This window comes from Citrobacter gillenii, from assembly GCF_013337685.1.
GTDB classification, from domain to species: Bacteria; Pseudomonadota; Gammaproteobacteria; order Enterobacterales; family Enterobacteriaceae; genus Citrobacter; species Citrobacter gillenii.
Map to the genome: position 1 here is coordinate 230,082 of NZ_SUQN01000001.1, position 230,686 is coordinate 460,767.

Consider the following 230,686-nt stretch of genomic DNA (forward strand, 5'->3'; position numbering starts at 1 on the left):
GCGCCTTCACCCGAATATGCCCGGCCAAGGCCAGAGGAAGAAAATTCGTTTAACTGAAAGCCTGCAGACCAGGCCTGTGTGGAAATAATTGCCACTGCGACTGCGAGAGCAGACTTTGTAAACAGGGTTTTCTGGCTCATGACCATAACCTCATCGATTTATTTTTATACAAACAATGTTACATGCCGTAACAGGAGCGCGAAGTGTAGGGTCTGAGGTACCACATAGAAATCAGACCAGTGGCGAGAGTATAGGTCCGACCAGATGGAATGTTGCAAGTATGTTTATAAGTTTTTTCAAATATGATCTTAAAAACGCGATCCAGCTGGCAAAATTGCGGGGATGCGCACTCACCTGTTCGGGCGATTTTTGTTTTGGATCATTTTTAAGTGTGATTTCGGTCGCTTATCGCATTTCGCACAATTAACGACTGGAGAGGAGGATAATGGGAGCGTAAAATATCCCCAACGTTTATCTGGCACCCTTGGTGCGAATACAGAGGAAATCTACAATGAGTAAATGCAGTGCTGATGAAACCCCGGTTTGCTGCTGTATGGATGTTGGTACCATCATGGACAACACCGATTGCACCGCGTCATACAGCCGTGTGTTCGCGACTCGCGCACAGGCAGAAGAAACGCTGGCTGCTCTCACCGAGAAGGCGCGTGGCGTAGAATCTGAGCCTTGCCAAATCACCCCAACCTTTACTGAAGAAGCTGAGGGTGTTCGTCTGGATATCGATTTTGTTTTCGCCTGTGAAGCCGAAACCCTGATCTTCCAGCTGGGTCTGCGTTAATCCCTTCTTTCAGTGCCCTTGCCACCTTCTGACAAGGGCATTTTCGTAACAAGCAGTGATTATTCACTGTGCCATAGCTCCCACTTTCATTTCTCTCCACTTGGCTAAATGTAAAAAATTGGTTAAGACTGTGATCAGGTCAGACCACTTATTTTATTTTTTAACAGGGGAGTGTTATGAGTCAGGCTTTACCGCTGGTTACCCGTCAGGGCGATCGCATCGCCATTGTGAGCGGATTGCGTACGCCTTTTGCCCGTCAGGCAACCGCGTTTCATGGCATTCCCGCCGTTGATTTGGGAAAAATGGTCGTCGGTGAGTTGCTGGCGCGCAGTGAAATTCCTGCCGATGCCATTGAGCAACTGGTTTTTGGCCAGGTTGTGCAAATGCCGGAAGCGCCCAATATCGCCCGTGAAATTGTGCTGGGCACCGGGATGAACGTACATACCGATGCCTACAGCGTGAGCAGAGCCTGCGCCACCAGTTTTCAGGCGGTGGCGAATGTCGCGGAAAGCCTGATGGCAGGAACCATCCGTGCGGGTATTGCTGGCGGGGCCGACTCCTCTTCCGTGCTGCCAATTGGCGTCAGCAAAAAGTTGGCGCGGGTGTTGGTGGACGTCAATAAAGCCCGCACCACCGGTCAGCGGCTGAAGCTTTTTTCCCGACTGCGTTTGCGCGACCTGATGCCGGTTCCACCTGCAGTTGCTGAGTATTCCACCGGCTTACGTATGGGGGATACGGCAGAGCAAATGGCGAAAACCTACGGCATCACGCGTGAGCAGCAGGATGCTCTGGCGTACCGTTCGCATCAGCGAGCCGCTCAGGCCTGGGCCGAAGGCAAACTGGCAGACGAGGTGATGACCACCTATGCTCCGCCGTTTAAAGATCCCTTCTCAGAAGATAACAATATTCGCGGAAACTCTACGCTGGCGGATTACGCCAAACTGCGCCCGGCGTTTGACCGTAAACATGGCACCGTCACGGCGGCAAACAGTACACCGTTGACCGACGGCGCTGCTGCGGTGATTTTGATGACGGAGTCCCGGGCGAAAGAGCTGGGACTGGTGCCGCTGGGCTATCTACGCAGTTTTGCGTTTACTGCCATCGACGTCTGGCAGGATATGCTGCTGGGCCCGGCGTGGTCGACGCCGCTGGCTCTGGAGCGCGCGGGCCTGACTCTGGCCGATCTCACGCTGATTGATATGCATGAAGCCTTTGCCGCGCAGACGCTGGCGAATATTCAACTGCTTGGCAGCGAACGTTTTGCTCGTGACGTTCTGGGTAGGGCACATGCCACTGGCGAAGTGGATGACAGCAAATTTAACGTGCTGGGCGGTTCGATTGCCTACGGACACCCTTTCGCCGCGACCGGCGCGCGCATGATCACCCAAACGCTGCATGAATTACGGCGTCGTGGTGGTGGGTTTGGTTTGGTCACCGCGTGTGCGGCGGGTGGTCTGGGTGCGGCAATGGTTCTGGAGGCGGAATAATGGAAATGGCATCGGCTTTTACGCTACACGTGCGTCTGGATAACGTGGCGGTGGTCTCCATTGATGTGCCCGGAGAGAAAATGAATACCCTGAAAGCAGAGTTTGCTTCTCAGGTGCGGGCTATTTTGAAACAAATTCGCGATAACAAAGATCTGCGTGGCGTGGTGTTTATTTCGGCGAAGCCGGATAATTTCATCGCCGGGGCGGATATCAATATGATCGGCAACTGCCGCAGTGCGCAGGAAGCCGAAACCCTGGCTCGTCAGGGGCAACAGATGATGGCGGAAATTAATGCGTTGCCGATCCCGGTTATCGCTGCCATTCACGGTGCCTGTCTGGGCGGCGGTCTGGAGATGGCGCTGGCGTGTCATAGCCGCATTTGTACTGATGACGTTAAAACCGTGCTGGGCCTGCCGGAAGTACAGCTTGGTCTGTTACCCGGCTCTGGCGGCACGCAGCGGTTGCCCCGTCTGATTGGCGTTAGCACTGCGCTGGACATGATCCTGACCGGCAAACAATTACGCGCTAAACAGGCGCTGAAAGTGGGGTTGGTGGACGAGGTTGTGCCGCAGACCATTTTGCTGGAAGCAGCGGTGGAACTGGCTAAAAAGGAGAGTTCGGTACACCATAGCCTGCCGGTACGGGAACGCATTCTGGCCGGACCGCTGGGGCGGGCGCTGCTGTTCCGTATGGTCGGTAAAAAGACCGCACAGAAAACGCAGGGAAATTACCCTGCAACCCATCGTATTCTTGAGGTGATCGAGACTGGTCTGGCGCAGGGCAGCAGCAGCGGCTATGACGCCGAAGCCCGCGCGTTTGGTGAGCTGGCGATGACGCCGCAGTCTCAGGCTCTGCGTAACGTCTTTTTTGCAAACACCGACGTGAAAAAAGATCCCGGTAGCGAGGTACAACCCGGTCCGCTAAACAGCGTCGGGGTTCTGGGCGGGGGTCTGATGGGCGGGGGAATTGCCTACGTGACGGCCTGCAAAGGCGGCTTGCCGGTGCGTATCAAAGATATCAATGCTAAGGGAATCAACCACGCGCTGAAATACAGTTGGGATCAGCTTGAAACAAAAGTTCGCCGCCGCCATCTCAAAGCCGGCGAGCGTGACAAACAGCTGGCGCTGATTTCAGGCACCACCGATTTTCGCGGTTTTGCGCATCGAGATCTGGTAATTGAGGCAGTGTTTGAAGATCTGGCGTTGAAACAACAGATGGTGGCAGATGTTGAGCACAATTGTGCGCCTCATACCATTTTTGCCTCCAACACCTCATCTCTACCCATTGGCGACATTGCGGCCAATGCGGCGCGACCTGAGCAGGTCATTGGTTTGCACTTCTTTAGTCCGGTAGAAAAAATGCCGCTAGTGGAAGTTATTCCTCATACAACTACGTCCGAACGCACTATTGCCACCACGGTTAAACTGGCGAAAAAACAGGGGAAAACGCCGATTGTGGTGCAGGATAAGGCCGGGTTCTATGTAAATCGCATTCTTGCTCCGTACATCAACGAAGCTATCCGCTTATTGACCGAGGGCGAGCGCGTTGAGCAGATTGATGCTGCGCTGGTAAAGTTTGGTTTTCCGGTAGGGCCAATCCAACTTTTGGATGAGGTCGGAATTGATACAGGCACTAAAATTATACCTGTACTGGAAGCCGCTTACGGTGAACGTTTTAGCGCACCTGCAAATATTGTTGCTTCAATTTTGAATGATGATCGCAAAGGTAGAAAAAATGGTCGGGGTTTCTATCTTTATGGTGCGAAAGGGCGTAAAAGCAAAAAACAGGTCGACCCTGCAATTTATACGCTTATTGGCGTTCAGGGACAGAGCAGACTCAGTGGCCCGCAGATTGCAGAGCGGTGTGTCATGTTAATGCTCAACGAAGCGGCACGCTGTTTCGATGAGAAGATTATCCGCAGCGCACGCGATGGTGACATCGGCGCTGTGTTTGGTATTGGTTTTCCGCCATTCCTCGGCGGCCCGTTCCGGTATATGGACTCCCTCGGGGCGGGTGAAGTGGTTGCGGTTCTGCAACGACTGACCACACAGTATGGTTCCCGGTTTACGCCGTGTGAACCGTTACTGCAGATGGCGGAACGCGGAGAGAGTTTCTGGAAACACGGGGAAACTGACCTGAATTCATGAGGTCAAAGGTAAGATGAATCCGCACCGAATGTACGAGTCAAGCTCAAAATGTAAACAGAGATTGACTATACTTACGCCATTAAGGTAAAAAACAGCGTTTCATTCGGTGAATGGATAAGGCACAATGCCGGCCACCACACATTTACCCTCGCCAATAGGGGCGTTGGCTAAAGGTGTTGGTGTTTCTGGTTAACAAAAGCGGTGCAATATGCAAGTTTTTATCATGCGTCACGGCGACGCGGCCCTCGATGCCGCCAGTGATTCGGTTCGTCCCTTAACCTCCTGCGGTTGTGACGAATCTCGCCTGATGGCGAACTGGCTGAAAGGTCAAAAAGTGGATATCGAACGTGTTCTGGTGAGCCCGTTCCTGCGAGCCGAACAAACGCTGGATGTGGTCGGGGAATGTATGAACCTGCCAACCGGTGTGGATGTTTTGCCGGAGCTGACTCCCTGCGGCGATGTCGGTCTGGTCAGCGCCTATTTACAGGCACTGACCAATGAAGGTGTCGCTACGGCGCTGGTCATTTCTCACCTGCCTTTGGTGGGATATCTGGTGTCCGAGCTGTGTCCGGGTGAAACGCCGCCGATGTTTACCACATCTGCGATTGCCAGCGTCACGCTTGATGAGAGCGGAAAGGGCGTTTTCAACTGGCAGATGAGCCCGTGTAATCTGAAGATGGCGAAAGCGATATAGTCGTTTCGTTGGCCGGATCAAGCGCGAGCGCAGCCATCCGGTAAAACGTCTTTGACATGAGCCTGCAATAAAAAGAGCCGCAACTGCGGCTCTTTTTGTTTTCCGTTCTCAGGGAAGTTCGGGCGGTAACCACTCTTCCACTTCAATCAGTACCAGCAGCGCGGCGTCGCCGCCGTACTCTTTAGGCGCCTGATGAAAAGCCATCACGTGCGGATGTTGCGCCAGCCAAAGCGGCGTTTGCTGTTTCAGAACGTGCTTTCCGTGGCCGTGCATGACGCAGGCGCAGAAGACGTGTTCACGACGACAGGCGGCAATCAGCGCCCCGAGTTCCTGTTTAGCCTGCTGTTGCGTCAGCCCGTGTAAATCAAGAAACAGTTCCGGGGAGTAGTCACCACGGCGCATTTTCTTCAGTTCAAAGTGGCTGACGTCGGCCCGCAGATATCTGACCGGACCCTCTGTATTCAACAGCGGCTGAAACTCATCAGAGAAATAGTGGCTGGCATCAGCCTGTTCCTGCAACAGCCTTTTAACCGGCACCTCGGTGATTTTTTTACGCGGCGGTCGATGGACAATCGTGTCCTGCTTAATTTGACGAGTGCCGGTCATCAACTGGCGAAACAGCGTCTGATCCTCCTCGCTGAGCGATGTTTTCTTTTTCATTTGAGCGTCTCATCTTTTATTTTCCGTTAGTTTAACCCGACTCGATGGGCATCCGATCGCTTAAAACGCAATTTTCGCGCTCAGGCTCGGCGTGAATGCTGATTTATCGCCGTCTTCGTGGCAAACTAGCCGCCGAATTTAATACGAGCATGCCCTGGAGGAATACGTGGATAAAATTTTCGTTGATGAAGCAGTGAGTGAACTGCATACCATTCAGGACATGTTGCGTTGGGCGGTCAGCCGTTTTAGCGCGGCGAATATCTGGTATGGTCACGGGACGGATAACCCATGGGATGAGGCGGTACAACTGGTGCTGCCGTCACTCTACCTGCCGCTGGATATTCCTGAAGATATGCGCACTGCGCGCCTGACCTCCAGCGAACGCCACCGTATTGTTGAGCGCGTAATTCGCCGCGTTAACGAGCGTATCCCGGTTGCCTACCTGACCAACAAAGCCTGGTTCTGCGGTCACGAATTCTATGTTGATGAACGCGTGCTGGTGCCGCGCTCACCGATTGCCGAGCTGATCAATAATCGCTTTGCCGGTATTATCAGCGAGCAGCCGCAGCACATTCTCGATATGTGTACCGGCAGCGGCTGTATTGCTATTGCCTGCGCGTATGCCTTCCCGGAAGCCGAAGTGGACGCGGTGGATATTTCCACTGACGCCCTGGCGGTGACCGAGCACAATATTGAAGAGCATGGTCTGATCAATCACGTGACGCCGATCCGCTCCGATCTGTTCCGTGACCTGCTGAAAGTACAGTATGACCTGATTGTGACCAACCCGCCGTATGTGGATGCGGAAGATATGTCCGATCTGCCGAATGAGTATCGCCACGAACCTGAGCTGGGCCTGGCGTCCGGAAGTGATGGGCTGAAGCTGACCCGTCGCATTCTTGGCAATGCGCCGGACTACCTGTCAGACAACGGTATTCTGATTTGTGAAGTCGGTAACAGCATGGTACATCTGATGGAACAATATCCGGACGTGCCGTTTACGTGGCTGGAATTCGACAACGGCGGTGATGGCGTATTCATGCTGACCAAAGCGCAGCTGATTGCCGCTCGCGAACATTTCAGCATCTATAAAGATTAACGACACGCGCACACACAACAACGATAACGGAGCGGTGATGGCAGGAAACACAATTGGACAACTCTTTCGCGTAACGACCTTCGGTGAATCACACGGGCTGGCGCTCGGCTGTATCGTTGATGGTGTTCCGCCGGGTATTCCGCTGACAGAAGCTGATCTGCAGCACGATCTCGACAGACGTCGTCCGGGAACCTCGCGTTACACCACGCAGCGTCGCGAGCCGGATCAGGTGAAAATCCTTTCCGGCGTGTTTGACGGCGTCACCACCGGCACCAGTATTGGCCTGTTGATTGAAAATACCGATCAGCGTTCGCAGGATTACGGCGCCATTAAGGATGTTTTTCGTCCAGGCCATGCCGACTACACCTACGAGCAGAAATACGGCGTGCGTGACTACCGTGGCGGCGGGCGTTCGTCCGCGCGCGAAACGGCAATGCGCGTGGCGGCCGGGGCGATTGCCAAAAAATACCTGGCGGAAAAATTCGGCGTCGAAATCCGCGGATGCCTGACCCAAATGGGCAATATTCCGCTGGAAATTAAAGACTGGTCTCAGGTCGAACAAAACCCGTTCTTTTGCCCGGATCCGGACAAAATCACCGCGCTGGATGAACTGATGCGCGCACTCAAGAAAGAGGGTGACTCCATCGGTGCAAAAGTGACCGTGGTTGCAAGCGGTGTACCGGCCGGTCTCGGCGAACCTGTTTTTGACCGTCTGGATGCTGACATCGCCCATGCGTTGATGAGCATTAATGCGGTGAAAGGCGTGGAGATTGGCGACGGCTTCGACGTTGTTGCGTTGCGCGGTAGTCAGAACCGTGATGAAATCACCAAAGAGGGTTTCCAGAGTAACCATGCTGGCGGCATTCTGGGGGGCATCAGCAGCGGGCAACAAATTGTTGCACATATGGCGCTGAAACCGACTTCCAGTATTACCGTTCCCGGGCGCACTATTAACCGCTTTGGCGAAGAAGTCGAGATGATAACCAAAGGACGTCACGATCCGTGCGTTGGGATCCGTGCGGTGCCGATCGCAGAAGCCATGCTGGCGATTGTGCTGATGGATCACCTGCTGCGTCAGCGGGCGCAGAATGCGGATGTAAAGACTGACATTCCACGCTGGTAAGAAATGAAAAAAACGGCACTTGCGGCGCTGGCACTGTTTGCCAGTTCGGCCTGCCTGGCGGCGACGCCCTGGCAGAAAATTACCCACCCGGTGGCAGGTAGCGCGCAGTCTATCGGCGCGTTTTCCAATGGCTGCATTGTGGGGGCAGAGACGCTGCCCGTACAGTCCGAACACTATCAGGTGATGCGCACCGATCAACGTCGCTATTTTGGTCATCCTGACCTGGTGACGTTCATCCAGCGTCTGAGTACCCAGGCCAATAATCTGGGACTGGGGACGGTGTTAATCGGCGATATGGGTATGCCGGCCGGTGGACGTTTCAACGGCGGACACGCCAGCCACCAGACGGGGCTGGATGTCGATATTTTCCTGCAACTGCCAAAGACGCGCTGGACGCAGTCGCAACTGCTGCGACCACAGGCGCTGGATCTGGTCGCTCAGGATGGCAAACGTGTCGTACCGTCACTGTGGAAGCCGGAGATTTTCAGTCTGATCAGGCTGGCGGCAAAAGATAATGATGTAACGCGTATTTTCGTGAATCCGGCAATTAAACAGCAACTTTGTCTGGATGCAGGGAGCGACAGGGACTGGTTACGTAAAGTGCGGCCATGGTTCCAACACCGTGCACATATGCATGTCCGGTTACGTTGTCCTGCCGACAGTCTTGAGTGCGAAGATCAACCGTTACCTCCACCGGGTGATGGCTGTGGCGCGGAGCTGCAAAGCTGGTTCGAACCTCCTAAACCGGGAACCACTAAGCCTGAGAAGAAGACACCGCCTCCGTTGCCGCCTTCCTGCCAGGCGCTACTGGATGAGCATGTACTTTAATGGATAATTTTGCCGATCTGTTTATGGTGTCTCCGCTGCTGTTGGGCGTTCTTTTTTTTGTGGCCATTCTGGCGGGATTTATTGATTCCCTGGCGGGTGGCGGCGGTTTACTCACCATTCCTGCGCTGATGGCCGCAGGCATGCCGCCAGCTCAGGCGCTGGCAACGAATAAACTGCAAGCCTGCGGAGGGTCCATCTCCGCTTCGCTCTATTTTATCCGCCGTGGCGTGGTGAACCTGGCTGACCAGAAGCTTAATATCGCCATGACCTTCATCGGCTCAATGAGCGGCGCGCTGCTGGTCCAGCATGTGCAGTCGGACATTTTGCGCCAGATCCTGCCGATTCTGGTTATCTGTATCGGTCTCTACTTTCTGTTAATGCCTAAGCTGGGTGAAGAAGACCGACAGCGTCGGCTGTACGGCCTGCCTTTTGCGCTGGTCGCCGGGGGCTGCGTCGGTTTTTACGATGGCTTTTTTGGCCCGGCAGCCGGATCGTTTTACGCGCTGGCCTTTGTCATGCTGTGCGGTTACAACCTGGCGAAATCCACGGCGCACGCCAAAGTCTTGAATGCCACCTCGAATATCGGCGGGCTGCTGCTGTTCGCGCTGGGTGGCAAAGTGATTTGGGCCACCGGTTTTGTGATGCTCATCGGTCAATTTATTGGCGCACGAATGGGGTCGCGACTGGTCCTCAGCAAAGGACAAAAACTGATTCGGCCAATGATCGTCATTGTCTCCGCAGTGATGAGCGCCAAGCTACTTTATGATAATCATGGACAGGAGATTCTCCACTGGCTGGGGATGAACTAATGAATACGACCCATCACTATGAACAGTTAATTGATATTTTTAACGGCTGCTTTGCCGATGAATTTAATACCCGTCTGATTAAAGGCGATGACGAACCGATCTACCTTCCTGCAGATACAGAATTGCCGTATCACCGGATCGTTTTTGCCCATGGCTACTACGCCAGTGCACTACATGAAATTTCACACTGGTGCATTGCCGGTAAAGCGCGCCGTGAACTGGTCGACTTTGGTTACTGGTACTGCCCGGACGGGCGTGACGCTAAAACACAATGTCAGTTTGAAGACGTGGAAGTGAAACCCCAGGCATTTGACTGGCTGTTCTGCATGGCGGCGGGCTATCCGTTTAACGTTAGCTGCGACAACCTGGAAGGGGACTTTGAACCGGATCGCGTGGTGTTCCAGCGGCGTGTTCATGCTCAGGTGATGGCGTATCTGGAAAACGGCATTCCTGAACGTCCGGCGTGTTTTATTCGTGCGTTACAGAATTATTATCACACGCCTGAACTTAAGGCGGAACAATTCCCGTGGCCCGAAGCGCTCAACTGAAGCGGCTGCCACGTTTACAATGAGGAAATAAGATGATCGCGGAGTTTGAATCACGCATTCTGGTACTAATCGACGATATGGTAGAACACGCCAGCGATGATGAGCTGTTTGCCAGTGGGTACTTGCGTGGACACTTGACGCTGGCTGTGGCAGAACTGGACGGCGGCGACGACCATTCCGCTGAGGCACTGTACGCCAATGTTACCAGCAGCCTGGAAAAAGCCATCAGCGCAGGCGAACTTTCGCCGCGTGACCAGGCGTTAGTAAAAGAGATGTGGGACACGTTGTTCCAGAAGGCGACACAACAATAATTGCCTTGCGGGCCGGATGCCGTTAACGACTCATGCGGCCCGCAATGATGACCTCAGGATTTTACCGCTTTTCCCTTCACTAATTTTCTCACCCATAAACGGTTCGGATTTAACGCGGCAAGGGTTTCTGCATCCATTGGGATGGGTTCATTACTCATTTGCGCGGCCAGGATCTCTGCACACAGCGGGGCGGAACACAGTCCGCGCGAGCCCAGCGCGCCCAGCATAAAGACGTCACGGTAAACCGGTGCGCGCGGGGCGGTCTCTTTGTGTTCTGACAGATTGGCGTACTGACTGAGCGTTGCCTCATAGTCCGGCACATTGCCGACCATCGGTAAGTGATCGCGGGTGGCGCAGCGAACGCCACAGCGTGCCGATTGCCCACTGACATCCACCTCTTTTACCCATGCGGTATGCGGGAAGCAGTCGAGTAAACGCTGGCGGTTTTGCTGCTGATCCTCCTCGCGATACGTTGTTTCTTCCTCACCACGACGATAGCTCGCACCGATGCAATGATGCTGATTGGCCGGATTTTGCGGCGTGAGGTAGCCGTCGTAACACAACACCTGACGTAGGACCGACAGTGCAGGCGTGGTGGGGATATGGCTCACCTGACCGCCGACAGAATAAACCGGTAACGGTTGGGTCTGATCAAAGCGATTTATGCGATGACCATTCGCCAGCACCACTACCTCGTGTTCGACGGTTTCGCCAGTGGCAAACTGAAGCTGCCAGCTGTTTTCCTGCTGTACAAGTGATGCCAGTGTATGTTGGTAATGGGTGCGTAATCCCAGCGTCGTGGCGTAATCCAGTACGGCGGCGGTGAGCTGCGCCGGACACAGCCATCCTCCGCCAGGATACTGAATCCCGCCGCAGTTGGTTGCGACGCCGGTTGTTTGCAGAACCTGCTCAGCATCAACGGCCAGCGCGAGGTCGTCGGGTAAGGCAAGCGACAGCATCTGGGTGATTTTCTGTTGGCTTTTTTCATCCCAACCAAGTTGCGTTACGCCGCACCAGTCGTGGGCAAAATCCACCGGCAGGGCGTCATACAGACGTCGGGCAAAGGTAAATGCGGTGGGGAAAAAGAGATTAATTGCGGCGTCATGTTTACTGAGTAAAGGGTAAAGTGCGCCCTGACGATTACCGGATGCGCCCTGCGCAGGCTTATCGTCAGCGCAATACAGCGTTACCTGCCAGCCTCGACGTAAGAGAGCCAGCGACAGCAGTGCGCTGGCAATACCGCCCCCGATAATAGCCGCTTCCCGTTTTTCCGTGCTGGCGCGTGAGAACCACGGTGCGGGTGACGGGAACGTGAGGTGTTGTTCCATCACGCCGCACAGCATTTCACGCTTGCGCCCAAAGCCTTTGCATTTCTGCATTGTAAAACCGGCGTCCTGCAAGCCCCGCCGGACAAAACCTGCGGAGGTGAAGGTTGCCAGCGTGCCGCCCGGACGGGCCAGCCGGGCCATGGCGTTAAACAGCGTTGGCGTCCACATATCGGGATTTTTTGCCGGCGCGAAACCGTCAAGGAACCAGGCGTCGACCTGCTGGTTCAGGGATTCATCCAACTTACTGGTGAGGTCGTTAATATCGCCGAACCACAAATCCAGCGTAACCCGACCTTCATCCAACAGCAGTCGATGACAACCTGCTAACGGTAGCGGCCACTGAGCCTGTAATGGCTCAGCCCACGGAGCCAGTTCCGGCCAATGCTGATGGGCCAACTTCAGGTCATCACGCGTCAGCGGAAATTTTTCAAAACTGATGAAATGTAATCTTTTCAGGGTAGCGTCAGGGTGCGCAGTGCGAAAAGTCGTAAATGCCTGCCAGAGGGTGAGGAAGTTTAGCCCAGTGCCAAAACCACTTTCCGCCACTATGAATAACTGGCGTGAATGGGTGGGAAATCGGTCCGCGAGATGATTGCCGCCGAGAAAGACATAACGCGTCTCTTCCAGCCCGTTATCGTTAGAAAAATAGACATCGTCAAAATCTCGGGAAACAGGTGTACCCTCAGCGTTGAATTCGAGGTTGGCAGGTTGTATCGCGTATTGTTTCACGTAAGTTACTCGTCTGGCTTGCTGTGTCTCGATCTTAACGATGAGTGCCTGAGTGCGCAAATTTCCACATAAAATGGCTGATCGGACTTGTTCGGCGTACAAGTGTACGCTATTGTGCCACTCGAAACTTTAAAATAGTGCGACTTACAGAGGTATTGAATGAAACGTGCAGTGATTACTGGCTTGGGCATCGTTTCCAGCATCGGTAATAACCAGCAGGAAGTCCTGGCATCTCTGCGTGAAGGACGTTCAGGGATCACTTTCTCTCAGGAGCTGAAGGACTCCGGCATGCGTAGCCACGTTTGGGGCAACGTAAAACTGGATACCACTGGACTCATTGACCGTAAAGTTGTGCGCTTTATGAGCGACGCATCCATCTATGCATTCCTTTCTATGGAGCAGGCAGTGGCTGACGCCGGCCTCTCTGCAGAAGTTTACCAGAATAACCCGCGCGTTGGCCTGATTGCAGGTTCCGGCGGCGGCTCCCCACGTTTTCAGGTGTTCGGCGCTGACGCAATGCGTAGCCCGCGTGGCCTGAAAGCGGTTGGCCCGTATGTGGTCACAAAAGCGATGGGCTCAGGTGTGTCTGCCTGCCTCGCAACCCCGTTTAAAATCCACGGTGTGAACTACTCCATCAGCTCCGCCTGTGCGACATCTTCGCACTGTATCGGTAATGCGGTTGAGCAGATTCAGTTGGGCAAACAGGATATCGTTTTTGCTGGCGGCGGCGAAGAGCTGTGCTGGGAAATGGCCTGTGAGTTCGACGCCATGGGCGCACTGTCTACCAAATATAACGACTGCCCGGAAAAAGCATCCCGTACTTATGATGCGAACCGTGACGGTTTCGTTATCGCAGGCGGCGGCGGTATGGTTGTGGTTGAAGAGCTGGAACACGCTCTGGCACGTGGCGCGCATATCTATGCTGAAATCGTTGGCTACGGCGCAACGTCCGATGGCGCAGACATGGTGGCTCCATCAGGTGAAGGCGCAGTGCGTTGCATGCAGATGGCGATGAACGGTGTAGATACGCCAATCGACTACCTGAACTCCCACGGTACCTCTACTCCGGTAGGCGACGTGAAAGAATTGGGCGCTATCCGTGAAGTCTTCGGCGACAACAGCCCGGCGATCTCCGCAACCAAAGCGATGACTGGTCACTCTCTGGGCGCGGCTGGCGTGCAGGAAGCTATCTACTCCCTGCTGATGCTGGAACACGGCTTTATCGCACCAAGCATCAACATCGAAGAGATGGACGAGCAGGCGGCGGGTCTGAACATCGTGACCGAACCGACTGAAAAAGCGCTGACGACCGTCATGTCCAACAGCTTCGGCTTTGGCGGCACGAATGCCACGCTGGTTATGCGTAAGCTGAAAGCGTAAGAGATCAGAACAGGCCGGATTTGTTATCCGGTCCATGCTATACAGTAAGGGGAGCCGCCTGGCTCCCCTTTTTTATATCGTTGACAATTAATCTGGTTTACAGGCAGACTCCAGGTTCAACATTATCCTCATGATAATGCGTAAGCGTTTAACGTTATCCAACGCACCTTAATCCTGATCGTCAGGTAGAGGGGGGCGTGGGCATTCCTCGCCTTACTCTGCATTCTGGAGTAACGCATGACAGCAGTAACCCAACAAAAAAAACACCGTCGGCGAATGTGTCGCTGTTTCGTATCGCTTTTGCCGTTTTCCTGACCTATATGACGGTCGGGCTACCTTTACCCGTCATCCCACTGTTTGTGCACCAGGAGCTAGGCTATGGCAACACCATGGTCGGCATTGCCGTGGGCATCCAGTTTCTGGCAACGGTCTTAACACGTGGCTACGCCGGGCGCTTAGCCGATCAATACGGTGCCAAACGTTCGGCGCTGCAGGGGATGTTGGCCTGTGCACTGGCGGGAGTCGCGTGGCTATTAGCGGCACTTTTACCCGTTTCCGTTCCAGTAAAGTTTGCGTTGTTGATTGTCGGACGTCTGATCCTCGGCTTTGGCGAAAGTCAGTTGTTGACCGGCACCCTGACCTGGGGATTGGGGCTGGTTGGGCCAACGCGTTCCGGCAAGGTGATGTCGTGGAATGGGATGGCGATTTACGGCGCCCTGGCGGCCGGTGCGCCGTTGGGTCTGCTGATCCACAGCCATTTTGGCTTTGCAGCGCTGGCGGCGACCACCATGGCATTGCCGCTGCTGGCATGGGCATTCAACGGCACCGTGCGTAAAGTGCCTGCCCATGCGGGGGAACGTCCTTCGCTATGGAGCGTGGTTGGGCTTATCTGGAAACCGGGGCTGGGGTTAGCGCTGCAGGGCGTGGGGTTTGCGGTGATCGGCACGTTTATTTCGCTCTATTTTGTCAGCAACGGCTGGACGATGGCAGGTTTTACCCTGACCGCGTTCGGCGGTGCGTTTGTGCTCATGCGCATTCTATTTGGCTGGATGCCGGATCGGTTTGGCGGCGTGAAGGTGGCGGTGGTTTCTTTGTTGGTTGAAACCGTGGGGCTGCTGCTGCTCTGGCAGGCGCCAACGGCCTGGATTGCGCTGCTGGGTGCAGCATTAACCGGGGCCGGATGCTCGCTGATCTTCCCGGCGCTGGGCGTGGAGGTGGTGAAGCGCGTTCCTGCACAGGTACGCGGTACTGCACTCGGTGGTTACGCCGCATTTCAGGATATCTCCTACGGCGTAAGCGGTCCTGTCGCGGGTGTTCTGGCCACCGCGTACGGCTATTCCTCGGTATTCCTTGCCGGGGCGATTTCCGCGGTGGTGGGGATTGTTGTGACGCTGCTGACGTTGCGCAAAAGCTAAACGACGAGCCAGAATATAGCTAACACAACCAGTAGCGCCGCAAATAGCAGTCCCGGTCGCGCCGACAGTGATTTAACGGTTTCAATCACTGGCGTGAACGGGCTGTAAATCGGCTGGAGGTGGCGCGGATCGCTTAATTCCTGCTCCCGGTCACGCTCAACGCGGCGCAGGAAGATTTGATTGAGCAAATCCTGTATCTGCACGGTGGTAAGAATCGTTTGCGGTTGGATCTGATACGTTTGCTGCGCGTAGTCCTTGATGGCCACAAGTTCATTTGGCTCTAACGGCTGCTTGAGCGCCGCCTGCAACGTTTGCAACGTCGGGGCATTTTGCAGGCTCAGCGTCTGGCGCGCCTGTAGCCAGGTAACCAGGTGCGTAAACTGTTTTGCCGGGATCAGCTCACCGCTTTTTACCCCAGACAGTTCCAGCATCGACTGCCAGATCAGCTTGCCGGATTCTCCTGTAGCGGCCGCTACTTTTGTAACCAGTTGATTCAGCGTGTTGTGCTCGGCGGGTAGCAGAGGGCGAGCGGTTGCCGGGCGTTGCTGCGGCTGCGGAATAGAAAGCTGCCCCTGCTGCAATAGCGTCAGCACATTTTTCAACTGATCGGGCGTGAGTTGACTGAGGGCCGTTTGTCCGTACTGTTGACGGATAAAATCGCTTACTGCCTGACGATTATTCCCCTGACTCAGCAGTTCCGTAAGCTGCGCCAGCACCTGACGATTGACATGCTTTTGTTGAGCAACCCCAAGTCGTTGGGTCAGGTTTTGTTCTGCAGCAGGAAAGTGACGTGACTGTAACGGCGTATCACTTTTGACGCCCAGATCGTGCTTCATTCCGGCCCACACCTCAGCGCTCTGCTGTTGGGTAAGTGAAATCAGACGGGTAATCAGTCGTTCCAGCACGGTACGTTGTTGCGTGGATAACGGTTGTTCGCCCGTAACGGAAGGGGCGTTTTGGCCTTCACCGGGAGGGCGCGCGGGCGTACCTGAAATGGGCTGCATCATCTCTGTTCCTTAAAACTGTGCTAGCCAGGTCTCGCAGTATGCCTGGCGGCGAGATTATGGCACACTTGCCCGGTTAACTCTCGTTCTCAAACAGGTGCGAAAGACGTGAAAATCCTCGTTGATGAAAATATGCCCTATGCCCGCGAACTGTTCAGTCGTTTGGGGGAGGTAAAAGCGGTTCCCGGTCGTCCGATTCCCGTCGCAGAACTGGATGATGCGGACGCCTTAATGGTGCGCTCGGTGACGAAGGTCAATGAAGCACTGCTTGGCGGAAAACCGGTTAAGTTTGTCGGGACGGCAACTGCGGGCACTGACCACGTGGATGAAGCCTGGCTTGCACAGTCTGAGATTGGCTTCTCCGCCGCGCCCGGTTGCAATGCGATTGCGGTTGTCGAGTATGTCTTTTCAGCACTGCTGATGCTGGCGGAGCGCGATGGTTTTGCGTTAGCCGATCGCACCGTGGGTATTGTTGGTGTCGGCAATGTGGGTGCGCGTTTGCAGGCGCGACTGGAAGCATTAGGGATTCGCACGTTACTTTGCGATCCGCCGCGTGCTGACCGGGGAGACGAGGGCGATTTCCGATCGCTGAACGAACTGGTTGAGCACGCCGATGTACTGACTTTCCATACGCCGTTGTTTAAAGACGGTCCGTACAAGACTCTGCATTTGGCTGATGAAGCACTAATTGGCCGACTGAAGCCGGGCACCATCCTGATTAACGCCTGCCGTGGGCCGGTCATCGACAATACCGCGTTGCTGTCCCGCCTTAATGCCGGGCAACATCTGAGCGTGGTGTTGGATGTCTGGGAGGGCGAGCCGGACCTGAATGTCGCGTTGCTCGAGAAAGCGGATATCGGTACGGCGCATATTGCAGGATACACCCTTGAAGGGAAGGCTCGGGGAACCACGCAGGTCTTTGAGGCCTATAGCAAGTTTATTGGCCGCGAACAGCACGTTGCACTGAGCACCCTGTTACCTGCCCCGGAATTTGGACGCATCACGCTGCATGGCCCGTTGGATCAGCCAACGCTGAAAAGGCTGGTACATTTAGTGTATGATGTGCGCCGCGACGATGCGCCGCTGCGTAAAGTCGCTGGAATTCCGGGTGAGTTTGATAAACTGCGTAAAAATTACCTTGAGCGCCGTGAATGGTCGTCTTTGTACGTCATGTGTGACGACGCCGCTGCCGCTACCTTGTTGTGTAAGCTGGGGTTTAACGCCGTTCATCACCCGGCACATTAATGTCTTCTTAATGCTCCCTGTCGAATAATACGACAGGGACGCTTACGTATTTCTGGAGTAAATCACCATGTCTGAAGGCTGGAATATTGCCATTCTGGGCGCAACGGGCGCCGTAGGCGAAGCCCTGCTCGACACGCTGGCGGAACGCCAGTTCCCGGTCGGAGAGATCTATGCGCTGGCTCGTAATGAAAGCGCGGGTGAGCACCTGCGTTTTAACGGTAAATCAATCATTGTCCAGGACGTTGCTGACTTTGACTGGACTCAAGCGCAACTGGCCTTTTTTGTTGCGGGCGTGGAAGCCACCGCAGCATGGGTAGAAGAAGCCACCAATGCGGGTTGCCTGGTGATTGACAGCAGCGGTTTGTTTGCGCTTGAGCCGGACGTCCCGCTGGTGGTACCGGACGTGAACCCGTTCGTACTGGCAGATTACCGCAACCGCAACGTGATTGCGGTCCCTGGCAGCCTGACCAGCCAACTGTTGTCTGCATTGAAACCGTTGATTGACGACGGTGGCCTTTCGCGTATTACGGTGACCAATATTATCTCAGCTTCCGCTCATGGCAAAAAAGCGGTAGATGCGCTGGCCGGGCAAAGTGCGAAACTGCTCAACGGTATTCCGATTGATGACGACGATTTCTTTGGCCGTCAACTGGCGTTCAACATGCTGCCGTTGCTGCCAGACCGCGAAGGCAGTGTGCGTGAAGAGCGTCGTATCGTTGATGAAGTGCGTAAAATCATGCAGGACGAGGGGCTGATGATCTCCGCCAGCATCGTACAGTCGCCGGTGTTCTACGGTCATGCGCAAATGGTGAGCTTTGAAGCATTACGTCCGCTGGCAGCAGAAGAAGCGCGCGATGCGTTTGAGCGCGGTGAGGACATTGTGCTGTCGGAAGCGACCGATTTCCCAACCCAGGTCAGCGATGCGTCGGGTAGCCCACATCTTTCGGTAGGCTGCGTGCACAATGATTACGGTATGCCAGAACAGGTACAGTTTTGGTCTGTAGCAGACAACGTACGCTTTGGCGGCGCGTTGATGGCGGTGAAAATCGCTGAAAAACTGGTGCAGGAGTATATGTACTAATGTCTGACCTGCAACAGCTGCCCGTCCATAAAATTGCGCTGGGTATTGAGTATGATGGCAGCAAATATTATGGCTGGCAGCGCCAGAACGAAGTTCGCAGCGTTCAGGAAAAGCTGGAAAAAGCACTTTCGCAGGTCGCCAATGAACGCATCACGGTATTTTGTGCCGGGCGTACCGATGCTGGCGTTCATGGTACGGGCCAGGTGGTGCACTTTGAGACCACCGCGCAACGTAAAGATGCGGCATGGACGCTGGGGGTAAATGCGAATTTACCTGGTGACATTGCCGTGCGTTGGGTGAAAGCTGTACCGGATGATTTTCATGCGCGGTTTAGCGCCACGGCGCGCCGCTACCGTTATATCATCTACAATCATCGGTTGCGCCCAGCAGTTCTGGGTAAAGGCGTGACGCATTACTATGAGCCGTTGGATGCTGAACGTATGCATCGCGCGGCCCAATGCCTGATTGGGGAGAATGATTTCACCTCGTTTCGGGCAGTGCAGTGCCAGTCGCGCACACCGTGGCGTAACGTGATGCACATTAACGTGACGCGTCATGGTCCTTATGTGGTGGTAGATATTAAAGCGAATGCCTTTGTACATCATATGGTCAGGAATATTGTTGGCAGCCTGATGGAAGTAGGTGCCCACAACCAGCCGGAGAGCTGGATAGCAGAACTGTTAGCGGCGAAGGACAGAACGCTGGCAGCGGCAACGGCGAAAGCGGAAGGTTTGTATCTGGTGGCGGTAGATTACCCCGACCGGTTTGACCTGCCAAAACCGCCGATGGGCCCGCTATTTCTGGCGGACTAATTTGAGTCGTATAAAGGCATACTATGGAACTGATTTACTTTCTTATTGATTTTATCCTGCACATTGATGTGCACCTGGCGGAGTTGGTCGCGGAATACGGTGTCTGGGTATATGCCATTCTGTTTCTGATCCTGTTCTGTGAAACCGGACTGGTGGTTACGCCGTTCCTGCCGGGAGATTCGCTGCTGTTTGTCGCAGGCGCGCTTTCTGCATTGCCCACTAATGATTTAAATGTCCATCTGATGGTGGCGTTAATGATCGTGGCGGCAATCGTGGGCGATGCGGTGAACTACACTATCGGTCGGGTGTTCGGCGAAAGGCTGTTCAGCAATCCGAACTCGAAAATTTTCCGTCGCAGCTATCTGGATAAAACCCACGCGTTCTATGAGCGTCATGGCGGTAAAACCATTATTCTGGCGCGTTTTGTCCCTATCGTACGCACATTTGCACCGTTTGTTGCCGGTATGGGACACATGTCCTACCGTCATTTTGCACTGTTTAACGTAGCGGGCGCGCTGCTGTGGGTATTACTGTTCACCTACGCAGGCTATCTGTTTGGCGATCTGCCGGTGGTGCAGGAAAACCTGAAATTATTGATTGTGGCGATTATCGTCCTCTCCGTATTGCCTGGTGTTATCGAAGTGATTCGTCACAAACGCGCAGCATCAAGGGCGCAAAAATAGAAAGTAACTCAGCGGTTCGACCACTTTTTTGTCCAAAGTTTCGGGCTGTTATGTTTTAATGTGCAACATTCATGGTCTGTTGGGGGCAAAAATGGCATTATGCGCCCCTTATAACAAAGCTGACTAAGGTTCAGGCAGAAAGGTCACCAATGAGCTGGATTGAACGAATTAAAAGCAATATTACTCCCACCCGCAAGGCAAGCATTCCTGAAGGGGTGTGGACCAAGTGTGATAGCTGCGGTCAGGTATTATACCGTGCTGAGCTGGAACGTAATCTTGAGGTCTGTCCGAAGTGTGACCATCATATGCGCATGTCGGCGCGCAATCGCCTGCATAGCCTGTTAGATGAAGGTTCTCTTGTGGAGTTGGGTAGCGAGCTTGAGCCGAAAGACCTGCTGAAGTTTCGTGACTCCAAGAAGTATAAAGACAGACTGGCTTCTGCGCAGAAAGAAACCGGTGAAAAAGATGCGCTGGTAGTAATGAAAGGCACGCTTCACGGTATGCCGGTCGTTGCAGCCGCATTCGAGTTCGCGTTTATGGGCGGCTCCATGGGTTCTGTGGTTGGCGCACGTTTTGTTCGTGCCGTTGAGCAGGCGCTGGAAGACAATTGTCCGCTGATCTGCTTCTCCGCTTCCGGCGGGGCGCGCATGCAGGAAGCGCTGATGTCGCTGATGCAGATGGCTAAAACCTCTGCGGCGCTGGCAAAAATGCAGGAACGCGGTTTACCGTATATCTCTGTACTGACTGACCCAACCATGGGCGGTGTTTCCGCAAGTTTCGCGATGCTGGGCGACCTCAACATTGCTGAACCGAAAGCACTGATTGGCTTTGCCGGTCCACGTGTTATCGAGCAAACCGTACGTGAAAAACTGCCGCCGGGATTCCAGCGCAGTGAATTCCTGATTGAAAAAGGCGCTATCGATATGATCGTCCGCCGTCCGGAAATGCGCCTGAAACTGGCGAGCGTTCTGGCGAAGCTGATGAATCTTCCGGCGCCGAATCCGGATGAGCCGACTGAAGGCGTAGTGGTACCTCCGGTACCCGATCAGGAATCAGAGGCCTGATAACGGACTCTATGGATTTCGCGTCGCAGGAAGACGGTGAGTGATTCCCGATGAGCTTACACCGCTAAGTGATTCGGGGGAGCGAGCACAGCCAACGCGCCTGCAACGTGAAAGACGACGAGTAGAAAAGGGCAGGCCGGTTGGCGCTGCCCTTTTGCTTTTATTAACGTGACGAATTGACAGGCATCATGGACAATAAACGTATTCCCCAAGCCGCGTCGCCCCTGGCGTCGTGGCTTTCTTATCTGGAAAACCTGCACAGTAAAACCATCGATCTCGGCCTCGAGCGCGTCAGCCAGGTTGCACGAAATCTGGGTGTGCTGAAACCCGCGCCGTTTGTTTTCACGGTGGCAGGCACCAACGGTAAGGGTACAACCTGCCGTACGCTGGAATCCGTACTGACCGCGGCGGGATATAAAGTCGGGGTATACAGTTCTCCTCATCTGGTGCGCTACACGGAACGTGTTCGCGTGCAGGGGCGTGAACTCGCGGAATCTGCCCATACTGCCTCGTTTGCCGAGATTGAAGCCGCACGCGGTGATATTTCGCTGAGCTATTTTGAATACGGTACGCTGTCGGCGCTGTGGTTATTTAAGCAGGCTAAGCTTGATGTGGTGATTCTGGAAGTCGGCCTGGGCGGGCGCCTTGATGCTACCAATATCGTTGATGCTGATGTCGCCGTAGTCACCAGTATTGCGCTTGACCATACTGACTGGCTGGGGCCGGATCGCGAAAGCATTGGTCGTGAGAAGGCCGGGATCTTCCGCGCTGAAAAACCGGCCATTGTCGGTGAACCGGAAATGCCTTACACCATTGCCGATGTGGCACAAGAGACCGGGGCTATTTTGCAGCGCTGTGGCGTCGACTGGCGCTATACGGTGACGGAAAGCGACTGGTCCTTTACCGACAGTCACGGTACGCTGATGCATCTTCCGTTACCTCAGGTGCCGCAACCGAATGCCGCCACGGCGTTGGCTGCGCTACGGGCAAGCGGACTTGATGTTAGCGAGCAAGCGATTCGTGAGGGGATTGAGCAGGCCATTTTACCGGGGCGTTTCCAGATTGTGAGCGAATCGCCGCGCGTTATTTTTGATGTCGCACATAACCCTCATGCAGCAGAATATCTGACCGGGCGTCTGAAAAAGTTAGTGAAAAACGGGCGCGTGCTTGCGGTTATCGGTATGCTACATGATAAAGACATTGCCGGTACGCTGGCCTGGCTGAAAAGTGTGGTAAACGCGTGGTATTGTGCGCCCCTGGAAGGGCCGCGAGGCGCGACGGCAGAACAACTGCTGGAACATCTGGGAACAGGTGAAGCCTATGATAGCGTGGCGCAGGCATGGCGTGCGGCGTTGGCAGATGCAAAACCAGAAGATACCGTGTTGGTGTGTGGATCGTTTCACACTGTCGCACATGTCATGGAAGTGATAGACGTGGGGAGAAGCGGTGGCGAGTAAGTTTCAGAATCGATTAGTCGGCACAATTGTGCTGGTTGCGCTCGGGGTGATTGTGCTTCCTGGGCTGCTTGACGGGCAGAAAAAACATTATCAGGATGAGTTCGCGGCCATTCCGTTGGTGCCAAAACCTGGTGACCGCGATGAGCCGGATATGATGCCTGCTGCCACGCAGGCGCTGCCGACGCAGCCGCCGGAAGGTGCAGCAGAAGAGGTGCGTGCGGGCGATGCTGCCGCGCCGTCGTTGGATCCGTCGCGCCTGCCGGTGGCTAACGGCGCGGAGCTTGATCCTATTCCTGCGCCGGTCGAGCAACCTAAACCTAAACCGAAGCCACAACCTGTTGTTGCGACGCCAGTGCCAACACCGGCCGCCCCTGCACCTGCACCGAAACCGGTTGTCGCAGAAGCGCCGGCACCGACCGGCAAAGCGTATGTTGTGCAACTGGGTGCGCTGAAAAATGCGGACAAGGTCAATGAGATCGTGGGTAAACTTCGCGGTGCGGGTTTCCGGGTATTTACTTCCCCGTCCACGCCGGTACAGGGTAAAATAACCCGTATTCTCGTTGGGCCTGACGCCTCCAGAGATAAGCTGAAAAATTCGCTTGGCGAACTGCAGAAGATCTCCGGCTTGAGTGGGGTCGTGATGGGGTATACCCCTAATTAAGGGGACGTTGCCTGATGGCGCTGCGCTCTACGGCGCTACGCTTAGGTAGGCCGGATAAGGTGTTTACACCGCCATCCGGCAGTGCCCAAAGAGGCAAAAAGTTAGATGGCGTTGAAGATTTTTTCAGCGCCATTTTTATTTACGCGTGGAAAGGAAATCCCTACGCAAACGTTTTCTTTTTCTGTTAGAATGCGCCCCGAACAGGACGACAGGGCGTAAAATCGTGGGACATATATGGTCTGGATTGATTACGCCATTATCGCGGTGATTGGTTTTTCCTGTCTGGTTAGCCTGATCCGTGGCTTTGTTCGTGAAGCATTATCGTTGGTGACTTGGGGTTGTGCTTTCTTTGTCGCCAGCCATTACTACACTTACCTGTCTGTCTGGTTTACGGGCTTTGAAGACGAACTGGTTCGAAATGGGATTGCTATCGCGATACTGTTTATCGCGACACTTATCGTCGGCGCTATCGTTAACTTTGTGATAGGCCAACTGGTGGAGAAAACAGGTCTGTCGGGTACCGACAGGGTGTTGGGGATCTGCTTCGGTGCTTTGCGCGGAGCGTTGATCGTCGCCGCCATACTGTTCTTTCTCGATACGTTTACCGGTGTGTCGAAAAGTGAAGACTGGAGTAAGTCGCAGCTGATCCCGCAGTTCAGTTTCATCATCAGATGGTTCTTTGACTATCTGCAAAGCTCGTCAAGTTTCTTGCCCAAAGTATAAATTTTGGGTCGTTGCTGAACGAGGAAAAGACGTATGTGCGGTATTGTCGGTATCGCCGGTGTTATGCCGGTAAACCAGTCGATTTATGACGCGTTAACGGTGCTCCAGCATCGTGGCCAGGATGCCGCTGGCATCATCACCATTGATGCCAACAACTGCTTCCGCTTGCGAAAAGCGAACGGCATGGTGAGCGACATTTTTGAAGCTCGCCATATGCAGCGTTTGCAGGGCAATATGGGCATCGGTCATGTGCGTTATCCAACTGCTGGCAGCTCCAGCGCCTCCGAAGCTCAACCTTTTTATGTCAACTCACCGTACGGGATCACGCTTGCCCACAACGGCAACCTGACCAACGCCCATGAGCTGCGTAAAAAGCTGTTTGAAGAAAAGCGCCGCCACATCAACACCACTTCCGATTCAGAAATCCTGCTGAATATTTTCGCCAGTGAGCTGGATAACTTCCGCCACTATCCGCTGGAAGCGGACAATATTTTTGCCGCGATCGCCGCGACGAACCGCCAGATCCGTGGTGCCTATGCCTGTGTAGCGATGATTATCGGCCACGGTATGGTTGCCTTCCGCGACCCTAACGGTATCCGTCCGTTGGTGCTGGGTAAACGCGATATTGGTGATGGCCGCACCGAGTATATGGTGGCTTCTGAAAGCGTGGCGCTGGATACCCTTGGCTTTGAATTTCTGCGCGACGTTGCGCCGGGTGAAGCGGTCTATATCACTGAAAAAGGCAACTTGTTTACCCGTCAGTGTGCGGATAATCCGGTCAGCAACCCGTGCCTGTTTGAGTACGTTTACTTTGCGCGTCCTGATTCGTTCATCGACAAGATTTCCGTCTACAGCGCCCGCGTGAATATGGGCACCAAGCTTGGCGAAAAAATTGCTCGTGAGTGGGAAGATCTGGACATCGATGTGGTGATCCCTATTCCGGAAACCTCGTGCGATATCGCGCTGGAAATTGCCCGGATTCTCGGTAAACCGTACCGTCAGGGCTTTGTGAAAAACCGATACGTCGGCCGTACCTTTATCATGCCGGGTCAGCAACTGCGTCGTAAATCTGTGCGTCGTAAGCTGAATGCCAACCGTGCTGAATTCCGCGATAAGAACGTGCTGTTGGTAGACGATTCCATCGTGCGCGGGACCACCTCTGAACAAATTATTGAGATGGCGCGTGAAGCCGGGGCGAAGAAAGTGTACCTGGCCTCTGCGGCACCGGAAATACGCTTCCCGAACGTCTATGGTATTGATATGCCGACGGCGACGGAGCTGATCGCTCATGGCCGCGAAGTTGACGAGATCCGCCAAATCATCGGCGCTGACGGTCTTATCTTCCAGGATCTGAACGATCTGATCGAAGCCGTCCGCGCAGAGAATCCGGATATTCAGCAGTTTGAATGTTCCGTGTTCAACGGCGTGTACGTCACCAAAGACGTTGACCAACAGTACCTCGATTTCCTCGATTCCCTGCGCAATGATGACGCTAAAGCGGTATTGCGTCAGAATGAAGCGGAAAACCTCGAGATGCACAACGAAGGGTAAGTCAGGGCATGCCGGATGGCGACGCTTTGCGTCTTATCCGGCCTATAGTCCACCATCGTTGTAGGCCGGATAAGGCGTAGCCGCCATCCGGCATTTTTATGTTACGCCTCGTCGACCCAAATCCGCATTTCACCTTCGCCACGATTGGCCCAGCTAAACCACGGAATAAACGTTAAGGTCTGCTTTTCGACCGTTGTCTGACGGGTATCAAAGCTGTACAGCGGCTTGTCACTCTCAGCGGTCAACACGCGCAGCCCTTCAGCTTGCAGCAACACTTTGCCCTTCAGCACTCCGACGCCCTGAATTTCACGCAGCTCGCTTGCTTTTGGCAGCGACAGGTTATGCAACTCAGCGCCGTTATCCGCCTGTTCCAGACAGTACACCAGCGGCCCGCGCTGAATAGCGACCTTGCCCGCAGCGTGGCGCACCAGTGGGTTGGCGTAAACGCGACGGACCGTCATCGGCAGGTTCAGGGTAATGATGTCACCTTGCTGCCACTGACGGCGCAGATGCAGATAGCCCTTAATCACTCTGCCTTGTGCCGTTTCTCCGTTGACCTGCACGTGCGGTGTTTCGCACCACGCCGGTAGACGTAGCGCGACGGTATGTTCAACGGTCTTTGGCTGGCTAAAGTGAATAGTGACCCGCTCATCCCATGGATAGTTACCGCTAATGTTCAGCGCCAGGGTCTGGTCTTTTACGCTGAACTGCGCTTCGCTCCCGGCGTAGAAGTTGATAAACAGCGCGTCCGGTCGCGGGGTGAAAATATAGTGACCAATGGCGACCAGCGTGCGGGCGATATTCGGTGGGCAGCAGGCGCAGCCGAACCAGCGCTGGCGCACCGGCTTAATGTGATCGTAAATATGGTTATGTGGAATACTTTTCGGGTACGTCTCCAGCGGATTGACGTAGAAGAAGTGCTTCCCGTCCAGCGCCATTCCACCCAACACCGTATTGTAAAATGCACGCTCCATGACGTCAGCGTAGTGCGCATCACCTTCCATTTCCAGCATGCGGCGGGCGAACATCATCAGGCCGATGGAGGCGCAGCTTTCGCCGTAAGCGGTGTCGTTCGGTAAATCGTAGTCGCTGGTAAAGGCCTCGCCGATGCCCTGCGAGCCGATACCGCCGGTGATGTACATCCGCCGCTGCACCATATTGTTCCAGATGCGCAGGCAGGTTTGGCGCTTCTCTTCATCCTGGGTGATACGGGCAATGTGCGCCAGTCCGGTCATCAGATACACCGACCGCACTGCATGACCGACCGCTTCATGCTGTTCAGCGAGCGGTTTGTGCGCATGGGTGTATGTTTTGTCTTTGATCATTCCCGGCCAGGCGTCGCCCCAACCAACCCAGTGTCGGGTACCGCCGCGTTTTTCGAACTCAATATCGTAATAGTAGGGTTGTTTGCCACGTTCCTCGACGAAATAGCAGGCCAGCGCCTGGTAGCGTGGTTCCTGAGTGGCTTCATACAGACGCATCAACGCCAGCTCGATTTCCGGGTGCCCAGGATAGCCGCGCAGTTGGCCTTCTTTGGGACCAAAAACCGTGTCGATGTGATCGGCAAAGCGACAAGCGATGTTCAGCAGTCGACGTTTTCCGGTGGCGTTGAAGAAGGCGACTGCCGCTTCAAACAGGTGTCCGGCGCAGTAGAGCTCGTGGCATTCGGCGACGTTGGTCCAGCGCAGCCCTGGCTCCTTTACGGTATACCAGGTGTTGAGATAGCCGTCGTCACACTGCGCCTGAGCCAGCAGCTCAATCACCTCGTCGGCGGTTTTTTCAAGCATTGCATCTGGCTTCTGGCACAGCGACCAGGCTACGGCTTCCAGCCATTTGGTGACATCGCTGTCCTGGAAGACCATGCCGTAAAACTCGCCGTGTTCCAGACCGGCGGCGATGCGGTAGTTAGCCAGCGCGTGGCTGGGTTCTGCCTCGGGAATTGTGTCGTTCAGTGCTTCCCATTGGTACGGGATCACTACGTCGCGAATCAAGCGTTGGTATTCACCCAGAAATGGATCGGTGATGGTGATTCGGTTGAGATCGGCTTCAATCACAGCAGACTGCATCATGTATACCTCAGGAAATGTGTGAATGTCGTTGGTGAAGATCGGTTGAAATACGCTGCATCATCGGGCCATTGAGGCGGCATTTGAGCAGGCACAGCGCCAGTGCGAGGTGGAAAATGGCCGGCACAATGCTTTGCAATAGGGTGATGCCCTGAAGAGAAGCTGCGGTCTGATTTTCAAGACCTGGCTGGTAGGCCACCATGATCAGCAGAATACTGATAATGCCGCCGGAAGATGCCCACGAGAGCTTGATGAAAAACAGATTAAAAGCGAAGTTCATCCCGGATGAGCGCACGCCGTTTTTCCATTCGCCGTAGTCGTCGGCGAAGGCCATGATTGAGAAGTGCAGGGGGAGGGTGAAGCCGAGGATCACGCCGTTTAGTGCAATGCAGCCCAGCCACAGCATGCGGTAATCAGCTCCGGTTGGCAGGAACCACATCGCAATGCCAAATACCACCAGAATCAGGTTGGTGCAGATATACAAGCGCACCATATCGAAACGCCGCGAGAGGGGATTAACGATGATCGCGCCTAAAATGCCCGCCACTGTCAGTACACCGAAAAACAGCGACATAAACCCGGCGCTGCCCTGCAGAACATACGAGATAAAGTACATGTAGCCGCCGCCGCGAATACACAGGATATTCACCAGCAGGAAGGACATCACCAGCATCATCAGTAACTGATCGTTTTTACGCAGCCCGGCCAGATGCTCACGCAGGGTAAATTTGCCGACCAGCGACAGCGGTACGCGTTCTTTCACCCACAAGAAGCACAGTAAAAACATCACCATGCCCACGCAGCACAGTACGGTGACGCCATATTGATAACCTTTGGCCAGATTGCCCTGACCAAAGAATTCCACCATCCACGGCAGACCGACCGCAACCAGAAAGCCGGCAATACCGCTTAATACAAAACGCCAGGACTGACACGACATCACCTGATCGTGGCGGTTCGTGACGGCGTTTATCAGCGCACAGTAGGGCACATTGTTGGCGGTATAGCCCAGGGAAAGCAGGAAGTAGGTACCGAATGCCCAGGCGATTTTCATGTTGGGGCTGATATCCGGGACGGTAAAGGTCAGGATACCGATAATGCCCAAGGGAACGGCTGTCCATAATTGCCACGGACGAAAGCGCCCCCAGCGACTGCGGGTTCGGTCGGCAACCACGCCCATCACAGGGTCAGAGACGGCGTCGAATATGCGTAGAACAAAAAACATTGCCCCGACGATGGCCGGGCTAAGCCCGAACACGTCGGTGTAGAAAAAAAGTAAAAAGCCGCTTATTAAATCTGAGATGCAGTGTCCACCAGCATCGCCTAATCCATAGCCTATCTTTTCGCGGGTTGAGAGCGTTTCTCCCGCATCAACGGTTTGTGCGTCAGTTTCCAGGTTATCAGCAATTGTCATAACCAATCCTCGAACAAGGGGGATGATTTAAAAAGTCATTACGGCTTATCTCTGACAGTTTTTACTAAAGATGTAACGGTTCTGAGCATAGGGCTGTACGGGTATTTCGGTATATGACGGTTTTCTTTCTCTGTGAAAATGATCCTGGTTTTTACTAGAAATAATTATTTTATAGTGATCGGCGTCACGATAGTGGCGTTGGGAGGCGCCATTAGTGGTTCTGTTAGTTATTCTGTAGGGAAATGAGGGAGAGTTAATCATTGGCGCGTTAGTGGTATTCTTAGCGCTTAAGGAACCCGACATCGACTTAACCACGCGTGACAGGTAAAAACGAACGGAATGGCAAACAAGACCCGAATCAAAGATATTGCAATGGCGTGCGGTGTGTCGATTGCCGCCGTGTCCCGGGCCCTGAAAGGGCAGCCAGGACTGAGCGAAGAGACCCGACAGCGGATACTGGCGATTGCCGAGTCTGAAGGTTACGATTTCGGTCGTTTGCGCAGTGGCCGCATTAAGCGGCTGCTATTTCTGCTGCACCGCGAGCACAATATAGCCAGTGCATTGCCGTTCTATTCCAGCGTGATGCTTGGGGTGGCTGACGCCTGCCGGGAAAACGATATTGCGATGAGTTTCTTGCCGATTGGCCCGGAAGATTCGCTGGCTGAACTCATTAATTTGCATCAGCCTGACGCGCTGATTGCCGCAGGGTATCTGGAAACGGAAACTCTGGTCGAGCTGCGTAAACTGGCACTGCCGGTCACGCTGGTGGATCTGTGGGCAGCGGATTTTCCCTGCGTCAATCCGGATAACTTTCATGGGGGCTTCATTGCGACACGGCATCTGCTTGAACAAGGGCGCAAACGCATTGCGTTTCTCGGCCATTCGCAACGCCATTACAGTATCCGCCAGCGCGTAGAAGGATATCAGCAGGCGTTATTTGACGCCGGGCTGTCTTTACCCGCGGAATATCGTGTTGAAGCACCGCCGGTCAAAGATATTGAACAGGCGCTGGTCGAGGGCATGGACAAACTGTTAGCTCTGCCGCAGCCGCCGGATGCTATCTTTGCCTATAACGATATTGCCGCGCTGGTGGCGATGCGCGTCTGCGCGCGTAAGGGGATCAACGTGCCGCAAGATATCGCGATTGTTGGCTTTGATGACATCGATGCCGCTGCCTGGGCGCATCCGGCGTTAACCACCGTGGCGGTAGATAAGCGCGAGCTTGGGCGAGATGCGTTTCGTTTACTGCTCAGCGAGCAACATGAGCGAAATTTACTGCTGCCGGTGCGGCTTGTGATCCGCGAAAGCTCGCTGAGTGCGACCGCACATTCACAGTTGCACCCTACGCGGTAATCCGGCACAGTCACGCCATGAAGAACAAAGGGCTCTCACAGTGAAACGACTCATCATTGGTATTTCTGGCGCCAGCGGTGCAATTTATGGCGTGCGGCTGTTACAGGTTTTGCGTGACGTTGCTGATGTGGAAACCCATCTGGTAATGAGTGCGGCGGCACGTCAGACCCTGGCGCTGGAAACAGACCTGTCCGTACGTGAGGTGCAGGCATTAGCCAATGTGAATCACGACGCGCGTGATATCGCCGCCAGTATTTCATCTGGCTCATTCCAGACGGCGGGGATGGTCATTCTGCCTTGTTCCATTAAAACGCTCTCCGGTATCGTCCACAGTTATACCGATGGGCTGCTGACCCGTGCCGCTGACGTGGTGCTGAAAGAGCGTCGTCCGCTGGTGCTATGCGTACGTGAGACACCGCTACATCTGGGGCATCTGCGATTGATGACCCAGGCGGCGGAAATAGGCGCGGTAATTATGCCGCCGGTTCCGGCGTTTTATCATCGTCCCCAGACGCTTGATGATGTGATTAATCAAACGGTTAACCGTGTACTTGACCAGTTCAATATTGCTCTCCCGCACGATCTGTTTACCCGCTGGCAGGGGGCATAAGCCGCTCAGCCAGCGTGCATATCTGCATTCCTTGCCCTGTTTCAGGGCAATTTTGTAACCGCGATCATATCCTCAACATTTAATTCGTTAAAACGTAACGAAACGCTGCGGTTCAACCGTCATACCTGCTATCTTCAAAATCAGGACAATATTGCAACGTTTTATTAACATATTTAACGTCGAATATCCTCATCGACGCGAAAATGGCATAAGACCTGCATGAAAAAGTCTGCAAACACACAACACAACGTAAAACATAATAAAATTTCGCCACTTGAGGGTTATGTATGAAGAAGACGGTACTTGCTTTGTCATTGCTGGTAGGACTTTCCGCCACCGCGGCCAGCTACGCAGCGCTTCCGCAGACAGTTCGTATTGGTACAGATACCACCTACGCCCCTTTTTCCTCTAAAGATGCCAAAGGGGATTTTGTCGGGTTTGATATCGATCTCGGCAATGAGATGTGTAAGCGTATGCAGATCAAATGTACCTGGGTTGCCAGTGACTTTGATGCGCTGATCCCCTCTCTGAAAGCGAAGAAAATCGATGCCATTATCTCCTCGCTGTCTATTACCGAAAAGCGCCAGCAAGAAATCGCGTTCTCAGACAAACTTTACGCCGCAGACTCACGTCTGATTGCTGCGAAGGGTTCCCCGATCCAACCGACCCTTGATTCGCTGAAGGGAAAACATGTTGGCGTACTGCAAGGCTCAACCCAGGAAGCCTATGCTAACGATACCTGGCGCAGCAAAGGCGTGGATGTGGTGGCCTATGCGAACCAGGATCTTATCTATTCTGACCTGACGGCAGGACGTCTGGATGCCGCGTTGCAGGATGAAGTTGCGGCTAGCGAAGGATTCCTGAAACAGCCTGCGGGCAAGGACTACGATTTTGCGGGTCCTTCGGTAAAAGACAAAAAGTACTTTGGTGATGGAACCGGGATTGGCTTACGCAAAGATGACGCAGAGCTGAAAGCGGCCTTTAATAAAGCGCTCGGCGAACTGCGTCAGGATGGGACTTACGACAAAATGGCGAAAAAGTACTTTGCCTTTAATGTCTACGGCGACTAATACGCCAATACGGGAAGCGATTGCACCGTAACGGGGAACGATTACGGTGCATGATAGTTACAGTGCACTATTTTGGTGCTTTTATCGCTGACATAATGAGCATGAATGCATACTTAAGCGCTTTTCATGCAAAAAAATACCGCCAACAGGGCAGAATGCTTTGCCATGTTGGCCTGATTAATGGCACGATAACTGCACCTGGTCCTGTAAAGATCCCCTATAAAAGACAGTCTGTTGAGGATAGTTATGAAAAAACTGGTGTTGTCTCTTTCTCTGGTTCTGGCGTTCTCCAGTGCTACCGCAGCATTTGCCGCTATTCCGCAAAAAGTGCGGATCGGTACCGACCCCACTTATGCCCCGTTTGAATCGAAAAATTCGCAGGGTGAATTAGTCGGTTTTGACATCGATCTGGCAAAAGAACTGTGCAAGCGTATTAATACACAATGTACCTTCGTTGAAAACCCGCTGGATGCGCTGATCCCTTCGTTAAAAGCGAAGAAAATTGATGCCATCATGTCGTCACTTTCGATCACTGAAAAACGTCAGCAGGAAATCGCCTTTACCGACAAGCTTTATGCAGCAGACTCTCGTCTGGTGGTTGCGAAAGATTCGGCTATCCAGCCGACCATTGAATCGCTGAAAGGCAAGCGTGTCGGTGTACTGCAGGGCACGACTCAGGAAACGTTTGGCAATGAACACTGGGCGCCGAAAGGTATTGAAATTGTCTCCTATCAGGGGCAGGACAATATCTACTCTGACCTGACGGCCGGGCGTATTGACGCCGCGTTCCAGGATGAAGTTGCGGCCAGCGAAGGTTTCCTGAAGCAGCCGGTAGGCAAAGATTACAAATTCGGCGGCCCGTCTGTGAAAGACGAGAAATTGTTCGGAGTGGGTACCGGTATGGGGCTGCGCAAAGAGGATAACGAACTGCGCGAAGCACTGAATAAAGCGTTTGCAGAAATGCGCGCTGACGGAACTTACGAGAAGCTGGCGAAAAAGTACTTTGATTTTGATGTTTATGGCGGTTAATCACCGCTGGTGCTGATAAAGCCCGTAGATTTTTGACGTGTTGAATTTATGCCTGATGGCGCTGCGCTTATCAGGCCTACAGCGATTTTGTAGGCCGGATAAGGCAATGCCGCCATCCGGCATTTAACAGTTTGTCTGAAATCAAAAGAGGCTTCTTACTTCACCACACACGACAGGACAGGCAGCATGTTGTATGGCTTTTCAGGTGTTATTTTACAGGGCGCAATCGTGACGCTTGAGCTTGCTCTTAGCTCGGTGGTACTGGCGGTTCTGATAGGCCTTGTCGGCGCGGGCGCAAAGCTGTCGCAAAACCGGGCAATGGCGCTGATTTTCGAAGGGTACACGACGTTGATCCGTGGGGTACCCGATCTCGTCTTGATGTTGCTCATTTTCTACGGATTACAAATCGCACTGAACACGGTCACTGACGCGGTTGGTATCAGCCAGATTGATATTGATCCGATGGTGGCGGGGATTATTACGCTCGGTTTTATCTACGGTGCCTATTTTACTGAAACGTTCCGTGGCGCGTTTATGGCGGTTCCAAGAGGCCATATTGAAGCGGCGACGGCGTTTGGGTTTACCTCTTCGCAGATTTTTCGCCGGATTATGTTCCCGGCGATGATGCGCTACGCGCTGCCGGGGATTGGCAATAACTGGCAGGTCATTTTGAAGGCGACGGCGCTGGTTTCGCTGCTCGGACTGGAAGACGTGGTGAAAGCGACGCAGCTTGCCGGGAAGAGCACCTGGGAGCCATTCTATTTTGCCGTCGTGTGCGGGCTTATCTATCTGGTGTTTACCACCGTGTCTAATGGTGTGCTGCTGTACCTTGAGCGCCGCTACTCTGTGGGTGTGAAGAGGGCTGACCTGTGATTGAGATTATTCAGGAGTACTGGAAATCCCTGCTGTGGACCGACGGCTATCGCTTTACCGGCGTAGCGATCACCCTGTGGTTGCTGATTTCATCCGTAGTGATGGGCGGCATTCTGGCGCTGTTTTTGGCGATTGGTCGCGTATCCAGCAATAAGTTTATCCAGTTCCCCATTTGGCTATTTACCTATATTTTCCGTGGCACGCCGCTTTACGTTCAGCTACTGGTGTTTTATTCCGGGATGTACACGCTGGAAATTGTCAAAGGGACGGACCTTCTCAACGCGTTTTTCCGCAGCGGGCTGAATTGCACCGTGCTGGCATTAACGCTGAATACCTGCGCCTATACCACCGAGATCTTTGCCGGGGCGATTCGTTCGGTGCCTCATGGTGAGATTGAAGCCGCACGCGCTTACGGTTTTTCTTCATTCAAGATGTATCGCTGCATTATTTTGCCCTCCGCATTGCGTATTGCGCTGCCTGCGTACAGCAATGAGGTTATTTTAATGCTGCACTCAACGGCGCTGGCCTTTACGGCCACGGTACCGGATTTGTTGAAAATTGCCCGCGATATCAACTCGGCGACCTACCAGCCGTTTACCGCCTTCGGTATTGCCGCCGTGCTGTATTTGATGATTTCGTATGTCCTGATCAGTCTGTTCCGTAAAGCGGAAAAACGCTGGTTGCAGCATGTAAAACCTTCGACGCACTGAGAACATGATGTCTGAGAATAAATTAAACGTTATCGATTTACACAAACACTACGGCGAACATGAAGTGCTGAAAGGGGTATCGCTGCAGGCCAATGCGGGTGATGTGATCAGTATTATCGGCTCGTCAGGCTCTGGCAAAAGTACGTTCCTGCGCTGTATTAACTTTCTTGAAAAACCGAGCGCCGGGTCGATTGTGGTCAGCGGTCAGAACATTGGCCTGGTCCGTGACAAAGACGGTCAGCTTAAGGTGGCGGATAAAAATCAGCTGCGCCTGCTGCGTACGCGCCTGACCATGGTCTTTCAACACTTTAACCTGTGGAGCCACATGACGGTGCTGGAAAACGTCATGGAAGCGCCGATTCAGGTATTAGGGCTGAACAAGCAGGAAGCCCGCGAGCGTGCGGTGAAATATCTGGCTAAAGTGGGTATTGATGAACGCGCTCAGGGTAAGTATCCGGTGCACCTGTCCGGTGGTCAGCAGCAGCGTGTCTCCATTGCGCGCGCGCTGGCTATGGAGCCGGAGGTTCTGCTGTTTGATGAACCGACGTCAGCGCTTGACCCAGAGCTGGTGGGGGAAGTATTGCGTATCATGCAACAGCTGGCCGAAGAGGGGAAAACCATGGTGGTCGTCACCCACGAAATGGGGTTTGCCCGTCATGTCTCCACGCACGTGATTTTCCTGCATCAGGGGAAAATTGAAGAAGAAGGCGATCCGGAGCAGGTCTTCGGTAATCCGCAAAGTCCACGTTTACAGCAGTTCCTTAAAGGATCGCTGAAATAAGCGCTCGATTGCCCGGTGGCGTTTTTGTTGCTTACCGGGCCTTCGGCTTCCCGCACTCCAGACGATAACCCCAGTCGTCATAATGCACACCATTCACTTCATAGGCTTGCTCGAGTACCTGTGTGCGCACAAAACCGGTCTTTTCCAGTATGCGTACCGAGCCTTTGTTGTCCGCCAGCACCCACGCGTTTATTGCCATTACGCCAGCGTGTTCAAAGGCATAGTCGCACACCGCGCGTACCGCTTCACTGGCAATCCCTTTTCCCTGAGCGCGTGAAATAATGCAATAGCCAATATCAGCCTCTTGCGGAAAGTGATGACTAATCTGCAAGCCAATATCACCGAGCGGAGTCGCGTCATGATGTTGGCGGATGACAAACGTATGGGGTGCATTAAGACGCCGGGCGAACAGCAGGCGTGTTTCTTTTACCGGGGAGATAGTGCCCATAAAGCGCATGATGTCCGGGTTTTCGCGTAGTCGCAGGAAAAACGGCCAGTCAGTCGGTTGAAACGGGGAGAGGATAAGTCGCGGGGTGGTAATTATCGCCATAAATTCGCCATTACAGAAGTCAGGCTTATAACCTTACCACCGTAATGGCGACAGTGAACAGTCTTCGCGCTTATCGAATGACGTCGGCCAGTGCTTCCTCTAAATCATACCAGCGAAATGCAAAACCAGACGCTTCCAGCCGCTTAGGTAATGCGCGCTGACCGCCGAGAACCAGCACCGAGGATTCCCCCATCAGCAAGCGCATTGCGGTTGCGGGAACGCGTAAGACAGCAGGGCGATTCAGCGCATGGCCCAACGCATGGGCAAATTGCTCATTACGCACCGGGTACGGCGAGACCATATTGAACGGACCACGCAAATCGTTATCCAGCAGCCAGATGATCGCATTGACCATATCATCAATATGGATCCAGGCCAGATACTGACGTCCGTTACCGATGGGGCCGCCCAGACCAAGGCGAAACGGCGGAACCATTTTTCCGAGGATACCGCCCGCAGGTGCCAGTACGACACCGGTACGCAGCAGGCATACGCGCGTGTTATCGCTTTGCGCGCCGCAGGCAATTTGCTCCCACCGGGCGCAGAGCTTATGGGTAAATTCATTGTGTGGCGGTTCTTCTTCCGTGACGACGACTTCACCTAAGTCACCGTAGTATCCGGCAGCCGAACCTGAGATCAACGCTGTCGGTGGCGTATCGCTGGCGTTGATTAAATCGACCAGTTTCTGGGTGATACCCCAGCGACTTTGGCACAAACGCTCCTTTTGCTCAGCCGTCCAGCGCTTATCGGCGATGGGCTCTCCGGCAAGGTTAACAATCGCGTCGATGCCATTGAGGTTGGGCCTGTCCTCCAGCCCTTTCCACAGCGTAACCCGGGAGTCCAGAATCTGACGGGCCTTATCAGGGGTACGTGTTACAACGCTTATCTGATGCCCCAATTCCAGCAAACGGGGGATCAGATGGCGTCCAATCAGGCCAGTACCACCGGTAATCAGAATCTGCATATTGCCTCCCGGATAACGATTAGCGCTGCCAGCTCAGCGTCATGGACACGGAGTCGGCGTAACGCAATGCGTGAAGTTTATCGATCTCTACTTCAGCATAAGTGACCCAGTGATGTTCGCGTGCGATATCGAGCACATCTTGGGTTAATTTTTCTAACAATGAGAAGCGGTTACTCTCTACGTGCGAAATAATGCTCTTGGTAATGGTGCGATAATTCAACGCATCGTTGATATCTTCGCTGGCGCGGGCTTTGTCTGCCGGGTAGTGGATGGCGATGTTAATGACGATATCCTGACGGTTCAGGATCTCCTCTTCTTTGATGCCAATAAACGTGCGCAGACGAAGGTTTTTTATACGAATAATTGCGTCAGGTTGTGACATTGCAGGTTTCCTCCATGTATGAACCTCTTAATGATACACGAGAATCGAATCGCGTTACCGGTTCTCACTCGGCGCGTGCTGCAGCGCACGTTCCGTGGCGGGACGGGTACGAATGCGTTCGTACCAGTTATTAACCGCCGGATAGGTATCGAGGTCGATACGCTGACGCTGACGAGCATGAATCCACGGCCAGCAAGCAATATCCGCAATGCTGTAGTGATCGCCACCTAACCAGGGGGACATTTCCAGACGTTTGTTCATCACGTTGTACAGACGCTGAGTTTCAACCTGATAGCGCTCAATGGCGTAAGGGATGGTTTGGGGGGCAAAATGATTAAAATGATGATTCTGGCCCAACATGGGACCCAGACCGCTCACCTGCCAGAACAGCCACTGCAACGTGGTGTGGCGTTCGCGTAATTCACCGCTGAGTAGCTTGCCGCTCTTCTCCGCCAGATACAGCAAAATTTCACCCGATTCAAACAGGCTGAGCGGCTTACCGCCGTCCTCCGGGGCGTTATCGATAATGGCCGGGATTTTATTGTTCGGCGAGATCTGCAGAAAATCCGGATGAAATTGATTCCCTTTGCTGATATCGACAGGAATCAGACGGTATTTCAACTGCGCCTCTTCGAGAAACAGCGTGATTTTGTGACCGTTGGGCGTTGGTGTGTAGTAGAGGTCGATCATTTTCAGCGTCCGTTGAGTGATGAACCGGGTCATGACAAGTATAGAGCCTGTTGGCGTGCGTGAGTTTTCATCAAGTGACAGGGTGAGAAAGACTCTATATTTTGAAAGCTAGCCAATCCAATCCCGAGGTCATTATGAGCAAACCTGCAATTACGCTGTGGTCAGATGCCAACTTTTTCTCCCCCTATGTGTTGTCCGTTTACGTTGCGCTACAGGAGAAAGGGCTGCCTTTTACGCTGAAAACCGTTGATCTCAGTGCGGGCGAGCATTTACAACCCACCTGGCAAGGATATGCGCTGACGCGTCGCGTCCCGGTTCTTGAGATTGACGGTTTTGAATTGAGCGAATCATCGGCGATTGCCGAGTTCCTGGAAGAGACCTTCTCGCCGCCGCAGTGGGAACGCATCTATCCGCATGATGTGCAAAAACGCGCGCGAGCCCGCCAGGTTCAGGCGTGGATCCGCAGCGACCTGATGCCTATTCGTGAAGAACGTTCCACGGACGTTGTGTTTGCCGGGGTGAAGAAAGCGCCGTTGAGTGAAGCGGGTAAAGCCAGCGCAGAAAAATTGTTCGCCACGGCGGGAAGTTTGCTTGCTCATGGGAAACAAAATTTATTTGGCGAATGGTGTATCGCAGATTGTGATTTAGCGCTAATGCTTAATCGTCTGGTGCTAAACGGAGATGACGTTCCACAGGCGTTAGCAGACTACGCCACCTTCCAGTGGCAGCGGGCTTCGGTACAACGTTTTATCGCGCTTTCAGCGAAGCGTTCCTGCTGATAATCGAGCGATAATCCAGTATCATTAAACGGTATTATACGACGAGGAGTGAGTGATGAAGCTGATGTTCGCATCGGACATTCATGGGTCGTTGCCAGCCACGGAGCGCGTACTTGAACTGTTTGCCCAAAGCGGGGCGCGATGGCTGGTGATATTGGGTGATATTTTAAACCACGGACCGCGTAATGCGCTGCCACAAGGTTATGCACCTGCGCAGGTTGCTGACCGCTTGAACGCGCTGGCGTCACGTATTATTGCGGTACGCGGTAATTGCGATAGCGAAGTGGATCAGATGCTCCTGCATTTTCCAATAACTGCGCCATGGCAGCAGGTTCTGATGGATAATCAGCGGCTCTTTTTGACGCATGGGCATCTTTATGGCCCGGAAAACCTCCCGGCGCTGAATGCGGGTGATGTGCTGGTTTATGGGCATACGCATCTGCCGGTTGCCGAGAAGCGTGGTGATATTTACCACTTTAACCCCGGCTCGGTCAGTATTCCGAAAGGGGGTTTTACGGCAAGTTACGGGATTCTGGATGATAATGTTCTCAGCGTAATGGCACTCAATGATCAAAGTATCATTGCGCAGATCGAGATTAATCCGTAAGTTACCCCACAAACGTAAACGCGCCGTAAGAGCGCTAGAAAAAAGAAGGTTTCCTGATGGTGGAACAGCATCGTTTGGCAAGTACGGAATGGGTGGATATTGTGAATGAAGACAATGAAGTCATCGCACAGTCCAGCCGTGAACAAATGCGGGCGCAGCGCTTACGTCATCGCGCAACGTATATCGTCGTGCATGATGGTATGGGCAAAATTCTGGTTCAGCGTCGTACCGAGACAAAAGATTTTTTGCCCGGCATGCTGGATGCTACCGCGGGTGGTGTTGTTCAGGCTGATGAGCAAATGCTTGAATCTGCCCGCCGTGAAGCGGAAGAAGAGTTGGGCATTGCAGGCGTACCGTTTGCTGAACACGGTCAGTTTTATTTTGAGGACCAACACTGTCGCGTATGGGGAGGGCTGTTTAGCTGCGTATCCCACGGGCCGTTCGCGCTGCAGGAAGAAGAAATTAGCGAAGTCTGCTGGCTAACGCCGGAAGAAATTACCGCGCGCTGTGATGAGTTCACACCGGACTCGCTGAAAGCGCTGGCGCTGTGGATGACCCGCAACGCCAAGAATGAAGGGGCGAAAGCCGAAAAACAGGAAGAGGCGGAGTAAACACCGCTTATCCAGCCTACCCAGTAATGCAATCGGGTAGGCCGGGTGACACGCTTTGACATCGCCACCCGGCGTTGTGAATTAGTGATACCCCATTATCTGCGCACCAATCACCACCACGCTGGACATAATAAACAGCAGGCCCAGCAGTGTGGCACCTACCTTCAGCCAGTTACGGAAGTCCACCCGGCAAACGCCTAACGTCGCCATCAATGATGCTGATGTTGGATAGATAATGTGGCTGAATCCGTCACCAAACTGGAAGGCCAGCACGGTCACCTGACGGTTTACGCCGACCAGATCGCCCAGAGGCGCTAATAGTGGCATAGTGAGCGCTGCCTGACCCGAACCGGAAGTGACGAAGAAATTAAATACCGCCTGGAACAGCAGCATAAACCACGCCGCAATGGCATTGTCCAGGCCGCTAATGCCGTTGGCAATGCTGTGCAGCAGGGTATTCAGCACACTCGCATCGCCTGCCTCACCATTACCAACCAGCAGTAATATCCCCTTGGCAAAACCGACCAGCAGGGCCGGGGCAATCATCATGCGTGCCCCCTCAGTGAATGAGGAAGCCATGATGTTAACCGTCATTCCGTTGAGCCGGAAGACAACGCCGATAATGCCAATCACCAGACCCATAGTGAAAAACTGGCTGGCGATTTCAGGAATGAACCATGCGTTGACGATAACGCCCCAGACAACCCAGATCATTACCGCAGTGAGGACGATCAGTACCAGCCAGTCACCCAGCGTGAAGCGTCGCTCTACCACCTCGTCCTGCTGTTCGCGGAAAAAACGGTCTGATTCATGAACGCGGGATAGCAGGGGGTTTTTCTTGATGCGTGTTGCGTAGGCCAGCGTAAAAGTCAGGCCAATCATTGTGGCAACGACCCACACCACGATACGCAAACCAGAGCCGGAGAGTACCGGGACGCCTGCAATGCCCTGTGCGACAACCACACAGAACGGGTTCATCCATGAACTGGCAAAGCCGATTTGGGTGGCAATGTAGGTCACCAGCACGGTGGTAATACTGTCATAACCTAAGCGCACCATGAGTGGGGCGATGATAATGGCAAAGGCGACCGCCTCTTCTCCCATACCAAAGACCGCGCCACCCAATGAGAAGAGGATAAACAGCACCGGGATGAACAAGACCTCGTTACCCCGGGTATGGCGGATGAGCGCCAGGATGCCGTTATCAATGGTTCCGGTGCGCATAACAATGCCAAACGCGCCGCCGATCACCAGCATAAACATAATGATGCCAACGGCAGTACCGAATTTAGAGCCGGAGGTTAACCCTTCGAACGGAAAATTCATCAGCCCGGGACTTTCATCGCCGGTGGTGAAAAATTTCACCCGGTGATACTGCTCTTCGCCGGCATCGTTGGTCAGAATGCGAAAAGAGTGGGGATCGACCACTTTACGGGTTTTGGTTTGCCCATCAACCTGGTACTGCACTTCTTGACTGTCGAACATGCCGACGGGAACAACCCAGGTGGCCAGGCTGGTTAAAATAGCGACGAAAAAAATAATCACCAGCGTATCGGGCATAGCCCATTTTTTCGCGGATTGTGATTCTGTAACTGCAGACATGACAGACTATCCCTGTTGCAAAGCAAAGAGACTAAGTATGAGAAGAGAAGAATAGTTATTCATTGATGCAGCGCAGCTAAGCAAAATTTTCAGAATTTGCGACTGCAATTGCGGAGATAAAAAAGCCGGAAATATCAGCTATTTCCGGCTTTCATGAGCATGATGTGTAGGCCGGATAAGGCGCTTGGCGCCACTATCCGACACACGCAGCAAATTACTGCTGTTGCTGGGAAGACTGGATCGCGGTCAGTGCGATGGTGTAGACGATATCGTCTACCAGCGCGCCACGAGACAGATCGTTCACCGGCTTGCGCATACCCTGCAGCATCGGCCCGATGGAGATCAGGTCGGCAGAACGCTGTACCGCTTTGTAGGTGGTGTTACCGGTGTTCAGATCCGGGAAGATGAACACGGTAGCGCGACCTGCAACCGGAGAGTTCGGCGCTTTAGATTTCGCAACGTCAGCCATAACAGCGGCGTCGTACTGCAGCGGACCGTCGATCATCAGGTCTGGACGTTTTTCCTGAGCCAGACGTGTTGCTTCGCGGACTTTTTCAACGTCGCTACCTGCACCAGAGGTGCCGGTAGAGTAGGAGAGCATCGCTACGCGAGGTTCAATACCGAAGGCCGTTGCGGAGTCTGCGGACTGGATGGCGATTTCTGCCAGCTGTTCTGCAGTCGGATCCGGGTTGATCGCGCAGTCGCCGTAAACGTAAACCTGATCCGGCAGCAGCATGAAGAACACAGAAGACACCAGAGAGCTGCCCGGTGCAGTTTTGATCAGCTGCAGCGGTGGGCGAATGGTGTTTGCGGTGGTGTGAACAGCACCGGAAACCAGGCCGTCAACGTCGTCCTGCTCCAGCATCAGGGTACCGAGAACCACGTTGTCTTCCAGCTGTTCGCGGGCAACGGTTTCAGTCATACCTTTGTTTTTACGCAGTTCGACCAGGCGGGCCACGTAGCTCTCGCGAACCACATCCGGGTCAACGATTTCTACGCCTGCGCCCAGTTCAACACCCTGAGACGCTGCAACACGGGTGATTTCATCCGGGTTACCCAGCAGTACGCAGGTCGCGATACCACGTTCAGCACAGATAGCTGCCGCTTTAACAGTACGCGGTTCGTCGCCTTCTGGCAGAACTACGCGTTTGCCTGCTTTACGCGCCAGCTCGGTCAGCTGGTAGCGGAACGCTGGCGGAGACAGACGACGGCTGCGCTCAGAGGTCGCAGTCAGGGATTCAACCCAGTCAGCGTTGATGTAGTTAGCAACGTATTCCTGAACTTTCTCGATGCGCTCGTGATCGTCAACCGGGACTTCCAGGTTGAAGCTCTGCAGGCTCAGGGAGGTCTGCCAGGTGTTGGTGTTTACCATGAATACCGGCAGACCGGTTTCGAATGCACGTTCGCACAGTTTTGTAATGCGCGCGTCCATTTCGTAACCGCCAGTCAGCAGCAGAGCACCGATTTCTACGCCGTTCATTGCCGCCAGGCATGCTGCAACCAGCACGTCAGGACGATCGGCAGAGGTCACCAGCAGAGAACCGGCACGGAAATGCTCGAGCATGTGCGGAATGCTGCGTGCGCAGAAAGTCACAGACTTCACGCGACGGGTATTGATATCGCCTTCGTTAACGATGGTGGCGTTCAGGTGACGCGCCATATCGATTGCACGAGTGGCGATCAGATCAAAGCTCCACGGCACCGCGCCCAGAACCGGCAGCGGGCTGGATTCTTGCAGTTTAGCCGGGTCAACTTTAACCACTTTCGCTTTGGAGGAGTCGTCAAAAATTTCGGACAGATCCGGGCGAGTACGGCCCTGCTCATCAACCGGTGCGTTCAGTTTGTTAACGATAACGCCGGTGATGTTGGTATTTTTAGCGCCGCCGAAGCTGCTGCGAGTCAGTTCAATACGCTCGTTCAGCTGTTCCGGGGTGTCAGTGCCCTGAGACATTACGAAGACGATTTCCGCATTCAGCGTTTTCGCAATTTCGTAGTTCAGAGACTGAGCGAACTGGTGCTTACGGGTTGGGACCAGGCCTTCAACCAGCACCACTTCAGCATTTTTGGTGTTCGCGTGATAGTTTGCGATGATCTCTTCCATCAGCACATCTTTCTGATTGCTGGAGAGCAGAGACTCAACGTGGCTCATCTTCAGCGGCTCAGCGGCTGGCAGAGACGAGTTCGCACGGACAATCGCAGTAGTCTGGTCTGGCGCATCGCCACCGGCACGCGGTTGAGCGATCGGCTTAAAGACGCTCAGACTTACGCCTTTACGTTCCATTGCACGGATCACGCCAAGGCTGACGCTGGTCAGACCGACGCTGGTTCCGGTAGGGATCAGCATAATAATACGGGACACGGTTTATCCTCTTTCGTTACCGTCGATTTCGACGGGTTACAAAACAGCACCGCCAGCTAGGCTGGCGGTGTGAAATCAGGCAGTCAGACGGCTCGCGTCTTGCGCGATAACCAGTTCTTCGTTGGTTGGGATAACCACCGCAGGACGGGTACCTTCTTTGTTGATGAAACCAGATTTGCCGAAACGTGCGGCCAGGTTACGTTCGTGGTCAACGTCAAAGCCCAGAACGCCCAGTTTGCCCAGGGACAGTTCACGAACCATCGCGGCGTTTTCACCGATACCACCGGTGAAGACGACGGCGTCCAGACGACCGTCCATCAGTGCAGTGTAAGAACCGATGTATTTCGCCAGACGGTGACAGTAAACGTCCATTGCACGTTTAGCGTCTTCTTTGGTCTCGTAGTTGTCTTCAACATAGCGGCAGTCGCTGGTGACTTCGGTCAGGCCCAGCAGGCCAGACTCTTTGGTCAGCATTTTGTTGATTTGGTCAACGCTCATGCCCAGGGTGTCGTGCAGGTGGAAGATAATCGCCGGGTCGATGTCACCGGAACGCGTACCCATCACCAGACCTTCCAGCGGGGTCAGACCCATGGAGGTATCAACACATTTACCGTTACGGATAGCAGACACAGAACCACCGTTGCCCAGGTGGCAAGTGATGATGTTCAGTTCATCAACCGGTTTGTTCAGCATTTTTGCCGCTTCTTGAGTGACGAAGAAGTGGCTGGTGCCGTGTGCGCCATAGCGACGAACACCGTGCTCTCTGTACAGGCTGTACGGCAGAGCGTAGAGGTAAGATTCTTCCGGCATAGTCTGATGGAACGCGGTGTCAAACACGGCCACGTTTTTGTCTTTCAGATTAGGGAAAGATTTCAGTGCTTCTGCAATACCGATCAGGTGAGCCGGGTTGTGCAGCGGTGCGAAAGAGGCAGAATCTTTGATGCCCTGAATAACGGAGTCATCGATAACCACGGAGCTGGTATACTTCTCGCCGCCGTGTACGATACGGTGACCAATCGCAGTCAATTGCGCGGACAATTCCGGTTTTTGTGCCAGAATAGTGTTAACGATGAAGTTCAGCGCTTCACTGTGAGCGGCGCCTGCACCTAAAGCCGCTTCTTGTTTACCGCCGTCCATTTTCCACTTGATACGTGCTTCTGGAAGATGGAAACATTCGGCTAAACCAGAAAGGTATTCTTCACCGTTTACTGCATCGATGATGGCAAATTTCAGTGAGGAGCTACCGCAGTTCAGAACCAGTACTAACTTACTCGACATGGAAGTACCTATTTATGGATACGTGGCTAAAAAAACGTCATGGAGTCAAAGAGCGTAGCGCATGATGACACCGACGTTTATGATTAACATCATGCGCCGTTGTCTTTTTGGGCATGATGGAATAAATACCTTTGAGTCTATGTCATTTTGCGTATTTTTCAGCCAATGGCATACTGTATGCCAATTTGACGACTCAATGATTTTGGACTAAAGGCCTTACAGGCCGACACAGGATACCTGATTGTGGGTATCGAAGACAAAATGTTTTGAACGATGTCCCTTGCAGTTGTTGTTTTGCACAAATTTTTTAAATTTTATATGTGAAGTTGAGGTAACCGCCATGTCGACACCGGATAATCGCTCCGTAAATTTTTTCAGTTTGTTTCGCCGGGGGCAGCACTACGCTAAGACGTGGCCGATGGAAAAGCGCCTGGCGCCCGTATTTGTTGAGAATCGCGTAATCCGCATGACGCGTTACGCGACCCGTTTTATGCCGCCGATTGCCGTCTTTACCCTGTGCTGGCAAATCGCGCTGGGTGGGCAACTGGGACCGGCCGTAGCGACCGCGCTGTTTGCGCTCAGCCTGCCAATGCAGGGCATGTGGTGGTTAGGTAAACGTTCCGTTACGCCGTTGCCGCCCTCGATTCTCAACTGGTTCTATGAAGTCCGGGGTAAATTACAAGAGGCCGGCCAGGCACTAGCTCCGGTGGAAGGGAAGCCTGATTATCAAGCGCTAGCTGACACGCTTAAGCGCGCCTTCAAACAACTGGATAAAACTTTTCTCGATGATTTGTAATTGACCCCTGATTACGCATATAAAAGAAGGCATAAGATGCCTTCTTTTTTTTCATCGCAGCAGTAGTGATACAGGAGTCCCAAATGGAAATGACCAACGCTCAACGTCTCATTTTATCTAACCAGTACAAAATGATGACTATGCTCGATCCAACCAACGCCGAGCGTTATCGTCGTTTACAGACGATTATTGAACGCGGTTATGGCTTGCAGATGCGCGAGCTCGATCGTGAGTTTGGTGAGCTGACAGAAGAAACCTGCCGCACCATTATCGATATCATGGAGATGTATCACGCATTACATGTTTCATGGACTAACCTTAAAGACGCCCAGTCCATTGATGAGCGCCGCGTCACATTTTTGGGCTTTGATGCCGCAACGGAAGCGCGCTTCCTCGGATACGTGCGTTTTATGGTCAATGTGGAAGGGCGTTATACCCACTTTGATGCCGGGACGCATGGTTTTAACGCCCAGACGCCGATGTGGGAAAAATATCAGCGTATGTTGAGTGTCTGGCATTCTTGCCCGCGTCAGTACCACCTGAGCGCGAATGAAATTAACCAAATCATTAATGCCTGAGGGGGCGAGCGTGCAGTGCAAAGGCTTTCTGTTTGATCTGGATGGTACGCTGGTCGATTCCTTACCTGCGGTAGAACGTGCATGGTGCAACTGGGCCGATCGTTTTGGGCTTGACCACGATGAGGTGCTGGGCTTTATTCACGGTAAGCAGGCGATTACCTCCTTGCGACACTTTATGGTGGGTAAGTCAGAGGCAGATATTGCCGCAGAATTTACGCGCCTGGAGCAAATAGAGGCAACGGAGACCGCAGGCATCACCGCACTGCCAGGAGCGGTGGATTTACTCAATCACCTCAATAAAGCCGGTATCCCCTGGGCGATCGTCACGTCGGGATCCATGCCGGTGGCGCGGGCGCGCCATCGTGTTGCGGGTCTGCCTGCTCCGGAAGTGTTTGTCACTGCCGAGCGGGTAAAAAGAGGTAAGCCAGAGCCTGACGCCTATCTGTTAGGCGCGCAACTGCTGGGTCTTGCGCCGCGTGAATGTGCCGTTGTTGAGGATGCGCCAGCCGGGGTGCTCTCTGGTCTGGCGGCAGGGTGTCATGTCATCGCTGTGAACGCGCCGGCGGATACGCCGCGTCTGGATGAGGTCGATTTTGCGCTGACCAGTCTGGAGCATATTTCCGTGACTAAACAACCCAACGGAAATGTGGTCGTTGTAAGAAATACCTGAACATGATTTAGCCCCAGATTGTTGGGGCTTTTTTATGGCAGAATCGGTCCATCCCTCTCATTTAACAAGGATATGTTGTGAACGGTGAATTGATCTGGGTTCTCTCATTGCTGGCAGTTGCCGTGGTATTGTTTGCGACGGGCAGAGTGCGTATGGATGCGGTCGCTTTGCTGGTCATTATTGCTTTTGTTTTGAGTGGAACGCTGAGCATTTCTGAGGCCTTCTCCGGTTTCAGCGATCCTAACGTTATTTTGATAGCCGCTCTGTTTATTATTGGCGACGGCCTGGTGCGCACCGGGGTGGCAACCGTGATGGGGGCCTGGCTGGTGAAGGTCGCTGGCAGTAGCGAGGTTAAAATGCTGGTGCTGCTGATGATAACCGTCGCCGGACTCGGCGCGTTCATGAGTTCTACCGGCGTTGTCGCTATCTTTATCCCGGTTGTCTTAAGCGTCTCCATGCGCATGCAAACCTCACCTTCACGCTTGATGATGCCGCTCAGCTTTGCCGGATTGATCAGCGGCATGATGACGCTGGTGGCAACGCCGCCTAACCTGGTCGTCAACAGTGAACTCCTGCGCGAAGGGCTTAACGGTTTCAGCTTCTTTAGCGTGACGCCGCTGGGTCTGGTGGTGCTGGTGCTCGGCATTATTTATATGCTGCTGATGCGCTTTATGCTGAAGGGCGATGATGCCGGTCAGCAGGGCGATGTCTGGAAGCGCCGGACTTTTCGCGATTTGATCAAAGAATATCGCCTTACGGGACGCGCGCGCCGACTGGCTATTCGCCCCGGCTCACCGATGATTGGTCAACGTCTGGATGATTTAAAACTGCGTGAACGCTACGGGGCGAACGTCATTGGCGTTGAGCGCTGGCGTCGTTTTCGCCGCGTCATTGTTGACGTGAACGGTGTTTCTGAGTTTCGTGCCCGTGATGTTTTGTTGATCGATATGTCTTCAGCCGATGTCGACCTGCGCGAATTTTGTAGCGAGCAGTTGTTGGAGCCGATGGTACTGCGCGGCGAATATTTCTCCGAGCAGGCGTTGGATGTGGGTATGGCGGAAATTTCGCTGATCCCGGAATCGGAATTGATCGGTAAAACGGTGCGGGAGATTGGATTTCGTACCCGCTATGGACTTAACGTTGTCGGATTAAAGCGTGATGGCGCGGCGCTAGCCGGGGCGGTCGTCAATGAGCCGCTGCTGATGGGCGATATTATTCTGGTCGTGGGTAACTGGAAACTGATCACCGCGTTGGGGAAAAAGGGACGCGATTTTGTGGTGTTGAATATGCCCGTTGAGGTCAGTGAAGCGTCTCCGGCGCACAGCCAGGCACCGCATGCGATTTTCTGCCTGGTCCTGATGGTTGCCCTGATGCTGACCGATGAAATCCCCAATACGGTTGCTGCGATTATCGCCTGCCTGCTGATGGGGAAATTCCGCTGTATTGACGCAGAAAGTGCGTATAAAGCCATTCACTGGCCGAGCATTATTTTAATTGTCGGAATGATGCCTTTTGCGCTGGCCCTGCAAAAAACCGGTGGCGTCGATCTGGTAGTGAAAGGCCTGATGGACGTGGGTGGGGGATACGGGCCGTACATGATGCTGGGCTGTCTGTTCGTACTGTGCGCCACCATCGGGTTATTTATTTCGAATACCGCGACGGCGGTGTTGATGGCGCCGATTGCACTGGCGGCAGCGAAGTCGATGGGCGTTTCACCGTATCCTTTTGCGATGGTCATTGCGATGGCGGCATCTGCAGCCTTTATGACGCCGGTATCGTCACCGGTTAACACGCTGGTACTGGGACCGGGTAACTACAGCTTCAGCGACTTCGTGAAGATTGGCGTGCCGTTTACACTGATTGTCATGGTGGTCTGTATTGTGATGATCCCGATGCTGTTTCCGTTCTAATGCTTCCCAGGTGTCGTTTCGTGGGTCTTGTAGGCGGATGGCGACGTAAACCTCTTATCCGGCCTACAAAGGCAACGTCGCCGCAAATTTACAATGGTGAGTCCTGGCTAATTTCATCCAGCGAGAGATGGAAACTCGGTACAAATACGTCTAAGAAATAGTCCATCTCTTCACTGCGACGCGATTCCAGCGTTTTTTCCAGCCGCGTTTTCGCAAGCAGAAACTCATTATTTCCGGCTGAAAGTTCCTCAAGGCACTTCAGATAGGCGCAAAGCGCATCGGCCTGTTTAACAATCGCGCGCTCTTCTTCGCTGCTGGCGTGTTCATCAATTAACGGCGCAAAAATATCGCGCAGTTCATCGGGTACCATGTCGACCAGTTTCTGCTGGGCAATTTTCTCAATGGCTTTATATTCCTGGGCGATTTGCGAGTTAAAGTATTTCACCGGGGTCGGGAGGTCACCGGTCAGCACTTCGGAGGCATCGTGGTACATCGCCAGCAGGGCAATGCGTTCCGCGTTAACCTGACCGCCGAACTTGCGGTTCTTGATTGCCGCCAGCGCATGCGCAACCATCGCGACTTGCAGACTGTGTTCAGATACGTTTTCGGTGCGCACGTTGCGCATCAGCGGCCAGCGGTTAATGAGTTTCAGACGGGAGAGGTGGGCAAAAAAATGGCTCTGCTTCATAACGACCCTTATATGATGGCAACCTAAGAGTCATTTTGCGCAGAGAAGGCTGTCAGATGCAAATACTCGTCATAATTCAAGTTGCATGCGCGTTGGCTTTCCTCATTCACCCCAGTCACTTACTTTTGTAAGCTTCTGGGGATTCATTGCGTCGCCGCCTTCCTGCAACTCGAATTATTTAGAGTATTATGGTTGCTGATTTTCGACTTACAGCTGGTGATAGCCAGACAGGAAGCGCTCAAATTTGCTTAGCGACATTTCGATATCGTCAATACGCGGCAGCGTCACGATACGGAAGTGATCCGGCCACGGCCAGTTGAAGGCTGTGCCCTGCACCAGCAGCACTTTTTCCTGTAACAGGAAGTCGAGCACCATTTTCTGGTCGTCATGAATATTGAAGCGTTTGGCGTCAATTTTCGGGAACATGTACAGTGCGCCGCGCGGCTTCACGCAAGAAACGCCGGGAATGTCGTTGAGTAATTCCCAGGCACGGTTGCGCTGTTCATACAGACGTCCGCCGGGCATGATGAATTCGCTAATGCTTTGGTATCCGCCCAGTGCGGTTTGAATAGCATGCTGTGCTGGAACGTTGGCGCATAAACGCATAGACGCTAGCATTTCCAGACCTTCAATATACCCTTTCGCGTGTTTCTTCGGTCCGTTCAGTACCATCCAGCCCTGACGGAAACCCGCAACACGGTACGTTTTTGACAGGCCGTTGAAGGTGATAGTCAGCAGGTCCGGTGCCAGCGGGGCAATAGAATGGTGCTCTGCGTCATCATAAAGAATTTTGTCGTAAATCTCGTCAGCAAAGATAATGAGATTATGCTGACGTGCAATTTCAACAATCTCCAGCAGAAGCTCTTTAGAATAGACTGCGCCGGTAGGGTTGTTGGGGTTGATAATAACAATCCCACGCGTGCGAGGGGTAATTTTGGCGCGAATATCGTCGAGGTCCGGGAACCAGTCAGAGGATTCATCACACAGGTAGTGCACAGCCTTACCGCTGGAAAGCGATACCGCCGCCGTCCACAGCGGATAGTCAGGCGCAGGTACCAGCATTTCGTCCCCGCTGTTCAGCAATGCCTGCATCGCCTGCACGATCAATTCGGAAACACCGTTGCCGATATAAATGTCTTCCACGGTAACATCGCGCATCCCACGTGCCTGATAATGCTGCATGATGGCTTTGCGGGCGGAATAAAGGCCTTTTGAGTCACAATACCCTTGCGCGGTAGGCAAATTACGGATCACATCAACCAGAATTTCATCCGGTGCTTCAAACCCGAATGGCGCTGGGTTGCCGATGTTTAGTTTCAGAACCTTATTGCCTTCTTCTTCCAGACGCTTTGCTTCTTTCAGAACCGGGCCACGAATGTCATAACAGACATTTTCTAATTTGCTGGATTTTTCAATAGGGGACATGAATCTTGACCTTTTAGCTGTGAATGCCACTCCCTGCCGTGGAAGTCAGCACAGAACAATGTACTCTTCCAACGGTGCATTTTGAAGGGTCTTTAGCAGAAGATTTTGATGAACTATGCAGTTATAATCAACCGTTAATGGCTGTTAAATCATTATAATTTAGAGTTTTATTCTTATTAATATATATTTCGTAGTTATATGTTTTGATGTGATGCCGGTGTTGTGGTCGTTTATCTGGTAAGAAATAGTTATGTATCGGGCACGAAAGCAATCGTTCTCTGGGGTGAAAAGAAGAATTCGGAAATACGGAACACTTATCTCCACTGCCTGTTATCGGCATGATCGGTCAGCGCTACAGTGTGAATCTATTGTTAAGCATAATTAATGAATGGTGGAAATTTTAATTAATTATTATTTAATATTTAAACAGCGCTCATTGAATGCGTTAATAATACGAAAACGGCTAGCCTGACATAACACCTTTGCGCATCAGATTATTCACGATAACACTTATAAATATAGTGGTTTTGGGTTAAGATAAGTCCCATGAAATGGTGTGTTGCGTATGTTCTTTGATAATTCTAATGCTGACACGTTGACCATAACATACTGAAAAATTAGATTTTAATGTGTAAATTGACGTCCATAAACTATTTTTTCATATTTACAAAATTTACATGTTTTCCATTAGTAAGAATCTGCCTGTAGCTAAAAAATGGCGCTTTCTCTTTGCTATATTCTGATGAGCCATGCGGCGCATTATATAGCGAAGTAAGAGGGTTGTTTCAGTTGTTACATCTAATACATCCTTATTTTCACTTAGTTACACTAAGTGAAACTACGAGGCAGGCACATTACAAATGGAATTTTTGTTTCTGAATGCACAGCATTAACCCGGAATGACCCGCGAGTAAGTGAAAATTTATGATAAATGCAAATCGTCCGATAATTAACCTCGATCTCGATCTGCTGAGAACGTTTGTTGCTGTTGCCGATCTGAATACTTTCGCGGCTGCGGCTGCTGCGGTATGTCGCACTCAGTCTGCGGTGAGCCAGCAAATGCAACGCCTCGAGCAACTTGTCGGGAAAGAGTTGTTCGCGCGCCATGGACGTAACAAACTGCTGACGGAACACGGTATCCAGCTGTTGGGTTACGCCAGAAAAATTCTGCGCTTCAATGATGAGGCTTGCTCATCATTAATGTTCAATAATCTTCAGGGCGTGTTAACTATTGGCGCCTCTGATGAATCCGCCGATACGATACTGCCGTTTTTGCTCAACCGCATCAGTTCGGTTTATCCGAAGCTTGCGCTGGATGTGAGGGTCAAGCGTAACGCCTTTATGGTGGATATGCTGAAGTCACAGGAAGTGGATTTGGTGGTGACCACCAACCGCCCTGGGGATTTCGAGTGCCTGAATCTGCGTACCTCTCCGACACACTGGTATTGTGCGGCTGAATACATCCTGCAAAAAGGGGAACCGGTGCCGCTGGTCCTGCTGGACGATCCCAGCCCGTTTCGCGATATCGTGCTGTCTACGCTAAATGCTGCGCAGATCCCGTGGCGTTTGGCCTATGTGGCGTCAACATTGCCTGCGGTTCGCGCTGCAGTAAAAGCAGGATTGGGCGTCACTGCCCGTCCGGTAGAAATGATGAGTCCGGACTTGCGCGTGTTAGGTGCGGTGGATGGTTTGCCACCGTTGCCAGAAACCGAATACCTGCTGTGCTGCGATACCAGCACGCAAAACGAGTTAGCTCAGGTTATCTTTAAGTCGATGCAAACGTACCAAAACCCATGGCAATACAATCAGTTTACCCCTGAAGGGGGAGATGATTCGCTGATCGTTGAAGGTGACTTTGAGTAATGCGTCACAAATAATCGTTATAAAATGTAAGTGCAAAAAAGAGCCACTAAAGATGAAATAACTTCCAGTGGCTCTTTTTTTATACAAAACAGGCAGTCTATAGCCTGTTTGTAAATGAAAAGTGAATAAAATCAGTAGGTAAAAGATTTTCGATTAAATTGAGCAAAAAACAAACAAAAGAAGGGCCTATTATTTTCATGTTAAAAAACTAGAGAAATTGTTGCTGTTTTTTATGATGGATTAACAAAAGCGTGTCACAGATCAAGAAAATACTCACATTTAGGGGGAGGCATCTGCACGAATTCCTGTCAAAATAGAGGTGTATTATCTTTTTTACTTCACTACGGACACGATTCAACAACATTAAAATTGGCTAATGACAGGACTGAAATGAGTCTAAATAGCACTTTATGTTAATGATACTGAATTGGTGTAAAATAATGTGAGGAAACTTTTGTTAAAGTTGACAAAAGGTTATAGAAAGGAGTAAAAAACCCCATCAATTGGCTGTATAAATGGTTTTCTACAGTGATTGTAAGGTTTTTTTTATTCCTCCCCATGAATCGATGTGGCGTTCATCTGCCGTAAAGAGCAGAGAATTTGGCGCTACTTTTGATGAGTAAGCAATGAGTATGTCAACATCCACTGAAATCATCGCTCATCACTGGGCATTCGCTATCTTTCTTATTGTTGCCATTGGCCTGTGCTGCCTGATGCTCGTCGGCGGCTGGTTTTTAGGGGGTCGCGCGCGCGCGAGATCTAAAAACGTGCCGTTTGAATCAGGTATCGACTCGGTCGGCACCGCCCGCTTGCGCCTGTCTGCCAAGTTTTACCTGGTAGCCATGTTCTTCGTTATCTTCGACGTTGAAGCGCTGTATCTTTTTGCATGGTCAACATCTATCCGTGAAAGCGGCTGGATTGGCTTTGTGGAAGCTGCAATTTTTATTTTTGTGTTACTGGCAGGTCTGGTTTATCTGGTGCGTATTGGCGCGCTGGACTGGACGCCCGCGCGTTCACGCCGCGAGCGTATGAACCCGGAAACGAACAGTATCGCTAATCGTCAACGCTAACCGCGAGGCATTAAGATGGATTATACGCTCACCCGCATAGATCCTAACGGTGAGAACGACCGTTACCCCCTGCAAAAACAGGAGATCGTAACCGACCCCCTGGAACAAGAAGTTAACAAAAACGTGTTCATGGGCAAACTGCATGACATGGTTAACTGGGGCCGTAAAAACTCAATTTGGCCATACAACTTTGGCCTTTCCTGCTGCTACGTTGAGATGGTGACCTCGTTCACCGCCGTGCATGACGTGGCCCGTTTTGGCGCAGAAGTTCTGCGTGCCTCTCCGCGTCAGGCCGACCTGATGGTCGTGGCCGGCACCTGCTTTACCAAAATGGCCCCGGTTATTCAGCGCCTCTACGATCAGATGCTGGAACCAAAATGGGTTATTTCCATGGGCGCATGTGCCAACTCCGGCGGTATGTACGATATTTACTCCGTTGTGCAGGGCGTTGATAAGTTTATTCCGGTTGATGTGTACATCCCGGGATGCCCGCCGCGTCCGGAAGCCTACATGCAGGCACTGATGCTGCTGCAAGACTCCATTGGCAAAGAACGTCGTCCGCTCTCATGGGTGGTTGGCGATCAGGGCGTTTATCGCGCCAATATGCAGTCAGAGCGCGAGCGTAAGCGCGGCGAACGTATTGCTGTAACGAATCTTCGCACACCGGACGAGATTTAATTTGCGCCTGTCGGCCTGGGGATTACCTTCGCATATCACTATTCAAATAGCGCGAAGCCAGGCTTAACAGTCACCACGAACCATTTGCAATGGTGAACAATATGACCGACTTAACCGCGCAAGACGCTGCCTGGCAAACACGGGATCATCTCGATGACCCGGTCATTGGCGAACTGCGCAACCGTTTTGGGCCGGATGCCTTTACCGTTCAGGCGACTCGCACCGGGGTACCCGTTGTTTGGGTCAAGCGTGAACAACTCCTGGAAGTGGGTGATTTCTTAAAGAGATTGCCGAAACCTTACGTCATGCTGTTTGACTTACACGGTATGGACGAACGTCTGCGTACGCACCGCGAAGGGTTACCTGCCGCGGATTTTTCCGTTTTCTATCACCTGATCTCCATTGAACGCAATCGCGATATCATGCTCAAGGTGGCATTGTCTGAAAACGATCTGCGCGTGCCGACGTTCACCAAACTGTTCCCGAACGCCAACTGGTATGAGCGTGAAACCTGGGAAATGTTTGGTATTGATATCGAAGGCCACCCGCACCTGACGCGTCTTCTGATGCCGCATACCTGGGAAGGCCATCCGCTGCGTAAAGATTACCCGGCGCGTGCGACCGAATTCGATCCGTTTGAGCTGACCAAAGCCAAGCAGGATCTGGAAATGGAGTCACTGACCTTCAAACCCGAAGACTGGGGCATGCAGCGTGGTACCGAAAACGAGGACTTTATGTTCCTCAACCTCGGTCCGAACCACCCGTCTTCTCACGGTGCATTCCGTATTGTTCTTCAGCTTGACGGCGAAGAGATCGTCGACTGCGTGCCTGACATCGGCTACCACCATCGTGGCGCCGAAAAGATGGGTGAACGTCAGTCCTGGCACAGCTACATTCCGTACACCGACCGTATCGAATATCTCGGTGGCTGCGTGAACGAAATGCCGTACGTGCTGGCGGTAGAAAAGCTGGCGGGCATTACCGTACCGGATCGCGTCAACGTGATCCGCGTTATGCTTTCTGAACTTTTCCGTATCAACAGCCACCTGCTGTATATCTCCACGTTCATTCAGGACGTCGGCGCGATGACCCCCGTGTTCTTCGCCTTTACCGACCGTCAGAAAATCTATGACGTGGTAGAAGCGATCACCGGTTTCCGTATGCACCCGGCCTGGTTCCGTATCGGTGGTGTTGCACACGACCTGCCGCGCGGTTGGGACAAGCTGCTGCGTGATTTCCTCGACTGGATGCCGAAGCGTCTGGATTCCTACGAGAAAGCTGCGCTGCGCAACACCATCCTGAAAGGCCGTTCGCAGGGTGTTGCCGCTTACGGTAAGAAAGAAGCGCTGGACTGGGGTTGTACCGGTGCTGCGCTGCGTGCAACCGGTATTGATTTCGACGTGCGTAAGTCACGTCCGTACTCTGGCTATGAAAACTTCGACTTCGAAATCCCGGTGGGCGGTGGTGTTTCCGACTGCTACACCCGCGTGATGCTGAAAGTTGAAGAGCTGCGCCAGAGCCTGCGCATCCTTGAGCAGTGCCTCAACAACATGCCGGAAGGCCCGTTCAAAGCGGATCACCCGCTGACCACGCCGCCGCCGAAAGAGCGCACGCTACAGCATATCGAAACCCTGATCACCCACTTCCTGCAAGTGTCGTGGGGCCCGGTTATGCCGGCGCAGGAATCCTTCCAGATGGTGGAAGCGACCAAGGGTATCAACAGTTACTACCTGACCAGCGATGGCAGCACCATGAGTTACCGTACTCGTATCCGTACACCGAGCTATGCGCATTTGCAGCAGATCCCGGTAGCGGTACGTGGCAGCCTGGTGTCCGACCTTATCGTCCATCTGGGTAGTATCGATTTTGTTATGTCAGATGTGGACCGCTAATTATGCACGAGAATCAACAACCACAAACCGAGGCTTTTGAGCTGAGTGCGGCTGAGCGTGAAGCGATTGAGCACGAGAAGCACCACTACGAAGACCCGCGTGCGGCGTCCATTGAAGCGCTGAAAATCGTTCAGAAACAGCGTGGCTGGGTGCCGGATGGGGCGATCTATGCGATCGCTGATGTGCTGGGTATCCCGGCAAGCGACGTTGAAGGTGTTGCCACGTTTTACAGCCAGATCTTCCGCCAGCCGGTCGGTCGCCACGTGATCCGCTACTGCGACAGCGTGGTGTGCCATATCAACGGCTATCAAGGGATCCAGGCGGCACTTGAGAAAAAACTCAACATCAAGCCGGGGCAGACGACCTTTGACGGTCGCTTTACGTTGCTGCCGACCTGTTGCCTGGGGAACTGCGACAAGGGGCCGAACATGATGATCGATGAAGATACGCATGCTCACCTGACCCCGGAAGGCATTCCCGAACTGCTGGAGCGGTATAAATGAAAGACATTATCCGTACTCCCGAAACGCATCCGCTGACCTGGCGTCTGCGCGATGACAACCAGCCAATATGGCTGGATGAATACCGTAGCAAAAACGGTTACGAAGGTGCGCGTAAGGCCCTGACCGGGTTGTCACCGGACGAAATCGTTAATCAGGTGAAAGACGCTGGCCTGAAAGGGCGCGGCGGCGCAGGCTTTTCCACGGGTCTGAAGTGGAGCCTGATGCCGAAAGACGAATCCATGAACATCCGTTACCTGCTGTGTAACGCCGATGAAATGGAGCCGGGCACCTATAAAGACCGTCTGTTGATGGAACAGCTGCCGCACCTGCTGGTGGAAGGCATGCTGATCTCCGCGTTTGCGCTGAAAGCGTACCGCGGTTACATCTTCCTGCGCGGCGAATACATTGAAGCGGCGGTGAATCTGCGTCGCGCCATTGCTGAAGCGACCGAAGCGGGTCTGCTTGGCAAAAATATCATGGGCACCGGTTTCGACTTCGAACTGTTTGTGCACACCGGGGCAGGGCGCTACATCTGCGGTGAAGAAACCGCACTGATCAACTCCCTCGAAGGTCGTCGTGCTAACCCGCGATCCAAGCCGCCGTTCCCGGCAAGCTCTGGCGCATGGGGTAAGCCGACCTGCGTGAACAACGTCGAAACTCTGTGTAACGTACCGGCTATCCTCGCCAACGGCGTGGAGTGGTACCAGAATATTTCGAAGAGCAAAGACGCAGGCACCAAGCTGATGGGCTTCTCCGGTCGTGTGAAGAATCCGGGACTGTGGGAACTGCCGTTTGGGACCACCGCGCGTGAAATCCTCGAAGATTACGCGGGTGGCATGCGTGATGGCCTGAAGTTCAAAGCCTGGCAGCCGGGCGGTGCGGGGACAGACTTCCTGACCGAAGCGCACCTTGACCTGCCGATGGAGTTCGAAAGCATCGGTAAAGCGGGTAGCCGTCTGGGTACGGCGCTGGCGATGGCGGTCGATCACGAGATTGGCATGGTGCCGCTGGTGCGTAACCTCGAAGAGTTCTTTGCCCGCGAGTCCTGCGGCTGGTGTACGCCGTGCCGTGATGGTTTGCCGTGGAGCGTAAAAATTCTGCGTGCGCTGGAGCGTGGCGAAGGCCAGCCTGGGGATATCGAGACACTTGAGCAACTGTGTCGTTTCCTCGGTCCGGGTAAAACCTTCTGTGCACACGCACCGGGTGCGGTCGAACCGCTGCAGAGCGCCATTAAATATTTCCGCGAAGAATTCGAAGCTGGCATCAAGCAGACCTTCAGCAATACCCATGCGATTGGTGGTATTCAGCCGAACCTGTTGAAAGAGCGCTGGTAAACGTTTTACGCGAAAGCATTCAAGATGCGTCAAGGCGGCAACCGAGAGAATCCCTGAGCTTACTAAAGTAAGTGACTGGGGTGAACGAGAGAAGCCAACGCCGAGGCAGCTTGAAGGATAAAGCGGAAAAGAAATTCGATTAACGCTTGGTCACTGACTGAGCCAACTGGAAGCATGCTGACTATGGCTACGATTCATGTAGACGGCAAAGAATATGAGGTCAACGGCGCGGACAACCTGCTAGAAGCTTGTCTGTCCCTCGGCCTTGATATTCCGTACTTTTGCTGGCACCCGGCGCTGGGAAGCGTCGGTGCTTGCCGCCAGTGTGCGGTGAAGCAATATCAAAACGCGGAAGATACGCGTGGTCGCCTGGTGATGTCTTGTATGACACCGGCCACCGAAGGCACCTTTATTTCTATCGATGACGAAGAAGCGAAACAGTTCCGTGAAAGCGTGGTGGAATGGTTGATGACTAACCACCCACACGACTGTCCGGTCTGCGAAGAGGGCGGTAACTGTCACCTTCAGGATATGACCGTGATGACGGGTCATAGCTTCCGTCGCTACCGCTTTACCAAGCGCACCCACCGCAACCAGGACCTGGGGCCGTTCATCTCTCATGAAATGAACCGCTGCATCGCCTGCTATCGCTGCGTTCGCTACTACAAAGATTACGCTGACGGCGCGGATCTGGGCGTCTATGGCGCACATGACAACGTCTACTTCGGTCGCCCGGAAGACGGCGTGCTGGAGAGCGAATTCTCCGGTAACCTGGTAGAAATCTGCCCGACCGGCGTGTTCACCGATAAAACGCACTCCGAGCGTTATAACCGTAAATGGGACATGCAGTTTGCGCCAAGCATCTGCCAGCAGTGTTCCATTGGCTGTAACACCAGCCCGGGTGAGCGTTACGGTGAACTGCGTCGTATCGAAAACCGTTATAACGGTACCGTTAACCACTACTTCCTCTGCGACCGTGGTCGTTTTGGCTATGGTTACGTGAACCTGAAAGACCGTCCGCGTCAGCCGGTTCAGCGTCGTGGCGACGATCTGATCACCCTCAACGCCGAGCAGGCGATGCAGGGCGCGGCTGACATTCTGCGTCAGTCGAAGAAAGTGATCGGCATCGGCTCCCCGCGCGCCAGCGTTGAAAGCAACTTTGCGTTGCGTGAACTGGTGGGTGCGGAAAACTTCTATACCGGTATCGCTCAAGGCGAACTGGAACGTCTGCAACTGGCGCTGAGCGTGCTGCGTGACGGCGGTATTCATACCCCGGCACTGCGCGAGATTGAATCTTACGATGCGGTCCTGGTGCTGGGCGAAGATGTTACCCAGACCGGCGCACGCGTTGCGCTAGCTGTACGTCAGGCGGTGAAAGGTAAAGCACGCGAAATGGCAGCAGCGCAGAAAGTGGCTGACTGGCAGATTGCCGCGATCCTTAACATCGGCCAACGTGCCAAGCATCCGCTTTTCGTGACCAACGTGGATAACACCCGTCTGGATGATATCGCAGCATGGACCTACCGTGCGCCGGTTGAAGATCAGGCGCGTTTAGGTTTCGCCATTGCCCACGCGCTGGACAACACCGCTCCGGCCGTTGACGGTATTGACCGTGACCTGCAGAACAAAATCGACGTCATCGTTCAGGCCCTGGCTGGCGCGAAGAAACCGCTGATTATCTCCGGTACCAACGCCGGTAGCGCTGAAGTGATTCAGGCCGCTGCCAACGTGGCGAAGGCGCTGAAAGGTCGTGGCGCAGACGTTGGCATCACCATGATTGCCCGCTCTGTTAACAGCATGGGCCTCGGCATGATTGGCGGCGGTTCACTTGATGATGCGCTGACCGAACTGGAAACAGGTCGTGCTGACGCCGTGGTGGTACTGGAAAATGACCTGCATCGCCATGCTTCTGCCGCTCGCGTTAACGCTGCGCTGGCGAAAGCACCGCTGGTACTGGTCGTTGACCATCAGCGTACCGCGATTATGGACAATGCCCATCTGGTCCTTTCTGCAGCAAGTTTTGCCGAAAGCGACGGTACGGTTATCAATAACGAAGGCCGCGCACAGCGTTTCTTCCAGGTATATGACCCAAGCTACTACGACAGCAACATTGTGATGCTGGAAAGCTGGCGCTGGCTGCACTCGCTGCACAGCACCGTGCAGAGCCGTGAAGTGGACTGGACGCAGCTCGATCACGTCATCGACGCCGCCGTAGCCGCGTTGCCGCAGTTGGCTGGCATTAAAGATGCCGCGCCGGACGCGAGCTTCCGTATTCGTGGGCAGAAACTGGCACGTGAGCCGCATCGTTACAGTGGTCGTACCGCCATGCGTGCCAACATTAGCGTGCATGAACCGCGTCAACCGCAGGACAAAGACACTATGTTTGCCTTCTCTATGGAAGGGAACAACCAGCCGTCTGCGCCGCGTTCACAAATTCCGTTTGCCTGGGCACCAGGCTGGAACTCACCACAAGCGTGGAACAAGTTCCAGGATGAAGTGGGCGGCAAACTGCGCCATGGCGATCCGGGCGTGCGTCTGATTGAAGCCTCCGAAGGCGGTCTGGACTACTTCACTACCGTTCCGGCGAGCTTCCAGGCGCAGGATGGTCAATGGCGTATCGCGCCGTACTATCATCTGTTTGGTAGCGACGAAATGTCCCAGCGCGCGCCGGTTATCCAGACCCGCATGCCGCAGCCGTACATTAAACTCAACCCGGCTGATGCCGAGAAGTTGGGCGTCAATGCGGGTACGCGCGTTTCCTTTAGCTACGATGGCAACACGGTCACATTACCGGTTGAAATCGCAGAAGGGTTGACGGCGGGGCAGGTTGGTTTGCCGATGGGTATGCCGGGTATCGCGCCGGTTCTGGCAGGTGCGCGTCTTGAGGATCTGCAGGAGGCACAACAATGAGTTGGATTACACCCGATCTGATTGAGATCCTGCTGAGCATTCTCAAAGCGGTGGTGATCCTGCTGGTGGTGGTCACCTGCGGGGCATTCATGAGCTTTGGCGAACGTCGTCTGCTGGGTCTGTTCCAGAACCGTTATGGACCGAACCGTGTAGGCTGGGGCGGTTCGCTCCAGCTGGTCGCGGACATGATCAAGATGTTCTTTAAAGAAGACTGGATCCCGAAATTCTCGGATCGCGTCATCTTTACGCTGGCACCGATGATCGCTTTCACTTCGCTGCTGCTGGCCTTCGCCATTGTGCCGGTCAGCCCGAACTGGGTGGTCGCTGACCTTAACATCGGGATCTTGTTCTTCCTGATGATGGCCGGTCTGGCGGTGTACGCGGTGCTGTTTGCCGGTTGGTCGAGCAACAACAAATACTCGCTGCTCGGCGCAATGCGTGCGTCTGCGCAGACCCTGAGCTATGAAGTGTTCCTCGGACTTTCCCTGATGGGCGTGGTGGCGCAGGCCGGTTCATTTAACATGACCGACATCGTCAATAACCAGGCTGATATCTGGAACGTTATTCCGCAATTCTTTGGTTTTGTCACCTTTGCTATCGCGGGCGTCGCGGTCTGTCACCGTCACCCGTTTGACCAGCCGGAAGCCGAGCAGGAACTGGCCGATGGTTACCACATTGAATATTCCGGGATGAAATTCGGCCTGTTCTTCGTGGGGGAGTACATCGGTATCGTCACCATTTCTGCGCTGATGGTTACCCTGTTCTTCGGTGGCTGGCATGGCCCGTTCTTACCGCCATTCGTCTGGTTCGCGCTGAAAACCGCGTTCTTTATGATGATGTTCATTTTGATTCGTGCGTCGTTACCGCGTCCTCGTTATGACCAGGTAATGTCCTTCGGCTGGAAAGTTTGTCTGCCGCTGACGCTCGTCAATTTGCTGGTAACGGCGGCTGTCATTCTGTGGCAGGCGCAATAAGGGACACAAAGACCATGACCTTAAAAGAATTACTTGTAGGCGCAGGCACCCAGCTTCGTAGTATCTGGATGATCGGCCTGCATGCGTTCGCCAAACGCGAAACGCAGATGTACCCGGAAGAGCCGGTCTATCTACCGCCCCGTTTTCGTGGTCGTATCGTACTGACACGCGACCCGGACGGCGAAGAGCGCTGCGTTGCCTGTAACCTGTGTGCGGTAGCCTGTCCGGTCGGCTGTATCTCTCTGCAAAAAGCAGAGACTAAAGATGGTCGCTGGTATCCGGAGTTTTTCCGCATCAACTTCTCACGCTGCATTTTCTGCGGTATGTGCGAAGAAGCCTGTCCGACAACGGCTATTCAGCTTACTCCAGATTTCGAACTGGGTGAGTATAAGCGCCAGGATCTGGTTTACGAGAAAGAGGATCTGCTGATCTCCGGTCCGGGTAAATATCCGGAATATAACTTCTACCGGATGGCAGGTATGGCAATCGACGGCAAAGATAAGGGCGAAGCAGAGAACGAAGCCAAGCCTATCGACGTCAAGAGCCTGTTACCGTAAGGAGAGGGGCAATGGAGTTCGCTTTTTATATCTGTGGCCTGATAGCCATTCTCGCAACCTTGCGGGTCATCACTCACACCAATCCGGTACACGCACTGCTGTACCTGATTATTTCGCTGCTGGCGATTTCTGGGGTGTTTTTCTCGCTGGGCGCTTACTTTGCCGGTGCGCTGGAAATTATCGTGTACGCGGGCGCCATTATGGTGCTGTTCGTGTTCGTGGTCATGATGCTCAACCTGGGCGGTGCTGAAATCGAACAGGAACGTCAGTGGCTGAGACCGCAGGTGTGGATTGGTCCGGCGATTCTGTCGGCCATCATGCTGGCGGTGATTGTCTACGCGATTCTTGGCGTTAACGATCAGGGCATCGACGGGACGCCAATTAGCGCGAAAGCGGTCGGCATCTCGCTGTTCGGACCTTATGTCCTGGCGGTTGAGCTGGCGTCAATGCTGCTGCTGGCGGGTCTGGTTGTGGCCTTCCACGTCGGTCGCGAAGAGCGTTCTGGCGAAGTGCTGAGCAACCGCACGGATGACCGCGCGAAAAGAAAAACGGAGGAGCACGCATGATCCCCTTACAACATGGACTGATCCTCGCGGCTGTCTTATTCGTACTGGGCTTAACTGGTCTGGTTATCCGCCGCAATCTGCTGTTTATGCTGATTGGGCTGGAAATCATGATTAACGCCTCTGCGCTGGCCTTTGTGGTCGCCGGAAGCTACTGGGGCCAGACCGATGGTCAGGTGATGTACATTCTCGCCATCAGCCTTGCGGCTGCGGAAGCGAGCATTGGACTTGCGCTGTTGCTGCAACTTCATCGCCGCCGCCAGAACCTGAACATCGATTCAGTAAGTGAGATGCGTGGATGAACATGCTTGCCTTAACCATTATTCTGCCATTTCTTGGCTTTGTATTACTGGCGTTCTCTCGTGGTCGTTGGTCAGAAAATCTGTCCGCTACCGTGGGCGTCGGGTCGATTGGCCTGGCGGCGCTGGTCACTGCATTTGTTGGCGTCGATTTCTTCGCTAACGGTAAACAGGCATTTAGCGTTCCGCTGTGGACGTGGATGTCTGTTGGCGACTTTAACATCGGTTTTAATCTGGTGCTGGACGGCTTGTCGCTGACCATGCTCTCGGTAGTAACCGGCGTTGGTTTCCTGATTCACATGTTCGCTTCCTGGTACATGCGCGGGGAAGAGGGGTACTCCCGTTTCTTCGCCTATACCAACCTGTTTATCGCCAGCATGGTGATTCTGGTGCTGGCGGATAACCTGCTGCTGATGTATCTCGGCTGGGAAGGCGTGGGCCTGTGCTCCTACCTGCTGATCGGGTTCTACTATACCGATCCGAAGAATGGCGCAGCGGCAATGAAAGCCTTCGTGGTAACCCGTGTCGGCGACGTATTTCTGGCGTTCGCGCTGTTCATTCTCTACAACGAGCTGGGCACGCTGAACTTCCGCGAAATGGTTGAACTGGCACCGGCGCACTTTGCCGCGGGCAATGACATGCTGATGTGGGCAACCCTGATGCTGCTGGGCGGTGCGGTCGGTAAATCGGCGCAGTTGCCGTTGCAGACCTGGCTTGCTGATGCGATGGCTGGCCCGACGCCTGTCTCCGCGCTGATCCACGCCGCAACGATGGTTACTGCCGGTGTCTACCTGATTGCGCGTACCCACGGCCTGTTCCTGCTGACGCCGGAAATCCTGCACCTGGTGGGGATTATCGGGGCGATCACGCTGGTTCTGGCAGGCTTCGCCGCACTGGTACAAACCGACATCAAACGCGTTCTCGCGTATTCCACCATGAGCCAGATTGGCTACATGTTCCTGGCGCTTGGCGTTCAGGCATGGGATGCGGCGATTTTCCACCTGATGACGCACGCCTTCTTTAAAGCGCTGTTGTTCCTGGCATCGGGTTCGGTGATCCTGGCCTGCCACCACGAACAGAACATCTTCAAAATGGGCGGCTTGCGTAAGTCAATCCCACTGGTTTATCTCAGCTTCCTGGTTGGCGGCGCGGCGTTGTCGGCTCTGCCGCTGATTACCGCAGGCTTCTTCAGTAAGGATGAGATTCTGGCCGGTGCGATGGCGAACGGTCATATCAATCTGATGGTGGCAGGTCTGGTCGGTGCGTTTATGACCTCTCTGTACACCTTCCGTATGATTTTCATCGTGTTCCACGGTAAAGAACAAATTCACGCGCACGCAGGGAAGGGGATTACCCACCATCTGCCGCTGATTGTGCTGATGATCCTGTCCACCTTCGTTGGCGCGCTGATTGTGCCTCCGTTGCATGGCGTGCTTCCGGCAACCACCGAGCTGCCGCATGGTAGCGTGATGACGCTGGAAATTACCTCTGGCATCGTCGCGATTGCGGGGATCCTGATTGCAGCATGGCTGTGGCTGGGTAAACGTACGCTTGTGACCTCGATTGCCAACAGTGCGCCGGGCCGTCTGCTGGGCACCTGGTGGTATAACGCCTGGGGCTTTGACTGGCTGTACGACAAAGTGTTCGTCAAGCCGTTCCTTGGCGTTGCCTGGCTGCTGAAACGCGACCCGATGAACGCAATGATGAACATTCCAGCGATCCTCTCCCGCTTTGCAGGCAAAGGTCTGCTGCTCAGTGAGAACGGGTATCTGCGCTGGTATGTCGCGTCAATGAGCATCGGTGCGGTTGTCGTGCTGGCACTGCTGATGGTACTGCGTTGAGTTTGTTGGCCGGATGAACGACTGCCGGATGGCGCTGCGCTTATCCGGCCTACAAACCCAAAAATAATTTTTAGAATTCGTTGAAAATCTGTTCCTGAAGTACAGGCGTCATCGGCGAAGTCAGACCGAATACCGCCAGCGCAGAGCAACCGGAGCGTACTGAAGTACGTGAGGATTGCGAGCACTGCCGGGATTTGGGCTGACGAGTGAGATAGCCTGAGCAGGAATAAATATAAGGGACATACTTAGCTATGTTATTACCTTGGTTGATATTAATCCCCTTTATCGGTGGTTTCCTGTGCTGGCAGACCGAACGCTTTGGCGTGAAGGTACCGCGCTGGATCGCGCTGATTACCATGGGACTGACGCTGGCGCTTGGCCTACAATTGTGGTTGCAGGGCGGTTATTCACTGACGCAATCCGCTGGTATTCCGCAGTGGCAGTCTGAGTTCGTCATGCAGTGGATCCCGCGCTTTGGCATCTCTATTCATTTAGCTATCGACGGTCTGTCGCTGCTGATGGTGGTGCTGACCGGTCTGCTCGGTGTTCTGGCGGTACTGTGTTCCTGGAATGAAATTGAAAAGTACCAGGGCTTCTTCCACCTGAACCTGATGTGGATCCTCGGCGGCGTGATCGGCGTGTTCCTGGCCATCGACATGTTCCTGTTCTTCTTCTTCTGGGAAATGATGCTGGTGCCGATGTACTTCCTGATCGCGCTGTGGGGGCATAAAGCGTCCGACGGTAAAACGCGTATCACGGCGGCCACCAAGTTCTTCATTTATACCCAGGCGAGTGGTCTGGTGATGTTGATTGCCATCCTGGCGCTGGTATTTGTGCACTATAAAGCCACCGGTGTCTGGACCTTCAACTATGAAGAACTGCTGAACACACCGATGTCCCACGGCGTGGAATATCTGCTGATGCTGGGCTTCTTCATCGCCTTTGCGGTGAAAATGCCGGTGGTTCCGCTGCACGGCTGGTTGCCGGATGCGCACTCCCAGGCACCGACCGCAGGTTCCGTTGACCTGGCGGGGATTTTGCTGAAAACCGCGGCCTACGGTCTGCTGCGCTTCTCCCTGCCGCTGTTCCCGAACGCGTCTGCGGAGTTCGCACCTATCGCTATGTGGCTGGGTGTTATCGGTATTTTCTACGGCGCGTGGATGGCCTTTAATCAGTACGATATCAAGCGTCTGATTGCCTACACCTCCGTCTCGCACATGGGCTTCGTGTTGATTGCTATCTACACCGGTAGCCAGCTGGCGTACCAGGGTGCGGTTATCCAGATGATTGCGCACGGTCTGTCTGCGGCCGGCCTGTTCATTCTGTGTGGTCAGCTGTACGAACGTCTGCACACGCGTGATATGCGTATGATGGGCGGCTTGTGGGGCAAAATGAAATGGTTGCCTGCGCTGTCGATGTTCTTCGCGGTCTGTACGCTGGGTATGCCGGGAACCGGTAACTTCGTTGGCGAATTTATGATTCTGTTCGGCAGCTACCAGGTGGTTCCGGTCATTACCGTGATCTCGACCTTCGGTCTGGTGTTTGCCTCTGTTTACTCGCTGGCGATGCTGCATCGCGCTTACTTTGGTAAAGCGAAAAGCCAAATTGCCAGTGTTGAACTGCCAGGGATGTCGCTGCGTGAGCTGTTTATCATCCTGTTGCTGGTCGTGCTTCTGGTACTGCTTGGCTTCTATCCGCAGCCGATTCTGGATACCTCGCATTCTGCGATGAGCAACATCCAGCAGTGGTTTGTTAATTCCGTTACTACTACAAGGCCGTAAATCGCCATGACAATAACTCCACAACACCTGATTGCGCTGCTACCGCTGCTGATCGTCGGCTTGACGGTGGTGGTTGTGATGCTCTCCATTGCGTGGCGACGCAATCACTTCCTCAATGCCACGCTGTCGGTCATTGGGCTTAACGCCGCGCTGGTTTCGCTCTGGTTTGTTGGCCAGGCAGGCGCCATGGACGTCACCCCGCTGATGCGGGTTGACGGTTTCGCGATGCTCTACACCGGGATGGTCCTGCTGGCGAGCCTTGCTACTTGTACCTTTGCCTACCCATGGCTGGAAGGCTATGACGACAACCGGGAAGAGTTCTACCTGCTGGTGCTGATTGCCGCGCTGGGCGGGATTCTGCTGGCTAACGCTAACCATCTGGCGGCGTTGTTCCTCGGTATCGAACTGATCTCTCTGCCGCTGTTTGGTCTGGTGGGCTATGCGTTTCGTCAGAAACGCTCGCTGGAAGCCAGTATCAAATACACCATTCTGTCTGCCGCAGCGTCTTCATTCCTGCTGTTCGGTATGGCGCTGGTGTACGCGCAGTCCGGCAACCTGTCGTTCGTGGCACTCGGTAAGAGCCTCGGCGACGGTATGCTGAACGAACCGCTGCTGCTGGCAGGCTTCGGGATGATGATCGTCGGTCTGGGCTTTAAGCTCTCTCTGGTGCCGTTCCACCTGTGGACGCCAGACGTCTACCAGGGTGCTCCGGCTCCGGTGTCCACCTTCCTGGCGACGGCGAGCAAAATCGCTATCTTCGGCGTGGTGATGCGTCTGTTCCTGTACGCGCCGGTTGGCGACAGCGAAGCGGTACGTATTGTGCTGGGCGTGATTGCCTTTGCCTCTATCATCTTCGGTAACCTGATGGCGCTGAGCCAGACCAACATCAAGCGTCTGCTTGGTTATTCGTCTATCTCTCACCTTGGCTACCTGCTGGTGGCGTTGATTGCCCTGCAAAGTGGCGAGATGTCGATGGAAGCAGTAGGCGTGTACCTGGCTGGTTATCTGTTCAGCAGCCTCGGCGCGTTTGGTGTGGTCAGCCTGATGTCCAGCCCGTATCGTGGTCCGGATGCGGATTCACTGTTCTCCTACCGCGGTCTGTTCTGGCATCGTCCGATCCTCGCGGCTGTGATGACGGTGATGATGCTGTCTCTGGCGGGTATCCCGATGACGCTGGGCTTTATCGGTAAGTTCTACGTGCTGGCCGTCGGTGTGCAGGCTAACCTGTGGTGGCTGGTTGCCGCCGTGGTGGTCGGTTCCGCGATTGGTTTGTACTATTACCTGCGCGTTGCCGTGAGCCTGTACCTGAGCGCACCGCAGCAACTGAACCGTGATGCACCGTCTAACTGGCAGTACAGCGCGGGCGGTATCGTGGTGCTGATCTCTGCGCTGCTGGTGCTGGTGCTGGGTATCTACCCGCAACCGCTGATCAGCATCGTGCAGTTAGCGACGCCGCTGATGTAATACATCATGCTGTAAATAAAAAAGAGTCTGGGCAATGTCCAGACTCTTTTTTTATCTATATAGTGATGCCATAGACCTGAAGCTTCTGTATAAATTTAATCGCACCATTAAAATTTAAGTGATCGCCATCTTGAAAGTCGTGACGAGTAAAGTCCGGGTCATCACTCATATCAATGAGTACAATATTTTTCTTATTTAATGTGATTTGTTGGTAAAATGAAAAAGCCTCATTGAGCATTTCTTTATCAATGTTTTCTATATATTTCTGTGGCTGAGGGGCAAATACTATATACATAGCGTATTTATTCATCTCGGCATTGTGGACCATTTTCTCGATATTTCGAGAATTCGAACTCAATGATTCCTTATAACAAAAAAGTTTGGAGTGATTGGTACCGCGCTGTATGCTGAGTTTATCCATTTCCTCTTCGCACATTGAATTTTTATTTTTTTGTTCATCAATTAACGTATGAAAGTCAAAGTTAATATATTTTTGGTTGACAATGTCTGTTATCGCGGTTATTAACTTTTTTTCAGATATAAATAAATTTAACAGGTTTTTTTCAATGCTACTGCTAATTGATGCAGGTTGGTATATCTCATCATGATTGCTTGCGAAAATTTCTTCATCATATTGAATGTATGGGATGTTATTTTTTTTGGCGAAAAACTTAAGCTCCTTAAATACGCCACTATTAAAGGTGCTTTTACTTCTGGTCAATTCATGGTGTAAATCAAAGAAACTCGTGATATGAATATGGTTTTTTAACTGGCCACTCTGAGTCAGATGTTCAGTGATAGCCAGGGCAAATGCAGTATCACCACTTTTAACAGACATATTGGCTGTACAGGTAGTCAATTGTGTTGGTACACCCCACCAGGCATAAGACGACCCCGTAACGACATTATCAATAATCTGTGTATTGTATTTTTTGTATTCATGTTCCAGATACATGGCATACCTTTTGTTAGTCCCACAGGAAACACGTAGTGGACTATAGTAGATGTAAGAGAAAATATTCGCACAGTCGAATTTTCTTCTTAAAATATAACTTCCTTCATCATCATAGATGAGAATTTTAGTTTCATTACAGGTTGAAGGATGGCTGATAGTATGAATACAGAGTTCAATGTCAGCGGTGATGTCAATGTGTACAAGTTGTGACTGAAAACGATCCGCAATAATGGTACTAAAGCTGAGATAATGACGTTGGGTACCATAAAAGAAAATCTTATATTGAGTGGAGTGCAGAAGCGTCATCCAGTATTCTGAAATTATAGGAAGAATAATTTCCACATCTCTTTCAGTGATATCTCTTGTAGTGAGCGGTATGAGGTTATTGATCAAGGTGGCAGATTGTTCATTCTCCTCTATATGTTGCTGGCCTGCGATTATAGTATTCTTGATATTATCGATGTCTAAATTAAGCTTGTATTTGGCCAAGGATTTTGCATGTTTTTGGAGATCTTTAATGAAACGGTGTTTATCCACGTCACTGCCTGCTTAGAAATGTGAAAATCATGTAGGATAATTGTTGAGTGCTATTTTTTGACTCAACGGCTGATATCTAAAAGCGGCAATTTTTAATGATAATTAAAGGGGGCATCATGATGATGAGATTATTTTTGTGGGGGAACTACTCCCTTACTCGTTGGAGAACCGCAGAGTAAGGGGGGCAGGTAGAGCGTCAGGCTGAAATCTGGCGGCTCACCAGTGGCCCATTAATGTCTTTCGCCGCGCGCTCCATCACTTCCTGGATTACGGAAGACAGCTCGTTGATCTCGAATTTCGCCACGTAGCCATCGGCCTTCACCCTGCGCACATGATCTTCATTGGCGCTGCCGGAAAGGGACGAGTGGATGACGACCGGGATCTTCTTCAGGCGTTCATCGGTCTTAATCTTGCGGGTCAGCGTAAAGCCGTCCATCTCCGGCATTTCCAGATCGGTAAGCACTAGCGCAATTTTCTCGCTGATGGACTTGCCTTCCGCCTGCGCTTCCAGGGACAGCTGCTGAATTTTTTCCCACGCGTCTTTGCCGGTGACATGCATCTGGTGCGGAATGTTCATGGCGTTAAGCCCTTTTTCCAGCATCGCACGGGCGACCTTAGAATCTTCTGCCACAATCGCCACAGCACCTGGGGTGATATTGAATTTACTGGTCTCCAGGTGGGTGGCGCGCAGATCGTGGTTTGACGGCACAATGTCATACAGGATCTGTTCGACGTCGAGTACCAGCGCCAGGTTGTTGGTTTCTTTGTTATCATCCAGACAGGCGATGCTGGTGATATAGCGACCGTTGACGGCTTTCTCGGCGGTATGCACCTGCTGCCAGTCCAGGCGCATAATGTTTTCCACTGACTCTACCGCAAACGCCTGTACGCTACGGGCGTATTCGGTGATCAGCAGGATGTTCAGTCCGGTCTCAGGCTTGCATCCGGCAACGGCGGGCAGGTCGATCACCGGGATCACCTGATCGCGAATGTTCACCATGCCCAGCAACGGGGCTTTCATGCCCGCCGGACGCGTAAATGCGGGCATGGGGACAATTTCGCGCAGCTTAAATACGTTGATGCCAAACAGCTCTGATTTCTGCTCATCCAGCGATGTGCCGAGGCGAAACAGCAGCAGTTCAAAGCGGTTAGACAGGGTTAGGTTTGTCCTGTCATCAATGTCTTTCTGAATATTATTCATCCTGTCCTCAGTGTGAACGCCAGCCTTTTCACTGTTATCGGCACTGAGGCGGAAAAATAGAGCGTTAAACCGTGAAAACGGCGAAATCGTGCGCCAGTTCGGTGTCCGCAAACAGCGCCCGGCACTCTTCGAGCAAACGTTGGCAGCCTTTTTCATCATAACGCGAGCTGACGTGAGTCATAATCAATCGGCCCGCACCAGCCTCCTGTGCCAGCATCGCAGCCTGGCGGGTGGAGCTGTGTCCCCGACTGTTGGCCTTTTCTTCCATCGAGGCGTCCAGCGTGGTCTCATGTACCATCACATCCACCCCTTTTGCCAGTTCGAGGGCGGAGGCGCACGGCGCGGTATCGCCAAATATCGCCACGGATTTGCCCGGAATCGCCGGGGCGAGAAAATCAGCACCGTTAAGGGAACGACCATCTTCCAGCACGACGGTTTTACCGGCTTTGAGATCCTGGAACCACGGCCCTGGCTTAACGCCCGCTGCCTTCAGCGCGCTGGCGTCAAGCGCACCGGGTTTGTCATGTTCTTCAACGCGAAAACCGTAGCATTCGAGCGGATGCGCCAGCGCGAAAGCCGTTACTTTACGCAGACCGTCGTCGAGAATTTCTCCGGCGGTAATTTCCACAATCTCCAGCGGATAATCGGTCCAGGAGCCGCTCAGGCGTAATGCAGTCTCGGTAAATTCACGTAACCCTTTTGGCCCGTACAGCGTCAACGGCTGGACGTTTCCGGCCATCGAGCGGCTGCACAGCAGTCCCGGCAGGCCAAAAAGGTGATCGCCATGCAGATGGCTGATAAAAATACGATCGAGTTTTCCCGGATTGAATGGCGTGGTCAGCATCTGGTGCTGCGTTCCTTCGCCGCAATCGAAAAGCCACAATCCCGCCTGAGTAGGGTGTTGCAGATTGAGTAATATTGCCGTTACATTGCGAGAGCGCGTGGGGACACCCGCAGACGTGCCTAAAAAAATTAATTCCATCTTAGTATTACACTTTTCGCCATCAATAAGGCAGGGTGTTCAGGTTATCACAACCAAGGGGCAGACAATGATTCACTGGCAAGATCTCCACCATACAGAACTGACCGTCCAGCAACTGTATGCCATTCTTCAGCTGCGCTGTGCGGTGTTTGTTGTTGAGCAACAGTGTCCGTATCAGGATGTGGACGGCGATGACCTGACGGGTGAAAACCGACACCTTCTGGGATGGCATAATGATCGGCTGGTGGCGTATGCGAGGATTCTGAAAAGCGACGACGATCTCGAACCGGTGGTTATCGGTCGGGTGATTGTCAGCGCTGCGTTACGCGGGGAAAAACTGGGGCAGCAGCTGATGACGCAGACGCTGGCATCCTGTGCTCAGCACTGGCCGCACAAGGCGTTGTATCTGGGCGCGCAGGCGCATCTGCAACCTTTCTACGCGCGCTTTGGTTTCGTTCCGGTGACGGATATCTATGATGAAGATGGTATTCCGCACATCGGCATGGCGCGTGAGGGACATCAAGCGTAAACAGCTCAGGTCGTCTATAGTTAGCGGGTACGTAAATAGAAAGGGAGAAAATAATGTCTTTTCATTCTTATGAATCACGTATTGATGATGACCTGGAATTACTCAGTGAAACGCTGGAAGAAGTGCTGCGCTCGTCGGGCGATCCTGCCGACCAGAAGTACCTGGAGTTAAAAGCGAAAGCCGAACAGGCGTTAGAAGAGGTGAGAAATCGCGTCAGCCACGCTTCGGACAGCTATTATTATCGCGCGAAAAAGGCCGTTTGCCGGGCAGATGACTATGTGCATGATAAACCGTGGCGCGGGATCGGCGTGGGTGCAACGGTCGGTTTAGTGATGGGTTTATTGTTAGCACGGCGATAAATTCGACACCTTCATCGCATTTGTCAGTACTCCCTAAACGGGGGTACTGCTTTTTCTCGTCAGTACCCCGTATAATGAGAGGTTTTTAACAGGGAGAGGTCTGCGTGCATTCAATTACTACTGCGCTGGAAAATCTGATGCGCCTTTTGACGCAAGAGATACCGGCAGCACCTGGCATTCGTATTTACGACATCCCTTTCCCTCTGAATGATGCTTTCGACGCTTTGGGCTGGCTGGCCAGTCAACCCGTCTGGCCGCAGTTTTATTGGCAACAGCGTAACGGTGATGAAGAAGCCGCCGTGCTGGGTGCCGTGGCCACGTTTTCCTCTCTGGCCGTCGCTCAGCAGTTTTTACACCAGCATGAAGACCATCCTGAACTGCGCATCTGGGGCCTGAATGCGTTTGAACCCCAGCGCGGTAATTTACTGCTACCTCGCCTGGAATGGCGGCGTTGCGCAGGCGTGGCAACCTTACGGTTACACCTGTATAGCGACGTGTCGCTGCAAGACGATGCCGTGCACGCGCGCGCCTTCCTTTCAACGCTTGCCAACGTGAAGCCGCTTCCCGCACTGCGCCTGAATTTAACCGCTGAGCAGCACTGGCCGGATAAAGCGGGCTGGACGCGCCTGATTGAACTGGCGACACAAACCATTGCCGGGGAAGCGCTCGACAAAGTGGTGCTGGCGCGGGCAACCGATTTACAGTTCTCACAGCCGGTGAACGCCGCGTCGGTGATGGCCTCCAGTCGTCGCTTAAACCTTAACTGCTACCATTTCTTTATGGCGTTTTCCGCCGAGTGCGCTTTTTTGGGATCGTCTCCTGAACGTCTGTATCGGCGGCGTGACACGGCGCTGCGTACCGAAGCGCTGGCCGGAACCGTCGCTAATCATCCTGACGACCACCGGGCCTGGCAGCTCGGCGAGTGGCTGATGAAGGACGATAAAAACCAGCGTGAGAATATGCTGGTGGTGGAAGATATCTGTCAGCGACTGCAAAACTGTACGCAAACCCTCGACGTGCTGCCACCGCAGGTGCTCAGACTGCGCAAAGTGCAGCATCTGCGCCGCTGTATCTGGACTGCGCTGAATCAACCGGACGATACGCTTTGCCTGATGCAGCTCCAGCCGACCGCGGCAGTGGCGGGCATTCCGCGTGAACGGGCGCGCGCATTCATCCAGCATAATGAACCTTTTGAACGAGAATGGTATGCCGGCTCTGCGGGATATCTCTCCCTGCAGCAAAGTGAGTTTTGCGTGTCGCTACGTTCGGCGAAAATTAGCGGCAATGTGGTGCGCCTGTACGCTGGGGCCGGGATTGTACGCGGCTCCGATCCCGAACAAGAATGGCAGGAAATAGACAATAAAGCGGCGGGTTTACGTACTTTATTACAGATGGAAGCCTAATGAGTCACACATTATCGACTCATATCAAAAATCCATTTATTCGATTCTTTATACTGTGTCGCAATATTGATACCGGACAATCTTATGTCAGTAAGCGCATTTAACCGACGCTGGGCGGCGGTCATACTGGAAGCACTCACTCGCCACGGCGTCAGGCATGTTTGCATTGCGCCTGGCTCTCGTTCGACGCCATTGACGCTGGCCGCAGCGGAGAATTCTGCCTTTATCCACCATACCCACTTTGACGAGCGCGGGTTGGGGCATCTGGCCTTAGGTCTGGCCAAGGTCAGTCGGCAGCCGGTTGCGGTGATTGTGACCTCCGGTACGGCGGTAGCGAATTTGTATCCGGCGCTTATCGAAGCCGGTCTCACCGGTGAAAAACTGATTTTACTCACGGCGGACAGACCGCCTGAGCTTATCGACTGCGGGGCGAATCAGGCGATTCGTCAGCCGGGAATGTTTGCTTCTCATCCATCGCAAACGCTCTCTTTACCGCGTCCGACGCAGGACATTCCCGCCAGTTGGCTGGTTTCCACCCTCGATAATGCCATGGCTTCACTGCACAGCGGTGCGGTACACATTAACTGCCCGTTTGCGGAGCCGCTGTATGGCGAGATGGACGACACAGGCATTGAGTGGCAGCAGCGGCTGGGTGACTGGTGGCAGGATGATAAACCCTGGCTGCGCGAAGCGCGTCGGCTGGAAAGTGACAAACAGCGCGACTGGTTCTTCTGGCGGCAAAAGCGCGGCGTGGTGATTGCCGGGCGTATGACGGCGGAAGAGGGTAAGAAAGTTGCGCTGTGGGCGCAGACGTTAGGCTGGCCGCTGATTGGCGATGTGCTGTCGCAAACCGGACAGCCGCTGCCGTGTGCCGACCTGTGGTTGGGCAATGCGAAAGCGGTGACCGAATTACAGCAGGCACAGATTGTGGTGCAGTTGGGCAGCAGCCTGACCGGAAAACGTCTGTTGCAATGGCAGGCTACCTGTAACCCGCAAGAATACTGGATTGTCGACAATATCGAAGGACGGCTGGATCCCGCTCATCATCGTGGACGCAGGTTAGTCGCGAAGGTTAGCGACTGGCTGGATCTGCATCCGGCAGAGAAACGCCAGCCCTGGTGCGTCGATGTTCCACGCCTCGCGGAACAGGCGTGGCAAACGGTGGCAGCGCGTCGCGAGGCGTTTGGTGAAGCGCAGCTGGCGCACCGCATTCGCGAGTATCTGCCTGAACAGGGCCAGCTGTTTGTCGGCAACAGTTTGGTGGTACGTCTGATTGACGCACTGTCTCAGCTTCCGGCAGGGTATCCGGTGTACAGCAATCGCGGGGCCAGCGGTATCGACGGTCTACTGTCAACCGCGGCAGGTGTACAGCGAGCCAGCGCGAAATCGACGCTGGCCATCGTCGGCGACTTATCGGCGCTGTATGATCTGAATGCGCTGGCCTTATTGCGCCAGGTCTCCGCACCGTTTGTCCTGATTGTGGTGAACAATAACGGCGGGCAGATTTTCTCCCTGTTGCCGACACCGCAAAGTGAGCGTGAACGGTTCTATCTGATGCCGCAGAACGTCCATTTTGATCATGCGGCAGCGATGTTTAACCTAAAATATCACCGCCCGGAAAACTGGGAACAGCTGGAACGTGCACTGGCAGGAGCCTGGCGTACTCCGGCCGCCACTGTGATTGAGCTGGTGGTCAATGAGACTGACGGGGCGCAAACCCTGCAGCAGCTGCTGGCGCAGGTGAGTCATCTATGATCCTGCACGCGCAGGCGAACAAGGACCAGGCGGATGCCCCCTGGCTGGTTTTCCTGCACGGCTTCTCCGGCGATTGCCGGGAATGGCAGCCGGTCGGGGAGCAGTTTGCGGACTGTTCACGGCTGTATATTGATTTGCCCGGCCACGGCGGTTCTGCGGATATTCACGTCAGCGGATTTGATGACGTCAGCGAACTGCTGCGTAATACTTTATTTAGTTACAACATACTTAACTACTGGCTGGTGGGATATTCTCTTGGCGGCCGAGTGGCGATGATGGCGGCTTGCCAGGGGATGTCAGGGCTTTGCGGCCTGGTGGTCGAAGGCGGGCATCCGGGGCTGCAAAGTGAAGACGAGCGCGCGCAGCGTCGCCTGTCCGACGGTCGCTGGGCCGCACGTTTTCGCCACGAGCCGCTACGTGATGTTTTTAACGACTGGTACCAACAACCGGTTTTTGCCTCGCTAAGCCCTGCGCAACGGCAGGTGCTGGTCGAGCTGCGTAGCCAGAACAATGGCGTTACGCTTGCCGCTATGCTGGAGGCCACCTCGCTGGCGGGTCAACCCGATTTACGTGCGCTGCTCACCACGCGCACATTTCCGTTTTATTATTTATGTGGTGAACGTGACGATAAATTCCGCGCTCTGGCGACGGAAATGTCTGTACCGAACCATGTGATTCCTCACGCTGGACACAACGCGCATCGGGACAATCCCGCGGGCGTAGTAGACTGTCTGGCTCAGATTCTGCGTCGCTGACTAAAGGACATTTTATGATCTATCCTGATGAAACAATGCTTTACGCACCGGTAGAATGGCTCGATTGCTCTGAAGGCTATACCGACATTCGCTATGAAAAATCCACCGACGGTATTGCAAAAATCACCATCAATCGTCCGCAGGTACGCAATGCTTTCCGTCCTGTAACCGTCAAAGAGATGATTCAGGCGATGTCTGATGCGCGCTATGACGACAATATCGGCGTGATTATCCTGACCGGCGCAGGCGACAAAGCGTTCTGCGCGGGCGGCGATCAGAAAGTACGCGGCGACTACGGCGGATACCAGGATGACTCCGGCGTACATCACCTGAACGTGCTGGACTTCCAGCGTCAGATCCGTACCTGTCCGAAGCCGGTTGTGGCGATGGTTGCGGGTTATTCCATCGGTGGTGGCCATGTGCTGCACATGATGTGTGACCTGACTATCGCGGCTGAAAACGCCATCTTTGGTCAGACAGGCCCGAAAGTGGGTTCCTTTGACGGCGGTTGGGGTGCGTCTTATATGGCCCGTATCGTTGGTCAGAAGAAAGCGCGTGAAATCTGGTTCCTGTGTCGTCAATACGATGCGAAACAGGCACTGGATATGGGCCTGGTCAACACCGTGGTTCCGCTGGCGGATCTGGAAAAAGAGACCGTGCGCTGGTGTCGTGAAATGCTGCAAAACAGCCCAATGGCGCTGCGCTGCCTGAAAGCAGCGCTGAACGCCGACTGCGATGGTCAGGCGGGGCTGCAGGAGCTGGCCGGTAACGCCACCATGCTGTTCTACATGACGGAAGAAGGTCAGGAAGGCCGTAATGCGTTCAACCAGAAACGTCAGCCTGACTTCAGCAAATTCAAACGGAATCCGTAATGCGTAGCGCGCAGGTATACCGCTGGCAGATCCCCATGGACGCGGGGGTGATTTTGCGTGACAGGCGGTTAAAAACGCGTGATGGGCTGTACGTGTGTCTTCGTGACGGCGAGCGTGAAGGGTGGGGAGAGATCTCCCCCTTGCCGGGCTTCAGCCAGGAAACCTGGGAAGAGGCGCAAACGGCTCTGTTGGCCTGGGTAAACGGCTGGCTGAAGGGGGAAACCTCTTTACCACAGCTGCCTTCGGTGGCTTTTGGTGCTAGCTGCGCACTCGCCGAGCTTGACGGGACGTTGCCGGAGGCGGCGAATTATCGCGCCGCGCCATTGTGTACCGGCGACCCTGACGATCTGGTGCTGCAACTGGCGGACATGCCGGGCGAAAAAGTCGCGAAGATCAAAGTTGGCCTGTATGAAGCTGTACGTGACGGCATGGTGGCCAACCTGCTGCTGGAGGCGATCCCCGATCTGCATTTACGTCTTGATGCTAACCGTGCCTGGACGCCACTGAAGGCGCAGCAGTTTGCGAAGTACGTCAATCCGGATTATCGCGGGCGCATTGCCTTCCTCGAAGAGCCGTGCAAAACCCGTGATGATTCTCGCGCCTTTGCGCGGGAAACCGGGATTGCCATTGCCTGGGATGAAAGCCTGCGTGAAGCCGACTTTACCTTTATGGCGGAAGAAGGCGTGAGTGCGGTGATCATCAAGCCTACGCTCACCGGTAGTCTGGATAAGGTTCGCGAGCAGGTTGCAGCCGCGCATGCGCTCGGACTCACTGCGGTAATCAGTTCGTCTATTGAGTCAAGCCTGGGGTTAACCCAACTGGCGCGGATTGCCGCCTGGCTGACGCCGCAGACCATACCGGGTCTGGACACGCTGAGCCTGATGCAGTGTCAGCAGGTTCGCAGCTGGCCCGGCAGTGTGCTGCCATGTATTAACGTGGATGCGCTGGAACGACTGCTATGACCGTGCAGGACATGCCCGATGTCACAAGCATATCGGGCCTGGCGACGGCGTTTACCGACTGGCCGTGGCGTCACTGGCGGCAGGTTCGGGCAGAGGCGCCAGCGTTACGCCTCAATGATGAGGTGCTGAATTGGCGCGAGCTCTGTACGCGCGTCGACGCGCTGGCCACGGGGTTTGCTGCTCAGGGGGTGAAAGAGGGCGACGGCGTGCTGTTGCGTGCCTGGAATCACCCTTCATCTGCGCTTGCCTGGCTGGCATTGTTGCAGTGCGGGGCGCGGGTGTTACCGGTGAACCCGCAGCTGCCGCAGCCTCTGCTGGATGCGTTGATCCCTGATTTAACGCTGCGTTTTGCGCTGGATCTGCAAAGCAATGACCCCTTTTCGGGGCTGATGCCGTTGCAGATCCAGCAACTGTCTGGCGAGCATGCAGCCGACTGGCTGCCTCTGCGATTGAGTTCAATGACACTCACATCCGGTTCAACCGGGTTGCCTAAGGCAGCGGTGCATACCTGTCAGGCACATTTGGCGAGTGCGCAGGGGGTGCTGTCATTAATGCCGTTTGGCACAGAGGATGACTGGCTGCTCTCGCTACCGCTGTTTCATGTTTCCGGTCAGGGTATTTTGTGGCGCTGGTTATTGGCTGGTGCGCGCATGACCGTGCGTGACAAGCAACCGCTGGAACAGATGCTGGTGGGCTGCACTCATGCCTCGCTGGTACCGACGCAGCTTTGGCGATTGCTGGTAAACAACGCACCGATCACGTTGAAAGCGGTACTGCTGGGGGGTGCGGCCATTCCGGTTGAGCTGACCGAGCAGGCGCGTGAGCAGGGGATTCGCTGCTGGTGCGGTTACGGGCTGACGGAGTTTGCTTCCACGGTTTGCGCGAAAGAGGCCGATGGCCTGGGCGATGTCGGCTCTGCCTTGCCGGGCAGAGAGGTCAGGATCGTGGATGATGAAGTCTGGCTGCGCGCTGCCAGCATGGCGTCAGGTTACTGGCGCAACGGGCAGCTTATTCCGCTGGTTAATGACGAAGGCTGGTTTGCTACCCGCGATCGCGGGGTGTTAAACGACGGTAAGCTCACGATTGTCGGTCGCATGGACAACCTGTTCTTTAGCGGCGGGGAAGGTATTCAGCCGGAAGAGGTGGAACGCGTGATCGCCGCCCATCCGCACGTGCTGCAAGCCTTTGTTGTTCCGCTGGAAGACCATGAGTTTGGCCATCGTCCGGTGGCGGTCGTTGAATACGATACCCGTGCGGATGACGCCAATCTTGCTGAATGGGTGAAAGATAAACTGGCCCGTTTTCAACAACCGGTACGCTGGCTGGAATTACCGCCAGAGCTGAAAAGTGGCGGTATTAAGGTTTCTCGCCGCGCATTGCTGGACTGGGTCCGAGAAAAATCGTCATAAGCCCTGCCATAATGCACAGCACGCCGATGAGCGCCCGCCATGAAAATGAACCCTGCCAGCCAGGTAAGAGCATTGAGGCGAGCCACACCAGTACGTAGCTGAGGCTGAGCAGGGCGTAGGCCTTGCTCAGTGCCAGTCGGTGCAGGGCCTGGTGCCAGCAGATAACCGACAGCAAATATCCCGCCAGTCCCGCGTACAGCGTTAACGTCCCGACGCTTGCGGAAAATATCGCTTCCATAAATCGCAACGGATGCAGTATCGGCGGCAGATTGTCCATCGCGTAGCCGAGACTCAACTGAGCCAGCGAAGTAATCATGACGCTGCATAGCCCCCAGAATATCCCCATTACACCGCGCTCCCGAGAATAAAAATACCGGTGATAATCAGCCCCACGCCCAGCCAATGGCGCTTTGTGACGGGCTCTCGCCAGATTTTCCAGGCTGCCAGCGTGACCCAGACAAAGTTAAGGCTCAGCATCGGATAGGCCAGGCCAACCGGAATATTCTGCAACACTGCCAGCCATAACAGCATCGCCAGACCGAGACTTACCAGAGCCAGACTCATCCACCACGCAATGTGGCGTTTGCGCGCGCGGATGGCCACCGGGCGGGTGGCCTGCTTCTGGCACAGTTGCCCGCCTACGCTGAGCAGACTGGCGAGGACTAACGCCAGCCAGATCATTGGGGCCGGTACTGAATCAAGACCAGACGCCCCTGATTATCAACGTAATCCGCGGGGGGAATGGCAAGTTGAGTTATATCCTGATCCTTCGAAATCGACAGCACCAGCGTAATAGTACCCTCCTGGCGATGTTGGGCTAACCAGTCGGGAAAGCCAGTCTGACTGACAAAGCGACCCTGGGCATCGGGATAATTCAGGCCATATTTTAGCTCGCCCATTTGCCCGTACAGGATGATGTCATCGCGTTTCAGGCTCCAGGCCAGACCTGCGGCGACGCCAACGTTGTCCGCAAGCACGTAGCGACTCGGTTGTAACACCTCTTTGGTCATCTCAACAAAAAACTGCGGTTGTTTCGCTTCCATGACCCTGTCGGGTATCGCGTATCCAAACAACAGCACCAGCCCCAATGGGCAGAATGCGGCATATTTCCAGGTTTTTTGGCTATTGGTCAGCGTATACCAGCCGAAAAAAGTCCAGATGAGAAAGATGCCCCACGAATAAAAAACCTTATAAGTTTCGATATGCGTCCACACGGGAGACGGCAGCGGCCCCAGTGTAGACACCACAAAGGTGGCGACAATGCCGATCACCCCAAACAGAAAGTTGATCCCGCCATTGACGCGCAGGGCAACGGATCCTTCCTTGGCCGCCTGCACACCGAAACGCGCGATGAGGAGAGCCAGCGGCGCGAAGCAGGAAAGAATATAGGTGGGGAGTTTTCCTTTAGCGATGCTGAAAAACACAATCGGCATGACAATCCAGCCCAATAGGTACAGCGCACCTCGCGGGATATCCCGCTCACGCCAGCCTGTTCGCAGCGCGCCAGGCAGAAGACCAAGCCAGGGCAAACAGCCCGCGATAAGGACGGGCAGGTAGTACCAGAACGGAGCTTTATGCTGGGCATCCGCCAGTGCGAAACGCTGAATATGTTCGACCCAGAAAAAGTAATGCCAGAAGTCAGGTTCGCGTTGTGCAATGGTTATTCCCCACGGCAACACAATGGTAATGCAACCGACCACCGCCAGCAGACCGTAGAGAAAGAGATCTTTCCATCGTTTTTGTACTAATACCCACGGCAGTACGCTGAGAACCGGGACCGCCAGTGCGAGAAAACCTTTGGTCATCACCCCCATGCCGCAGGACAGTCCCAACAGCAAAAAGGCGATGATTTTGCCGGTTTTAGTGGTGGCCTGCATGCCTTGCCAAAAACAGCACATGCCCGCCATCAGCCACAGGGCGATGATAGGATCGAGAACTGCGTAGGTGCCGATGCTGTAAACGGAAAAAAACGTTAAGAAAATTACTGAGGAGAGTATGGCGGTGCGTTTATCCTGCCAGAGTCGCATGGCAAGCCAGGCCACCAGTAGCGCGGTGAGTAGGGTGGCAAAAATAGCGCCCGCCCTGACGCCAAAATTGTCTGCACCAAATAACCACTGCCCGATACTGTTTAACCAGTATCCGGCAATCGGTTTTTCAAAATAGCGTAACCCGAGAAAGTGCGGGACTATCCAGTCGCCCGAGTTGAGCATTTCTCGGCTAATTTCCGCGTAGCGCGTTTCGTCAGGCTGCCACAGCAGGCGGCTATTGATGGGAACAATATAATACAGCGCAATAAAGGCGATAAACGCCACGGTATAACGTAGAGATTTCATCGTGACACACTCACCGGGTACTGACAGCCGAGCCATCCCTCTCTGCCGGGTATTTTGCCGCGAACGACCTGGCCTGTTGGTAGCGTAGAGATATCGTCTGGCAGGAGCTCACCAAGCGGGCAAAACGTAATGCCCGCATCAGCGGCTCGAGTCAGCAAGTCATCAAAATCGTGATGGCAGGCGATCCCTTCAACTTCCGCATGAATGGTGTACACCGGCGTTGCTGTGTTCATCAGTATGTGGGAGAGGATCCAGGCATTGAAGTCGACAGCCTGCACTTCCCGGCCAATCACTTCATCCCAGGTCGGTAAAGTGACGGGAATCTGCGGCGTACCGGCTTTCCCCGTCGCAAGCAGCGGGCGAAATAGTGAAGAGCCCCGACAATCGCTGTTGTAGCGTAGGTTAAAGGCTTCTTTGGCGTGGACGATGCGTTCGTCAGCACGCCATCCGGCAGCGGCTGAGCAGGTGACAGGCTGTCCGGCGATGGCCTCAAGCACGGTAATACCTTGAGAAATATCATCAATCAGTTGTTTGTCATTCCAGGTGCCACTTCGCGCCTGCCAGGCATGGTGATCCCAGGCGTGCAGGCCGGTTTCGTGAACCCGGGCGGCTTGCGCAATAATGGCAGCATTCGCGTGGCCTATTTCTTTTCCTGGCCACGCGGTCCCGGCCAGTAAAATATCCCACCCGTAGAGAGAGACTGCGTTTGAGCGCAGCATCTTCCACAAAAATTGCGGTTTCACCAGACGCCAGAGATGGCGTCCCATGTTGTCAGGTCCAACGCTAAAGAAAAAACTTGCCCGAACGTTATGTCGGTTCAATGTCTCCAGCAGGCGGGGCACGCCTTCGCGCGTCCCCCTGAAGGTATCGACATCAATGCGCAAGCCCACTTTGGTCATGATGTGTGTTCCGTGACATCCACGCTGCGTAAGAAGAAATCGAGGGTCTCTTCTACCGTTTCCTGCATGTCGATGGTCGGCTCCCAGTTCATACAGCGTCGGGCATTACGAATACTCGGTTTACGGTGTTCAACGTCCTGATAACCTTTACCATAGTAGCTGCTGCTTTCGACGTCACGGAAACCGGCAAACGGCGGGAAGTGCTGACGCAGTGGATGTTTTTCAAAGCAGCTCAGCAACATTTCTGCCAGTTCCTGAATGCTGGCTTCGTTATCCGGGTTACCGATGTTGATAATCTCGCCGTCACAGCGTCCACCGGCGTTTTCTATGATGCGGAACAGCGCCTCGATACCGTCGCGAATATCAGTAAAGCAACGCTTCTGCTTACCACCTTCAATCAGCTTAATCGGCGAACCTTCCACCAGATTGAGGATCAACTGAGTAATGGCGCGTGAGCTACCGATACGGGCAGCGTTCAGGCTGTCGAGACGCGGCCCCATCCAGTTAAATGGACGGAACAGCGTGAAGCGCAGTCCTTCTTTTTCGCCGTACGCCCAAATAACGCGATCCAGAAGCTGCTTAGAAACGGAATAGATCCAACGCGGCTTATTGACCGGGCCGACGGTAAGGTTTGAGCTGTCTTCATCAAAGACCTTATCGCTACACATGCCGTACACTTCGGACGTTGACGGGAAAATGATGCGCTTGCGGTATTTCACGCAGTAGCGAATGATTTTCAGGTTTTCTTCAAAATCGAGTTCAAAGACACGCAGCGGGTTGCGGGTGTATTCAATCGGCGTGGCAATCGCCACCAGCGGCAGCACGACGTCGCATTTTTTTACATGGTATTCAATCCATTCAGAATGAATACTGATATCGCCTTCGACAAAATGGAAGCGAGGGTGTTGCAAGAATCGTCCAATTGCATCGCTGCCGATATCCAGCCCATAAACCTCGTAGTTATCTTCCTGCAGCAGACGTTCGGTCAGGTGGTTACCGATGAAACCGTTCACGCCGAGGATCAGGACACGCGTGCGACGTTTGCTGGCGGAAACCTGCTGGCCGTTCAGGCGAGACCCCACCACCAGACCCAGAACCTGCGCCAGCTGTGAACCTTGCATGGCAATGCCATCGCCCGCTTGCCCGGTAATGATTTCAAGTGCGCCATCGGCACAGGCTATTTGTAGCGGGGACGCAGAGAGCACGGTACCCGGCTGTGCGCCGGTGATGTTTGCGCACGGGCGTGATGACCAGACGGTAAATTTTTGTGTTCCTGCATAGCTAAACGCGCCAGGCCAGGGATCGGAGACCGCACGTACCCTGTTATGTAATTGCCCGGCCGGTTTGTTCCAGTCAAGGACGCTGTCGTCCGGCGTGCGACGACCAAAATAGGTTGCATCGGCTTCCTGCTGGTGGCGCTGCTGAAAGTCAGCCGTTTTGATAGCAGGCAGCGTTTGTTCCAGCATTTGGCGCGCCGTCTGGCACAGTTTATGATGCAACGTTAATGCCATGTCATCGGGTGAAATAGCCACACGCTGCTGGGCAACAATCGCCCCGGCATCTGCGCGTTTGACCATACGGTGAAGCGTGACGCCCGTTTCCGTTTCGCCATTGACCAGCACCCAATTCAGCGGGGCGCGACCACGGTATTTCGGCAACAGCGAGCCGTGCAGGTTGAATGCGCCCACAGGTGCGAGGCGAAGAATCTCATCGCTGAGTAAATGGCGATAGTAGAACGAAAAAATGACCTCAGGGGCGAGCTGGCTGATGCGCTCAACCCACAATGGATGATTGACGTTGTCCGGGGCATAGACCGGGATCCCTGCGCTGGCCGCAAGCCGGGAGACGGAGCCAAAAAACGCTTTTTCACCGGGGTTATCGGTGTGCGTGAAAATAGCAGCGATGTCATAACCCGCATCCAGCAAAGCTTGAATTCCTTGACATCCCATATCGTGATAAGCAAATACGACGGCTTTCATGCGTGGTTTTCCTCGGTTGACTGCGTGGTGTGTGGACGAATAACGTGTTGAACAAAGTAGCGGGGGCGGGCGCGGACATCGTTATAGATGCGACCGATATATTCGCCGAGTAAACCCATACCAATGAACTGTGCGCCGATAAACGTAAACAGCACGGCAAACAGCATAAAGACCCCCTCAGCTGCCCACTGCGGACCCAGCGTCAGGCGAAGAACGACCAGCAGAACGGACAGGGTGAAACCCGTGGCGGCAATCATGCTGCCCAGCAGGCTCAGCATGCGCAGCGGTGTGGTGGTCAGGCAGGTCACCAGGTCATACATCAGGTTAATCAAACGCATAAAGCTGTACTTAGAGTCGCCAAATTCACGCTCTGCATGGTGCACCGGGATTTCCGTCGCGCGACGGGCAAAGATGTTGGCCAGAATGGGAATGAAGGTGCTGCGCTCCTGGCAATGCAGCATGGCATCAACGATATTACGGCGATAGGCGCGTAGCATGCAGCCATAATCCCCCATCGCTTTACCGGTAGTACGTTGAATCAAATGGTTGATCATCCTCGAGGCCGTCTTACGAAAGATGCTGTCTTGCCTGTTTTGGCGCACCGTTCCGACCACGTCGAAGCCCTGGTCTGCGGTGGCGACCAGCCGTGGGATCTCTTCTGGTGGGTTCTGCAAGTCTGCATCCAGCGTGATGACCAAATCACCGGTGACGTGGCTGAAACCGGCCATAATCGCCGAGTGCTGCCCGTAATTGCGATTCAGCAGAATAGAGACAATATGGCTGTTGTGGGCCTGTGAGGCATCCATCATCAACTGTGCGGAATTGTCGCTGCTGCCGTCATCGATCAGCAGGATTTCATAGTCTTTCCCCAGTTTTTCGCAGGCGGCACAGGTACGTCTGATTAACTCCGGCAGGCTTTCCTGTTCGTTAAAAACGGGAATGACTACCGAGACTTTTTTAATCGGTGTGGCTTCAAACATGGTCATTGTCCTGCTATCCGGCGAAGTGCCGTGATGACGCGCTGGGTATCGTCGGCGGTCATGTCGGGAAATAAAGGCAGTGAACAGATGCGGGCGCTATTCCATTCTGTGTTGGGGAGCGACAGGGTGGGGAAGCGTTCGCGATAATACTTTTGCGTGTGCGCCGCGCGAAAATGCAGACCGGTACCGATACCTTCAGCCTTCAGTGCTTCCATTAAGGCGTCCCGGCTCAGGCCGCAGCGTGCCTCGTCAACACGAATAATAAACAGATGCCAGGCGTGAACGTGCGACCATTGCGGCAAGCTCAACGGCTGAAAAGGCGTATCTGCCAGCGCGTGCTGATAGTGGTGCGCAATTTCAGCGCGACGTGCATTTATTCGACCCAGTTTATCCAGTTGCACCAGGGCGATGGCAGCATTGATATCGGTCAGATTGTACTTGTATCCTGGGGTTATAACTTCCGCCTGCGGTGCACGACCAAAGGTTTGCCGGTCATAGGCATCCACGCCCAGACCGTGGAATTTCAGACTGCGAAGCCGTTGCGCGAGCGCACTGTCGTCGGTCACGATCAGTCCACCTTCCGCGCAGGTAACATTTTTGATGGCGTGAAAGGAGAAAATCGCCGTACCGCGGGCGCCAACATGACGGCCTTTGTATAAGGTTCCCACCGCATGTGCGGCGTCTTCGATGACCGGGATGCCATAACGTTCGCCGATGGCGTAAATCGCATCAAGATCGGCAGGAGCGCCGGCGTAATGCACCGGAATAATTGCTTTGGTTCGTGGGGTGATGGCCGCTTCGATTTGTTCGGGAGTGACCATCAGCGTATCGCGGTCGACATCGATCATCACCGGCGTCGCACCCAACAGGACAATTATATTGATCGTGGAAACCCACGTCATCGACGGGGTGATCACCTCATCACCTGCGCCTACGTCCAGCGCCATCAGCGTGATGTGCATACCTGCTGTAGCTGAGCAGACGGCAACGGCATGTTGGTTTCCCGTCAGCCGACAGAATGCCTCTTCCAGTTGCTGATTTTTAGGGCCGGTGGTTATCCATCCTGAGTCCAGAACGGTTTTGACGGCGGCAAGCTCTTCAGTACCGAAGGCCGGGCGAGAGAAAGGCAAAAAGTCAGACATCATTATTCCTTCAAGCCATTAAACGCCATCGCATATTTATTAGGATGATAAATAGAGGTGTCGTTAATTATTTCATCAGGCTGCAAAGATTAATGATTGAAGGTTAATTTATCCTTAAGAGTTTAAGGTTGAGAAATAATGTGGAGTGTTTTGATTTTTGTGATTATCACTTTGAAAGTGAAATGTTTTTATATTTTATTTTTCGTCGCGAGCTACCGACATTACTCCATTTTATTAAAAAATTAAGCAATGCCGGTACACATACAGCCAATTTCATCGTGACAAAAACTACAGTAGTCCTTTCAGTTTTAACGTTTTTCGGGTGGCGACGTTTAAGTCGTAATGGGCGAGGTCCTGCGGTTTAACCCAGGCGAAGTCCTGAAACTCTTTGTTAATCTTCACCTCACGATTGGCTGAAACACAATCGAAGATCAGATAAATCATGTAGATCTCTTCCTGGCGACCATCAGCATAGGTTTTGGTGCGGATATCATCACTAAAGGTCCACGGAGTTATCTCTGTGAGCACCAACTGCTCGCCCAATTCTTCGCGCACTTCGCGACGCAAGGCCTCTTCGATACGCTCACCCGGCTCAACGCCGCCACCTGAAAGTGCCCATTGACCGGGGAACACGCCGCGATCGTCGGCCATTTTGCACAGTAAATAACACCCTTCATTTTGAATTAATGGGCAAACAATCGTTCTTTGACGCATAAGTCTGTTCCTTAGTGTGTCTGTTCAGTGAGTCCATCTTTCACTCATCTTACCTGTTACCAGACGCAGAAAAAATGCGTCCAGGCCGATTTAAAGGAGAAGCGGGATTAAATGAATGCGATAACAGAAAACACGCCTCAGGCCCTTGCTGCGGCGTAAGTTGGCCGTTAACTTAACCTTTGCTAAACATTCTGAGTAGTATTTAGTTACAATATGTTATTGCATCGCCTTTTTAGCTCATTGATTCCTCGCCATCAGGCAGTACAATCCAGCGGTTTTGGGGCTATGTTTAGTTTCTTGCTGGAAAGGATAGAAAATGAAAAAAAGTATTTTATTGGGCCTTGCTGGAATGCTGTTTGTTTCTGCGTCGGCGAACGCGGTAAGCATCAGCGGCCAGGCTGGTGAAGATTACACCAACCTTGGCTTCGGTTTCGGTACCGAGTCCTCCGGGCTGGCAGCCAGCGGCAACTGGATGCATAACGACGATGATGGTGATGTTGCCGGCGTCGGTCTTGGCCTGAATATCCCGATTGGTCCTCTGCTGGCCACCGTTGGCGGGAAAGGCGTTTATACCAACCCAAACGACGGCGATGAAGGCTATGCGGCGGCGGTTGGTGGTGGCTTGCAGTGGCCGATTGGCGACAGCTTCCGTCTGTTTGGCGAGTACTACTACTCTCCGGATTCGCTTTCCAGCGGTATTGATAGCTACGAAGAAGCCAATGCGGGCGCGCGTCTGACCATTATTCGCCCACTGAGTATCGAAGCCGGTTATCGCTACCTGAACCTGGCGGGTAAAGATGGCAACCGTGACAATGCGATTGCTGACGGCCCGTATGTTGGGGTTAACGCCAGCTTCTGATGTCCCTGGCGCGGCGTTCAGCTGCGCCTGTTTTTCCTTCTCTTACTCATTCTCTTTCCCTCCATCCTCCATGTTCCCTCGCCATTGCGTTATAGTGTTTTGATTGCATAAGCAGGAGAACACAATGTTAAACGTGGAGATGCTATCCACCGGGGATGAAGTGTTGCACGGCCAGATCGTCGACACCAATGCCGCCTGGCTGGCTGATTTTTTCTTCAATCAGGGATTACCGTTAACACGCCGCAACACGGTGGGCGACAATCTCGACGACCTGGTCGCCATTTTGCGCGAACGCAGCGAACATGCCGATGTATTGATTGTGAACGGTGGCTTAGGGCCAACCAGCGATGATTTGAGCGCGCTGGCTGCGGCAACGGCAAAAGGTGAAGAGCTGGTGCTGCACGAGGCATGGCTTGCTCAGATGGAGCATTACTTCCGCGAACGCGGTCGTATTATGGCACCGAGCAACCGTAAGCAAGCTGAATTACCTGCCAGCGCCGAGTTTATCAATAACCCAGTGGGTACCGCCTGTGGATTCGCCGTGAAGCTCAACCGCTGTCTGATGTTCTTTACGCCGGGCGTTCCGTCAGAGTTTAAAGTGATGATCGAGCATGAGATCCTACCGCGTCTGCGGGAGCGATTCTCACTCTCCCAACCCCCGCTATGCCTGCGACTAACCACCTTTGGCCGTTCTGAAAGCGAGCTGGCGCAACGTTTGGATCCGCTGCCTTTGCCTGCCGGGGTCACGATGGGGTATCGCTCATCAATGCCGATTATCGAGTTGAAGCTTACCGGGCCGGATTCCCAACGTGAAGCGATGCTGGCGCTCTGGCCGGAGGTGAAGCGGGTTGCCGGGCAGAATATGATTTTTGAAGGCACGGAAGGGCTGCCCGCGCAAATTGCACGCACGTTGCAGGAACGGCAATACAGCCTGACACTCAGCGAACAGTTTACCGCGGGGCTGGTCGCCCTCCAGCTTTCTCGCGCCAACGCCCCGCTGTTGGCCAGTGAAGTGGTGCCCTCTCAGGAGGAAACGCTGGCGCAAACCGCGCACTGGATAACCGAGCGACGCGGCAATCATTACGCAGATTTGGCGTTGGCGGTATCGGGTTTCGAAAACGAACATATTAACTTTGCGCTGGCAACGTCTGAGGGCACGCATGCATTACGCGTACGACTTAGCGCTAATCGCTACAGCTTGCCGGTGCGTCAGGAAGTGTGCGCCATGATGGCTCTGAATATGCTGCGCCGTTGGCTTAACGATCAGGATATTGCCACCGAGCATGGCTGGATTGAAGTGGTTGAATCACTGACCGTATAGTTTGTTATTGCCTGATGGCGAAGATTTTGTAGGCCGGATAAGGCGTTTTACGCTGCCATCCGGCAGATGTTTTGCCAGATGGCATTTCGCTTATCGGCCTACAATTGGGATGTAGGCTTGGTTAGTTAGCCTAACGCCTGTGCCAGCAGGGTTATTGGATGCTCACAGCGCTTGCTGGTGGACATCTCAATCTGCCATTTGCAGGTTTCGCAGTCGGTGACGACGATATCGGCTCCGCTTTCTTCGATCTGGCGGAACAGCGGGGCGCCAATGGATTGCGAAGTGGGGTAGTTTTCCTTTTTAAAGCCGTAGGTCCCGGCGATGCCGCAGCACTGGGAATCCAGCACCGTCAGTTCCAGACCAGGAATTTGACGCAGCAGCTCCAGCGTGTAGAGCGTCCAGCCCATTTTCTCCATATGGCAGGGGGTGTGGTAGACCACCTTCAGTGGCAGTGTTTTTAGCAGCAGCGTTTGCCCGCCGTCCAGTTTGCGCCACAGCCAACGGGTGGCCAGCTCAATATGTTCACGCAGACCCGTGTTGTCGACATCCAGCACTTCGGGATATTCATCGCGAAGCGCAAAGGTACAGGTTGATGAGGTGGCAAGCACCGGAATACCTTTCCCGTCAATGGCTTCTCTGAGTGACGCCACGTTGCTGACCGCCTGCTTACGTGCCTTATCGGTAAAACCGTTGGCGATCAGCGGCACGCCGCAGCACTTCTCTTTACTCAGCAACTGTACGCCGGTCCCCATCGCATTCAGCACTTTAATCAGGTCTTTGCCAAGCTGCGGATGGTTATAGTTCACAAAGCAGCCGTGAAAAAAGGCGACCTGATCCTGATACTGCGCCTGCTGTGCGGCAACGCTGCGGTACCAGCGGCGGAAGGTACCAAAGGAGTATTTTGGCAGCGTCCGGCGATGATCGATTTTTAACGCGTAATCGAGCAGCTGACGCACGGGCTTCAGCGAGGTGGCGGTATTGACGATCGGCGCGAACGGTGTGGAGACGCTGCCCATCAAATCGGTATGGCTTAAGACAAAGTTGCGCAGCGACGGACGCGTGGTGTCATATTTGGCGCGCGCGCGCTGGATGATATCGCCAATTTTAACATCTGACGGGCAGGCGACTTCGCAGCGTTTGCAGTTGATACAGTATTTCAGCGCATCATCGTATAACGCACCGTCTTTTAGACGCAGACGTTCCCCGTCCGGCCCGGCCTGTTTGGGTCCTGGGTAGCTCGGATTGACGCGGCTGACCGGGCAGGCAGTGGTGCACACAGTGCATTTGATACAACTTTCAAAACGTGTGTCGCTCATTGCTGGCCTCCTGCTCGTTTCGCAATATGATATGCGGCATGCAAGGCGCTGACTGCGCTCACGCCGCCTCCGCAACCTTGGGCGATAGGGTCAAAACCGCCAAGCACCGACCCGATGGCAAACAGGTTCTCTACCGTTTTTCCCGCAAGCGTTGGGCGCAGGGTGTCATCAGTATTCACACCAAATTGTTGCCACGGCTGCGGGTCGAAGACGTCGCGCTGATACCACTGCGCACGGGTCTCTGTTTGCTGGACATCCAGGCCGAGGATCGGCTCGTGGACAGCCTCGCGTGTTGCCACCAGTCCGCTGCTGAAGAAACTGCCGCTGGCGAGCACGGCAAAGCGTGGACGCAATGGAATATCAGCATGATTGCGGGTCCACACTTCACTCACCACACCGTCCTGACAGGTGACTTTTTTCACCTCGTCACCGGGCATCCACACGCCGCCCTGGCGTACAAACTGACGCTGTAATTGATTGTGCAGGCGCATGCCGAGAACAGAAGGCGGTAAAGTGGGTAACAGCATCAGCGAGCAGGGCAGACGCTCGTTGAGCCACTGCCAGAGCCGGGAATCGGCGAGACCGAAGCAGGCTGGCATAATAATCATGTCGCAGGTTTTTGCTATTGGCAGCAACGCGTCACAGAGCAGTGGCCATTTATCTTCGTTATCCAGCAGGCGTGCGATGTTAACCGCGCGAAACTCGGTGGGGTTGTCGCGCAGAACATCCAGTTCCGGCAGCTCGATTTCTGCGGTGTCGACGCTGAGGTTACGCTGGCTCAGTGAGGCCGCCGCGAGGTGTGCCTGAAAATCCAGTAACCCGCTGATGCCCACCACGCAGATACGCTGAGCAGACAGCGGCCAGACCGGTACTTCCGGCGAACTGAGCCAGGTTGAGCGCAAGGTCCCCAGCGGCGTTACGCGCTGATGTACCTGATGCACCTCGCCCTGCAACTGGGCACCGGATTCTTTCAACAGGGTTTGCGCCTGCTGCGCCAGTGACAGGACGTTTTGCGTACCGATCAGGCTATAAGGGTGCAAGGGGGCCTGAGTGCGCAGTGCGTTCAGGCCTGCCTCGATATCGCTCACCGGCTGTCCATCCGGCAGCGTGCTGAGTAAATCCAGCGAGCCGGAGGAAAAATGCAGGGCGCTTTGGCCACGGGTAACAATCGCGCAGCGTAACCCGCTTTTTTGCAGTTGCAGACCGCACAGCAGTCCGGCGAGACCGCCGCCGATAATGACGGTATCAAATTTCATCCTGGTGCTCCTTTTCCAGACCGCATAATCCCTGATACACCCAGCGCGTGAACTCGCTTTCGCGCAGTGCGTCTCCCCAGGCAATCGGCTGCACGCCTTTCCAGCGTTCGTTGAGAAACTCGGAGAGCTGGGTGATGGACTGCGCGGCGGTGGTAACATTAAAACGTTGCAGTAACCCTGCGGCGCGGCAAGCGCACAGTTCGCCCTGGCATGTCCCCATCCCGACGCGAGTACGGCGGCGCAAGTCCAGCAGGCTGTTGACGGTTAAATTTTCCACGGCGTATTGGACTTCGCCTGCGGTGACCGCCTCGCACTCGCAGACCAGGCTGCGATGCTGACGACCTTCGCTCAGCCAGACCGGGGTGCGATCGCCGTGACGGTAGACTGCCGAGCCGCGTAGCGGTGCGGGCAACGAGATCACGCGCTTAAGCGTGTGCTCGGTTGATTCCTGCGAACCTGGCAGCGCGACGTCCGCCGTGGTGCAAGGGCGAGTGTTGCCCAGCTTGCGGCAAACAGCGTCGGTGGCCCATTCAGCCATCAGGCGGTAGGTCATCAGTTTGCCGCCGGTAATGGTGATAAAGCCATCCAGACCGTCGCGTTCAGCATGATCGAACAACACAATGCCGCGGCTGACGTTACGACCGCTTGGATCATTGTCGCTGGCCACCAGCGGACGCACGCCGGAGTAGGCGCGTAAAATGCGCGTTTTCGCCATAATCGGCGCCAGCTTCTCCCCTTCACGCAGCAGAATATCCACCTCTTCAGCGGTGACGCGGTTGCTGTCGATATCATCGTAATCAATATGTTGCGAGGTGGTGCCGATCAGCGAGATGGTGTCGCCAGGCACCAGAATGTCGGCATCCGACGGTTTACGGCAGCGGTTGATGACATGCTGGTTAATGCGATGATCCATGATCAACAACGAGCCTTTTGCCGGGAACATGCGGATGCTCAGATCGGCATATTCCGCGATCCGCTGGCCCCAGATCCCGGCAGCGTTCACCACCACCGGCGCATGCAGGGACTGCATCTCGCCGGTGAGATGATTGCGAACGTTCACGCCGCAGACGGTTGCACCTTCACGAATCAGCCCGGTCACTTCATGGGCCGTCAGAATGACCGCGCCATGCTCTCTGGCATCCAGCATGTTGGCAGCGGTTAAACGGAAAGGATCCACGGTACCGTCTGGCACTTTGACTGCGCCAATCAACTGCGGGTTCACCGCGGGCTCGATAATGCGCGCTTGTTGAGGGTCGATCGCTTCTGCACGAATGCCCGCATCTTCGCAGGCACGAATAAAGGTGGCCTGGAAGGAGAGTTCATCTTCCGGCAGTGTGATAAACAGACCGTCCGTAGGCTCTACGCAGTGGCGGGCGATACGTTTCAGAATTTGGTTTTCGCTAATACATTCACGCGCAGATTCTGCGTCAGTGACGGCATAGCGCGCACCGCTGTGCAGCAGGCCGTGGTTACGTCCCGTTGCGCCGGTAGCGATATCGTGGCGTTCTACTAAGATGACGTGCAATCCGCGCAGAGCACAGTCGCGTGCGATCCCGGCACCTGTTGCTCCCCCACCAATGATAATCACGTCACTTGTTTGCGAGTCGCGAGTTTTCATTGTTTTTCCTCACAGTTCGTTTTTTTATCATTTAGCCACATAAAAAACATGGATTGTTTGATTTCGCGCATAATCGCTCATTATTCGAAAATGAAACGTGATTTCGTGCGCCTTTATGAACATTTGTCATAAATCTGTAACAATCTGTGCTGTGTTTCACATTTTTGTGCTGAATCTTTCCTTAACATCGCGGCCACACTGGGGGAGGTTGCGTCGTGATGACGTACTTACAGTGTTTCCTTCGAACAAAAGACGGCCACGGAGGCTACATACTATGTTGAGCATTTTTAAACCCGCGTCACATACGGCGCGCTTACCTGCAGCGGAAATCGATCCCACCTATCGTCGATTGCGCTGGCAGATTTTCTTGGGGATATTTTTTGGTTATGCGGCGTACTATCTGGTACGTAAGAACTTTGCCCTGGCTATGCCGTATCTGGTTGAGCAGGGTTTCTCCCGTGGCGATCTGGGTTTTGCGTTATCCGGTATTTCCATTGCCTATGGTTTTTCGAAATTTATCATGGGGTCCATTTCGGACCGCTCGAATCCGCGCGTTTTCCTGCCTGCCGGTCTGATTCTGGCGGCGGCGGTGATGTTGTTCATGGGCTTTGTGCCGTGGGCGACGTCCAGTATCGCGGTGATGTTTGTGCTGCTGTTCCTGTGTGGCTGGTTCCAGGGGATGGGGTGGCCGCCGTGCGGTCGTACCATGGTGCACTGGTGGTCGCAGAAAGAGCGTGGCGGTATTGTGTCCGTGTGGAACTGCGCGCATAACGTCGGTGGTGGTCTGCCTCCGCTGCTGTTCCTGCTGGGTATGGCCTGGTTTAACGACTGGAAAGCGGCATTGTACATGCCGGCATTCGGTGCGATTGTTGTCGCCCTGATTGCTTTTGCCCTGATGCGCGATACGCCGCAGTCTTGTGGCTTGCCGCCGATTGAAGAGTATAAGAACGACTATCCGGATGATTACAGCGAAAAAGCCGAAGAAGAGCTGACTGCGAAGCAGATCTTCATGCAGTACGTGCTGCCAAACAAACTGCTGTGGTACATCGCGATCGCCAACGTGTTTGTCTATTTACTGCGTTACGGCATCCTCGACTGGTCGCCGACCTACCTGAAAGAAGTGAAGCATTTCGCGCTGGATAAATCATCCTGGGCCTACTTCCTGTATGAGTATGCGGGTATCCCGGGCACCCTGCTGTGTGGCTGGATGTCGGATAAAGTCTTCCGTGGCAACCGTGGCGCAACCGGCGTGTTCTTCATGACGCTGGTGACCATTGCAACGATCGTTTACTGGATGAACCCGGCGGGCAATCCGAACGTTGATATGGCATGTATGATTATCATCGGCTTCCTGATCTACGGTCCGGTCATGCTGATTGGTCTGCACGCGCTGGAACTGGCACCGAAAAAAGCGGCGGGTACGGCGGCTGGCTTTACCGGGCTGTTTGGTTACCTGGGCGGCTCTGTGGCAGCGAGCGCCATTGTCGGTTACACCGTTGACTTCTTCGGCTGGGACGGTGGCTTTATGGTGATGATTGGCGGCAGCGTGCTGGCGGTTATTCTGCTGGTGGTCGTCATGATTGGTGAAAAGCGCCATCACGCAGAGATGGAACTGAAGCGTAACGGGGGATAATAGATGAAAACCACATTGAAAAGTCTTAGCGTCGCGTTAATGCTGACCGGTATGGTGGTCAGCAGCGCAGCCATCGCCGCAGACAAGATTGTGATTGCTCACCGTGGGGCCAGCGGCTATTTACCGGAACATACGCTGCCGGCAAAAGCGATGGCCTATGCGCAGGGCGCGGACTATCTCGAGCAGGATCTGGTGATGACCAAGGACGACCATCTGGTCGTTCTGCATGACCACTATCTTGACCGGGTCACCGATGTCGCCGAGCGTTTCCCGGATCGCGCCCGTAAAGATGGTCGCTACTACGCCATCGACTTTACGCTGGATGAGATCAAATCGCTGAAATTTACCGAAGGTTTCGATATCGAAAATGGCAAACAGGTGCAGACCTACCCAGGGCGCTTCCCGATGGGTAAATCTGATTTCCGTGTGCATACGTTCGAAGAAGAGATCGAGTTTGTTCAGGGATTAAATCATTCCACCGGTAAGAACATCGGTATCTATCCGGAAATTAAAGCGCCGTGGTTCCATCACCAGGAAGGGAAGGACATTGCTGCGAAGACGCTGGAAGTGCTGAAAAAGTACGGCTACAGCGACAAACAGGATAAGGTCTATCTGCAAAGTTTTGATGTGGCGGAACTCAAGCGCATCAAGAATGAGCTGGAACCTAAAATGGGGATGGACCTCAACCTGGTGCAGCTGATTGCCTATACCGACTGGAATGAAACCCAGGAGAAAAAACCGGACGGCAGTTGGGTGAATTACAACTATGACTGGATGTTTAAACCGGGCGCGATGAAGCAGGTTGCTGAGTACGCGGATGGCATTGGCCCGGACTATCACATGCTGGTCGATGAGAAGTCGAAGAAAGGCAACATCGTGTTGACCGGGATGGTGAAGGATGCGCATCAGAACAAGATGACGGTGCATCCTTATACCGTGCGGGCCGATCAATTGCCGGACTACGCGACGGATGTGAATCAGCTGTATGACATCCTGTATAACAAGGCGGGCGTTGACGGGTTGTTTACCGACTTCCCCGACAAAGCGGTAATGTTCCTGCATAAGCAGTAACGGTATCAGGCCTGCGATAGCATGATATTGCAGGCCTTTTCACCGGCGCATTCCCGACGGTTAGATCAGACCGTCTGCGGTCAGTGTTTCCATACATGCCTGCAGTAAATATAAAGGGCTGCCGTCTACCGGCGGCTCTTTTGCCAATAATGATATTTGCCGATAAAACGTTGGCTCCAGCGCCACCGAACGTATTTGCACGCCAACCGCCTTTAATGTGAGCTCCGGTAACAATGCGATCCCCAGCCCCTGACGAATAAAACTGATTGCCGTATCCGGGTGGTTGAACTCGTACTTAATGATTGGCTCAATACCTTGTTCTTTAAATAACGTCATGATGCTTAATTCATAGCGCCCTTTACTGATAATCAGCGGTTCTCCCACCAGTTCTTCTACTGAGATTGTGGCTTTGGCCGCCAGCGGGTGAGCCTCGGGGACAACAACGGTGAATTTGTCCCGATAAACCGGCACGCAGTACATGCCACTGACCGGAAAATGCACAAAACCCGCATCAATGCCTCCACTCTGCAGCGAATCAATAATGGCACTGCTGTTCTCTTCATAGGGAATGATTTTGATGTTGGGGTGATGCTGTTCAAAGTAGCGGATGATACCGGGCAAAATGCAGGCGCAGGCGCTGGGAAAACAGCCGATGTGCAAGGTTCGGGCGGGGTTTTGTTTCTCCTGTTCGGCGATCTCTTTTACGGCATTCGTTTGTCCAATGATGGTCCGTAAATGCGGGAGCAGCCGGATACCTACCGGGGTAAGTTGAATATCTTTGCGCCGCTCGCGGATCAAAATATTAACCCCTAACTCTTCTTCCAGCGCCGAAATAGCCTGACTGACGGCGGACTGGGTGGTGTATAGCCGCTTGCTGGCTTCGGTAAAACCACCGTACTCAAGCACGGCCAGCAGGGCGTGGATCTGGGTTAGTGTCATTAGTTATCCCTAATTAATACCATTAAAATGATTAATTTCTCTAATAAAATAAGCCTGTTTATACTGACTTTCTACCTTAAATACCCAAAATAATTTGCGTAGCCGACACACAAGCAATGTGAACTATGACGGGGATAAATCACATTTTGACGCACCTGTCCGTTGTTCAGTCGCTCTGAGCGTTGCCTGCGTGCGCCGTCGGGACAGGTTGCCGAGTATGAAAGAAAAATTGTGGACGAAAGATTTTTGGGCCATCACGATTATCAGCTTTATTATCTTTTTTGTTTTTTATGTCCTGCTGACGCTGTTGCCGATTTATATCCTGGAGCGTCTCCATGCGACCCCTGATAAGGCGGGTTTATTAGTCACCTTCTTTTTGGGGGCCGCCATTGTGGTACGTCCGTTTGCCGGACAATGGGTGGGAAAATATTCGAATAAAACGATTCTGGTGCTCTCTTCTCTGGCCTTTTTGGTGGTCACTGCGCTGTATCCTGTCTGCCATTCAATTGAATCACTGCTGTTTATTCGGGTGCTTCATGGTGTCACGTTTGGCGTTATTACTACGGTAAAAGGGACGATTTCCGCGCGGTTGATACCGGCCTCCCGACGTGGGGAGGGCATCAGCTTTTTCTCTTTAGCTATGGGACTGGCGATGGTCGTTGGGCCATGGGTGGGTCTGAACATGGCGCGCTGGGAGGCCTTTACTTCCGCGTTCTGGCTTTGTACAGCGGTAGCGGCAGTGGGCATTGTGCTGTCATTGATTGTTGCCGTGCCGCCGGTGATTCGTCATGCCGATGGCTCGCAGCCTAAGCTGGGGTTTGCCGCCATGTTTGACCGTGCCGCCTTGCCTTTTGCCATGGTGACCTTCTTCATGACCTTTTCCTACGCCGGGGTATCTGCCTTCCTGGCGCTGTATGCACGCGAGCTGGATCTGATGGCCGCCGCCAGTAACTTCCTGCTTTGCTACGCTGTCTGCCTGATGATCTGCCGAACGTTTACCGGCAATATTTGTGATAAAAAAGGACCGAAATACGTGGTTTACCCGTGCCTGGTCGCCTTTACCGTAGGGCTTGTGGTGCTCGGATATACCCACGGCAGCATCATGATGATTATTGCCGGAGGGCTGATTGGCATTGGCTACGGCTCGGTGACACCGGTGTTCCAGACGCAAATTATTAGCGCGGTAGAGCCGCATAAAATTGGCATCGCCAATTCGCTTTTTTTCAACGCAATGGATGCGGGAATGGCGATTGGGGCATTTATTATGGGGATGATGGTAGAAGGCGTGGGGTATCGGGCGATTTATCTGGTCGGTGCCGTGCTGGTGGTTCTTGCCGGAGCGCTGTACATCATGCAGATGAAAAAACGCGGAGACGTGGTGCTGGTCTCCGCGCATGAAGTTCACTAGGCGTTACATCTCAATCTCAATATCACCCTTTGCCCGGCAACAGCAGGGCAGTATCTCACCCGGCTGAATAAAGGCCAAAGGCTCTGCAATCCAGTCAACCTGACCCGCTACCAGGCGGGTACGGCAGGAGCCGCAGTAGCCTTCACGACATTGATACTCGACCTCAACATTGTGCGATTCAAGCGCGGCCAGCAGGGAAGGATGTTCATCCTGGCACAGCAGCTGCGTGCCAGAGATGCGCAGGGTAATACGGCCCATCAGAGCTGGAAATTACTCAGATCGTCGGTATCGACTTCGGCATCGATTTGCCCGACCAGATAAGAGCTGACTTCCACTTCCTGCGGTGCAACCTGCACGTTATCGGACACCAGCCAGGTGTTGATCCACGGAATGGGGTTCGAACGCGTCTGGAACGGCAGGTCAAGCCCTACGGCCTGCATACGAATGTTAGTGATGTACTCGACGTACTGGCACAGAATATCTTTGTTCAGACCGATCATTGAACCGTCGCGGAACAGGTAATCAGCCCACTCTTTTTCCTGCACAGCGGCCTGTACGAACAGGTCGTAGCAATCCTGTTTACACTCTTCGGCAATCTCTGCCATTTCCGGATCGTCTACGCCGCTGCGCAACAGGTTCAGCATATGCTGGGTCCCGGTCAGGTGCAGGGCTTCGTCACGGGCGATCAGGCGAATGATTTTCGCGTTGCCTTCCATCAGTTCGCGCTCGGCAAAAGCAAAAGAGCAGGCGAAGCTGACGTAGAAGCGGATCGCTTCCAGTGCGTTAACGCTCATCAGGCACAGATACAGTTTCTTCTTCAGCTCGCGCAGGTTCACGACAACCGTCTTACCATTGACCGTGTGCGTACCAACGCCGAGCAGATGCCAGTAGCTGGTCATCTCGATTAACTCGTCGTAGTAGCTGGAGATGCCTTCCGCACGCTTCTGAATCTGCTCATTGGTGACGATATCGTCAAACACCACCGCCGGATCGTTAACAATGTTACGGATGATATGGGTGTAAGAGCGTGAGTGAATGGTTTCGGAGAAGGCCCACGTTTCCACCCAGGTTTCCAGCTCAGGGATCGAGATCAGCGGCAACAACGCCACGTTCGGGCTGCGCCCCTGAATGGAGTCCAGTAAGGTCTGGTACTTCAGGTTGCTGATAAAAATGTGTTTTTCATGTTCTGGCAGCGCCTGAAAGTCAATGCGGTCACGAGAAACATCGACCTCTTCCGGACGCCAGAAGAACGAGAGCTGCTTTTCGATCAGTTTTTCGAAGATGTCATATTTTTGCTGATCATAGCGCGCGACGTTCACCGGCTGGCCGAAGAACATCGGTTCCAGAAGCTGGTCATTTTTCGTCTGTGAAAAAGTGGTGTATGCCATTGATGTGAATCCTTTGTGGGATGAGCGCCGGATGGCGGTGCAAGCACCTTATCCGGCCTACAAACCGTGCAATCGTAGGCCGGGTAAGCGTAGCGCCACCCGGCATTATTCATCAGATCTTACATGCGCCGCTTTCGCAGCCATCGTCCTGGATAGACGGCACCATATCGTCCTGAGTATCTTCAGCACCGTCGCGGGTGTTCTGATAATACAGCGTTTTGACACCAAATTTGTAGGCGGTGAGCAGGTCTTTCAGCAATTGCTGCATCGGCACTTTCCCTGACGGGAAGCGGGACGGATCGTAGTTGGTATTGGCTGAAATCGATTGATCGATAAACTTCTGCATCACGCCAACCAGTTGCAGGTAGCCGTCGTTATTGGGCATTTCCCACAGCAGTTCATAGGCATTTTTCAGGTGTTCGTAATCCGGCACAACCTGACGCAGGATGCCATCTTTCGAGGCTTTGATACTCACGTGACCGCGCGGTGGCTCAATGCCGTTGGTGGCGTTGGAGATCTGCGAAGAGGTCTCAGACGGCATCAGAGCAGAGAGTGTGGAGTTACGCAGACCGTGAGTCTTGATCGATTCACGCAACGCTTCCCAGTCGTGGTGCAGCGGTTCGTTGACGATGGCATCCAGATCTTTCTTGTAGGTATCGATCGGCAGAATACCTTTGGCATAGGTGGTTTCGTTAAACCACGGGCACGCGCCTTGCTCTTTAGCCAGCTCATTCGAGGCTTTCAGCAGGTAATACTGAATGGCTTCAAAGGTTTTGTGGGTCAGGTTATTGGCGCTGCCGTCAGAGTAACGTTTACCGTTCTTCGCCAGCCAGTAAGCGTAGTTGATCACGCCAATACCCAGCGTACGGCGACCCATGGCACCGCGTTTAGCTGCCGGGATCGGATAATCCTGATAATCCAGCAGCGCATCCAGTGCACGTACCGCCAGCACGGCCAGCTCTTCCAGTTCGTCGAGGCTGTTGATAGCGCCGAGGTTAAAGGCAGAGAGCGTACACAGGGCAATTTCACCGTTTTCGTCGTTAACGTCGGTCAGCGGTTTGGTCGGCAGCGCGATTTCCAGGCACAGGTTGGACTGGCGCACTGGTGCGATAGCAGGATCAAACGGGCTGTGGGTGTTGCAGTGGTCAACGTTCTGAATGTAGATACGACCGGTAGAGGCGCGTTCCTGCATCATCAGCGAGAACAGCTCAACCGCTTTTACGCGTTGTTTACGAATGCTGTCATCGTTTTCGTATTGGGTGTACAGGCGCTCGAATTCGTCCTGATCGGCGAAGAACGCGTCGTACAGGCCCGGAACGTCAGACGGGCTGAACAGGGTGATGTCGCCGCCTTTCAGCAGGCGAGTGTACATCAACTTGTTGATCTGTACGCCGTAGTCCATGTGACGTACGCGGTTGCCCTCGACGCCACGGTTGTTTTTCAGTACCAGCAGGCTTTCAACTTCCAGATGCCACATCGGGTAGAACAGCGTGGCCGCACCGCCGCGTACGCCGCCCTGAGAGCAGGATTTCACCGCAGTCTGGAAGTGTTTATAGAACGGGATACAGCCGGTGTGGAACGCTTCACCGCCGCGAATCGGGCTACCCAGCGCACGAATGCGTCCAGCGTTGATGCCGATACCAGCGCGCTGGGAAACGTATTTCACGATGGCGCTGGAGGTCGCGTTAATGGAGTCCAGGCTGTCGCCGCACTCGATCAGCACGCAAGAGCTGAACTGACGGGTTGGGGTACGCACGCCAGACATGATTGGCGTTGGCAGCGAAATTTTAAACGTCGAAACGGCGTCGTAGAAACGCTTAACGTATTCCAGACGGGTTTCACGCGGGTAGTTCGAGAACAGGCAAGCTGCTACCAGAATATAGAGGAACTGAGCGCTTTCGTAAATTTCACCGGTGACGCGGTTTTGTACCAGATATTTGCCTTCTAACTGCTTCACGGCAGCATAGGAGAAGGTCATATCGCGGTCATGTTCGATGAACGAGTCCATCTGCTTGAACTCTTCTTCCGTGTAGTCTTCCAGCAGATGATTGTCGTATTTGCCCATCTCAACCATTTTAACAACATGGTCATACAGTTTTGGCGGTTCGAACTCACCGTAGGCTTTCTTGCGCAGGTGGAAAATCGCCAGACGAGCGGCCAGATATTGATAATCCGGTGCATCACGGGAGATCAGATCGGCGGCGGCTTTGATAATCGTTTCGTGAATATCGGAAGTCTTGATGCCGTCATAAAACTGAATGTGAGAGCGAAGCTCGACCTGAGAAATCGATACGTTATTCAGTCCTTCTGCCGCCCAATCCAGAACTCGGTGGATTTTGTCGAGATTGATGCGCTCTGTACTACCATCACGCTTTGTCACCAGCAGACTCTGATTCATGTGGTTTTTTACCTGTCCGTGAAAGAAAAAAATATCCCCCGTATTATCCACAGTGCCATGTTGTGACTAAGTCTGTGGATAAATACTATATGTAGGGGTTGTTTGATAAGATAGACGCTATATGGTGAGTATTCTAGTAGGGATTCTTTTCAGTACAAGAGTTGATTTTGGCGTTAAATTGAGGTTGCAAAAGGGTAATAATCGCTAAGTGCGCGTCTTATAAGGCCTGGCGAGGATGTCAATAATTGAGAAAAAAAATAGAAAATTTGATCGAGTGCTGATTTCTTCATCGAAGAGCGATTACGTTATATGATCTGGCACAGAGTTTGTACGCCTGATAAGCGAAACGTCATCAGGCGTGCAGATAAGTTACTCGGCTTTCGCGGTGGTGTGCACCATATAGTTCACGTCCACGCCTGGACCCAGCTTAAAGGTGTTGGTGATAGGGTTGTAGTGCAGGCCGGTCATGTGGCGCTCTTTTAACACTGTCTGATCAACCCACTGTAACAATTCCGCAGGCTTAATAAATTTTTTCACATCATGCGTGCCTTTGGGCACCATGCGCAGAATGTACTCCGCGCCAACCACAGCCATCAGCCACGACTTGCCGTTGCGATTGAGCGTGGAGAAAAACACCTCGCCGCCTGGTTTCACCAACTGCGCGCAGGCTCTGACCACCGACTGCGGATCCGGTACGTGTTCCAGCATTTCCATGCAGGTCACTACGTCATACTGGTGTGCATGTTTTTCGGCGTGTTGTTCTACAGTTTCTTGTACGTATTCCACCTGAATGCCACTTTCCAGCGCATGCAGTTTTGCCACCTGCAGCGGTTCAAAACCCATATCCAGGCCGGTGACTGTTGCGCCTTCGCGCGCCATGCTTTCAGCCAGAATGCCGCCTCCGCAGCCGACGTCGAGCACTTTTTTACCAAACAGCCCGCCTGAGCGCTCGGTGATATAACCCAGACGCAGCGGGTTAATGCGGTGCAGAGGCTTAAATTCACCTTCAAGATCCCACCAGCGCGACGCGACTGCTTCAAATTTGGCAATTTCTTCATGGTCAACGTTCTGAGTCACCGGGGCTTTTTCGGCATTCATTGGGGCTTCTACTCCTTAATTAGCAATACAAACGAGTATATCAGCCTGGCAGGATGAATAAAGCCTCTCTCAGGGGGAATCCATTTACCTGAATCTGCACGGATGTGTTATAATTTGCGACCTTTGAATCCGGGATACAGTAGAGGGATAGCGGTTAGATGAGCGACCTTGCGAGAGAAATTACACCGGTCAACATTGAGGAAGAGCTGAAGAGCTCGTATCTGGATTATGCGATGTCGGTCATTGTTGGCCGTGCGCTGCCGGACGTCCGAGATGGCCTGAAGCCGGTTCACCGTCGCGTACTTTACGCCATGAACGTATTGGGCAACGACTGGAATAAAGCCTATAAAAAATCTGCCCGTGTCGTTGGTGACGTAATCGGTAAATACCACCCTCATGGTGATACCGCCGTTTACGACACCATTGTTCGTATGGCGCAGCCATTCTCCCTGCGTTACATGCTGGTGGATGGTCAGGGTAACTTTGGTTCTGTCGATGGCGACTCCGCCGCAGCGATGCGTTATACGGAAATCCGTATGTCGAAAATCGCCCACGAGCTGATGGCTGACCTGGAAAAAGAAACGGTTGATTTCGTCGATAACTATGACGGCACCGAACGCATTCCGGACGTCATGCCGACCAAAATTCCTAACCTGCTGGTGAACGGTTCGTCCGGTATCGCGGTAGGTATGGCGACCAACATTCCGCCGCACAACCTGACAGAAGTGATTAACGGCTGTCTGGCCTACATTGACGATGAAGACATCAGCATTGAAGGGCTGATGGAACACATCCCAGGCCCGGACTTCCCGACCGCCGCGATCATCAACGGTCGTCGTGGTATTGAAGAAGCCTATCGTACTGGTCGCGGTAAAGTGTACATTCGCGCCCGCGCGGAAGTTGAAGCTGACGCGAAAACCGGTCGTGAAACCATCATCGTGCACGAAATTCCGTATCAGGTGAACAAAGCCCGCCTGATTGAGAAAATTGCCGAGTTGGTAAAAGACAAACGCGTTGAAGGCATCAGCGCGCTGCGTGACGAGTCTGATAAAGACGGTATGCGCATCGTGATTGAAGTCAAACGTGACGCGGTCGGGGAAGTGGTTCTCAACAACCTTTACTCCCAGACCCAGCTGCAGGTTTCCTTCGGTATTAACATGGTTGCGCTGCACCATGGTCAGCCGAAGATCATGAACCTGAAAGATATTATCGCTGCGTTTGTGCGTCACCGTCGTGAAGTGGTTACTCGCCGTACTATTTTTGAACTGCGTAAAGCCCGCGATCGTGCCCACATCCTTGAAGCGTTAGCGATTGCACTGGCCAACATCGATCCGATCATTGAACTGATCCGTCGTGCGCCGACCCCGGCTGAAGCGAAAGCCGGACTGGTTGCCCGTTCGTGGGAGCTGGGTAACGTATCGGCGATGCTGGAACGTGCCGGTGATAACGCTGCCCGTCCTGAATGGCTGGAACCTGAGTTTGGCGTGCGTGACGGTCAGTACTACCTGACTGAACAGCAAGCCCAGGCGATTTTGGATCTGCGCTTGCAGAAACTGACCGGCCTTGAGCATGAAAAACTGCTCGACGAATACAAAGAGCTGCTGGAGCAGATCGCTGAATTGCTGCACATTTTGGGCAGCGCCGATCGCCTGATGGAAGTGATCCGTGAAGAGATGGAGCTGGTTCGCGAGCAGTTCGGTGATGAGCGTCGCACTGAAATCACCGCCAACAGCGCTGACATCAATATCGAAGATCTGATCACCCAGGAAGATGTTGTCGTGACCTTGTCTCACCAGGGTTACGTTAAATATCAGCCGTTAACCGATTACGAAGCACAGCGTCGTGGCGGTAAGGGTAAATCAGCAGCACGAATTAAAGAAGAAGACTTCATCGACCGCCTGCTGGTGGCCAACACCCACGACACGATCCTGTGCTTCTCCAGCCGTGGTCGTCTGTACTGGATGAAGGTCTATCAGCTGCCGGAAGCGAGCCGTGGTGCGCGTGGACGTCCAATCGTCAACCTGCTGCCGCTGGAAGCCAACGAACGTATCACCGCGATTCTGCCGGTACGCGAGTACGAAGAGGGCGTGAACGTCTTTATGGCAACCGCTAGCGGTACCGTGAAGAAAACGGCGCTGACCGAGTTCAGCCGTCCACGTTCAGCCGGTATTATTGCGGTTAACCTGAATGAAGGCGACGAGCTGATTGGCGTGGATCTGACCTCGGGGTCTGACGAAGCGATGCTGTTCTCTGCCGCGGGTAAAGTGGTGCGCTTCAAAGAAGACGCCGTTCGTGCGATGGGTCGTACTGCGACCGGCGTACGTGGTATCAAACTGGCGGGCGAAGACAAAGTCGTTTCTCTAATTATTCCACGTGGCGAAGGCGCTATCCTGACCGTGACGCAAAACGGTTATGGTAAGCGTACTGCGGCAGAAGAGTATCCGACCAAGTCGCGTGCGACGCAGGGCGTTATCTCCATCAAAGTCACCGAACGCAACGGTTCCGTTGTTGGCGCGGTGCAGGTGACCGATAGCGACCAGATCATGATGATCACCGATGCTGGTACGTTGGTGCGTACTCGCGTGTCGGAAATCAGCGTGGTTGGGCGTAACACCCAGGGCGTTATCCTCATCCGCACGGCGGATGATGAAAACGTGGTGGGTCTGCAACGTGTAGCTGAACCGGTTGATGACGAAGAACTGGATTCTATCGACGGAAGTGCTGCGGAAGGGGACGATGATATCGCGCCTGAAGCAGAAAGCGATGACGATGCGGCGGATGACGCAGAAGAGTAATTAAGTCGTAATGAGAAGGGCCGGAGAAATCCGGCCCTTTTTTTTAGTTCATCCTTTCCACAATCATTGCAATCCCCTGACCGCCGCCGATGCACAGCGTAGCCAGTCCGAGAGTTTTATCCCGCGCTTGTAGCGCGTGAAGCAACGTGACCAGAATACGCGCCCCGCTGGCGCCGATAGGGTGCCCAAGCGCGATTGCTCCGCCGTTGACATTCACCTTTTGTGCATCAAATCCCAGCGTTTTCCCTACTGCCAGAAACTGTGCGGCAAACGCCTCATTGGCTTCAATCAGGTCGATATCAGACAATTGAAGCCCGCTCAGTTGCAGCACTTTTTGCGTCGCCGGAACCGGCCCCATGCCCATGATGGCGGGTGCGACGCCGCCGCCGGCATAGGCTTTGATCCGCGCCAGCGGCTTCAGCCCAGCAGCCAGCGCCGCCGCTTCTTCCATGATTACCAGCGCGGCGGCACCGTCGTTGATCCCCGAAGCGTTACCGGCCGTGACGGTACCCGCTTTGTCGAAGGCCGGACGTAATGCGGCAAGGCCTTCCGCCGTAGAGTCGGCTTTGGGGAATTCATCACGATCAAACATGATCGCTTTTTTCCGCGATACCACACTCACCGGGACGATCTCTGCCTCAAATGCGCCTGACTCTATTGCCGATACCGCTTTACGCTGCGACATCAGCGCCAGTTCATCCTGCATCTCCCGACTAATGCCATACTCCTTGGCAACGTTTTCAGCGGTGATCCCCATATGGTAGCCATGCTCGGCGCAGATCAGACCGTCGCGCAGGATTACATCTGACAACTGTCCGTCCCCGAGGCGATATCCCCAGCGGGCTTTGGCGTCTAACAGGTACGGTGCCTGGCTCATGTTTTCCATGCCACCGGCGACAATTGCCTGAGCTTGTCCGGCCTGGATTGCCTGAGCGGCAAGCGCCACGCTTTTGAGGCCCGAGCCGCACACTTTGTTGAGGGTAAAACCGCATACGGTGTCGGCGAGACCGCTTTTTAACAGCGCCTGGCGTGCAGGGTTCTGTCCTAAACCAGACTGCAGCACGTTGCCCATGATCACCTCGTCAACCCGGAGTGGGTCAAGGCGGGCGCGCTCTAGCGCGGCTTTAATCACGGTTGCTCCGAGTTCGACGGCGCCGGTGGTGGCCAGTGAACCATTAAAGTTACCAATTGCGGTACGCGCCGCACTGACGATGACACAATTTTTCATTTTTCTGTTCCCTTAAATAAGTGGTTGCCGTCAGAACAAGGTCAATCCAATGACGAAAATGATGCCGGAGAAAAGCAGGGCGGTGATGCAGTAGCCCATAATGTCGCGCACGCCCAGCCCGGCGATAGCCAGCGCAGGTAATGCCCAGAACGGTTGCGCCATGTTCATCCACTGCTCGCCGTAGGCGATGGCCATCACCGATTTACCCAGGTCGGCACCGAGCGCCTGCGCGGCAGGCAACACGAACGGTCCCTGAATAACCCAGTGTCCGCCACCTGATGGCACGGCAAAGTTAATCAGCGCGGAACTGAAGAAAGTCATTAATGGGAAGGTGTCTTTGTTGGCGACGTCGATGAAGAATTCGGTAATCAGCCCGCCGAGACCGGAATGCTCCATCATTAGTTGGATCCCGGCGTAGAAGGGGAACTGTACCAGGATCCCCGCGGTGCTGCGGGCGGCGGCGCTGACGGCACGCATATAGGCCATTGGCGTTTTGTGCAGCAGCAGACCGGCAATCATAAACATCAGGTTGACGGTGTTGATGGTGAGGTTGAAACCCTTGTCGGCGAAATACAGTGCCAGGTAAGCAATCCCCAGTCCGCCAATGATTAGCGTCAGAATACGGCTCTCTTCCAGACGCTCGGACGGCGGTGCGTCTGGCGGGAGTTTCTTCTGGAAATCATCTTCTTCCAGCAATAATTTTGGATCGATGCTTACCACATCAGACGGTTTCGGCGTCATCATGCGTGTGATGAACGGCATGACCACAATGAGCGCCAGAGTGATGAAAATATTGAAATCGGTAAACAGGGTGTCGCTGACCGGAATTAACCCGGCAACGTGCTCGACCGGGTTGCCCGGCGTTGCTGCCAGCAACGGCATTGAGCCGGAGAAGCCGCCACCCCAGGTCAGAAAGCCGATGTAGGCGCAGGCAATCAGCAGCGGGTAGTCAGAGCCGGGTACCCGACGGGCGACTTCACGAGCAAACATCGCTCCCACCACCAGACCAAAGCCCCAGTTGATGACGCTAGCGACCGCGGCAAAGAATGTCACCAGCATAACGCCCTGTGTGGGGGTTTTAGCGGCTGAAGCGGCGGTGCGCAGCAGACTTTTAACCGGACCGGAGCTGGCCAGCGCGTGGCCGGTGACGATGATCAGCGCCATCTGCATACCAAATGCCAGCAGATTCCAGAAGCCGTCTCCCCAAAACTTGACCATGCTGATCGGTGTTTGCGGCGTCAACCACAGCGCAATGGCGAACGTTATCAGCGTCAGCAGCATGGCGAAGATCAGCGGGTCGGGCAGCCAGCGGCTGACGAAACGCGTCATAAAGCGTGACATACGGCCAATCATACGTCACCTCGCAGGATGACCAGGTCGGTGGCGACAGCAAATTGTGCGTCGGTTTTCTCACGCAGGGCGGTGATATCGCAGCCTTCCGCGATTTCTGTCAGCCACATTTTACCGTCAATGAAGCGGAAAACGGCGAGTTCGGTGACCAGCATATGTACCGCGTGCTGGGCCGTCAGTGGCATGGTGCAATGGCGGAGAATTTTAGCCGCGCCATCTTTCGCACAATGTTCCATGGCGATAATGACTTTACGCGCGCCGGTGACCAGATCCATTGCGCCGCCCATGCCGGGCACCATCTTACCGGGAACCACCCAGTTGGCGAGGTTAGCCTGTTCATCAACCTGCAACCCACCGAGGACACAGGCATCAACATGGCCGCCGCGAATTAACGCGAATGACATGGCGCTATCAAACATTGCGGCACCGGGCAAAATACCACACGGTTGCCCACCGGCGTTGACCAGATCGGGATGGGCTGTGGTGACCGGACCCAACCCGAGAAAACCGTTCTCGGACTGCAAGGTAATGTGAATATCGGCTGGCAGGTAGTTGGCGACCATCGTCGGCAGACCGATACCTAAGTTCACCACGTCGCCGTCGCGAAGTTCTTGCGCCACGCGGCGCGCAATACGTTGTTTAGCATCCATAATCAGGCCTCCAGAGGGGAAATGATGTGGTCGATAACGGCGCCGGGGGTGATTATCTGGTCAGGGAGAAGCTCACCTATTTCGACCATTTCATCCGGCTCCACCAGCGTGAGGTCGGCGGCAAGGGCGATCAGTGGGTTGAAATTGCGCGCGCTGAGTTGATAGGTGAGGTTGCCAAGCATGTCTGCGCGGTGCGCACGAATCAGCGCCAGATCTGCACGCAACGGGCGTTCAAGCAGCCAGGTTTTGCCATCAAGCGTCAGGGTCTGCTTGCCGTCTTCGACAATGGTGCCGACGCCGGTAGGCGTCAGAAAGCCGCCAAGCCCCGCGCCGCCGCAGCGGATTTGCTCTATCAGGGTACCTTGCGGCACCAGTTGAACCTCCATTTCACCGGCAATCATGCGTCGACCGGTTTCAGGATTGGTGCCAATGTGCGAAGCAATCACTTTGCTCACACGGCCATTGACGATCAGCGGCCCGATCCCGGTATCGACAAAGGCGGTATCGTTAGCGATAAGTGTCAGGTCTCTGACGCCGGACTCAAGTAAAGCTTCAACCAAACGGGGTGGGGTACCTACGCCCATAAAGCCCCCGACCATGATGGTCATGCCGTCGCGAAAGAAATGTGTAGCGTCTTGTAAGGTAAGAAGTTTTGTTTTCATTCTATTTCCCTGTTGCCTGGTCCATTTTGGGTACATCAGGGAATTGCAAGCGGGATGCCAGAATGGTGAAATAGAAAGGAATATCGTTAATTCATTGAATCTGTAGGGTTATTTGTTCTCAGGCTATGTGATAGTGATGGGGGGGCTATGCAGAGTTTTGCGCAGTGTGCAAAATTCTGCATAGCAACTTTCTGTCTCAAACCCCTGTCGGGTCGATGTCATATTCTTGAAGTTTATACATCAGGGCGCGTCGGCTGATACCCAGCATCAGCGCCGTGCGGGTGCGGTTTCCGTCCTGTTGTTCAAGAACCTCCACGATGATCCGTTTTTCCTCGCGTTTAATTTCTTCTTTCAGGCTACGTTCCCCCGTTTGAGTGGGTTTTACTTCGGTTATTGCGCTGACGGGTGAACGGAACTGGTCGGGAAGATCGTCGGCAAAAATCACCGCGCCGGTGTTCATTACCACCGCGCGTTCAATCACATTGGAGAGTTCACGGATATTGCCCGGCCACGACCAGGCACTGAGGATCGACATTGCTGTTGGGTCGATATCGATGATATCGCGCTGATTCTCAGAACTGAATTTTTGTAAAAAATGGTTGGCCAGCAGGGCGATATCTTCCCGCCGCTCACGTAACGGTGGCAGCTGAAGGTGGATGACATTCAAACGATAAAACAGATCTTCGCGGAAAGTGCCTGCTTTCACCATTGTTTGCAGGCTACGGTTGGTGGCGGCGATAATGCGGATATCGACGCGAATGGTTTGATGCCCGCCGATGCGTTCAAATTCTCTTTCCTGCAAAATGCGCAGCAGCTTCGCCTGCAGGCCTGGAGGCATTTCGCCAATTTCATCAAGGAAAAGCGTACCCTGATGGGCGCGTTCGAATAAACCCTGGCGTAGCGTTTGCGCCCCGGTAAACGCCCCCTTTTCATGACCGAACAGCTCGCTTTCCAGTAACGATTCCGGCAGGGCGGCGCAGTTGATTTTGATAAAAGGACCGTTGGCGCGTCTGCTGTTGTAATGGATCGCCCGGGCGATCAGCTCTTTTCCGGTGCCGCTCTCACCGCTTACCAACACGCTGGCCTGCGAGAGGGCGATTTTCGCCGTATCTTTACAGATATCCTGCATTAGCGGGCTGTTGGTCAGGATATGCCCCCATTGCCAGCTGGTGCTTAGCGCTTTATGCAGGTTGCGGATCTCCTGCTTCATCGCCTGTAGCTGCAACGCGCGCTGGATAACCAGGTTAAGCTCATCCAGATCGAAAGGTTTGATCACGTAATCAAATGCGCCGCTGCGTAAGGCTTCTACCGCTGTTTCGACTTCAGCGTAAGCAGTCATCAAAATGACGGGGATACGCGGTTGCTGAGTACGCATGACTTTCAGTGCCTCAATACCGTCCATGACCGGCATGCGAATGTCCATCAACACTACGTCAGGCTGCTTTTCGTTAAACAGCGCCAGGCCAGCCTCACCGTCGCAGGCGCTGTGCGTCTCATGTCCTTGCAGAGAAAACGCGGTAGTCAGCATACGGCAAACATTGGCTTCATCATCAACGATGAGAATACGGTAGGTGGTTTTCATTCTGACGGGGTTTCCTGCGGATGAGTCGGTAAAATAAGGGTGAAGGTTGCACCGCAGCCCGGCATGCTGGCGACGCGAATATCGCCCTGATGGGCGTTAATAATCCGCTGGCTGAGGGCCAGACCAAGCCCTGTTCCCGAGGCTTTGGTGGTGAAGAACGGATCAAATATTTTTTTCTGCAGCGCAATATCGATGCCGCAGCCGTTATCCTCGATGGTCACCGCCTGTTGTGACGCCGCGTATTGCCAGGTACGGATCTTAATGTCACCGCGTGCGCTGATGGCTTGTACCGCGTTGATTAAAATGTTGAGGATCACCTGCTTAAGTAACTCGCGATCGGCAACGATCGCCGGCAGGTTGGGGTGTAACTCCGTGGTAAAATTAATGCGCGCCTGAATACCAGCGGTTTGAACCAGGATCAGCGTTTCTGCAATCAGCGTATTGAGCTGTACCTGCTGCCATTTGCTGCGTCGCGGACGAGAAAAATCCAACAGTTGCTGAATGACCCTGTTGATTGAGTCAATCTCGTTCAGCACCACGGATAAATATTCCTGATGCTCCGGCAAGGTCGTTTGTTGGCGGATAATCTGCACATAACCACGGATTGCCGTCAGCGGATTTCTCACTTCATGAGCCACTCCGGCCATCAGTTCGCCGAGGGTGGCAAGCCGCTCAGTTTGTGCCAGTCGCCGCTGGGTCTCTTTACGGGCGGTTAAATCGGAGAAGAAAACCAATGCGCCGATCAGTTCGCCGTGTGCATTATGGATCCGGCTGGAAGTGACGCTTATCTCAATGACACGGTCGCGTCCGGGAAAGCTGACTTCCTGAGCGACATGTTCGGTACCATGTTCCAGCGTATCCAGCACCGGGCTGGAAAATGGGGTGTTGGAAAAAATCCTGGCATAAGGTTGCCCGACTAACTCATGCAACGTGTAACCGGTAATTTGTTCCGCTGCGGGGTTCATCGTGGTGACATCACCCTGCCTGTCGATAGCAATCACCCCGTCGGCGGCGTTTTCAATAATCAGATCGTTAAGGGTTTTGGTTTCCAGCAGCGTTTGCGCCAGCGCATTGACGCTGCGGCTAATTTGTCCCAGTTCGCCGGGCAATTCTGGCAGTCGGGTTGGCGTCTTTTGTCCCAGGGTTAACAGACCGTCGGTGATGATGTCGATATTGGCGCTGAGACGGCGGGAGAACAGCACGATCAGCAGCAGGCTGATGAGCAGTCCTGCCGCCAGCACGGCGACGATTCTGACGTCCATTTTTCTCGCTTGCTGGCGAATATCTTCCGTCAGTTCGTTGGCCCAGATATAGCCAATAACCTCACCATGACGTTTGATCGGTAGCATTGAATTAAGGATGTCGCCGCGCACCTGTTGGCCTGAGACGACGATGGCCGACTGGGTGCTCATCACGTCACGTCCTGGGTGGTCAGGTGAGATAGTGAGTCCCACATTGCCCTGATAAAGCGCAGAAGGGGAGTAGGTGATCACGGCATCGAGGGCTTTGTGGTAGTAGCCCGCGCCCACGCCGGGAAACGCCTGTGTGATGCGCTCGGTGATGGGGCCCAGCGCCTGATTAAGCGCACGAATGCGCGCGTCACGCGGCAAATTTGCATAGTCGCTAAAACGATCGCCCAAGGCATCGTTTAGCAGTGCTAACACCGATGACAGTTTTTTCTCTTTTTCAGATAAGACTGCTGAACGGCCTTCGGTTTCTACGATATAACCAATGGATATCGTCGGTACTGTCACCATCAGAATGGCCATCATGATCATTTGGTTGCGTAAACGTCGCGGGGTTAAACGACGCGTCAGCCATTTCAGGTCGGGCATTCTGACATCCGTACAAGGTATTTAAGTCAAACGACGATTATCAGGGGTTAAGATAATGTTTTCTCAGCGGTGTATCATATTCCCGTAAAGAGAGGGCATTGCGACGCCGGGCATTTACCGCTACCTTAACCACACTTATTCATACCCTGAGGCGGAGCTTCGCCCCTTTGAAATACCTTGCTTCTGTTCATGCAACCCTAAAAGTCTCACGCTACCTGTTCAGAGCGCTGGCGCTGCTGGTCTGGCTTCTGATTGCTTTTGCGAGTGTGTTCTACATTGTGAATGCGCTGCATCAGCGAGAATCGGAGATCCGTCAGGAGTTTACGCTTAGCTCCGATCAGGCGCAGCGCTACATTCAGCGCACGTCTGATGTGATCAAAGAGCTGAAATATATTGCAGAGAACCGCTTAACGGCGGAAAACGGCGTGATGTCGCTGCGGGCGCGGGATGACAAAACCGTGGTGCCCAATTTTGAGCCGCTGTTTGCTGATTCCGACTGTGCGGTGATGGGCAACGCCTGGCGTGGTTCACTGGAATCGCTGGCGTGGTTTATGCGCTACTGGCGCGACAATTTCTCCGCCGCCTATGACTTAAATCGCGTGTTTCTGATCGGCAGCGATAACCTGTGTATGGCCAACTTTGGTCTGCGTGATATGCCCGTGGAACGCGATGAGGCGTTGAAAGCGTTGCATGAACGCATCGTTAAGTACCGCAATGCGCCGCAGGACGAAAACGGCAATAACCTGTTCTGGATAAGCCAGGGGCCGCGTCCGGGCGTGGGCTATTTTTATGCGCTGACGCCGGTGTATCTGGCTAATCGCCTGCAGGCGCTGCTTGGCGTTGAGCAGCCGATTCGTATGGAAAACTTCTTCACGCCGGGTAATCTGCCGATGGGCGTGACTATCCTTGATGAAAATGGTCACGCGCTGATTTCGCTGGCTGGCCCTGAGGGGACGATCAAAGCTGAACCGCGTTGGATGCAGGAGCGTTCCTGGTTTGGTTATACGCCGGGTTTTCGCGAGCTGGTGCTGAAGAAAAATCTGCCGCCATCATCGCTCAGTATTGTGTATTCCGTCCCGGTCGATCTGGTGCTGGAACGTATTCGCATGTTGATCCTCAACGCTATTCTGTTGAATGTGCTGGTGGGCGCGGCGTTGTTTATGCTGGCACGTATGTATGAGCGACGTATTTTTATCCCTGCGGAAAGCGATGCCCAGCGTCTGGAAGAACATGAACAGTTTAACCGTAAAATTGTTGCCTCTGCGCCAGTCGGTATTTGTATTCTGCGCACTATCGACGGTATTAACATCCTGAGTAACGAGTTGGCGCATACCTATCTGAATATGTTGACCCACGAGGACAGGCAGCGGCTCACACAGATCATCTGCGGTCAGCAGGTTAATTTCGTTGATGTGCTCACCAGCAATAATACCAATCTGCAAATCAGCTTTGTGCATTCGCGCTATCGCAATGAAAACGTGGCGATTTGCGTACTGGTTGATGTTAGCGCACGTGTCAAAATGGAAGAGTCGCTGCAGGAGATGGCGCAGGCAGCGGAGCAGGCTAGCCAGTCTAAATCGATGTTCCTCGCCACGGTCAGCCATGAGCTGCGTACGCCGCTGTACGGCATTATCGGCAACCTGGATTTGCTGCAAACCAAAGAGTTGCCGAGTGGTGTCGATCGGTTGGTCACGGCGATGAACAACTCCTCAAGCCTGCTGCTGAAAATTATCAGCGATATTCTCGACTTCTCAAAAATTGAATCTGAACAGCTTAAGATTGAGCCGCGTGAGTTTTCACCGCGCGAGGTGATGAACCACATAACGGCCAACTACCTGCCGCTGGTGGTACGTAAGCAGCTGGGATTGTACTGTTTCATCGAACCGGATGTGCCGGTGGCGTTGAATGGCGATCCCATGCGCTTGCAGCAGGTGATCTCTAATCTGTTGAGCAATGCGATTAAGTTCACCGATACCGGCTGCATTGTGCTGCATGTGCAGCGTCATGGTGATTATCTCAGTATTCGCGTACGTGATACCGGCGTGGGCATTCCGGCCAAAGAAGTCGTGCGTCTGTTCGATCCGTTCTTTCAGGTCGGCACCGGGGTTCAGCGTAATTTCCAGGGGACCGGATTGGGGCTGGCGATTTGTGAAAAACTGATCAGCATGATGGATGGTGATATATCCGTCGATTCCGAACCCGGAATGGGCAGCCAGTTTACGGTGCGTATTCCACTGTATGGTGCGCAGTATCCGCTGAAGAAAAGTGTGGAAGGGCTGGCCAATACCCGCTGCTGGCTGGCGGTACGTAATGCTTCACTGTATCGCTTTATCGAAGCCAGCCTGACGCGTAACGGGATGACGGTGCTGCGCTATGAAGGTCAGCAACCCGACGCTGATGACGTGCTGATTGCCGATGATGTGCAGGAACAGGCATGGCAGGGACGCGCCGCGGTGATTTTCTGTCGCCGACATATCGGCATTCCGCAGGAGAGAGCGCCGGGTGAGTGGGTGCACAGCGTGGCCTCACCGCACGAGCTGCCTGCGCTGCTGGCGCATATATATCGCGTTGAGCTGGAGGATGAAAATCTCTCCAGCGCGCTGCCTGCCCCGGATAAAATCGGCAGTACCCACGATGACATGATGATTCTGGTGGTTGACGATCATCCGATCAACCGCCGCTTGTTGGCCGATCAGTTGGGATCGTTGGGGTATCAGTGTAAAACAGCCAATGATGGTGTAGACGCACTCAATGTGCTGAGCAAAAATCATATCGATATCGTGTTGAGCGACGTCAACATGCCGAATATGGACGGTTACCGCCTGACGCAGCGCATTCGTCAGCTGGGGCTCACACTGCCGGTGGTTGGCGTAACGGCGAACGCACTGGCAGAAGAGAAGCAGCGTTGTCTGGAGTCAGGGATGGATAGTTGCTTATCCAAGCCGGTGACGTTGGATGTGCTGAAGCAGACGCTGACGGTATATGCGGAAAGAGTGAGAAAAACGCGGGGATAAAAAATGCCGGATGGCGGCGTTTGCCTTATCCGGCCTACGGAACATACCTCAATGAGGTATCGTTCGTAGGCCGGATAAACGTAGCGCCATCAGGCATGTTGATGGAAAAGGAATCAGTCTTTGTCGGACGGGCTTAGCGTCACGGACGAGAGATAGTTCAGCAGGGCGATATCGTTTTCAACGCCCAGTTTCATCATCGCGGACTTTTTCTGGCTACTGATGGTTTTAATGCTGCGGTTGAGCTTTTTGGCGATTTCAGTGACCAGGAAACCTTCCGCGAACAGGCGCAGAACTTCGCTCTCTTTCGGCGAAAGACGTTTGTCACCATACCCGCTGGCACTGATTTTCTCCAGCAAACGAGAAACGCTTTCTGGGGTAAATTTCTTGCCTTTTTGCAGCGCCGCCAGTGCTTTTGGCAGATCCGTTGGCGCACCCTGTTTCAGCACGATCCCTTCAATGTCGAGATCCAGCACCGCGCTGAGGATCGCCGGGTTGTTGTTCATGGTCAGGACGATGATCGACAGGCTCGGGAAATGGCGCTTGATGTATTTAATTAACGTGATCCCGTCACCGTATTTATCTCCCGGCATAGAGAGATCGGTTATCAACACATGCGCGTCTAATTTCGGCAAATTGTTGATCAGTGCAGTGGAGTCTTCAAATTCGCCGACAACGTTCACCCATTCGATTTGCTCAAGTGATTTACGAATACCGAACAGTACAATCGGATGGTCATCGGCAATAATTACGTTCATAGTGTTCATGTATTGGGCTACCTTGCTACAGCAAGCTCTTGACGTAAGTGTCAATGTCGCTGATGTACTTTTCTATACCTGGAGCATCTTTTTCTTGAATAAGATGTTCCAGCGCTTCACATAACTGCTTGCCGGGTACCAGATTAAGCATGGCAAACACGCCTTTCAGGCGATGGGCGGTTTGGGCTAACGCAGCGAAATCGCTGGTTTCCGCCTCAGTATACAACCTCTTAACATCATCCGGTACTGTGTCTACAAAGAGTGCATAGTAACCACTGGCATGAAGTTCGGCGTTTTCATCTCCGCCGAGGGGGATTTCCTGGATCTCTTCCTGCGCCAGCTGCTCTTCTATTAGCTCGAGGACAGCTTCCTGCATAGCATTGCTCATATTAAAGTTGACGCGCAGCTGACCAGGGCCAATTTTGCGTACGCCAGACTCATCATCGCTTAAAAGCAAGCCCGAGGCAGTAAGATTAGACGGATTATCAGTTAAAAAGAGATCATATTCTTGACTACTCAACCGTTCATCGGGCGTGATGCAGGTGGCTCCCCAGTTTTCTAACTGACGTAATACGATGCTACGTACCTCACTGGAGGTGACATCAACCATTACGCAGACGTCATCCAACAGGCGCTCTTCAATGTCAGCATGTTGGTCATGCAGCGGCATTTTAACATGGACGATATAACGCGTTCCAAGTTCTTCACGCGCTTTGATATTCAGGTGCCCGCCCAGTTTACGGGCCAGCTGATCGCATAGCCAAAACGTCAGCGGGTTGGCTTTGCCATAGCGATCGCCCTGCGTTTCATTGATGAACGGAAAGTGTAGATTATCAATTTCATTCAACGTTACGCCTTCACCAGTATCCAGAATACGGAAGGTCAGGCGCTCTGCCTCTGATTCATCCTGGTCAACTTCGAGGGTAATTTTCCCAATTTGCGTGGTGGTTACCGCGTATTGAATCAACAGCAGCAGAATACGGCGCAGGGCGTCACGGTCGCCGCGGCGTTCATCGCTGGCGCTGAGGTTATTTTTAATCAGCAGCTGCAGGCCTTTGCGTTTAATGACCGGCAGAACGTCAGGCACCACTTCATCAATTAACGTTTGAACGGAGAACAGCGTGGACTCGCTTTTCCAGCTGTCGCTCTCGAGAATATTGGCCAACTGAATTTCATCAACCATTCGCACCAGCACATCGGCCTGATTTGCCAGTTTTTGGCTGTCAGGCGTATTGAGTGCGGCGGCATTAACGGCCAGTATTCTGGCCGGATCTTTCAGGGCACTGCCGATATTCTGCATAAATGCGGCGCGGGCCTGCTGATTTTTCTCATACAGGCGCTGGGCTTGTTTCAGTTTTTTATTCACCAGCACTTCTTTGTCCTGGTCGCGAATAATAAAGATCTGCGTACGCGGTGATATCTGGCTGCGGAACAGTCGGATTTCATACAGTTCATTATTAATGGTGGCCTGGATCACGCCCTGATGTTGCTCAGCCATGCTGGTTATGTTTTGCAAATTCAAATGCGGCAGCAGGTGGTCGGCAATTTTATTGCTGATGACCGTACGGTTAGCCTCCTGATCGTGCACCAATAAGCCCAGCGGCAGCAGTGAAACAATCTCTTCGTTGATTGCTCGCAAAACGCGTAATTCATTATTGGCGGCAAGATTTGGCACCACGTCGGTCGAGCGGGCAGGGAGGTGGCGAAAGGTGGTATAGCCAAATAACGCCAGTGCCAGCAATGCGATGTTCAGCAACAGCGGCAGCAGGATATTTTGCAAGGTGTCGAGCAGCAATGAACCGAACGGGACCTGCCAGACCAGTCGCATATCCGTTGAGTTTAGCGCCGATGAAATCTCAATTTTGGCGTTATTGAAGCTGATACTGACGCTGTCAGGCGACTCTTTTTCATTACTGTGCTCGACCGTTGAGGTGGCATCAGGTTCCAAATGAAAACTGTCCAGCGGCATGCCTGGCGGGATCAGATCATTAATGGGCAGGTCAAACGCCACCACGGTGGCCAGATGTCCCGGCTGATTAAAGGTGGTACGCAGTGTGAAGTAATGGCCGTTTTGCCAGACCAGGCGGCGCAGCGAGGAGAAGCTTTCACGTTCATCCAGCGCATTGGCCTGCTGTAGCATTTCTGCACGGCGCGAATCGACGATATTACCAATCGTCGACTCTTTAAAGCCGGAGGTCAGATCTTTCAGTGGCAACGTCGAAATCAGGATCAGGCTGTTGTCCTGGCCATTGAGATAATACATTGACCATGGGACATTCTCGGCTCCCCACAGGGTATCCAGGTAGGTTGAGATACGCTGAGTCATCTCCAGCGTTGAGCTGTCATGCGAGCCAAAAATAAGCGCTTCGGTTTTTCTGCGTGGTTTCTCAAGATAGTAGATATCTTGTTTCAAACGGGTTTCTTGTAGTCCATCCGCTGTGGCGGATTGCGGGGTGGCGGCAATATTGTCATAAATTTGCCACGTGACGTACCGCCAGGTATCTACTCGTTTATGGATGGCATGCGTGATATCGACAATCTGATAGCTCTTATCTTTTAGCCAGGTGTTGACCGCGCTCTGGACCATCACGCCCATCATCACTAACAGCACAACGATCAGTAATAAGAAGAAACGGGTAATACTTCCCGGAAGTAGGGAAAATCGGGTAGAAGCCGTTGTGTCTGACTGACTCATTCGTGTTTAAGACCTGTTAGAACGATGCTTAAGATGAAGGGGCAGTATAAAGGGTAATGGATGAATTGCCATACTCTCGCAGCACCGGACGCATGGCATGTGTTTACCGCACATCTTGCTTCGTCACGGCGTGGTCAATCTGTACAGCCCACCGTGTCAGGTACAAATAGAAATTTTGAACCTAAGAAATTAGCATTAAATAACAAGAAATTATTAGATAAGCTTAGGTGTGATTAATACACAAAGAAATAGTTAATAATTGTTATAGTTTTTGGTTGGTAGCACAGGACTGTCAGTTTTGTGTAAATTAGGGTAAAAAAAAACCGAACGCAGAGCATTCGGTTGAAATAGGGGTAAACAGACATTCAAGAATGAATGACGGTAATAAATAAAGTTAATGATGATAGCAGTGCTATTTTAGTTGCGAGTGAAGATTTTGTTTTGTCATTCAGTGCTATGAGTTTTTTGAATGCAATTAGTTGATTTATATCGTTATCTGTATGTTTCTTGACTATTTGTGCTTATTTTGCTCATTTTTTGATTTTTAAAAAGTTCCCTGATATTAACATTTTGAAACATCTATGTAGATAAATGAAACACCTTTAAAGTTTTAGTATCATATTCGTGTTGGATTATTCTGTGTTTTTGCGGAGAATGAAGTTGCCGACTGGTTAATGAACGTAATCAGTATGCAGTGGCATAAAAAAAGCAATAAAGGCATATAACAGAGGGTTAATAACATGAAAGTCAAAGTACTGTCCCTCCTGGTCCCAGCTCTGCTGGTAGCAGGTACCGCGAATGCGGCTGAAATTTACAACAAAGACGGCAACAAATTAGACCTGTACGGTAAAGTCGACGGTCTGCACTATTTCTCCGATAACAAAGGTGATGATGGTGACAAGACTTACATGCGTATCGGCTTCAAAGGCGAAACTCAGGTTAACGACCAACTGACCGGTTACGGCCAGTGGGAATACCAGATTCAAGGTAACGCGGCTGAAAGTGAAAACAACTCCTGGACCCGTGTGGCGTTTGCAGGTCTGAAATTCGCTGATGCCGGTTCTTTCGACTACGGTCGTAACTACGGCGTGGTTTACGACGTAACGTCCTGGACCGACGTTCTGCCGGAATTCGGCGGTGACACCTACGGTTCTGACAACTTCATGCAGCAGCGTGGTAACGGCTTCGCGACCTACCGTAACACCGATTTCTTCGGTCTGGTTGATGGTCTGAACTTTGCCATTCAGTACCAGGGCAAAAACGGTAGCGTGAGCGGCGAAGACGAGAACGGCAGAACGTTCACTGGCGTGACCAACAACGGTCGTGATGCACTGCGTCAGAATGGCGACGGTGTTGGCGGATCGATCACGTATGATATCGGTGAAGGCTTCGCGCTGGGTACCGCAGTCACCAGCTCCAAACGTACTGACGAGCAGAACCGTTTGAACTTCGGTACTGGCGACCGTGCTGAAACCTACACCGGTGGTCTGAAATACGACGCGAACAACGTGTACCTGGCAGCACAGTACACCCAGACCTACAACGCAACGCGTGCAGGTGATTTAGGCTGGGCTAACAAAGCGCAGAACTTCGAAGCCGTTGCACAGTACCAGTTCGACTTCGGTCTGCGTCCGTCCGTGGCTTACCTGCAGTCCAAAGGTAAAGACCTGGGTCGTGGTTATGGCGACGAAGACATCCTGAAATATGTTGATGTTGGCGCGACTTACTACTTCAACAAAAACATGTCTACCTATGTTGATTACAAAATCAACCTGCTGGATGACAACAACTTCACCCGTGATGCGGGTATCTCTACCGATGATATCGTAGCGCTGGGTCTGGTTTACCAGTTCTAATCTGCGTTCATTGTTATTAAAAGGCCCTGCGGGGCCTTTTTTAATGCCGTTATTCCGGCGTACAGGCAACCCTTTTTGGTGTACTCTTGCGTCCGTTCGCATGAGGATAATCACGTATGGATATGAATTTTTGCCGCGCAGCCCTGTTGGCTGTGACGATCTTTTTTGTCGGCTGCGATAACGCACCAAAGCCGGTTCAGACCACACCGCCTGCGGCCACCGTACTGGAAGGCAAAACGATGGGCACCTTCTGGCGGGTTAGCGTGGTGAACGTTGATGCTAAACGCGCCGAAGAACTGCGGGTCAAGATCCAGACGCAGCTTGATGCTGACGATCAGCTGCTCTCTACCTATAAAAACGATTCTGCGCTGATGCGTTTTAACTTGTCGAAAAGCCTGTCGCCCTGGCCGGTCAACGATGCCATGGCGGATATCATCACCTCGGCGCTGCGTATTGGCGCGAAAACCGATGGCGCGATGGACATCACCGTCGGCCCGTTGGTTAACCTGTGGGGATTTGGTCCGGACAAGCAGCCGCTGCATATCCCCACGCAGGCACAAATTGATGCAGCAAAAGCACAAACCGGGCTGCAGCACCTGAGCGTAATCAATGACACGCGGCAGAACTATCTGCAGAAAGATCTAGCGGATCTGTATGTCGATCTCTCTACCGTTGGTGAAGGTTATGCTGCCGATCATCTGGCCCGACTGATGGAGCAGGAGGGGATCGCCCGTTATCTGGTGTCCGTTGGTGGGGCGCTGAACAGCCGGGGGATGAACGCCGAGGGACGTCCGTGGCGAGTAGCGATCCAGAAACCCACCGATCGGGAAAACGCGGTGCAGGCGGTTGTCGATATTAACGGTCATGGCATCAGCACGTCCGGCAGTTATCGCAATTATTACGAACTGGACGGAAAGCGTCTGTCGCATGTTATCGATCCGCAAACCGGTCGGCCAATTGAGCATAATCTGGTCTCGGTGACGGTGATTGCGCCTACGGCACTGGAAGCCGACGGCTGGGATACCGGCCTGATGGTGCTCGGCACGGATAAAGCCAAAGAGGTGGTGCGTCGTGAAGGGCTGGCGGTTTATATGATTGTCAAAGAAGGCGAGGGGTTTAAAACCTGGATGTCGCCGCAGTTCGAAAGCTTTCTGGTCAGCGATAAAAATTAAAAAGCAAGATTGCAGGTTTTTACGCCCTGCAATGCGGACACACTGAGGCTAAGCACTATGCTTAACAAAGGAGTCCATTATGAATAATCTTCAACGCGTAACCGATGAGGACCGTTGGCAGTCTGTGTTACAGCGTGATGCGGACGCTGACGGTCAGTTTGTTTTTGCTGTACAGACCACGGGTATCTTTTGTCGACCGTCATGTCGGGCTAAACATGCGCTGCGTAAAAATGTCCGTTTCTTTGCCGATGCCGGGCAGGCGTTAGCGGCAGGATTTCGTCCCTGCAAACGCTGTCAGCCGGATAAAGCCAACGCGCAGCAGCAGCGGCTGGAGAAGATTAGCCTGGCGTGCCAGCTGTTAGAGCAGGAGTCGCCGCTCACGCTGGAGGCTTTAGCCCAGCAAGTGGCGATGAGCCCGTTTCATCTACATCGTCTGTTTAAAGCTACGACGGGCATGACGCCGAAAGCGTGGCAGCAGTCCTGGCGCGTCAGGCGTTTGCGTGACGCGCTGGCGAAAGGCGCACCGGTGACCCAGGCGATTTTGAATGCCGGCTTCCCCGACAGCAGCAGCTATTACCGTAAAGCGGATGGAGCGCTGGGCATGACGGCAAAGCAGTTTCGTCAAGGCGGCGATAAGCTGGCGATTCGCTATACCGTGGCGGACTGCGCACTGGGCCGCTGCCTGGTAGCGGAAAGTGAACGCGGTATCTGCGCAATTTTACTCGGCGACGACGATGCTACGCTGGTATCTGAGCTGCATGAACTGTTTCCTGCAGCACGCGGTGTGCCTGCGGATCCCGATTTTCAACAGCGTGTGCGCGAAGTGATCGCGGTCATTAACTCACGCAATACCCCATTGTCGCTGCCGCTGGATATTCGGGGAACCGCGTTTCAGCAGCAGGTGTGGCAGGCGCTGCGTGACATTCCCTGTGGCGAAACGGTGAGCTACCAGCAGTTGGCGAATGCCGTGGGGAAACCGAAAGCGGTGCGCGCTGTGGCGAGTGCCTGCGGAGCAAATAAGCTGGCGATTGTGATCCCGTGTCATCGGGTGATCCGCGGCGATGGCGCGCTTTCGGGTTATCGCTGGGGCGTCGCCCGCAAGGCGCAACTGCTGCACCGTGAAACCACAGGTGAGGACAGATAATGCTCGATCTCTTTGCGCAGGCAAAACCCTGGCAGGAGCCGCTGGCGTCCGGTGCGGTCATTTTGCGCCGTTTTGCGTTTGATGCCGCGCCTTCTTTATTACAGGAAATGGCGGTTGTCGTCAGACAATCGCCGTTTCGCCAGATGGTGACCCCCGGCGGATATACAATGTCGGTGGCGATGACCAACTGTGGTCAATTGGGGTGGACGACCGATCAGCATGGCTACCTCTATTCTCCGGTCGATCCGTTGACCGGTAGCGCCTGGCCGCGTTTGCCTGACGTTTTTGCCGAACTGTGTCAACAGGCGGCGACCGCTGCGGGCTATCCCGATTTCCGACCAGATGCCTGTTTGATCAACCGCTATACGCCAGGGGCAAAACTGTCGTTGCATCAGGATAAAGACGAACCCGACCTGCAAGCGCCCATTGTTTCTGTCTCGCTGGGCCTGCCGGCAATCTTTCAGTTCGGTGGTCTGAAGCGCAACGATCCGTTAAAGCGGCTGCTGCTGGAACACGGTGATGTGGTGGTGTGGGGCGGGAAATCGCGCTTGTTTTATCATGGTATACAGCCGCTTAAGACTGGCTACCATCCGTTGACAACGGACTGCCGTTACAATCTGACTTTTCGCCGGGCGAGTAAAGAAGAATAAAAATAAGAATTATTATTGCTGTCGGCGAAGAGATGTTTAAACTGCGGGCTGTTATTACTTGTCCGGGTTGAACACATGGAACTTTTACTTCTTGTCTGGCGGCAGTATCGCTGGCCATTTATCAGCGTCATGGCGCTCAGCCTTGCCAGTGCTGCGTTGGGGATTGGGCTGATTGCGTTTATCAACCAGCGCCTGATTGAAACAGTCGACACTACGCTTATGGTGCTGCCGGAGTTTCTCGGCCTGCTGCTGTTGCTGATGATCGTGACTCTTGGTTCACAGCTGGCGTTGACCACGCTGGGACACCACTTTGTCTACCGTCTGCGTAGCGAATTTATCAAACGTATTCTGGATACTCACGTCGAGCGCATCGAACAGCTCGGTAGCGCCGCGTTGCTGGCTGGCTTAACCAGCGATATCCGCAATATCACCATCGCCTTTGTCCGCCTGCCGGAGCTGGTGCAGGGGATTATATTGACCGTCGGGTCTGCGGCATATCTGGCGATGCTGTCGACCAAAATGTTGCTGGTGACGGCAATCTGGATGGCGATCACCATCTGGGGTGGATTTTTGCTGGTGGCGCGGGTGTACAAACACATGGCCACGTTGCGTGAAACCGAAGACAAGCTGTACAACGATTACCAGACGGTGCTGGAAGGGCGCAAAGAGCTGACCCTTAACCGTGAACGTGCTGAGCATATTTTTAATCAACTGTACGTCCCGGATGCCAAAGAGTACCGCCACCATATTATTCGTGCCGATACCTTCCACCTGAGCGCGGTCAACTGGTCGAACATTATGATGTTGGGTGCCATTGGCCTGGTGTTCTGGATGGCTAATAGCCTCGGCTGGGCGGATACCAACGTCGCGGCAACCTATTCGCTGACGCTGCTGTTCCTGCGTACGCCGCTGCTGTCTGCCGTTGGCGCGCTGCCCACGCTGCTCACCGCCCAAGTGGCGTTTAATAAACTGAATAAATTTGCACTGGCACCGTTCAAGGCTGAATTCCCTCGTCCTACTGCATTCCCAAACTGGAAAACGCTCGAGCTACGTAACGTAGTTTTCCACTATCAGGACAATGCTTTCTCCGTTGGGCCGGTCAATCTGACCATTCACCGTGGCGAGCTGATCTTCCTGATTGGCGGCAATGGCAGCGGGAAATCTACGCTGGCCATGTTACTGACTGGGTTATACCAGCCGCAGTCTGGCGAGATCCTGCTCGACGGTAAGGCGGTGGCGGTCGACAAACCTGAAGACTACCGCAAGCTGTTCTCCGCCGTGTTTACCGACGTCTGGCTGTTTGACAAACTGCTGGGGCCGGAAGGTCAATCGGCCAACCCGGCGCTGGTCGATAAGTGGCTGGAACATCTGCAGATGGCGCACAAGCTGGAGCTGAACGACGGGCGCATTCTGAATCTTAAGCTGTCGAAAGGGCAGAAAAAACGCGTGGCACTGCTGCTGGCGTTAGCCGAGGAACGCGACATTATTCTGCTGGATGAATGGGCTGCCGATCAGGACCCGCACTTCCGGCGCGAATTCTACCAGGTGCTGTTGCCGTTGATGCAAGAGATGGGCAAAACCATTTTTGCCATTAGTCACGATGATCACTACTTTATTCATGCCGATCGCTTGCTTGAGATGCGCAATGGCCAGCTGACTGAGCTGTTGGGCGACGATCGCGACGCTGCTTCGCGTGATGCCGTCGCACGTACTGCCTGAATCGGTGAGTTGTTACCCGATGGCACTACGCTTATCGGGCCTATAACTCCGCGTGCCGCCGGTTTTTTATCCATCCGGCGGCTTCGTTTATTGTTATTTACATAATTCGGCATCATGATTAATGATATTTCATATCATGGATTTATGATTGATGTCCGTAATAAACAAAAATAGCGCCAGGCTACGTGATGAAGAACGTGCCCGCCTGATCTGGCTGCTGACCACTGATAAAGCCATTATTTCAACGCTGTTGGGCAAGCTTACCCTGGCTGAGCAATATGACGTCGGTACGCTTGCCGACGATATTGCTGAGGTAGGGGCGCTGGTGGAGCATTTGCCGCCACCCGATCTGGCCGATACCCTCGAAGCATTACCCTCCGAAGAGCGTCACGCGCTGTGGCGGCTGATCCAAAGCGACAAGCGTGGCTATGTGTTGCTGGAGGCGTCTGAAAACGTCTGGGACGATCTGATCGATGAAATGTCGGACCGGGAATTGCTCGACGCGCTGCAATACCTCGACATCGACGAGCAGATTTACGTGGTGCAGCATTTACCGCGTAACCTGACCGGTCGACTGCTGGCGACGTTACCGGCGGAAGAGCGGGCGCGCGTGCGCCAGGTGATGCACTACGAGAAGAATCGCGTCGGTGCGATCATGGAGTTCGAGGTCATTACCGTGCGCCCGGACGTGACGCTGGAGGTGGTACAACGCTACCTGCGACGGCTGGGTAAAATGCCGGAGAACACCGATAAACTCTTCGTCACCGACCGCAATAAAGTGCTGGTGGGCGAGCTGACGTTAACCCGTATTCTGCTCAATGACGTGCAACGCAAAGTCAGTGAGGTGATGGAAGACGATCCGCTCACCTTTGCTCCGGAAGATATCGCCGAGCACGCCGCGCGTACCTTTGAACGTGATAACCTGGTCAGTGCAGCGGTGGTGGACCCAACCGGCAAGCTGATGGGGCGTTTAACCATCGATGAGATCGTCGATGTGGTGTATGAAGAAACGGACACCGATCTGCGCCGGATGGGGGGCTTAAGCGCCGGAGAAGATGTCTTTGCCCCGGTTACCAAAGCGGTAAAAACCCGTTGGGCCTGGCTGGCCGTTAATCTCTGTACCGCATTTATCGCATCGCGCGTCATCGACGGTTTTGAACACACGATTTCACAGCTGGTGGCGCTGGCCTCGCTCATGCCCATCGTGGCGGGGATCGGCGGCAATACCGGTAATCAGACCATCACCATGATTGTCCGCGCGCTGGCGCTGCAAAACATTCAGCCAGGAAACCTTACGTTCCTGATCCTGCGAGAAATGGGCGTGGCGGTGATTAACGGGCTGGTCTGGGGCGGGATTATGGGCGGCATCACCTGGTGGTTGTACGATGACATGGCGCTCGGCGGCGTGATGACCCTGGCAATGATGCTTAATCTGTTAATGGCAGCGCTGATGGGGGTGATTATTCCAATGACCATGGTCAAGCTGGGGCGCGACCCGGCGATCGGCTCAAGCGTGATGATCACCGCTATTACCGACACCGGCGGGTTCTTTATTTTTCTCGGTCTGGCAACGCTGTTTTTGGTGTAGTTGGGCGTTTGCCTCTGACGATGCGTGGCAGGACCAGCATCGTCAATACCCCGGCAACCACGCCAATAGCCAGGTTGCCGGTCGACACCGTTGCAGCAACGGTAATCAGCATCACCAGCGTTTCGCTGACCGGCATTTTGGCCAGTGTCGCTGGCTGAATGCTGTGCCAACTGAACGTTTTCACCGCCACAATGACCATAATACCTGCCAGCACTGACATGGGGATTTTTGCCATCATGTCGCTTAACGCAGTGACCAACAGCAGCAAGACCAGCCCAGCGGCGAACGTGGAGACGCGGCTGCGTCCTTTACCCATCTCAACGTTAACAATCGTTTGACCAATCATCGCGCATCCGGCGATACCGCCATATAACCCGGCCAGAATATTGGCTATCCCCAGCCCCGTACTTTCACGATTTTTATTCGAGGGCGTGACCGTCAGATCGTCAACCAGTCGGGCGGTAAGCAGCGACTCCATCAAGCCGACAAAGGCAATACTCAGCGCGCAGGGCCAGATAATCGCCAACGTGTGCAGGTTGAGAGGCACCAACAGCTGTGTGAATCCGGGTAATCCACCGCTCAATGAGCCTTCGTCACCGACGGTAGGCAACAACTGCCCGCTGGTCACGGTGAAGACCGTCAGCAGCACGATGGCAATCAGCGGCGCTGGAATACTTTTAATAAACCGCGGTACCCACAGCACGATAAGCAGCGTCAGAACAAACAGCCCCCAAATCAACGGGCTTTTACTCCAGAAGTGCGGAACCTGAGCAAAGAAGATCAAGATGCCTAGCGCGTTAACAAAGCCGGTCATCACGGCCCCAGGGATAAAACGCATCAGTCGTGCCATCCCCAATACACCAAACAGGATTTGGATAGCCCCGGCCAGCAGCACCGCGGGCAGGATGTACTGTACGCCGTGCTGATGCACCATTGGGCCAATCACCAGCGCCACCGATCCGGCTGCGGCGGTAACCATGGCCGGACGTCCGCCTAAAAAGGACATCGCCAGACACAGGACAACCGAGGCTATCAGGCTGACTTTGGGGTCTACGCCGGCGATAACAGAAAAAGAGATCACTTCCGGGATCAGCGCCAGCGCCGTGACCACGCCGGCCAGCGTTTCGCGCATCAGCAGGCGGGGTTGACGCAGCACAACGCCGACGGAATGTTCCGCCACGGCGGCAGGGGATGAATCAGTCGCAGACATAGTTACTCTCAGGTCAGAAATGGCCTGATAACAGCAGACCGGCAGGCATCCGTGCGGTGAATAGCAAAGCGCTGCATAGTACCCGCCTGACGGGGAGGTTTCCAGAAATGATTGTCAATAACCGTATAAAGAATCAACCTATTAATAACATTTTTAAAATTTAAACATAAATTATAAACAATATTTTATTATTTTTTACTTAAGTGTTACCGTTGGGCCGTTCGATTTTCACCTGCATGAAAAGCAAAAAGCGATACTAAAAGTAAGGCATTAACATTATGAAAAAAGTGACAGCCATGCTCTTCACCATGGCCCTGGGGCTGAATGTTGTCTCGATGGCGGCAAAAGCGAAAGCTGTGGAAGAGCAGGAAACGGATGTACTGTTGATTGGCGGCGGCATCATGAGCGCCACATTGGGAACCTATTTACAGGAACTGGAACCACAATGGTCTATGACCATGGTCGAGCGACTGGATGGTGTGGCCGAGGAGAGTTCAAACGGCTGGAACAATGCCGGCACGGGCCACTCCGCGCTGATGGAACTGAACTACACGCCGAAAAAAGCCGACGGTACTGTCAGCATTGAAAAGGCCGTTGAAATTAACGAAGCCTTCCAGATTTCCCGCCAGTTTTGGGCCTATCAGGTCAATAACGACGTGATGCATGACCCTCGCTCATTTATCACTACCGTTCCCCACATGAGCTTTGTCTGGGGGGATGAGAACGTTAACTTCCTGCGCGCGCGTTATAAAGCCCTGCAGCAAAGTTCGCTGTTCCGTGGCATGCGCTACTCCGAAGATCACGCCCAGATCAAAGAGTGGGCACCGCTGGTGATGGAAGGACGCGATCCAAACCAGAAAGTGGCAGCAACGCGTACCGAGATTGGGACTGACGTCAACTACGGCGAAATTACGCGCCAGTTGATCGCTTCGTTACAGAAAAAGCCTAACTTTGCGCTGCAACTCAGTACTGAAGTACGGGGTTTTAAGCGTAACGCTGATAACAGCTGGACCGTCACGGTTGCCGATCTGAAAAACAACGCAGCGGAACGCGACATCAAGGCGAAGTTTGTCTTTATTGGCGCCGGTGGCGCTGCGCTGAAACTGTTGCAGGAAACCGACATCCCGGAAGCGAAAGGCTACGGCGGATTCCCGGTTGGCGGACAGTTCCTGGTGGCGGAAAACCCGGATGTGGTGAATCGCCACCTGGCGAAAGTATATGGTCAGGCTTCTGTCGGTGCACCGCCGATGTCCGTACCGCACATTGACACCCGTATTCTGGATGGCAAACGCGTGGTGCTGTTTGGACCGTTTGCGACCTTCTCCACCAAGTTCCTGAAAAACGGTTCATTGTGGGATCTGCTGAGTTCTACCACTACTTCAAACGTTATGCCGATGATGAATGTGGGTCTGGATAATTTCGATCTGGTGAAATATCTGGTCAGCCAGGTCATGCTCAGCGACGACGACCGTTTTGCTGCGCTGCAGGAATACTACCCGCAGGCGAAGAAAGAAGACTGGCGTTTGTGGCAGGCGGGCCAGCGTGTGCAGATCATCAAAAGTGATGAAGACAAGGGCGGCGTTCTGCGTCTGGGGACCGAAGTGGTGAGCGACAAAGACGGCACGATTGCCGCACTGTTGGGTGCATCACCGGGCGCGTCAACGGCGGCACCGATCATGCTGCATCTGATGGAAAAAGTGTTTAAAGATAAAGTCGCCAGCCCGCAATGGCAGGCGAAGCTGAAAACGATTATTCCGTCTTACGGCACCAAGCTGAACGGTAACGTCGAGGCCACGGAACAAGAGCTGCAGTACACCAGTGGCGTTCTGGGTCTGAAATACGATAAACCGCAGGTGCCTGATGAAACGCCTCAACCGCAGTTAAAACCTCAGGCTCAACCGCAGCCAGAGCAGAAAACGGTTGCGGATATCGCACTGTAATCGCATGGTTGCATGCCGGATGGCGCTGCGCTTATCCGGCCTACAACACGCTATACGTAGGCCGGATAAGGCGGTACGCCGCCATCCGGCACATTCTCATTTATCGCGCGACTGCGTCCTGAATCTTCTCTTCTGCTTTCCAGATACGGTATTTTACTTCTACGTTTTCCGGGGTGTAGACCACAATCGGTAATTTGCTGTTGTAACGCAACATACCGTCGTCACCTAAATGAGCGGTAATAAACTTCTTCTCTTTCTTGCCGTCCGGGCAGGCCATCATGGTTGACACCGGAGAGGTAACTTTGTCGAATACGTAGTAGTCGTAACCCCAACCTTCCAGCGTTTTGCTGTCCAGTTCTCCGCCCAGGCGATGCTGGTTGCAGTCAACGTCCAGCGTTTGGCCGATCAGCAGTTCTACCTTTAGAGTAGATTCATCTTTCTCAGGAGTAAGCTGGATAACCTGGCGTTTCATCCCTTTGTCTGCTTTCGGATACGGGGCGACTTTTTCCAGCGGCTGCGCGGGAGTATCACTGGTTGCTGCCCATGCAGAGGTGCTGGCAAACGTGGCTAGCAGGATGGCAGGGACGATGGTCTTCATCTTATTGTTCACAGTGTTTCCTTTCTTCTGTCTTCTGAACGTGTTTTTCGCAGATTAACATATTCACATGCGCTATTAATCTAAATTTACTTATATTTAAGGTGTATTAATTGAATGTTTAATTATTAACTAGAGATATGTGCTAAGAATTATCCTATTTTTAAGATTATTCTCTTGTATATGTATTCGCTATATAATTGTTTATATAACTCATTGAAATGTGAGTAAAAGCGCGTTTTTTTATACCAACCCTACACTCTTTTGATCCGGCAACAGCATTTACCCCGATTGGGGTATGCACCTCTAACACATCCTGAAATATCTTACTGTTAAAAATAACTACTCATAAATAGTGCGGTTACTTATTGTCGTTCAACCCGCTCAGGGAGAGCGTCATTTATGGAAGGACAATGTCATGGTTGATTTATCCCGTCGAGGCATGTTGACAGGTAGCTGGCGTAACGCCAGTACGGGGATCCGTCCGCCGTGGAGCATGGAAGAATCTCACTTTCTGGCGCATTGCCTGCGTTGTGACGCCTGCGTCCAGGCGTGTGAAACCGGCATCCTGCAGCGAGGCCAGGGCGGTTTTCCGAGCGTAAATTTCAAACACGGCGAGTGCAGCTTTTGTTACGCCTGCGCAGAGGCCTGTCCCGAATCACTCTTTCTTCCGCGCCACACCAGGGCCTGGGATCTGAATGTTACGATCGGTGAAAACTGTCTCGCCAATCAATCTGTAGAGTGCCATCGCTGTCAGGATAGCTGTGAACCCATGGCCATTACCTTTCGCCCCACGCTGTCCGGTATATATCAGCCACAGCTCGACAATCAAGCCTGTAGCGGATGTGGTGCGTGTGTCGCGACCTGTCCGGTATCAGCCATTAATGCGGAGTACCACCATGGACACTAACTGGCAGGTTTGCAGCCTGGTCGTTCAGGCCAAAAGTCAGCACATCAACGATATCGCTACGCAGTTACGTACATTTCCAGGTTGTGAAGTTGCACTCAGCGATGTGGAAAGCGGCCAACTGATTGTGGTGGTAGAAGCAGAACACAGTGAAACACTAATGAAAACAATTGAGTCAGTGCGCAACGTTGCGGGCGTACTGGCGGTGTCGCTGGTTTATCACCAGCAGGATGAGCAAGGTGAGGAAACACCATGAAACTCAGTCGTCGTAGCTTTATGAAAGCTAACGCCGTTGCGGCCGCTGCGGCGGCTGCCGGGTTAAGCGTGCCGGGCGTTGCCCGCGCGGTAGTCGGTCAGCAAGAAGCAATCAAATGGGACAAAGCCCCGTGCCGTTTTTGCGGTACTGGCTGTGGCGTATTGGTTGGCACCCAGCAAGGCCGTGTTGTGGCATGCCAGGGTGACCCGGAAGCGCCGGTTAACCGTGGACTTAACTGTATTAAAGGGTATTTCCTACCCAAAATCATGTACGGAAAAGACCGTTTAACGCAGCCAATGCTGCGCATGAAGGACGGGAAATATCACAAAGAAGGCGAGTTCACCCCGATTAGCTGGGATCAGGCCTTTGATGTGATGGAAGAAAAATTCAAAACGTCGCTGAAAGAGAAAGGACCTGATGCCATCGGCATGTTTGGTTCCGGTCAGTGGACCATCTGGGAAGGCTACGCCGCCGCGAAGCTGTTCAAAGCCGGTTTCCGTACCAACAATATCGACCCGAACGCGCGTCACTGCATGGCGTCGGCGGTGGTGGGCTTTATGCGTACCTTTGGTATGGATGAGCCGATGGGCTGCTATGACGATATCGAACATGCGGATGCGTTCGTGCTGTGGGGCGCGAATATGGCGGAGATGCACCCAATTCTGTGGTCGCGCATCACTAACCGTCGTCTGTCCGATCCCAACGTCAACGTTGCGGTTCTCTCTACCTATCAGCATCGTAGCTTTGAGCTGGCAGATAACGGCATGGTCTTCACGCCGCAAAGCGACCTGGTGATCCTCAACTACATCGCCAACTATATCATTCAAAACAATGCGATAAACCAGGATTTCTTCAGCAAACACGTTAACCTGCGCAAAGGTGCGACGGATATTGGCTACGGCTTACGCCCAACGCATCCGCTGGAAAAAGCCGCGAAAAACCCAGGTTCCGATGCGTCTGAGCCGATCAGCTTCGAAGAGTACAAGGCGTTTGTTGCGGACTATACGCTGGATAAAACCGCAGAAATGACCGGCGTGCCGAAAGATCAGCTGGAACAGCTGGCGCAACTGTATGCCGATCCGAAGAAGAAAGTTATCTCCTACTGGACGATGGGCTTTAACCAGCATACTCGCGGCGTATGGGCCAATAACCTGGTCTATAACCTGCATCTGCTAACCGGCAAAATCTCTCAGCCTGGCTGCGGACCGTTCTCGCTGACCGGTCAGCCTTCCGCCTGTGGTACCGCCCGTGAAGTGGGGACGTTCTCTCACCGTCTGCCTGCGGACATGGTGGTGACTAACGAGAAGCACCGCGATATCTGTGAAAAACACTGGAATCTTCCGACCGGCACCATCCCGGCGAAAGTCGGTCTGCACGCTGTGGCGCAGGACCGTGCGCTGAAAGACGGCAAGCTGAATGTCTACTGGGTGATGTGTAACAACAACATGCAGGCCGGGCCGAACATCAACGAAGAGCGTATGCCGGGTTGGCGCGATCCGCGCAACTTTATCATCGTGTCCGATCCGTATCCGACTGTCAGCGCTCTGGCCGCCGACCTGATCCTGCCGACCGCAATGTGGGTAGAAAAAGAAGGGGCCTACGGTAACGCCGAGCGTCGTACTCAGTTCTGGCGTCAGCAAATTAAAGCGCCGGGTGAAGCGAAGTCTGACCTGTGGCAAATGGTGCAGTTTGCCCGTCGTTTCAAAACCGAAGAGGTCTGGCCGGAGGAACTGCTGGCACAGAAACCGGAGCTGCGCGGTAAAACGCTGTACGACGTCCTGTTCGCCACGCCTGCGGTGACGAAATTCCCGCTGACGGAACTGGCTGACGATCAGCTGAACGATGAATCCCGCGAACTGGGCTTCTATCTGCAAAAAGGGCTGTTCGAAGAGTACGCCTGGTTTGGTCGCGGTCATGGTCACGATCTGGCGCCATTTGACGATTACCACAAAGCGCGCGGTTTACGCTGGCCGGTGGTCGACGGTAAAGAGACCCAGTGGCGCTACAGCGAAGGTAACGACCCTTACGTGAAGGTGGGCGAAAGCTACAAGTTCTACGGCAAGCCGGATGGCAAAGCGGTCATCTTCGCGCTGCCGTTTGAACCCGCCGCAGAAGCACCGGATAAAGAGTATGACCTGTGGCTCTCCACCGGTCGCGTGCTGGAGCACTGGCACACCGGTAGCATGACGCGCCGCGTGCCTGAACTGCACCGCGCCTTCCCGGAAGCCGTCCTGTTTATTCATCCGCTGGATGCGAAAGCCCGCGATCTGCGTCGTGGCGACAAGGTGAAAGTGGTTTCCCGTCGTGGCGAAGTGATTTCGATTGTTGAAACCCGCGGTCGTAACCGTCCACCGCAGGGGCTGGTGTACATGCCGTTCTTCGACGCCGCACAGCTGGTGAACAACCTGACGCTGGATGCGACGGATCCGCTCTCTAAAGAGACGGATTTCAAGAAGTGTGCCGTGAAGCTGGCGAAGGTGTAACGCGTTATGTCCCGGTCAGCAAAACCCCAAAATGGCCGCCGCCGCTTTCTGCGCGATATGGTTCGCGCAGCGGGCGGGCTGGCCGCCGTTGGCGTGGTGCTGGGGTTGCAACAGCAAACTGCACGTGCAACCGGCGTGCGGTTGCGCCCGCCAGGGGCATTGGCTGAAGACGCCTTTGCCAGCGCCTGCGTGCGCTGTGGACAGTGCGTTCAGGCTTGCCCGTACGACACGCTGAAACTGGCGACGCTGGCCTCCGGGCTGGCAGCGGGGACGCCGTATTTTGTCGCGCGCGACATTCCCTGCGAAATGTGTGAAGACATCCCGTGCGCCAAAGTCTGCCCAAGCGGCGCGTTGGACAAGGAGATCGAATCCATTGACGATTCACGCATGGGACTGGCGGTACTGCTGGATCACGAGAACTGCCTCAACTATCAAGGGCTGCGCTGCGATGTCTGTTATCGCGAATGCCCAAAGATAGACGAGGCCATCACCCTGGAACTGGATCGCAATATGCGCACCGGTAAGCACGCGCGGTTTATTCCGACCGTACACAGCGATGCCTGCACTGGATGCGGTAAATGTGAAAAGGTCTGCGTGCTGGAACAGCCGGCAATAAAAGTGCTGCCGCTGTCGCTGGCGAAAGGGGAGTTGGGACACCATTACCGCTTCGGTTGGCTGGAGGGGAACAATGGCAAATCGTAAACGTGATGCCGGGCGTGAAGCGCGGGAGAAAAAAGGCTGGTGGCGCAGCCACCGTTGGCTGGTGCTGCGTCGTCTGACGCAGTTTTTGGTGCTGGCAATGTTTCTCAGCGGCCCGTGGTTAGGGGTGTGGATCCTGCATGGCAATTACAGCAGCAGCCTGTTGCTGGATACCATCCCATTCACCGATCCGCTGATTACGCTGCAAAGCCTCGCCAGTGGACATCTGCCTGCGACCGTAGCGTTAATCGGTGCTGCACTTATTACGGGGCTGTATGCCCTGGCCGGTAAGCGGTTGTTTTGCAGCTGGGTCTGCCCAATGAACCCGGTCACTGATTTGGCAAGTGTATTACGCAGAAGGTTTGACCTGAATCAGTCTGCGACTATTCCGCGCCATATACGGTACGTCCTGCTGGTCGTTATCCTGGTGGGATCCGCGCTGACCGGTACGCTGCTGTGGGAATGGATAAACCCGGTCTCTTTGCTGGGACGTAGCCTGGTAATGGGATTCGGTAGCGGTATCCTGCTGATTATTGCACTGTTTTTATTTGATTTACTGGTTGTTGAGCATGGCTGGTGCGGGCACCTTTGCCCATTAGGCGCGCTGTATAGCGTGCTGGGAAGCAAAGGGGTGTTAACCGTGTCAGCAAAAGAACGCGAGAGATGTAACCGCTGTATGGATTGTTTTCATGTTTGCCCGGAACCGCATGTGCTACGTGCCCCGGTGCTGGATGAGCAAAGTCCGGTGCAGGTAACCAGTCGCGATTGCATGGGTTGCGGTCGCTGTGTGGATGTCTGTTCTGAGGATGTTTTTACAATAACAACACGATGGAGTTCGGGAGCGAAATCATGAAAAGCCATGACCTGATTAAAGCGCTGAGTCAAATGGCGGCCGCGCTGGCCCTGGTAGTGAGTGGGGCCGTTTGGGCTGCAAACGGAGTGGATCTGAGCCAGTCACCGGAAGTCTCGGGGACCCAGGAAGGGGCGATTCGCATGCCGAAAGAGCAGGAGCGTATGCCGCTGAACTATGTTAACCAGCCGCCGATGGTCCCGCACAGCGTTGACGGTTACCAGGTAACGACCAACACCAACCGCTGCCTGCAATGCCACGGCGTCGAAAGCTATCGCACCACCGGCGCGCCGCGCATTAGCCCGACGCACTTTATGGATAGCGATGGCAAAGTACTGGCGGAAGTCGCGCCGCGTCGCTATTTCTGTCTGCAGTGCCATGTCCCGCAGGCGGATGCTGCACCGATTGTCGAAAATACCTTCACCCCCTCGAAAGGTTACGGGAAATAAGAGGTCATTATGGAAAATTCTAACCGTAAACCAGGCTGGATTAAGCGCGTCTGGCAATGGTGGCGTCGCCCCAGCCGTCTGGCGCTCGGCACGCTGTTGTTAATCGGCTTTGTGGGCGGCATTATTTTCTGGGGCGGCTTTAATACCGGTATGGAAAAGGCCAATACGGAAGAGTTCTGCATTAGCTGTCACGAAATGCGCAACACGGTATACCAGGAATACATGGAAACCGTACACTACAACAACCGCAGTGGTGTACGAGCTACGTGTCCTGATTGCCACGTCCCGCACGAGTGGGGCCCGAAAATGATCCGTAAAATCAAGGCCAGCAAAGAACTGTACGCGAAAGCACTGGGGTTGATAGATACACCGCAAAAATTTGAAGACCATCGTCTGACGATGGCGCAAAATGAATGGCGGCGTATGAAAGACAATAATTCGCAAGAGTGTCGTAACTGCCACAACTTCGAGTTTATGGATTTAACTGCCCAGAAAGGCGTGGCGGCTAAAATGCATGACCAGGCCGTAAAAGAAGGGCAAACGTGTATTGACTGTCATAAAGGGATTGCACACAAGCTGCCTGATATGCGCGAAGTCAAACCGGGCTTTTAACAGGATGTAAATAATCAGGATGCTTGAAGCCAGAGAACTGCTCTGTGAGCGAGATGACAGAATACTGTTTAGCGAGCTGTCATTTCGCGTTAACGCAGGGGAATGGGTGCAAATTACCGGAAGTAACGGTGCGGGGAAAACGACCCTGTTGCGGTTGCTTACCGGGCTGGCTCGTCCTGATGCCGGAGACGTTCTCTGGCAAGGTCAACCGCTGCATCAGGTGCGGGACAATTTCCATCAGGAACTGCTGTGGATCGGACATCAGCCGGGGATAAAAACCCGGCTTTCGGCGTTGGAGAATCTGCGGTTTTTCCATCATGATGGCGATATCGCCCAGTGTCTGGAGGCGCTGGCACAGGCAGGTCTTGCCGGATATGAAGATATTCCGGTCAATCAGCTCTCCGCCGGGCAGCAGCGTCGTGTTGCGCTGGCTCGCCTGTGGCTAACCCGTGCCCGACTGTGGATCCTCGATGAACCGTTCACCGCGATTGATGTTAATGGCGTTGAGCGTCTCACCCAACGTATGGCACAGCATACGGAGCAGGGCGGAGTTGTTATTCTGACGACTCACCAACCTCTCAATGTAGAAACCAATAAAGTGCGGCGCATCGCGCTGACCCGCGAGAGGACAGCACAATGATGTGGCGAATTTTCCGTTTAGAACTGCGGGTTGCGTTTCGTCATAGTGCGGAGATCGCCAATCCGTTATGGTTCTTCCTGATTGTGATTACGTTATTCCCGCTGAGCATTGGCCCAGAGCCACAGCTGCTGGCGCGCATTGCGCCGGGGATTATCTGGGTGGCGGCATTACTGGCGTCGTTGCTGGCGCTGGAACGCTTATTCCGTGATGACCTGCAGGACGGTAGCCTTGAGCAGCTGATGCTGTTGCCGTTACCGTTACCGGCTGTGGTGCTGGCGAAGGTGATGGCGCATTGGGTAGTGACTGGCCTGCCGCTGCTGATCCTCTCGCCGTTGGTGGCGTTGCTGCTGGGCATGGATATGTACGGGTGGAAAATTATGGCGCTAACCCTGCTGCTCGGCACGCCAACACTGGGTTTTCTCGGGGCACCGGGCGTGGGGTTAACGGTGGGATTAAAGCGTGGCGGCGTATTGTTAAGTGTACTGGTGCTACCGCTCACGATTCCATTACTGATTTTTGCTACCGCCGCGATGGATGCTGCCTCAATGCACTTACCCGTTGAAGGCTACATGGCGATTCTGGGCGCACTGTTGGTTGGCAGCGCAACGTTAAGTCCGTTTGCGACAGCGGCGGCGCTACGTATTAGCGTGCAGTAACTGTAGGCCGGATAAGGCGCAAGCGCGACCATCTGGCACCAAGGTAATTTCATTTGTTTTGCTTGAGTCTGGTGACTGAACTATGTGGAAAACACTTCATCAACTGGCGATGCCCCCACGGCTCTATCAGATCTGTGGCTGGTTTATCCCGTGGCTGGCCATTGCCAGCGCAGTGGTACTGGTAACGGGCTGGATCTGGGGATTTGGCTTTGCACCCGCGGATTATCAGCAGGGACAGAGTTATCGCATCATCTACCTGCACGTCCCGGCGGCAATCTGGTCGATGGGCATTTACGCCTCAATGGCGGTTGCCGCGTTTATCGGCCTGGTCTGGCAGATGAAAATGGCCAACCTGGCGCTGGCGGCGATGGCGCCCATTGGTGCGGTGTTTACCTTTATTGCCCTGGTGACCGGTTCTGCATGGGGTAAACCGATGTGGGGAACCTGGTGGGTGTGGGATGCCAGACTCACCTCTGAACTGGTGCTGCTGTTTCTCTACGTTGGCGCGATTGCGCTGTGGCACGCATTTGATGACCGCCGTGTAGCAGGGCGTGCCGCGGGGATTCTGGTGCTGATTGGCGTGGTGAACTTACCGATCATTCACTACTCGGTAGAGTGGTGGAATACGCTGCACCAGGGGTCAACCCGTATGCAGCAAAGTATCGACCCGGCTATGCGCGCGCCGCTGCGTCTGGCGATCGTCGGTTACCTGTTACTGTTTGTCACGCTGACGCTGATGCGCATGCGTAACCTGATTTTGTTGATGGAAAAACGCCGCCCGTGGGTGAGTGAACTGATCTTAAAAAGAGGCCGCCAATGACCCCTGCATTTGCATCCTGGAGTGATTTTTTCGCCATGGGCGGTTACGCCTTGTATGTCTGGCTGGCCGTGGCGATGAGCGTTATCCCGCTGACGGTGCTGGTACTACATTCCGCGCTACAGCACCGCGCGATTTTACGCGGCGTGGCGCAGCAGCGGGCAAGAGAAGCCCGCATGCGTGCGGCGCAAGTACAACGGGAGGCGGCGTGAATATTCGACGTAAAAATCGGCTATGGATAGCCTGTGCGGTACTGGCGGGCCTGGCATTGACCATCACGCTGGTGCTTTACGCGCTGCGTTCCAATATCGACTTGTTCTATACGCCGGGCGAAATCCTCTACGGCAAGCGTGAAACCCAGCAGATGCCAGAAGTCGGCCAACGTCTGCGCGTGGGTGGCATGGTCATGCCGGGCAGTGTAAAGCGTGACCCGCAATCGCTGAAGGTGAATTTCAGCATCTATGACGCCGAAGGCGTGGTGGATGTGACGTATGAAGGCATCCTGCCGGATCTGTTCCGTGAAGGGCAGGGCGTCGTTGTTCAGGGTGAGCTGGGCGAGGGGAATCATGTTCAGGCAAAAGAAGTTCTCGCCAAACATGATGAGAATTACACCCCGCCGGAAGTCGAAAAAGCGATGCAGGAAAACCATCGTCGCCCGGAAAGTGTGTATAAGGATAAAACGTCATGATGCCTGAAATTGGCAACGGGCTGCTGTGCCTGGCGCTTGGCGTCGCATTGCTGCTCTCGGTTTATCCGCTGTGGGGCGTTGCGCGCGGCGATGTACGGATGATGGCCTCTGCGCGGCCCTTTGCCTGGCTGTTGTTTATCTGTGTGATGGGCGCGTTTTTGGTGTTGATTAACGCCTTTGTGGTCAATGACTTTACCGTGACCTACGTCGCCAGTAACTCCAATACCCAGCTTCCGGTCTGGTATCGTGTGGCGGCCACGTGGGGCGCGCATGAAGGCTCGCTGCTGCTGTGGGTGCTGCTGATGAGCGGCTGGACCTTTGCCGTGGCGCTGTTTAGTCAGCGTATGCCGCTGGATATCGTCGCCCGTGTGCTGGCGGTGATGGGGATGGTTAGCGTCGGCTTCCTGCTGTTTATTCTGTTTACCTCCAACCCGTTTTCCCGCACGCTGCCGGACTTCCCGATAGAAGGGCGCGATCTGAACCCGCTGTTGCAGGATCCGGGACTTATTTTCCACCCACCGCTGCTGTATATGGGCTATGTCGGCTTCTCCGTTGCCTTTGCTTTTGCCATTGCAGCGCTGATGAGCGGGCGTCTGGACAGCACCTTTGCCCGTTTTTCACGCCCGTGGACGCTGGCGGCGTGGGTGTTTCTGACGCTGGGTATTGTGCTCGGTTCGGCCTGGGCTTACTACGAGTTGGGCTGGGGCGGCTGGTGGTTCTGGGATCCGGTAGAGAACGCCTCGTTTATGCCGTGGCTGGTGGGGACGGCGCTGATGCACTCCCTGGCCGTTACGGAGCAACGCGCCAGCTTTAAGGCCTGGACGTTACTGCTGTCGATCTGCGCGTTCTCACTGTGCCTGTTGGGGACGTTCCTCGTGCGCTCGGGCGTGCTGGTGTCGGTACATGCCTTCGCCTCCGATCCGTCGCGCGGGATGTTTATCCTGGCCTTTATGGTGCTGGTGATTGGTGGTTCACTGCTGCTGTTTGCGGTACGTGGGCATAAGGTTCGCTCGCGGGTCAATAACGCACTGTGGTCGCGTGAATCGCTGCTGCTGGGGAACAACGTTTTGCTGATTGCCGCCATGCTGGTAGTCCTGCTGGGCACGCTGCTGCCGCTGGTGCATAAACAGCTGGGGCTGGGCAGTATTTCGATTGGTGAGCCGTTCTTTAATACAATGTTCACCTGGCTGATGGCACCGTTCGCGCTGTTGCTGGGGATTGGACCGCTGGTGCGCTGGGGACGCGACCGACCGCGCAAACTAAAAACGTTGCTGATTATCGCTTTTGTCACCACGCTGGTAATGTCCGTGCTGCTGCCGTGGTTGTTTGAGGATCGCATTGCCGCGATGACCGTCGTCGGCATGGCAATGGCCTGCTGGATATTTGTGCTGGCCATGTCTGAGGCATTTCTGCGTATTTCACGCGGCACGAAGCTGACGCCGAGTTACTGGGGTATGGTGTCGGGTCACGTAGGGCTTGCCGTCACTATCGTCGGTATTGCGTTTAGCCAGAACTACAGCGTTGAACGCGATGTGCGTATGAAGGCGGGCGATAGTGTCGGCATTCATGATTACCAGTTCACCTTCCGTGAAGTGAAAGATATCACCGGTCCTAACTATCGCGGCGGTGTCGCGATTATTGGCGTCACGCGTGACGGCAAACCGGAAGCGACGCTGCATGCGGAAAAACGCTTTTATAACAGCACCAGCTCGATGATGACCGAGGCGGCCATTGACGGCGGATTTACCCGTGACCTGTACGCGGCGCTGGGCGAGGAGCTGGACAACGGCGCATGGGCCGTGCGTCTGTATTACAAACCGTTTATTCGCTGGATTTGGGCCGGAGGGTTACTGATGGCGCTGGGCGGATTGTTCTGCCTGTTTGATCCGCGCTATCGCCAGCGCACGCGTCCCCGCACTGCCGGGCAAGAAAAAGCGCCGGAGGCTGTATGAAGCGCAACGCACTGTTAATTCCGTTTATTATTTTTCTCGTGATTGCCGCAGCGTTGCTGTGGCAGCTGGCACGTAACGCGCAGGGCGACGATCCTACAAATCTGGAGTCGGCGCTGATCGGTAAACCGGTACCGACATTCCGTCTGGAGTCGCTGGAGAACCCGGGTCAGCATTATCAGGCCGATGTGCTTACGCAGGGCAAGCCGGTATTGCTTAACGTCTGGGCGACCTGGTGTCCGACCTGTCGCGCTGAACATCAGTATCTGAACCAGCTTTCAGCGCAGGGCATTCGGGTTGTGGGTCTGAACTACAAAGACGATCGCCAGAAAGCTATCGTCTGGCTGAAAGAGCTGGGTAATCCGTATGCGCTGAGCCTGTTTGACGGCGACGGGATGCTGGGTCTGGATCTGGGGGTGTACGGCGCGCCGGAAACGTTCCTGATCGACGGTAAAGGCATTATTCGTTACCGCCATGCCGGCGATTTAAACGCCAGGGTGTGGGAGAGCGAGCTCAAACCGTTGTGGGATAAGTACAGTAAGGAGGCCGCGCAATGAGGTTTTTACTGGGCGTGCTGATGCTGATTGTCTCAGGTTCGGCGTTGGCCACTATCGATGTGATGCAGTTCAAGGACGAAGCGCAGGAGCAGCAGTTCCGCCAGCTTACCGAGCAGCTGCGTTGTCCAAAATGTCAGAACAACAGCATTGCTGATTCAAACTCGATGATTGCCACCGACCTGCGTCAGAAAGTGTATGAGCTGATGCAAGAAGGGAAAAGCCAGAAAGAGATCGTCGATTACATGGTGGCGCGTTATGGCAACTTCGTGACCTACGATCCGCCGCTGACACCACTGACCGTACTGCTGTGGGTGATGCCGCTGGTGGCGATTGGTCTGGGAGGCTGGATTATCTTCGCCCGTTCTCGTCGTCGCGTTCGCCTGAAGCAGGAAGAATTTCCTGACGATACCACACCGGATGGCACGCGGGGTGGATGGTGGCTGTTTGCACCTGGCGTGGTGGTGGCGCTTGTGGTGGGTGCGGTGAGCTATTACTACACCGGTAATTATAAGCAGGTAAAAGTTTGGCAGCAGGCCACCGCCCAGGCTCCGGGGTTGCTGGAACGCGCGTTGGATCCGAAAGCCGAGCCGCTGAATGAAGAGGATATGACGCGCCTGGCGCTGGGGCTGCGTACGCGGCTGCAATCTGACGCCGGAAACGTTGAAGGCTGGATCATGCTCGGGCGTATTGGCATGGTATTAGGCAATGCCAGTACGGCGACCGAAGCCTACGCTAACGCTTACCGGCTGGATCCGAAAAATAGCGATGCCGCGCTGGGTTATGCGGAAGCGTTGACCCGTTCCTCCGATCCGGACGATAACCGCCGGGGAGGAGAACTGCTGCGCCAGCTAGTCAGAAGCGATCATGCCAACGTCCGTGTGCTGAGTATGTATGCGTTTAATGCGTTTGAGCAGCAGCGCTTCGGTGAAGCGGTCGCCGCGTGGGAGATGATGCTGAAATTATTACCTGCCAACGATACCCGCCGCTCGGTGATTGAGCGCAGCATTAAACAAGCGCTGGAACAGCTGTCGCCGCAGGAGAAATAAGCGTGGAAGATGCCGGATGGCGACGCAAAGCGTCTTATCCGGCCTACCGATGCACGCAACTTGTAGGCCCGATAAGCGTAGCGCCATCGGGCAATATCTGGTTATTGCATGCCGCGTGTTTGTAAAAACAGGATGGTAGCCGCAACGCGAGAACGCACGTTAAGTTTGCGCAGCAGATTGCGAATATGCACCTTTACTGTTTGTTCGGAGATATTCAGCACTGACGCGATCTGTTTGTTTGACAGCCCCTGTGCCAGTTCGTGTAATACATCCAGTTCGCGTTCGGTCAGCATGCTGAACGGATCTTCTTCTGCGCCAAATAGCTCACGTTCACGCAGGTAGTTGCTGACGCGTTCGCTGAAGGCTTTACCGCCTTTCGCACCGCTGCGAATAGCTTCGAGCAACACTTCCGGATCGCTGTCTTTCAGCAAATAACCGTCAGCGCCAGCATCAATTAAGGCGTAAACATCGCTGGCGGAATCCGATACGGTAAGAATGATAATTTGTGCTGTGATGCCATCCCGGCGCAGCGCATTCAGGGTATCCAGTCCGCTCATACCTTTCATATTGAGATCCAGCAGGATCACATCCAGGTCAAGCCGGTTTGCCAGATCGATAGCACTCGCGCCGTCGCCTGCTTCGGCAACCACGTCAAATGCGCTATCCAGCTGCAGTAATTGACTGATTCCTCGCCGCATGAGTGGGTGGTCATCAACGATCATCACCTTAAAAGGTGTTAATTCAGGCATCTTCTTCTCCTGAGCACTCTTAATTTCGTTATATTTCGGGGCATGGGATAATCCTGATTTATCACGCAGATGATAAGGCAACGTGACCCTGCTTTTTACAGGTGCAAATAGTATATCCTGACTCAAAAAGCTCTCATTGGAATTTTTACAAAGAATACTCTTTATGACTTGAATCAAGGTGCTGCCGGTTTGCGAGACGAAATAAAAAAACCGCAACGACTGGCGCTGCGGTTGCCTTTTAATTGCTGAGCGTCATCTTAAAAATGGCGCTTAGTTTTTCTCGTTTGCCAGCGTCATCGATTTAGCGTTGGCTTTGGTAAGCAGTTTCAGCGCAAAGAGCGCCAGCAGCAGTCCACCGATACCGAAGATGATGTCGCCCGGGACACGCAGCCAGACCAGTGTTTCAACGATATGCGAGTGAATCACTTCCGGAGAGCGCGCGTACCACAGCCCCTTATCAATGCTGGCCCATGACTGATAAATCCCTACCGGCAGCAGCGAGACAAAGACCATCCACGTTAAGCCGATGTTCATCAACCAGAATGCCCATTTCAACAGAGAATCAACCCAATGGTTGTCCGGCAGCAGACCACGCAGACAGAACAACATTAGACCAATACCGAGCATACCGTATACGCCAAACAGCGCGGCATGAGCATGCGCTGCCGTCAGGTTCAGACCCTGCACGTAGTACAGTGAAATCGGCGGGTTGATGGCGAAGCCCAGCAGGCCAGCGCCGACCATATTCCAGAATGCCACGGCCACGAAGAAGAAGATCATCCAACGGTAACGCTGTACCCACGGTGCTTTACGTGCCAGTGAGTAACTGTGTGCAGCTTCAATCCCCACCAGCGACAGCGGAACCACTTCCAGTGCAGAGAAAATTGAACCCCAGGCAATGACGGAGATCGGCGCGCCGGTGAAGTACAGGTGGTGCAGCGTTCCCAGAATGCCACCAAACAGGAAGATGATGGTCGAGAACAGTGTTGCTTTGTTCGCCGCGCTACTACGAATAAGACCCAGACGACAGAAGATAAGCGCAATCACGGCGGTGGCGAAGACTTCAAAGAAACCTTCTACCCACAGGTGAACCAGCCACCAGCGCCAGTATTCAATAATGGCGTAATGCGTCTTAAAGCCCCAAATCAGGGACGTAGAGTAGAACAGGCCGATACAAATGGCTGCCAGGAACATCAGCATGATCAGACCACGGTTTTCTGATGGACGGGTGAGGGCAGGCCATAATGCACGTCCCACCAGTACCAGCCAAATCATCAGGCCGATAAACAGCAGCCACTGCCACATGCGTCCCATGTTGGTGAACTCGAGACCCTGGGCACCAATATAGAAGTTCTGTTTGGCATCCAGATAGCCCATTGCACCCAACCAGCCGAAGCCCAGCGAACCAACCACCAGAATCAGCAGCGCAACAAACAGAATATTAACGCCCAGACGCTGGAATGCGGGTTCTTTGCCGGAAATCAGCGGGGCGATATACAGACCGGTTGCCAGCCACGCGGTAGCAATCCACAGAACTGACAGCTGGGTGTGCCAGCTACGCAGTACGGTGTACGGTAAGATTTTCGATAGCGGGATGCCGAAGAAATCCTGGCCTTCCACGCTGTAGTGCGCAGTCATCGAACCGAGGAAAATTTGCACCATAAACAGGGCGATAACCACGTAAAAATATTTTGTGGTTGCGCGCATCGACGGTGTCAGCGTCAGCCGGAACAGCGGATCGCTGGCCGGGGAGACAATGGTTTCGTCTTCTTCGTTACGGAAATGGTACCAGACCAGGGCACCAATACCGCCCAGCAGCAGAATGACGCTGGCAATAGACCAGATGCCTAAGCTGGCACTTGGCGTATTACCCACCAGCGCTTCATGCGGCCAGTTGCTGGTGTAAGTGATGGTATCACCTGGGCGTTCGGTGGTGGCAGCCCAGGCGCTCCAGAAGAAGAAGGCGCCGAGATCCTGCCGGTCCAGAGAAGAGGAAAGTGTATTTTCCTTCATCGCATAGTCAACGCGCAGCGCGTGGAAATCAGGCGCGTCGCTGAACAGACCGTCATAATGCGCGGCAACCTCACGAATGGCTTTGGCGCGCTCCGGTGTAATAATGATGACATTACGCAGCGCGTCATAGCTATTATGGCGCATCTCCTGTTTCATCAGGCCGCCCGCAACCAGCTGTTGTTCTTGCGTTAGCGCATCGAACGGTTGCTGATATTTTTTCTCGGCGATGATGTCGCGTAAGGCAAGCGCTTCACGGTGCAGCCAGTCCGCAGACCAGTCAGGCGCAACGTAGCTGCCATGGCCCCAAACGGAACCCAGCTGTTGACCGCCAGATTTAAACCAGGCTTCTTGCCCATCCTGAATTTGTTCCCCGGTGAAAACCTGCTCACTATCCGTCGTGATAACTTGTGCCGGAATAGGCGGAGCCTGCTGATAAATCTCGCCGCCCAGCCACAGAAGCACGCCAAAGGACGCCAGGCAGATAACGAGAAGCGTTAGCCATAAACGCTTTGAGTAATGCATAACCTAACCTTTTTTATTGTACAAAGCCTGAGCCATCGCGACGCAGGAGGGGGAAGGTACTTTCCCCTGACATATCTTTACACATATAAACATGTATTTTAAATACAACTTTGTGTGTATAAAGAGGGTTATGCGTTGATTTTGATTTATAAGTAAGTCGATGGGGCGAGTACGGAAGTGTCACTATCAACAGATAGCGTTAAATGTGTTTCTTAACGACACAAAAATTATTCAGTTATTACGTCACTATTTTTCAATCGTGTTAAATAATGGCAGGGACATTATTGCTAAGCAGGTATCCATCGAACACCTGCTCATCGTATTATTTAGCGCAATACACTCTCGCCTCACGAGGTGTGTAGATACCGATAGTAATAATACGCAAGAAAACATCCATTCCCGATTCCTGTACTTCGGTACGGATAACTTTGTCTGCACCACCACAAACAAGTGCTGCATCAATAGTTTGCGACTGGCCTATGCCGTGAACAAAAAAGCTCTGTTTGATCTCTTGGGTCGGTTTTTCGGCAATGCCGTTATTTATTTTAAAGGTTTGCTGTGCACAACCTGATAACGCTACAGTTGCCACTAATGCCATCATTAACTTTTTCATTTTTACCATCGTAGGGTTAGGATAGAAATGTCATGTTCTTATTTATTTTATTTCGCACATATCCGACCAGCGATTCATTCTGCTATGAAATGCTTAACGTTTAAGCAGGGTTTATTAAAGTGAAAAATTAATAAAATATTTGTGTCATTACTGTAATCTCGATTTGCTGTTTGACAACATTAATTAAATATCAACTTTAATGAGCGGCAATAATAAACAATGTTGATATTAAAGATGCAAGCAGCTGGAAGAGAAGTCAGCAGGGTGAATTATGCCAGGCACCGGCCAGGAAAGAGGGCGCTGAGTCCCGGCAAATTGCAGACATAAAAAAACCAATCGTAGAAGATTGGTTTTTTTGGGGAATTTTGGTCGGCACGAGAGGATTAAATAAAACAATATAATATATTGATTATAATTGATTTTTTTAATTGCACTGTATCAGTGTATGCCTAAGCGTATGCCTAAAAGGTAAAGTCATCTTAGATGGAGGAAAAACACTGCTACTCTAAAATTTCACCTGACTGAAGGGTTGCAGTAAGCTAAAGCCACCACATGGATTCAAGGGGCGGGCTGGATGATGAAAAACTGGTCAACGGAACACACCAAAGAAGTTAAAAAATGGCTGGATGTTGATAGCTATCGCAAGTTTGAAGAGCTTCCGCTCATACAGCTTTACCATGAGCTACTGGCAAGAACACTGTTCTTTAAGCCGTATCATGAGGAATTTGAAGCAGAAGCGGTCAGGCTTTACATCGACAGGATCTTCACTGGAAAACCGTTTCTCATCACAGAAAAGCATCTCGGCTATCTCACAAGAGAGGATACCCTTTACCAGCCACCGCACTTCTTTCTCACAACTACCGAACGACTGGCACAGTTGAGCATCAACGGTCTGCGAAATTCACTGTTCTTTTGGGATGGGAGTGATGAGTATTCGGTTAACCGTGAATTCCTCGATAGCCCTGTATCAGAAGCTCTCCCCAAGTTGTTCAGGGATACGGTCATGGTCGAAATTGACCTTGCGAATGGAACTGATGAGGAAATAGCTGAATCACTCAAAGCAGCGCTACCTCAATGGCGTAAAGTCAGAGGTATCGAGGCAGATACAACGGACGCTATCCGCTTCGGTTATGGAACGATTAAGAAACTCATCAACTACAGATTGATACCCATGATCGACATCCTTGTATGGTCAACCTTGCATAAGGTTCGCATATCAGAAGATCGACTTTCACGCCTCCTTTACACCGACGATGATGATGAAGAACAGACCCGACTTAATCACCAAATTCGGGACACAGACAGACCACTGGCGATAAAAGCAGCCAGTATACCTTTCATCCGACAGTTTCATCTGTTCATCAACAAAAACAGCCATCTCAAAAACATCAGAGTTTCAGACGTGATGAAAATCGCTGATTCTGACTAAGGCCAACCTCCATTAGCTCTGGCGTTCCCAGCTTCTGTCTCTTTCCCGCTGATTCATTCGTATAGTCGTTTCCATCAAAACGAAAGAAGAGGAAACGACTATGAATCAGCACAACACCCGTCTTATTCGCCTCCCTGAAGTTCTCAATCGAACCGGTTATGGTAAAGCCTGGATCTATCATCTAATCAGCAAAGGATGTTTCCCATCACCAGTGAAAATTGGATCTCGTGCAGTTGCTTTCATTGAAAGTGAAGTGGAAGAGTGGATTCAATTAACTATTGAAAATTCAAGAAAGCATGTCGCTTGAAATAAAATTACAGCCTTCGTATTTATGAAGATTAATTCTCAGATTTGTAAAGTTTATATCTTAACTAAGCCTATATTTAACGTAATTCTTTACATTTTTTCAGGCAGGGCTTACGTCATAGGTATTTAAAGGTGGTTTCTTAATATCGGGTATGGATACCTTTAACTAGCCGTACCTGTTTCTTTCACGTGAAAGAATTTTTTTTAAGCATTTAAATTCATTATAAATAAAGCTAAATATAACAAAAAAATTTGCAAAATTTAAATTGATAAAATAATGATAAGTCGTAGTGATTATTGAATGTAAAGTTTTTGGAGGGCTATTAATTATTTATGTCATATAAAATTAAAAAATTTTTGATGAGTAATGGTGAAAGAGGGTGCTTGATTCTCGATAAGGAGACACAATTGCCAGTTTACTATCAAAACCTTTATCTCACAACAAATGTTAGAAACAGAAGTGCGACCGCATCAACGATAGAGATAGTCGCAACAAACCTACTTATACTAAGCAATTTTTTGAAAAGTAGGAACATAAATATCATTGATAGGATTGAAATCAAGGGGTTCTTAAGTGTAGCAGAAGTAGATGACTTGATACGGTATGCAAGGCAGAGATTCGATAAGCAAAAGATTACGAATGTAAGAGTGATAAAAATGGAACAGGTTGCTAAAAGAACTTTCAGTTATAGGATTCATGTTTTTTCGAGCTATCTTAATTGGCTGTGCGGTTTACTTCATTCTATTAAGGGAATTCATGCTAGATATGAAGTCGAGAGTTTCATAGAAAGTATTAGAGCACATCTCCCGCGAAATAAATCACTTAGCGTGAATAACAGAAAAGATAAATCTCTAAGTGAAGAACAAATAAAGACACTATTTAAGCTATTGGAAGTCGAAGGAAGCCAAAATCCCTTCCAGAAGGAGGTTCAGGTGAGAAACAGGCTCATTTTTACCTTACTATTGAATTGTGGTTTAAGAGCAGGAGAGCTATTAAATCTAAAAGTTAATGATTTCAATCCCAGAGGTTATACACTTAATATTTTCAGAAGACACGATTGTATTGAGGATCGAAGGCTGAATCAACCTTTAGTCAAAACTGGTGAAAGGGAAATCCCATTGTCGGACGAGTTAGCAATGGAGATTTTGGATTACATAAATAACTATAGAAATAAATACACCAAAAAGAAGAAGCATGACTTCTTGTTTGTTACACACAGTTCATGTAAAACAACAGGGGAACCTTTATCTGTTTCCGCATATGAAAAGATAATTTCGACTATTAAAAAATCAAGTCCGGTATTAAAAAATTTATCAGGTCATAAACTGAGGCATTCCTGGAACTATTTCTATTCAAATGAAATTGATGATTCGAATTTAGACATCAGCCGAAAATCAGGGTTGAGGTGCTATCTCATGGGATGGTCAAAAGATTCAAAGATGTCAGAAAATTATAACTTCAAACACATATCAATAAAAGAAAAGGAAGTTATTGAAAGGGTTTATGACTCTTTAAGAAAAATAACTAAGGAGGTATGAAATGAAAACAAGCACATTAAAAAAAGATAATGATTTATTTTCAATGATGAAGGGGTATAGCTTCAGGATTTCTGATAGTAAATGGCAATTAGATATAAATAATCGTGTTTACCCACATAAGGTTGCCGATAAAATGCCAGAGTCGATGCGTGTTGGTTATCTTAATACCTTGGCATATTTTTCGTCTGAATATAGTGCAGGCTACATAAAGAATATAAATCACATCTTTAGCCAATGGCTAAGATTAATGGATCTTGAAATGATTAATTCCAAAGCGGTTTATAAATTTAATGTTAGCTTAGGCGCTGAGAAAAACTATAAGCTAAACTCAATAAAGAACTTTCTTAGTAAATGGAAAAAACTCGGTTATGAAGGAGTAGATAACTCAGCTCTAAGAATGCTGGAAAAAATAACCATTAAACCTAATTTAACAGGGGAAGCCGTTAAACGAAGAGATCCGAATGGTGGACCACTAACAGAAGAAGAGCTGAAAATCATACTTGAAAGTATCAGAAAATTGTTAAAAGAAGATAAAATCCCTCTTTTTATTTATTGCTACATTATTCTATTAGCAACAACGGGAAGGAGGCCATTACAGCTAACTTCGTTGAAAGCGAAAGATCTCATCAGAACGGAAGAGGGTTGTTTTCTAAATATTCCGAAAGTAAAACAAAGGAAGAACTACAGAGGTGAGTTCAGCATGATGAGAATCGACGATAGCCTGTATGAGGAACTTATAACCTTGATTGATCTGAACCAGAAACATATCGAAGGTAGGATCAAGAGGGATATTAGTTATTTAAAAAATGAATTACCCATATTCATGAACACTAAAAAATCTTTATCAATTCATTCTGATAAAATTTTAGATACCATCATGATAACTGATATTTTACATATGAAGAATTCTTTTATCTCAAACAAACTAAATAATTTGTCTACTAATTTCAACATTAGGTCATCAAGAAATAACGACTATATACGTATTAATGCAAGAAGATTTAGATATACGTTGGGAACTCGTTTAGCAAAGGAAGGAGCATCAGTTGAAGTAATCGCTAAAGCATTAGACCATAAATCTATAAACTCATCAGGGATATACGTAAAAAATAGTCCAGACAATGTTCATGATATAGACAAGATGCTTAATTCTTTTTTTGAACCGTTATCAAAGATATTTCTTGGAGAAGAACAGTTAAAAAACAAGAAGCTCTTTACTGAATATGTTTTAAATTCGTTCGGACTTTTTAATGATAAAAATGACCAAATTGAATGTTTCACTTGTAAAAACTTTAGAGCCTGGAGTTCCCAATGACCAATATCATACTATTCGAGCCAGCCAATGCTAATAATCCGAGTTCAAATGTTGATGAATTTATTGAATTTTGTAAGAGTAATATTTTCAACTCGAAGTTAGCGATTTCATGGGAAAGCAATGTTTGGAAGAGATTTTATAGATTCAATAAATTTGACATGAACAATAATCGAAATAGCAAAGATAGATTAGATGGTGGTTTCATTGATTTCGCTAAAGCTTATATGTTTCATATTCACTCATTTAACAAGTCAAAGTCAAACCAAAATACTTTGTCAATGTTGAAAATCATTGAGTTTGTTTTATTGAAATCATACGGAGAAGCTAATATTATCAAGTGTAATAACATCATATTTGATGAATGTGCAAGGTTAGCATCAGCCAAATATTCAAAAAAACAAGCAGTTGGAATTGGTAAAGAACTTGAGAAACTATGTTCATACTTAACTGGAAACAGAATGACGACCTCATCATACTTTTTCTGGGTGAATCCGTTAAGGCATAAAATAACTCAGAGATGGAAAGGTTATGAACCTTCACTCGAAGGACACTCAAAACTACCAGACATAAAATCCGTAATAGCTATTGCTGAGATTTTCTCAAAAGATGAAAGCCAATTGTCTACAAGGGACATCTTCACTACTTCTGTTCTTGCACTACTCATGTGCGCTCCAGGAAGAATTTCAGAAATTTTAAGTCTTCCAGCGGATTGTGAGATTACTGAAAAAGATGACAAAGGCAATGAACGATATGGTTTAAGATTTTTTTCAGCAAAGGGTTATGCTGGGGATATCAAATGGATTCCTACAGTAATGGTCCCTATAGCTCAAAAGGCGATAGCTCGATTAAAAAAACTGTCCAACCATGCAAGGTTTGCCTCAAGAACAATGGAAGGCCAAGGCACTGAGTCATCCAAGTATGCACTCATTATCACAAAGCCTCAGAATTTTCCTTGGTATGATGAAGAAAAAAGAATTAAATATTCAAATGCTTTATGTCTTTTATTTGACAGACAACTGTGTCAGAAGACAAGAAAAGATTTTACATCTTTTTTCAGACCCACGGCTGAGTTTTTTAGAATGGATATTAATGCTGTTGCAAGTATTAAAGGCACAACAAACCTGTTCAAAAGACACGGCTATATCAATGAGGATGGTATTCCCTACTCTATTAGAACTCATCAATTAAGGCATCTATTGAATACTTTTTCTCAAATTAATGGCATGGATGAGTTTTGCATCGCTCGATGGTCCGGGCGTAAGCTTATTTCTCAAAATGTTTCTTATGATCACCGATCACACTTACAAATGACTAAGCTCATAAGAGAAAAAACGACAATCGAGGCAAGTAATAGCCATAGGAAAAAAGAAATAGCTATCATGGACATAACTGATTTCGATTCATTGAATGATGGAGCTGTGCTCGTTACTAAGCATGGTTACTGCAAGCACTCATATGCTTTTGACGTATGCGGTTATTATCCAATACAAGACTCTGGAAAGGATGATGATCGACTATTGGTAATTCATAATAAAATTATTGAAAAAACGTATCATGATAAAAATGATGGGAATGTCAATGCTGAAAAATGGTATGAGTTTCAAAATAAAATTATAAAAGGAGAATAAATGGCTAAACATATTACTGGTTATGATGAAAAACGCATAACAAATGTTATAAATAACTGGAATAAAGATAAGAAGCTAACCTGGGATGCTTTATGCGACAAGTTAGTAAAGGTTATTGGTAAGAGACCTTCAAGACAATCTTTAAGTAGTCATGTCAATGTTTCGGATTGTTTTAATTCAAAAAAGAAGATTCTCAAGCTTGGTATTAAAAAAACATGTTCTATTAAGCCTGCCAATTTAGAAGTCGCTTGTCAAAGAATAAAAAGGCTCGAAACTGAAAACGAAGCTTTGATAGCATTAAATAATAGATATTTAGAGCAGTTCAAGATATGGCTTTATAATTCTCATTTGAAGCAAATAACAGTTGAAGAGCTTAATAGACCCTTACCTGTAAAAGATATTTAAATATAATCTGATAGGTTTTAACTATTGACATGATTAATAATTATGATATTTCTTTAATTGTCAGGATGACTACAAATAAATTGCAAGGATGCATATTATGGAAAAATTAAATAGCATGGAGCGTTTTCTAATACTCTTTGAACGCTTCATTAAAAAGCTCGAAGAGTCTGGACTATCAGAGTCAGACATAATAGACAAATCTTACCTTTTCTGTGTAGGTTTCTATATCAAGTATAAAAATGACATTGATAATATAGAATTGGCTAATAGAGATGTTGTTCTATCTTTTATGCTTACCTCTTATTGCTGCTTTATTAATAATGTTGAAAAAAGAGTAATCGATGCGGATAAAATAAGAAGAATGTGTGGATTACTCATTCACTTCATAATGAAGAACAAAGCTAATTCAGAAACTGTTTTTATAACGGAAAAAAGAAAATATGATAGATTTCTGTTGGCTATGAGTTTGAGGAAAAGGGACATCGAGTATAACAAAAGTCATGGGCATAAATAGTATTTTTAACTTTTGAATTTTTAACCTGAAAGCTATGTCGTATCTTCCCCACCGAAAAACGTGGCTTGACTATCATCGATAGATGAACAAGAAGTTCTCTGCAAAGCGGGATTCCTTCACACTTCTCAATTACATACCCTAAGATGAACAAAAAAAGCACCCATGAGGGTGCTTTTACTGCTACTATACACTTGGTCTATTAGACCTTAAAAAAACAATTATAAAAAAGGAGGTGGATTATGAACAATAATCTCCTGTTCCTGCTAAGGATAGCGATTTTTATCAGCATCCTTTTGTATAGCCAACCGGCTTACTAAAGGGTTACTGATATATGGCTACCAGCCCCGAGCTGGTAGCCATATTATTCAACTTATGACGTACCATTTTCCTGTTGTCAAATTTAATTACTATAAAATGAGAAAAGCCTGTATTCAGCCTACAGGCTTAGTCATTTATTAAAAGTGTTCTATGCAGCATTTAAATTCTGATCAAAGATCTCCATCCATTGGTTGAGCTGCGTCTTCAAATCATTTAACCCATTACTCGAATTGAAAGCATCATTACGGGGATAGAACCGGATATGCCATTCTGGTTTACGCACGTCTTTTACACGGATAAAGAGACCTGTATCAGCGATGTTTTGAGCTAATGTTTTACCGTTTTCTCTGATACTACTTAAACCAGCACCTGCAACTTCACCACCGTATGTAATGTTGTAGCGCCATTCTTTGATATCAATAAAAGAATAGGTTTTTGCTCCTGCGCTATTTTTAAGAAATACTTCTTGTTTATTTTTGTCTAACCGAATCTCGCAGTCATTGAATTTATGAATATAGATCCCATCATTATTTTCATTCAGATAATTGAATGTAGCATCATTGTTTTTCCTGACTACATATTTGCCATAAGCTGTTGCACATAGCATCGCACTGATAAAAAACAGGGGCACCCAATAAACTGACATGACCTTACCACCTCCGAAATAAGCGACAAGTACAGGGAGTGCAATCGCCAGCATTACACGCTTCATCATGAAGAATTTCATACGGTTTTTCCTGTATGATAGAACGATATTAAAAATAGGCTAGTAAAATCAGTCTATTAGCCGATAGTTCCTTCAAAGTACATTTTGTACAAAGCTGTAAAGTTATCAAATCATTTGTACCGATCGATATTTTGCAGTTTGATAGTCTATAGCTATCATGAGTGACTAATCGATCGATTATAACGATCAATTATTTTGTCATAAAATCAGAAGCATAGGGATATTTTGGTTGGCTTATGCTAAATTTTCAGTCTAAAAGTGTTTGTTTTAACACATTTTTTAACATAGTGAACAGATGGTAGGTCTATAGAAAGTGGTGAAGCAGAAAAGATCATTGCTGGTTTGTTTTTGTGTTCAAGGAAAGAGTTATGCAAGCTTTTTACGATACCAACTATGCTATCTAACCAGGGGATTGCTTCTATCCATCTCATTGTGAGATTTATATAACTATTGGTAGCTGCTATTGTTTTTGCATCCAAATTTTCTTTCAATGGTGGTTTAGGTCGTTCAGGTAAGGGAAGCAATATGTCTTCCACATCTATTCCAACGAAAAAATTAGATGTGTTGGCTTTTCTGTTAACTATGGTCGGGGGATCAATGATGATGAATGGCTCTAAGTTTTTCCACGAATACTTTTTTCCAAGCTGCGAAGCCTTGAATGAAATGTTGGCGTACTCAAACGAGAAACCATTCATTTTCCCGGTTGACGCTCTGTTAGGAACAGCTTTTATCTTCTGAGCTGCGAGCTGCTGCACAAACTCGTGTTCTGAAATCTTGCTCGTGATCAGTGTATCTATAGCTTCCTGTATGATTGTCTTTGGACATTTCTCGCCAGTTCTGTCTTCTAACATAGCCTCATTACGTGATTTTTTACGTTTTGCAGGTGAGGAAGAAGGTTTCAGGGCATCAGTTCCTTTGGTTCTTGTTAACTGATAGTCTTTTTCAAGATCCTGGATGATACGGGTGCTGATAAGGTTCTCATTTTTACCAAGATAGAGCTTCCCAGATGTGGCATCGATGCGACTTGCAACTATATGGATATGTTGGCCATCTTTATCATCATGAAGCACGTATGCACGTAGATGCGTTTCAGAGAAGCCCATACGCTTCATGTAGTCATCGGCTAACAGCTTCCATAGTTGTATAGATAGATTCTCACCAGCAGGCAGACGCAGAGAATTGTGCCATACAGGTTTACTGACATCGGATCGTAGGAGCTTCGTAGCATTGAACTCTGCACTTAGTGCTTCTGCGAAGCTTTCTATGACATTGCCACCGACTACATACGGATCTGACTTGTGGTGCGAAGCAGGTTTTAATAAATAAGAAATAAGGCCATTAAAGGTTTTCCCTCTTTTGATTTTTTGCATTCCCTTCACTGTTCTACTTCCATAAGTCAGAAGTAATCAGGTTCATGCGAAGCTCCGAAATCTGGCGCTTTACTGCGAATAGTTCTGTTTGCGTCAGTGAGCTTCTTTTACTCTTGGTGTCAAGGTGTAGGACAAGTCTGTTTAGTTTCTGGGACATGTCAGCCAGTGATTTCCATGCTTCCATGTTTACAGCAGGAATGGCTACAGGAAGTTTATTTAGGAAAGTTAAACGAAGCCATTCACCTTTGCTTTTTTCGCCGCGCCTTGCATTGAGAAGCTGTAGTTCTTCATGGTTCAGTCGAACACTGATGCAATGAGTTCTTAGTGATTTGTTTGGGGTATTCCTGTTATTATTATTCCTTGAGGGTAAGGCTATAATCTCTTTCATAGAAGCTCCTTTGAATTTTGTATTCTTTTTATGGTGAACAATTCCTTTGCAACACCTGATATTGTTATATTTGAAATAAAATTAATGTCAATGCTCTCGGTTCGTCTTGGTTTTTCTTTTTCAACCGAAGGGCGAAAAAGCAAGGCCAACTTGAGAAGCGTAGCTTCGATAAGTTAGCCCTTGCTTATTGATGTAAATTAGCTAAAAAGTCAATGGCTTTTTTATTTCTATGTGGGTCTTTCGCTCTTATATCCCAATACATTATACCATCAGAGTTTTAGAGTTTATTGGCTGAGAATCACCAGCCTCATCAATGAAGCAAAATTTCATAAAAATATCCTTGATAAAAAACGACCACCTCGTGGTGGCCGCTGCCAACATTTAAGTGGGGTTGTTGTCAGAACAAACCGACAACGATCGTGGATTACGAGGAAATCCTTAAACCCACTTTCTTACTAAACAATTTTACCTCAGCACTTTAAAAAGCATTTGCCAACATTTAGTATTAGTATTACCTTTAAATACAAAGAAGTTTTTAGGAGAAGGTTTTGAAAATTTTAATTGATACAAATATATTTCATAATTCATATTATATCAAATCTGCTGACTTGCGTTTAATGTTAAGTTATATAAATAATGAGAGTCATGTATTACTCATTTCGGATATAGTATTAAAAGAAGTGGAAAAACACTTTCGGGATGGATACGATGCAGCTAAAAAAAAGCTAACCTCTGCATTGAATGAGTATAACAGGTTTTTCCCTATGGGCGATGAAACGAAAGTTGAGCATTTTGAAGGCTTTACTGATGCAGATGATCGGAATCCGATTAGATATGATTTTTTAAAGCAGATATATAAATATATTGATAAAAACAAAGTAATAATTATTAAATCTGATGAAGTATCGCATCAATTGATTTGTAAAAAAGCGTTTAATATTGAGAAGCCTTTCAAAAACGATGGTTCAGGCTATAAGGATAGTTTAATATGGCTTTCTTTCTTGAATTATCTTGTTGAAAATAAAGTTGAAAATGAGGAAGTGGCTTTTGTCTCTAACAACTTTCATGATTTTTCTTCCCCAGAGCAAATATCTAATAAAAAAATAGGGGTGGGAGTCTTGCATGATGATCTGAAGGCTGATATTGGTTCTCTGGGTGTAAAAGCAGATATTAAATATTTTCATTCAGTATATAATCTTATGAGCCACTATTCTGTAGAGAAAGAGAGGTACCCTACGTCATATGTAGATATCAAAAACTATATTGAAAGTGGTATATTTGAAATGGACTTGGGAACTTTTCTTGAAGATTCATTTTTTAAAAATACGGACAATATAAATGTTACTGACAGTAAAGGTCAGGTTGATTTATATTTTAAGGCTAAGGCTGTTTATATAGGCATATTTTCTAAAGTTAGACTTGAGATAATACAAACTGAGTTGAGTGATTTCGGTATATTGTGCAGATGTCGTTTAGATTACAGTCAAGTTGAAGTTGAACTTACGTTTGACAAAAATGATGATATTTATTACAAATCCCTGTTGAATCATGAAAAACGTCATATTTTTAATGATTATGGCAATGATTTTTCCTTAAGCATGAATCACTCTATGCAAATTGAAACGACATTCATATACGTACCAAAGGAAAATAAAGAATACAACGAGGACTATGGTAGTATTACAGATATAAGTATTCAATATATTTACTTGGGGTGATTTTCAAAAAGAAAAACTTTATATAATTTTATATAGCTAAGGTATATCAATACCTTAGCTATAAATTTCTATTTACCGGTATGTGATTGCATGTTGAAGGGTTTTTGCGTCAAACCTGCACGCATAAATCTAAACCTGAGATATGAAGAAATATTATCTTCATGTGATGAGAGTATCAACTGTCTATTACTTAACTCACAGCGTAGTAAATCGCTTAAAGAAGCAATATTTATCTCGTCAAGAGATTGAGCTGGATCATCTATGAGAACAAGTGGGGACTTAGCATACACTTTATTAAGTGATAGGAAAAAGGCCAAGCTCAAGGCCGATAGCTGTCCAGAACTCATTGACATGGTTGCGTCATGTTCTGATTTTTCTGCTGTGCAGAACCTTAGTCTATCTCCATTCCCTTCATCTATAAATAGTCCTAAGCCACGTTGGTAGTTTTGGATAAGTCTACCGCTATAAATATGGAACGTTAACTCTATATCAGCGATGGTTTTTTTAGAATAATCTTTGTTTAGTATAGTGAGTTGTTCCTTTAATGTGGTAATTTTCTGTTTAGCATTTGTTAAGGCTTTATCCATAGCTAACAAATCGTTAAGCTCATTTTTTAAAGTTTTAAGTCTAAGATTATTTACTTCAATTTTTTTGTATAAGAAGTATTTTTCCTTTCGATTAATCTGTGCTAAGTCTAAGTTGAAAACATCATCTGGTGTGGCGAATGATTCATTCAATACTGATTCCCAACCTCTAGGAAATGTGAGCAGCTCATTTTTCTTTTGCTTACGTATCAGCGATATTAATGATTGTTTTCTTGATTCTATTTCTTCTGGTATATCAGTAAAAGTCTGCGGGTACGATATTCCGATTTGTGAAAGCCTCTCATTTATTTTTATTATTTTTTCGAAAATACTCTCAGCCTTTTGTAAAGTGTCAAACAACTTTTTGTCAAATTTAAGTTGTGCTTGTGTTTCGACTAAACGCTGTATTTCAGCATCCTTAATTTTATTTATTTCATTAAGTTCTATTTGTAGTAGTTGCCCTATGTCATTTAATGAGCCTTCTAATGATTTGCTTTTAATATCAATCGCGGCTAATAACAAATCTTTTGTGAGCCAGTCGTGCCCGCAAAGTAAACAATTTTGTTCTGATAAAGATGTAGCCTTCTGATGTTCTTCGGTTAATTTCATTCTTGCCTGATTAATATCAACAAGAATAATATTTTTCTTGCCTATTTCGTTTCTATAATTATCTCGAAGTTGTAAACGCCTTTTGAAATCTATGATATCCAACCTTACATGAGATTCAATTTTGTTTATATCTCCCTGAGTTATAGAGTCTTCTTTTTTACGCAAAATGCCTAAAGATAAATTGATCCCATTGTTAATCTTATTCTTTTGAGTCAGTTCTGGGTAGGATTCAATATGGTGTCCTACGTTTACAACCTCAGTTAAAAGTTCTTCGTTTTTTGTTATGAAGTTTTCTATTCTGATATTATCGATAATTACGCGAAGTTGTTCCTTGTCAGTAATTAGGTTTTTAATCAAGGAAATTTTATTTTCATTTAATTTTGTTGTTTCAATGTCAGAAAAAAATGAAGGGTTCTCAACATCCCATGATGGTGTAATAAAATGGGTTGAGACTTTTTCATATTGAACAGGATTATTATCATTTGTTCCTGGTACACTTATCGCTTGGATTTGTGATGTAAGAGAGTTTCTCTTTTCAGTGAAATTAAGGCCATTGAATTTTCTTGTTAATGCCTTTTCAACTCTACCACATAAATTTATATTGTCAGTTAGTTCACTGACATTCATTAAACCACCGATAGCATTTTTTCGCTCTCTTATACTTTTAGCGAAAATAAATGAACTCTGACCTTGTTCAAGATAGTTGAGAAAGTTGTAGTTCTCAGTGAATTTTTCGCCTAATATTTCATCAAGTTCATTTTGTGTAATTAAGGTGCTGTTTTCGTAGGAGTCTAACATCTCTAATTTATGGAGTTTAAATATATTAAAATTATCTGCTTTATTGTTCTGTATTATTTTTAAATCGTCTGCAAGTGCTTTACGTGAAAAGTAAATTTTTTTATTGTTATCATCCGACATCTCCACACAGATTTCGATATCCTCCTCTCCATTTGTTTTATTCCAGAAAAGGTTATCACTATAATTTCTAACGCCTCCTAGCATTATTGTTTGACATAGTTGTTCAATTCTATTTATTTTTCCTGTAAACAATAATTCTAAAGCATCATATACGCTTGTTTTGCCATATCCATTAGGGCCTTCAAGTGTCAACAAAGAAGAACTCTCAAAATCGAATTCGACTTTATCAAAAGCCTTGAAGTTATTTATTCTCAGCTTTGATAGCTTCCAGTTCTTCATTTATTAATTCCTCAATTAGCATTTCTAAATTTACATCACTTTGTTTATTTGCTGTACTGATCTTATTATGTATTCCAGATAAATTTAATGAATCTACCAGCGTGTTGATTTGGAGATCAATTGGAATGATATCCTTTTTTATATCAGGCATTTCTAAAAAAGGTAGTTTAATGAATATTCTAGCTGCCATATTATATAGGCTGGGTCGTGATGGATCTGATTTATATGTGGAGAATTCTTCATGATCTGAAAGAACTGCTCTAATATTATTGAAGTTCTTCCCGGTAATTAATTGATTCTCTTCATTTGAATAATACAATACATATTTTTTGAAATGATAAGCATTTTCTTCTATGTCAAATATACTTTTTTCATATTGCTTGTAATTTGAAAGTTTGTCGAGTTGAAATACTATTATAAGATCAGTGTTTTTTGCGAAAGCTGGAGCTTCTAAAAATTCAATTGGTGTGTTGTTAATAATTAATTCATTAATGAAACTCGCATCTTCAAGTTTATCAGTTCTGTAGGTTATTATATATCGACGTAATGCATCTTTCTCCTTTTTAAAAAAAGAAATATTATCTAACGTACTTTCAATTTCTATAAAGTGGTGAGCTTCAATAGCCTGTTTTATAAAGTCATTTAGCATTTAGTTCCGCCTCTGCTTTATCAGTAGATATAACCCTTAAATTGAATTCTCTTACAATATGGTTTTTGTTCTCTTTAGAGTCGTTAATTTTTGTGATTTTTTCTGAGGTTGCTGAAATTATCGTATCATCTGATACCTTATAGGCTATTATGTTATTATATTCATAAAGCAATGATGCAAGTGTAGCATTATCCCTTATGTGTTTTTTCAGATCTTCTTGGAATGAGGTATTTCGTCGTCTTCCGTCTCTAATTTCCAATGCTGTTGGAAGATATTTATTTATTTTTTTTGAATAATGGGGTAAGCCTAATAATTTTGGTATGTGAGATATAGCCGAAATTACATCAAAATAATCCCTAATGTCATCCTTATTTATGACATTATTTTCCCGGTGAGGCTGCAATGATGTATGCATTTGGATAGCAGAACTATCATTCAAACTATAAATAAACCTAAATACGTTTGAGATTGATTCAATTTGCTTTTCATTAAAATGGTCCAAATCATTGTAGAATTCACTTTCAATAACAGTGGTTATTTTTTCTTTAGTTAATAATGCTTGGTATATTTCGTCTGCCCGGTTAAGTGGGGGAGATATTAGTAATTCCCAGAAAACGCTACTTGCCATTCTATTATGATATGCTGCGTAGTCTTGAGTTTGCCCATTGTGAACTAAATTATGAATTACAATTACTTTATTAGTTATAAGTTCTGAGAGTAAAGTGGATTTTTCAATAATTAAATTTTTTGTTTTAATCAAATTATTGGTATCTAAAAATAATTCAATTTGCTCATCAATCAATTCATTTATTTTTGATAGTAAACAGTATTTAATATCGCCATAACCGTAAAACTCAACTATTTTTCCATCATTACTTGTATAATTTTCAAAATTATCAAGTTCTTTAGCCACATGAAAATATCTGATTGTATTTTCATCACAGTCAGTAGTTATACATGCTGCTTTATAAATAGCTTTGACATATTCAGAACGATATTGCGATAGCTTTGCTTTCACTTGATGAGTTGAAATCACCTTGCCATCACAATAAATAGCAAAGTCATCAGTGCTATCTAATTGCAACTCAAAATTATCAATTATTCTTTGTTGAAATGATTTCTCTGTTAATAGTTTCAGGCAATGATAAAGAGCTACTTTCCCTTGGTAAACAAAGCCCCCCCAAGAACTGATCGCACTTCCTGGCAGTGTTTCCTCTATGTTAGACATTTTTTATCCTATGAAAATTTTACTGAACATAGCTATAAATCAGAATTCTTACATAGACATACTAATCATTTTTAGTGCGGATGAAATGCAAAATGTTCACTATCTTGCTCATAACTGTGAGAAAGCTCAATTATGAGAGCAGCTAAAGATTTAAATCGGTATATCCTTCTGTTGAGGTTAACTTGCCAATAACACTGATTGATGAGTTTCCAAAGGATGCTGCTTCTACATACTCACCCCACCAGATCATCATCTCTCTACGCTGCTCCAGATACTGTGATCTGTTATAGGCTCTCCTGACTTCGTTAGTATCGATATGAGCTAAAGCAGCTTCAATCACGTCTGGTGGAAAACCTTTCTCGTTAAGCACTGTTGAGGCAATCGCTCTCATTCCATGAGCCACCAACAGATCTTTGAAGCCCATCCGTTTAAGCGCCATGTTTGCTGTCTGACTATTCATTGGTTCAAGTGGATTCCGGTAGCCGGGGAAAACATAATCTCTGTGCTTACTGATGGGCTTCATCACTTCCAGAATAGCCAAAGCTTGCTCAGAAAGTGGAACGATATGCTCACGTTTCATCTTCATGCGACCAGCAGGGATACGCCATTGTTTTGCGGCAAAGTCGATCTCATCCCAGCGAGTCGTTGACGCTTCGGCAGGTCGGATCATCGTTAGTAATTGCCATTCGATAAGACAGCGAGTTTGTCGTCCGATGCTGGCAAATGCCAGAGTTTTCATCAAAAGGGGGAGTTGCTCTGGAGGTAGGGCAGGGCGGTGCTTTACCTTTGGTTTATGGAATGTTCGCCCGATTCGTGCTGCTGGGTTTACAGATACCAGCCCAGAATTAAGGGCGTAATCCATAACTTCATTGATACGCTGGCTTAGACGTTTAACCGTTTCGAGTCTTCCGGCAGCGTGTGTTGGCTCTAATGCTCCGATGAACTGCTGAGCCGTGATGTTAGCAATGGGCATAGAGCCAATATGTGGGAATACATATTTACTCATAGAACGCCAGATATCGTTTAACGTATGAGTTGCCAGCCCCGCCGATTCTTTGGTTTTAAACCAGTCTCCTGCAACCTTTTCAAAGGTACTTTCTGTGGCACTTTTTTGCCGCAACTGCTCGGTTTTTTTATGCTCCTGCGGATCAATATCTTTGCTCAATAGAAGACGGGCATCTTCACGAAGTTGACGAGCCTCAGAGAGAGATACAGCAGGGTAAGCACCAAAGCTAATCATTGCGCGTTTGCGAGTGAAAGGTTTGTAATAGCGGAATCGCCAGAGTTTTGAGCCTCCGGGCTTAACCAGTAGCTCTAAGCCATCCCCGTCATACAGGATAGTGGCACGTTCAGTCGCTTTGGCATTTTTGACTTCGGTGTTGTTAAGGGGCTTTGTCTGACGCGCCATATTATTCTCCAATCACTGGTTAGGCATATGGCTCAGACGATACGATGGATTGTATGCCTAAAGATATGCCTAAAAATGTTGGATTTCACTGTATCAGCGTGGACTTTCCTAGACAACCGAAAAACAGCGGGTCTACACAACCCACTGTTAATTCTGTTTTTTATAGTCTTGTCTGGACTTCAGTAGACAAAACGTTGGGGATTATTTGGTCGGCACGAGAGGATTTGAACCTCCGACCCCCGACACCCCATGACGCCGCTTTTAAAAGGCTGAGAGCCTTGCTATTGCTGGTGGTGGGTACTGTTTGACTGTATAAACAAACAGTGCTTTTTTAGCAAAATCTGCTCTATATACATCAATGACTTAAGTAGTGGTTTCTCCCCATGAGATATGTATCTAACCGGCCTTGATTTCACCATGGGGAACGACGACCCAATCGATATGGTTTTGCGTGTAGATCTTGGTCGACTTAGCATCGCTGTGCGCCATTCGTCCTTGTGGATCGATGCCTTGCTGATCGAAAAGGTGTGCGGCCAGCGCTCGAATTTCGTGAAAGGTTGGTCTTTCGTCCATCGCCATTTGGTCGCATAAACCCAGTTTGTCGCGCACCGAGGAAAAGGACCGGCTCAGGTAATCCGGTGCGATCTGCGTGGGGTGCGAAACCTCTTTACTACGTTTAACCTGCCGTTCCGGAATCCTGTGAACGATGAACGGGCTGGCCACATTATCGCGGCTATCGTCAATAATCCGTTTCAACTCCTCGCCTATAGGGATCGCCACATGCGACGCTTCTTTCTTCTGCACCTTTTGCCGGTGAATGTACAACGTGCCATAAATCCCGCTTTCCGGCTGTGCTAACCAAACGCACCCGCAGATGCCATCTTTTGGTTCTCTGATGGCGTAACGGATCCGTGAAACTTCTAGGCGTGCGTGTGTTGTTTGTAATGCCAAATCCATCGCGGTCCGTAACCATGGTTCGGCTGCGCGCCTGATAGCTTTAAAGTTATCAAGTGAGAGGCGCTGGCGTTTCTTCTCTTCTGTCCTACGCATTTTTTTACGGGTTGCTGGGTTATCGAACATTAGCGATTCATCGACCGCATACGAGAATAGTTTTTTAAGAAAGCTGACTTTCCTGTTTTGTACGTTTGCTGATGCTTCGGCATGGTAGTGGTTTATATAGGCGTTCACATGCTCCAGCTCAATATCGCAAGCTGGTATGCTGATGAAGAATTCTTTCACCCTCAGAGCATCGTTGTTCCAATCGTCGAGTGTATTCTGTGAAGGGCGCTCATTCTCAATCGCCCGCTCCATAATATGATCTACGTGTTCAGCAAATGGTTTTGCCTCCCCCGTTACACCGCCAGATTCACGGACAAGTATTTCTACTGATGGTACATTTGCAGGCCTCATTCTGAGGTTGTATTCACGGGCTATAGCGATCGCTACAGCCCTGTCTTTACCGATATTCTTTTTTTTCCCAGTTATAAGCGTAAATTTATAAACGCCGCGATCTTTATCGAATATTAGATATTCGGGTAGATGGCGGTATTCTCTTTTTCTTGGCCTGGCTGCCATGGTTAACCCTCACTGATAAGCTGGCGAACCGTATGATTAACCATTGAGTCGACCCCCCATTTTTCAGACTCGCAGACCCAAACAGATCCGTCTACGATTTTGCCTGTGAGAAGTCCGTTTTCAACCCAACGTTTAATGGTCCGATTATCCGGGATCGAGTCTTTGGTAAATTCGCGTTTACCCCACTGACTCGCCTTCATAAGTTTTGCCATGACAGATTCTCCATACAGCCCGGCTGCACCCGGGCTTACAAAATTATAAATTATTACTGGCTGGCTTAGGTGGGACAGCATAGAGCGGACCTGGCGCAACATCGAAACGACGCCAGCGAATATCACAGGTTCTTTCTTCGCCTTCTTTGTACCAGGCAACAACATCTGCTACCGGCTCGGCGTTCCTACCTGCCAACACCTCATCAAGCACCTTTAACATATCAGTGAGAATGTATGCTCTGTTCCCGCCGTTTGAGTACTGGGTATCGTGCTGCAGGTGTTCGCGTATCTGGTGCAGGCGATCGAGTGATACAGGACCGTTCGCCGGGTGGTTGTTAGTTTTCATGGGTTAGTCCTTTACAAAGATAATCCAGTGGGTTTTGTCGTTCTTCCCGGTACGTTGTCCAATTGCAGGTTTCACATCTGTAAGCCCCAGAATCTGGCTAACCGGGATCTGCGTCTCGTTCCATTTGAATATGAGAACGCCGTGTGACCGCAGTACGCGAAAAGCCTCTTTGAAACCGGCGCGTAAGTCAGAGCGCCACGTTTTTTTGTTCAGTCGCCCGTATTTTTTACCCATCCAGGCAGACTGGCCAACGCGCTCGAGGTGCGGTGGGTCAAACACCACAACTGGAAAAGAAGAATCAGCGAACGGCAGTGAACGAAAGTCTGAAATCAGGTCGGGACTGATAACCAGGCGCCGACCGTCGCACAGCTCGTGCTCTTCGGCGCGAATATCAGTGAATACGGCGCGGGTGTCCTGCTTGTTGAACCAGAACATGCGGGAGCCGCAGCACATATCGAGAATGGAGTGCTCAGCCATTCCAGGCCTCCAGCTCGTTCTGGATTTCCTCGTCGATCTCGTCATTGGTGGCGTCTTCGTTCAGATAGTCGCGCGCCTCTTTGAGATACTGTTCTCGGCGCTCGTGGTACCAGGCAGAGAACTCCGGTGACCAGCCGCGACCATTACCTTGAAAATCAACCAGAGCGTTGTCCTCAGCCATACGCTCAATCATGCAGTCGGCAGTTATCAGGGCGCATTCCCGGATGTAACTGCGAAGGTGGTGCTTACGCCAGTACGGACTGTATTTTGAATCGCAGCGGCTTTTAAATTCGACAGTCCAGCGACGGATGCAACGTGCGTTCAGTGATTTACTCATTGTGTTGCTCCCTGTCTGGCTCTATTCAATAACTGGTTAAACATCATGGTTAGGCTGTTACTGCACCCAAACGGCATATCGTTAACACGGTATGTTGGAATGCCCTTGCGAACACCAGACTTCACGATCCGGCCGGTGCCATAGAGTTGCGATAATGCGCCAGCGACCGCGGGTGTCTTTTTGTTCATACCTTTGGCGATTTCACCGCTGGTGGTATTCGGATGAGCCTGGAGATATTCAAATACGGTCATGGCGTTTTACCTTTACGTTCCTGTTCCAGTTGCACCAGAGATTCTTTTAATGCTGCGAACGTAGCGTCCAGTCTGGTGGCGACTTCGCGCATAAGCGGCGCATGTTTTGGTGGCAATTCAGCAACGGAGGCAAACGCCTCCGCTACGAGTTCTTTTACCTTCATGCGGCGCATTGGCGCTGCTCCATCAACTCGTTAAAGCGATTGATGAACATGCCGTATGACTGGCCAGGACGAACTGGGTTGATAATGAATAAATCCGTTGGGACAACTCCCTCGAGGCATGGCCAAATGGAACCTTCGTCAATCTCAAAATCTCGGCGTTCGCTGGCAAGCATCACCAGGTCGGCATATTTCACGGTTGGGTGTTGCTCAGTTGGTAGACCGAACTTCTGCCGAATTGCTGCGTCCACGCGAGCTTCGATCGCCTGGTAATCCGGAAGCAGGCGCTTAAGCGGGGAGGGGATGTCCTGCAGGTAGGCTTCGGCAGCATCATGAAGCAGTGCTTCTAATGCAAACTCCTGCGGAACGAGGTGGCTGGTTAAAACGCTATGCTGGCCGACGCTGTAAAACTCAGGAAGATGCCCTGCAAAGCGGCAGATATGAGACAACGCGGTAGCAATATCCTCGATCACGATATCGTCCTGTTGGATATCGAGGTAATTAAAATGTTTGCCGGATAATGTCTGAATGTAGCTCATGGTTTTCTCCATATTGGCGCGCTGCACCGCGCCATTAAATTAATGAATTGCTGAATTTAGCGTGCAGCAACCCAACCCATGCTTATGGGGGTAATTGTTGCCTGGTGTTTATCGCTTGGCTTCGCCGCCGAGAGAGGTTGTTAATCCGTTAATGAGAGAGATAAGCTCGCCGGTCATCAGAACAAAGTCAGCGTCGAACCGCTGAGCCGCATCCTCACGGTCGATATCGTCGTTTTGTTCTGTCAGCTCATCAGAGAACTTAAGGCGCTTGATGCTGCCGTCATCGCAAAGAACGAACTGAATGCGCTGTTGCCAGTCGATAGACAGCTTTGTAACTACTTTGCCAGCTTCCAGATGCACATGAATTTCGTCGCTGACCAGAGCCTGTTTTTTAAAGCGTCCGATACCGCCATTTTCAAGAATGGCTTTCAGTTCGGCTTCATCACCCAGGCCAAAGCCAGCAGGCGCACTACCAGAACGAACCCAGTCGGTCATAGTTAGTTCGATCGGCGCTTCCATAGTCAGCGGTACCACCGGGAGAGAACCGAGAGTTTTACGAAGCAGGGCCAGTGAGTCTTCGGCTCGTTTGGCGCTGGCAGCATCAACCATGATCAGACCGTCGGTGATGTTGATCCACAAACTAACAGTCGAGTTTTTGGAGAACGCCCGAGGAAGCAGGGAGTGCAACACTTCATCACGCAGCGAATCTTTCTCAGTTTTTTTGAGGCGACGCCCCTGATCGGATTCCAGACGCGCCACACGCTGGCGTAGTTCTTCAGCAATGACAGGAGATGGCAGTATTTTTTCTTCCCGGCGAATAACCAACAACACTTGATTATTGACAGTGTGATGCAAGCAATCTGACCGCTGACCCAGTGGTGATACCCAACCGGTTTTTGCCATATCCTGGCTACCGCATGGAGTGAAGCGAAATAGTTCAAGCTGCTGTTCCAGCTCTTCCTGGTTGATGGTGAAATCGCGACTAAGGCGGTACACCAACATATTTTTGAAAAACGGATTATTCATTCTCGGTTCCTCAGCGCATCTGCACAGACGCTAAAAAGTTAGTTTCTCCATACACAACAGAGAAGGGCACCTGCATTGGTCGGCGGCTTGCAGAGACCGCTTTCTTTTTGCCCGGGTGGATTGGGTTATGAGCCCGTCGCCCGGTGATGCCCTTTTCTGTTGTGTGTCGGGCTTCCACCGACTCCCATCTGTTTTTAAAGGCGCTCAGATATCGTCTGGCCTGTGCTGGTCTTTCCCTGCCGTCAGCGTTCTACTTCACGCCGTCACTGCCGTCGAGGGAGCTGGCATCTCTCCGTTTTCACAGTTGGACGTCTGCCGCTGATGTCGGTGCTGGTACCGCCACTGTCCAGGACATTTATAAGGACCGTCTCCAAGTGGTAACTCTTCCAGTCCCGGTAAGCACTCTGCGAAATACTTACCGTGACCGGCTGTTATTCCCTGAAAAAGGCTGGCGGTTACCGGACAAGTGGGAAAACACCGGGCCGCCAGAACAGGGAAGTACTTGTTATTGCTTTGGCCTGCTTTTAACCACATCAGGCGCGGTGGTATCCTTCTAAGTCGCTACAACCACGAAGGAATTTTTTTTATGAGCAATGTTACTTATCTCAACCATGCCAGGCTTGATGCCATTGAGTTGGCTATATCAAGGCTGGCTATTGCTATTACAGAGGCTGAAGGACCACATACTAAAGAGCTTGAAAGTTCTATCGCCCATTTCCGCGCGCTATTTGAAAAGCCTGATATCACTGAAAAAGAGCGCGAAACCTACCTCAGGACGATAAGGTTGTTGGATCCATTAAATAGCGATCCTACCGAGCCGTTCTGAATCGAGGTGTGCCGCTCTTTCCCTTCGCTCTAAAATCGCCTCAACAATTTCGACCCCATTGAGGCGCTTCTTTCCATTTATGTCCTGCTGGTCCTCTTTTAATGCTTTTTGCGCAAGCTGAATGCGCGATTCAGTTCCGGAATTCGGCTCGAGCTGTTGAACTCGCTTAGCATCTTCCAGCAGTAGAGCAATGATGTGCTTCAGTTCGTTTGCGTCCACCGTGAACTCCTATGCAATTTTTATGTGTTAGCGAATCATCCGGTTATTCATATGCCACCGGCGGCTACTTCGTGGGCGTCCTGCCTGTTCGCTGTTGATGAATGAAATCTAACTTAACTTAGCTTTTAGATCAAGAAAAAACACCAAACTATTCTTAGCTTGATGTTAAGAGAAAGGTTAGAGGTGGGTTAAAGTTCGTACTGAACGCCTTTGACAACTCCGATAATCAGGCAATTACCGTTTATTGAAATGTTTGGATAGCGTGGATTCAAGGGAACTAAGAACTTTTGAGGCCCATCGATGACGAGTTTTTTTACAGTAGCCTCGTTTGTCCCATCAAGCCTGGCTACGACTATCTTTCCATTAAGTGGCTCTGCATCAGGATCTACTATGACCGTTGCCCCTTCAGGGATTGTGGGGAGCCCATTAGGGTTTGTCATCGAATCACCTTTGACCTCCAATGCAAAGGAGCTATCACCTATCCTGAGTGATGTTTCTACCCACTTATCTACTTCACTGAAAACTTCTGCTGCTTTACATTCTGTAAACTGTCCAGCCTGAACCCAAGATATCACCGGAATCCTTCGCATCTTGGTTATCAGATTTCCTTCGAATTCAGTGCCATAAAGTATGTAATCAATTGATGTGTTGAAATACTTTGCAAGTTTCGCAAGTGACTCACCGCCTGGCACATTAATGTCTTTTTCCCAATACCCAACTGCCACATCGCTAACACCACAGAACTTACCCAGTTCTTTCTGCGAAGTTTTAGTTATGCGCCTGAGAGCTTTGATGCGCTGACCGACAGTTTCCATTTGAACACCATAAAAAATTAAAAGGCTAAGCAATCTTAGTTTTTATTGACCAAAGTTAGATTGGTTATTAATATCTAATCAAACTTAGCTAAGGAGGCATTATGACAACCGATGATATTGAAAACTACTTCGGCAGTACTGAGAAAGTTGCCGAGTTTTTTGGAATCACAAGCGAGGCCGTTTACCAGTGGCGTAATAGAACTGGTCGCCTAATCCCGAAAGGACGTGCAGCAGAAGCAGCCTATCGGACTGGGGGAAAATTGGTTTTCCATCCCGACCTTTACGAAAAGCGTAGCGAAGCTTCAGTAAAACTCAAACCACAGGAATAAGGGGGGAACCGTGGGTAACGAACCTATTTGGAAAGTCGAACGTCAGCCTTCTTGGCTGGTGGTAGCGATTAAAAAAACGATTACCGATCTGCATGGTGGATATGCTGAGGCGGCGGAATGGTTGGGTGTGACAGAGAACGCATTGTTTAACCGCCTTCGCGTTGATGGTGACCAGATCTTCCCACTGGGCTGGGCAATGGTTTTACAACGTGCTGGTGGTTCAACTCATATCGCTGATGCCGTTGCGCGCCATTCTCAGGGCGTATTTGTACCACTGGCAGATGTTGATGATCTGGATAACGCCGATATCAACCAGCGCCTGATGGAGTCCATCGAATGGATAGGTCGTCATTCTAATTTTGTGCGTAAAGCCACGGCTGATGGGGTAATTGACGCAGATGAGCGTGCTCAGATTGAGGAAAACAGCTATCAGGTTATCGCGAAGTTCCAGGAGCACGTAACACTTCTTTATCGAGTTTTTTGTGTCGCTGAAAAGAGTGACGCCCGCGAGTGTGCAGCTCCGGGCGCCTTGGCGAACAACTCTTCGAGTATGGAGAAATAATCCGCATGAGCAGTTTAATCGTAAATCCTCACTTACCGCAACTACGAATGATCCCGGTACCGGGTCTTCCGCTGTTTCGGTATGAATGCAAAGTATCAAATCGCTGGGTGTCATGTAACCACAGCCAGGCTGCCGTAATTGTGGGGGTCTACTATCGGAGGGCTAAACGCCTGTGCGCGAACTTAACCGAAGGTTCAAAGATCACCGCGGAGTGCCAGTCCGTGTTATCCGCTGGGAGCCAGAAACACAGCGCGTTATCTACCTGCGAGATGGCTATCCACACGAATGCTTCAGCCCACTTGAGCATTTCAGGCAAAAGTTCAGGGAGATAACGGACGATCATGAGCACTAAATTAACCGGCTACGTATGGGATGGTTGCGCAGCGTCGGGCATGAAGTTGTCTAGTGTTGCGATCATGGCTCGCCTTGCTGACTTCAGCAGCGATGAAGGTGTGTGCTGGCCGTCAATTGAAACTATTGCTCGCCAGCTTGGCGCAGGCCCGAGCACTATCAGAACAGCAATCGCAAAGCTTGAAAAAGATGGCTGGCTCACACGTACACAGCGCCGTAATGGTAACCGTAATGCTTCGAACGTGTATCGGCTGAATGTGGCGAAACTTCAGACTGCCGCATTTTCTCAACTGTCAGATTCTGACACCTCAAAATCTGACGCATCAAAATTTGACGCCTCAAAAACTGACCCGTCGAAATCTGGCAAAAACGGTGGTTTTGACCCGTCAGAATCTGGCGGGGATCCGTCAGTAAAATCAAAACAAGATCCACAAGTAACTTCAAAACCCTCTTGTCCGGTTGCGGCGCAACCCGACCCTGAGGTTGTGATTACTGATCAGGCCAGACAGGTTTTGTCTTACCTGAATCAGACTACTGGCTCACGCTACCAGGTATGCAGCACGTCGCTGGAGAATATTCGCGCCCGTCTTCGGGAACAATTCACGGTTGATGACCTGTGCCTGGTAGTGGATTACAAAAATGCCGATTGGCGTGATAGCGAGCAGGCGCAATACCTCCGCCCGGCAACTCTGTTCATTCCAAAAAACTTCCCTGGTTACCTGCAAAGCGCGACCAAATGGTCCAGTGCTGGCCGGCCTGAACGCGTTAACGGCAAATGGGAGACTAACTCAGCCAGCCGCGCAAACTTCCAGAGTGTTGATTACTCACTGCCAGAAAATTCGGGGTTCCGTTCATGATGACCAATAAATATTGCCAGGCGCTGGCGGCACTGCGTAGCAAACCAGCCCATGAATTGAAAGAAGTTGGCGATCAGTGGCGGACACCGGATCTGCTTTTCTGGGGGATCAACGCGCTATTTGGTCCATTAGTTCTGGATTTGTTTGCTGACGACGACAACGCGAAATGCCCGGCATGGTACACCGCCGAAGATAACGCGCTGACGCAGGACTGGTCTGAACGTCTGGCTGAACTGGGTGGCGCTGGCTATGGCAACCCACCGTATAGCCGTTCGCAGTACCACGAGAAGCAGGCGATCACCGGCATGACGCACATCATGAACTACGCAGCAGCCCAGCGCGAGAAGGGCGGTCGCTATGTATTCCTGATAAAAGCTGCGCCGAGTGAAACGTGGTGGCCAGAAGATGCCGATCACATTGTATTCATTCGTGGTCGTATTGGGTTCGATCTGCCTGTGTGGTTTGTACCTGCTGACGAAAAACAGAAGCCCACCAGCGCGTTTTTTGCCGGTGCCATAGCTGTATTCGATAAGTCATGGCGTGGCGAGCGGTTCAGTTATATCAACCGTACAGAACTGGAGGCAAAAGGGCGGGCGTTTATGGCTTTGGCACAATTTGCTGCCAGCAAGTCTCAACCTGTAACTGCCACACCTCCTGCAGCTGATAAGCCAGAAGCAGAGTTGCCACTCACCCAGAAAGATATTTTTGCTATCAGCGGTGTCGAGGCGTGGGCATGCGTTAGAGCTGCGTTTGGCGATAAAGAAGAATACACATTCAGTGAATCGAAGTTTGGGCATACCTGGGCGGCGGATTCTGTCGAAGCACCAGAATTCACTCAGGTATCACCATTAACGATCGACAAAGCGAAGCTGCTTATTCGTGAGAGTATTTTGTTCGGTGTGGATGAGTGGCTGTTGTCGATTGAATTCGATGACGCTGCAGTGCGCCTGGATATGTCGGAACGTATTCGCACTGTTGCCCTTGAAGCATCCGGTGAATATGGCATGAACAGCACTGATTTCATTGCAGCCATGGGAAGCCTGGATGTATCCAGATGGTCCAATATTCGCCAGATCCGCATGCACATCCGTGAGAAAGCTAAACCAGTAGCGGATCCGCTTCCCGAGTCCCGTATCTGGCCGCTGGAGGTTGGGATTGTGTTCAACCAGGTGGATGGCGCTGACATGCTGGATAAATCACAGCAGAACAAGCTGAAAGCCAACATCAATCAACTCTGGCTGGAACGAACGGCCACCAGCGAAATCATCACAATTGCGCGTGGTCTTGTCGGCAGCATGCAGGGGGTAACCCATGCGTGAGATTATCGTTGATAACTTTGCTGGTGGCGGTGGCGCATCGACGGGTATTGAGCTGGCGATCGGGCGCAGCGTGGATATAGCAATCAACCACGACGAAAACGCCATTGCGATGCACAAGACGAACCACCCTGACACACTGCATTACTGTGAATCCGTATTTGACGTGGATCCGTTAGCCGCCACCGGCGGTAATCCTGTTGGGCTGGCATGGTTTAGCCCGGACTGCCGACACTTCTCAAAGGCCAAAGGCGCAAAGCCTGTGAAAAAAGAGATACGCGGTCTGGCCTGGATTGTTCTGCGTTGGGCACTGGCAAAGCGACCGCGTGTGATGATGCTGGAGAATGTGGAAGAGTTCAAAACGTGGGGACCGCTGCTGGCCGATGAAATGCGTCCGGATCCTGCCCGTACTGGCGAAACATTCAATGCATTTGTCGGCATGCTGTCCACTGGCATTCCTGCTGATCACCCGGCACTGTCAGAGGTTTGTGAGTTTCTGTCTATTGAAAGAGGTAGCGAGCAGGCGCAACAGCTGGTGGATGGGCTTGGATATGATGTCGATTATCGCGAACTGCGCGCGTGTGATTACGGTACGCCGACGATCCGCAAACGCTTCTTTATGGTTATGCGCTGCGATGGTTGCCCAATTCAGTGGCCTGTTGTAACCCATGGGGATCCCAAGTCACTGGAGGTGCAGAGCGGCAGGCTGATGCCATGGCGTACCGCTGCGGAATGTATCGACTGGAATGTTCCGGCTCTGTCCATCTTCGACCGCAAAAAACCGCTGGCGGAGAACACTCTGAAGCGGATCGCACGCGGCATACAGCGCTTTGTTATCGAAAGTGCGTCGCCGTTTATCGTGAAGTGCAACCACACGAGCTCAAAAAATGCGTATGACGCTTTTCGCGGACAGTCACTGAATGAGCCATTACAGACCATTACTAAAAAACTCGGCTATGCGTTAGCCGTTCCACACCTGACAAAATTCCGCACTGGCGCAACCGGGCAGCCCCTTACCGAACCTGTTCCGACGGTAACAGCTGGCACGTCAAAACGCCCGGGCGGGAACGGGCATGCACTCGGGATTGTTGAGGCTGCGTTGACACCATTCCTGGCGGGTAATGGTGGTAGTGAATACCAGGCTAAACCGCGCCCGCTGGATAAACCTGCTCATACCATTCTGAAGCAATCCCGAGCCTGTCTGGTTGCGCCAGTGATAGCCCGCCAGTTTGGGGCCAGCGTCGGCCACCGTGCAGACGAACCGAGCGCAACCATCACCGCTGGTGGTGGCGGTAAATCTCAACTGGTAACGCCTACGCTGATTCAGATGGGTTATGGCGAACGACCTGGGCAAGAACCGCGTGTGCTGCGACTGGATAACCCGCTGGGGACCGTTACTGCAGGCGGAAATAAATTTGCGACGGTGAGCGCGTTCCTGGCGAAACACTACGGCGGTAACTATACGGGGCCTGGTGTCAGTATGGATGAACCCGCGCATTCAGTGACCACTGTCGACCATCATGCGGTAGTTGCCTCTCATCTGGTGAAACTGCGTGGAACATGCCGCGACGGGCAACGCCTTGATGTGCCAATGCCAACAATCACTGCTGGTGGCCAACACGTGGGTGAGGTACGCACATTTCTCGAGACGTATTGCGGGGAAAGTGACGATGAATGGCTGGTAACGATCGATGGGGTTAAATACCAGATCGTTGATATCGGAATGCGCATGTTGCAGCCGCATGAACTCTACAAAGCGCAGGGCTTCCCGGATGGATACGTTATTGATCAGGACTACCGTGGAAATCGCTATGCAAAAGATAAGCAGGTAGCCCGCTGCGGTAATGCGGTACCGCCACCATTTGCCAGGGCGCTGGTGGAGGCAAATCTTCCGGAACTGTGTGCAGTGCAACAGCAGGAGGTGGCATGAAACTTGTGCTCCCGTTCCCTCCGAGCGTGAACACTTACTGGCGCGCCCCTAACAAGGGGCCGCTGGCCGGTCGTCACCTCATTAGCTCTGATGGCCGTAAATACCAGAGCGCTGCCTGCGTGGCGATCATTGAGCAATTACGACGTCTCCCGAAGCCATCGACTGAACTGGCAGCGGTAGAAATCATTCTTTACCCGCCGGATGCGCGCCGCCGGGATATCGATAATTACAACAAAGCCCTGTTTGACGCGCTGACGCATGCGGGTGTCTGGGAAGACGACAGCCAGATTAAGCGCATGCTGGTGGAATGGGGACCGATAGTACCGAAGGGAAAAGTTGAGATAACCATAACGGCATATAAAAAAGAGGTGGTTATATGTCCAGCTGTGGGTTGAATATTGGTCGATATGGCAGTAATGTCGGAAAGTGCAAGCGAAACGGGCGTGCAGGCCCTTCGCAACAATCAGAGTATGGAGATAATATGAGCAATCATCATGTTATGGGCACTGCTACGCCCAAAAATCGCACTTCATCAGTAATTTCCGTTAATCACTCATCGGTGCCGGTGATCACTTATCGCAATCAGCGCGTAGTGACTACGGAATCTTTAGCAAGCGGCTACGGTACAACAGCGCAAAACATCACGAATAACTTTAACCGCAATAAAATGCGTTTTGTTGAGGGTAAGCATTACTTTCGAATTGAGGGTGATGAAGTCGAAAATTTGCGCAACTCTTTCAGCAGTGTGCAAATATCATCAAAGGCTCGCAGCCTTTATCTTTGGACTGAGCGCGGCGCCTCCCGCCACGCAAAAATGCTTGAAACCGAATTAGCCTGGGACTTCTTTGAACAGCTTGAAGATCATTACTTCAATCTTCGGGAGGTCCACGGTGTCATGCTGCCGAATATGTCTGATCCAATAACCCTGGCGCGTGCGTGGGCGGATGCCATGGAGGCAAAGCAGCAAGCTGAGGCGCTTACTCACCAGCAGGCCGAATATATCGAGCATCTCGAGAGCCTCTTCACTGATGGGCTTTCCCCGGTACAGTTCTGCAAACGTCTGAATGGCGTTAATACCTCAAAAATTAGCGCATGGCTTGTTTCGATGAACTGGTTATATGACGACAATCCGGAAGGACGCAGCGCACAATGGCGTGTCCGGTCATACGCGCGTGACAAATACCTCACTGAGAAAAGCAGCAAAGTCTCTCCAAATTCAGCAGTCAGCTTTACCACCTATCAGCCGGTTCTGCTTCGGGAAGGGGCCACCTGGATCTACAAAAACTATCTGAAAGGGAAGCTTCCGATGAAGGTGACCTGGAACGGGAGCTTCACCCACGATAAAGAACTGGCTGGTGGCGACAATTGAGGGCATTACTCACACCTGAAATAGCCTCCCGTATGGGGATTGTGTTGTTTCGTCCCGGCGCGGAACTGATGCATCTCTTCATGCGAGGTCGCGTTCTGCTCGAGCCTGAACCAGAAGAAATGGCGTCATTCAGTACCGGGGCTGTTCCCGGAGTCATTCAGCCGCTGGCTGATGATCCGGTAATGCGGCAGGTCTTCGGGAATGAACGGGTTATACAGCGTGCCGGTGGGCTTTCTTCCCTTGAACAGTGGCTGAGTTCACGGTTTGAATGCCAGTGGCCCCATTCATCGTGGCATGACAAGAACTTTACAACAATGCGGCACGAGCCAGGAAGCATTCGCCTGTGCTGGCATTGCGATCACATCCTGTCCGGGCAACATACCGAGCAGCTTGCAGATATAGCGGCAGGAAACCTGGTATCCTGGATTCTGGAAGTCATTCGTCGCGATTCAGGTTTTCCCGAGTCGCATATCCTGACGCTACCGGAACTGTGCTGGTGGATGGTCAGGAACGACCTGGCTGATGTTATACCGGAAAGCGTCGCGCATAAGGGGTTACGACTTCCGGATGAGAAGGTCCGCTCAATCATGAGGGAAAGCGACATTGTGCCTTCCGCTTCAGCAACCAGCCTCGTGCAGGAGAAGGCGAAAAAGATTCTCACGCTTTCTGTTGATCCGGAGTCGCCAGAGTCTTTCATGCTCAGGCCAAAACGTCGCCGCTGGATAAATGAGACGTACACCCGCTGGGTTAAAACACAACCGTGTGAGTGTTGCCGACGGCCAGCAGATGATCCGCATCATATCGTAGGGCACGGTATGGGTGGTACAGCAACAAAAGCCCATGACCTCTTCGTGATCCCTCTGTGCAGAGAGTGCCACGACGAGTTACACGCCGATGTACCGGCATTCGAGCAGAAGCATGGTACGCAGCCTGAGCTGCTGCTGCGTTTTATGGATCGGGCGCTGGCGATCGGCGTAATTGCGAAAGCTTAAGTGTATGGAGAAAAGTAATGCGTGATATTCAGATGGTTTTAGAACGCTGGGGGGGCTGGGCATCAGCTGATAATTCTGGTGTTGACTATTCCCATGTTGCCGCTGGCTTCAAGGGACTTTTACCGCAGACAAGCAAAACCAGATTGTCATGTACAGATGATGATGCCCTTATCATTGAAGGGTGCCTAGCACGACTGAAAAGCCGAAAACCATACGAGCACACGCTTCTAGTCGCTCATTACCTGTACGGTATCTCAAAGCGGAAGATAGCTAAAGCGCGAAAGAAGGATGAGAAATTGATACGTATAGAGATACAGATGGCTGAAGGATTTATAGATGGTTGTTTATCAATGCTTGATGTGAAATTAAATTTTGAATAGTAAAAAAGAAGCCGCCGTGAAGGCGGCTTATTCATTTTTGTAAGGCTGCAAAAGCTTCTTCAATTACAGTAGTAATAAAGCTTGGTCCTAAAGGTCCTAATGTAGAGGTCATTGTGAAATAGTAAATTAATGGTCTTTCTTTATTGTTTGTTTTTAATTTGTTGATATCTGGGTAATTCTTTAAGATTACATTTTCAAAATCATGGCCGTTTTTACCTTCAGTTGGTATATAATATTCTCTGTCACCAAATAACGATAGGCCACTCATGTATTTTATTGTATGATTCCTTTTGTTTTCCCTGCCAAGAATTTTATAGGTAATGTTATCCACTATCATCTGTAATATTTTTTCGTCATGTAAGCAGTCTTTCCAGTGATAATCTTCGTCACATTTAAAAAAATAACTTGGTTTTTTATAATTATTAGAAGCATGAAATGCGTATATGCTGATAGGGTCATAGACAATATTTTCAATTGAATATGCATAATCTTTCGCGCATACAATCACCTCGTTTACGTGTTTTCGTTTTGTATTATCCCAGTCAATTAATCCGCGCACAGTACGGTTGCCACCGGACTTAAGATGTTCAACCATTCCAATTACCTGTTGGCAATTGGAATCACCATTTATTTTTTTAATTAAGAGTTGTGTTTTTGTTTGGTCCTTAAATACGCTGTTAATGTGCTTGGCTAATTCAGCGTCAGCTAGTTTCTGACCTGCGCTAATAAATGATAAATTTATAGCTGGGTTTATTATTTTTGAACGATTTCTTACTTGGGTGAATAGTTTTTCATAAATAAAACTATCATTAATATTTTCAACGTATACCTGTCGATTGTTCTCTGGATTAACTGATATTTGACTTACACCGTCTAGAAGTTGAGAAATAGCTTCATCTTTATTGATTTTTTTTATACTAGAGTAATTGCTCGTTTCAGCAGGTGTTATATTGAATATGTTATCAATTGGAGACAACGCCACGGTAGTAGGTGAGTGTGTGTTAAAAATAAATACGACATTCAATTTTTCATGCAATACTTGTAGACAATCATAAAAATCCTGCACCATTTGTGGGTGAAGATGTGAGTCAGGTTCATCCATTAATATGATACTGTTTCCTTTGTAGATATTTTTTGTTTTTATATAATTTATATAGAATGTCTTTTCAGCAAGCCAAAAAATTACTTTTTCACCTGATGATAGGTTCTCATAGTCTATTGTTTCTCCATTTTTATTTAACAATAGCTCAGGGATATAGTTAATGTGTGATTTAAATTTGTTTGCTGTAGTAACCGTGAATTTACCACGAAACATTTCACTTATTATTTTAGAGAATACAATGCTTGGATCTTCATGGCCCAACAACTCATAAAATGTACAATCATCAATTTTCTTTATATTTTCACCTTCATGGATTAAGAAGTCGATGTATTTCTTTTTTCTCAGTGCTTGATAATAATTTAATGTAATAAGACTTAGGCTTGATAGTGAGGTATCTACTTTTCCATTAATGATTTCTTTATTCAGTAGGATAGAAAATTCTAATTCGTCGAACTCAAGTTCTTGGATTTCTTTATCAAATAAAATCAACGCTCTTTTTATAATTTCTCTAGTGTGAAAGCTTATTGCGTGTCTGTCAATTCTATCTTCTGTAAAATTAACTTGATAAGTTTCAGGGATAACATCAATGTTATTTGCATCACCTATCAGTTGAAAAATGGATTCAGTTAATCTTGTTATTACTGTATGGTCTATATTCTTTGATAAAACACTCTGGTTTTCATTAGTTATATTAATTGCTGATATTTGATGTCTTGCTAATAATTCACCTTCAACACTAATCTTGGTGTGGTCGTTTTCAATGCTTTGTAATAATCTGGTTTTACCTGAGCCGTTTTTACCTGTTATTAGGCACAGATGACCATCAAAACTGAAAGGTTCTGCTAGCTCTAATCCTTTATAGGGAATTGTCGAAGATATTGTGAATTTCATGGTGTTTTACAATTAGTTTAAAGTCATTAGACATTAACAAAAAAAACTCTCGCGGTCCGCATTTAATTGTGTATTGTGATAAGAGTGGTCATTTAGACACGTACTTAAGCATTTTCAAACCTCGCTTCGGCGGGGTTTATTGTTTTCTAAGGTCACCATTTGGTGGGCTTTCCCATTTCAGGCTCACGGGAATCATTCGCTACGTACCTTGTTGATAAATCCAGCCCGTGAAGCCTGACCCTCCTTAATCAAACACAGCGCCATCCGAACTATCGGAGGTGAGGCTATGACCAGAATGAGCACCATTTACAGCAGACTTTCATATGGAACAGGAACCACGCTTGCCGGCTGCGGTGTATCAGCGAAGGCATATGCCGAAACAGCAAAAACAGCAAAAGAGGTGTCCTGGATGTTGGCCGACAGAATTGCAGGGTTAAGCCTGAGCGACTGGGCAATCATTGTCGGTATCACATGCACCGTTATTACCTGTGCAGTGAACTGGTATTACCGCCGCAAGGAAAGGGAGGACCGCCTTAATGGCAACGTCTACGGCACTGAGAAATAAGTTAAGCGCAGCGGTCGTTGGTTTGATTCTTGCCGGGGCGTCCGCGCCCGTTATTCTCGATCAGTTTCTGGATGAGAAAGAAGGAAACAGTCTGACCGCTTACAAGGATGGTTCCGGCATCTGGACGATATGCCGCGGCGCCACAATGGTTGATGGTAAGCCAGTAGTTCAGGGCATGAGGCTTTCTGCTGAGAAATGCGCCCAGGTAAATGCTATTGAGCGCGACAAGGCGCTGGCGTGGGTTGAGCGAAATATCAAGGCACCGCTGACCGAACCACAGAAAGCGGGTATCGCTTCTTTCTGCCCGTATAACATCGGTCCCGGAAAATGTTTCCCGTCTACGTTCTATAAGCGAATTAATGCCGGCGACAGTAAAGGTGCCTGTGAAGCCATTCGCTGGTGGATTAAAGACGGGGGGCGCGATTGTCGTCTGACCAAAGGCCAGAAGAATGGTTGTTATGGGCAGGTAGAGCGACGAGACCAGGAAAGCGCGCTGGCGTGCTGGGGGATAGACCAGTGAGCCTTCGCGATCAGTTAATTGCTATTTTGCTGCTGGTGGCTGTCGCATTCATCGCCGGGAGCGTGTGGAACAGCCGCGGATGGGAAACGAAGTGGGCTGACCGTAATAGTGAGGAATCTTCACAGGAAGCGAACGCGCAGACTGCCGCCCGATGGATTGAACAAGGGCGCATAATTGCCCGTGATGAGGCTGTAAAAGATGCACAAGCACAAGCCGCTAAATCTGCTGCAACTGCTGCTGGCCTGTCTGCCACTGTTAGCAAGCTGCGCACCGAGGCAACAAAACTTGCCACCCGCCTGGACGCCGCAAAGCACACCGCAGATCTTGCCGCTTCCGTCAGAAGCAAAACAACTGACACCAGCGCCGGAATGCTCGCCAACATGCTCGGAGATATTGCAGCAGAAGCTAAACGATATGCTGGAATCGCTGACGAACGCTATGCCGCGGGGATGACTTGTGAACGCATTTACGAATCGGTGAGAGAGTCAAATAACAATCCTATAGCCTCGCAATAGCGGGGCTTTTAACAACCGAGGAATGAGTATGGCAGTAGTTCTTACAGCAAAACAGATTGAAGATTTGGCGATCTACGCGAAAGAGGATGGCCAGCCTCAATACACCATCACCACAGGAACAATTCCTGAATTCGAAGCTGATGATGGCGAGATCATCCCAGAGTACACAGGGCTCATCGCTTACTCTGAGTCGCCTGATCACGGTGTGTTGCAACTCGACGACTAGCGGCATTACAGCAGGCATTCACTGAGTGCCTGCGATAATGCTATGCGTTTTTTTGGGGAGTGAATATGCCACCGCGCACACCGAAGGCTTGTCGCGTTCGCGGCTGTCGGAACACCACAACAGACCCGTCTGGATACTGTGAAAATCACAAAGGTGAAGGCTGGAAATCCTACAAGCCAGGTCAATCACGTCAGCAGCGCGGATACGGAACAAAGTGGGAAGTCATCAGGGCGCGGATACTAAAGCGTGACAAAGGGCTGTGTCAGAACCATCTTCGGCAGGGAGTCGTGAAGCCGGCGTCCTGCGTGGACCACATCAAGGCGAAGGCTCACGGCGGTACAGATGCCGACTCCAACCTCCAGAGCCTGTGCTGGTCATGCCACGCCACCAAGACCGGGAAAGAAGGGCGTAAATGATAATGATTGTCAATACCATGTTGATGTGAGGCGACACCTCGCATCAAGTGAGAATGAATGTCATTTGTATCAGCCAGGGGGAGGGGGAGGTCAAATCTCTGCAGCCCCTGCCTTCCGGACTGCCCGCCTCCTCGTATTTTTATACCCGCGAAAAATCAAATTTAACCAGGAGCATCGCTTATGGCTGGAACGGCGGGGCGTTCCGGGCGTCGGCCAAAGCCAACGGCGCGCAAGGAACTGGCTGGTAATCCCGGCAAGCGCGCCCTGAATAAAGAAGAGCCAGTGTTCACACCCATTAAAGGAGTGGCAGCGCCGGAATGGTTTTTTGAAGACGATGGTTTACCTATGGCAACCATCATGTGGGAAATGACCACCAAAGAATTATGTGGTCAGGGTTTACTTTGCGTTACCGATCTTGCCGTGCTTGAACGCTGGTGTGTCGCTTATGAGTTCTGGCGGCGAGCCGTGAGAAATATTGCGAAAGAAGGGCTTACCATTGTTGGTGCGATGGGCGGCAAGATTAAAAACCCTGAGTTGACCGCCAAGAAAGAACAGGAATCGGAGATGAGTTCTACCGGTTCTATGCTGGGTCTTGACCCCAGTAGCCGCCAGCGTCTAATCGGGCTCGCGGGGCAGAAGAAAACCTCCAATCCATTCCTGAAGATGATTAGCTCATGACGCGGAAATCGTACCCCAACGTAAATGCTGCGAACCAGTACGCCCGCAACGTTGTGCGGGGGAAAGTCCCGGCGTGCCAGTATGTCATTCAGGCCTGTCAGCGCCATATCGATGATATGGCACAGGAGAAGAGCCGGAAATTCCGGTACCGCTTTGATAAAGACATGGCGGAGAAGGCCGCGAAGTTTATTCAGTTGCTGCCCCACACAAAGGGGGAATGGGCTTTCAAGCGGATGCCGATCACCCTGGAGCCATGGCAGCTGTTCATTGTCTGCTGCGCCTTTGGCTGGGTGAACAAGGGAACAAAGCTCCGTCGATTCCGCGAAGTTTACACGGAGATCCCTCGCAAGAATGGCAAGTCAGCGATCTCGGCGGGTGTTGCACTTTACTGCTTCACCTGCGACAACGAGTTCGGCGCTGAGGTTTACTCAGGCGCGACAACAGAAAAACAGGCGTGGGAAGTATTCAGACCTGCGCGCCTGATGTGCAAGCGCACGCCGTTGCTGGTGGAGGCATTCGGTATTGAGGTGAATGCCTCAAACCTCAACCGTCCTGAAGACGGCGCACGCTTTGAGCCGCTAATCGGTAACCCCGGCGACGGTTCTTCGCCGCACTGCGCAATTGTCGATGAATATCACGAACATCCGACTGATTCGTTGTATACCACGATGCTGACAGGGATGGGCGCACGCCGCCAGCCGCTTATGTGGGCAATCACTACAGCGGGATACAATATTGAAGGGCCATGTTACGACAAGCGCCGCGAAGTTATTGAGATGCTGAACGGAACCGTTCCGAATGAGGAACTGTTTGGTGTGATCTTTACGGTCGATGAAGGCGACGACTGGACGGACCCGAAGGTGCTCGAGAAAGCAAACCCGAACATGGGGGTGTCGGTTTACCGCGACTTTCTCCTTAGTCAGCAGCAGCGCGCCATCAACAACGCCCGCCAGGCTGGCGTGTTCAAAACAAAGCACCTCAATATTTGGGTTGCCGCCCGCGCGGCATTTTATAACCTGGTGTCCTGGCAGAACTGCGAGGACAAGACTCTGACACTGGAAATGTTCGAAGGTCAGCCGTGTATTCTGGGTTTCGACCTTGCCCGCAAGCTGGATATGAACAGCATGGCGCGACTGTTCACCCGAGAAATTGACGGGAAAACTCATTTTTACTGCATTGCTCCCCGTTTTTGGGTGCCTTATGACACGGTGTTCAGCGTGGAAAAAAATGAGGATCGCCGCACGGCGGAACGTTTTCAAAAATGGGTTGAGATGGGGTTACTGACCGTGACCGATGGGGCTGAAGTTGATTATCGCTACATCCTCGAAGAGGCAAAAGCGGCAAACAAACTGAACCCGGTAAGTGAATCACCGATTGACCCCTTCGGGGCCACCGGCCTTTCTCACAATCTTGCTGATGAAGATTTAAGCCCCATCACGATCACTCAGAACTACACCAATATGTCAGACCCAATGAAAGAGCTTGAAGCCGCTATTGAGTCAGGCCGCTTTCACCACGACGGCAACCCGATCATGAGCTGGTGTATCAGTAACGTGGTCGGGAAAAATCTGCCGGGTAACGACGATGTGGTGAAACCTATCAAAGAGCAGAACGAAAACAAAATCGACGGCGCGGTTGCGCTGATTATGACGATCGGGCGGGCAATGCTCAAAGAGCCTGGCGATTTCCTCTCATCTCTTGATCCGGACGATGACCTGTTAATTCTATGAAATCACTGATTGCTGATGTTATCGGGCTGGCCGGGTACGGCCTGCTCACCGCCGGGTTTTACCTGCAGTTCGGGTTAGCCCCGGCGTTAATGTTCTCCGGCGGCCTGATGCTGGTGGGCGCGCTGGTGATGGCCAGAAGGGGGACACGTGCTGCTTGATTCTTTATTCAGAAGTGAATCTCTGGAGAACCCTGCCACACCAATTACGGGGGACGTGCTGGACGCTGACGGACTGTTCAGAGCGGATGTGTACGTGAGCCCTGAAACCGCCATGAAGCTGGCCGCGGTATACGCCTGCATTTATGTCCTGTCTTCCAACCTTGCCCAGATGCCATTGCATGTCATGCGAAAGCACAACGGGAAAGTTGAACCTGCGCGTGATCATCCAGCATTTTACCTGGTGCACGACGAGCCAAACACCTGGCAGACAAGCTACAAGTGGCGCGAGCTGAAGCAGCGGCACATTCTCGGCTGGGGTAATGGATACACCAGGGTCAAGCGCAGCAGGCGCGGAGAGGTTATTTCACTGGACTGCTGCATGCCATGGGAAACCACGCTGATTAACACTGGTGGCCGGTACACCTACGGGCTTTATAACGAGGAGGGGGCATTTGCTATCAGCCCTGACGATATGATCCACATTCGGGCGCTGGGGAATAACCAAAAAATGGGCCTCAGTCCGGTGATGCAGCATGCAGAAACGATCGGCATGGGCATGAGCGGCCAGAAGTACACCGAGAGTTTTTTCAGCGGTAATGCGCGTCCTGCCGGGATCGTGACGGTTAAAGGCGAGATTAAACCAGAGGGGTGGGAGAGGCTCAAAAAGGTGTGGCAGAAGGCCGCGCTGGCGCTACGTAGCCAGGAAAACAAAACCATGCTTCTGCCTGCCGATCTGGATTACAGGGCGCTCACTGTCTCGCCGATTGACGCTCAGATCATCGACATGTCAAAGCTAAACCGTTCGATGATTGCCGGGATATTCAACGTGCCGGCGCACATGATTAACGACCTGGAGAAAGCCACTTTCAGCAATATCACGCAGCAGGCTATTCAGTTTGTGCGTTATTCGATGATGCCCTGGGTGACGAACTGGGAACAGGAGCTTAACCGCCGTCTGTTTACCCGCGCCGAACTGGCCGCCGGGTATTACGTCCGTTTCAACCTCACAGGCCTGTTACGCGGCACTCCGCAGGAACGCGCGCAGTTCTATCACTTTGCGATCACCGATGGCTGGATGAGCCGCAACGAAGCTCGCGCTTTCGAGGATATGAACCCGGTTGACGGCCTGGATGAAATGCTTGTCAGCGTTAATGCTGCCAACCCTGCGGACGACTTTAAGAAACCCAAAACCGAAGAGGAAAAAACCGATGAGTGATCGCGAGACTCGCTGTTACAGCGGTGAGGTCCGTGCCGAACAGCTAGGGGAACAACCCACGCGGATTATCGGTTACGGCTCGGTATTTAACAGCCGCTCTGAGCCGATCTGGGGATTTCGCGAAATCATTAAGCCAGGCGCATTCGATGATGTACTGGGTGACGATATTCGCGGCCTGTTTAACCATGATCCTAACTTTATTCTGGGGCGCAGTTCGTCAGGAACGTTAAACGTGAACGTCGATGATAAAGGCCTGCGCTATGACATCGCGGCGCCGGATACTCAGACCATTCGCGATCTGGTTCTGGCCCCGATGATGCGCGGTGATATCAACCAGTCGTCTTTTGCTTTCCGCGTCGCGCATGATGGCGAGAGCTGGTACCAGGATGATGAGGGGATCGTTATCCGCGAGATTAACCGTTTTTCACGTCTCTTTGACGTTAGCCCGGTGACATATCCGGCTTATCAGGAGGCCGACTCTGGGATTCGTTCCATGAAAGCCTGGCAGGAAGCGCGCGACAGCGGCGCGCTGGCGCAAGCCATTAATCAACGTATGGGGCGCGAGCGCCTGCTGACTCTTCTTAATGCGTAAGGAAAAACCATGAAATTGCACGAAATGAAGCAAAAACGTAACACTATCGCCAGTGATATGCGTGCCCTGCACGAAAAAATTGGCGATACCACCTGGACTGAAGAACAGCGTACCCAGTGGAGCGCAGCAAAGTCAGAGCTTGACGCGCTTGATGTGCGCATTGCCCGTGAAGACGAGTTGCGTCGCCAGGATCAGAACTATGTTGACGATAATGAAAAAGAAAATCGTCATCAACAGAACAAAGACCCTGCGAACCCAGATGCGAAAGCTGATGAACGTCGGGCCGCAGCATTTGATCGTCTTCTTCGTCATGGCTTCAATGAGCTTTCGGCTGAAGAACGGCAGGCGGTAAAAGAAATTCGCGCACAGGGTACCTCTCCTGATGATAAAGGTGGTTATACAGTACCGACCCAGATGCGCAACACGATTATTGAAGCGATGAAAGCCTATGGCGGTATTGCCAGCATCGCGCAAATCCTCAATACCTCAACGGGTCAGGATATTACCTGGTCAACGTCTGATGGCACCACGGAAGAAGGGGAGCTTCTTGCGGAAAATACCGCAGCTACCGAAGGTGATGTAACCTTTGGTACTGCAACCCTTGGCGCCAAAAAATTGTCCTCAAAAACCATTCGGGTCTCGAATGAACTGTTACAGGACAGTGGTGTGGATATCGAAGCTTATCTGGCTTCACGTATTGCTCAGCGTATTGGCCGTGGCGAGGCGAAGTACCTGGTGCAGGGTACCGGCGTTGGCACACCTATCCAGCCGAAAGGTCTTGTTGCATCTGTCACTGGTACGGTTTCTACAGGTAACGCTGCCTCTTTCCAGTGGCAGGAAATGAACAGCCTGAAGCATGCGCTTGACCCCGCTTATCGCGGTGGGCCTAATTTTCGTTGGGCTTTCAACGATACAACGCTTCAGTATATTGAAGAGATGGTTGACGATCAGAAACGTCCTCTGTGGCTACCTGATGTTATTGGCGGTACGCCTGCAACCGTGCTGGGCATCCCTTACGTTATTGACCAGGCGATCGACTCCATTGCCGCCAGTAAGAAGTTTATCTTCCTTGGTGATTTTAACCGCTTCATCGTCCGCCGTGTTGCCTACATGACACTGAAACGTCTGGTAGAGCGTTACGCGGAATACGATCAGACCGCGTTCCTGGCATTCCATCGCTTCGATTGCGTTCTGGAAGATACCGCGGCCATCAAAGCGCTGGTGGGCAAAGCACCGTAATTCATATCACTGTCAAATGATGCCGCGAAAGCGGTTTTTTTATGCCCGTTATCTGGCGGGCATAAGGATTCTTATGCTGCTTGAACTGAGTGAAATTAAGCGCCAGCTTCGGCTGGAAGAAGATTACACCGAGGAAGACGAGCTGCTGACTCTGATTGGTGGTGCCGTCGAGTCCAGAACGGTGACATTCCTGAATCGTACTCTGTATGAGACGAGCGTACCCAGTAACGATCCTGACGGTCTGGTCATGACGGATGACATACGGATGGGGATGCTGCTTCTGGCCACGCACTTTTACGAGAATCGTTCCTCGGTGTCTGAGGTTGAAAAGACGGAAATGCCGCAGTCATTCACCTGGCTGGTCGGGCCCTATCGGTTCATACCGCTATGAAACTCCGACAGGCGCAAACCAGCGCGACCTACCTGTTGCCCGATCCGGGTGAACTGGATAAACGGGTACTTGTTCGAAAACGAGTCGATGTACCGGCGGCTGATTTCGGTACCGAACCAGAATACCCGGTTTCATTCCGGGCCTGGGCGAAGGTCGTCCAGACCAGCGCGACGACATACCAGGAAACAGCCCAGACCGACAACGTCATCACGCATTACATCACCATTCGCTGGCGGAGCGGGATCACCACTGACTTCGAGGTGGTGCTCAACGATCTGGTGTACCGGGTTAAGCGGGCGCGGGACCTGAACAGTAAACGGCGATTTCTGCTTCTTGAATGTACTGAGCTGGGCGTAGATACAGCATCGACCGGAGGCAATGGAAATGGCGACTCCCTTTTTTCACGTTGATTTTCAGCAGCCGAAAGAGATGCGCTTTAACCGGGCACGCGTCCGGCGAGCGTTTATTCATATCGGCCAGCGCCATATGCGCGATGCGCGCCGACTGGTGATGCGGCGCGGTCGTTCAGAGCCTGGCGATAACCCCGGCTATCAAAGCGGCCGCCTGGCAAAGTCCATCGGTTATATGGTGCCGAAGGCCAGCAAACGCCGACCCGGCTTTATGACCCGCATCGCGCCTAACCAGCGCAACGGTCAGGGCAACAGGCTGATCACCGGCGACTTCTATCCGGCATTCCTGTTTTACGGCGTCCGTGGGGGCGCTAAGCGCCGCCGCAGTCATCATCGCGGCGCTTCTGGTGGTAGCGGCTGGCGCATGGCTCCGCGTAATAATTTTATGGTTGAGACACTCAACAAAAACAGTCCGTGGACGCGCTATTACCTTGCGCGTGAATTGCGGCTCTCACTCAAACCGGAGAAACGACGCTGATGAAACTGGTCCCGATTATTGCAGCACTACGGGCGCGTTGCCCGGAATTCCAGAATCGTGTAGCGGGTGCTGCGCAGTTTAAGGACTTGCCGGAAGTCGGGAAGATGAAACTGCCGGCGGCTTATGTTGTTCCCGGCGACGACTCACCCGGCGAACAGAAAAGCCAGACGGATTACTGGCAGGATTTGACCGAAGGATTTTCCGTCATTGTGTTTGTCAGCAATGGCCGGGATGAGCGTGGTCAGTTTGCCTCATATGATGTTGTTCACGATGTGCGACAGTCACTGTTTAAGGCGCTCCTGGGCTGGAATCCTGAAGAGTGCGGAAACCCGATCACCTATGCTGGTGGTACGTTGCTTGATGTGAACCGGCATGAACTGAGCTACCAGTTCGACTTCTCTGTGTTGAAAGAACTCTCAGAAGACGACACCCGCCAGCAGGATGAGCTGAACGACCTGGATGATTTCAAAACGTTGTCGATTGATGTGGATTTTATCGATCCCGGTCATGGCCCTGACGGCAAAATCGAACACCACCTCGAAATAAATCTTCCTTCCTGAGGAATACCATGTTTGTGAAACCGAAAGACGGGCGGTCAGTTCATGATCCTGCCCGGGGTGACCTTTTGCCTGCAGCAGGGCGAAATGTCGAACCAAGCCAGTACTGGTACCGTCGTGAAAACGACGGGGATATTGAGGTGGTGACGCCATCTCAGGGCGCAGCACCGGACAAGAAGGTGAGCACTAAATGACAGTCTCTATGAATACAATTCCGTCTGATCTTCGCGTCCCGCTGTTTTATGCCGAGATGGATAACAGCGCGGCGAATACGGCGCAGACCAGCGCCCCTTCGTTACTGATTGGCCATGTGAACACTGGCGCAGCCATTGCGACCAACCAGCTGGTTTTCATGCCATCAAAGGATTACGCCATTCAGCAGTGTGGCGCGGGCAGTCAGCTTGCGCGCATGGTGGAAGCCTATCGGCTTGTTGATCCATTTGGTGAGCTGTGGGTGGTTGCTGTTCCTGACACAGGAACGGTGGCAACGTTCACCCTGACGGTGACAGGAGCGGCCACAGAGTCCGGGGTTATTAGCCTGTACATTGGGCGACGTCGCATTCAGGCTAACGTGACAGCTGGCGACGATGTTGCAGCTGTTGCATCCGCTATTTCTGCCGCCATCACTGCTGACGGACAGACGCCATTTACCGCCGCTTCGGCAGCCGGTGTTGTCACACTCACATCGCGGCATAAAGGCACCTGGGCGAATGACATTCCTGTCGCGCTGAACTATTACGGTTTCAGCGGTGGAGAAAAACTCCCGGCTGGCGTGCTGATCGCCATTGCATCTGGTGTGGCTGGTGCTGGTGCACCACTGCTGACAGGCACGATTTCCGCGATGGGCGACGAGCCTTTCGACTATATCGGTCACCCGTTCAACGATACTGCGTCCATGAACACCTTCACGCTGGAAATGAACGATACCAGCGGGCGCTGGAGCTGGTTACGACAGATTTATGGTCACGTCTATACGGCAAAAATTGCTGCAATCAGTGACCTGATCACCGTAGGTGATATGTTCAACGATCCGCACGTCACGCTGGCAGGCTATGAAAAAACGGTTCAGTCGAATCCGGATGAACTGGCAGCAAGCCGTACAGCACGTGCCGCAGTGTTCCTGCGTATCGACCCCGCGCGTCCGACACAAACGGGCGAGCTGACAGGCATGCTTCCTCCCCCAACGGGCAAACGCTTTATTCGCTCCGAGCAGCAGTCACTACTGACGCACGGTATTGCGACAGCGTATGCAGAAGGGGGTGTTCTGCGCGTGCAGCGTGATATTACGACCTATAAAAAGAATGCGTATGGCGTAGCGGATAACAGCTATCTCGACAGCGAGACACTGCATACCAGCGCCTATGTTCTGCGCCGTCTTAAAACGGTGATCACCAGTAAGTATGGCCGCCACAAACTGGCGAACGACGGTACTCGTTTTGGACCCGGCCAGGCAATTGTTACGCCAGCGGTGATCAAAGGTGAGCTTCTGACCACTTACCGCCAGATGGAACGTGCGGGCATCGTCGAAAATTACGAACTGTTTAAGCAACACCTGATCGTGGAACGCGACGCCACTGACCCGTCTCGCATCAACGTGCTTTACCCGCCTGATTACGTTAACCAGTTGCGTGTCTTTGCATTGCTTAACCAGTTCCGCCTTCAGTATCAAGAGGAGTCCGCATAATGCCGCGCATTGCAGGTACTTGTTATTTCAAAATTGATGGTCAGCAATTATCCATGACCGGCGGTATTGAGGTGCCGATGAATACTAAGGTCAATGATGATGTCATTGGCCTTGATGGCTCGGTGGATCGTAAAGAAACGCACCGCGCGCCGTATATCAAAGGCACCTTCAAAGTGCCGAAAGATTTTCCGGTCAGCAAGGTCACTACATCAGACCAGATGACCATTACCGCGGAGCTGGCAAACGGTCAGGTTTATGTCTTGTCGTCTGCCTGGCTGCACGGTGAGGCAAACCACAACGCCGAAGAAGGCACGGCGGATCTTGAATTCCACGGTGAAGAAGGGGATTACCAGTAATGCAAGAACTTGAGCTACAACACCCAGTCACAGCACATGGTGAAACAATCAGTGTTCTGGAGTTCAACGAACCCACTGGTAAGGATGTTCGCGAACTGGGTTATCCCTATCAGATGAACCAGGATGAGTCTATTAAACTGCAGGCGCATATCATTGCGAAGTATATCGTGCGGCTCGCGAACGTACCGTTAAGTACGGTTGATCAGATGAAACCATGCGACCTTAACAGCGCAGGCTGGATGGTTGCAGGTTTTTTCCTCCAGGCCTGACAGCCGATTATCTCACTGACCGTTTTTTTGACTGCGCCAGTTACTGGCGCATTAACCCATTTGAACTGTTGAAAATGCCAATCAGTGAGATTCCTCTGCTGGTCAGCCAGGCGAACAGGATAGAGCAGGAGAAAAAACGTAATGGCTGAATTTGAGCTTAAAGCGCTAATCACCGGCGTGGATAAATTATCTCCTACACTTTCGCGGATGCAGAAAAATATTCGCGGATTTAAACGTCAGGCAGAAGAGGCATCGAAAGGTGGTTTAGCCATGGCTGGCGGACTTGCTGCAGGATTAACTGTATCACTTAAGGCCTTTGCGGATCAGGAGAACGCGGCGACAGGGTTAAAAGTCGCGATGATGCAGGATGATGGTAACGTCGGAAAAAGTTTTGAAAAAATAAACAAACTGGCCGTTGGGCTTGGGAATCAGTTACCTGGCACGACTGCTGATTTTCAGAACATGATGCAGATGCTGGTTCGCCAGGGTATTCCGGCAGAAAACATTCTGGGTGGAGTGGGCAAAGCGACAGCATACCTTGCTGTTCAGCTTAAAAAGACACCTGAAGCTGCGGCTGAGTTCGCCGCGAAAATGCAGGATGCCACGGGAACTGCTTCAGATGACATGATGGGCTTGTTCGATACCATCCAGAAGGCATTTTATCTGGGAGTGGACGATACCAACATGTTGTCATTTTTCACCAAAACCAGTTCAGTCCTTAAAATGGTGAACAAGGATGGACTTAAGGCCGCTCAGGGGTTGGCGCCTATCAGCGTCATGATGGATCAGATGGGCATGCAGGGTGAGTCAGCCGGCAACGCCCTTCGCAAAGTTATCCAGTCCGGTTTAGACATCAAGAAAGTCAATGGCGTGAATAAAGTACTGCAAAGTCAAAAGCTCGGCGTGAATCTTGATTTCACCGATGGAAAAGGCAGTTTCGGCGGTATTGATAAAATGTTTACGCAGTTATCGAAACTCAGAAAATTAACTGATGTGAAGCGAACGGGAGTGTTAAAAGCCCTGTTTGGTGATGATGCGGAAACACTCCAGGTAGTTAACGCCCTTATAGATAAGGGTAAAGACGGCTATGACCAAGTTCAACAAAAAATGAACCGGCAGGCCAGCCTTAACAAACGTGTTGAGGCTCAACTTGGAACCTTAATAAACCTCTGGGAAGCGATGACAGGTACTGCAACCAACGGTCTTGCTGCTATAGGTGGTGCTTTTTCATCGGATACTAAACAGATTGTTACTTGGCTTGGTGACCTCGGGGAAAAATTCTCGACCTTTGCAGAAAAGAATCCTGCTGTTATCCGTGGGGCATTTGGTCTGGCAGCAGGACTGGCCGCATTGAAGCTTGGTTTTATGGGGGTTAATTTTGCTTTAGGATTAGTCAATGCGACATTATCAATGTCATGGTTTGGCATGGCCATTCGAGCAATTGCATTAGCTGCAGGTTTTATAATTGCGAACTGGGATACTGTTGGCCCTTGGTTTAAAAATATGTGGGAAACAGTTGGTCCATATTTCAAATCCGGGTGGGAATTAATGAAAACCGTCTTTGGTTGGACGCCAATAGGGTTGATCATCAATAACTGGGGGCCAGTTGTTAAGTGGTTCCAGGATATGTGGAATAAGCTCAAACCTATTATTGAATGGTTCTCTGATGGAGCCAGTGACACTGTTGCTGCTGCTAACGCTGCGCAGTGGGGCGCTGGTGGTTACGGTGCTTATGGTACTGGTGTTGCTAGCAGTGGCTATAACCCTTATCAGATTAATAAGGGGGCACCTTCACAACCAGAGGCCAGAGTTGTTGTTGAGCTAAAAGGTGCTCAACCTGGAACAACAGTGACAGAGTCGAAATCCAGAGGCATCAACGTGAGTACCGATGTTGGTTACACCCGGATAGGAAAGGTTGGCATGGGTGGATAGAACGATGTATTTTGAGAGCGCTATCTTGTATATAGCGAACAATAATAGTTAATCACTCAAGGTCATCATGAAAAATCATATAATTGCCAGTGTAATAATTGGTGTGTCGGTTGTTTTTTCTGCGCTTATCATTTCTGATAACATTTCGTTTAAGAATGAGCATGTAATTCCCCTTGCTGGAGGCTCTGTAAAATTAGGTGATGTATACAAAGAGGAAAAATTGCTGAGTGCTAGATTAATCTTTAAAGAAGGTGAACAAGTTTTGATATCCAATGGGAACCCAGATGATTTTTCAAATGAATTGGATGCGAAAATAACGGAGATACTAAAGACCCTTAATTCAGGGAAGAGTAAAAATGATGAGCGTCTAACAGCAGAAAATCTTAGTGTTATTGATGATGCCAAACTGGAAGTTACCTCAGCGGTACGTTATACAAGTGAACATCAGCCTTTGTTTACATTAACACTGGATGAGCAAGAAATATCTATGGTTAAAGGCTCATACATCAAAGATTTTTCACACGAAAATATTAAGAAGTTTATCGACGGCCAACAAAAAAACTATCAAAACGCACTTTTCTTAACGAAGTAATTAATTCATTAGCATAAGCCCGCTTCGGCGGGTTTTTTTATGTCCGGAGTTTCTATGGCGTGGAAAGACAGGCTTCAGGATGCGTCATTCCGTGGCGTACCATTTAAGGTCGAAGGCGAAGGTGCAGCCGTTGGTCGTAGAGTTGAAACACACGAATACCCCAACCGCGATAAACCCTACACCGAAGATCTCGGTAAGGTCACCTTCCGGCCAAATATCACCGCCTATGTCATAGGCGATGATTGTTTCGATCAGCGCGACAGACTAATTGAAGCGCTCAACAAACCGGGGCCGGGAACGCTTGTTCACCCGACCTATGGCGAGTCGAGTGTTTGTGTCGATGGCGAAGTTAAAGTCAGCACGACGAGCAGCGAAGGGCGTATGGTGCGCTTTGATCTGCAGTTTGTCGAAGCGGGTGAGCTTTCCTATCCAACGGCGGGTGCAGCCACGGCGAATACGCTGGTGTCCTCATGTTCTGCACTGGATGACTGTATCAGCGATAACTTTGACCAGTTTGGCATGGATGGTTTGCCTGACTTCGCTCAGGGTGACGTGCTTGAGCGCGCCACTGGTATCCTGGACTTTGTGTCTGATTCCATGTCGATGGTCGACAGCTATGTTGCAGACGCTGCGAGGCTTATGCAGGGCGACATTTCTGTTCTTCTTCCTCCTCCGTCATCAGGAAAAGGATATGTCGAAGCCATTCAGAAAGTGTGGCGCACGGCGAACAGACTATCTGGAAATGCTTCCGACGTTATGAAAATGATTAAGGGGTTTGCCGGGATTTCGTTGGGATCAGATATGGCCCCGCGAGGTATCTGGAAAACAGACAGTAAAAGCACACAGAGCAGCAAGGAACAGGGTAATTATGTTGCCAGTGCAGTACGCACAACCGCCATAAGCGAGGCGGTTTACGCCGTTACAACATTGCCAACACCTGCAATAGCGACAAAGGAACAAATTCAGCAATCCTCTGGATGGCCTACTGTGATACACCCGGCGCTGAATAATGCGCCTGAAGAAACTGTCGTTGCCGATGTTCCCTCATGGGATGAGCTGGTGGACATCCGCGATACGCTGAATACCGCCATTGATAAAGAGCTGGGTCGAACAACGGATGACCGTTTATTTTTGGCGCTTCGTCGCGTGAAATCCGACCTCAATACTGACATTAAAACTCGCCTGTCGCAGACGCAAAAAACGGTTGAGCGTACGCCGGATGACGTACTACCTGCGCTGGTGCTGGCCGCCAGTTGGTTTGATAACGCGTCGCGTGAATCAGACATTGTCCGACGTAACGCCGTGGCCCATCCCGGCTTTGTTCCGGTGTCACCACTGAGGGTTCCCGTACGATGAACGACAACGTAACGCTAAGGGTTAACGGTCGCGAGTGGGGTGGCTGGACGTCCGTGCGTATCGGCGCAGGGATTGAACGAATCGCACGGGATTTCAATGTGGAAATTACACGTGAATGGCCTGGTGGGGATGGATCTGTATCCCTTCAACCCCGCGTCAAAAACGGGGATAAAGTTGAGGTGCTGATTGGTGATGACCTTGTTGTCACCGGATGGGTGGAAGCCACACCTGTCCGCTACGATGCGCGTTCTGTCAGTACCGGGATTAGCGGTCGCAGCCTGACCGCCGATCTCATCGATTGTGCTGCAGAGCCAACCCAGTTCAACGGGCAGTCACTGGTTCAGGTAGCGTCAGTTTTGGCAAAACCTTTTGGTATTTCGGTCATCAATTCAGGCGCACCGGCAGCGACTATTCCGGGCGTTCAGCCCGATCATGGTGAAACGGTTATTGAGGTGCTGAATAAAATGCTGGGTCAGCAGCAGGCGCTGGCTTATGACGATCCAAAAGGACGTCTGGTTATTGGCGGTATCGGCTCATCGCGTGCGCGCACTGCGCTGGTATTGGGGCAAAATATCCTTTCCTGCGATACCGAAAAGAGCATTCGCGAGCGGTTTTCAACATATCAGGTTTCCGGCCAGCGCGCGGGGAATGATGATGACTTTGGTGTGGCCACCACAACGGCGTTACGGGCAAAAACCACTGATGCCTCAATAGGGCGTTATCGCCCGATGGCGGTTCAGCAAACAGGGCAGGCCACAGGTGCGAGCTGCATTGCCCGTGCAGAATTCGAATCCCGCCAGCGTGCTGCGCGTACTGATGAAACCACCTACACGGTCTGGGGCTGGCGTCAGGGTGACGGGGTGTTGTGGCAACCCAACCAGCGCGTCATTGTTTACGACCCGGTTTGTGGGTTCAATAACCGTGAACTGCTCATCGCTGAAGTCTCATTCACCAAAGACAATAACGGCACACTGACAGAGCTGCGTGTCGGGCCGCCTGATGCTTATCTTCCGGAGCCGGAAGACGAGAAAGCGAAGGGTGGTAAAAAACGCAAAGTGAAGGAGGATCCATTCTGATGGGAACGATGCAGAACCTTCAGCGTCAGGTGCTAAGCCTCATTGGCCGTGCAGTGGTGAAGAGTATCAACGCGGCTTCTAAGTGCCAGATGATAGATGTTGAGTTACTGGCTGGGCAGCAAAAGGCGGGTATTGAGCACCTTGAACCCTATGGCTTCACTTCTCGTGCAAAAGCGGGTGCTGAGGCTGTTGTTTTGTTTCCTGACGGTGACCGTTCTCACGCCGTTGCGATCACCGTATCTGATCGTCGCTATCGCATGAAGGGGCTCAAAACGGGGGAGGTCGCTCTCTACGATGACCAGGGGCAGTCAGTCACGCTGACACGTGCCGGGATTGTTGTTGATGGTGGTGGCAAGGTGATTATGTTCAAAAATGCGCCTAAAGCCCGCTTTGAAATGGATCTGGAAGTTACCGGCCAGATCAAAGACCTCTGTGATACTTCTGGCCAGACAATGTCAGCGATGCGTGTTGCTTATAACGGGCATAAACACAGAGAAAACGGGCAGGGCAATAACACCGATGCACCTGATAAACAAATGGGGGCGTGATGGAACTCTGGCTTACGGTAAACGGAAAACAGGTTAGCGCCAGTTCTCAACTTGACCCACTTACGCGCGCAGTGGTGATTTCGCTCTTCACTCACCGGCGCGCAGACCCCGACGACAATACTGATGTACCTATGGGGTGGTGGGGAGATACCTGGCCGATGGTGGCCAACGATCGCTATGGGTCAAAGCTATGGCTTTTACAGCGGAGCAAGCTCACAAACGCGCTGGTGAACACGGTGCGAACGTATATCCGAGAATCCCTTCAGTGGATGCTCGATGACGGTGTTGTGTCCAGGATAGATATAGATATACAGCGAACCGGTATCAATGAACTGGGAAACAGCATTGTTCTGTGGCGCCGGGATGGTCCGGTAACAATTTCTTTTAACGAATTCTGGAGTGTGATTGCAAATGGCGGACAGTGAATTTCAGCGGCCAGCGCTGGCCGAAAACATCAGCATGATCCGCACCGACCTTTTTGCACGGCTTGACATCAATGATGAACTTCGCCGCATGGATGAAGATGTCAGGGCCAAAGTTTATGCGGGGGCGCTGCATACGGTTTATGGCTATATCGATTATCTGGCGATGAATATGCTGCCTGACCTGTGCGATGAGTCATGGCTTTATCGGCATGCGGCGATGAAACGATGTCCGAGAAAAGATGCCGTGGCCGCATCAGGTTTTATGCGATGGGATGGCGTAACGAACGGGCTCAAGGTGAGTGCAGGATCGGTCATTCAGCGTGACGACCTCGTCCAGTACATCGCACAGGCAGATGCAACGGGTGCCGGTGGCGTGCTTCGTGTGCCCGTTACCTGCAGCGTGACAGGTATGGCCGGAAATATGGATGATGGTGAGGCGCTCTCACTGGTTACGCCAGTTAACGGACTTCCTTCAGGCGGCATGGCCGATACGATCACTGGTGGTTTTGATGTTGAAGACCTTGAGGTCTGGCGTGCCCGTGTTCTGGAGCGCTACTACTGGACCCCGCAGGGCGGCGCTGACGGAGATTATATCGTCTGGGCAAAAGAAGTACCCGGCGTAACGCGCGCGTGGACTTATCGACACTGGATGGGGACGGGAACGGTTGGCGTTATGATTGCCAGCAGCGATCTGATTAACCCGATTCTTGATGATGCAACAGTGGCTGCAGCTCAGGCACATATTGAACCGTTGGCGCCCGTAGCGGGTTCTGACCTCTATGTATTTAAGGGAACGCCAAAAAAGGTCAATTACACCATTGACCTGAATCCGGATACCCCTGAAATACGCGCCGCAGTTGAGGCCGAGCTTCGTTCATTCCTGTTGCGTGACGGCTATCCGGAAGGAACGCTTGAGCTGTCCCGTACAAACGAGGCGATTTCTATAGCGGCCGGTGAGTACAGCCATAAGCTGCTTTCGCCAACAGCTGATACGGCAATCGCAAAAAATGAACTGGCTGTACTGGAGGTAATAACGTGGGCGTGAGTAACGATGATTATGTCCAGTTACTGAGTGCGCTGCTTCCGCCAGGGCCGGCATGGTCAGTTGACGATGTTGCGATAAGCGGCGTAGCTCCTTCTTTGCTCAGGGTGCATCAGCGTGGCGATGAACTCATGCAGGAGCTTGATCCGCGTACCACAACAGAACTTATTGACCGCTGGGAGCGGTGCTGCGGTCTGCCTGATGAATGCATTCCTTCAGGAACCCAGACGTTAAGGCAGAGACAGCAGCGGCTGGACGCAAAAGTTAATCTTACCGGAGGAATCAACGAAGATTTCTATCTTCGTCAACTGGCTGCACTGGGGAAGCCTGGCGCCACAATCACGCGCTATAACAAGGGACCTTTCAAGTGTACGTCGACGTGTACTGATGCGACCTATTCAACTGAATGGCGTTACTACTGGCAGGTAAATATGCCCGCTTCAACAGACGCAATCTGGATGACCTGTACAGACAATTGCGAAACCCCCATTCGCTACTGGGGCGACACAGTTGCCGAGTGCGTTATCAATAAACTTTGCCCGTCCCATACCTACGTAATATTCAAATATCCGTAACCGGAGACATTATGCATCGCATTGACACACCTACTGCGCAGAAAGATAAATTCGGCGCGGGAAAGAATGGCTTTACCCGCGGTAACCCGCAAACAGGAACGCCTGCCACTGATTTGGATGACGACTATTTCGACATGTTGCAGGAAGAACTGGCGGGAGTGGTAGAAGCAACCGGCGTTAATCTGGACAAATCAAAACATAACCAGTTACTGACTGCCCTGAAAGCGCTGCTGCTAAGCCGCGCACATCCTTTTGCAGATATTAAAGCAGACGGAACTGCAGCAATTGCAGAAGCTCTCTCAAACCTTGGTTTAACAGCAATCACCACAGTGAAAGGTACTGCTGATAGCTTTCCATATTTTTCTGGACCAAATTCTGCACGATTAACACTCTTGACTGATTTCGCAAGAAACCTACTCAGTAAGCCAGATGATATTGATGCACGAACTGCTCTTGGATTAGGCTCAGCTGCAACAAAAACGGTAGGTAATGGGAGCGGACAACTTCCAGATATGAGCTTCTTTGGAAGATCTTCGGATAATGCTGGATATTTCCTTTTGCCGAGTGGGGTAGTTGTTCAATGGGGAAGGGTTACAATCAGCGGGTCTACGACTGCACACATTACGTATCCTATTCCCTTTCCAAATAAAAGGTACGTTCTTACTGCATCGCCTGTTGGAAGCGGATTCACGATCAATCCGGCAACGCCAGTTTTTACGGAAGGCGACAAAACAGGATGTGATGTTAGTTCATGGGGTACCAGTAATTACACCGCACTCTATATTGCGATTGGAGGTTAAGAGAATTATGTACGCATATGCAAATGGTAGTTTTTATCCGTTCTCGCTAAAAAAAGCATACCAGGATACAAATACATGGCCTGAGAATTACCTTGAAGTTGATGAAGGTATATTTACTGAGTTTTCTGGTGTACCACCCGCAGGGAAATTGCGAGGGACCGGGGTGGATGGGATGCCGGAATGGGTGGACACTCCTCCGATGGCTCAGGAAGAGCTAATTGATCAGAATGAACGTAAAAAACAACAGTTGTTGGCAGAAGCAACAACTATAATCGATCCTCTTAAAGATGCCATGGATGGTGGTTATATTGATGATGCTGATATTCCAGGACTCAAGGCATGGCAGCGCTACCGCTATGCCTTGACGAAAGTTGACCCGTCCAATCCAGAATGGCCGGATGTGCCATCAGTATAGATGGGAGCCTTATGCAGTAACCGCTTGACCTGATCTAAGATTGGAAATCGATTTTTCAATCCTCTTGCCAATCAATATAAATGGTTTCTCGACATAGAAGTGCACGAGGGTTCCCACGGAAATAGTGATTGTGGTCATCATGAAGAATCTCCCCCAACCTGTTATTTGCATATAAAAATCAGGTTTGTAGAGGTTCATCATGCTTATAAATACATAATGTGATATGTATATTGAGAATGATATATCGCCAAGGAAGATTAATAGTTTGTTTTCTTTAAATCCAATGCTTTTGTCATATATCAAAAAACCAAATAGCAATACGGCAGACATAAGACCAAATTTATTTAAACCAAAACCAAATAAGCTGTTGCTAAAATAACAAGTGATGAAAAAACCAGAGCAAACGAATAATGCGAATACGGCAACTTCATTTTTAATGGTAAAGCGAACCCTACTAAAAATTTCATAGAAAATCATACCTACAACAAACTCGGTAATGATTGGTGAGGACATAAATCGTAACAACCCAAATGCTATGTTATCAGGTGATACATTTGCTGCAGCCGAGGAGTTTAAAGATAGTTGTCCATTGTAATATAATTGTAGAGTTACGATGGGAGCTAAGAGGAAAATTGATGATAAGATAGTTCTATATCTATGCGTGAAACACATCGCCAAAACAAATAAAGAGTAAAAGTAAATTTCATATGTCAACGTCCATGCTGGACCAAGAACGTTTAGACCAAATTCAGGGGAGGTGGTTGAATAGTCTCTGTGTATAAAAAACATCCCTTTAATGATGTTTATTGTTGGTTCTGAACTATATACTGTAAGTATCCCAAAGATAAAGACAAGTATAAACGCAGGATAAATTCTGAAAAATCTACGAACTGCGAATATTGCTTTTGATGTAACATTTCGAGTCGATAAAGCAATAATAAATCCACTAATCATAAAAAATAGATCTACTCCAAAAGCACCAGATTTGAATAATATTAAACCTAAGTCTTTTTGTGAGTAAACATCGTTTAAATAACCCCTGAAGTGGAAAAGTACCACCATGAGACCAGCTATTCCGCGTAAGTAATGTATTGAAAGTATTTTATTATTCATCTGTAACTTCTGCATTTTGTGAGCGCTGCACAATAGTTTTTTGTACAAAAGCGTGATTTAGGAGGATAAGTGTATCACCCAATTATCGGATGATCGATAGTTGACATTTTTAAGTTTATTATTTTACATCACTTTCTATATGCTCAAATTATCATATAAATCAATTGGATGCGTGATGGTTAACATATCCTAATCTGGATGTATTTACAGTGTAGGATATCTTACAGGATAAATGATGCCGCAGCTTCGTCGTATGCAAGAACGTAAGAACGGGCGGCAGCCGACAGGTGAACATCTGATAGTGCGAGTATTGAATGATTGCCAGTCACGGCGGATTGTACTTAAGCAATATGACGGTTCAAGGCGTTTAATCTGAAACCAGCCACATATCAGCCTCTTCAAACATTTCCTGAACAGTACGGCTTATCTGTTCCTTCTCATGCTTGCTGGCGTCAGTATTGATTGCCGGCAGTGTCATCATCGGTTTAACCCGAACATCAGCATCGGGGAAGATCCGGTGAACCCTCTTAGTCAACTCGCCCAGAATGATATCTTTTGCACCGGGCAGACCATCAAAATTCCTTTTGTCATAAACGAGTTCCACGAACATTGCTTATTGCTCCTTTACTGGATGTATATACAGTATTTATACTGTGTTTTTATCCGGTATTCAAGAGAGGGCGTAATGATGCCACGACGCAGCGATATTGAAATGGCCTGGTATGCTTCGATACAGCAGGAACCGAATGGCCGGAAGACCGTCACCACACAGCGGTTTGTCCAGGAGCTGAGCAAGGTTAACTGGAACTGGACGATGAAGCAGGCCAACGAATGGATTGAGTGGTATGTGACAACATTCCGCGATGTATCAACGCAGGAAGGCGAGAACCGTACCTTTCAGTTGTTCAATCCAAACGGAGGGCTATAGCCATGGGCTTCCCGTCACCTGCCAGTGATTACGTTGAAACAAAGATCTCCCTCGACCAGCAGCTAATTAGCCAGCCAGCTGCGACTTATTTCATGCGGGCATCGAGTTCACATTTCAGAGAAGGGATAATCCAGGGCGCGCTGCTTGTTGTGGATGCGTCACTCACTGCCTGCGATGGCTCGCTGCTGATATGTGCGATAGACGGGGAATTCAGGATCAAGCGATACCGAACTCACCCGGAACCGCACCTGATCAATCTGGAGAACGGGAGAAGGGAGGCGCTGCCAGTAGACGATGATAGCTACAATTCTTCACACGCTATATTCGGGGTGATCACTTACATTATCAATAATGCCAGGACTGCAGAGTTTGATGACTGCCCGGTGATGTGAGTACCGAAATTATGCAATGTAGTCGATGCTCTGCGTCGGGGGGTTTTCCCCGATAATTCCCCATTGCTTCCCCGCACAGAAAACAGACATAAAAAAACCAGCCGTAAAGGCTGGTTCTTAAAGGAGTTTCTGGTCGGCACGAGAGGATTTGAACCTCCGACCCCCGACACCCCATGACGGTGCGCTACCAGGCTGCGCTACGTGCCGACACTATGGCGCTAATACTACTGCTTTCCACCACGATTGCAAGAGGATGGTTTACTAACTGATTTATAATTAATCAGTTAGCAATAAAACGTTTCTCATCCGTCAGAACCTGTAGCAGTAAGCTCAGCTGTGGTTTCTGATCTTTAATCTTCTCGCCGCGTAAATCATAGGTCTGGTAATTACCGTTGTTGTTGAGCACCAGCGTCATTTCTGGAGTGGTAATCGCCATTGTGCTGCTGTCGGCGGCCGTTACCCAATAGTGGCGTCGCGTGGCATTAAACAAATCCTGGCCTTGCGAATATTCGTTTGCCGGTGTGCTGACGTGCAGCAGTCGCTGCATTAGCGTGGTCATCAGGTCGGTATGATCGGTCAGGCTATTAATGCGCTGAGCGGGTGTACCCGGCCAGTGAATTATCAGTGGAACCTGAAGATGACCGCGCGACCAGTCGAAGCGATTCTCATCCTGCGACAGTGGGATACCCCGACCGGCGGTAATAATCACCACCGTGTTGTTGAGCTTACCCGAATCACGCAGGGCACCCAGAACGCGGTTAATGTTCGCATCTACGTCCTGAGCGGCGTTGGCGTAGCGTTTAGCAAAGTTCTTCTGGTTGCTGTCATCAATGTTAGTCCCGTTAAAGGAGACCCATGAGAACCAGCGGTTATCTTCCTGCGCGTAGCGGCCCAGCCAGTTGATCCATTGGTTCGCCGTTTGTTCGTCAGATTGTGTCTGCACGCTTGGCATGGAGAAGTCTGACAGCAGCGCCTGGCGATAGAGCGGGCTGGTAAAGCCATCAGAGGAGAATAACCCCAACTGATAACCTTGTTGATTCAGGGCAGAGATCAGCGCGGCAGGCGTTCTGCTTGCCAGAATGCCGTCCATATAGCTTGGCGACACGCCATAGAACAGGCCAAAAATACCGTTATCGGAGGTATTACCGGAACTCATATGGCGCGTGAAGGAAATATTTTGCCCGGCAAATTCCGCCAGGGCTGGCATCTGTTTTTCAAAGCGCGAGTAGTTCAGACCGTCTACGGTGATCAGCAGGACGTTCTGGCCGGTACCCATATCACGATAGCGTAAATCGCTAAGCGGATACTGTACGGAGACCGCTTCCGGATTACCTTGTTCGATCAGGCGGCGCTGATACTCTTGCGCATCCAGCAAACCATGTTTTTCCAGAAACTTACGCGCTGTCATTGGGTAAGACAGCGGCAGGTTTGCGCGCTGCATAGTGATCGGCCGATAGAAATTGGCGTCCGCCCAGATGTACACCACATGCGATGCGATGAACGATACGAAAAAGAAAGCGGCTAAAGGTTTCGCGAAATGACGGCGACGCGTCAGGCTGCGCAGCTTTTGCCAGCTCCAGGTCGCAAACAACATTTCTATTAGCAGAATAATCGGCACGCTGATGAACATCAGCTGCCAGTCACGCGCCGTTTCGTTCTGATCGGGGTTAATGACCAGTTCCCAGACAATCGGATTGAGATGCAGGTGGAAACGGGTGAACACTTCGCTGTCAATCAACAGCAGCGTCATGCCCACGGTCGCCAGGATGGCTGATAAGAATCGCATCAGCCTCTGGGACATGACGATAAACGTCAGGGGGAACAGGATCAGCAAATAGGCGGCAAACACCAGGAAGCTAAAATGCCCGACAACGCTCAGATAAGAATAAACACGACCTGCAAGCGTTGTCGGCCAGTCGGCGACAAACAGGTAACGACTACCGAGCACCATGGCCAACAGAATGTTGAACAAGGCGAACCAGTGCCCCCAGCTAACCATCTGGGAGACTTTCTCACGGTAGCGTTGACGATGAGTTACCATAAACTGTTGTTCGTTTCCCCGGAGCAGGCTCTTAGTGCGCTTGGTCGTCGTTTATCGAAGACTGCAATGCGCGGGCAAATGAATTCGCAATCGCCTGGCGCTGGGCCGGTGCGACGCTTGTATTGATAAGGTTAGTGACCATGTTTCCCAGTACCATCAGGGAAAGATCGGTCGGTGCCTTATGTTTTTCCAGTACGTTGAGCATTTCATTCAGCAATTGTTCAACGTGTTCGTCACTATAGCGGGAAATTTGTGGCATAAATCGAAATCTGTCTGTTCATGAAAGGGCAACATATTACCGTAGCGACAGTTTTTTTTCTGCTTTTTTATCTTCTATTGCGTCACTGCCCGGCAGGTGGTTGAATACCGCCCGGTCTTAAAGGAGAGTTTATCATGAGTCTGGATATCAACCAGATTGCCCTGCACCAGCTTATCAAGCGTGATGAGCAGAACCTTGAGCTGGTCTTGCGCGATTCATTACTGGAGCCGACGGCGACCGTTGTCGAGATGATGGCTGAGCTGCATCGGGTATATAGCGCCAAGAATAAAGCCTATGGCCTGTTTAGCGAAGAGAGCGAACTGGCGCAAACGCTGCGTTTGCAGCGTCAGGGCGAAGAGGATTTTCTGGCGTTCAGTCGTGCCGCAACCGGGCGTCTGCGCGATGAGCTGGCGAAGTATCCGTTTGCTGACGGCGGGATCGTGCTGTTCTGTCATTACCGTTACCTGGCGGTAGAGTATCTGCTGGTGGCGGTGCTGAACAACTTAAGCAGCATGCGCGTGAATGAAAATCTGGATATCAACCCGACGCACTATCTGGATATCAATCATGCTGATATCGTGGCGCGTATTGATTTAACCGAGTGGGAAACCAACCCGGAGTCCACGCGGTATCTGACGTTCCTGAAAGGACGGGTCGGACGCAAAGTTGCCGATTTCTTTATGGATTTCCTCGGGGCCAGCGAAGGGCTGAATGCTAAAGCGCAAAACCGTGGTCTGCTGCAGGCGGTAGACGACTTCACTGCCGAAGCTCAACTGGACAAAGCTGAACGCCAGAACGTGCGTCAGCAGGTTTATAGCTACTGTAACGAGCAGCTTCAGGCCGGGGAAGAGATTGAACTGGAGTCCCTGTCAAAAGAGCTTTCCGGCGTCAGTGAAGTCAGCTTCAGTGAATTTACCGCGGATAAAGGCTATGAGCTGGAAGAGAGCTTCCCGGCAGATCGCAGCACGCTGCGTCAGTTAACCAAGTTTGCCGGTAGCGGCGGTGGGTTAACGATCAATTTCGACGCCATGCTGCTGGGCGAACGCATTTTCTGGGATCCGGCGACGGACACCTTAACCATTAAAGGTACGCCGCCTAACCTGCGCGATCAGTTGCAGCGTCGTACTTCTGGCGGGAAATAACATGGATGATGCCGGATGGCGGCGTAAATGCCTTATCCGGCCACATGTCATACGTTGTCATCGGTTAAAAATGACATAAAAAAACCCCGCCGAGGCGGGGTTTTTCTTCAACTTGTTGGCGATTACGCGCGAACGAAGTCGATGTGAGCCAGTTTCGGCTTGAACGGGTGACGCTGTACAGCCTGAGCTTTAACTTTAACTTCTTTACCGTCAACAACGATGGTCAGAACTTCGCTGTAAAATTCAGCTTTAGCTTGCATGTTCATGATTGAATCGTGATCCAGTTCGATAGCAATCGGGGCTTCTGCGCCACCGTAGATGATTGCCGGGAACTTGTTAGCGGTACGCAGGCGGCGGCTCGCACCCTTACCCTGCTCTTTACGTACTTCAGCGTTAATAGTAAACATTTAAATCTCTCTTTAATAATTCCTGCTACAGGCGACCCAGCAACAGGTAAGTGATCTGCTTTGCGTATGCAAAAGCGGGCGAGATTCTATCCTCAAATGACGGGTACATCAATCAAAAGTACGATTAACCGCGCAATTCATGTGCCCGTCGGAAGCGGCCTTCATAATCAAAGACCTTTTCACGTACCTGCCAGTACTGACCTTTCATGCGAGCGACCACAAAATCGGGATGGCGTAACAATGCCTGCTGCGCCAGGATGTCGGCGGCGGTTATCCAGCGTATAGGGATGCCGGGCGTGCGGGTGTGTGGGCGAATAAACAGCTGTTCAAAGGCGGTACGTTGAGCGGGGGTGTGCAAACGAAATCGTTCGCTGACGTCGGCGCCATCCTCGTCATAATAGGTAATCTTCAGCCATTCGCCTTTTTCATCCTGGCCGTTTTGTAACACCATACCGCTGCAGCGCAGGACCAGCGCATCTTTGAGCCTGAGCGCTGCTTTCAGCATATCGTCCGGATCGACCAGTATGGTATCGCATGCCCGACAGCGGCGAGCGGCAATGTCATTTTCAGCATTGCACTGTGGGCAGTTTTTAAAACGAAAGCGGAAGTCACATTGTTCACGGTGACCGTCATCATCTTCAAACCAACCCTGACAGCGACGGCCAAAGTGTTCGATCAGCGTGCCATCGGCTGTGGTCTTACCCCAGAAGGTGTTAGCAAACCCGCAGGCCGGGCAGAATATCTGTACCGGAACGTTGTCGCTTTTGCCCTTCGGCGCACCCACTTCCGGGGCATACAGATCGTGAGGATTACCCGCGTAGTCGAGGATCAGACAATCCGTTTTTCCCGGCGCCAGACGCAGCCCTCGTCCGACGATTTGTTGATACAGGCTAACGGACTCGGTAGGGCGCAGGATCGCAATGAGATCGACATGTGGGGCGTCAAACCCGGTGGTCAGCACCGCTACGTTGACCAGATAGCGAAAGCGCTGGGCTTTGAAATCCTCAATCAACACATCTCGCTCTGCGCCAGGCGTGTCACCGGTGATCAGTGCGGCATCGTCTGCGGGCAGCAGACCAACAATCTCTTTCGCGTGCTCCACGGTAGCGGCAAATATCATGACGCCTTTACGCGTCTGGGCAAATTCAACAATCTGGCTGATGATATGCGGTGTTATCCGCTGCTGTTTTTTCAGCTCATGGTTGAGGTCAGCTTCGCTGAACAAACCGTTACTTTGTGCTTGCAGGCGGCTGAAGTCATACTGGACGACCGGCATGTCGAGGCGCTCTGGCGGCGTCAGATAGCCGTGCTTAATCATGTAGCGCAGCGGCAGCTCATAAATACAGTCGCGAAAAAGCGCTTTTTCATCGCCGCGCACCATACCGTGATAATGAAAATGGTAAATCCAGCCTTTACCGAGGCGGAAAGGCGTGGCGGTCAGTCCGAGCAGGCGTAGGTGAGGGTTGACGTGGGTCAGGTGAGTCAGAATTTGCTGATACTGGCTCTCTTCGTCGTCACCAATGCGATGGCACTCGTCGACGATGAGCAGGGAAAATTCACCCTGAAACGCTTCCAGATTACGCGCCACCGACTGTACGCTGCCGAAAACCACTTTACCGTGGCTCTCTTTACGCTTCAGGCCAGCGGCAAAGATATCGGCTTCCAGCCCCAACGCACAATATTTGGCATGATTCTGTGCGATCAACTCCTTCACATGCGCCAGCACTAATACGCGCCCACGCGCCACACGCGCCAGTTCAGCAATCACCAGGCTTTTACCGGCCCCGGTTGGCAGGACGATGACCGCAGGTGTGCGGTGGTGGCGAAAATGGTTGAGCGTGGCATCCACGGCTTCTTGTTGGTAAGGGCGAAGTGTAAAAGTCATGGTCTCACTAGGGTAAACAATAACAATGAATAGTATGCCACGAATCTTTTTCCCTTGAGGGAAGTTGTTAGCCCGCTATACTGAGCGGAAAACGGCTCCACTTTTCGGGCATAACGCTCGATTTCCGTATTGTTACAGGCAAAATCACACTCATGCGACTTGATAAATTTATCGCTCAGCAACTCGGCGTCAGCCGCGCTATTGCCGGGCGTGAAATCCGTGGTAACCGCGTTACCGTCGATGGCGAAATCGTCAGAAATAGCGCCTTTAAACTGCTGCCAGAACATGACGTCGAATACGACGGTAATTCACTGGCTCAGCAAAATGGCCCGCGCTATTTTATGCTCAACAAGCCTCAGGGCTATGTGTGCTCCACGGAAGACCCGGATCATCCGACAGTGCTTTATTTCCTTGATGAACCTGTTGCCCACAAGCTGCATGCGGCAGGGCGTCTGGATATCGACACCACCGGGCTGGTACTGATGACCGATGACGGTCAGTGGTCACACCGCATCACCTCCCCGCGTCACCATTGTGAGAAAACCTATCTGGTGACGTTAGAGTCGCCGGTGGCGGAAGATACCGCCGAACAGTTTACCCGTGGTGTACAGTTGCATAACGAAAAAGATCTGACAAAACCGGCGGTGCTGGAAGTGATTACGCCAACCCAGGTGCGCTTGACCATTAGCGAAGGGCGCTATCATCAGGTTAAGCGTATGTTTGCCGCCGTTGGCAACCATGTTGTGGAACTGCACCGTGAGCGAATCGGCGCCATCAAACTGGATGACGATCTTGCGCCCGGCGAATACCGCCCCTTGACTGAAGAAGAAATCGCCAGCGTTAACGTAACCCCTCGTTAATTTCAGGAGCTAAATGTGACCACCCGGCAGAACTCTTCAATTGCCATTGTTTTTATCCTTGGCTTGTTGGCCATGTTAATGCCGTTGTCGATTGATATGTATCTTCCGGCGCTGCCGGTGATCTCTGCTCAGTTTGGCGTGCCTGCGGGCAGTGCGCAAATGACCCTCAGTACCTATATTTTGGGGTTTGCAGTGGGGCAACTGATCTACGGCCCTATGGCAGACAGCATCGGGCGTAAGCCGGTGATTCTGGGGGGAACGCTGGTGTTTGCGGCGGCGGCAGTCGCCTGCGCGCTGGCACAAACTATCGATCAATTGATCACTATGCGTTTCTTCCACGGCCTGGCGGCTGCGGCGGCGAGCGTGGTGATCAACGCCCTGATGCGCGATATTTATCCGAAAGAAGAGTTTTCACGCATGATGTCCTTCGTCATGCTGGTCACGACGATTGCGCCGCTGCTGGCGCCGATTGTCGGTGGCTGGGTGCTGGTATGGTTAAGCTGGCACTACATCTTTTGGATCCTGGCCGTGGCGGCAATTCTGGCTTCGGTGATGATTTTCACCTTGATCAAAGAGACCTTGCCCGTTGAGCGACGCCAGCCGTTTCGTTTGCGTACCACAATGGGCAATTTCGCCTCGCTGTTTCGCCATAAGCGCGTGTTGAGCTATATGCTGGCCAGCGGATTTAGTTTTGCCGGGATGTTCTCGTTTCTCAGCGCTGGTCCCTTTGTCTACATTGAGATCAACCATGTTTCGCCGCAGAACTTTGGCTATTACTTTGCGCTGAACATTGTCTTCCTGTTTGTGATGACCATTATTAACAGCCGCTTTGTACGGCGGGTTGGGGCATTGAATATGTTCCGCACCGGGCTGTGGATCCAGTTTGCGATGGCGGGCTGGATGGTATTTAGCGCGCTGTTCGGGTTGGGCTTCTGGGCGCTGGTGGTCGGTGTTGCGGCGTTTGTTGGTTGCGTATCGATGGTGTCATCTAATGCGATGGCAGTGATCCTCGATGAGTTCCCGCATATGGCTGGCACGGCGTCGTCGCTGGCGGGAACCTTCCGCTTTGGCATCGGTGCCATTGTAGGTGCGCTACTGTCACTGGCGACCTTTAACTCGGCCTGGCCGATGATCTGGACGATTGCCTTTTGTGCGTACTGTTCCATTCTCTTCTATCTCTATGCCAGTCGAGCCAAAAAAACGGTGATCTAATACACAACCTGGGGGGCATTTGCCCCCCGGAGTTGATGTACATCAACCGCTAATCTATCTATTCCCCTGGTTATGTTTATTTTATGTAAAATCAATTTATGTAAAAAGTCACATCATTGTAGTTAAAAAGGTTGAGTTAGATCGCAGAAACGCGTACATATAGCCCGGAAAACTGCCAGAACCGTTGAATAAATTTAAATATTGGGTTCGGAAAGTGGCATACGGACAGGGTGTAAACGTTTGCCAACTGTCTAAAGACGTATTGTCAATGATGTGTTAATATTGATGTAAAATAATTGTGAAGTAATTGTACTTCCAGGGAAAGAAAGTGATGACATTACAACTCTCAATCGTTCACCGTCTGCCGCAGTGCTATCGTTGGTCGGTGGGTTTCGCAGGTTCAAAAGTTGAACCGATTCCGCAAAACGGCCAGAGCAATGAGAATAGCCTGGTGGCGCTCAAGTTACTCAGTCCGGACGGTGACAGTGCGTGGTCGGTAATGCATAAACTCAGCCAGGCGTTGAGCGACATTGAAGTTCCGTGTTCCGTACTGGAATGTGAAGGGGAGCCGTGTCTGTTCGTCAATCGTCAGGATGAATTTGCAGCGACCTGCAGACTGAAAAATTTCGGCGTGGCTATCGCAGAACCTTTTTCAAATAATAACCCATTTTGAGCGTCAGCTTAGCGCGAGCAGCTGACGCGTATAGGCTTGTTGTGGCGCGTTGAAGACGTGCTCGCATTGCCCCTGTTCCACGACCTCTCCTTGCCGTAGCACAATAACCTGATGGCATAGCGCACGTACAACATGCAAATCGTGGCTGATAAAGATGTAGGCCAGGCGATGCTTTTGCTGTAATGACTTAAGCAACGTCAGGATTTGCGCCTGGACGGTCCTGTCGAGTGACGATGTCGGCTCATCCAGAATAATCAGCGATGGTTTTAAAATCAGTGCTCTGGCAATCGCAATACGTTGACGCTGACCACCGGAAAACTCGGCAGGGTAACGATGCCGCGTGTCGCTATCCAGGCCGACTTCTGCCATTACCGCTTTCACCTGCGCTTCACGTTGCTCGGCAGACAACGTGGGTTGATGGACGCGTAACCCCTCTTCAATAATCTGTAACACGCTCAGGCGCGGGTTCAACGATGAGTTAGGGTCCTGAAAGACAACCTGAATGCGGTGGCGTACCGGCAGCAGTTGACGGCGGTTTAAGGTATGCAGCGCCTGACCATCGAATACAATGCGTCCTTGTGAGGCGATGAGCCTCAGCAGTGCCAGACCGGTGGTACTTTTCCCCGATCCTGATTCGCCAACCAGTCCCAGCGTTTCTCCCGGTTTCAGAGAAAAACTGACGTTGTTGACCACCACGTTATGGTCCACCACGCGCTTAAGCAGCCCTTTACGGATGGGGAAAGCGACGCGAAGCTGCTCCACTTCCAGCAAGGGGGGTTGGCCGGTGGGTAAAGGCACTGGATCGCCGGCAGGTTCACTGTTGAGCAATTTCTGCGTGTAAGGATGGGTGGGGGCAGAAAGCAGTTGCCCGGCACGGTTTTGTTCAACGCACTGACCGTTTTGCATCACCGCAACGGTGTCAGCTAACTTTTTGACGATACTGAGATTATGGGTGATGAACAGCAGGCCCATATTCAGCTAGCGTTGTAGCTCGCGCAGCAGTTGCAGGATTTGTGCCTGCACGGAAACATCCAGTGCGGTGGTGGGTTCGTCGGCAATCAGCAGTTCAGGGCGAGTGAGCAGCGCCATGGCGATCATCACGCGCTGACGCTCTCCGCCGGAAAGCTGGTGTGGGAAATCCGCCAGACGCTTGGCGGCCTGACGGATCCCGACGCGATCCAGACAGGTCAAGATCTCTGCCCGTGCGGCTTCCCGACGCATTCCCCGATGCAGCGACAACACTTCATAGAGCTGTTTTTCCAGAGTGTGCAGCGGGTTGAGCGACACCATCGGCTCCTGGAAAATCATGGCGATTTTATTCCCCCGTACGCCGCGTAGCGTTTGTTCGCTGGCGTGGAGTAGTGATTCACCGTGAAAGCGGATATCACCGGCAAGATAGACCGCCGGAGGTGTGGGGAGCAAACGTAAAATCGAGAGTGCGGTGACGCTTTTACCCGAGCCGGACTCGCCCACCAGTGCCAGGGTTTGCCCGGCTTCGACGTGCAATGAAATTTCGTTCACCACGGTACGTACGGTTCCCTGCTGACGAAAACCGACCGATAAATTGTCAATGGCTAACAGAGGTTGCGTCATCTTATACCGCCTTGTTGGGATCAAATGCGTCGCGTACCGCTTCACCAATAAAGATCAGCAGCGATAACAACAGGGCTACCGACACGAACGCGGTGATCCCAAGCCACGGTGCCTGTAAGTTGTTTTTTCCCTGCAACAGCAGTTCTCCGAGCGACGGGGAGCCGAGCGGTAAGCCGAACCCCAGAAAATCCAGCGAGGTCAGTGTGGTAATTGAGCTACATAAAATAAACGGCAAAAAAGTCAGCGTGGCGACCATCGCATTCGGCAGCATATGGCGCAGGATAATGCTGCGATCGCTCACGCCGAGCGCCTGTGCGGCGCGGATGTAATCAAAGTTTCGCGTGCGTAAAAACTCTGCGCGTACCACGCCGACCAGGCTCATCCAGCCAAACACGACCGTAATGGCCAATAGCCACCAGAAGTTGGGTTGGACGACGCTGGAGAGCAGGATTATCAAAAATAGCGTCGGCATCCCGGACCAGACTTCAATGAAGCGTTGCCCCCACAGGTCCACCTTTCCGCCGTAATAGCCCTGCAGCGCACCGGCCATCACGCCCATGACGCTGGAACACAGGGTTAACATCAAACCAAACAGGATGGAAATGCGGGTCCCATAGAGGATGCGCGCCAGTACGTCGCCGCCGTTGGCATCGGTGCCCAGCCAGTTTTGTGCGGACGGCGGGGAAGGGAAGGGGGTGTCGGTAGCAAAGTTAATGCTGGTGGCGCCAAAGCGCACGGGTGCCCACAGGATCCATCCCTGGCTTTCCAGACGCTGCTGCAGCCACGGATCCTGATAATCTGCTTTGGTGGCTAACGGGCCGCCGAAATCGCTTTCACTGTAGTTTTTGACCAGTGGAAAGTACCAGCTGCCGTCATAGCGCACCAGCAGTGGCTTATCATTGGCAATCAGCTCGGAACACAGGCTTAAGCCGAACAGCAGCAGAAAAATCCACAGCGACCAGTAGCCACGGCGATTGTGGCGAAAACGCGCCCAGCGGGCCTGATTGACGGGGCTTAAGCGCGACATTAGCGTCCCTCGAAATCAATACGCGGATCGACCAGCGTATAGCTAATATCACTGAGGATATTGAGCAGCAGGCCGATCAGCGTGAAGATATAAAGCGTACCAAACATCACCGGATAGTCGCGTGACACGGTTGATTCATAGCCCAGTAATCCCAGACCGTTCAGCGAGAACATGACTTCAATCAACAGTGAGCCGGTGAAAAACATACTGATGAAGGTGGCTGGGAAACCGGCTATCACTAACAGCATGGCGTTACGAAAGACGTGTTTGCGCAGAATGTTTTTCTCGCTAACGCCTTTAGCGCGCGCGGTGACGACATACTGTTTGCGAACCTCATCCAGAAAGGAGTTTTTGGTTAGCATCGTCAGTGCGGCAAATCCACCCACCACCGTTGCCACCACCGGCAGGGTGATATGCCACAGATAATCGGTGATTTTTTGATACCAGGGCAGAGCGTCAAAATTGGCGGAAACCAGACCGCGTAGCGGGAAAAGGTCGTAATAGCTGCCGCCGGCAAAGAAAACGATCAATAAAATTGCAAACAGGAAGGCGGGGATGGCGTAGCCGATAATAATGAATGCGCTGCTCCACACGTCAAAGCGGCTGCCGTTGTACACCGCTTTGCGGATCCCCAGCGGAATCGACACCAGATAGATAATCAGAGTACTCCATAATCCCAGCGTGACGGAGACGGGCAGGCTGTCTTTGATTAATGTCAGGACCGAGGCGCTGCGAAACAGGCTGTCGCCAAAATCGAAGCGGATATAGTTCCAGAGCATGTTGAAATAACGTTCGTGAATCGGTTTATCGAATCCGTAACGGCGGGTGATTTCAGCAATCACTTCCGGATCCAGGCCGCGACCACCACGATAATTGCTGTCGCTGATGTTACCGACGCCGGTTTGCGCGTGGCTGGCACGCACACCTTCACTACCGGCGCCCGGCAGTGCGCCACTTTGCCCGAATTCAATGGCGGCGACGGCCTGCTCGACCGGGCCGCCTGGGGCAATCTGCACGATAAAAAAATTGATGGTAATGATGGCCCAGAGCGTCGGGATCACCAGCAGCAAACGTCGAATCAGATATGCGCCCATTTATTCTCCCTGTCGTCTGGCAGCGGGAAGTTTGGCCGCTTTGTTGACGTCATACCACCAGTTGTCCACGCCGATGGTGTAAATCGGGCGAACGGCAGGCTGCGAAAATTTGTCCCACCATGCCAGCCGATCTTCGGCCATAAACCACATCGGCAACATGTAATAATTCCAGGTTAACACGCGGTCCAGCGCGCGTCCCAGCGGGATAAGTTTTGCTTTATTACCTTGCGCCGCAATGATCTGGCTAATCAGCTTATCAATGACCGGGCTTTGCACGCCGGGAGCGTTATAGCTGGAATCAATATATTCGGAAGCCCACAGAATTTGCAGATCCGAGCTGGGCCACGGCATCGCACGATACAGCCTTGGCATCATGTCATAGTCGCGGCTGCGCAGGCGGTTGGTGATTTGTGAGTTATCGACCTGGCGGATATTCATCGTAATGCCCAGCCGCTGCAGGTTATGCTGGAACGGTAATACCCATTGGCTGTTACTGCCTGCCGGGAGCAACAGCTCAAAAGTCAGCGCTTTGCCGCTGGTGATGTTGACCCGCTGCTGCCCCTTCAATACCCATCCGGCCTTGTCCAGGAGTGCACTGGCCTTCAGCAGGTTTTCACGATCGTAACCGTCGCCTTTTGATGTGGGTGGCTGATAGATTTGGCTGAAGACTTCGGGAGGCAGATCGTTTTTCATCGGCGCAAGTAGCACCAGTTCATCCGCGTCGGGATAATTTTTGGCGGCATATTCGGTGTTCTGGAAATAGCTGGTCGTCCTGCTCCAGGCATTATAAAACAACGCCTTATTCATCCATTCAAAATCAAAGGCCAGCGTGATCGCCTCACGAACACGGCGGTCGCTGAACACCGGACGCTGGATGTTAAACGCTAACCAGCGCGTATCCTGCGCCGACTCATTTTTTTGTTCGGCTTTGACGATGTACTGTTTTGTGAAGTTCTTACCGGTATAACGTGTTGCCCAGTTTTTGGCATCGTTCTCAAGACGCAGGTCAAATGCACCGGCTTTAAATGCTTCAAAGGCCACGTTGTCATCAAGGTAATAGTCGTAGCGGAGGGTATCAAAATTCCAGCGCCCACGATTAACCGGCAGGTCAGCGGCCCAGTAATCTTTGACCCGTGAGTAGACAATATACTGCCCCATTTTCCATTGGGTGATGCGGTAAGGTCCGCTGGCAAGGGGTGGGGAGGATAACGGGTCGCTGAGCTTGTGATCTTTCCAGTATTTCTCAGGCATCACCGGTAATGAAAACAGGCTGAGCATGTCTTCTTTACCCGGTTTGGCTAACTCAATTCGCACGGTTAACGGGGCGATCGCTTTAACGGTGGTCCCTTTGTATACCAGACGAAACTGCGGCACGCCTTCGGTCATAAATTTGTGGAAGGTAAAGGCAACGTCGCGGGCGGTGATTGGTGACCCATCGTGAAAACGCGCGCGCGGGTTAATGGCGATTTCAACCCAGGAATAGTCGTCCGCGTAGCGGGCTCTGTCGGCAATGAGCGGGTAATAGCTACCGGGTTCATCATCGGAAGTGGTAAACAGCGCATCGTAAAGTGATTCAGTCCGGGCGCCGGGATTCCCTCGCATCGAGTAGCGGTTGAAATTATCGAAGGTGCCGATGGACGAGAGCGTGATTTTCCCCCCTTTGGGGGCAGCGGGATTCACATAGTCGAAGTGGGTAAAATTGAACGCATACTTGGGTTCGCCCAGTACGGAAAATGCATAGCTTTCTTTGATGGACTGAGCCTGAGCGCTAAAACCTATAACGGTGAAAAATAGCAGCAGTACGCGAACAATCCTATGCACGGGTTTTCCTTTTCTTGTCCACCTGCCGATGGACCTCATGTCCGAGCCTCGGGGAGGTTCCGGCAGGCGTAGTGTATCGACGAATCGCACTGTGCGATCACCACTTTGGCATATCTGGCTTCGCCATCCAGCGTACGAAATCAGCCAGCTTTAACGGACGGCTGACCCAGTAACCCTGGAAGAAATGCACGCCGCGATCGCGCAGCCACCGGGCCTGCTCCTGCGTTTCTACGCCTTCAGCAACCGTCAGCATATTGAGGCGTCTGGAGAGTGTCAACACGGCATCCAATACCGGCGACGTCAGCGTCTCGGTACCAATGGCATTGATAAATCCACGGTCAATCTTCAGGTAATCGACCGTAAAACGTTCCAGATAGATAAGGGCACTATGGCCGGTGCCGAAATCATCAATGGCAATTTCGAGTCCGGCAGCATGCAGCCATTCAAAAATTTTCGTGGCTTCGTGCTGATCGAGCATATCGCGTTCGGTGATTTCCAGTACCACCTGAAAATAGTTGGCGGGTAACGAGGCGCTCAGTTCCTGAATATCTGCTTTGAAACTCTCACCATGCAAATGTGAAGGAGCGATGTTGATCCCCAATTTTGCGCCCTTGGGGAGTACTTTTTGCAGGGCAGCGGCATCGCTGGCCACCAGCTTAAAGAGATGCTGCGTGAGTGGCACAATCATTTGCTGCGATTCGGCGTAATGAATAAAGGCATCTGGCGGGATCTCGCCCGTCGTTGGATGACGCCAGCGTAATAAGACTTCTACGCCTTTTACCTCCAGCGTTTGCATCTCCATGACCGGTTGGTAGACCACATAAAACTGATTGTGCTTGATGGCGTTCAGAATATCTTTCCCGGGCCGTAAACGGAGGGTGTAGATGTAGTACCAGACAAGCAGGGCCGCCATAATCCCAGCCATGCATCCCAGCATGAGGGAATACCAGATATCGTTATACGTCCACTCTTCTGCGTACAATCGAACGGTCACCGGCAGGCCGTCAATCGTCGCCTGTCGTGGGGTTGAGGCATCAGGAAGATCGGAGACGGGTATCAGGTGAGCTGAAAATGTCGAAATAGCCGTCTTGCCCACGATAATAGCAATACCGTCAAAATCATCTTGCCGGGCGGTATAGAGAAGATAGGGGGCCAGATTGATGTTCAGTGAACTAAATACGCCGCTATTCGGTAAGGCAGGATGACGATACCAAATCATTATTGCGGGTTTGTCAGGCACCATCGGCGTACCCGGGAGCAGGGCCACATCGATATCGTGGTTGATATTAATCGACGGCATCAGCTCCTGGATGGGGGTGTTCATGGGGCCCGTTGCGGAAGAGCAAAATGCGATGCTGTCTTTTACCAGCAAAAAAGCCCGTACGTTCAGGCTAAAGGCCGCACTGGAGGTTAGTTTCGTGGCAACTTGTTGGCAACTGTCAGTGACCAGGGGTTGTAGTTCATCGGTGGTCGTTTTGAGTTCTGAGAAGTAACTTTTGACGTAATTCTGTATATCGGAGAGCAGCGTGTCGTACTTCACTTCTCGTTTATGCCACGAGACGAAAAATTGCAGTGTGCTGACGAGTAAGGCGACGACGAGCCCCGTTAAAATACAGGTGATCAGGATTTTCCGACCGGAAGAAGAGGCACGTTTGAACATAGTTCTTTATGTTTACCTGCAGTAACTGCTTATTATTAAACCGCTTAATTTGTAAGACTATAGCCTGGATTGACGCTTATCGTGAGATTTTTCTGTTGTGTAAAAGAAAAGCAAAAAGCACCGCCTAAGCAGTGCTTTTGATTTGTCTCATCAGGATAGCCAAGGGATAGCTGCCAAACGAATTAACTGCGACTCAGAACCCGGCGGGCTTCGTTGTAACGCTTTTTCCAGTAAGGCTCGTTCATACTGGAAATAACAACGCCGCTGCTGGTCGAGGCATGTACAAACTGGTTGTTACCGATATAAATACCGACGTGACGGCCCGTAGAGCCCGCACGGAACAGAACCAGATCGCCGGTGCGCAGATTGGTGCGCGAAACGGATTTACCCGTTTCCTGTTGTTCGTAGGTTGAGCGAGGAAGCTCTAAACCAAATTGTTCACGGAATGTACGCTGTACAAAACTTGAACAATCAATCCCTTTCTTAGTGCTGCCGCCAAGGCGGTAACGCACGCCTTTCCAGTCAGCGTATTGGTCCATAATACGAGATTTAACATCGATATTACGTACCATACTTTCAAATTCATCCTGAGAGGCTTGCAGTGAAGAGTTATCTCCATTGCCCACAGCATGCGTCTCAGAATGCATATTCTTGGCGGTGTTCGTTGTGCTACATGCAGAAAGCAGAACCGCAACTGCTATCGCGGGTATGCCCCGCAAGATATATCTCAAAATCGGTTGAGATTTGACCATGTTGTTTGTTTTCCCTTGAAGTCCTTAACGATAAATATCGTTATAAAAAATGCCAAACGTGACGAGACTAATTACCTACGCACGATGAGACAATTCTTTATAGTCAAATCTGTGGTGGAACGCACAAATTTATTCGTAAAGAGAATAATTATCTCGCGAGGCAAAACGAGTTCGAGATTACCCGATCGCCACAGTCATTGCGAGTGATTTTACGTGATTTCTTATAAGAAAAATTGATACAGAAAGTGAATAAACGGTATTGGCTAAATTAAGAACAATTAGGCTGAAAAACACGCAATTCATTCATTTTCAACAGGAATAAGATGACAAGAGAATGACAGTCAGCAAGAGAGATTATCGTCAGATATCATCAGGGAATCAGAAGTATCCCTGATGATGTTAATTACTCTGCGTTATTTGTTTAAAAAATGTTTGTTTTTACCGGGGAGATAATTCGTGAACAGGGTGACCAAACGGTCGCTTAATGGTGTCATTAGCCACCAGGGCAGGCCAATCAAAACGACGGTCATCGAACCGACCACGATATCAGTAAGCCAGTGAGCACCAATCATTACGCGAGGAAAGGCAAAAACCACAGCGATAATAAGGCCGATTAATCCTGCGACTTTTCCGAAATACCGCAGCATAAATGCGGAAAAAATAAGCAGCATCATGCCGTGATCGCCCGGGAAGCTGTCTCTTGACGCATCTTTGGTTGAAATATGCAGCAGCTCGCTGACACGATGAATATTATCCAGCATCAGCGTTGGACTGGCGCGTTTAACCGGAATAAGCGCCTGGCCTAACTGATTTAATACCACCGCCGTGAGCAGCATCACCAGACCAATTGCGATGATACGGCGGCGACCGTCCGGGGTTTCTTTGCGCCAAAAACTCAGCATCAGGGCACCCATTGCCAGCAGCGAGCAGCCGTCAAACGCGCGGTTGTTGGTGATTGCGACAACCCACAGGAACATTGGGCTGTCGACCAGTTTTTGGTTGAAGAAATGGAAAACACCAAAATCGATGGAATACCAGAACCCATGTCCGGCTGGAATATACCAGGACAGAAACAGCGCCAGACCTGCGATATTAAGCAGGAGAATAAAAGGGTATCGGGTTTTCATCGTCGTTCACCATTGCCAAAATCGCAGGCAACCTTACGCGTTAGCGTCTAAACGAAGCTTCAACAATGCACCCTGTAACGCGTTCCAGTCAGTCTCGGTGTCCGAGATGAGTTCAATACGGCTGTCCGGAGGTGCGACGTTTTGGGTCTCAATGTGCCAGTCATCACCCTGACGGTTGATGCGTACCAATCCTTCCTTGATTCGCATGACGCCTTTTACGCGACCTACCGGCGCGAGACGCGACCATTCCAGCAGGCCGATGGTATCGAACACGGTGTCCGCATCGAAAATCCAGCCGCAGGCCTGATGCCCCTGACCGCTGTTGAGACTACGACGCCAGCGCTGCTGTGCCGGCAGGCTCAGTGCCGCCAGCCCTTTTTTGTCGGCATGCTGGTGGGCGTGTGCCGCACTTGTGGGAAGCTCTGCCAGATTCAGACGCGGTAAATCCAGTAACTGCGTGTCAATGTGTCCATGGTCGACATGAACCAACTGACGGTGACCGCCGTAGTGCTGCCACCAGGTTTGCAAGGCATGTTCACTTTCAGCCGTAGCGCGATCGGTTTTGTTGGCGACGATAACGTCAGCGGCGGCCAGCTGGTCGCGGAAATTCTCATTGGCGACGCTTTTTTCATCCAGCAGCAGGCGAGGGTCAAGGATACAGAGTGTCGCGCGCAGATCGATCCACGGTTCGTAAACCGGGGCGGTGAGTAAATCCAAAATCTGTTTTGGATGCCCGAGGCCGGTAGGTTCGATCAATAACCGGTCGGGTTTGCCCTGACGCAGTAACGTATTAAGGCCTACCTGCATCGGCAAACCGTTAACACAACACATGCATCCTCCGGGGATCTCTTTTAGCAGTGCGCCGCTGTCGGCCAACAGCGCTCCGTCAATACCGACTTCGCCAAACTCATTGACCAGCACAGCCCACTTCTCAGCGGGATCTTTGTTGGCGAGTAAATGAAGAATAGAGGTGGTTTTACCGCTGCCGAGAAAACCGGTAATGAGGTTGGTTTTGGTCACGTTGGCTCCAGAATCATCAAATGCTGTTATAGCGTTCAACAATCCTGGCGAAAAAAGGATAAAAAGAGAAGGGCAGAGAGGACGAAGGTGCGCTTCGTCCCGCTGAATGGCAGAAATTGTTAATTTTTTAACGTCTGCATGACGGCCTGATGCGCGCCATATTGCGCAATATTCTGCCAGGCCTGCTCGATAGCTTCGACGAATTGCGGATTTTGCACCAGATCGGGGGCAAAAATCTCGCGCAGGGAAAGCAGTGCGCTGACGCGCTCTGATAGGGAACTGAGCTCGACAAGCGCGCGGATCTTATCACGCAACGGATCGCGCACATCAATGGCTGCACCCGCATCATCAATGCCGCTCACGTAGCGCATCCAGCCCGCAACGCCCAGTGCCAGCAGAGGCCAGTCGCTTTGCCGTGATAAATGTACGCGGATCCCTTCCAGCATTCTTTGCGGCAATTTTTGGCTGCCGTCCATCGCGATTTGCCATGTCTTATGCTTCAGTGCGGGATTGGCAAAACGTTGCAGCAGGCTTTCGGCATACTGATTTAGATCGACGTTAGTGATGTGCAGCGTGGGGGCCTGCTCCGTCATCATCAGACGGTAAGCCGCTTCACGAAAGGCGTTGTCCTGCATGCAATCGCTGATGTGCTGAAACCCGGCCAGATAGCCAAGATAGGCCAGAAATGAGTGACTGCCGTTTAGCATCCGCAGTTTCATCTGTTCCCACGGCAGCACGTCATCAACCATCTGGACACCGGCGGTTTCCCACTGCGGGCGGCCGGCGACAAAATTGTCTTCAATTACCCACTGGATAAACGGCTCACAGCTGATGCCACAGGGGTCAGCGATGCCTAGCGCTTGGGCAATTTCTTCCAGCGATTCGTCGGTTGCGGCAGGGACAATTCTGTCGACCATGGTGCCCGGAAAACTGACCTGCTGTTGTATCCACGTCGCCAGCTCAGGCGAACGTTTTTGCGCCATGCCCAGGATCGCGTTTTTCACCACATGCCCGTTGTCCGGGATGTTATCGCATGAGAGTACGGTAAACGGCGGTAATCCGCGTTCGCGTCGGCGATGCAGGGCTTCGACGATAATGCCCGGCGCTGAGTGCGGTTCATCCGGCGACTGCAAATCATGAATAATGCGTGGGTTTGTGACATCAAGCGACCCGGTGGATGGATCAATACAGTAGCCTTTTTCCGTGATGGTTAACGACACAATCGCCACCTGCGGTTCACAGAATTTTTCAATAATGGCCGCCAGCGAATCCAGCGTGGCGTTCAGGCATTCGTTAACGGCACCTATCACTATCGGTTGATTGCCGTCAGCACCTTTTTCTAACACGGTATACAGATGATCCTGCTCACGAAGCTGGCTCATCAGCCGATCGCCGCTGAACAAGCTGATCTCACAAATCCCCCAGTTTCCTCCCTGCGTATTGAGTACGCGATTGGTCAACAATGCTTGATGAGCACGGTGAAAAGCACCGAAACCAAAATGTACGATCCGCGAGGTTAAGCGTTGGCGATCGTACTGAGGCATCTGTACATTTTTTGGGAGTGAAGCCGAGGCAATTGTCTTCATTAAATACACCTGATTAACCATTAATTAACAATGGCAGTATAAAGTTATATGACAGCAAGTTAAATTGGTGTGCCTTATTTATCCGGGGAATGTGAGCTGGATCAATCAATCATCGGCGTTCAGTTGATCATCCACCCGATGCCTGTATGGTAGTCGTCATGCAGCTAACTTAATTTGGTATAACAACTTGTGAGGTGAAGCAATGGAACAAACCTGGCGTTGGTACGGACCTAACGATCCGGTATCGCTTGATGATGTGCGTCAGGCTGGCGCAACCGGTGTTGTGACCGCCTTGCACCACATTCCTAATGGTGAAGTGTGGCCGGTAGAAGAGATTCAAAAGCGACAGGCTATTTTGGCTGAAAAGGGGCTGACCTGGTCGGTGGTGGAAAGCATTCCCGTTCACGAAGACATCAAAACCCAGTCTGGACAGTATCAAACGTGGATCGCCAATTATCAGCAGAGTATCCGTAATCTGGCGACCTGCGGCATTGATACCGTGTGCTATAACTTCATGCCGATCCTCGACTGGACGCGCACTGACCTTGAATATCAGCTCCCGGACGGTTCTAAAGCCCTGCGCTTCGATCAAATTGCTTTTGCGGCCTTTGAGCTGCATATCCTGCAGCGCCCCGGTGCGGAAGCGGATTACACCGCAGAAGAACAGCGTCAGGCTCTGGACTATTTCAATGCCATGAGCGAAGCCGATGTAGAGAAGCTGACTCGCAATATTATCGCCGGTCTGCCGGGTGCAGAAGAAGGTTATACGCTGGACAAGTTTCGCGCGCGCCTGGCGGAGTATGACGGTATCAGTAAAGACGATCTGCGCAATAATATGGCCGTATTCCTGCGCGCAATTGTGCCGGTAGCTGAAGAAGCAGGCGTGCGCCTGGCCGTGCATCCTGACGATCCGCCGCGCCCGATCCTCGGCCTGCCGCGTATTGTTTCCACCATTGAAGATATGCAGTGGTTGAAAGAAACAGTAGACAGCATCTATAACGGCTTCACCATGTGTACCGGTTCTTACGGTGTACGGGCGGATAACGATCTGGTGAAAATGATTGAAACCTTTGGCGATCGTATTCACTTTACGCATTTGCGTTCGACCTGCCGTGAAGATAACCCGAAAACCTTCCATGAAGGTGCTCACCTGCAGGGCGACGTAGATATGGTCTCTGTGGTGGCGGCGATCCTGCGTGAAGAACAGCGTCGTAAGAAGGCGGGCGATCTGCGTCCTATCCCAATGCGTCCGGATCACGGGCATCAGATGCTGGACGATCTGCACAAGAAAACCAATCCGGGTTACTCCGCAATTGGTCGTCTGAAAGGGCTGGCAGAAGTTCGTGGCGTTGAGCTGGCGCTGAAACAAACGCAGTTCCGCGATCTGCTGTAATGGCATCAACAGGGATTGGGCGAGTAGCTCGATCCCTGTTCTGCCTTCAGGGCTGAATTAACGCCTGCTCCAGCACTCTCAGCACTTTATTGATCTGCGGTAACTGCAACCCGCCAAAACCGAAAAACATCACCCCGGCGTTGTTCTCCTTGCGCCAGATTTCTTCTGAACCATTTTCAATGTCCTGTAACGTATCAAAGCGAACACCTGCCTGCAGGCAGCGCTGTTGCAGCAAGGCGATGACGTCGGGCGAGCGATCGATGTGTAACGAGAGATGCAGGCCCGCCGTTGCGCCGTCAATTTTTCCGTCGGGGAACAGCGCAGAAAGACCGTCCCGGAGAAGCGCGAGCCGGGACGCGTAGCTGCAGGCCAGTTTGCCGAGGTGGGTATAAAAAACCTGATTTTGCATTAACTCAGCGAGAAACTGCTGCAATAACCACTGGCTGCCGTTGTTGTTTAACGCTTTCATATTCTGCACTGCCGGGAGCAGTTCATCCGGGCAAATGAGATAGCCAAGACGCGCACCCGGCCCCAGCGTTTTTGAGAATGTCCCCATATAGATAACCCGATCGTGATAATCCATGGCTTTCAGCGCGGGGAGGGGATTTTCGCCGTACGTAAAAACGGCATCATAATCATCTTCGATAATGTACGCCCCGACACGCTGCGCCCAGGTCAGCAACGACAGACGCCGCTCCACTGAAAGCACGCTCCCCATCGGATACTGATGTGCGGGCGTTACGTAACAAAGTTGGGTTGCATATTCGGGTAATTTATCCGTGCACAGTCCCTGATTATCCACCGCGATAGGCGTAATGTCGGCACCGTAGTAATTAAACAGATGCCAGGCTCCAGAATAACAAGGGGATTCGGTCACAATATGGCACTTTTTCTCCTGACTTGCCGCGTGATGAATAATAAATATTTGGCTGAGCAGTGATAACCCCTCCTGAATTCCGTTGGTAATAATGATGTTTTCTGCGCGAGTATTAATTCCCCGGGATAGATTAAGGTATCTGACCATTTGCTCACGCAATGAAAATAATCCATTTGGTGAATGATATCGGGTAAACAATTGCTCTTTTAGTACGCTGGGAGCATTATTCCATTTTCGCCAGCTTGACCAGGGAAAGGCATTGGGATCGGGGACGCCCATCCGGCAATAAAAATCCCGTCCCATCTCACCGTAAACATCGGTGGAAACGCCTGCAGGCTCAGGCTTTACCGGCGGTGAACCCTGGGCTAACGGTATGTGTGCCGCGGGTGTACGTACTGGTGTAGTGAAGATCACTTCATAGCCAATACCCTGTCGGCTCTTAATCAACCCTGCCGCCATCAATTTTTCATACGCCATAACGACTGTGATTTTGGCCACGTTCAGCGCCTGCGCCTGCTCGCGGATAGAAGGAAGTTTGTCCCCGCACAGCAAATTCCCCCGCTGAATAGCCTGAAAATAAAATTGAAAGATCTGCAATTGCAGCGATGTACGGCTTTCTCTGTTGAGAAACAGTGCCAGCATGAGAAATTCCTTATTAAAACGATAGCCGCATATTACGAGTTTCCATTTTT

221 protein-coding genes, 1 tRNA gene and 4 pseudogenes (1 of these 226 running past the window's edge) are annotated in these 230,686 nt (G+C 51.5%); 142 read left to right on the forward strand and 84 right to left on the reverse strand.

Translation table 11 applies throughout. The features are described from left to right. On the reverse strand, window positions 1–140 hold the 5' portion of the coding sequence (gene fadL / locus FCH32_RS01030) for a long-chain fatty acid transporter FadL (protein ID WP_115257883.1). 1,141 nt of this gene lie to the left of the window's left edge; 140 of the gene's 1,281 nt are visible here — the first part of the coding sequence; its start codon is at window positions 138–140; its stop codon lies beyond the left edge, outside the window. Window positions 141–511: 371 nt separating this feature from the next. Between fadL and FCH32_RS01035 the strand changes: the two genes are divergently transcribed. The 4 genes from FCH32_RS01035 (at window position 512) to sixA (ending at window position 5,124) form a co-directional block, all read left to right on the forward strand. Next, window positions 512–796, forward strand: coding sequence for a YfcZ/YiiS family protein (locus FCH32_RS01035; RefSeq protein ID WP_115257884.1), 285 nt, complete (start codon window positions 512–514; stop codon window positions 794–796). A gap of 176 nt (window positions 797–972) precedes the next feature. Further along, entirely contained in the window at window positions 973–2,283 is a 1,311-nt protein-coding gene (fadI, locus tag FCH32_RS01040) for an acetyl-CoA C-acyltransferase FadI (protein ID WP_115257885.1), read from the forward strand. Further along, window positions 2,283–4,430 carry a fatty acid oxidation complex subunit alpha FadJ gene (gene fadJ, locus FCH32_RS01045; RefSeq protein WP_174360325.1) on the forward strand — a complete coding sequence of 716 codons (2,148 nt, stop codon included), beginning with the start codon at window positions 2,283–2,285 and terminating at the stop codon, window positions 4,428–4,430. The genes fadI and fadJ overlap by 1 nt, the downstream gene beginning before the upstream one ends. A gap of 208 nt (window positions 4,431–4,638) precedes the next feature. Then, window positions 4,639–5,124 (forward strand): phosphohistidine phosphatase SixA, encoded by a 486-nt coding sequence (gene sixA / locus FCH32_RS01050; RefSeq protein WP_137362116.1) that lies wholly within the window; start codon window positions 4,639–4,641, stop codon window positions 5,122–5,124. 108 nt (window positions 5,125–5,232) lie between these two features. Here sixA and smrB read toward each other — a convergent pair whose 3' ends face one another. Continuing rightward, on the reverse strand, window positions 5,233–5,784 hold the full coding sequence (smrB, locus tag FCH32_RS01055) for an endonuclease SmrB (RefSeq protein ID WP_096756325.1): 552 nt from the start codon (window positions 5,782–5,784) through the stop codon (window positions 5,233–5,235). A 166-nt stretch (window positions 5,785–5,950) separates the two neighbouring features. On the opposite strand from smrB, the gene prmB reads away from it, so the two are divergent. From prmB to FCH32_RS01085, 6 genes are read left to right on the forward strand one after another with little or no spacing between them, the layout of a single operon-like run. Continuing rightward, a complete protein-coding gene (gene prmB / locus FCH32_RS01060) occupies window positions 5,951–6,883 on the forward strand; it encodes a 50S ribosomal protein L3 N(5)-glutamine methyltransferase (RefSeq protein ID WP_174360326.1) in 933 nt (310 codons plus the stop codon). 37 nt (window positions 6,884–6,920) lie between these two features. Next, entirely contained in the window at window positions 6,921–8,006 is a 1,086-nt protein-coding gene (aroC, locus tag FCH32_RS01065) for a chorismate synthase (RefSeq protein ID WP_096756327.1), read from the forward strand. Window positions 8,007–8,009: 3 nt separating this feature from the next. After that, on the forward strand, window positions 8,010–8,834 hold the full coding sequence (gene mepA, locus FCH32_RS01070; RefSeq protein WP_137362117.1) for a penicillin-insensitive murein endopeptidase: 825 nt from the start codon (window positions 8,010–8,012) through the stop codon (window positions 8,832–8,834). Continuing rightward, entirely contained in the window at window positions 8,834–9,643 is an 810-nt protein-coding gene (locus FCH32_RS01075; protein WP_096756329.1) for a sulfite exporter TauE/SafE family protein, read from the forward strand. The genes mepA and FCH32_RS01075 overlap by 1 nt, the downstream gene beginning before the upstream one ends. Continuing rightward, complete coding sequence (locus tag FCH32_RS01080; RefSeq protein WP_174360327.1) at window positions 9,643–10,191, forward strand: elongation factor P hydroxylase; 549 nt, start codon at window positions 9,643–9,645, stop codon at window positions 10,189–10,191. Before FCH32_RS01075 ends, FCH32_RS01080 begins: the two co-directional genes overlap by 1 nt. 32 nt (window positions 10,192–10,223) lie before the next feature. Beyond that, the gene (locus FCH32_RS01085; protein WP_096756331.1) at window positions 10,224–10,502 is read left to right on the forward strand and encodes a YfcL family protein; all 279 of its coding nucleotides are present in this window, start codon (window positions 10,224–10,226) and stop codon (window positions 10,500–10,502) included. A 53-nt stretch (window positions 10,503–10,555) separates the two neighbouring features. Here FCH32_RS01085 and mnmC read toward each other — a convergent pair whose 3' ends face one another. Continuing rightward, window positions 10,556–12,559 (reverse strand): bifunctional tRNA (5-methylaminomethyl-2-thiouridine)(34)-methyltransferase MnmC2/FAD-dependent 5-carboxymethylaminomethyl-2-thiouridine(34) oxidoreductase MnmC1, encoded by a 2,004-nt coding sequence (gene mnmC, locus FCH32_RS01090; RefSeq protein WP_174360328.1) that lies wholly within the window; start codon window positions 12,557–12,559, stop codon window positions 10,556–10,558. Between the two features lie 159 nt (window positions 12,560–12,718). Between mnmC and fabB the strand changes: the two genes are divergently transcribed. Together fabB and FCH32_RS01100 are read left to right on the forward strand one after the other, a co-directional pair. Continuing rightward, window positions 12,719–13,939 (forward strand): beta-ketoacyl-ACP synthase I, encoded by a 1,221-nt coding sequence (gene fabB, locus FCH32_RS01095; protein WP_096756333.1) that lies wholly within the window; start codon window positions 12,719–12,721, stop codon window positions 13,937–13,939. A gap of 237 nt (window positions 13,940–14,176) precedes the next feature. After that, a pseudogene (locus FCH32_RS01100) lies at window positions 14,177–15,354 on the forward strand (arabinose transporter). Here the strand turns inward: FCH32_RS01100 and flk are convergent. Next, window positions 15,351–16,358: a flagella biosynthesis regulator Flk gene (gene flk, locus FCH32_RS01105; RefSeq protein ID WP_137362159.1), complete on the reverse strand. Its 1,008-nt coding sequence runs from the start codon at window positions 16,356–16,358 to the stop codon at window positions 15,351–15,353. The pseudogene FCH32_RS01100 and the gene flk overlap by 4 nt on opposite strands. A gap of 108 nt (window positions 16,359–16,466) precedes the next feature. Between flk and pdxB the strand changes: the two genes are divergently transcribed. The 9 genes from pdxB (at window position 16,467) to purF (ending at window position 25,635) form a co-directional block, all read left to right on the forward strand. Further along, a complete protein-coding gene (gene pdxB / locus FCH32_RS01110; protein WP_135911672.1) occupies window positions 16,467–17,603 on the forward strand; it encodes a 4-phosphoerythronate dehydrogenase PdxB in 1,137 nt (378 codons plus the stop codon). Window positions 17,604–17,670: 67 nt separating this feature from the next. Beyond that, window positions 17,671–18,684, forward strand: a complete 1,014-nt coding sequence (locus tag FCH32_RS01115) for an aspartate-semialdehyde dehydrogenase (protein WP_115257894.1) — start codon at window positions 17,671–17,673, stop codon at window positions 18,682–18,684. Further along, entirely contained in the window at window positions 18,684–19,496 is an 813-nt protein-coding gene (truA, locus tag FCH32_RS01120) for a tRNA pseudouridine(38-40) synthase TruA (RefSeq protein ID WP_096756340.1), read from the forward strand. Before FCH32_RS01115 ends, truA begins: the two co-directional genes overlap by 1 nt. 23 nt (window positions 19,497–19,519) lie before the next feature. Then, complete coding sequence (locus tag FCH32_RS01125; RefSeq protein ID WP_096756341.1) at window positions 19,520–20,179, forward strand: DedA family protein; 660 nt, start codon at window positions 19,520–19,522, stop codon at window positions 20,177–20,179. 149 nt (window positions 20,180–20,328) lie between these two features. Continuing rightward, a complete protein-coding gene (gene accD / locus FCH32_RS01130; RefSeq protein WP_096756342.1) occupies window positions 20,329–21,243 on the forward strand; it encodes an acetyl-CoA carboxylase, carboxyltransferase subunit beta in 915 nt (304 codons plus the stop codon). A 188-nt stretch (window positions 21,244–21,431) separates the two neighbouring features. Further along, window positions 21,432–22,700, forward strand: coding sequence for a bifunctional tetrahydrofolate synthase/dihydrofolate synthase (gene folC, locus FCH32_RS01135; RefSeq protein WP_115257895.1), 1,269 nt, complete (start codon window positions 21,432–21,434; stop codon window positions 22,698–22,700). Then, entirely contained in the window at window positions 22,690–23,361 is a 672-nt protein-coding gene (gene dedD / locus FCH32_RS01140) for a cell division protein DedD (RefSeq protein WP_174360329.1), read from the forward strand. The genes folC and dedD overlap by 11 nt, the downstream gene beginning before the upstream one ends. Window positions 23,362–23,595: 234 nt before the next feature. Next, window positions 23,596–24,084 (forward strand): colicin V production protein, encoded by a 489-nt coding sequence (gene cvpA, locus FCH32_RS01145; protein ID WP_096756345.1) that lies wholly within the window; start codon window positions 23,596–23,598, stop codon window positions 24,082–24,084. Between the two features lie 33 nt (window positions 24,085–24,117). Next, entirely contained in the window at window positions 24,118–25,635 is a 1,518-nt protein-coding gene (purF, locus tag FCH32_RS01150) for an amidophosphoribosyltransferase (RefSeq protein ID WP_096756346.1), read from the forward strand. A 101-nt stretch (window positions 25,636–25,736) separates the two neighbouring features. Here the strand turns inward: purF and FCH32_RS01155 are convergent, their stop codons facing one another. Then, window positions 25,737–27,704 carry a glycoside hydrolase family 127 protein gene (locus tag FCH32_RS01155; RefSeq protein ID WP_174360330.1) on the reverse strand — a complete coding sequence of 656 codons (1,968 nt, stop codon included), beginning with the start codon at window positions 27,702–27,704 and terminating at the stop codon, window positions 25,737–25,739. Between the two features lie 7 nt (window positions 27,705–27,711). Then, a complete protein-coding gene (locus FCH32_RS01160; RefSeq protein WP_146716691.1) occupies window positions 27,712–29,115 on the reverse strand; it encodes an MFS transporter in 1,404 nt (467 codons plus the stop codon). A 339-nt stretch (window positions 29,116–29,454) separates the two neighbouring features. Between FCH32_RS01160 and FCH32_RS01165 the strand changes: the two genes are divergently transcribed. The 7 genes from FCH32_RS01165 (at window position 29,455) to hisP (ending at window position 35,541) form a co-directional block, all read left to right on the forward strand. Further along, window positions 29,455–30,468, forward strand: a complete 1,014-nt coding sequence (locus tag FCH32_RS01165; protein WP_117343401.1) for a LacI family DNA-binding transcriptional regulator — start codon at window positions 29,455–29,457, stop codon at window positions 30,466–30,468. Window positions 30,469–30,508: 40 nt separating this feature from the next. Next, window positions 30,509–31,078: a UbiX family flavin prenyltransferase gene (locus tag FCH32_RS01170; protein WP_174360331.1), complete on the forward strand. Its 570-nt coding sequence runs from the start codon at window positions 30,509–30,511 to the stop codon at window positions 31,076–31,078. Window positions 31,079–31,365: 287 nt separating this feature from the next. Next, window positions 31,366–32,148, forward strand: a complete 783-nt coding sequence (gene argT / locus FCH32_RS01175) for a lysine/arginine/ornithine ABC transporter substrate-binding protein ArgT (protein WP_096756351.1) — start codon at window positions 31,366–31,368, stop codon at window positions 32,146–32,148. A gap of 246 nt (window positions 32,149–32,394) precedes the next feature. Continuing rightward, window positions 32,395–33,177 carry a histidine ABC transporter substrate-binding protein HisJ gene (gene hisJ / locus FCH32_RS01180; RefSeq protein WP_096756352.1) on the forward strand — a complete coding sequence of 261 codons (783 nt, stop codon included), beginning with the start codon at window positions 32,395–32,397 and terminating at the stop codon, window positions 33,175–33,177. Between the two features lie 186 nt (window positions 33,178–33,363). Continuing rightward, the gene (locus FCH32_RS01185) at window positions 33,364–34,050 is read left to right on the forward strand and encodes a histidine ABC transporter permease HisQ (RefSeq protein WP_174360332.1); all 687 of its coding nucleotides are present in this window, start codon (window positions 33,364–33,366) and stop codon (window positions 34,048–34,050) included. Then, on the forward strand, window positions 34,047–34,760 hold the full coding sequence (hisM, locus tag FCH32_RS01190; RefSeq protein WP_096756354.1) for a histidine ABC transporter permease HisM: 714 nt from the start codon (window positions 34,047–34,049) through the stop codon (window positions 34,758–34,760). The genes FCH32_RS01185 and hisM overlap by 4 nt, the downstream gene beginning before the upstream one ends. Before the next feature lie 7 nt (window positions 34,761–34,767). Then, window positions 34,768–35,541, forward strand: a complete 774-nt coding sequence (gene hisP, locus FCH32_RS01195; RefSeq protein WP_096756355.1) for a histidine ABC transporter ATP-binding protein HisP — start codon at window positions 34,768–34,770, stop codon at window positions 35,539–35,541. 31 nt (window positions 35,542–35,572) lie between these two features. On the opposite strand, the gene FCH32_RS01200 is transcribed toward hisP, so the two are convergent. From FCH32_RS01200 to yfcG, 4 genes are all read right to left on the reverse strand, one after another. Beyond that, on the reverse strand, window positions 35,573–36,091 hold the full coding sequence (locus FCH32_RS01200) for a GNAT family N-acetyltransferase (protein WP_117343403.1): 519 nt from the start codon (window positions 36,089–36,091) through the stop codon (window positions 35,573–35,575). A gap of 70 nt (window positions 36,092–36,161) precedes the next feature. Beyond that, on the reverse strand, window positions 36,162–37,055 hold the full coding sequence (locus tag FCH32_RS01205) for a TIGR01777 family oxidoreductase (protein ID WP_096756357.1): 894 nt from the start codon (window positions 37,053–37,055) through the stop codon (window positions 36,162–36,164). Window positions 37,056–37,074: 19 nt separating this feature from the next. Beyond that, complete coding sequence (gene folX, locus FCH32_RS01210; protein WP_096756358.1) at window positions 37,075–37,437, reverse strand: dihydroneopterin triphosphate 2'-epimerase; 363 nt, start codon at window positions 37,435–37,437, stop codon at window positions 37,075–37,077. Window positions 37,438–37,491: 54 nt separating this feature from the next. Continuing rightward, the gene (gene yfcG, locus FCH32_RS01215) at window positions 37,492–38,127 is read right to left on the reverse strand and encodes a GSH-dependent disulfide bond oxidoreductase (protein ID WP_174360517.1); all 636 of its coding nucleotides are present in this window, start codon (window positions 38,125–38,127) and stop codon (window positions 37,492–37,494) included. Window positions 38,128–38,261: 134 nt separating this feature from the next. On the opposite strand from yfcG, the gene yfcF reads away from it, so the two are divergent. From yfcF to yfcD, 3 genes are read left to right on the forward strand one after another with little or no spacing between them, the layout of a single operon-like run. Continuing rightward, window positions 38,262–38,906, forward strand: coding sequence for a glutathione transferase (yfcF, locus tag FCH32_RS01220; RefSeq protein WP_135911678.1), 645 nt, complete (start codon window positions 38,262–38,264; stop codon window positions 38,904–38,906). 55 nt (window positions 38,907–38,961) lie between these two features. Further along, complete coding sequence (gene yfcE / locus FCH32_RS01225) at window positions 38,962–39,513, forward strand: phosphodiesterase (RefSeq protein WP_135911679.1); 552 nt, start codon at window positions 38,962–38,964, stop codon at window positions 39,511–39,513. 56 nt (window positions 39,514–39,569) lie between these two features. After that, window positions 39,570–40,124 (forward strand): NUDIX hydrolase YfcD, encoded by a 555-nt coding sequence (gene yfcD, locus FCH32_RS01230; RefSeq protein ID WP_096756361.1) that lies wholly within the window; start codon window positions 39,570–39,572, stop codon window positions 40,122–40,124. Window positions 40,125–40,205: 81 nt separating this feature from the next. Here the strand turns inward: yfcD and yfcC are convergent, their stop codons facing one another. From yfcC to ackA, 3 genes are all read right to left on the reverse strand, one after another. Continuing rightward, window positions 40,206–41,726 (reverse strand): putative basic amino acid antiporter YfcC, encoded by a 1,521-nt coding sequence (yfcC, locus tag FCH32_RS01235; protein ID WP_117343405.1) that lies wholly within the window; start codon window positions 41,724–41,726, stop codon window positions 40,206–40,208. Window positions 41,727–41,940: 214 nt separating this feature from the next. Further along, window positions 41,941–44,085, reverse strand: a complete 2,145-nt coding sequence (gene pta / locus FCH32_RS01240) for a phosphate acetyltransferase (protein ID WP_096756363.1) — start codon at window positions 44,083–44,085, stop codon at window positions 41,941–41,943. Between the two features lie 75 nt (window positions 44,086–44,160). Continuing rightward, the gene (gene ackA / locus FCH32_RS01245) at window positions 44,161–45,363 is read right to left on the reverse strand and encodes an acetate kinase (protein WP_115257905.1); all 1,203 of its coding nucleotides are present in this window, start codon (window positions 45,361–45,363) and stop codon (window positions 44,161–44,163) included. A gap of 340 nt (window positions 45,364–45,703) precedes the next feature. On the opposite strand from ackA, the gene yfbV reads away from it, so the two are divergent. From yfbV to FCH32_RS01265, 4 genes are all read left to right on the forward strand, one after another. Continuing rightward, window positions 45,704–46,159: a terminus macrodomain insulation protein YfbV gene (gene yfbV / locus FCH32_RS01250; protein WP_045445597.1), complete on the forward strand. Its 456-nt coding sequence runs from the start codon at window positions 45,704–45,706 to the stop codon at window positions 46,157–46,159. An 83-nt stretch (window positions 46,160–46,242) separates the two neighbouring features. Then, window positions 46,243–46,737 carry a YfbU family protein gene (locus tag FCH32_RS01255; protein WP_096756365.1) on the forward strand — a complete coding sequence of 165 codons (495 nt, stop codon included), beginning with the start codon at window positions 46,243–46,245 and terminating at the stop codon, window positions 46,735–46,737. Next, window positions 46,730–47,407: a sugar phosphatase gene (locus FCH32_RS01260; protein ID WP_117343406.1), complete on the forward strand. Its 678-nt coding sequence runs from the start codon at window positions 46,730–46,732 to the stop codon at window positions 47,405–47,407. Before FCH32_RS01255 ends, FCH32_RS01260 begins: the two co-directional genes overlap by 8 nt. Before the next feature lie 77 nt (window positions 47,408–47,484). Next, entirely contained in the window at window positions 47,485–49,317 is a 1,833-nt protein-coding gene (locus FCH32_RS01265; protein ID WP_135911680.1) for an SLC13 family permease, read from the forward strand. A gap of 88 nt (window positions 49,318–49,405) precedes the next feature. Here the strand turns inward: FCH32_RS01265 and yfbR are convergent, their stop codons facing one another. Both yfbR and alaA read right to left on the reverse strand, forming a co-directional pair. Next, window positions 49,406–50,005 carry a 5'-deoxynucleotidase gene (gene yfbR, locus FCH32_RS01270; protein ID WP_115257908.1) on the reverse strand — a complete coding sequence of 200 codons (600 nt, stop codon included), beginning with the start codon at window positions 50,003–50,005 and terminating at the stop codon, window positions 49,406–49,408. A gap of 207 nt (window positions 50,006–50,212) precedes the next feature. Next, window positions 50,213–51,430, reverse strand: coding sequence for an alanine transaminase AlaA (alaA, locus tag FCH32_RS01275; RefSeq protein ID WP_096756369.1), 1,218 nt, complete (start codon window positions 51,428–51,430; stop codon window positions 50,213–50,215). Between the two features lie 924 nt (window positions 51,431–52,354). Between alaA and lrhA the strand changes: the two genes are divergently transcribed. The 14 genes from lrhA (at window position 52,355) to nuoN (ending at window position 69,159) form a co-directional block, all read left to right on the forward strand. After that, on the forward strand, window positions 52,355–53,293 hold the full coding sequence (gene lrhA / locus FCH32_RS01280) for a transcriptional regulator LrhA (RefSeq protein WP_117343408.1): 939 nt from the start codon (window positions 52,355–52,357) through the stop codon (window positions 53,291–53,293). A gap of 626 nt (window positions 53,294–53,919) precedes the next feature. Continuing rightward, window positions 53,920–54,363, forward strand: coding sequence for an NADH-quinone oxidoreductase subunit NuoA (nuoA, locus tag FCH32_RS01285; RefSeq protein ID WP_003028077.1), 444 nt, complete (start codon window positions 53,920–53,922; stop codon window positions 54,361–54,363). Between the two features lie 15 nt (window positions 54,364–54,378). Continuing rightward, on the forward strand, window positions 54,379–55,041 hold the full coding sequence (gene nuoB, locus FCH32_RS01290) for an NADH-quinone oxidoreductase subunit NuoB (protein ID WP_003028075.1): 663 nt from the start codon (window positions 54,379–54,381) through the stop codon (window positions 55,039–55,041). Window positions 55,042–55,130: 89 nt separating this feature from the next. After that, entirely contained in the window at window positions 55,131–56,933 is a 1,803-nt protein-coding gene (gene nuoC, locus FCH32_RS01295; RefSeq protein WP_096756372.1) for an NADH-quinone oxidoreductase subunit C/D, read from the forward strand. A gap of 2 nt (window positions 56,934–56,935) precedes the next feature. Beyond that, window positions 56,936–57,436, forward strand: a complete 501-nt coding sequence (gene nuoE / locus FCH32_RS01300) for an NADH-quinone oxidoreductase subunit NuoE (protein ID WP_003028069.1) — start codon at window positions 56,936–56,938, stop codon at window positions 57,434–57,436. Further along, window positions 57,433–58,770, forward strand: coding sequence for an NADH-quinone oxidoreductase subunit NuoF (nuoF, locus tag FCH32_RS01305; protein ID WP_096756373.1), 1,338 nt, complete (start codon window positions 57,433–57,435; stop codon window positions 58,768–58,770). The genes nuoE and nuoF overlap by 4 nt, the downstream gene beginning before the upstream one ends. Before the next feature lie 183 nt (window positions 58,771–58,953). Continuing rightward, entirely contained in the window at window positions 58,954–61,680 is a 2,727-nt protein-coding gene (gene nuoG, locus FCH32_RS01310) for an NADH-quinone oxidoreductase subunit NuoG (protein ID WP_174360333.1), read from the forward strand. Then, the gene (nuoH, locus tag FCH32_RS01315) at window positions 61,677–62,654 is read left to right on the forward strand and encodes an NADH-quinone oxidoreductase subunit NuoH (protein ID WP_003028063.1); all 978 of its coding nucleotides are present in this window, start codon (window positions 61,677–61,679) and stop codon (window positions 62,652–62,654) included. Before nuoG ends, nuoH begins: the two co-directional genes overlap by 4 nt. Before the next feature lie 14 nt (window positions 62,655–62,668). Next, on the forward strand, window positions 62,669–63,211 hold the full coding sequence (gene nuoI, locus FCH32_RS01320; protein ID WP_096756374.1) for an NADH-quinone oxidoreductase subunit NuoI: 543 nt from the start codon (window positions 62,669–62,671) through the stop codon (window positions 63,209–63,211). A gap of 11 nt (window positions 63,212–63,222) precedes the next feature. Beyond that, complete coding sequence (gene nuoJ / locus FCH32_RS01325; protein WP_096756375.1) at window positions 63,223–63,777, forward strand: NADH-quinone oxidoreductase subunit J; 555 nt, start codon at window positions 63,223–63,225, stop codon at window positions 63,775–63,777. Then, the gene (gene nuoK, locus FCH32_RS01330; protein ID WP_006683663.1) at window positions 63,774–64,076 is read left to right on the forward strand and encodes an NADH-quinone oxidoreductase subunit NuoK; all 303 of its coding nucleotides are present in this window, start codon (window positions 63,774–63,776) and stop codon (window positions 64,074–64,076) included. Before nuoJ ends, nuoK begins: the two co-directional genes overlap by 4 nt. Continuing rightward, a complete protein-coding gene (gene nuoL / locus FCH32_RS01335; RefSeq protein WP_146716686.1) occupies window positions 64,073–65,914 on the forward strand; it encodes an NADH-quinone oxidoreductase subunit L in 1,842 nt (613 codons plus the stop codon). The genes nuoK and nuoL overlap by 4 nt, the downstream gene beginning before the upstream one ends. Window positions 65,915–66,165: 251 nt before the next feature. Then, complete coding sequence (nuoM, locus tag FCH32_RS01340; RefSeq protein ID WP_115257910.1) at window positions 66,166–67,695, forward strand: NADH-quinone oxidoreductase subunit M; 1,530 nt, start codon at window positions 66,166–66,168, stop codon at window positions 67,693–67,695. Between the two features lie 6 nt (window positions 67,696–67,701). Next, on the forward strand, window positions 67,702–69,159 hold the full coding sequence (gene nuoN, locus FCH32_RS01345; protein ID WP_115257911.1) for an NADH-quinone oxidoreductase subunit NuoN: 1,458 nt from the start codon (window positions 67,702–67,704) through the stop codon (window positions 69,157–69,159). 55 nt (window positions 69,160–69,214) lie between these two features. On the opposite strand, the gene FCH32_RS01350 is transcribed toward nuoN, so the two are convergent. The 3 genes from FCH32_RS01350 to rbn all read right to left on the reverse strand — a co-directional run bounded on the left by FCH32_RS01350 (window position 69,215) and on the right by rbn (window position 72,834). Next, window positions 69,215–70,651 carry a hypothetical protein gene (locus tag FCH32_RS01350; RefSeq protein WP_174360334.1) on the reverse strand — a complete coding sequence of 479 codons (1,437 nt, stop codon included), beginning with the start codon at window positions 70,649–70,651 and terminating at the stop codon, window positions 69,215–69,217. 196 nt (window positions 70,652–70,847) lie between these two features. Beyond that, complete coding sequence (locus tag FCH32_RS01355; RefSeq protein WP_115257912.1) at window positions 70,848–71,852, reverse strand: chemotaxis protein; 1,005 nt, start codon at window positions 71,850–71,852, stop codon at window positions 70,848–70,850. A 64-nt stretch (window positions 71,853–71,916) separates the two neighbouring features. Beyond that, on the reverse strand, window positions 71,917–72,834 hold the full coding sequence (gene rbn, locus FCH32_RS01360) for a ribonuclease BN (protein WP_174360335.1): 918 nt from the start codon (window positions 72,832–72,834) through the stop codon (window positions 71,917–71,919). A gap of 67 nt (window positions 72,835–72,901) precedes the next feature. On the opposite strand from rbn, the gene FCH32_RS01365 reads away from it, so the two are divergent. The 8 genes from FCH32_RS01365 (at window position 72,902) to menE (ending at window position 80,878) form a co-directional block, all read left to right on the forward strand. Continuing rightward, window positions 72,902–73,363 carry a GNAT family N-acetyltransferase gene (locus tag FCH32_RS01365; RefSeq protein ID WP_096756381.1) on the forward strand — a complete coding sequence of 154 codons (462 nt, stop codon included), beginning with the start codon at window positions 72,902–72,904 and terminating at the stop codon, window positions 73,361–73,363. Between the two features lie 53 nt (window positions 73,364–73,416). Further along, on the forward strand, window positions 73,417–73,722 hold the full coding sequence (elaB, locus tag FCH32_RS01370; protein ID WP_096756382.1) for a stress response protein ElaB: 306 nt from the start codon (window positions 73,417–73,419) through the stop codon (window positions 73,720–73,722). 104 nt (window positions 73,723–73,826) lie between these two features. Further along, a complete protein-coding gene (gene menF / locus FCH32_RS01375; protein WP_117343413.1) occupies window positions 73,827–75,125 on the forward strand; it encodes an isochorismate synthase MenF in 1,299 nt (432 codons plus the stop codon). Between the two features lie 84 nt (window positions 75,126–75,209). Beyond that, a complete protein-coding gene (gene menD, locus FCH32_RS01380; RefSeq protein ID WP_115257916.1) occupies window positions 75,210–76,880 on the forward strand; it encodes a 2-succinyl-5-enolpyruvyl-6-hydroxy-3-cyclohexene-1-carboxylic-acid synthase in 1,671 nt (556 codons plus the stop codon). Next, the gene (gene menH, locus FCH32_RS01385) at window positions 76,877–77,635 is read left to right on the forward strand and encodes a 2-succinyl-6-hydroxy-2,4-cyclohexadiene-1-carboxylate synthase (protein WP_174360336.1); all 759 of its coding nucleotides are present in this window, start codon (window positions 76,877–76,879) and stop codon (window positions 77,633–77,635) included. The genes menD and menH overlap by 4 nt, the downstream gene beginning before the upstream one ends. Before the next feature lie 14 nt (window positions 77,636–77,649). Beyond that, complete coding sequence (menB, locus tag FCH32_RS01390; protein ID WP_096756386.1) at window positions 77,650–78,507, forward strand: 1,4-dihydroxy-2-naphthoyl-CoA synthase; 858 nt, start codon at window positions 77,650–77,652, stop codon at window positions 78,505–78,507. Beyond that, window positions 78,507–79,469, forward strand: a complete 963-nt coding sequence (menC, locus tag FCH32_RS01395) for an o-succinylbenzoate synthase (protein WP_117343416.1) — start codon at window positions 78,507–78,509, stop codon at window positions 79,467–79,469. Before menB ends, menC begins: the two co-directional genes overlap by 1 nt. Further along, window positions 79,466–80,878: an o-succinylbenzoate--CoA ligase gene (gene menE / locus FCH32_RS01400; RefSeq protein ID WP_115257919.1), complete on the forward strand. Its 1,413-nt coding sequence runs from the start codon at window positions 79,466–79,468 to the stop codon at window positions 80,876–80,878. Before menC ends, menE begins: the two co-directional genes overlap by 4 nt. On the opposite strand, the gene arnF is transcribed toward menE, so the two are convergent. The 8 genes from arnF to nudI form a co-directional block, all read right to left on the reverse strand. Then, on the reverse strand, window positions 80,826–81,224 hold the full coding sequence (gene arnF / locus FCH32_RS01405; RefSeq protein ID WP_115257920.1) for a 4-amino-4-deoxy-L-arabinose-phosphoundecaprenol flippase subunit ArnF: 399 nt from the start codon (window positions 81,222–81,224) through the stop codon (window positions 80,826–80,828). The two genes, menE and arnF, sit on opposite strands and share 53 nt — an antisense overlap. After that, window positions 81,224–81,559 (reverse strand): 4-amino-4-deoxy-L-arabinose-phosphoundecaprenol flippase subunit ArnE, encoded by a 336-nt coding sequence (gene arnE, locus FCH32_RS01410; RefSeq protein ID WP_137362136.1) that lies wholly within the window; start codon window positions 81,557–81,559, stop codon window positions 81,224–81,226. The genes arnF and arnE overlap by 1 nt, the downstream gene beginning before the upstream one ends. Further along, window positions 81,556–83,211, reverse strand: a complete 1,656-nt coding sequence (gene arnT, locus FCH32_RS01415; RefSeq protein ID WP_174360337.1) for a lipid IV(A) 4-amino-4-deoxy-L-arabinosyltransferase — start codon at window positions 83,209–83,211, stop codon at window positions 81,556–81,558. The genes arnE and arnT overlap by 4 nt, the downstream gene beginning before the upstream one ends. Next, window positions 83,208–84,110, reverse strand: a complete 903-nt coding sequence (gene arnD, locus FCH32_RS01420) for a 4-deoxy-4-formamido-L-arabinose-phosphoundecaprenol deformylase (RefSeq protein WP_174360338.1) — start codon at window positions 84,108–84,110, stop codon at window positions 83,208–83,210. The genes arnT and arnD overlap by 4 nt, the downstream gene beginning before the upstream one ends. Then, on the reverse strand, window positions 84,107–86,089 hold the full coding sequence (gene arnA / locus FCH32_RS01425; protein ID WP_174360339.1) for a bifunctional UDP-4-amino-4-deoxy-L-arabinose formyltransferase/UDP-glucuronic acid oxidase ArnA: 1,983 nt from the start codon (window positions 86,087–86,089) through the stop codon (window positions 84,107–84,109). Before arnA ends, arnD begins: the two co-directional genes overlap by 4 nt. After that, the gene (gene arnC / locus FCH32_RS01430) at window positions 86,086–87,069 is read right to left on the reverse strand and encodes an undecaprenyl-phosphate 4-deoxy-4-formamido-L-arabinose transferase (RefSeq protein ID WP_174360340.1); all 984 of its coding nucleotides are present in this window, start codon (window positions 87,067–87,069) and stop codon (window positions 86,086–86,088) included. The genes arnA and arnC overlap by 4 nt, the downstream gene beginning before the upstream one ends. Window positions 87,070–87,071: 2 nt before the next feature. Beyond that, window positions 87,072–88,211 (reverse strand): UDP-4-amino-4-deoxy-L-arabinose aminotransferase, encoded by a 1,140-nt coding sequence (gene arnB, locus FCH32_RS01435; protein ID WP_174360341.1) that lies wholly within the window; start codon window positions 88,209–88,211, stop codon window positions 87,072–87,074. A gap of 288 nt (window positions 88,212–88,499) precedes the next feature. Further along, a complete protein-coding gene (nudI, locus tag FCH32_RS01440; RefSeq protein WP_174360342.1) occupies window positions 88,500–88,925 on the reverse strand; it encodes a nucleoside triphosphatase NudI in 426 nt (141 codons plus the stop codon). 316 nt (window positions 88,926–89,241) lie between these two features. Between nudI and FCH32_RS01445 the strand changes: the two genes are divergently transcribed. Next, window positions 89,242–89,784: a YfaZ family protein gene (locus FCH32_RS01445; RefSeq protein ID WP_115257927.1), complete on the forward strand. Its 543-nt coding sequence runs from the start codon at window positions 89,242–89,244 to the stop codon at window positions 89,782–89,784. Between the two features lie 124 nt (window positions 89,785–89,908). Then, window positions 89,909–91,105, forward strand: coding sequence for a nicotinamide mononucleotide deamidase-related protein YfaY (locus tag FCH32_RS01450; protein ID WP_174360343.1), 1,197 nt, complete (start codon window positions 89,909–89,911; stop codon window positions 91,103–91,105). 125 nt (window positions 91,106–91,230) lie between these two features. Here FCH32_RS01450 and glpC read toward each other — a convergent pair whose 3' ends face one another. The 3 genes from glpC to glpA are packed head-to-tail and all read right to left on the reverse strand — an operon-like array spanning window position 91,231 to window position 95,295. After that, window positions 91,231–92,421: an anaerobic glycerol-3-phosphate dehydrogenase subunit GlpC gene (gene glpC / locus FCH32_RS01455; RefSeq protein ID WP_174360344.1), complete on the reverse strand. Its 1,191-nt coding sequence runs from the start codon at window positions 92,419–92,421 to the stop codon at window positions 91,231–91,233. Further along, window positions 92,418–93,677 carry a glycerol-3-phosphate dehydrogenase subunit GlpB gene (gene glpB / locus FCH32_RS01460; protein WP_174360345.1) on the reverse strand — a complete coding sequence of 420 codons (1,260 nt, stop codon included), beginning with the start codon at window positions 93,675–93,677 and terminating at the stop codon, window positions 92,418–92,420. Before glpB ends, glpC begins: the two co-directional genes overlap by 4 nt. Further along, window positions 93,667–95,295, reverse strand: a complete 1,629-nt coding sequence (gene glpA, locus FCH32_RS01465; protein ID WP_146716677.1) for an anaerobic glycerol-3-phosphate dehydrogenase subunit A — start codon at window positions 95,293–95,295, stop codon at window positions 93,667–93,669. Before glpA ends, glpB begins: the two co-directional genes overlap by 11 nt. 274 nt (window positions 95,296–95,569) lie before the next feature. Between glpA and glpT the strand changes: the two genes are divergently transcribed. Both glpT and glpQ read left to right on the forward strand, forming a co-directional pair. After that, entirely contained in the window at window positions 95,570–96,928 is a 1,359-nt protein-coding gene (glpT, locus tag FCH32_RS01470) for a glycerol-3-phosphate transporter (RefSeq protein WP_115257931.1), read from the forward strand. Between the two features lie 3 nt (window positions 96,929–96,931). Then, a complete protein-coding gene (gene glpQ / locus FCH32_RS01475) occupies window positions 96,932–97,999 on the forward strand; it encodes a glycerophosphodiester phosphodiesterase (RefSeq protein WP_096756403.1) in 1,068 nt (355 codons plus the stop codon). Window positions 98,000–98,059: 60 nt separating this feature from the next. On the opposite strand, the gene FCH32_RS01480 is transcribed toward glpQ, so the two are convergent. After that, window positions 98,060–98,938: a LysR family transcriptional regulator gene (locus tag FCH32_RS01480; protein ID WP_174360346.1), complete on the reverse strand. Its 879-nt coding sequence runs from the start codon at window positions 98,936–98,938 to the stop codon at window positions 98,060–98,062. Between the two features lie 217 nt (window positions 98,939–99,155). On the opposite strand from FCH32_RS01480, the gene FCH32_RS01485 reads away from it, so the two are divergent. Then, window positions 99,156–100,346, forward strand: a complete 1,191-nt coding sequence (locus FCH32_RS01485; RefSeq protein WP_117343430.1) for an MFS transporter — start codon at window positions 99,156–99,158, stop codon at window positions 100,344–100,346. Window positions 100,347–100,349: 3 nt separating this feature from the next. Here the strand turns inward: FCH32_RS01485 and yfaE are convergent, their stop codons facing one another. The 4 genes from yfaE to ubiG all read right to left on the reverse strand — a co-directional run bounded on the left by yfaE (window position 100,350) and on the right by ubiG (window position 105,230). Continuing rightward, on the reverse strand, window positions 100,350–100,604 hold the full coding sequence (gene yfaE / locus FCH32_RS01490) for a ferredoxin-like diferric-tyrosyl radical cofactor maintenance protein YfaE (RefSeq protein WP_096756406.1): 255 nt from the start codon (window positions 100,602–100,604) through the stop codon (window positions 100,350–100,352). Beyond that, a complete protein-coding gene (gene nrdB, locus FCH32_RS01495; protein WP_174360347.1) occupies window positions 100,604–101,734 on the reverse strand; it encodes a class Ia ribonucleoside-diphosphate reductase subunit beta in 1,131 nt (376 codons plus the stop codon). Before nrdB ends, yfaE begins: the two co-directional genes overlap by 1 nt. A 112-nt stretch (window positions 101,735–101,846) precedes the next feature. Beyond that, window positions 101,847–104,132 carry a class 1a ribonucleoside-diphosphate reductase subunit alpha gene (nrdA, locus tag FCH32_RS01500; RefSeq protein ID WP_096756408.1) on the reverse strand — a complete coding sequence of 762 codons (2,286 nt, stop codon included), beginning with the start codon at window positions 104,130–104,132 and terminating at the stop codon, window positions 101,847–101,849. Between the two features lie 369 nt (window positions 104,133–104,501). Next, window positions 104,502–105,230: a bifunctional 2-polyprenyl-6-hydroxyphenol methylase/3-demethylubiquinol 3-O-methyltransferase UbiG gene (ubiG, locus tag FCH32_RS01505; RefSeq protein ID WP_096756409.1), complete on the reverse strand. Its 729-nt coding sequence runs from the start codon at window positions 105,228–105,230 to the stop codon at window positions 104,502–104,504. A 158-nt stretch (window positions 105,231–105,388) separates the two neighbouring features. On the opposite strand from ubiG, the gene gyrA reads away from it, so the two are divergent. After that, complete coding sequence (gene gyrA, locus FCH32_RS01510) at window positions 105,389–108,025, forward strand: DNA topoisomerase (ATP-hydrolyzing) subunit A (RefSeq protein ID WP_096756410.1); 2,637 nt, start codon at window positions 105,389–105,391, stop codon at window positions 108,023–108,025. A gap of 43 nt (window positions 108,026–108,068) precedes the next feature. On the opposite strand, the gene FCH32_RS01515 is transcribed toward gyrA, so the two are convergent. From FCH32_RS01515 to atoS, 6 genes are all read right to left on the reverse strand, one after another. Next, window positions 108,069–109,253 carry an acetyl-CoA C-acetyltransferase gene (locus FCH32_RS01515; protein WP_115257934.1) on the reverse strand — a complete coding sequence of 395 codons (1,185 nt, stop codon included), beginning with the start codon at window positions 109,251–109,253 and terminating at the stop codon, window positions 108,069–108,071. A 30-nt stretch (window positions 109,254–109,283) separates the two neighbouring features. Further along, window positions 109,284–110,606 (reverse strand): TIGR00366 family protein, encoded by a 1,323-nt coding sequence (locus tag FCH32_RS01520; RefSeq protein ID WP_174360348.1) that lies wholly within the window; start codon window positions 110,604–110,606, stop codon window positions 109,284–109,286. Then, window positions 110,603–111,253: a 3-oxoacid CoA-transferase subunit B gene (locus FCH32_RS01525; RefSeq protein ID WP_115257936.1), complete on the reverse strand. Its 651-nt coding sequence runs from the start codon at window positions 111,251–111,253 to the stop codon at window positions 110,603–110,605. The genes FCH32_RS01520 and FCH32_RS01525 overlap by 4 nt, the downstream gene beginning before the upstream one ends. Before the next feature lie 2 nt (window positions 111,254–111,255). Next, on the reverse strand, window positions 111,256–111,915 hold the full coding sequence (atoD, locus tag FCH32_RS01530) for an acetate CoA-transferase subunit alpha (protein ID WP_135911701.1): 660 nt from the start codon (window positions 111,913–111,915) through the stop codon (window positions 111,256–111,258). A gap of 196 nt (window positions 111,916–112,111) precedes the next feature. After that, on the reverse strand, window positions 112,112–113,497 hold the full coding sequence (gene atoC / locus FCH32_RS01535) for an acetoacetate metabolism transcriptional regulator AtoC (protein ID WP_153879799.1): 1,386 nt from the start codon (window positions 113,495–113,497) through the stop codon (window positions 112,112–112,114). After that, the gene (atoS, locus tag FCH32_RS01540; RefSeq protein ID WP_174360349.1) at window positions 113,494–115,332 is read right to left on the reverse strand and encodes a two-component system sensor histidine kinase AtoS; all 1,839 of its coding nucleotides are present in this window, start codon (window positions 115,330–115,332) and stop codon (window positions 113,494–113,496) included. The genes atoC and atoS overlap by 4 nt, the downstream gene beginning before the upstream one ends. Window positions 115,333–115,499: 167 nt before the next feature. Here atoS and rcsC point away from each other — a divergent pair, with 167 nt between their 5' ends. Further along, window positions 115,500–118,346, forward strand: a complete 2,847-nt coding sequence (gene rcsC, locus FCH32_RS01545) for a two-component system sensor histidine kinase RcsC (RefSeq protein ID WP_115257940.1) — start codon at window positions 115,500–115,502, stop codon at window positions 118,344–118,346. 113 nt (window positions 118,347–118,459) lie between these two features. Here rcsC and rcsB read toward each other — a convergent pair whose 3' ends face one another. Further along, a complete protein-coding gene (rcsB, locus tag FCH32_RS01550) occupies window positions 118,460–119,110 on the reverse strand; it encodes a response regulator transcription factor RcsB (protein WP_045445418.1) in 651 nt (216 codons plus the stop codon). A 16-nt stretch (window positions 119,111–119,126) separates the two neighbouring features. Then, window positions 119,127–121,796, reverse strand: coding sequence for a phosphotransferase RcsD (gene rcsD, locus FCH32_RS01555; RefSeq protein ID WP_174360350.1), 2,670 nt, complete (start codon window positions 121,794–121,796; stop codon window positions 119,127–119,129). A 740-nt stretch (window positions 121,797–122,536) separates the two neighbouring features. Between rcsD and FCH32_RS01560 the strand changes: the two genes are divergently transcribed. The 6 genes from FCH32_RS01560 to mgtE all read left to right on the forward strand — a co-directional run bounded on the left by FCH32_RS01560 (window position 122,537) and on the right by mgtE (window position 129,925). Further along, window positions 122,537–123,652, forward strand: coding sequence for a porin OmpC (locus tag FCH32_RS01560; RefSeq protein ID WP_115257942.1), 1,116 nt, complete (start codon window positions 122,537–122,539; stop codon window positions 123,650–123,652). Between the two features lie 116 nt (window positions 123,653–123,768). After that, entirely contained in the window at window positions 123,769–124,824 is a 1,056-nt protein-coding gene (gene apbE, locus FCH32_RS01565; RefSeq protein WP_174360351.1) for an FAD:protein FMN transferase ApbE, read from the forward strand. A 79-nt stretch (window positions 124,825–124,903) separates the two neighbouring features. Further along, complete coding sequence (gene ada, locus FCH32_RS01570) at window positions 124,904–125,968, forward strand: bifunctional DNA-binding transcriptional regulator/O6-methylguanine-DNA methyltransferase Ada (protein ID WP_117343438.1); 1,065 nt, start codon at window positions 124,904–124,906, stop codon at window positions 125,966–125,968. After that, complete coding sequence (gene alkB, locus FCH32_RS01575) at window positions 125,968–126,618, forward strand: DNA oxidative demethylase AlkB (protein ID WP_096756423.1); 651 nt, start codon at window positions 125,968–125,970, stop codon at window positions 126,616–126,618. The genes ada and alkB overlap by 1 nt, the downstream gene beginning before the upstream one ends. 75 nt (window positions 126,619–126,693) lie before the next feature. Further along, the gene (locus tag FCH32_RS01580) at window positions 126,694–128,337 is read left to right on the forward strand and encodes a multidrug ABC transporter permease/ATP-binding protein (RefSeq protein WP_174360352.1); all 1,644 of its coding nucleotides are present in this window, start codon (window positions 126,694–126,696) and stop codon (window positions 128,335–128,337) included. Window positions 128,338–128,488: 151 nt separating this feature from the next. Continuing rightward, a complete protein-coding gene (mgtE, locus tag FCH32_RS01585) occupies window positions 128,489–129,925 on the forward strand; it encodes a magnesium transporter (protein WP_096756425.1) in 1,437 nt (478 codons plus the stop codon). On the opposite strand, the gene FCH32_RS01590 is transcribed toward mgtE, so the two are convergent. Next, window positions 129,888–131,135: a SulP family inorganic anion transporter gene (locus FCH32_RS01590; protein WP_174360353.1), complete on the reverse strand. Its 1,248-nt coding sequence runs from the start codon at window positions 131,133–131,135 to the stop codon at window positions 129,888–129,890. The two genes, mgtE and FCH32_RS01590, sit on opposite strands and share 38 nt — an antisense overlap. A gap of 278 nt (window positions 131,136–131,413) precedes the next feature. Here FCH32_RS01590 and mqo point away from each other — a divergent pair, with 278 nt between their 5' ends. Continuing rightward, window positions 131,414–133,075, forward strand: coding sequence for a malate dehydrogenase (quinone) (gene mqo / locus FCH32_RS01595; protein WP_174360354.1), 1,662 nt, complete (start codon window positions 131,414–131,416; stop codon window positions 133,073–133,075). 100 nt (window positions 133,076–133,175) lie between these two features. Here mqo and eco read toward each other — a convergent pair whose 3' ends face one another. Then, window positions 133,176–133,673: a serine protease inhibitor ecotin gene (eco, locus tag FCH32_RS01600; RefSeq protein WP_096759370.1), complete on the reverse strand. Its 498-nt coding sequence runs from the start codon at window positions 133,671–133,673 to the stop codon at window positions 133,176–133,178. A 415-nt stretch (window positions 133,674–134,088) separates the two neighbouring features. On the opposite strand from eco, the gene napF reads away from it, so the two are divergent. The 15 genes from napF (at window position 134,089) to FCH32_RS01675 (ending at window position 146,279) form a co-directional block, all read left to right on the forward strand. After that, window positions 134,089–134,580, forward strand: a complete 492-nt coding sequence (gene napF / locus FCH32_RS01605) for a ferredoxin-type protein NapF (protein WP_096756428.1) — start codon at window positions 134,089–134,091, stop codon at window positions 134,578–134,580. Continuing rightward, window positions 134,570–134,833 (forward strand): chaperone NapD, encoded by a 264-nt coding sequence (gene napD, locus FCH32_RS01610; protein ID WP_096756429.1) that lies wholly within the window; start codon window positions 134,570–134,572, stop codon window positions 134,831–134,833. Before napF ends, napD begins: the two co-directional genes overlap by 11 nt. Beyond that, window positions 134,830–137,316, forward strand: coding sequence for a nitrate reductase catalytic subunit NapA (napA, locus tag FCH32_RS01615; RefSeq protein ID WP_096756430.1), 2,487 nt, complete (start codon window positions 134,830–134,832; stop codon window positions 137,314–137,316). Before napD ends, napA begins: the two co-directional genes overlap by 4 nt. Window positions 137,317–137,322: 6 nt before the next feature. After that, window positions 137,323–138,018 (forward strand): ferredoxin-type protein NapG, encoded by a 696-nt coding sequence (gene napG / locus FCH32_RS01620; RefSeq protein ID WP_174360355.1) that lies wholly within the window; start codon window positions 137,323–137,325, stop codon window positions 138,016–138,018. Continuing rightward, window positions 138,005–138,868 (forward strand): quinol dehydrogenase ferredoxin subunit NapH, encoded by an 864-nt coding sequence (gene napH / locus FCH32_RS01625; protein WP_115257950.1) that lies wholly within the window; start codon window positions 138,005–138,007, stop codon window positions 138,866–138,868. The genes napG and napH overlap by 14 nt, the downstream gene beginning before the upstream one ends. Beyond that, window positions 138,865–139,314, forward strand: a complete 450-nt coding sequence (gene napB / locus FCH32_RS01630) for a nitrate reductase cytochrome c-type subunit (protein ID WP_096756433.1) — start codon at window positions 138,865–138,867, stop codon at window positions 139,312–139,314. The genes napH and napB overlap by 4 nt, the downstream gene beginning before the upstream one ends. A 9-nt stretch (window positions 139,315–139,323) precedes the next feature. Further along, a complete protein-coding gene (gene napC / locus FCH32_RS01635; RefSeq protein WP_096756434.1) occupies window positions 139,324–139,926 on the forward strand; it encodes a cytochrome c-type protein NapC in 603 nt (200 codons plus the stop codon). A gap of 13 nt (window positions 139,927–139,939) precedes the next feature. After that, on the forward strand, window positions 139,940–140,566 hold the full coding sequence (ccmA, locus tag FCH32_RS01640) for a cytochrome c biogenesis heme-transporting ATPase CcmA (protein ID WP_096756435.1): 627 nt from the start codon (window positions 139,940–139,942) through the stop codon (window positions 140,564–140,566). Beyond that, a complete protein-coding gene (gene ccmB / locus FCH32_RS01645; RefSeq protein WP_003027542.1) occupies window positions 140,563–141,222 on the forward strand; it encodes a heme exporter protein CcmB in 660 nt (219 codons plus the stop codon). The genes ccmA and ccmB overlap by 4 nt, the downstream gene beginning before the upstream one ends. A gap of 82 nt (window positions 141,223–141,304) precedes the next feature. Further along, on the forward strand, window positions 141,305–142,042 hold the full coding sequence (locus FCH32_RS01650; protein ID WP_174360356.1) for a heme ABC transporter permease: 738 nt from the start codon (window positions 141,305–141,307) through the stop codon (window positions 142,040–142,042). Continuing rightward, on the forward strand, window positions 142,039–142,251 hold the full coding sequence (gene ccmD, locus FCH32_RS01655) for a heme exporter protein CcmD (protein WP_096756437.1): 213 nt from the start codon (window positions 142,039–142,041) through the stop codon (window positions 142,249–142,251). The genes FCH32_RS01650 and ccmD overlap by 4 nt, the downstream gene beginning before the upstream one ends. After that, a complete protein-coding gene (ccmE, locus tag FCH32_RS01660) occupies window positions 142,248–142,727 on the forward strand; it encodes a cytochrome c maturation protein CcmE (RefSeq protein WP_096756438.1) in 480 nt (159 codons plus the stop codon). Before ccmD ends, ccmE begins: the two co-directional genes overlap by 4 nt. After that, window positions 142,724–144,679 (forward strand): heme lyase CcmF/NrfE family subunit, encoded by a 1,956-nt coding sequence (locus FCH32_RS01665; RefSeq protein WP_115257952.1) that lies wholly within the window; start codon window positions 142,724–142,726, stop codon window positions 144,677–144,679. The genes ccmE and FCH32_RS01665 overlap by 4 nt, the downstream gene beginning before the upstream one ends. Then, complete coding sequence (gene dsbE, locus FCH32_RS01670; RefSeq protein ID WP_096756440.1) at window positions 144,676–145,233, forward strand: thiol:disulfide interchange protein DsbE; 558 nt, start codon at window positions 144,676–144,678, stop codon at window positions 145,231–145,233. The genes FCH32_RS01665 and dsbE overlap by 4 nt, the downstream gene beginning before the upstream one ends. Continuing rightward, the gene (locus FCH32_RS01675; protein WP_135911713.1) at window positions 145,230–146,279 is read left to right on the forward strand and encodes a cytochrome c-type biogenesis protein CcmH; all 1,050 of its coding nucleotides are present in this window, start codon (window positions 145,230–145,232) and stop codon (window positions 146,277–146,279) included. Before dsbE ends, FCH32_RS01675 begins: the two co-directional genes overlap by 4 nt. A 101-nt stretch (window positions 146,280–146,380) precedes the next feature. Here the strand turns inward: FCH32_RS01675 and narP are convergent, their stop codons facing one another. The 3 genes from narP to FCH32_RS01690 form a co-directional block, all read right to left on the reverse strand. Next, window positions 146,381–147,028, reverse strand: coding sequence for a nitrate/nitrite response regulator protein NarP (gene narP / locus FCH32_RS01680; protein ID WP_115257955.1), 648 nt, complete (start codon window positions 147,026–147,028; stop codon window positions 146,381–146,383). 270 nt (window positions 147,029–147,298) lie between these two features. Then, window positions 147,299–149,563: a nitric-oxide reductase large subunit gene (locus FCH32_RS01685; protein WP_146716669.1), complete on the reverse strand. Its 2,265-nt coding sequence runs from the start codon at window positions 149,561–149,563 to the stop codon at window positions 147,299–147,301. Between the two features lie 322 nt (window positions 149,564–149,885). Further along, the gene (locus FCH32_RS01690) at window positions 149,886–150,176 is read right to left on the reverse strand and encodes a Bor family protein (RefSeq protein ID WP_174360357.1); all 291 of its coding nucleotides are present in this window, start codon (window positions 150,174–150,176) and stop codon (window positions 149,886–149,888) included. A gap of 577 nt (window positions 150,177–150,753) precedes the next feature. On the opposite strand from FCH32_RS01690, the gene FCH32_RS01695 reads away from it, so the two are divergent. The 7 genes from FCH32_RS01695 to FCH32_RS01725 all read left to right on the forward strand — a co-directional run bounded on the left by FCH32_RS01695 (window position 150,754) and on the right by FCH32_RS01725 (window position 157,312). Next, window positions 150,754–151,605: a DUF6387 family protein gene (locus FCH32_RS01695; RefSeq protein WP_024258095.1), complete on the forward strand. Its 852-nt coding sequence runs from the start codon at window positions 150,754–150,756 to the stop codon at window positions 151,603–151,605. 100 nt (window positions 151,606–151,705) lie between these two features. Further along, window positions 151,706–151,912, forward strand: a complete 207-nt coding sequence (locus FCH32_RS01700) for a helix-turn-helix transcriptional regulator (protein ID WP_010616890.1) — start codon at window positions 151,706–151,708, stop codon at window positions 151,910–151,912. A gap of 332 nt (window positions 151,913–152,244) precedes the next feature. Then, complete coding sequence (locus tag FCH32_RS01705) at window positions 152,245–153,450, forward strand: tyrosine-type recombinase/integrase (RefSeq protein WP_174360358.1); 1,206 nt, start codon at window positions 152,245–152,247, stop codon at window positions 153,448–153,450. 1 nt (window position 153,451) lies between these two features. Beyond that, window positions 153,452–154,765, forward strand: coding sequence for a site-specific integrase (locus FCH32_RS01710; protein ID WP_174360359.1), 1,314 nt, complete (start codon window positions 153,452–153,454; stop codon window positions 154,763–154,765). Beyond that, on the forward strand, window positions 154,762–156,393 hold the full coding sequence (locus tag FCH32_RS01715; protein ID WP_174360360.1) for a DNA-binding protein: 1,632 nt from the start codon (window positions 154,762–154,764) through the stop codon (window positions 156,391–156,393). The genes FCH32_RS01710 and FCH32_RS01715 overlap by 4 nt, the downstream gene beginning before the upstream one ends. Next, the gene (locus tag FCH32_RS01720; protein WP_174360361.1) at window positions 156,394–156,798 is read left to right on the forward strand and encodes a hypothetical protein; all 405 of its coding nucleotides are present in this window, start codon (window positions 156,394–156,396) and stop codon (window positions 156,796–156,798) included. A 97-nt stretch (window positions 156,799–156,895) separates the two neighbouring features. Continuing rightward, the gene (locus FCH32_RS01725; RefSeq protein WP_174360362.1) at window positions 156,896–157,312 is read left to right on the forward strand and encodes a hypothetical protein; all 417 of its coding nucleotides are present in this window, start codon (window positions 156,896–156,898) and stop codon (window positions 157,310–157,312) included. Between the two features lie 466 nt (window positions 157,313–157,778). On the opposite strand, the gene FCH32_RS01730 is transcribed toward FCH32_RS01725, so the two are convergent. The 3 genes from FCH32_RS01730 to FCH32_RS01740 form a co-directional block, all read right to left on the reverse strand. Then, on the reverse strand, window positions 157,779–158,357 hold the full coding sequence (locus FCH32_RS01730; RefSeq protein ID WP_174360363.1) for a DUF4755 domain-containing protein: 579 nt from the start codon (window positions 158,355–158,357) through the stop codon (window positions 157,779–157,781). A gap of 239 nt (window positions 158,358–158,596) precedes the next feature. After that, window positions 158,597–159,727: a relaxase/mobilization nuclease domain-containing protein gene (locus FCH32_RS01735; RefSeq protein WP_174360518.1), complete on the reverse strand. Its 1,131-nt coding sequence runs from the start codon at window positions 159,725–159,727 to the stop codon at window positions 158,597–158,599. Window positions 159,728–159,740: 13 nt separating this feature from the next. Continuing rightward, on the reverse strand, window positions 159,741–160,115 hold the full coding sequence (locus FCH32_RS01740) for a hypothetical protein (RefSeq protein WP_174360364.1): 375 nt from the start codon (window positions 160,113–160,115) through the stop codon (window positions 159,741–159,743). Between the two features lie 548 nt (window positions 160,116–160,663). On the opposite strand from FCH32_RS01740, the gene FCH32_RS01745 reads away from it, so the two are divergent. Further along, on the forward strand, window positions 160,664–161,833 hold the full coding sequence (locus FCH32_RS01745; protein ID WP_174360365.1) for a PIN domain-containing protein: 1,170 nt from the start codon (window positions 160,664–160,666) through the stop codon (window positions 161,831–161,833). Between the two features lie 68 nt (window positions 161,834–161,901). Here FCH32_RS01745 and FCH32_RS01750 read toward each other — a convergent pair whose 3' ends face one another. The 13 genes from FCH32_RS01750 to rdgC form a co-directional block, all read right to left on the reverse strand. Beyond that, window positions 161,902–164,223, reverse strand: coding sequence for an AAA family ATPase (locus FCH32_RS01750; protein ID WP_174360366.1), 2,322 nt, complete (start codon window positions 164,221–164,223; stop codon window positions 161,902–161,904). After that, the gene (locus FCH32_RS01755; protein WP_174360367.1) at window positions 164,186–164,872 is read right to left on the reverse strand and encodes an ABC-three component system middle component 1; all 687 of its coding nucleotides are present in this window, start codon (window positions 164,870–164,872) and stop codon (window positions 164,186–164,188) included. Before FCH32_RS01755 ends, FCH32_RS01750 begins: the two co-directional genes overlap by 38 nt. Further along, window positions 164,862–166,100, reverse strand: a complete 1,239-nt coding sequence (locus FCH32_RS01760; protein ID WP_174360368.1) for an ABC-three component system protein — start codon at window positions 166,098–166,100, stop codon at window positions 164,862–164,864. Before FCH32_RS01760 ends, FCH32_RS01755 begins: the two co-directional genes overlap by 11 nt. A 142-nt stretch (window positions 166,101–166,242) precedes the next feature. Next, a complete protein-coding gene (locus FCH32_RS01765) occupies window positions 166,243–167,508 on the reverse strand; it encodes an integrase domain-containing protein (RefSeq protein ID WP_174360369.1) in 1,266 nt (421 codons plus the stop codon). A 396-nt stretch (window positions 167,509–167,904) separates the two neighbouring features. After that, complete coding sequence (locus tag FCH32_RS01770; protein ID WP_053390040.1) at window positions 167,905–169,083, reverse strand: phage integrase Arm DNA-binding domain-containing protein; 1,179 nt, start codon at window positions 169,081–169,083, stop codon at window positions 167,905–167,907. A gap of 2 nt (window positions 169,084–169,085) precedes the next feature. Then, entirely contained in the window at window positions 169,086–169,295 is a 210-nt protein-coding gene (locus tag FCH32_RS01775) for a hypothetical protein (protein ID WP_001096408.1), read from the reverse strand. Window positions 169,296–169,338: 43 nt separating this feature from the next. Next, the gene (locus FCH32_RS01780; RefSeq protein ID WP_174360370.1) at window positions 169,339–169,641 is read right to left on the reverse strand and encodes a hypothetical protein; all 303 of its coding nucleotides are present in this window, start codon (window positions 169,639–169,641) and stop codon (window positions 169,339–169,341) included. 3 nt (window positions 169,642–169,644) lie between these two features. After that, window positions 169,645–170,118 (reverse strand): class I SAM-dependent methyltransferase, encoded by a 474-nt coding sequence (locus FCH32_RS01785; protein ID WP_174360371.1) that lies wholly within the window; start codon window positions 170,116–170,118, stop codon window positions 169,645–169,647. Beyond that, window positions 170,111–170,455, reverse strand: a complete 345-nt coding sequence (locus FCH32_RS01790) for a hypothetical protein (RefSeq protein WP_174360372.1) — start codon at window positions 170,453–170,455, stop codon at window positions 170,111–170,113. Before FCH32_RS01790 ends, FCH32_RS01785 begins: the two co-directional genes overlap by 8 nt. Continuing rightward, the gene (locus FCH32_RS01795) at window positions 170,452–170,706 is read right to left on the reverse strand and encodes a hypothetical protein (protein WP_044865257.1); all 255 of its coding nucleotides are present in this window, start codon (window positions 170,704–170,706) and stop codon (window positions 170,452–170,454) included. The genes FCH32_RS01790 and FCH32_RS01795 overlap by 4 nt, the downstream gene beginning before the upstream one ends. Next, window positions 170,703–170,879, reverse strand: a complete 177-nt coding sequence (locus tag FCH32_RS01800; RefSeq protein ID WP_001253786.1) for a hypothetical protein — start codon at window positions 170,877–170,879, stop codon at window positions 170,703–170,705. Before FCH32_RS01800 ends, FCH32_RS01795 begins: the two co-directional genes overlap by 4 nt. Continuing rightward, on the reverse strand, window positions 170,867–171,406 hold the full coding sequence (locus tag FCH32_RS01805; RefSeq protein WP_000120456.1) for a hypothetical protein: 540 nt from the start codon (window positions 171,404–171,406) through the stop codon (window positions 170,867–170,869). Before FCH32_RS01805 ends, FCH32_RS01800 begins: the two co-directional genes overlap by 13 nt. A 108-nt stretch (window positions 171,407–171,514) precedes the next feature. Next, window positions 171,515–172,432 (reverse strand): recombination-associated protein RdgC, encoded by a 918-nt coding sequence (gene rdgC / locus FCH32_RS01810; RefSeq protein WP_163208395.1) that lies wholly within the window; start codon window positions 172,430–172,432, stop codon window positions 171,515–171,517. A 586-nt stretch (window positions 172,433–173,018) separates the two neighbouring features. Here rdgC and FCH32_RS01815 point away from each other — a divergent pair. Continuing rightward, entirely contained in the window at window positions 173,019–173,258 is a 240-nt protein-coding gene (locus FCH32_RS01815; RefSeq protein WP_070810425.1) for a hypothetical protein, read from the forward strand. Here the strand turns inward: FCH32_RS01815 and FCH32_RS01820 are convergent. Together FCH32_RS01820 and FCH32_RS01825 are read right to left on the reverse strand one after the other, a co-directional pair. After that, on the reverse strand, window positions 173,229–173,477 hold the full coding sequence (locus FCH32_RS01820) for a hypothetical protein (protein WP_174360282.1): 249 nt from the start codon (window positions 173,475–173,477) through the stop codon (window positions 173,229–173,231). The two genes, FCH32_RS01815 and FCH32_RS01820, sit on opposite strands and share 30 nt — an antisense overlap. 188 nt (window positions 173,478–173,665) lie before the next feature. After that, complete coding sequence (locus FCH32_RS01825; RefSeq protein WP_046669973.1) at window positions 173,666–174,292, reverse strand: LexA family protein; 627 nt, start codon at window positions 174,290–174,292, stop codon at window positions 173,666–173,668. 101 nt (window positions 174,293–174,393) lie between these two features. Between FCH32_RS01825 and FCH32_RS01830 the strand changes: the two genes are divergently transcribed. The 10 genes from FCH32_RS01830 (at window position 174,394) to FCH32_RS01875 (ending at window position 182,378) form a co-directional block, all read left to right on the forward strand. Beyond that, window positions 174,394–174,621 (forward strand): Cro/CI family transcriptional regulator, encoded by a 228-nt coding sequence (locus FCH32_RS01830; protein ID WP_046669972.1) that lies wholly within the window; start codon window positions 174,394–174,396, stop codon window positions 174,619–174,621. 10 nt (window positions 174,622–174,631) lie between these two features. Further along, entirely contained in the window at window positions 174,632–175,183 is a 552-nt protein-coding gene (locus FCH32_RS01835) for a YmfL family putative regulatory protein (RefSeq protein WP_043016000.1), read from the forward strand. A 172-nt stretch (window positions 175,184–175,355) separates the two neighbouring features. Then, window positions 175,356–175,535, forward strand: coding sequence for a DUF4222 domain-containing protein (locus FCH32_RS01840; RefSeq protein WP_003034732.1), 180 nt, complete (start codon window positions 175,356–175,358; stop codon window positions 175,533–175,535). Then, window positions 175,525–176,391 (forward strand): conserved phage C-terminal domain-containing protein, encoded by an 867-nt coding sequence (locus FCH32_RS01845; RefSeq protein ID WP_096035031.1) that lies wholly within the window; start codon window positions 175,525–175,527, stop codon window positions 176,389–176,391. Before FCH32_RS01840 ends, FCH32_RS01845 begins: the two co-directional genes overlap by 11 nt. Beyond that, complete coding sequence (locus tag FCH32_RS01850) at window positions 176,388–177,710, forward strand: phage N-6-adenine-methyltransferase (RefSeq protein WP_174360373.1); 1,323 nt, start codon at window positions 176,388–176,390, stop codon at window positions 177,708–177,710. Before FCH32_RS01845 ends, FCH32_RS01850 begins: the two co-directional genes overlap by 4 nt. After that, a complete protein-coding gene (locus tag FCH32_RS01855) occupies window positions 177,703–179,637 on the forward strand; it encodes a DNA cytosine methyltransferase (protein WP_174360374.1) in 1,935 nt (644 codons plus the stop codon). The genes FCH32_RS01850 and FCH32_RS01855 overlap by 8 nt, the downstream gene beginning before the upstream one ends. Next, window positions 179,634–180,032, forward strand: coding sequence for a RusA family crossover junction endodeoxyribonuclease (locus FCH32_RS01860; protein ID WP_174360375.1), 399 nt, complete (start codon window positions 179,634–179,636; stop codon window positions 180,030–180,032). Before FCH32_RS01855 ends, FCH32_RS01860 begins: the two co-directional genes overlap by 4 nt. A gap of 86 nt (window positions 180,033–180,118) precedes the next feature. Continuing rightward, window positions 180,119–181,006, forward strand: a complete 888-nt coding sequence (locus FCH32_RS01865) for an ORF6N domain-containing protein (protein WP_244958371.1) — start codon at window positions 180,119–180,121, stop codon at window positions 181,004–181,006. Beyond that, window positions 181,003–181,998 carry a DUF968 domain-containing protein gene (locus FCH32_RS01870; protein ID WP_174360376.1) on the forward strand — a complete coding sequence of 332 codons (996 nt, stop codon included), beginning with the start codon at window positions 181,003–181,005 and terminating at the stop codon, window positions 181,996–181,998. Before FCH32_RS01865 ends, FCH32_RS01870 begins: the two co-directional genes overlap by 4 nt. 17 nt (window positions 181,999–182,015) lie before the next feature. After that, entirely contained in the window at window positions 182,016–182,378 is a 363-nt protein-coding gene (locus FCH32_RS01875) for an antiterminator Q family protein (protein ID WP_174360377.1), read from the forward strand. A 31-nt stretch (window positions 182,379–182,409) separates the two neighbouring features. Here FCH32_RS01875 and FCH32_RS01880 read toward each other — a convergent pair whose 3' ends face one another. Then, window positions 182,410–184,371, reverse strand: a complete 1,962-nt coding sequence (locus tag FCH32_RS01880) for an AAA family ATPase (protein WP_174360378.1) — start codon at window positions 184,369–184,371, stop codon at window positions 182,410–182,412. A 286-nt stretch (window positions 184,372–184,657) separates the two neighbouring features. Here FCH32_RS01880 and FCH32_RS01885 point away from each other — a divergent pair, with 286 nt between their 5' ends. From FCH32_RS01885 to FCH32_RS02025, 31 genes and pseudogenes are all read left to right on the forward strand, one after another. Next, window positions 184,658–184,936 (forward strand): phage holin, encoded by a 279-nt coding sequence (locus FCH32_RS01885; protein ID WP_174360379.1) that lies wholly within the window; start codon window positions 184,658–184,660, stop codon window positions 184,934–184,936. Further along, entirely contained in the window at window positions 184,908–185,456 is a 549-nt protein-coding gene (locus FCH32_RS01890; protein ID WP_174360380.1) for a lysozyme, read from the forward strand. Before FCH32_RS01885 ends, FCH32_RS01890 begins: the two co-directional genes overlap by 29 nt. Next, complete coding sequence (locus FCH32_RS01895; RefSeq protein ID WP_174360381.1) at window positions 185,453–185,971, forward strand: DUF2514 family protein; 519 nt, start codon at window positions 185,453–185,455, stop codon at window positions 185,969–185,971. Before FCH32_RS01890 ends, FCH32_RS01895 begins: the two co-directional genes overlap by 4 nt. Window positions 185,972–185,999: 28 nt before the next feature. Continuing rightward, complete coding sequence (locus FCH32_RS01900; protein WP_174360382.1) at window positions 186,000–186,197, forward strand: hypothetical protein; 198 nt, start codon at window positions 186,000–186,002, stop codon at window positions 186,195–186,197. 65 nt (window positions 186,198–186,262) lie between these two features. Beyond that, entirely contained in the window at window positions 186,263–186,613 is a 351-nt protein-coding gene (locus FCH32_RS01905; protein ID WP_174360383.1) for an HNH endonuclease, read from the forward strand. 180 nt (window positions 186,614–186,793) lie between these two features. Next, window positions 186,794–187,291, forward strand: a complete 498-nt coding sequence (locus FCH32_RS01910) for a phage terminase small subunit P27 family (protein WP_174360384.1) — start codon at window positions 186,794–186,796, stop codon at window positions 187,289–187,291. After that, on the forward strand, window positions 187,288–189,021 hold the full coding sequence (locus FCH32_RS01915; protein WP_174360385.1) for a terminase large subunit: 1,734 nt from the start codon (window positions 187,288–187,290) through the stop codon (window positions 189,019–189,021). The genes FCH32_RS01910 and FCH32_RS01915 overlap by 4 nt, the downstream gene beginning before the upstream one ends. Beyond that, the gene (locus FCH32_RS01920) at window positions 189,018–189,179 is read left to right on the forward strand and encodes a hypothetical protein (protein WP_164496628.1); all 162 of its coding nucleotides are present in this window, start codon (window positions 189,018–189,020) and stop codon (window positions 189,177–189,179) included. The genes FCH32_RS01915 and FCH32_RS01920 overlap by 4 nt, the downstream gene beginning before the upstream one ends. Beyond that, window positions 189,169–190,395: a phage portal protein gene (locus FCH32_RS01925; protein WP_174360386.1), complete on the forward strand. Its 1,227-nt coding sequence runs from the start codon at window positions 189,169–189,171 to the stop codon at window positions 190,393–190,395. The genes FCH32_RS01920 and FCH32_RS01925 overlap by 11 nt, the downstream gene beginning before the upstream one ends. Beyond that, complete coding sequence (locus FCH32_RS01930) at window positions 190,388–190,987, forward strand: HK97 family phage prohead protease (protein ID WP_174360387.1); 600 nt, start codon at window positions 190,388–190,390, stop codon at window positions 190,985–190,987. The genes FCH32_RS01925 and FCH32_RS01930 overlap by 8 nt, the downstream gene beginning before the upstream one ends. Window positions 190,988–190,996: 9 nt before the next feature. Next, window positions 190,997–192,226, forward strand: coding sequence for a phage major capsid protein (locus FCH32_RS01935; RefSeq protein ID WP_117343982.1), 1,230 nt, complete (start codon window positions 190,997–190,999; stop codon window positions 192,224–192,226). Between the two features lie 73 nt (window positions 192,227–192,299). Then, window positions 192,300–192,617: a head-tail connector protein gene (locus FCH32_RS01940; protein ID WP_117343983.1), complete on the forward strand. Its 318-nt coding sequence runs from the start codon at window positions 192,300–192,302 to the stop codon at window positions 192,615–192,617. Continuing rightward, on the forward strand, window positions 192,614–193,027 hold the full coding sequence (locus FCH32_RS01945) for a phage head closure protein (RefSeq protein WP_174360388.1): 414 nt from the start codon (window positions 192,614–192,616) through the stop codon (window positions 193,025–193,027). The genes FCH32_RS01940 and FCH32_RS01945 overlap by 4 nt, the downstream gene beginning before the upstream one ends. Continuing rightward, window positions 193,002–193,505 (forward strand): hypothetical protein, encoded by a 504-nt coding sequence (locus tag FCH32_RS01950; protein WP_174360389.1) that lies wholly within the window; start codon window positions 193,002–193,004, stop codon window positions 193,503–193,505. Before FCH32_RS01945 ends, FCH32_RS01950 begins: the two co-directional genes overlap by 26 nt. Beyond that, on the forward strand, window positions 193,505–194,065 hold the full coding sequence (locus FCH32_RS01955) for a phage tail terminator protein (protein ID WP_174360390.1): 561 nt from the start codon (window positions 193,505–193,507) through the stop codon (window positions 194,063–194,065). Before FCH32_RS01950 ends, FCH32_RS01955 begins: the two co-directional genes overlap by 1 nt. 8 nt (window positions 194,066–194,073) lie before the next feature. Then, a complete protein-coding gene (locus FCH32_RS01960) occupies window positions 194,074–194,256 on the forward strand; it encodes a DUF2635 domain-containing protein (RefSeq protein WP_174360391.1) in 183 nt (60 codons plus the stop codon). Then, the gene (locus tag FCH32_RS01965) at window positions 194,253–195,746 is read left to right on the forward strand and encodes a phage tail sheath subtilisin-like domain-containing protein (RefSeq protein ID WP_174360392.1); all 1,494 of its coding nucleotides are present in this window, start codon (window positions 194,253–194,255) and stop codon (window positions 195,744–195,746) included. The genes FCH32_RS01960 and FCH32_RS01965 overlap by 4 nt, the downstream gene beginning before the upstream one ends. Continuing rightward, the gene (locus tag FCH32_RS01970; RefSeq protein WP_049015471.1) at window positions 195,746–196,102 is read left to right on the forward strand and encodes a phage tail tube protein; all 357 of its coding nucleotides are present in this window, start codon (window positions 195,746–195,748) and stop codon (window positions 196,100–196,102) included. Before FCH32_RS01965 ends, FCH32_RS01970 begins: the two co-directional genes overlap by 1 nt. Next, a complete protein-coding gene (locus FCH32_RS01975) occupies window positions 196,102–196,371 on the forward strand; it encodes a phage tail assembly protein (RefSeq protein ID WP_115257989.1) in 270 nt (89 codons plus the stop codon). The genes FCH32_RS01970 and FCH32_RS01975 overlap by 1 nt, the downstream gene beginning before the upstream one ends. Next, window positions 196,338–196,520: a hypothetical protein gene (locus FCH32_RS23340; RefSeq protein WP_338075269.1), complete on the forward strand. Its 183-nt coding sequence runs from the start codon at window positions 196,338–196,340 to the stop codon at window positions 196,518–196,520. The genes FCH32_RS01975 and FCH32_RS23340 overlap by 34 nt, the downstream gene beginning before the upstream one ends. Continuing rightward, window positions 196,513–198,303: a phage tail tape measure protein gene (locus FCH32_RS01980; RefSeq protein WP_174360393.1), complete on the forward strand. Its 1,791-nt coding sequence runs from the start codon at window positions 196,513–196,515 to the stop codon at window positions 198,301–198,303. The genes FCH32_RS23340 and FCH32_RS01980 overlap by 8 nt, the downstream gene beginning before the upstream one ends. A 67-nt stretch (window positions 198,304–198,370) precedes the next feature. Further along, window positions 198,371–198,895 carry a hypothetical protein gene (locus tag FCH32_RS01985; protein WP_174360394.1) on the forward strand — a complete coding sequence of 175 codons (525 nt, stop codon included), beginning with the start codon at window positions 198,371–198,373 and terminating at the stop codon, window positions 198,893–198,895. A 54-nt stretch (window positions 198,896–198,949) separates the two neighbouring features. Continuing rightward, on the forward strand, window positions 198,950–200,251 hold the full coding sequence (locus tag FCH32_RS01990; protein ID WP_174360395.1) for a DNA circularization protein: 1,302 nt from the start codon (window positions 198,950–198,952) through the stop codon (window positions 200,249–200,251). Beyond that, the gene (locus FCH32_RS01995) at window positions 200,248–201,327 is read left to right on the forward strand and encodes a phage baseplate assembly protein (protein ID WP_174360396.1); all 1,080 of its coding nucleotides are present in this window, start codon (window positions 200,248–200,250) and stop codon (window positions 201,325–201,327) included. Before FCH32_RS01990 ends, FCH32_RS01995 begins: the two co-directional genes overlap by 4 nt. Continuing rightward, window positions 201,327–201,875, forward strand: a complete 549-nt coding sequence (locus FCH32_RS02000; protein WP_174360397.1) for a phage baseplate assembly protein V — start codon at window positions 201,327–201,329, stop codon at window positions 201,873–201,875. Before FCH32_RS01995 ends, FCH32_RS02000 begins: the two co-directional genes overlap by 1 nt. Next, window positions 201,875–202,300: a phage GP46 family protein gene (locus FCH32_RS02005; protein ID WP_174360398.1), complete on the forward strand. Its 426-nt coding sequence runs from the start codon at window positions 201,875–201,877 to the stop codon at window positions 202,298–202,300. Before FCH32_RS02000 ends, FCH32_RS02005 begins: the two co-directional genes overlap by 1 nt. Beyond that, window positions 202,287–203,345, forward strand: coding sequence for a baseplate J/gp47 family protein (locus tag FCH32_RS02010; RefSeq protein WP_174360399.1), 1,059 nt, complete (start codon window positions 202,287–202,289; stop codon window positions 203,343–203,345). Before FCH32_RS02005 ends, FCH32_RS02010 begins: the two co-directional genes overlap by 14 nt. After that, window positions 203,336–203,917 (forward strand): YmfQ family protein, encoded by a 582-nt coding sequence (locus tag FCH32_RS02015; protein WP_117343998.1) that lies wholly within the window; start codon window positions 203,336–203,338, stop codon window positions 203,915–203,917. The genes FCH32_RS02010 and FCH32_RS02015 overlap by 10 nt, the downstream gene beginning before the upstream one ends. An 11-nt stretch (window positions 203,918–203,928) precedes the next feature. Further along, a pseudogene (locus tag FCH32_RS02020) lies at window positions 203,929–204,222 on the forward strand (gp53-like domain-containing protein); the annotation flags it as partial. Between the two features lie 207 nt (window positions 204,223–204,429). Next, complete coding sequence (locus FCH32_RS23380) at window positions 204,430–204,717, forward strand: gp53-like domain-containing protein (RefSeq protein WP_420838393.1); 288 nt, start codon at window positions 204,430–204,432, stop codon at window positions 204,715–204,717. 7 nt (window positions 204,718–204,724) lie between these two features. Continuing rightward, a complete protein-coding gene (locus tag FCH32_RS02025; protein ID WP_174360400.1) occupies window positions 204,725–205,132 on the forward strand; it encodes a tail fiber assembly protein in 408 nt (135 codons plus the stop codon). Between the two features lie 9 nt (window positions 205,133–205,141). Here FCH32_RS02025 and FCH32_RS02030 read toward each other — a convergent pair whose 3' ends face one another. The 3 genes and pseudogenes from FCH32_RS02030 to FCH32_RS23180 all read right to left on the reverse strand — a co-directional run. Then, window positions 205,142–206,245 (reverse strand): acyltransferase family protein, encoded by a 1,104-nt coding sequence (locus FCH32_RS02030; protein WP_174360401.1) that lies wholly within the window; start codon window positions 206,243–206,245, stop codon window positions 205,142–205,144. 367 nt (window positions 206,246–206,612) lie between these two features. After that, a complete protein-coding gene (locus FCH32_RS02035) occupies window positions 206,613–206,855 on the reverse strand; it encodes a DinI family protein (protein ID WP_003840850.1) in 243 nt (80 codons plus the stop codon). 93 nt (window positions 206,856–206,948) lie between these two features. Further along, window positions 206,949–207,068, reverse strand: a pseudogene (locus FCH32_RS23180) (hypothetical protein); the annotation flags it as partial. Between the two features lie 107 nt (window positions 207,069–207,175). Here FCH32_RS23180 and FCH32_RS02045 point away from each other — a divergent pair. Then, the gene (locus FCH32_RS02045) at window positions 207,176–207,565 is read left to right on the forward strand and encodes a HumD family translesion DNA polymerase (RefSeq protein WP_174360402.1); all 390 of its coding nucleotides are present in this window, start codon (window positions 207,176–207,178) and stop codon (window positions 207,563–207,565) included. A gap of 130 nt (window positions 207,566–207,695) precedes the next feature. Here FCH32_RS02045 and FCH32_RS02050 read toward each other — a convergent pair. The 3 genes from FCH32_RS02050 to FCH32_RS02060 form a co-directional block, all read right to left on the reverse strand. Next, window positions 207,696–207,772, reverse strand: a tRNA-Pro gene (locus tag FCH32_RS02050). Window positions 207,773–207,845: 73 nt separating this feature from the next. Beyond that, complete coding sequence (gene yejM / locus FCH32_RS02055) at window positions 207,846–209,606, reverse strand: LPS biosynthesis-modulating metalloenzyme YejM (RefSeq protein WP_115258003.1); 1,761 nt, start codon at window positions 209,604–209,606, stop codon at window positions 207,846–207,848. Window positions 209,607–209,637: 31 nt separating this feature from the next. Continuing rightward, window positions 209,638–209,865 (reverse strand): YejL family protein, encoded by a 228-nt coding sequence (locus FCH32_RS02060; protein ID WP_096756447.1) that lies wholly within the window; start codon window positions 209,863–209,865, stop codon window positions 209,638–209,640. 134 nt (window positions 209,866–209,999) lie between these two features. Here FCH32_RS02060 and yejK point away from each other — a divergent pair, with 134 nt between their 5' ends. Next, a complete protein-coding gene (gene yejK, locus FCH32_RS02065; RefSeq protein ID WP_005129293.1) occupies window positions 210,000–211,007 on the forward strand; it encodes a nucleoid-associated protein YejK in 1,008 nt (335 codons plus the stop codon). A gap of 122 nt (window positions 211,008–211,129) precedes the next feature. Here yejK and rplY read toward each other — a convergent pair whose 3' ends face one another. Both rplY and radD read right to left on the reverse strand, forming a co-directional pair. Beyond that, window positions 211,130–211,414, reverse strand: a complete 285-nt coding sequence (gene rplY, locus FCH32_RS02070) for a 50S ribosomal protein L25 (protein ID WP_045445132.1) — start codon at window positions 211,412–211,414, stop codon at window positions 211,130–211,132. Between the two features lie 124 nt (window positions 211,415–211,538). Next, the gene (gene radD / locus FCH32_RS02075; RefSeq protein ID WP_174360403.1) at window positions 211,539–213,299 is read right to left on the reverse strand and encodes a DNA repair helicase RadD; all 1,761 of its coding nucleotides are present in this window, start codon (window positions 213,297–213,299) and stop codon (window positions 211,539–211,541) included. A gap of 152 nt (window positions 213,300–213,451) precedes the next feature. On the opposite strand from radD, the gene rsuA reads away from it, so the two are divergent. The 3 genes from rsuA (at window position 213,452) to FCH32_RS02090 (ending at window position 216,044) form a co-directional block, all read left to right on the forward strand. Further along, on the forward strand, window positions 213,452–214,159 hold the full coding sequence (gene rsuA / locus FCH32_RS02080) for a 16S rRNA pseudouridine(516) synthase RsuA (RefSeq protein WP_115258005.1): 708 nt from the start codon (window positions 213,452–213,454) through the stop codon (window positions 214,157–214,159). A 15-nt stretch (window positions 214,160–214,174) separates the two neighbouring features. Continuing rightward, on the forward strand, window positions 214,175–215,371 hold the full coding sequence (locus tag FCH32_RS02085; RefSeq protein ID WP_174360404.1) for a Bcr/CflA family multidrug efflux MFS transporter: 1,197 nt from the start codon (window positions 214,175–214,177) through the stop codon (window positions 215,369–215,371). A gap of 328 nt (window positions 215,372–215,699) precedes the next feature. Next, window positions 215,700–216,044 (forward strand): YejG family protein, encoded by a 345-nt coding sequence (locus FCH32_RS02090; protein ID WP_029139605.1) that lies wholly within the window; start codon window positions 215,700–215,702, stop codon window positions 216,042–216,044. A 3-nt stretch (window positions 216,045–216,047) separates the two neighbouring features. On the opposite strand, the pseudogene yejF reads toward FCH32_RS02090, so the two are convergent. From yejF to FCH32_RS02135, 9 genes and pseudogenes are all read right to left on the reverse strand, one after another. Further along, a pseudogene (gene yejF / locus FCH32_RS23385) lies at window positions 216,048–217,637 on the reverse strand (microcin C ABC transporter ATP-binding protein YejF). Window position 217,638: 1 nt separating this feature from the next. Beyond that, window positions 217,639–218,664 (reverse strand): ABC transporter permease, encoded by a 1,026-nt coding sequence (locus FCH32_RS02100; RefSeq protein WP_096756454.1) that lies wholly within the window; start codon window positions 218,662–218,664, stop codon window positions 217,639–217,641. Next, window positions 218,664–219,758, reverse strand: a complete 1,095-nt coding sequence (locus FCH32_RS02105) for a microcin C ABC transporter permease YejB (protein WP_115258009.1) — start codon at window positions 219,756–219,758, stop codon at window positions 218,664–218,666. Before FCH32_RS02105 ends, FCH32_RS02100 begins: the two co-directional genes overlap by 1 nt. Continuing rightward, window positions 219,759–221,579, reverse strand: coding sequence for an extracellular solute-binding protein (locus tag FCH32_RS02110; protein ID WP_420838391.1), 1,821 nt, complete (start codon window positions 221,577–221,579; stop codon window positions 219,759–219,761). A gap of 97 nt (window positions 221,580–221,676) precedes the next feature. Further along, on the reverse strand, window positions 221,677–223,239 hold the full coding sequence (locus FCH32_RS02115) for a cyclic di-GMP phosphodiesterase (protein WP_174360406.1): 1,563 nt from the start codon (window positions 223,237–223,239) through the stop codon (window positions 221,677–221,679). 182 nt (window positions 223,240–223,421) lie between these two features. Further along, window positions 223,422–223,991, reverse strand: a complete 570-nt coding sequence (gene mepS, locus FCH32_RS02120; protein ID WP_096756458.1) for a bifunctional murein DD-endopeptidase/murein LD-carboxypeptidase — start codon at window positions 223,989–223,991, stop codon at window positions 223,422–223,424. Between the two features lie 413 nt (window positions 223,992–224,404). Continuing rightward, window positions 224,405–225,118: a phosphatase PAP2 family protein gene (locus FCH32_RS02125; RefSeq protein ID WP_115258012.1), complete on the reverse strand. Its 714-nt coding sequence runs from the start codon at window positions 225,116–225,118 to the stop codon at window positions 224,405–224,407. A 33-nt stretch (window positions 225,119–225,151) separates the two neighbouring features. Next, complete coding sequence (locus tag FCH32_RS02130; protein WP_135911721.1) at window positions 225,152–226,138, reverse strand: CobW family GTP-binding protein; 987 nt, start codon at window positions 226,136–226,138, stop codon at window positions 225,152–225,154. Between the two features lie 119 nt (window positions 226,139–226,257). After that, complete coding sequence (locus FCH32_RS02135) at window positions 226,258–227,724, reverse strand: mannitol dehydrogenase family protein (protein ID WP_174360407.1); 1,467 nt, start codon at window positions 227,722–227,724, stop codon at window positions 226,258–226,260. A 202-nt stretch (window positions 227,725–227,926) separates the two neighbouring features. On the opposite strand from FCH32_RS02135, the gene uxuA reads away from it, so the two are divergent. Beyond that, window positions 227,927–229,117 carry a mannonate dehydratase gene (gene uxuA, locus FCH32_RS02140; protein WP_117343452.1) on the forward strand — a complete coding sequence of 397 codons (1,191 nt, stop codon included), beginning with the start codon at window positions 227,927–227,929 and terminating at the stop codon, window positions 229,115–229,117. A gap of 46 nt (window positions 229,118–229,163) precedes the next feature. Here uxuA and pdxR read toward each other — a convergent pair whose 3' ends face one another. Continuing rightward, window positions 229,164–230,636 (reverse strand): MocR-like pyridoxine biosynthesis transcription factor PdxR, encoded by a 1,473-nt coding sequence (pdxR, locus tag FCH32_RS02145; RefSeq protein WP_137362808.1) that lies wholly within the window; start codon window positions 230,634–230,636, stop codon window positions 229,164–229,166. Window positions 230,637–230,686 lie beyond the last annotated feature (50 nt).

Bases quoted from the DNA above. Each gene is read 5' to 3' on its own strand.
- fadI (WP_115257885.1), top strand. From the start codon at position 973: ATGAGTCAGGCTTTACCGCTGGTTACCCGTCAGGGCGATCGCATCGCC.
- ada (WP_117343438.1), top strand. From the start codon at position 124,904: ATGAATAATCTTCAACGCGTAACCGATGAGGACCGTTGGCAGTCTGTG.
- yfbV (WP_045445597.1), top strand. From the start codon at position 45,704: ATGTCGACACCGGATAATCGCTCCGTAAATTTTTTCAGTTTGTTTCGC.
- FCH32_RS01790 (WP_174360372.1), bottom strand. From the start codon at position 170,455: ATGAGTAAATCACTGAACGCACGTTGCATCCGTCGCTGGACTGTCGAA.
- FCH32_RS01750 (WP_174360366.1), bottom strand. From the start codon at position 164,223: ATGAAGAACTGGAAGCTATCAAAGCTGAGAATAAATAACTTCAAGGCT.
- uxuA (WP_117343452.1), top strand. From the start codon at position 227,927: ATGGAACAAACCTGGCGTTGGTACGGACCTAACGATCCGGTATCGCTT.
- FCH32_RS01695 (WP_024258095.1), top strand. From the start codon at position 150,754: ATGAAAAACTGGTCAACGGAACACACCAAAGAAGTTAAAAAATGGCTG.
- arnT (WP_174360337.1), bottom strand. From the start codon at position 83,211: ATGAAATCTCTACGTTATACCGTGGCGTTTATCGCCTTTATTGCGCTG.
- rsuA (WP_115258005.1), top strand. From the start codon at position 213,452: ATGCGACTTGATAAATTTATCGCTCAGCAACTCGGCGTCAGCCGCGCT.
- hisJ (WP_096756352.1), top strand. From the start codon at position 32,395: ATGAAAAAACTGGTGTTGTCTCTTTCTCTGGTTCTGGCGTTCTCCAGT.
- nuoN (WP_115257911.1), top strand. From the start codon at position 67,702: ATGACAATAACTCCACAACACCTGATTGCGCTGCTACCGCTGCTGATC.
- FCH32_RS02030 (WP_174360401.1), bottom strand. From the start codon at position 206,245: ATGAATAATAAAATACTTTCAATACATTACTTACGCGGAATAGCTGGT.
- elaB (WP_096756382.1), top strand. From the start codon at position 73,417: ATGTCTTTTCATTCTTATGAATCACGTATTGATGATGACCTGGAATTA.
- nuoH (WP_003028063.1), top strand. From the start codon at position 61,677: ATGAGTTGGATTACACCCGATCTGATTGAGATCCTGCTGAGCATTCTC.
- FCH32_RS01715 (WP_174360360.1), top strand. From the start codon at position 154,762: ATGACCAATATCATACTATTCGAGCCAGCCAATGCTAATAATCCGAGT.
- FCH32_RS01970 (WP_049015471.1), top strand. From the start codon at position 195,746: ATGCCGCGCATTGCAGGTACTTGTTATTTCAAAATTGATGGTCAGCAA.
- apbE (WP_174360351.1), top strand. From the start codon at position 123,769: ATGGATATGAATTTTTGCCGCGCAGCCCTGTTGGCTGTGACGATCTTT.
- FCH32_RS01960 (WP_174360391.1), top strand. From the start codon at position 194,074: ATGTTTGTGAAACCGAAAGACGGGCGGTCAGTTCATGATCCTGCCCGG.
- nuoM (WP_115257910.1), top strand. From the start codon at position 66,166: ATGTTATTACCTTGGTTGATATTAATCCCCTTTATCGGTGGTTTCCTG.
- menD (WP_115257916.1), top strand. From the start codon at position 75,210: ATGTCAGTAAGCGCATTTAACCGACGCTGGGCGGCGGTCATACTGGAA.
- FCH32_RS01665 (WP_115257952.1), top strand. From the start codon at position 142,724: ATGATGCCTGAAATTGGCAACGGGCTGCTGTGCCTGGCGCTTGGCGTC.
- FCH32_RS02105 (WP_115258009.1), bottom strand. From the start codon at position 219,758: ATGGGCGCATATCTGATTCGACGTTTGCTGCTGGTGATCCCGACGCTC.
- FCH32_RS01685 (WP_146716669.1), bottom strand. From the start codon at position 149,563: ATGCATTACTCAAAGCGTTTATGGCTAACGCTTCTCGTTATCTGCCTG.
- FCH32_RS01085 (WP_096756331.1), top strand. From the start codon at position 10,224: ATGATCGCGGAGTTTGAATCACGCATTCTGGTACTAATCGACGATATG.
- FCH32_RS01520 (WP_174360348.1), bottom strand. From the start codon at position 110,606: ATGATTGGCCGTATGTCACGCTTTATGACGCGTTTCGTCAGCCGCTGG.
- nuoC (WP_096756372.1), top strand. From the start codon at position 55,131: ATGGTGAACAATATGACCGACTTAACCGCGCAAGACGCTGCCTGGCAA.
- FCH32_RS01705 (WP_174360358.1), top strand. From the start codon at position 152,245: ATGTCATATAAAATTAAAAAATTTTTGATGAGTAATGGTGAAAGAGGG.
- FCH32_RS01815 (WP_070810425.1), top strand. From the start codon at position 173,019: ATGAGCAATGTTACTTATCTCAACCATGCCAGGCTTGATGCCATTGAG.
- napH (WP_115257950.1), top strand. From the start codon at position 138,005: ATGGCAAATCGTAAACGTGATGCCGGGCGTGAAGCGCGGGAGAAAAAA.
- atoC (WP_153879799.1), bottom strand. From the start codon at position 113,497: ATGAAAACCACCTACCGTATTCTCATCGTTGATGATGAAGCCAATGTT.
- FCH32_RS01965 (WP_174360392.1), top strand. From the start codon at position 194,253: ATGACAGTCTCTATGAATACAATTCCGTCTGATCTTCGCGTCCCGCTG.
- radD (WP_174360403.1), bottom strand. From the start codon at position 213,299: ATGACTTTTACACTTCGCCCTTACCAACAAGAAGCCGTGGATGCCACG.
- FCH32_RS01125 (WP_096756341.1), top strand. From the start codon at position 19,520: ATGGAACTGATTTACTTTCTTATTGATTTTATCCTGCACATTGATGTG.
- FCH32_RS01890 (WP_174360380.1), top strand. From the start codon at position 184,908: ATGGCAACGTCTACGGCACTGAGAAATAAGTTAAGCGCAGCGGTCGTT.
- FCH32_RS01910 (WP_174360384.1), top strand. From the start codon at position 186,794: ATGGCTGGAACGGCGGGGCGTTCCGGGCGTCGGCCAAAGCCAACGGCG.
- FCH32_RS01200 (WP_117343403.1), bottom strand. From the start codon at position 36,091: ATGGCGATAATTACCACCCCGCGACTTATCCTCTCCCCGTTTCAACCG.
- gyrA (WP_096756410.1), top strand. From the start codon at position 105,389: ATGAGCGACCTTGCGAGAGAAATTACACCGGTCAACATTGAGGAAGAG.
- lrhA (WP_117343408.1), top strand. From the start codon at position 52,355: ATGATAAATGCAAATCGTCCGATAATTAACCTCGATCTCGATCTGCTG.
- glpT (WP_115257931.1), top strand. From the start codon at position 95,570: ATGTTGAGCATTTTTAAACCCGCGTCACATACGGCGCGCTTACCTGCA.
- FCH32_RS01920 (WP_164496628.1), top strand. From the start codon at position 189,018: ATGAAATCACTGATTGCTGATGTTATCGGGCTGGCCGGGTACGGCCTG.
- napA (WP_096756430.1), top strand. From the start codon at position 134,830: ATGAAACTCAGTCGTCGTAGCTTTATGAAAGCTAACGCCGTTGCGGCC.
- FCH32_RS02005 (WP_174360398.1), top strand. From the start codon at position 201,875: ATGGAACTCTGGCTTACGGTAAACGGAAAACAGGTTAGCGCCAGTTCT.
- FCH32_RS02045 (WP_174360402.1), top strand. From the start codon at position 207,176: ATGGGCTTCCCGTCACCTGCCAGTGATTACGTTGAAACAAAGATCTCC.
- FCH32_RS02135 (WP_174360407.1), bottom strand. From the start codon at position 227,724: ATGAAGACAATTGCCTCGGCTTCACTCCCAAAAAATGTACAGATGCCT.
- yfbR (WP_115257908.1), bottom strand. From the start codon at position 50,005: ATGAAGCAGAGCCATTTTTTTGCCCACCTCTCCCGTCTGAAACTCATT.
- dsbE (WP_096756440.1), top strand. From the start codon at position 144,676: ATGAAGCGCAACGCACTGTTAATTCCGTTTATTATTTTTCTCGTGATT.
- arnA (WP_174360339.1), bottom strand. From the start codon at position 86,089: ATGAAAGCCGTCGTATTTGCTTATCACGATATGGGATGTCAAGGAATT.
- yejK (WP_005129293.1), top strand. From the start codon at position 210,000: ATGAGTCTGGATATCAACCAGATTGCCCTGCACCAGCTTATCAAGCGT.
- nudI (WP_174360342.1), bottom strand. From the start codon at position 88,925: ATGCGTCAAAGAACGATTGTTTGCCCATTAATTCAAAATGAAGGGTGT.
- yfcE (WP_135911679.1), top strand. From the start codon at position 38,962: ATGAAGCTGATGTTCGCATCGGACATTCATGGGTCGTTGCCAGCCACG.
- rdgC (WP_163208395.1), bottom strand. From the start codon at position 172,432: ATGAATAATCCGTTTTTCAAAAATATGTTGGTGTACCGCCTTAGTCGC.
- FCH32_RS02025 (WP_174360400.1), top strand. From the start codon at position 204,725: ATGTACGCATATGCAAATGGTAGTTTTTATCCGTTCTCGCTAAAAAAA.
- napD (WP_096756429.1), top strand. From the start codon at position 134,570: ATGGACACTAACTGGCAGGTTTGCAGCCTGGTCGTTCAGGCCAAAAGT.
- FCH32_RS01755 (WP_174360367.1), bottom strand. From the start codon at position 164,872: ATGCTAAATGACTTTATAAAACAGGCTATTGAAGCTCACCACTTTATA.
- ccmB (WP_003027542.1), top strand. From the start codon at position 140,563: ATGATGTGGCGAATTTTCCGTTTAGAACTGCGGGTTGCGTTTCGTCAT.
- FCH32_RS01185 (WP_174360332.1), top strand. From the start codon at position 33,364: ATGTTGTATGGCTTTTCAGGTGTTATTTTACAGGGCGCAATCGTGACG.
- arnE (WP_137362136.1), bottom strand. From the start codon at position 81,559: ATGATCTGGCTGGCGTTAGTCCTCGCCAGTCTGCTCAGCGTAGGCGGG.
- FCH32_RS01035 (WP_115257884.1), top strand. From the start codon at position 512: ATGAGTAAATGCAGTGCTGATGAAACCCCGGTTTGCTGCTGTATGGAT.
- nrdB (WP_174360347.1), bottom strand. From the start codon at position 101,734: ATGGCATACACCACTTTTTCACAGACGAAAAATGACCAGCTTCTGGAA.
- FCH32_RS01795 (WP_044865257.1), bottom strand. From the start codon at position 170,706: ATGACCGTATTTGAATATCTCCAGGCTCATCCGAATACCACCAGCGGT.
- FCH32_RS01485 (WP_117343430.1), top strand. From the start codon at position 99,156: ATGAAAGAAAAATTGTGGACGAAAGATTTTTGGGCCATCACGATTATC.
- FCH32_RS01740 (WP_174360364.1), bottom strand. From the start codon at position 160,115: ATGAAAGAGATTATAGCCTTACCCTCAAGGAATAATAATAACAGGAAT.
- FCH32_RS02125 (WP_115258012.1), bottom strand. From the start codon at position 225,118: ATGAAAACCCGATACCCTTTTATTCTCCTGCTTAATATCGCAGGTCTG.
- napG (WP_174360355.1), top strand. From the start codon at position 137,323: ATGTCCCGGTCAGCAAAACCCCAAAATGGCCGCCGCCGCTTTCTGCGC.
- FCH32_RS01990 (WP_174360395.1), top strand. From the start codon at position 198,950: ATGGCGTGGAAAGACAGGCTTCAGGATGCGTCATTCCGTGGCGTACCA.
- atoS (WP_174360349.1), bottom strand. From the start codon at position 115,332: ATGCCCGACCTGAAATGGCTGACGCGTCGTTTAACCCCGCGACGTTTA.
- FCH32_RS01115 (WP_115257894.1), top strand. From the start codon at position 17,671: ATGTCTGAAGGCTGGAATATTGCCATTCTGGGCGCAACGGGCGCCGTA.
- FCH32_RS01980 (WP_174360393.1), top strand. From the start codon at position 196,513: ATGGCTGAATTTGAGCTTAAAGCGCTAATCACCGGCGTGGATAAATTA.
- FCH32_RS01950 (WP_174360389.1), top strand. From the start codon at position 193,002: ATGGCGACTCCCTTTTTTCACGTTGATTTTCAGCAGCCGAAAGAGATG.
- nuoA (WP_003028077.1), top strand. From the start codon at position 53,920: ATGAGTATGTCAACATCCACTGAAATCATCGCTCATCACTGGGCATTC.
- FCH32_RS01955 (WP_174360390.1), top strand. From the start codon at position 193,505: ATGAAACTGGTCCCGATTATTGCAGCACTACGGGCGCGTTGCCCGGAA.
- arnD (WP_174360338.1), bottom strand. From the start codon at position 84,110: ATGACCAAAGTGGGCTTGCGCATTGATGTCGATACCTTCAGGGGGACG.
- FCH32_RS01080 (WP_174360327.1), top strand. From the start codon at position 9,643: ATGAATACGACCCATCACTATGAACAGTTAATTGATATTTTTAACGGC.
- FCH32_RS01805 (WP_000120456.1), bottom strand. From the start codon at position 171,406: ATGAGCTACATTCAGACATTATCCGGCAAACATTTTAATTACCTCGAT.
- glpA (WP_146716677.1), bottom strand. From the start codon at position 95,295: ATGAAAACTCGCGACTCGCAAACAAGTGACGTGATTATCATTGGTGGG.
- smrB (WP_096756325.1), bottom strand. From the start codon at position 5,784: ATGAAAAAGAAAACATCGCTCAGCGAGGAGGATCAGACGCTGTTTCGC.
- FCH32_RS01900 (WP_174360382.1), top strand. From the start codon at position 186,000: ATGGCAGTAGTTCTTACAGCAAAACAGATTGAAGATTTGGCGATCTAC.
- yfcD (WP_096756361.1), top strand. From the start codon at position 39,570: ATGGTGGAACAGCATCGTTTGGCAAGTACGGAATGGGTGGATATTGTG.
- FCH32_RS01730 (WP_174360363.1), bottom strand. From the start codon at position 158,357: ATGAAATTCTTCATGATGAAGCGTGTAATGCTGGCGATTGCACTCCCT.
- FCH32_RS02010 (WP_174360399.1), top strand. From the start codon at position 202,287: ATGGCGGACAGTGAATTTCAGCGGCCAGCGCTGGCCGAAAACATCAGC.
- fadJ (WP_174360325.1), top strand. From the start codon at position 2,283: ATGGAAATGGCATCGGCTTTTACGCTACACGTGCGTCTGGATAACGTG.
- yfcF (WP_135911678.1), top strand. From the start codon at position 38,262: ATGAGCAAACCTGCAATTACGCTGTGGTCAGATGCCAACTTTTTCTCC.
- menB (WP_096756386.1), top strand. From the start codon at position 77,650: ATGATCTATCCTGATGAAACAATGCTTTACGCACCGGTAGAATGGCTC.
- FCH32_RS23380 (WP_420838393.1), top strand. From the start codon at position 204,430: ATGAGCTTCTTTGGAAGATCTTCGGATAATGCTGGATATTTCCTTTTG.
- FCH32_RS01525 (WP_115257936.1), bottom strand. From the start codon at position 111,253: ATGGATGCTAAACAACGTATTGCGCGCCGCGTGGCGCAAGAACTTCGC.
- FCH32_RS01700 (WP_010616890.1), top strand. From the start codon at position 151,706: ATGAATCAGCACAACACCCGTCTTATTCGCCTCCCTGAAGTTCTCAAT.
- nuoE (WP_003028069.1), top strand. From the start codon at position 56,936: ATGCACGAGAATCAACAACCACAAACCGAGGCTTTTGAGCTGAGTGCG.
- menH (WP_174360336.1), top strand. From the start codon at position 76,877: ATGATCCTGCACGCGCAGGCGAACAAGGACCAGGCGGATGCCCCCTGG.
- ubiG (WP_096756409.1), bottom strand. From the start codon at position 105,230: ATGAATGCCGAAAAAGCCCCGGTGACTCAGAACGTTGACCATGAAGAA.
- FCH32_RS01690 (WP_174360357.1), bottom strand. From the start codon at position 150,176: ATGAAAAAGTTAATGATGGCATTAGTGGCAACTGTAGCGTTATCAGGT.
- pdxR (WP_137362808.1), bottom strand. From the start codon at position 230,636: ATGCTGGCACTGTTTCTCAACAGAGAAAGCCGTACATCGCTGCAATTG.
- FCH32_RS01985 (WP_174360394.1), top strand. From the start codon at position 198,371: ATGAAAAATCATATAATTGCCAGTGTAATAATTGGTGTGTCGGTTGTT.
- FCH32_RS01975 (WP_115257989.1), top strand. From the start codon at position 196,102: ATGCAAGAACTTGAGCTACAACACCCAGTCACAGCACATGGTGAAACA.
- FCH32_RS01850 (WP_174360373.1), top strand. From the start codon at position 176,388: ATGATGACCAATAAATATTGCCAGGCGCTGGCGGCACTGCGTAGCAAA.
- alkB (WP_096756423.1), top strand. From the start codon at position 125,968: ATGCTCGATCTCTTTGCGCAGGCAAAACCCTGGCAGGAGCCGCTGGCG.
- FCH32_RS01445 (WP_115257927.1), top strand. From the start codon at position 89,242: ATGAAAAAAAGTATTTTATTGGGCCTTGCTGGAATGCTGTTTGTTTCT.
- FCH32_RS02035 (WP_003840850.1), bottom strand. From the start codon at position 206,855: ATGTTCGTGGAACTCGTTTATGACAAAAGGAATTTTGATGGTCTGCCC.
- nuoG (WP_174360333.1), top strand. From the start codon at position 58,954: ATGGCTACGATTCATGTAGACGGCAAAGAATATGAGGTCAACGGCGCG.
- FCH32_RS01725 (WP_174360362.1), top strand. From the start codon at position 156,896: ATGGAAAAATTAAATAGCATGGAGCGTTTTCTAATACTCTTTGAACGC.
- accD (WP_096756342.1), top strand. From the start codon at position 20,329: ATGAGCTGGATTGAACGAATTAAAAGCAATATTACTCCCACCCGCAAG.
- truA (WP_096756340.1), top strand. From the start codon at position 18,684: ATGTCTGACCTGCAACAGCTGCCCGTCCATAAAATTGCGCTGGGTATT.
- argT (WP_096756351.1), top strand. From the start codon at position 31,366: ATGAAGAAGACGGTACTTGCTTTGTCATTGCTGGTAGGACTTTCCGCC.
- nuoB (WP_003028075.1), top strand. From the start codon at position 54,379: ATGGATTATACGCTCACCCGCATAGATCCTAACGGTGAGAACGACCGT.
- FCH32_RS01785 (WP_174360371.1), bottom strand. From the start codon at position 170,118: ATGGCTGAGCACTCCATTCTCGATATGTGCTGCGGCTCCCGCATGTTC.
- atoD (WP_135911701.1), bottom strand. From the start codon at position 111,915: ATGAAAACAAAACTTCTTACCTTACAAGACGCTACACATTTCTTTCGC.
- FCH32_RS02115 (WP_174360406.1), bottom strand. From the start codon at position 223,239: ATGTTCAAACGTGCCTCTTCTTCCGGTCGGAAAATCCTGATCACCTGT.
- FCH32_RS01160 (WP_146716691.1), bottom strand. From the start codon at position 29,115: ATGACAATTGCTGATAACCTGGAAACTGACGCACAAACCGTTGATGCG.
- mepS (WP_096756458.1), bottom strand. From the start codon at position 223,991: ATGGTCAAATCTCAACCGATTTTGAGATATATCTTGCGGGGCATACCC.
- FCH32_RS02000 (WP_174360397.1), top strand. From the start codon at position 201,327: ATGGGAACGATGCAGAACCTTCAGCGTCAGGTGCTAAGCCTCATTGGC.
- arnF (WP_115257920.1), bottom strand. From the start codon at position 81,224: ATGGGGATATTCTGGGGGCTATGCAGCGTCATGATTACTTCGCTGGCT.
- arnC (WP_174360340.1), bottom strand. From the start codon at position 87,069: ATGTTTGAAGCCACACCGATTAAAAAAGTCTCGGTAGTCATTCCCGTT.
- FCH32_RS01930 (WP_174360387.1), top strand. From the start codon at position 190,388: ATGAGTGATCGCGAGACTCGCTGTTACAGCGGTGAGGTCCGTGCCGAA.
- FCH32_RS01775 (WP_001096408.1), bottom strand. From the start codon at position 169,295: ATGGCAAAACTTATGAAGGCGAGTCAGTGGGGTAAACGCGAATTTACC.
- rplY (WP_045445132.1), bottom strand. From the start codon at position 211,414: ATGTTTACTATTAACGCTGAAGTACGTAAAGAGCAGGGTAAGGGTGCG.
- napB (WP_096756433.1), top strand. From the start codon at position 138,865: ATGAAAAGCCATGACCTGATTAAAGCGCTGAGTCAAATGGCGGCCGCG.
- FCH32_RS01875 (WP_174360377.1), top strand. From the start codon at position 182,016: ATGCGTGATATTCAGATGGTTTTAGAACGCTGGGGGGGCTGGGCATCA.
- rcsB (WP_045445418.1), bottom strand. From the start codon at position 119,110: ATGAACACTATGAACGTAATTATTGCCGATGACCATCCGATTGTACTG.
- FCH32_RS01865 (WP_244958371.1), top strand. From the start codon at position 180,119: ATGAGCAATCATCATGTTATGGGCACTGCTACGCCCAAAAATCGCACT.
- folC (WP_115257895.1), top strand. From the start codon at position 21,432: ATGGACAATAAACGTATTCCCCAAGCCGCGTCGCCCCTGGCGTCGTGG.
- FCH32_RS01880 (WP_174360378.1), bottom strand. From the start codon at position 184,371: ATGAAATTCACAATATCTTCGACAATTCCCTATAAAGGATTAGAGCTA.
- menE (WP_115257919.1), top strand. From the start codon at position 79,466: ATGACCGTGCAGGACATGCCCGATGTCACAAGCATATCGGGCCTGGCG.
- FCH32_RS01720 (WP_174360361.1), top strand. From the start codon at position 156,394: ATGGCTAAACATATTACTGGTTATGATGAAAAACGCATAACAAATGTT.
- FCH32_RS01650 (WP_174360356.1), top strand. From the start codon at position 141,305: ATGTGGAAAACACTTCATCAACTGGCGATGCCCCCACGGCTCTATCAG.
- FCH32_RS01995 (WP_174360396.1), top strand. From the start codon at position 200,248: ATGAACGACAACGTAACGCTAAGGGTTAACGGTCGCGAGTGGGGTGGC.
- FCH32_RS01365 (WP_096756381.1), top strand. From the start codon at position 72,902: ATGATTCACTGGCAAGATCTCCACCATACAGAACTGACCGTCCAGCAA.
- rcsD (WP_174360350.1), bottom strand. From the start codon at position 121,796: ATGAGTCAGTCAGACACAACGGCTTCTACCCGATTTTCCCTACTTCCG.
- FCH32_RS01940 (WP_117343983.1), top strand. From the start codon at position 192,300: ATGCTGCTTGAACTGAGTGAAATTAAGCGCCAGCTTCGGCTGGAAGAA.
- FCH32_RS01515 (WP_115257934.1), bottom strand. From the start codon at position 109,253: ATGAAAAATTGTGTCATCGTCAGTGCGGCGCGTACCGCAATTGGTAAC.
- FCH32_RS01255 (WP_096756365.1), top strand. From the start codon at position 46,243: ATGGAAATGACCAACGCTCAACGTCTCATTTTATCTAACCAGTACAAA.
- yfcC (WP_117343405.1), bottom strand. From the start codon at position 41,726: ATGTCTGCAGTTACAGAATCACAATCCGCGAAAAAATGGGCTATGCCC.
- nuoJ (WP_096756375.1), top strand. From the start codon at position 63,223: ATGGAGTTCGCTTTTTATATCTGTGGCCTGATAGCCATTCTCGCAACC.
- FCH32_RS01915 (WP_174360385.1), top strand. From the start codon at position 187,288: ATGACGCGGAAATCGTACCCCAACGTAAATGCTGCGAACCAGTACGCC.
- FCH32_RS01580 (WP_174360352.1), top strand. From the start codon at position 126,694: ATGGAACTTTTACTTCTTGTCTGGCGGCAGTATCGCTGGCCATTTATC.
- ackA (WP_115257905.1), bottom strand. From the start codon at position 45,363: ATGTCGAGTAAGTTAGTACTGGTTCTGAACTGCGGTAGCTCCTCACTG.
- FCH32_RS01935 (WP_117343982.1), top strand. From the start codon at position 190,997: ATGAAATTGCACGAAATGAAGCAAAAACGTAACACTATCGCCAGTGAT.
- FCH32_RS01560 (WP_115257942.1), top strand. From the start codon at position 122,537: ATGAAAGTCAAAGTACTGTCCCTCCTGGTCCCAGCTCTGCTGGTAGCA.
- FCH32_RS01770 (WP_053390040.1), bottom strand. From the start codon at position 169,083: ATGGCAGCCAGGCCAAGAAAAAGAGAATACCGCCATCTACCCGAATAT.
- sixA (WP_137362116.1), top strand. From the start codon at position 4,639: ATGCAAGTTTTTATCATGCGTCACGGCGACGCGGCCCTCGATGCCGCC.
- narP (WP_115257955.1), bottom strand. From the start codon at position 147,028: ATGCCTGAATTAACACCTTTTAAGGTGATGATCGTTGATGACCACCCA.
- yejM (WP_115258003.1), bottom strand. From the start codon at position 209,606: ATGGTAACTCATCGTCAACGCTACCGTGAGAAAGTCTCCCAGATGGTT.
- FCH32_RS01825 (WP_046669973.1), bottom strand. From the start codon at position 174,292: ATGGAAACTGTCGGTCAGCGCATCAAAGCTCTCAGGCGCATAACTAAA.
- FCH32_RS02060 (WP_096756447.1), bottom strand. From the start codon at position 209,865: ATGCCACAAATTTCCCGCTATAGTGACGAACACGTTGAACAATTGCTG.
- FCH32_RS01905 (WP_174360383.1), top strand. From the start codon at position 186,263: ATGCCACCGCGCACACCGAAGGCTTGTCGCGTTCGCGGCTGTCGGAAC.
- napC (WP_096756434.1), top strand. From the start codon at position 139,324: ATGGAAAATTCTAACCGTAAACCAGGCTGGATTAAGCGCGTCTGGCAA.
- FCH32_RS01205 (WP_096756357.1), bottom strand. From the start codon at position 37,055: ATGCAGATTCTGATTACCGGTGGTACTGGCCTGATTGGACGCCATCTG.
- mgtE (WP_096756425.1), top strand. From the start codon at position 128,489: ATGTCCGTAATAAACAAAAATAGCGCCAGGCTACGTGATGAAGAACGT.
- mqo (WP_174360354.1), top strand. From the start codon at position 131,414: ATGAAAAAAGTGACAGCCATGCTCTTCACCATGGCCCTGGGGCTGAAT.
- FCH32_RS02100 (WP_096756454.1), bottom strand. From the start codon at position 218,664: ATGTCGCGCTTAAGCCCCGTCAATCAGGCCCGCTGGGCGCGTTTTCGC.
- glpB (WP_174360345.1), bottom strand. From the start codon at position 93,677: ATGAAATTTGATACCGTCATTATCGGCGGCGGTCTCGCCGGACTGCTG.
- FCH32_RS01845 (WP_096035031.1), top strand. From the start codon at position 175,525: ATGAGCACTAAATTAACCGGCTACGTATGGGATGGTTGCGCAGCGTCG.
- folX (WP_096756358.1), bottom strand. From the start codon at position 37,437: ATGTCACAACCTGACGCAATTATTCGTATAAAAAACCTTCGTCTGCGC.
- FCH32_RS01590 (WP_174360353.1), bottom strand. From the start codon at position 131,135: ATGTCTGCGACTGATTCATCCCCTGCCGCCGTGGCGGAACATTCCGTC.
- FCH32_RS01355 (WP_115257912.1), bottom strand. From the start codon at position 71,852: ATGAATAATATTCAGAAAGACATTGATGACAGGACAAACCTAACCCTG.
- FCH32_RS01710 (WP_174360359.1), top strand. From the start codon at position 153,452: ATGAAAACAAGCACATTAAAAAAAGATAATGATTTATTTTCAATGATG.
- cvpA (WP_096756345.1), top strand. From the start codon at position 23,596: ATGGTCTGGATTGATTACGCCATTATCGCGGTGATTGGTTTTTCCTGT.
- arnB (WP_174360341.1), bottom strand. From the start codon at position 88,211: ATGTCTGACTTTTTGCCTTTCTCTCGCCCGGCCTTCGGTACTGAAGAG.
- flk (WP_137362159.1), bottom strand. From the start codon at position 16,358: ATGCAGCCCATTTCAGGTACGCCCGCGCGCCCTCCCGGTGAAGGCCAA.
- FCH32_RS01480 (WP_174360346.1), bottom strand. From the start codon at position 98,938: ATGACACTAACCCAGATCCACGCCCTGCTGGCCGTGCTTGAGTACGGT.
- nuoI (WP_096756374.1), top strand. From the start codon at position 62,669: ATGACCTTAAAAGAATTACTTGTAGGCGCAGGCACCCAGCTTCGTAGT.
- FCH32_RS01155 (WP_174360330.1), bottom strand. From the start codon at position 27,704: ATGATGCAGTCTGCTGTGATTGAAGCCGATCTCAACCGAATCACCATC.
- FCH32_RS01885 (WP_174360379.1), top strand. From the start codon at position 184,658: ATGACCAGAATGAGCACCATTTACAGCAGACTTTCATATGGAACAGGA.
- aroC (WP_096756327.1), top strand. From the start codon at position 6,921: ATGGCAGGAAACACAATTGGACAACTCTTTCGCGTAACGACCTTCGGT.
- hisP (WP_096756355.1), top strand. From the start codon at position 34,768: ATGTCTGAGAATAAATTAAACGTTATCGATTTACACAAACACTACGGC.
- alaA (WP_096756369.1), bottom strand. From the start codon at position 51,430: ATGTCCCCTATTGAAAAATCCAGCAAATTAGAAAATGTCTGTTATGAC.
- FCH32_RS01830 (WP_046669972.1), top strand. From the start codon at position 174,394: ATGACAACCGATGATATTGAAAACTACTTCGGCAGTACTGAGAAAGTT.
- glpC (WP_174360344.1), bottom strand. From the start codon at position 92,421: ATGAGCGACACACGTTTTGAAAGTTGTATCAAATGCACTGTGTGCACC.
- FCH32_RS01450 (WP_174360343.1), top strand. From the start codon at position 89,909: ATGTTAAACGTGGAGATGCTATCCACCGGGGATGAAGTGTTGCACGGC.
- nuoK (WP_006683663.1), top strand. From the start codon at position 63,774: ATGATCCCCTTACAACATGGACTGATCCTCGCGGCTGTCTTATTCGTA.
- FCH32_RS01860 (WP_174360375.1), top strand. From the start codon at position 179,634: ATGAAACTTGTGCTCCCGTTCCCTCCGAGCGTGAACACTTACTGGCGC.
- rbn (WP_174360335.1), bottom strand. From the start codon at position 72,834: ATGGAATTAATTTTTTTAGGCACGTCTGCGGGTGTCCCCACGCGCTCT.
- FCH32_RS01760 (WP_174360368.1), bottom strand. From the start codon at position 166,100: ATGTCTAACATAGAGGAAACACTGCCAGGAAGTGCGATCAGTTCTTGG.
- FCH32_RS01735 (WP_174360518.1), bottom strand. From the start codon at position 159,727: ATGCAAAAAATCAAAAGAGGGAAAACCTTTAATGGCCTTATTTCTTAT.
- FCH32_RS01075 (WP_096756329.1), top strand. From the start codon at position 8,834: ATGGATAATTTTGCCGATCTGTTTATGGTGTCTCCGCTGCTGTTGGGC.
- eco (WP_096759370.1), bottom strand. From the start codon at position 133,673: ATGAAGACCATCGTCCCTGCCATCCTGCTAGCCACGTTTGCCAGCACC.
- ccmD (WP_096756437.1), top strand. From the start codon at position 142,039: ATGACCCCTGCATTTGCATCCTGGAGTGATTTTTTCGCCATGGGCGGT.
- fabB (WP_096756333.1), top strand. From the start codon at position 12,719: ATGAAACGTGCAGTGATTACTGGCTTGGGCATCGTTTCCAGCATCGGT.
- mepA (WP_137362117.1), top strand. From the start codon at position 8,010: ATGAAAAAAACGGCACTTGCGGCGCTGGCACTGTTTGCCAGTTCGGCC.
- nrdA (WP_096756408.1), bottom strand. From the start codon at position 104,132: ATGAATCAGAGTCTGCTGGTGACAAAGCGTGATGGTAGTACAGAGCGC.
- menC (WP_117343416.1), top strand. From the start codon at position 78,507: ATGCGTAGCGCGCAGGTATACCGCTGGCAGATCCCCATGGACGCGGGG.
- FCH32_RS01855 (WP_174360374.1), top strand. From the start codon at position 177,703: ATGCGTGAGATTATCGTTGATAACTTTGCTGGTGGCGGTGGCGCATCG.
- napF (WP_096756428.1), top strand. From the start codon at position 134,089: ATGGTTGATTTATCCCGTCGAGGCATGTTGACAGGTAGCTGGCGTAAC.
- nuoF (WP_096756373.1), top strand. From the start codon at position 57,433: ATGAAAGACATTATCCGTACTCCCGAAACGCATCCGCTGACCTGGCGT.
- FCH32_RS01800 (WP_001253786.1), bottom strand. From the start codon at position 170,879: ATGCGCCGCATGAAGGTAAAAGAACTCGTAGCGGAGGCGTTTGCCTCC.
- FCH32_RS01675 (WP_135911713.1), top strand. From the start codon at position 145,230: ATGAGGTTTTTACTGGGCGTGCTGATGCTGATTGTCTCAGGTTCGGCG.
- glpQ (WP_096756403.1), top strand. From the start codon at position 96,932: ATGAAAACCACATTGAAAAGTCTTAGCGTCGCGTTAATGCTGACCGGT.
- nuoL (WP_146716686.1), top strand. From the start codon at position 64,073: ATGAACATGCTTGCCTTAACCATTATTCTGCCATTTCTTGGCTTTGTA.
- FCH32_RS01260 (WP_117343406.1), top strand. From the start codon at position 46,730: ATGCCTGAGGGGGCGAGCGTGCAGTGCAAAGGCTTTCTGTTTGATCTG.
- FCH32_RS01780 (WP_174360370.1), bottom strand. From the start codon at position 169,641: ATGAAAACTAACAACCACCCGGCGAACGGTCCTGTATCACTCGATCGC.
- FCH32_RS01165 (WP_117343401.1), top strand. From the start codon at position 29,455: ATGGCAAACAAGACCCGAATCAAAGATATTGCAATGGCGTGCGGTGTG.
- FCH32_RS01945 (WP_174360388.1), top strand. From the start codon at position 192,614: ATGAAACTCCGACAGGCGCAAACCAGCGCGACCTACCTGTTGCCCGAT.
- FCH32_RS01765 (WP_174360369.1), bottom strand. From the start codon at position 167,508: ATGGCGCGTCAGACAAAGCCCCTTAACAACACCGAAGTCAAAAATGCC.
- yfcG (WP_174360517.1), bottom strand. From the start codon at position 38,127: ATGATCGACCTCTACTACACACCAACGCCCAACGGTCACAAAATCACG.
- purF (WP_096756346.1), top strand. From the start codon at position 24,118: ATGTGCGGTATTGTCGGTATCGCCGGTGTTATGCCGGTAAACCAGTCG.
- yfaE (WP_096756406.1), bottom strand. From the start codon at position 100,604: ATGGGCCGTATTACCCTGCGCATCTCTGGCACGCAGCTGCTGTGCCAG.